The following is a 229690-nucleotide window of genomic DNA, read 5'->3' as shown; positions in this document are numbered from 1 at the left end:
CCAGCGCATACGTCTGCGTGACCCGCAGCGTCCGGTCCATCTCCAGGTCGTCGGCCATGTCCAGCTCGGCGCGGATGCTGTGCAGGAAGCCCTCGGCGGCCTGCAGATAGGGGTCGTGCGCTTTCGTCGACATGATCCGAGCGTAGGGCCCGCGATGAGCCCGCATCCCGGAAACGACCAACGCGGCTAGCGCGGCTGCCAGGCGGCCGGAGGCGTGGTCAGGCGCCGCACGTGCGCGGGCATGCGGCCCCGCACCACGTCGGCCAGGCTCACCTCGTCCAGGACGTTGCGCACGGCCGCGCGCACCGCGACCCAGAGTTGCTGGAGGTGTTCGGCGGTGCCGGAGTACATGGCCTCCTCCGGGCGGACGCCGCGCACCTCGGCCAGGGGGCCGTCGACCGCGCGCAGCACGTCGCCGACCATGATCTCCGAGGGCTGGCGGGTGAGCACGTAGCCGCCGTCGACGCCGCGCTGGCCGCGGACCAGGCCCGCGCGGCGCAGGTCGCCGAGGACCGCCTCCAGGAATTTTCTGGGCATGTCCTGCTCGTCGGCCAGCCCTGCGGCCGACACCACCGCGGGGTAGGCCGCAGCGAGCCCGAGGGAGGCGCGAACCGCGTAGTCCCCGCGCGCCGAGATGTGCATCGAAAGACTGCCTTTCCGGCCGGGCTGGTGGCATAGGTTGTCCGCTACCAATGTAGGGTGCCCGCCCGAGCGTGATCGCCGGGGTGGCGTTGCCGGGCCGCGCGACCAGCCGGAGCCGCGGCCCGTCGCCGGCCGCCGCGTCCGGCGCGAGGTGGTGCCCGCCCGCCCCACCCCGGCCGCCGCGTCCGGTGTGAGGCGGTGCCCGCCCTGGTCATGCGGGGCGCCGCCCGCGGGTGGGCATCGGGGTAGCGTTGTCGGATTATGCGATCAGATGAGCCGCGGCGGGGCGCCGACCACAACGTCATGCGCGAGGTCAACCGCTCGCTCGTGCTGACCATGGTCAAGGAGGGCGGCCCCGTCTCGCGCGCCAGCATCGCGCGCTCGACGACGCTGGCCAAGCCGACGGTCTCGGCGATCGTCGACGAGCTCATCGCCGAGGGGCTGGTGCGCGAGATCGGGCCGGGCTCGACGGCCGTCAGCGGCGGGCGGCCGCCGATCCTGCTGGAGTTCAACGCGCGCTCGCTGCTCGTGGTCGGCGTGCACATCGGGGCCCGGCGCACCGCCATCGCGATCGGGGACGCCACCGGCGAGGAGATCGTGCGCCGGGAGCTGCCGACGCCCGGGCCGGGGACGGCGCCGGGCGAGGTGCTGCGGACCGTCGCGGCGGAGATCCGGGCGGGCATCGCCGGGGCCGGGCTGCCCGGGGCCAAGATCGCCGCGGTCGGGGCCGTGCTGCCGGGGCTCACCGACTTCCACGCGGGCGTGTGCCTGCTCGCGCCCAACCTCGGCTGGCGTGACGTGCCCGTCCGCGACCTGCTCGCGGCCGAGCTGCGGGGCGCCCCGGTCTACGTGCACAACGCTGGGCAGGCCGCCGCCGTCGCCGAGAACCTCGAGGGCGCGGGGGAGCGGGTGGGTGACCTCGCCCTGCTGTACACCGGCACCGGTCTGTCCGCCGGGGTGCTCTCCGACGGCCGGGTCTTCCACGGGGTCGGCGGCACCGCGGGCGAGATCGGGCACAACGCGGTGCCGGGCAACGCCGAGCCCTGCAACTGCGGCAAGGTCGGCTGCCTGGAGACCCTCGCGTCCGGGCCGGCCATCGTGCGCGCGGCGAAGCGGGCGGGGCTGGACGGGTTCGACGCCCGGGACGTGACCGCGGCGGCCCGCGACGGGGACCCGGCGGCCCGGCGGATCATCGAGGAGGTCGGCGAATACCTCGGGCTGGCGGCGTCGTGGCTCATCAACGCGTACAACCCGGCGCTCGTCGTCGTCGGGGGCGGGCTGGCCGCCATCGGGGACCTGCTGCTCGAGCCGCTGCGCGCCGCCGCGGCCCGCCACGCGCTCGCCCCGGCCCTGCGCGGGGTCGAGATCCGCGCGTCGAAGCTCGGCCCGGACGCGGAGGTCCGCGGCGCCGTCCTGCTGGCCCTGCAGCACTCCGAGACCTACTACCGGGTGGTCTTCCGGGCCTGAGGAGGGGTTAGTTCTTTTCTTGAACAAACCCCCTGAGCGGCGTACCGTGTGGCCCAACACACCCCCGCCACCGCGAAGAGGTACCCATGACTGATTACCAGCCCACGCGCGAAGACAAGTTCAGCTTCGGGCTGTGGACCGTCGGCTGGCAGGCCCAGGACGTGTTCGGCGGCCCGACCCGCGCCCCGCTGGACTCGGTGGAGGCCGTGCACCGCCTCTCGGACCTCGGCGCCGCGGCCGTCACGTTCCACGACGACGACCTGTTCCCGTTCGGCAGCGACGACGCGACCCGCGACAAGCTCATCGGGCGCTTCAAGGACGCGCTGGGCGAGACCGGCGTGCGCGTGGAGATGGTCACCACCAACCTGTTCAGCCACCCGATCTTCAAGGACGGCGGGTTCACCTCGAACGACCGCGCGGTGCGGCGCTTCGCCCTCAAGAAGGTGCTGCGCAACATCGACCTCGCGGCCGAGCTGGGCGCGGAGACCTACGTGCTCTGGGGCGGCCGCGAGGGGGCCGAGTCCGGCGGGGCCAAGGACGTGGCCGCCGCGCTGGACCGCTACCGCGAGGGCCTCAACGTGCTCTGCCAGTACGTGCGCGAGCAGGGGTACGACATCCGCTTCGCCCTCGAGCCCAAGCCGAACGAGCCCCGGGGCGACATCCTGCTCCCGACCATCGGCCACGCCCTCGCGCTCATCGCGACCCTCGACGAGCCCGACCGCGTGGGCCTCAACCCCGAGGTGGGCCACGAGGAGATGGCCGGGCTGAACTTCGCGCACGGCATCGCCCAGGCGCTCTGGCACGGCAAGCTGTTCCACATCGACCTCAACGGCCAGCACGGGCCCCGCTTCGACCAGGACCTGCGCTTCGGGGCCGGCAACCTGCGCGGCGCGTTCTGGACCGTCGACGTGCTCGAGACCGGCGGGTACACCGGCTACCGCCACTTCGACTACAAGCCCCCGCGCACCGAGGACTACGACGGCGTGTGGGAGACCGCGCGCGCCTGCATGCGCAACTACCTGATCCTGCGCGAGCGCGTCCGCTCCTTCCGCGCCGACCCGGACGTGGCCGCGGCCCTGGCGGCGGCGCGCGTCGGCGAGCTGTCGCAGCCGACCCTGGCCGAGGGCGAGACCATCGCGTCGCTGCGCGCGGAGGAGTTCGACGTCGACACGCTCGCGGCGCGCGGCGGGGCCTTCGAGGTGCTCGACCAGCTCGCGATGGAGCACCTGCTCGGGGTCCGTTCATGACGCTCGTCGCCGGGGTGGACACCTCCACCCAGTCGACGAAGGTGCTCGTCTGCGACGCCGACACCGGCGCGGTCGTGCGTGAGGGCCGCGCCGGGCACCCCGACGGGACCGAGGTCGCCCCCGGGCACTGGTGGACGGCGCTGCGGGAGGCGACCGCCGGCGGGCTGCTCGACGGGGTGGCCGCCGTCGGGGTCGGCGGGCAGCAGCACGGCATGGTCCTGCTCGACGAGGCCGGCGAGGTGGTCCGCGACGCGCTGCTGTGGAACGACACCCGTTCCGCCGGCGCGGCCGAGGACCTCATCGCCGAGCTGCCCGGCGGGGCCGCGGGCTGGGCCGAGGCCGTCGGGCTGGTGCCGGTGGCCAGCTTCACCGTCACCAAGCTGCGCTGGGTCGCCCGGCACGAGCCGGAGGTCGCGGCCCGGGCCGCCTCGGTGGTGCTGCCGCACGACTGGATCACCCACAAGCTCAACACCAGCCCCGGGCTGACGACGGACCGGGGCGACGCCTCCGGCACCGGGTACTGGTCACCGGCGACGGGGGAGTACCGGCCCGATCTCGTCCGGCTCGCCTTCGGGCGGGACCTGCGGCTGCCCCGGGTCGCCGGGCCGGCCGAGGTCGTCGGCGAGACCGCGGGCGGTGCGCTGCTCGCCGCGGGCACCGGCGACAACATGGCCGCGGCGCTCGGCCTCGGCCTGCGCCCGGGTGACCTGGTGGTGTCGCTGGGCACCTCCGGCACCGTGTTCGGGGTCAGCGCGGCGCCCGTCGCCGACCCGAGCGGGACGGTGGCCGGGTTCGCCGACGCGAGCGGGCGGCACCTGCCGCTCGTCGCGACGCTGAACGCGGCCCGGGTGCTCACGGCGGCGGCGGCGCTGCTCGGCGTACCGCTGTCCACACTGGACGAACTCGCGCTCGCCGCGGAGCCGGGGGCGGGCGGGCTGACCCTGCTGCCCTACCTCGACGGCGAGCGCACGCCCAACCTGCCCAACGCGCGCGGGCTGCTCAACGGGCTCACCCGCGCCAACGCCGGCCCGGCGAACCTGGCCCGGGCCGCGTACGAGGGCATGCTGTGCGGGCTCGCGGACGGCCTCGACGCGGTCCGCGCGCTGGGCGTGCCGGTCGAGCGGGTGCTGCTCATCGGCGGCGCGGCGGCGTCGGCGGCGGTCCGGGCGATCGCGCCGGGGCTGCTCGGGGTGCCGGTGAGCGTGCCGGAGCCGGGGGAGTACGTGGCCCTCGGCGCGGCCCGGCAGGCGGCGTGGGCGCTGCGCGGGTCCTCCGAGGCGCCGTCGTGGCCGGTGTCCGCGGTCGATGTGACGGCGGATCCGGCCGAGAAGACCCGGAAGGTGTACTCGGACGTGCGCGACCGCGCGCAGGCGTTGCTGCGGTAGCGAAAAAGCTCCGTCGAGGTCATCCTCGACGGAGCTTTTCCGTGTCACCCGCTCAGTCGTCCGGCCACTCACCCGTGAGCCGCCGTACGCCCGCGGCCCCGCCGCGGTCGATCGCGGCCTTCACCACGGCGAAGATGGCGCCCTGCAGCGCCGCGGCGGCCAGGACCTCGCCCCAGCCGTACTCCCGCGACGTCGCCGCGGGCGCGTCCTCCTCGCCGGCGAGGCGCTTCCACACCTGCTTGAACACGATCCCCGCCGCGACGCCCCCCGCCACGCTGAAGGCGATGCTGAACGGCTTGTACAGCAGCTTGTTCATTCAGTACTCCCGCCGGCTGCGGTAGCCGACCAGCGCCGCCAGAACCAGCAGCGCGGAGCCGACGACCCACGGGGCGGGCCGCTCCCGGGCCGAGTCCAGCAGCCGGCGCATCCCGGTCTGCAGGGTGCTCTTCGGGTGCGTCCGCAGCTCGCGGCTCGCGTAGGCGGCGTTGGCCGCCACCTGCGAGACGCCCTCGCGCATGCGCAGCTTGGCGACCTCCACCGAGGAGTGCATCGCCTCCTGCGCACGGGACTTCACGTCCGCCTTGGCCGCGAGGGCCTCCACGGTCTCGCCGAGCCCGGCGCGCGTGCGGGCGATCTCCGCCCGCAACGCCGCCGGGTCGGCGGTGGTGCTGTGCCCGTTCGCGCTGTGCTGCGATTCCGTCGCCGTCATTTGTGGCCCCCGTGCTTCACCGAGGTCGTGATGGTGTCGATGTCGGCCTTCACGCCCGCGACCGTCTCCTGCGGCATCGGCGGCACGGCCTTCTTCACCTGGCCCTTGCCGACCAGCGCGAGCACGCCGGCGACCAGGAACAGCGCGACGCCGACGATGAGCGCGGCCAGCCAGGCCGGCATCACGGCGGCCAGGCCGATGATGAGCGCGGCCAGCAGGGCGCCGACGCCGTACAGCGCGACGAGCCCGGCCCCGCCGAACATCCCGGCCCCGAGGCCGGCCCGCTTGCCCTTCTCGGTGAGCTCGATCTGGGCCAGCTTCAGCTCGTCGCGCACCAGCGTGGAGACCTGTTCGGCGGCGAGCTTCACCAGCTCGGCGGTCGACCGGTCGGCGCTGCTCGGTGCGGGACTCGTGATCGGGTTCTGCACGCGCGGCGTCAGGGCCGGGCGGACCGCCTCCGCGCTCCGCGGCTCCAGGGTGGACGTCATGGCTTCTCCTCTCGCCCGTACCGACTTGATGCCCAGCCTGAGGCGGGGCTAACCCGCAACCGTTGCCACGGAGGCCTCGTGCGCCTCAGGGGTCTCCTCCCGTGCCCGGGCCGGCAGCAGGAAGCACAGCGCGCCGGCGAGGACGAGCAGGCCGAGCTCGAGCCACAGCACACGCTCGAGGGAGACGGTGAGGCCCCGCCCGGCCCACGAGAAGAACGCGGTGCCGAGCACGGCCACGCCGATCGCGCCGCCGATCTGCTGGGCGGCCGTGAGCGTGCCGGAGGCGGAGCCGAGCTCGTGGGGGTCGACGGCGGCGAGGACGATGTCGAAGTACGGCGCCATTGAGGCCCCCATCCCGATCCCCAGCACCAGCAGGGCGGGCAGCAGCGGCCACGGCGAGGCCGGTCCGCCGGTGGCCGCGAGCGTGCCCAGGAACACGACGACACCGAGCGCCACGACGCCGGTGCCGCCGACGAGCACCTTGCGGCCGCCGAGGCGGGCGCTCAGGCCGTGCGCGGCGACGGCGCCGAGCGCGGTGCCGAAGGCCCACGGCGCCTGGGTGAGGCCGGCGCGCAGCGGGCTGTAGCCGAGGCCCAGCTGGAGGTACACGCTGATGATGAGGGACAGCCCCATGACCCCGGCGAAGAAGATGAGCCCGACCACGAGCCCGGCGTTGAAGCGCCGCTTGGCCAGCAGCGAGGGCTCCACCAGCGGGCTGTGCCCGGCCCGCACCCGGCCCTGCTCGTAGCGGCGGAACAGCCACAGCCCGGGCACCGACGCGGCCATCGCCGCCCAGCACCACCACGGCCAGCCCAGCTCCCGCCCCTGCACCAGCGGGAAGACGAGCAGCAGCAGGGCGCCGCCGAGCAGCGCGGTGCCGGGCAGGTCCAGGCGCAGGCCCGGGTCCCGCTCGGCGTTGCGCGGCAGCCAGCGCGCGGCGCCGAGCAGCGCGGCCAGGCCCACCGGCAGGTTGATCAGGAAGATCGCCCGCCAGCCGGTGCCGAACAGGTCGGCGTCGACGAGCACGCCCGCCAGGATCGGGCCGCAGACCGCGGAGAGCCCCATCACCGGGCCGAACGCGGCGAACGCGGAGCCGGCCTTCTCGGGCGGGAACGCGGCCTTGATCAGGCCGAGCCCCTGGGGGATGAGCACGGCGCCGCAGAGGCCCTGCAGCACCCGGAACGCGATCAGCCAGGCCGGGCCGGGCGCGATCGCGCAGAGCAGGGACATGAGGGTGAAGCCGGCCGCGCCGGCGAGGAACATCGGGCGGCGGCCGAAGACGTCGCCGAGGCGGCCGCCGGTGACGAGGCCGACGGCGAAGGCGAGGGTGTACCCCGCGGCGAGCCACTGCAGGAACGCCGTGCCGCCCCCGAGGTCGGCGCGGATGGACGGCCCCGCGATGGCGATGACCGTGGCGTCGAGAAGGTCCATGACCTCGGCGGCCAGCACGATGGCCAGCACGATCCAGGGGTTCGAACGCTGTTCGTATCTCACGAACATCGTTCTACTTACGAACGGCGTTCGTGTCAAGTAGGATTGCCGGGTGCCTGCTGCCGCCATTCCCGCCCCACCGTGGCGGGCGCCGAAGAAAGCCCCGGCCGCCCGCCAGCCCCTGAGCGCGGAGGCGGTCCTGAGCACCGCCCTGCGCCTGGTCGACCGGGACGGCCTGGACGCGCTGAGCATGCGGCGGGTCGCGCAGGAGCTCGGCACGGGCGCGGCGTCGCTCTACGCGTACTTCGCCAACAAGGACGAGCTCCTCGAGCAGCTCCTGGACCGCGTGGTCGGCGAGATCCCGCTCCCGCGCGCCGACGTGCCCGACTGGAAGGCCGAGGTCAAGCGCACCTGCTTCGCCAGCCGCAACGTGTTCTGCTCGCACCGCGACCTCGTGCGCGTCGCGCGGGCCAACATCCCGACCGGCCTCAACTCGCTGCGCTACACCGAGGCCCTGCTGGCCCTCCTGCGCGGCGCGGGCATCCCGGACCGCATCTGCGCCTGGGCGATGGACCAGATGTCGATGGTCATCATCGCCGACGCGGTCGAGCAGTCCATCCACGAGGAGCTGGGGCGGCGCACGGAGGCGGAGGCGGAGCCGTATCTGAACCAGGTCCGCGACTACCTCGCCGCCCTGCCGGCGGACGAGTTCCCGAACCTCGTCGCCCTCGCCCCCACGATGATCGAGGGCAGCGGCGACGAGCGCTTCCAGTTCGCCCTCGACCTGATGATCGACGGCCTGGCGACCTACGCCCGGCCCGCCGGAGGTGCCGCGTGACCGCGATCGTCGGCCTGGTCCACCAGGGAACCGTCTACATCGGCGGCGACTCGGCGGGCGCCTCGGGCTGGAGCCTGACCGTCCGCGCCGACTCGAAGGTGTTCCACAACAACGGATACCTCTTCGGGTTCACCACGTCCTTCCGGATGGGGCAGCTCATCCGGTACTCCCTGAAGCCCCCGAAGCCGGTCGGCGACATCGAGCGGTTCATGGCCACCCGCTTCATCGACGCCGTGCGCGAGTGCCTGAAGGCGGGCGGCTGGGCCCGGCGCGACAGCGAGCGGGAGGAGGGCGGGACGTTCCTCGTGGGCGTCAAGGGCCGCCTCTTCACCGTGCACGACGACTACCAGGTCGCCGAGGCCGCCGACGGGTACGCGGCCGTGGGCGTGGGGGACGAGATCGCGCTCGGCGCCCTGTTCGCGACGGCACAGTCACGCATGGCCCCGCAGCGGCGCGTGGAGGTGGCCCTGCGAGCGGCGGAGCGCTTCAGCGCCGGCGTGCGCGGCCCCTTCGTGTGCCTGTCCCAGCCGCCCCAGGTCCTCGCGTAATCCGCACGCCCCCGCTCGGTAGTCGATCCGAGTCCAGCAAGCTCCACCATGTGAGGCGTTGCGCGAACCGGCGTGCCCAACGGCCCCCTGAACACGGGGACGATCCGATAGTGCTCGGTGATGCGCACTTCCGCGATCAGACGCTCGATCAGGGCCTTCCGCTCGGCTGAGGTCCCCTCGGCGATCGCGTGGCGCAATTCCCGCCGGATGCTCTCCAGGGTGGCCGGCGCGGGCATGGTCGGCTCGTCCTCGATCAGGTCGGTGATCTCGTCTCTTCGCGTCTTCAGGGTGGCCATTTCCTGTTTGAGCGTTTTCACCCTTTCGCCGGTTGTTGAATCGTCGAGGGTGCCGGCCTCGAACGCGGCGAGGTAGCGGTCGACCCTGGCCGTCTTGGTCGCGATCGCGGCCTGGACCACGTCGAGTTCAGCGCGGCGGTCCTCGTGACTCTCGCGATGGTGGTCCTGAGCCTTCGTGATGGCGTCGCGGATGAGCTGGTCGTTCCCGCTGAAGAAGTCGTGGAGGGCCTGCATCGCGGCTTCGTCGGTCGCCGGGGCGTCGAGCCGGGGTGCGCCGCAGCCGTGGTTGCCGTACCGGGTGCGGGAGTAGCACGTGTCGTAGCGGTAGGTCTGGTTACGGCCAGGCGCTGAAGTGCCGACGTAGTCTGGCAGCACCTCGACGATGATGCCGTTCCCGGCTGCTCGGGCGATGAGGTCGGCCAGTTTGCCGGCTCCTGACCGGGTTACGTAGCCGACCTCGACCACGGGCGTGCCGTCGCGGTCGATCGCGGCCTGCAGCAGTGGAAACGCTCTTCGACGTCGAAGCCGGACGGGCACCACGTTCGAGGGGCGTCCAGGGACTCCTTGACTAGAATCGGTTGCACTCAATGCTTCGCGGGGAGGCCGTCGCGCGACATCCGCTCACCCGGGCACTCGCCAGCGCCGGACTCAAGGTCCACGACGTTGCCTCCCGCCTCGGCGTCGCCCCCAAGACCGTCGATCGCTGGTTCGCCGGCCGGGTGCCGTAACCCCCGCTACCGCAACGAACGGTCCCGCCTCACCGGCTGGGCTGTCGCCGATCTCTGGCCGGGTGCTGCGCCACGAGAACCGCAACCACAGACCGACACTGTCCGGACGACCTACGCCAACCGAAGCCAGGTTCCCGCGGATATGTGGCGCGGGCTGTTCCGCGGCGCCGAACGTGCGATCGACATCTTGGCGTACAGCGCGCTGTTCCTGCTGGAGGACCCCGTCGTACTACGCACCATCGCCGCCAAGGCCAGAACAGGAGTGGTAGTCAGCATTGCCCTGGGCGACCCCGAGGGCGTGCACGTCGCCAGACGCGGCGCGGACGAGGATCTTGACGATGTCCTCGTCGCCCGCATCCGCAACGCCTTCGTCCTGGTCAAGTCGATCAGACGGACCCCGAACGTCGAGGTGCGCCTGCACGACACGATGCTCTACAACTCGATCTACCGCGCCGACGGCGACCTGTTCGTCAACGTCCATGTCCTCAGCCGGCCCGCCGCCCATGCGTCTGTCCTGCACCTGCGATCCGACCAGCCAGACGGCATGACCGACACCTACCATGACGCCATCGAACGGGTCTGGACGTCAGCTCGCCCGCTTCGCTGACCGCGGCCGGCGCAGGTGGCTGAACCGCGGCTGGACCAGCTGCGGCAGCCCGCTCAACACAGCGGCATGGTTCGTCCACACACGGCGGTACTCGATCTCGTGCTCATGCGCCCGGAGCATCGCCGGATCGATGGCGACCTGGACCTCTGCGCAGTAGGCGTCGAAGAATCCGTTGAAGTCCAGTGAGTCATCGTCAACGGTGACGAAGATTTGCGCGAACTTCAATGCGACGTCCTCGATGACCCGCTCGCGGAACCGCAGGTGCCGGATGTGTAATGTCAGATAATAGCATGCGCGAAGCGCCACGAGATAGCGCAGCTCAAGAGCCGCGCAGTCGCCACAATCGTCTGTCCCGTTCCCGGTGTCACCGTCCATCGCTCAATCCACCAACCTTGACTCAATCGGGCGGTCAACCACGGCAATCGCACATCCGCGCAGTCATTTGTCAAGTGTGTGGCGCGTTGCTGCGTGTCTTGAACCACTCCTCAAAGGACGTCTCGGGACGGCATAAAAGTTCCATACGGTCCTTCTATGCCGGCAAGCATCATTCGCGGGGGTACCCGCGTCGTAACCGACAACTACCGGATCCGAAGCTGATGAACCCACCGGTCCCGGCGGCGTGACGATCCCACGCTCGGCTAGGCGACTTGAACCCTTCAGCCCATCCGGTCCGGCTTGCTACCTGCTAGGCCTGTACGAGGTATCGACCGTAGGGAGTGCAGCAGGGCCGAACTACAGGCTACGCAAAGACCGGCACCTGTTGATCGACTTCAGGCCAGGCCGCGAGGTTGCAGCCAGCCAGCAACTACAAGGTTTACCTTGCTGTCAATCTGTGGTGTGATATGAAGTAAACTATCCAGGAGCGGTCGGGGGCTCTCGTGAGCGAATCTAGCAGCCTATTCGACGCATCCTCGTCGGCAATCGGCTACCTATACCAATTGCGTTATGCTCTTCTTGCTGGAATCGAAGAATTCCAGCATGATGCCACCTGGAGTGTGTCCGTCGAGGTGGTCGACGATGTTGAGATTACCTCTGCTGATGGCAATACGCGCTGGCAGTTGAAGCACCGGGCAGGCGGAACACGTCTAACAAACGGAAGCACCGATCTATGGAAGACCCTTCGAATCTGGATCGCCGCCTTCAATGACAAGACTCTCGATCTAGAAACGACACGCCTACTTCTGCTCACAACCTCGATGGTTCCAGCCGAGAGTGCGGCCTACTATCTTCAAGACGGACCTGGCCGTGATATTGGCAAAGCTTCTCAGGCGCTCGACAAGGCAGCCAAAGATTCAGGATCTGATACCAATAAGAAAGGCGTCGAAGCTTACAGGTCCTTGAATGCCGGCCAGCAAACAGCTCTACTTAAGGCCATAAGTGTCATTGGGGATAGTCCTGACATTGAGGGAGTTCGGCAGAAAATTCTGATGTACTGCCGAGTGGCCGTTGGGCGGGCGGCTGCGGAATCACTGCTCAATCGGCTGGAGGGATGGTTCTTCCAGAGGTGTATTGAGATTATGCTTAACGAGGCCGCGGCGCTTGTAACGGGAACCGAGATCGACGACAAGTTTTGCGAGTTGAGGAATCAATTTCGATCGGACAACTTGCCAATCGACGAAGATGTTGCGGGAATGACTGCAACTCGCGATGAGTACGACAAGCGGCTATTTGTGCGACAGCTTGACTTGGCGGGCATCGGAGGTCGACGCATCGAGCTTGCGGTCCGTGACTACCTACGCGCATGTACTCAAAGGTCGCGTTGGACGCGCGAGAGTCTACTACTTCCGGGTGAAATTGGTGCATACGAGCGGCGGCTTCGGGAAGAGTGGGAAGCGCAATTCGCCGTTCTGGAGGACGAGCTGGGACCTGACGCCGCGGAAGCGGTAAAGCTTCAGGCAGCAAAGAAGATATACAGTTGGGTTGAGACGGAGTTCCGAAGGAATATTCGGCCGGATTGCCACGAGCCATTCGTGTGTAAGGGCTCCTACCATATTCTGGCCGACGAAAAACTTGTTGGCTGGCATCCGGATTTTGAGGCGCGATTGCTTGCGATATTGGAACCTGTAGGCGGTGGAGCGGTTGGCGGCGATTGACCTACTAAGCCGCGAAGAGCGGAATCTGTACAATCCGGCTTTTGCGGCATTGATTGCCACTCGCGTGGTTCAAGGATTCAATCGCGAGTACGACGGTGGATGCCATATTGTACTCACGACACTCGCTGGAGTGATGGCCTTTTTAAGGCCAGTTCGTGATGCGCTTCCAACGCGTATAACGACAACGGCTGTCAACTGGATTGAGCGCGAAGATGACCCTCGGATCTACCTCGCGCAAGCCGCCCCGTTCCTTGGGCCGATCGTGCGCGACGGTGTGGTTGTCGCATTGCAAAATCGGACCTTAGTCTTAGACGGTGCTCGCTTGCACTTAACTGACCGAGCTTCCACTCGTATAACTGCCTCGACCGATGAGGTTGTTGGGATTCAGCGAGCTGCGATATTCCTTGGTCGCTGGCTGCCCCGAGTTGGCGACGAGAAGACAATCCTCACCTTGCTAGGAGTACGTCCTTGAGCTTCCAAATACGACACGTGGTTGTCTATGGTCGCGAGGATCGGGTACGGCGAATTTCGTTTAATCTGGGTAGCCTGAATATCATTACTGGCGCGTCGCGGCGCGGCAAGAGCGCGATCCTTACAATTATCGATTATTGCCTCGGGAGTAGCGGATATCCTGTCAAGGCGGGAGTTGCTCGAGACTACGCGGTCGGCTTTGCAATTATGATAGTGGTTCGAGACGGCTACGTTTTCGTTGCGCGGCCGGCACCGGAGCGCCTGCGCGCGACTACAGATCGAATGCATGTAAGTTTTCGTGACGACGATGAGGATATTCCTTCATTCGATAACATCGAATTCAATACGAACATGGACACTGCGAGGCAAATACTCGGAGATTTGTGCGGGATTGACGGTACATTGCGCCTACCGGCTCCCGGAACGTCTGGCCCGATTCCGCCCGGAATTCGGCACTCACTATTCTTCGTCATGCAAGAGCAGAATGAGATTGCGAATCAGGACGTTCTCTTTCATACGCAGGCCGAGGAATATCGACCAAATGCGATTCGTGCGGTGATACCGTACTTCTTGGGTGCTGTCGATGTTGAATATGCCGCTCTAGTGATCCGCCTCCGTACTTTGAAGCGCGATCTGGCGACCCATAGGAGAGCGCTAGGAGAGCGCGAGCAAGTTTTGGAGCGGGGTGGTCAGGCGCGTGCGCTTCTGGCGGAAGCCGCAGCTGTCGGCCTGTTGGCTGAGTTGCCTGAAGACGGCCTTTCCGAGGATGAAGCGATTCTCCTTTTGAGGCAACTTCCGCTGATTGACGTTGATATGGTTCGCGATCCAGAGTCAGCCGGAGGTCGACTCTCAGATCTTAATGAGAATCGTCGCGACCTGCGCGGGCGGCTAAACCAGCTTAATATTCAAATTTCCCGCTTGCGTCGTGCTGCTGATGAGAATACCAACTTTGTTGGTGAGGTTTCTGAACAGCGTGCGCGTCTGGCAACGCTGAACCTCTATGAGACGTCGAACTCAGAGACGCACAGCTGCCCTCTTTGCGGCAATCACGATGCCGATGCTAGCGCGCGTTGGGAGTATCTGAGTGGTGAGCTGGCGCGGGTAGAAATGGAGATCGTAGCCGTACGGAATGACAGCCCGAAAATCGGTCGGCTCATTGCGGACACCTTGGACGAAATTCAGGAAGTGACGACACTGCTACGAGCAAATCGTACCGAGATTGACGAGCTTGAGGCGGGTGTACGTGCCCTGGCGGGCCTTCGTGACAGCCGGTCGCGCATGGCCTTGGTGCAAGGCCGTATCGGTCTTTATCTAGAGATGCTAGATAGACATGGTGAACGTGTGCCGATTCTGGATCGAACGGGTGAACTAGAGGCCGAAATTGAGCAGATTGAGGGCAGGCTTCTAGAGAATGGTAATCCAGACTTGCTTGAGACGTTCATTTCCTTGATTAGTCAAAATATTTGGGACAAAGCGCGAACACTTCAATTGGAGCATTCCCAGTGGCCAATCAGGCTCGACGTGCGGCGCCTTACTGTTGTTGCTGACACTCCCAGTGGCGCCATCCAATTGAAAGACATGGGCAGCGGTGAGAACTATGTTGGCTATCACCTAGCAACGTTTCTAGCTCTTCACGAGTGGTTCGACCGGGAGGAAAGGCCAGTACCCCGGCTACTTATTATCGATCAGCCATCCCAAGTTTGGTTTCCAAAGGACTACTCTGGAGACGGCGGCCATACCCTTCCTGACGAAGACAGGAGTGCGCTGGTTCGCTTGTATGAGGCGATTATGAGAACTGTTGATGCGCTTAGCCCTCGTTTTCAAGTGATCGTCATGGAGCATGCTGATCTTGAAGAAGAATGGTTCCAGGAAGCGGTCGAGTATCGTTGGCGTGAGAGTGGTGAGGCGTTGATCCCGGCGGAATGGATCGAATCGGCAAACTAGTGTCAGGGCTTGAGATGCCTGTGTTTGAAGCCGTGTGCAGGCTACTTGATAAACGTTGGTTGCTCTTCGTCAAGCCTTCGCCAACGACTGCCGCCGGCATCAGTAATCTGCAGCGAGACCAGCGTACCGGCGGACAGTTCTTCTTCGCCTGCAGCTAGCCACAACCACACGTCTTCATCGTCGCGGCCCGCTATGCTGCTGACTGTAGTGGGCCGGGCCAATCCTGGCAACGTGTGTATTGCCCGCGTCATTCTCCAACAAGGCCTCCACATCAATAATGAAGATGGAGAGGCTGCTGCCGTTCATGGCGATCATCCTCACTCGTGTCGGAGCGCCCGGGAGTAGTTTTGAGAAGATGAGACGAGCTTGGCGGGCCTTGGTGCGGACTGTGGCCGTGAAAGTGCGTCCGATGATCCGTAACGACGCCAAGCATCGCGCGGGTTTGGAGTGGCTGCCACTTAACGGCAGACCGTGTGGACAGGTAGGGCGGCGCTTGTAACGAAGATCCATCGGTTCGCATGTTGCATCGGTTGCCCCGCCGTGTCGGACAGCTCGCGCGCTGACGCCCGGATGCAGTTGGGCGTCAGCATGCCGGCTCCCGTCTCGGTCGCGCTCGCCACGCAGGTCTGGGGGCCGGATCTCATCGGCCGGCACGTCGGCCGCGATGTGCAGCCGCCGGACGCCCCGCTCGCGTTGGTCGTGCCACCGCGGCCTCGCGGGCGGCCTCTGGTGCGGCCCGGCCCCGGCTGGTCTGATGGTGTGCACATCACGAGGGGAAGAGGGACCGGTGGATTCGTTCTCGGACGCGGTCGACACGTTCGACGCGATCGGAAGGCTCGACGAGCGGTACGACGAGATGACCATCGACCAGCAGTTGAAGCTCGCCGAGGTCAAGGCCCTGGCGTCGATCGCGCTGGCGCTCTCGGCCATCCATCACGGTGGCATCAACCCGAACTACGACCCGGACGTCGACTGACCTTCTTGTTGCTGGGTGACAATATTGCCGGAGTGAAGGATTGCCGTACCGTGGCGGCATGACGTTCTCGATCGTCGGGCGGTCCTCCGACGGGCAGTCGCTCGGTGTCGCCGTGGCCAGCAAGTTCCTCGCCGTCGGGGCCGCCGTGCCCGCGGCCGAGGCCGGGATCGGGGCGCTCGCCACGCAGGCGCTCGCGAACCTCGCGTATCGGGCGCAGGGGCTGGCGCTGCTGCGGACCGGTACCGCCGCCGCCGACGTGATCGCCGGGCTCACCGCCGCCGACGGCGGGCGCGCGCACCGCCAGCTCGGGGTCGTCGGGCCCGCCGGGGACGGCGCGACGTTCACCGGTGACGAGTGCTTCGCGTGGGCCGGGGGCGTGGCGGGCGACGGGTACGCGATCCAGGGCAACATCCTCGCCGGGCCCGAGGTCGTCGCCGAGATGGAGCGGGCCTGGCTCGGGTCCGCGGGGCTGTCGCTGCCGCGCCGGCTGCACGCGGCCCTCGCGGCCGGGGACGCCGCGGGCGGGGACCGGCGCGGGCGGCAGAGCGCGGCGCTGTTCACCGTGCGGCGCGGGGCCGGCTACGGCGGCATGAGCGACACCGAGGTCGACCTGCGCGTCGACGACGATCCCGATCCGGTGGGGCGGATGGGCGGGCTCATCGACCTCTGGGAGCTGTACTTCGGCAAACCCGACCCGGCCACCCTGCTGCCCCTGGAGGGCGAGCTCGCCGCCGAGGTCGCGCGGCGGCTCGAGGCGCTCGGGTACGCCGACCTCGACGCCTGGGCCGGGGTCGAGAACCTCGAGGAGCGCATGGTCCCCGGCGCCATCGACCCGCTCGTCCTGGAGCGGCTACGCGGCGGCTGACAGCGCGGCCAGCGCGGCGGCGACCGACGGGCGGGTCGCGGCCGAGGCGCGCACGGCCGCCGTGATGCGCCGCCGCAGCGGCTCCCGCAGCGGGTGCGCGGCCACCTCGTAGCGCGCGTCCACGGCCAGCTCCGGCAGCAGCGTCACCGACAGGCCGGCCTCGACGTGGGCGAGCAGCGGCCCGTACGACGCGAACACCGCGGTCACGTCCGGCTCGAAGCCCGCCCGCCGGCACGCCCGGGTGATGAGGTCGTGCGTCCACGTGCCGGGGCGCTCGGCCGACCACACCGCACCCGAGTACGCGGCCAGGTCGACCGGCCCGGCGACGGGGGCGGCGGCGGTCACCAGCACCACGCGGTCGGTCGCCAGCGGGGTGTGCAGGATCTCGTCGTCGACCGGGGCGCCGCCGTCGAACAGGTCGGCGGTCACCGCGATGTCGCACGCGCCGCGGCGCAGGGCCGGGATGCCCTCGGTCGGGTCCAGCTCGCGCAGGTCGACGCGCAGGCGGGGGTGCTCGGCCCGCAGGCGGCGGATGGCGGTCAGGACGAACGTGTTGACCGCGCTCGTGAAGGCGCCGATGGTCAGGCGGCCGGCCGGGGCCGAGCCGTCGCCGGCGACCTCGGCCCGGGCCGTCTCCATCTGGTCGAGGATCGTGCGCGCGTGCCGGGCCAGCGTCTCGCCCGCGTCCGTGAGCCGCAGCCGCCGGCCCGCCCGCTCGAACAGCCGGGCGCCGGCCTCCCGCTCCAGCACGGCGAGCTGCTGGGAGACGGTCGACGGGCTCAGGTGGGCGGCCTGCGCCACGGCCCGCACGGTGCCGAGCGCGGCCAGGTCGCCGAGCAGCTTGAGCCGCCACGGGTCGAGCACGTGGTTCCCACCCTTTGTTCGATCCAGCCGTACACGCTGTGCGAAATCGTGAGCTGGAAGTGAACATAGCGCGGCCGTAGCGTCGGGGCCATGGCGGACTTCTGGAGCGACGCGCAGCGGCATGTCGTGCGGTACGGCGGGGCGTTCACCCCGGAGATCATCGCGCGCGCCGAGGGCAGCCACGTCTTCACCGAGGACGGCCGGCGCATCCTCGACTTCACGTCGGGGCAGATGAGCGCGATCCTGGGGCACTCGCATCCGGAGATCGTGGCGACGGTACGGCGGCAGATCGGCGAACTCGACCACCTCTTCAGCGGCATGCTCTCGCGGCCCGTCGTCGACCTGTCGCGCCGCCTCGCCGAGTCGCTGGGCAAGGCGCAGGCGCCCTTCGAGGGCGCGGAGCTGTCCAAGGTGCTGCTGCTGACGACCGGCGCCGAGTCCAACGAGGCGGCCGTGCGGCTGGCGAAGCTCGTCACCGGCGGGCACGAGATCGTCTCCTTCGCGCGCTCCTGGCACGGCATGACCCAGGCCGCGGCCGGGGCCACCTACAGCGCGGGGCGCCGCGGCTACGGGCCGCCCGCGCCCGGGAACTTCGCGATCCCGGCGCCGGACGCGTACCGCCCCGACTTCACCCACCCCGACGGCACGCTCGACTGGCGCCGCCAGCTCGACCACGCGTTCGCGCTCTTCGACGCCCAGTCCTCCGGAGCGCCGGCCGCGTGCCTGGTCGAGCCGATCCTGAGCTCGGGCGGGGTGCTGGAGCCGCCGCCCGGCTACCTCGCCGCCCTGCAGGCCAAGTGCCGCGAGCGGGGCATGCTGCTCATCCTCGACGAGGCGCAGACCGGCCTCTGCCGGACCGGCACCTGGTACGCCTTCGAGCGCGACGGCGTCGTGCCCGACATCATCACGCTGTCCAAGACGCTCGGCGCGGGCCTGCCCCTCGCGGCCGTGGTGACGACGGAGGCGATCGAGCAGCAGGCGTACGAGCGCGGCTTTCTCTTCTACACCACGCACGTGAGCGACCCGCTGCCCGCGGCGGTCGGCAACACCGTGCTCGACATCCTGGAGCGCGACGGCCTCGACCGCCGCGCGGCCGAGCTCGGCGAGCGCCTGCGGCGGGGCCTGCTCGAGCTGGGCACCCGCCACGAGGTCGTCGGCGACGTGCGCGGCCGCGGCCTGCTGCAGGGCCTGGAACTCGTGACCGACCGCGCGACGAAGACCGGCGCGGACCGCCTGGGCGCGGAGGTCACGCGGCGGTGCCTGACGCTCGGCCTGCACATGAACGTGGTCCAGCTGCCCGGCATGGGCGGCACGTTCCGCATCGCCCCGCCCCTGACCAGCACCGACGAGGAGATCGACCGCGGCCTGGCCATCCTGGACGAGGCGCTGACCGGCGCGGTCACCGCGTCGCCCACCGGGGCGCTCACCGGGGCGTGAGCCGCAGCGTGGTGGCCGCCGCGGCCGGGGCTGCCCGTCGGCGGCCCCGAGCCGAGCGGCGCCGCCAGGGCCGTCCGTACGGCGCCGACGTGCGCCGCGGGATCGAGCTCGCCGCATTGTCACCAGGCAGGCAACAACGGTCCGATGCCGCGTCACCGCATCGGCTGAGACCCCTGCGCGGCCAGGGACGCGTTGATGAACTCCCGCGTCTCGCCGGCCAGTGGACCTGCGCGATCTGATCACCGCGGTCGCGAACGAGTTCCGTGACCTGCCGATCACCCTGAACACGCGGCTCGCCAGCGGGATCGAGGTGCCCGACGGGCTCGCCACCGCGGTGATGCGTGCGCTGCGCACCGTCCTGCTGCACGTCCGCGTCCACGCCGGCGCCGGCGCCGGCGAGGTCACCGTGCACGCCGACGTCGAGGGGGACACGGACGGGTGGGAGATCACGGTCGTCGACGACGACACCGTCGTGCGCGAAGGGCTCCGCGCGCGGCCCCGGTCAGCGTCGCCGGTGCGCACGAGAACGCGATTGAGCACGAGGTCACCGTAGGCACCGGGGGTCGGCACGAGCACCCGGGGAAAGTCCCGGGTTCACGCGCCGCCGCCGGATGTGCGAGCGCTTCGGCGTGCGCTGTCGGCCCGCCGCCGGTCAGCCGAGGGAGTTGCGCACGGCGTACAGGGCGGCCTGCGTCCGGTCCTGCACGCCGAGCTTCGTCAGGATCGCGCTCACGTGCGTCTTCACCGTCTTCTCGGCCAGGCCCAGCGTCCGCGCGATCTCCCGGTTCGACCGCCCCCGCGCGACCTCCGCCAGGACCTCGCGCTCGCGTGCGGTCAGGTGCGCCGCGTCCGGGGGCGGGCCGCCCTCGGTCAGCAGGCGTGCCACGTCCGGGTGCAGCAGCACGTGCCCGGCGTGCACGGCGCGGATCGCCGCCGCGAGCGCGGGCGGGTCCACGTCCTTGTAGACGTAGCCCGCCGCGCCCGCGCGGACGGCCGGCAGGACCGCCGACGGCTCGGTGAAGCTCGTGATGACGAGGACCCGGGCGCGGGTCCCCGCGGCGGCGAGCTCGCGCAGGGCCTGCACCCCGTCGCCGCCCGGCATGCGCAGGTCCAGCAGGATCACGTCCGGGTCGGTGCGGGCCGCCGCCGCGACGCAGGACGCGCTGTCCTCGGCCTCGCCCACGACCTCGATGTCGTCCTGCACGTCGAGGAAGGTGCGCAGGCCCTGCCGTACCACCGGATGGTCGTCGACCACGAGCACGCGCACGGGATCAGGCACCGGGCACCTCCATCGTCACGACCGTGCCCGCGCCCGGCGCGGACCGGATCAGCAGGCGGCCGCCGGCGGCCCGGGCGCGCTCGCGCATCGACGCCAGGCCCAGCCGCGGGCGGGGCAGGTCGCCGCGCGGGTCGAAGCCGCGGCCGTCGTCGGTGACGGTCAGCACGACGCGCGGGCCGGCCCGGCGCAGCTCCACGGCCACGCGCCCGGCCGACGCGTGGCGCAGGGCGTTGTGCAGGGCCTCCTGGGCCACCCGGTACGCGGCCTCCTCGCGGGCGGCCGGCAGGCGCGGGACCGGGTCGGCGGCGAAGGTGACCTCGGCCTCGTGGACCCGGTCGAGGAGCTCGGCCTGGCGGCGCAGGGCGGCGGCGAGGCCGTCGCCGGCCAGGTCGGCCGGGCGCAGGCCGACCACGACGGACTTCAGCTCGTCCGTGGCCTCGGCGGCCAGGCGGCGCACCACGTCCAGCTCGGCGGCGGCCCGGGCCGGGTCGCGCTCGACCAGGGCGGCCGCGGCCTCGGCGGTGAGCCGGAGGCTGAAGAGCTTCTGGGTCACGGCGTCGTGCAGCTCGCGGGCGATGCGCTGGCGCTCCTCCACAATGGACAGCTCGCGGGCGCGCTCGTAGAGGCGGGCGTTGACGATGGCGATCGCGGCGTGGGCGGCCAGCAGGCGCAGCAGCTCCTCGTCGGCGGCGTCGAAGGGGCCGCCGCGCTTGTTGGCCAGGAACAGCTCGCCCAGGATCTCGCTGCCGTCCACAATGGGCATGCCGAGGAAGTCGGCCATCTCCGGGTGGGCCGCGGGGTAGCCCTCGAAGCTCGGGTGCGTGCGGATGTCGGCCGAGCGGACCGGGTTCGGGTCGCGCAGCATCGCGCCGAGCAGGCCGTGCTGGCGCGGGAGCGGGCCGATGCGCCGCCACTGCTCGTCCGTCAGGCCGTCGGCCAGGAACTCGCGGAACGAGCCGAGCTCGTCGGGGATGCCCAGCGCCGCGTACTCGGCGTCCAGGAGCCGCCGGGCGGCCGAGACGATCGTCTGCAGGACCTCGCGCATCGAGCGGTGGGCGGTGACGGCCAGCACCGCGGCGCTCACCTCGCGCAGCTCGTCCCGATCGCATCCGCCCACGACATCCACGGTACCCAGGCGGTACCTAGGACCAAGGACCTAGGCGCGTCCCCGTCCGCGGCCCGATGGCACGGGCCCGCATCCTTCCTAGCGTCGAAGCCATGGACACGCCCATGGACACCACACCAGGAACCGCCATCGTCACCGGAGTCTCGCGCGGGCTGGGCCGGGCGCTCGCCAACGCGCTGGCGGAGGCGGGCTGGACCGTCTTCGGCGACGGGCGGACCCTCGACCCGGCCGGCCACGGCGGCGTCCGGGCCGTCCCCGGCGACGTCACGGACTCGTGGCACCGGGCGCGGCTCGTCGAGACCGCGCTGGAGACCGGGCGGCTCGACCTGCTCGTGAACAACGCGGGCATCCTCGGGCCGAGCCCGCAGCCGGCGCTGGCCGACTACCCGGCGGACGCGCTGCGCGACGTGCTCGAGGTGAACCTCGTCGCGCCGCTCGCGCTCACCCAGCTCGCCCTGCCCGCGCTGCGCGACCACGGCGGCGCGGTCGTGAACATCAGCTCGGACGCGGCCGTGGGCGCCTACCCGGGCTGGGGCGGCTACGGCGCCGCCAAGGCCGCCGTCGAGCAGCTCAGCAACGTGCTCGCCGCGGAGGAGCCGAAGCTGCGCGTGTGGTGGGCCGACCCCGGCGACCTGCGCACGCAGATGCACCAGGAGGCGTTCCCGGGCGAGGACATCGGCGACCGGCCCGGGCCCGAGACCGTCGCGCCCGCGTTTCTGCGGCTGCTCGCCGCGCGGCCGGCGTCGGGGCGGGTGAAGCTGTGACGGCGGTGCTGGACTTCGCGCTGCCGGCGTCGGGACGCGTGAAGCTGTGACGGCGGTGCTGGACTTCGCGCTGCCGGCGGAGCTGGAGGCGCGGGAGCCCCCGGAGGCGCGCGGGCTGGCCCGCGACGAGGTGCGGCTGCTGGTCGCGTCCCCGCAGGGCCTGTCGCACCACCGGTTCGACGCGCTGCCGGAGCTGCTGCGGGCCGGGGACGTGCTGGTCGTCAACACGTCCGGGACGCTCGCGGCGGCCGTGCGCGTGGTGGGGGTACCGCTGAGCCTGCACTTCTCCACCCGCCTGCCCGACGGGCGGTGGGCGGTCGAGGTGCGGGGCCCGGACCGGCGGCCCCACCCCGGGGCGCCGGGCGAGCTGCGGCTGCCCGGCGGGGCGGGTGTCACGCTCGAGGAGCCCTACACGCACGGGCGGCTGTGGGCCGCCGCCGTGCGCACGCCCGGGCCCGTGCCGGAGTTCCTGCGGCGGTACGGCGAGCCGATCCGCTATCCCTACGTGCGCCGGCGGTGGCCGTTGGCGGCCTACCAGACCGTCTTCGCCCGCGAGCCCGGCAGCGCCGAGATGCCCTCGGCCGCGCGCCCGTTCAGCGAGCGGGTCGTGACCCGCCTGGTCGCCGCGGGCGTGCAGTTCGCCCCGCTGCTGCTGCACACCGGGGTCGCCTCGCCGGAGGCACACGAGCGGCCCTACCCGGAGTGGTTCGCCGTCCCGCCCACGACGGCCCGCCTGGTCAACGACGCCCGGGCGGCCGGCGGGCGGATCATCGCCGTGGGCACCACGGCGGTGCGCGCGCTGGAGAGCGCGGCCGCGCCGGGCGGGACGGTCGCGGCCCGCGAGGGCTACACCGGCCTCGTCGTGACCCCGGACCGCGGCGTCACCGTGGTCGACGGCCTGCTGACCGGCTTCCACGAGCCGCGCGCCTCGCACCTCGACCTGCTCGCCGCGGTGGCCGCGCCGGCGGTGCTGGCCGCGGCGTACGACGCGGCCGTGCGCGAGCGCTACCTCTGGCACGAGTTCGGCGACGTGAACCTCCTGCTGCCCGGGCGGTAGGGTCGGGTGCGTGGACGATCTGGTGGCGCGGGCCCTGCGGGAGTTCAACGAGCGCATCGACGTGTACGACCCCGCGCCCGGGCCGGCGGTCGCCGAGGTGCGGGTCGGCGAGCAGGTGATCGCCCTGCGCGCGTCGGTCGCGAAGGCCCTCGCGGCGGCGCTGCGGGCCTACGCCGACCCGCGCGACCGGGGGCGCTGCGACCACTGCGGCGGCCCGCGGCTGGACGACAACTTCGTCTGCGCCGACTGCGGGCACGCGAGCGGCGTCTTCGGCCGGCTGCTCGCGGAGCGGGCCGCCCGCTACGAGCCGCCGGCCGAGCTGGCCTGAGCCCACCTCCCGCAGCGGGGCGGCCGCTACGAGCCGCCGGCTGAGCCGGCCTGAGCCGCCTCCCGCAGCCGGGCGAACTCCGCGGCGAGCTCCGGCAGCTGGTAGTGGGCGTTCAGCCCGCTCGGGTTCGGCAGGATCCACAGCCGTGTGGGGGCGAGCACGTCCGACTCCTGCGGCCCGACCTTCGCGGCCCGCACGCCGAACGCGACCCGGAACGCGGTGACGCCGAGGACGGCGAGCCAGCGCGGGGCGAACGCTTCGACCTTCGCGCGCAGGATCGCGCCGCCCGCCGCGAGCTCGTCGCGGCTCAGCTCGTCGGCCCGCGCGGTGGCCCGGGCGGCGAGGTTCGTGATGCCCAGCCCCCAGCCGGGCAGCAGCTCCTGCTCGTCGGGGCGCAGCTGCCGCGGGGTGAAGCCGGAGCGGTGCAGCGCCGGCCAGAACCGGTTGCCGGGCCGGGCGAAGTGGTGCCCGCTCGCCGCCGACCACAGCCCCGGGTTGATGCCGCAGAGCAGGACGTCGAGCCCGGGCGCGATGACGTCGGGCAGGAGCCGGTCCGCGGCGGCCAGCAGCTGCTCGCGGCTGTACCGCACGCGTGCTTCGGCCTGGCGGTTCACTGGCGACGGCATGCGGACAAGCATGCCAGGGCGCGGGCCCCGCTCCGGCACAGTGGAAGCCATGGACATCGATGCCGTGCTGGCGCTCTGGGACACGCCGATCGACGAGCGGGCGGATCCGGCCGCGGACTTCCGGCGGTTCTACGCCGACCCCGTGGCCGTCAACGGCGTGCCCGTCTCCGCCGACGGGCTCGTGGCCCGCGCCCGGGCGCTGCAGGCGGCGTTCGCGGACCGGCGCACCGAGCTCGTGCACCGGATCGAGACCGGGGACCGGATCGTGATCGGGTTCTTCATGCACGTGCGGCACGCCGGGCCCTACGACACGCCCCTGGGCACGGTCGCCGCGACCGGCCGGCGGCTGCGGATCCGGGTCAACGACATCCTGACCGTGCGCGACGGGCGGATCGCGGACATCTGGGTGATGAGCGACGACGTCGACCTGATGCGCCAGCTCGGGCAGCTGCCGTCTAGCGTCTGAGGCATGAGCGAGCGGCGGTTGATCTCCAGCGGGTCGGCGTTCGAGCGGGAGATCGGCTACTCCCGCGCGGTCGTGGACGGCGACTGGGTGCACGTCTCCGGCACGACCGGCTTCGACTACGCCACGATGACCATCTCCGGCGACGTGGTCGAGCAGGCCGAGCAGTGCTGGCGCAACATCGACGCGGCGCTGCGGGCGGCGGGGGCGTCCCCGGCCGACGTGGTGCGCGTGCGCTACCTGCTGCCCGACGCGGCCGACTTCGAGCCGTGCTTCCCGGTGCTCCAGCGGTGGATGGGCGAGGTGCGGCCGGCCGCGACCATGCAGGTGTGCGGGCTGTCGGACCCCCGGATGCGCATCGAGATCGAGGTCACCGCGCGCAAGGCCGGGCAGCTCGGGTGGCCGCGATAGTCGGATAGCCGTCAGTCATCCGCCAGGGTGATCTTCAGGGCCGCGGCGAAGAGGCCGAGGAGCTCGTCGGCGTCCACGCCGGTCATGGTCGCGCCGGCCAGGCCCTCGACGCCCGTCGCGCCCGCCAGCGTGCACGACTCGAAGCGCGCGCCCCCGGCGGCGGCGCCGGAGAAGGTCGCGCCGGAGAGGTCGCAGCCGCTGAACGTGGCCCCGGTCAGGTCGGCGTCGGTGAAGTCGGCGCCGGTCAGGTCGGTCGAGGTGAAGAACACCGCGTGCAGCTGGGCGTCGCGGAACACACTGCGCTCCGCCCGGCAGTCGCGCACCGTCACGTCCCGCAGCGTCCCGCCCAGCCACTGCAGGTCGGCGAGGCCGCAGTCGCGCAGCGTGACGCGGTGCAGGACGGAGTGATCGGCGTGCACGTGGTCGAGCGCGGTGCGTTCGAGCAGGCAGTCGGTGAGGATCGCGCCGGACAGGGCGGTGCCGGTCAGGTCGGCGCGGTTGAACCGGCACTGCACGAACTGGGCCGACTTGGCGCTGCGGCCGGTCAGGGCCAGGTCGTAGAAGCCGATGGCCTGGTAGGCGGCGTCGTCGCGGAGGTCGTCCTCGTCCAGCGTGCCCAGCGTCAGGGCCCGCGGCGGGCGGGGCCGGGCCGGTCCCGGGCGGGCGGGGGAGACCGTCGGGAACGCGCCGGTGGCGAAGGTGCCGGCGGAGAAGGTGCGGCCCTCGGCCGCGTGACGCGGGGCGGGGCGCACGCCGGAGGGTGACGGCTGGAAGGGGACCGCGGGCATCGCCATGGGTGTGACGTTAGTGGCAGGAGTGACGGACCGTCACGGCGGCCCGCCACGTGTCGGCGAGAAACCGGGCACCCCGGCAAAATCGACGGGCAATCCCGGCGCCGGGTGCCTATCCTTGCGAGCGTCATGTCTGAAACGCCCCAGCCGACCAGCCTGAGCGAGCTTCGCGCTCGCCTCACCGGGCTCATGCCCCAGGACCAGCATCGGCTGCGACGCCGGATCGACGGGGCGAAGCGCTCCAGGAACGCGCAGGCGATCGCCGAGGCCATCAAGGCCGACGTCGAGCGCGCCGAGCAGCGCGTCGCCGCCCGCCGCGCCGCCCGGCCCGAGATCAGCTACCCCGAGCAGCTGCCGGTCAGCCAGCGCAAGGACGAGATCCTGGCGAAGATCCGCGACCACCAGGTGGTGATCGTGGCGGGCGAGACCGGGTCGGGCAAGACGACCCAGCTGCCCAAGATCTGTCTCGAGCTCGGCCGCGGTGTGACCGGCCAGATCGGCCACACCCAGCCGCGGCGGATCGCGGCCCGCACCGTGGCCGAGCGCGTCGCCGAGGAGCTCGGCACCGAGCTGGGCGCGACCGTCGGCTTCAAGGTGCGCTTCACCGACCAGTCCTCGGACCAGACCATGGTCAAGGTGATGACCGACGGCATCCTGCTGGCCGAGATCCAGCAGGACCGGCTGCTGCGCCGCTACGACACGCTCATCATCGACGAGGCCCACGAGCGCAGCCTGAACATCGACTTCATCCTCGGGTACCTCAAACAGCTCCTGCCCCGCCGCCCCGACCTGAAGATCATCATCACGTCGGCGACGATCGACCCGGAGCGGTTCTCGCGGCACTTCGGCGACGCGCCCATCGTGGAGGTGTCGGGGCGCACCTACCCGGTCGAGGTGCGCTACCGGCCCCTCGAGGCGCCCGACGAGGGGGCCGAGGAGGTCGACCAGTTCGACGCGATCTGCATGGCCGTCATGGAGCTGCAGGACGAGGGCCCCGGGGACGTGCTCGTCTTCCTCAGCGGCGAGCGCGAGATCCGCGACGCCGCCGACGCGCTGACCAAGCTGGACCTGCCGAACACCGAGATCCTGCCGCTGTTCGCCCGGCTCTCCTTCGCCGAGCAGCACCGGGTCTTCCAGCCGCACTCCGGCCGCCGGGTGGTGCTGGCGACCAACGTGGCCGAGACCTCGCTGACCGTCCCCGGCATCAAATACGTCGTGGACCCCGGCACGGCGCGCATCTCGCGGTACAGCCACCGCCTGAAGGTGCAGCGCCTGCCCATCGAACCCGTCTCGCAGGCCTCGGCCAACCAGCGCAAGGGCCGCTGCGGGCGCACGTCCGACGGCGTGTGCATCCGGCTCTACAGCGAGGACGACTTCAATGCCCGGCCGGAGTTCACCGACCCGGAGATCCTGCGCACCAACCTGGCGTCGGTCATCCTGCAGATGATCTCGCTCGGCCTCGGCGACCTGGGCGCGTTCCCGTTCATCGACCCGCCCGACCGGCGCAACGTCACCGCCGGCGTGCAGCTGCTGGAGGAGCTCGGCGCGCTCGAGCCGGGCCCGCACCTGACCCCGCTGGGCCGCCGCCTGTCCCAGCTGCCGGTCGACCCGCGGCTGGCCCGCATGGTGCTGGAGGCGGAGAAGAACGGCTGCGTGCGCGAGGTCATGGTGATCACCGCGGCGCTGTCCATCCAGGACCCGCGCGAGCGCCCGGCCGACAAGCAGGCCCAGGCCCAGCAGTCGCACGCCCGCTTCGCCGACAAGGACTCGGACTTCGTCGGCTACCTGAACCTGTGGAACTACCTGCAGGAGCAGCAGCGGGAGCTCTCCAGCAACCAGTTCCGCAAGCTGTGCCGGGCCGAATACCTCAACTACCTGCGCGTGCGCGAGTGGCAGGACATCTACAGCCAGCTCCGCCAGGTGCTCAAGACGATGGACGTGACGCCGAACGAGCAGCCCGCGGCGCCGCTGGCGATCCACGTCTCGCTGCTCGCCGGGCTGCTGTCGCAGATCGGGCTCAAGGAGGCGGACAAGCACGAGTATCTCGGCGCCCGCAACGCCCGCTTCGCCGTCAACCCGGGCTCCGCGCTGTTCCGCAAGACGCCCCGCTGGGTGATGGCCGCCGAGCTGGTCGAGACCACGCGGCTGTGGGCCCGGGTGGTGGCCCGCATCGAGCCCGAGTGGATCGAGCCGCTGGCCCAGCACCTCGTGAAGCGGCAGTACAGCGAGCCGCACTGGGAGCGCAAGCAGGCCGCGGTGATGGCGGTCGAGCGGGTGACGCTCTACGGGGTGCCGATCGTCACCAACCGGAAGGTCAACTACGGCCGCATCGACCCGGCGCTGTCCCGCGAGCTGTTCATCCGGCACGCGCTGGTCGAGGGCGACTGGGAGACCCAGCACGCCTTCTTCGCCGAGAACCGCCGGCTGCTCGGCGAGGTGGAGGAGCTCGAGGCCCGGGCCCGCCGCCGCGACCTGCTCGTCGACGACGAGACGCTGTTCGAGTTCTACGACGGCCGGCTGCCCGAGGAGGTGGTCTCCGGCCGCCACTTCGACAGCTGGTGGAAGAAGACCCGCCGGGAGTCCCCGGACCTGCTCACGTTCGACCCGGCGATGCTCGTCAACGCCGGCGCGGACGCGGTGCAGCAGGCGCAGTACCCGGACGCCTGGGAGCAGGACGGGCGCCGTTTCGCGCTCACGTACCAGTTCGAGCCCGGCACCGAGGCCGACGGCGTGACCGTCCACATCGGACTGCCGCTGCTCGGCCAGGTGCGCGCCGGCGACTTCGCCTGGCAGGTGCCGGGGCTGCGCGAGGAGCTCGTGACCGCGCTCATCAAGTCGCTGCCGAAGGCGACCCGGCGCAACTTCGTCCCGGCCCCCGACACCGCCCGCGACGCCCTCGCCGACATGGCGCCCCGCGACGGCGAGCTGCTCGACGCGCTCGAGCTGGCGCTGCGGCGCATGACCGGGGTCTCGGTGCCGCGCGCCGAGTGGGACTGGTCGAAGGTGCCCGAGCACCTGAAGATGACCTTCCGCGTCGTCGACGACGCCGGGAAGGTCCTCGGGGAGGGCAAGGACGCGGCGGTACTGCGCGAGCGCCTCGCCCCCAAGGTGCGCGAGACGGTCGCCGAGGCGGCCGTGGACGTGACCCGCAAGGGCGCCACGAGCTGGGAGTTCGGCACCCTGCCGCGCAGCCTGTCGCGCACGGTCGCCGGGCACACCCTCACCGTCTATCCGGCCCTGGTCGACGAGGGCGCCTCGGTCGCGGTGCAGGCCTTCGACCTGCCCGCGCGGCAGGAGTACGAGATGTGGCGCGGCACCCGCCGCCTGCTGCAGCTCACGCTCCCGCCGCCGGCGCGGTTCGTGCAGGGCCGCCTGTCGAACGAGGCCAAGCTGGCGCTGAGCCGCAACCCGCACCGCAACGCCGTCGACCTGCTCGAGGACTGCGCGGCCTGCGCCGTGGACCAGCTCATGACCGACGCGGGCGGGCCGGCCTGGGACGAGGCCGGGTTCGCCGCGCTGCGGGACAAGGTGCGGGCCGACCTCGTCGACCTGACCCTCGACGTGGTCGGCAGCGTGCGCAAGATCCTGGCCGCGGCCTACGACGTCGAGCAGCGCCTGGCCCGCACCAAGAACCCGCTGCTGCTGCCGGCCCTGACCGACATGCGCGGGCAGCTGAGCCGACTGGTGTACCGCGGCTTCGTCACCGACACCGGCTGGCAGCGCCTGCCGGACCTGGAGCGCTACCTGCGCGGCATCGAGCGGCGCCTGGAGAAGGTGCCGACCGACACCGGGCGCGACCGCGAGCGGATGCTCACGGTGCAGGAGGTGCAGCAGGAGTACGACCAGCTGGTGTCCTCCATGACCATGACGCCCCAGCTGCGCGAGATCCGCTGGATGATCGAGGAGCTGCGGGTCGGGCTCTTCGCGCAGGCTCTCGGCACCGCCTACCCGGTGTCCGACGTGCGGATCTACCGGGCGATGGACGCGCTGCCGGGCTGATCGCGGTCCCGGCCGCGCAGCACCGGGGCGAGCACCGCGATGGCGGCGGCGAGCCCGGCCAGGCCCAGCAGCGCCCGGCCCAGCCCGATCGCGTCGGCCAGGGCGCCGATGAGCGGCGGGCCGACCAGGAGCGAGCCGTAGCCGATGCTCGTCACGAGCGCGATCGCCTCCGCGGGCCGGTCGGTCTCCCCGGCGGCGCTGACCGCGGCCGGGAACACCAGGCACACGCCCAGGCCCCAGAGCAGGGCCCCGGCGTACATCGGCCCGGTGCCCGGGGCGAGCACGGCGGCGGCGATCCCGGCCACGCCGAGCAGCGCGCCGAGCCGGACGGCGCGGGCCCGGCCGAGGCGGGCGACGGCGGTGCTGCCCGCGAACCGGCCCACGGTCATGGCGGTGGCGAAGAGGGTGTACCCCAGCGCCGCCGAGGACTGCGAGAGCCCCCGCCCGGTGTGCAGGAAGAGCGCGAGCCAGTCGCCCGCGGCGCCCTCGACGACCGTCGCGCACAGCGTGGCCAGCCCGATGAGCAGCAGCGCCCGGCCCGCGGAGAGTCGCCGGCGCGCGTGTGCCGCGGCGGCCCCGGCCTCGGTGCGCCCGTCCGTGCGCTCGTCGAGGAAGAGGGTCAGTCCGGCGTACGTCACCGCCAGCGACACCACCGCGGCCCCCGCGAGGTGCGGCCCGGCGCCCAGCCCCGTGCGGGCCGCGAGGGATCCGGCCGCCGCCCCGCCGATCGAGCCGAGGCTCCAGCAGGCGTGGTACCGCGGCATCCACTCCCGGCCCGCGCGCCGGTCCACGAAGCTGCCCTGCACGTTCATGGCCACGTCCCAGGAGCCGTACGCGAGCCCGAGCGCGAACAGCGCCCCGGCGAGCGTCCACAGCGAGCCCGCGAGCCCGGCCGCGGCGAGGGCGGCGGCGGAGACGAGCGCGGTGCCGGCCACCCAGGCGCGGCTGCCGAAGCGGCGGCAGGCGTGCCCGGTCACGGGCATGGAGACCAGCGAGCCGAGGCCGAGGGCGAGCAGGGCCCGGCCGAGTTCGCCCGGGCCGATGCCGAGCCGCTCGACGACCGCGGGGATGCGCGACACCCAGCCGCCGACGATCGCGCCGCTGGCTGTGAAGACGAGGGCCGTGCCGAGCGCGGCCTTGTTCACCGCCGGCTAGAGGTCTTCGGGGCGGCGGAAGATGACGGTCTGGTCGTTGCCGGGAGCGGGTCCCGGGCCGGGTCCAGCACCGGGAACGGGGCCGTTGCCGGGCTGGATGATCTGGGTGGGGCCCGGCGGCCCGCCGAGGCCCGGGTTGATCATCTGCGTCTGCGCGGCCGGGGAGCCGTAGGTCTGCGGCTGGGGCGGCGTGCCGTAGGTCGTGGGCTGCGGCTGGGAGCCGTAGAAGCCCTGCGGCGCCGGGACGACCGGGTGCATGCCCGTGTCGGGCTCGTTGCGGTCCTTGCGCCGGAAGTAGAAGAGGCTGCCGATCAGGCCGAGCGCGCCGACGATGGCGATGATGCCGACCCACAGGCCCATGCTCATCCCGCCGCCGCTGCCGTTGGTGCGGTTCGTGGCCGGCCCGGTGGTCTCGATGGCGACGCCGTTGCCGGCCTCGGGCACCCCGAAGCTGCCGTCGTCGCTGATGCCCGGCGTCTCGCTGGCCGACAGGCTCGAGGTCTTGGTCGGCTTGGCCGACTTCCCCGTCGCCGACGGGGTCGGGCCGCCGGTGGCGCGCAGCTGGAAGTTGTCGGCGTTGCCGTGCTCGACCTGGACGCGCCCGGCGGCCTGCCCGGCGGTCTTCACGGTGAGCGTGAACTGGCCGCTGGCGGACTTGTCGGCGGCCAGGGTGCCGCTGGAGCGGCAGGTCGCCGCCCGTCCGCCGCTGCCGACCGCGCAGCCGGGGTTGTCGGCCGGGTCCAGCACCGCGTTGCCCGGCGCCGCCATGGCCACGGTCACGCCGGTGACCGGCTGCTTCGTGTTGTTCTTGACCACGAAGCGGACCTGGACCTTGTCGCCGACCTTGCCCTGGACGCTGTTGTCGACCTTGATCTCGAGCTGGTCGGCGGCCCAGGCGGGCGTCGCGGCGGCCCCGATCAGGCCGACGCCGAGGGCCGCGACGGCAGCCGCCGCCGCGCTCCAGCGCCGCATCCTCCTGATGTCAGTCATAGCTTCGGCGGACGATAGCAGGCTTCGTCAACGATCGGTGTCGGCCCTCTGGCTGGACGAATCGGGCGCGGGCGACTGAAACAGCCGAAACAGCCACCACAGCGACGGTGCGAGCACGGCGGCACCGCCGAGGACGGCCCACAGGGTGGCGCGTGTCACGGCCGGGGCCGCGGCCGTGGCGGAGATCGTGGTGGCGGGCGGGAGCAGGTACGGGTGCTGCGCCGCCGCCCAGCCCCAGAGCACCGCGGCCACGGCGAGGCCCGCGGTGAGCCGCACGGCCACGTAGCGGCCGGCCGCCAGCAGCGCGATCGAGGCCAGCCCGGCCAGCGCCGAGAGCGCCACGAGCGCGGCCGGCACCGGGCGCAGCAGCCGGTCGGCCAGCCAGCCGGCGTCGGCCCGCACGACGAGCAGCCCGGCCACGGCGAGGACCCCGGTGCCGGCCCCGGCCCAGAGCGCCCGGCGGCGCATCCCCGCGACGAGGTCCGGGTCGTGGCGCTCGGCGTCGCGGCAGAGGAAGACGGCGGCGAGGTACGCGCACACGGCCACCGCGAGCGCCCCGGTCGCCACCGAGGTCGGGTTCCACCACGACGTGAGCAGGTCGCCCCGCCCGGCCGTCCAGGGCGGGACGCGCCCGGAGGCGATGCCGCCGGCCACGGCGCCGAAGCAGAACGGGGTCACGAGCGAGGAGAACGCGAACAGGGCGCCGAACAGCCGCTCCCGGCCGACGGTGTCGCTGGTCTTGCGGAACGCGAACCCGGCGCCGCGGCCGATGATGCCCAGCGCGGCCCCCGTGAGCGGCACGTACATGGTCGCGGCCACGCCCGCGAAGACGGCCGGGAAGCCGGTCCACAGCAGCACCACGGCGAAGATGAGCCAGACGTGGTTGGCCTCCCACACCGGGCCGATCGCGTGCTCGATGAGGGAGCGCCGGCGCCGGCCCGAGCGGGCGCCGCCGGCGAAGAGGTCCCAGAACCCGGCGCCGAAGTCGGCGCCGCCGAAGAGGGCGTAGGCGGTGACGGCCGCGAAGAGCACGACCAGGAGCGCGTCGGCGGCCCGCATCACGGCACCGGGAAGGTGTCGACGTCGGACTCCTGCGGCGCGACGGGCACCGGCCGGTCCCTGGCCAGGCGGCGGAGCACGAAGACGGTGGCGACGGTCAGCAGGGCGTACACGATGGTCAGCACGACAAGCCCGGTGCGCAGTCCGGGGGCGGTGTTCACGGCGTCGTGGGTGCGCAGGACCCCGTAGACGACCCACGGCTGCCGGCCGGTCTCGGTGGTGGTCCAGCCGGCCTCGAGGGCGAGGACGGCGGCCGGGCCGCACAGCGCGGCGGCGCGCAGGAACCAGCGGTTGGTGAGCCAGCCGCGCCGCCATCGCCAGATGAAGGCGAACAGGGCGGCGACGCCCAGCATGGCGAAGCCGGCCCCGACCATGAGCTGGAACGACCAGTGCACGATGTTGACCGGCGGGCGCTGGTCCGCCGGCACCGTGTTCAGCCCGGTGATCTCCGCGTCCGGGTCCCAGTGGGCCAGCAGGCTCAGGGCGTTGGGGATCTCGATGGCGTAGCGCATCTCCCCGTCGATCGCGACCCCGCCGACGTGCAGCGGCGCGCCCCGCTGGGTCTCGTACACCCCCTCGATCGCGGCCAGCTTGACCGGCTGGTAGTCGGCGACGAAGTGCGCGGCCCAGTCGCCGACGCCGACCTGGACCGGGGCCATCACGGCGGCGACGGTGAACGGCACCAGGAAGCCGAGGCGGTGGTAGCGGTCGTTGCGCCCGCGCAGCAGGCCGACGGCGTAGACGGAGGCCATGCAGAAGCCGGTGACCATGAACGCGGCGACGAGCATGTGCACCGACTGGGGGCCGGTGGCCGGGTTGAACATCGCGCCGAGCGGGTCGACCCCGGTGATCTTGCCGTCCACCAGGTCGAAGCCGCGCGGCTGGTTCATCCAGGCGTTGGCGCTGACCACGCAGAAGGTGCCCACGATGCCGGCCAGCAGGATCGGCACCGCCGACCACATGTGGACCTTGGCCGGGAGCCGGTCCCAGCCGTAGAGGTAGATGCCGAGGAAGATGGCCTCGACGAAGAAGGCGAAGCCCTCCAGCGTGAAGGGCAGCCCGATCACCTGGCCGTAGGTGCCCATGAGGCCCGGCCAGAGCAGCCCCATCTCGAAGCTCAGGATCGTGCCGGAGACGGCCCCGACGGCGAAGAGCACGCCCATCGCGCGGGCCCAGCGGCGGGCCAGGAGGCGGTACTCGACCTGCCCGGTCCGGTGCCCCCTCCACTCCATGAACAGGGTGATCGCGGGCATCGCGACGCCGAAGCTCGCGATGATGATGTGCCAGCCGAGGGACAGGGCCATCTGCGTTCGTGCGGCCGCGAAGTCCCCCGGTGTCGCGGCCTCGGCGAGAACGGTCAACGGTTCCACATGGCTGTTCTATCGCCGCTCGGGGCGCGCACGCGCATCGGTCCACACGAAAGCGGCGTTGCCCACGTTCGGGAACTTTTCGCGCTTTTTACGAGTAGCATGGCTACATGTTCTGTGCCTACAGCTCGGAGGCCGGGCCGCCGCACTGGGCGAGCGCCAGCAGCAGCACGAGCACGACGAAACCGGCGTAGACGAACCGGCGCCGGCGGATGTTCTCGTACGCGTGCCACCAGGCGATCGCCGCCTCGGACGTCGGCCCGGCGATGAACGTGCGGGCGCGCGGCTGCGGCCGGGGGAGCACGAGCGGGGCGCGGCGCACGGCGTTGCTGACCGGCACCCGGCGGTCCGGCCCCGGCCGCTCGTCGCGCTCCGGCGTGACCGTGATCTGGTGCTCGTCGTCGTGCCCGGGATCGGGCTCGTGCCGGTCGGCCAGGGTCCAGCGCTCGCAGCGGCGGTGGAAGGTCCGGTCCAGGAACTCCTCGGCCGCGCCCGGCCGCCCCAGCCGGGTGCGCCGCAGCTCCAGCCAGGGCCAGCGCGTCGCCACGTCGGTGAGCACGTCGACGTAGAGATGGTCGGCGTCCTCGTCGCCGCCGACGACCCGGGAGGAGTCGCGGCGCAGCGGCTCGAGGTGCCGGGTGACGAACGCGACGTAGCCGGCCGGGGGCTCCGACGTCATCTGCATCGCACCAACGCGCATGCTCTCATCGTGGCCCCGGCCCCGGAACGTTTCAACGGGCCCCCGGGGAGTTTGCGTCCGGGTGGCATGATCGGCCCCGTGGGCTCCGCGTTACCCGTCGGCCGGGAGGTCCTCATCCCCGGCGAGCTGTCGGTCGCCATCGACGAGGGTGGCATCCGCACGGCCTCCGGCATGCTGCCCGCCCTGCTCTACACCACCGACGGGCTCGAGCGGCACGGCCAGCGCGAGATGGTCTTCGCCGTCGCGCGCACCGGCGCGCCCGCGGCGGGCTTCCCGCTCACCATGGCCCGCACCGTGCACCGCTTCGCCGCCGAGGGCCGGCTGGTCGACGCCGGCGACGTGAGCGTCTTCGGCCGGCCGGGGGTCGACGTCGACGAGCGGGTCACCGGCTTCGTCTACGCCGACCCGCCCGCCGCCCTGTCGTCCACTGTGGACCTGCCCCGGCCGCCGCTGATCGCGCTGCCGCTGCTGGGCGGGGAGACCGCGGTGGTGCAGCGCTTCGGCCACGCCCGGGTGCTCGCGCTGCTCGGCGCGCAGGAGCGGTACTACCCGCACCCGTGGTGGTTCCGGCCCGGGCGCGCCCCGGTGCTCGACGACGCCGAGTTCCGGGCGGCCACGATGCTGTCCCGCGCGCCCGCGTACAACCTGCCGTTCCTGCGCGTCGTGCACGACGGCGACCGGCTGGAGCTGTCGGTGGCGGCCGAGGAGCTGCCCGCGCTGCGCGACGCGATGCGGGAGGCGCCGGAGGTCTGCGCCTACCTGCCGGGGCTGGCCGGCACCCCGAAGACCTACGTGTGGGCGCCCGGGCAGTCGGGCCCGGCCGCGATCGTGGCGCCCGGGGGCGAGCGGGCCACCCGGCTCGCCTGCAACTTCCTGCTCATCATCCGCGACGCGACGCTCGGGGGGACCGGCCGCGTGGCGGGGGAGGGGCCCCGGCCGCCGACGGCCCGCCAGGTCGAGGACGGCTTCGCGGTCCTGCTGACCGGCGCCATGCACGCCCGCCTGCTGCAGGCCGTGGAGGCCGGCCGCCCGGTCGAGATCGGGCTGCCCGGCGGGGCCGTGCGCGCGGTCGCGTTCCGGGTCAGCGACGGCTCGCCGGAGACGGCCCCGGCCGCGGAGGGCCCGGACGCGGTGAACGCCCTGCCGCCGACGCTGCTCAACGGCGTCCCGGCGGCCACCACGATGGCCGCGGCCACCGGGAGCCCGCAGGCGCCGCGGCCGCCGGGCCGCATCGTGCTGCTCACCAGCGAGGAGCAGCTGCGGCAGGCGACCACCCCGGCCGAGCTCAGCGACTTCCTCGACCGGGCCCGGCGGGTGGTCGAGGGGCTCTTCGCGGGCGTGCGCCACCACACCGAGGAGCTCATGGTCGAGTTCCGCCTGGCCCCGAACCGTCCCGTGGCCGTGCGCATCATGGCCCGCCCGATCGCGCCGCCGCGGGAGCTGCTGGTGGTGCTGGAGCGGCAGCTGCAGGCGCTGCCGCCCCCGGCGATCCACTACACGGAGGTGGCCTTCCAGCTCCACCTGCCGATCGGGCCGGCCTCCTCCTGAGCCGCCCGCAGGGCCCACCACACGAGCGGGATCTGCAGCGGCAGGCGGCCCCAGGCCACGGCCCGCCGCGCCGGCGTCGCGTGCCGCCAATCAGATGTCGTTCGGCAGGACATCCGCACGCTGGCGGGGAAGACGGCCGCGAAGAAGCCCGCGGCCGCGAGCCCGGCCGCGCGGCGGGTGCGCGGGTGCAGCAGCCTGGCGGCCAGGGCGAGCTCGGCGGCGCCGCTGCCGTAGGTGTACGCCCGCGCCGGCCCCGGCAGCGAGCGCGGCACGATCGCGTCGTAGGGCCGGGGCTTCGCGAAGTGCGTCACCCCGGCCGCGCCCAACAGCGCCGCGAGTCCCAGCGCGGCGTTACGCGCCACCGCCGAGCCGGACGACCATCTTGCCGAGGTTCTCGCCCTTGAGCATGCCCAGGAAGGCGTCCACGGCGTGGTCGATGCCGTCCACGAACGTCTCGGCGACCTTGACCTTGTCCTCCCGCAGCCAGCCCACCATCTCCTCGGTGAAGGCCTCGCGGCGCGACCAGTGGTCGAGCACGAGGAAGCCCTGCATCGTGAGGCGCTTGCTGATGAGCAGGCTCAGGTTGCGGATGCCCTTGGCGTCGGGAGTGTTGTACTGCGAGATCGCCCCGCAGACCGCGATCCGCCCGTGCAGGTTCATCCGGAACAGCGCCTCCTCGAGCTGCTCGCCGCCGACGTTGTCGAAGTAGACGTCGATGCCGTCCGGCGCGAGGCGCTTGAGCTGGGTGCGGATGTCTCCGTCGCGGTAGTTGAAGGCGGCGTCGAAGCCGAGCTCCTCGGTGAGGTAGCGCACCTTCTCCGCCGACCCGGCCGAGCCGATCACGAGGCGGGCGCCGCGCAGCCGGGCGATCTGCCCGACCAGCGTGCCGACGGCCCCGGCCGCACCGGAGACGAACACCGTCTCCTCGGGGCGCATCCGGGCCACGTCGAGCAGGCCGGCGTAGGCGGTCAGGCCGGGCATGCCGAGCACGCCGAGGTAGGCCGAGGCCGGGGCGGCCGCGGTGTCGACCTCGCGGACGCGCTCGGCGTCGAGCAGCGCATACTCCCGCCACCCGAGCCCGTGCAGGACGCTCGCGCCGACCTCGACGTCCGGGCTCTGCGACGCCACCACGGTGCCGACGGCCCCGCCGTCCAGCGGGGCGCCGAGCTGGAAGGGCGCGACGTAGGACTTCACGTCGTTCATCCGGCCGCGCATCGCGGGGTCGACGGACATCACCTCGTTGCGGACGACCACCTGCCCGGGGCCGGGCTGCGGCACCGGCTCCGTCCTCAGCTCGAAGTCCGAAGTGGACGGAAACCCGTCGGGGCGCGCCGCGAGATACCAGACCCGGTTCTGCTCGCTCATGCCGAGACCTCGATGTGCACCTCGATGTTGCCGCGGGTGGCGTTGGAGTAGGGGCAGACCTGGTGCGCGGCGTCGGCGAGGGCCTGGGCGGTCGCCGCGTCCGTGGCCGGGAGGGTCACCGTGAGCCACACCTCGAGGCCGAAGCCGCCGGCGTCGTTCGGGCCGATGCCGACCCGCGCCTGCACCTGCGAGCCCTCGACCGCCGGGAGCGCGCTCTGGCGGCGGGCCACGCTGCGCAGCGCGCTGTGGTAGCAGGCCGCGTAGCCGGCCGCGAAGAGCTGCTCGGGGTTGGTCGCCTCGCCCGCGCCGCCCATCTCCTTGGGCATGCGCACGTCGAGGTCGAGGATCCCGTCGGAGCTCGTCACGTGTCCGTTGCGTCCGTCACCGGACGCGGTGACCTCAGCGGTGTAGAGCACCTGCATCGATTTCTCCCTGTCGCTGGAGTGCGGCGGTGAGCCGCACGAGGGTGTCGCGGAGCTCCTCGAGCTCGCCCAGGCCGAGGCCGCCGTCGCAGACCAGGCGGGCCGGGATGCCGGCCGCCCGCGTCCGCAGCGCCGAACCCTCGGCGGTGAGGCGCACGGTGACCGAGCGCTCGTCGTCGGCGCGCCGCTCCCGGGCCACGAGGCCGGCCGCCTCGAGGCGCTTCAGCAGCGGCGAGAGCGTGCTGGAGTCCAGCCGCAGCGCCGCGCCGAGGTCCTTGACCGTCCGCTGGTCCTGCTCCCACAGCGCGAGTAGGACCAGATACTGCGGGTAAGTCAGGCCGAGGTCGTCGAGCAGGGGCCGGTAGCGCGCCGTGACCGCGCGGGTGGCGGTGTAGAGCGCGAAGCAGACCTGCCGGTCGAGTGGGAGGACGTCCACGAGCAGAAGCCTATCGCGCGATTCAGTCGTGCGCGACTTAAGTTGCGGCCGTCATACTCGTCGCATGCGCCGGTACGCCCTGTGGTCCTCCGCCGCCGCGCCCGTCCTGCTCGTCGGCGGGTGGACGATCGCCGCGGCCGTGCAGGCCGGCGGGTTCGACTCGCTGCGCGAGACGATCAGCGCCCTGGCCGGGGTCGAGGCCGACCACCGCTGGGTGATGACGCTGGCGCTGCTCGGCGTCGGGATCTGCCACGTGGTCACCGCGCGCGGGCTGGACTCGATCGCGGTGCCCGCCCGGGTGATGCTCGGCGTGGGCGGGGTCGCGACCGTGCTCGTCGCCGCGTTCCCGCTGCCCGCCGGCGGCACGTCGGGCCCGCACCAGGCGGCCGCCACGATCGCGTTCGCCTGCCTCGCGCTGTGGCCGGCCCTGTGGCGCAACCCGGGCGCGGCGGCGGCCCGGCCCCCGGCCGGCGTGATGGTCCCGGCGGCCCTGGCGCTCGCCGCGCTCGTCCTGCTCTTCACCGTGGCCCTGGGCACCGGGGTGCTGGTCGGGCTGGCCGAGCGGCTCGCGGCCGGCGCGCAGGCGGTCTGGCCCCTCGTCACGGTGCTGCTGCTGCGCCGGGCCGGCCACCGATGAGCCCTCACGCGTACTCGTCGATGCCCGCCAGCTTCGAGGGGTTCGGCACGAGGTAGGGGCCCGCGATGCGCCCGTCGATCACGGCGATGCTCAGCGGGTACCGCCGGCGCCCGTCGATGAGCAGCGCCGGGTGCCCGTTGAGGATCGCGGGCCGGTCGGTGAGGCGGCGACCGGCCGCCGCGACGAAGAACCGGATCGCCCGGTCCCGCCCGCGGATCGGGTTGCGGGCCGAGCGCGCCAGGCCGCCGCCGTCGCTCCACACCACCACGTCGTCGTGCAGCATCCGCTCGAGCCGCGCGACGTCGCCCTCCCGGGCCGCGGCCAGGAACCCGTCGAGCAGGCGGGCGATCTCGGCCGGGTCGGTGCTGAAGCGCGCCGCGCCTGCCGGGCCCGCAGCGCGTCCACGGCGAGCCGGGCGACCACGCGGGTGAGGTAGCGGCGGGGCTCGGCGACGTCCGACCGGTCGGCGGCGCTCCAGCGCAGGTAGGCCTCCTGCGGCACGTCCTCGGCGTCGTGGACGCTGCCGAGCATGCGGTAGGCGAGACCGTAGAGCATCGGCCGGTGCTCGGCGAAGCGTTCCATCCGCCGATTGTCTAGGGTTTCGGCATGACCTCGAACTGGCGGCACCTGCCGCCCGCCGCCCGTGCCATCGCCGTCGCCTCGGTCGAGGCCGTCGAGGCGGCGCGGGCGCGCGACGAGGCGGCCTACTCGGACGCGGTCGAGCGGCTCGGCGGGCTCGACCCGGAGCAGACCGGGCGGGTGCTCGGGGCGGTGGTGCGCACGCTGCTGGAGCAGCGGCACCCGGACGGGCTCGACGGCGACGACATCCGGGCCGCGCTGGAGCACGCGGTGCGCTCGGCGGGGCAGTGGCGTGACGTCGACCCGCAGGTCATGGTGGTGCTGCTGATCGGGGCGCTCGGCATCCACGAGACCGGCGAGGACGCCCCGGTGCCGCCGCGCGCGCTCGCGGCCCACGCGCCGCTGCTCATCGACGACCTGCTGGGCGACCGGAGCTTCGCCGGATTGCTGACCCGGGCCTTCGCCGAGATCGAGCGCGCCGAGATCAACGACTGACGGCCCGGCTCAGCGGAACCCGCCGCGGAACCGGCGGAAGAAGCCGCCCTCCGGTGGCAGCGGCGGCGCGGCCGGGGGCGCGCTCGTGCGCTGGCGGGCGATCGGCCGGTCGTAGTCGGTCCGCGCGATCGCGTCGACGACCTGCGCCTCGGTGAAGTGCTCGGACCCCTCGATCATCGGGACGAACCCGACAAGGATGCCGTCGCGCATCACCTGCGCCTCCAGGCCGGCGGTGCCGTCGGTGTCCCACACCGCGACCCGGCCGTCGAACAGCTGCACCCGGACGCCGAACTGGCTCAGCCCGGCCTTCGCCATCTCCACGTGGGCCGGCACGCCGCGCTGACGCAGCGCGTCGACGACCCTGCGCGCCTCGAACTCGTCCATCCCGGAACGTTACCGCTGCACGCTGGGAGACGGCTGAGCGCGAGGCGCGAGGATCATGTACGACGACGGCTCACTTGGACGGCTGCGGCAGCTCGCAACTGATCTTCGGGTTGACCCCGAGATAGTTCAGCGGCCCCGCGATGATGGTGACCGCGATGGTGCCGGCCTTCGCGCAGTTCGCCTCGTCGCTGTTGAAGTAGCCGCGCTGACCCGCCGCGATGACGCCGATGATCAGCCAAATGACGAGAATGACCCCGCCGATCGAGGAACCCCGGCCCACTGCCTGCCTCCTTCTGAATGAGATCGACGGATTGATACCCCCGGGCGCCCCTGCCGCAAACCCCGTGCGTGACCCGCGTCGCTTTCGCTGTCGGCTTGGCAGCAAAGGGGGAGTGAACGGCGCCCGCGATCTCCTAGCGTGGCTCTCGCACGTTCTTCCGACGCGATTCTGGGAGTACCACCGATATGAGCGACGACGACTTCACGAGCTTCAGCACCGACCTCGACGGCAACGGCACCGACGACCCGGCGGCGATCTACACGCTCGACGACGGCAGCAATGTGCTCGTCGGCGACCTCGACCACGACGGCCAGTTCGACGTCGCGGCCCTCGACAGCGACGGCGACGGCGTCTACGAGCAGCTGTACGACGCGAGGACCGGCGAGGTCACGGACCTGACCGGCGACTCGGACCCCTCGGTCGCCGCCGACTACGACGGCTCCGGCGGCAACCTGGACGGCGACGTGAGCAGCGCCGACAGCGGCAGCTCCTCGGACGGCGGGTACTACGACGCGGCCGCCGTCTCCGACATGATGGCGATGCAGCACGAGGCCACGATGTCGGTGATCAACAACATCTGACGCGCGCGTGTGAAACGGCCGCCCGGGACACCGGGCGGCCGTTATACATGGTGCCTGTGAGCCCTCTCCTCGTCGCCGACCTCGTCGGCATCGCCGTGTTCGCGGCCTCCGGCGCCACCGCCGGGGTGGCCAAGCGGCTGGACCTGTTCGGCGTGGTGTTCGTCGGCTTCACCGCGGCGCTGGGCGGCGGGATCATGCGCGACGTCTTCGTGAACGTCCAGCCCAACGCGTTCGTGGACTGGCGCTACGCCGTGGTCGCGGTGCTGACCGCGGCCGCCACCTTCTGGCTGCACCCGGCCGTGAGCCGGCTGCGCTGGACGGTGCTCGTGCTGGACGCCGCCGGGCTGGGGCTGTTCGTGGTGACCGGCACGCTCAAGGCGCTCGACGCGGGCCTGCCGCCGATCGGCGCCTGCATCATCGGCATGATCACGGGCATCGGCGGCGGCCTGGCCCGCGACCTGCTCACCGGCGAGATCCCGACGGTGCTGCGCCGCGAGATCTACGCCGTGGCCGGGCTGATCGGGTGCGCCTCGGTCGCGGCGCTGGACGCGACGCACGTGCGGCGGCCGATCGCCATCGCGCTGGCCGCCACCCTGACGTTCGTGCTGCGCATGGTGGCCATCCGCCGCAACTGGTCCGCCCCGACCCCGGCCGGCGGCACCGAGCCGCGCGGGGAGTCCTGACACGGACGGGTATTCCTGACACGAGATGGCAGGAATGGGCGCGAAGATCGGGGCATGACTGGATTCGCGAGCCTCATCATGGTCAACATCGACTGCGCCGAGCCGCCGGTGCTGGCCACCTTCTACAGCGAGGTCCTCGGCTGGGACGTGACGCACAGCCAGGCCGAGTACGCCATGATCAGCGACGGCACGACGTCGATCGGGTTCGGGCAGCTGCCCGCGTACGAGGCGCCGACGTGGCCCGAGGGCCCGTCGCCGAAGCAGTTCCACCTCGACTTCTACGTGGACGACCTCGCCGACGCCGAGGCCCGCGCGCTCAAGCTGGGCGCGACGAAGCCGGAGTTCCAGCCGGGCGCCGAGCGCTACACGGTGCTGCAGGACCCGGCCGGCCACCCGCTCTGCCTCTGCCTGCGCTCGTAGGAGCCGGCACGGCCACAGAACACCTAGCGGCTCAGAACACCTAGCGGCTCAGGACACCTAGCGGCTCAGGGTGGAGCCCGAGACGGACGGCGGCCTCGCGCCGAGGAAGAAGATGCCGGGGAAGCCGTCCGTCTCGAAGCCGGCGCTCGGGTTCTTGCGCAGGGTCGAGCCCTCGATCGACATGGTGCCGGTGCGGTCGTTGCTCACGAAGAAGACCGCGCCGCCGCCCTCGTTGGCCTTGTTCTGCTCGATCAGCGTGCCGGCGAGCTTGACGGTGAAGTTGTCGCCGTCGCAGTAGATCGCGCCGCCGCTGCCGCCGCCGGGGGTGCCGGAGCGGGCCGGGTTGGCACCGCGGCCGACGGCCGAGTTGTAGGAGAAGAGGCTGTTCAGGACCACCCAGGAGACCTGGATGCTGCTCAGCGCGCCGCCGTTCGCGCACACGCCGCCCTGGCCGGATGCGCCGCCGAACGTGCTGCCGACGATGTAGACGGGCTTGTTCTGGTACTGGCTGAGCACCCGCACCGCGGCGCCGCCCAGGTCCGGGCCGGTGTCGTCGCAGCGGTTGCGCACGAACTTGGTGTTGACCGCCTTGAAGCGCCCGCCGCGCACGAGGATCGCGCCGCCGCCCCCGCCCTCGGTCTTGTCGCCAGTCGAGTTGCCGTCGGCGAAGACGATGTTCTGCACCGTCAGTGCGGGGGTCGCCTGGTCCTGGCAGTGGTCGGTGGTCCACTCGAGGCTCTTGTCGCAGGTGTTCTGGTACAGAATCCGGCGCTTGCCCTCGCCGCTCAGCGTCACCTTGCCGCCGCCGTCGATGACCACCTTGGCCGAGCGGTTGCGGACCTTCGCGGTCTGCTTGACCACGATGGTCACCGCGCCCGGGCCGCAGTTGAACGTGATCACCCCGCCGCCCGAGACGGCCGAGACGAAGCTCTCCGAGGTGCAGCTGGCCGGGCTGCCGTCGCCGACCACCTTCGTCGGCTGGGCCGTGCTCTCGGCCTTGGCCTCGGCCGGGATCGCCGCCTTGCCGGACGGGTTGCCGAAGGCGAACGGGGCCGCGGCGGCGGCCTGGCCGGTGCTCGACGCGCCGGGGGCGGCCCCGAGGGCGCCGACGCCGGCCGAGTCCGGCTCCGCGCCGCCCGGCGCGGAGGAGCCGGCGGCGGCGGATTCGTGCTCGCCGGGAGCGGCCGCACCCGGCCCGTCCTGGCCGCAGCCCGCCAGCGCGAGCGCCGCCACCAGCAGCATTGCCCCGAAGCGCTTTCGCATTGGGCGATGGTAGCCCGGGGGCCCCGGCGCACTGGTGATGCCCATGTGACGCTCAGCGGCGGCGCAGCTCGCGGTCCCAGTCCACGGCCGCCGACTCCAGGGCCTCCGTGGTCAGGTCGAGGGTCACGGGGTAGTCGAACGTCATCTCGCGCTCGGGGCCGAGCCACTCGGGGGCGGTGGAGCGGGAGAAGCCGACCACGAGGCGGGGCTCGCCGACCTCGTGCTCGTCGATGGTGAAGGACAGGTCCGCGAACGTGAGGCGGTCCTGCAGCTCGATGCGGCCCTTCGCGGCCTTGAGCAGCCAGTCGGCCAGGCGCTTGGCCTCCTCCGCGGTCAGGGCCGGGGCCCGGAACCGCCAGGCCCGCCCGTCGAGCGCGTCGACGGCCCCCTCGACGAGCAGCGGCTCGCCGGCCGCCTTGATCACTCGCAACTCGACGAAGGCCCCGGTGCGCGTCTGCAGTCTCACGCGCCCAGCATCGCAAACCGCCGGGCGCCCCACTACAGGCGAAAGGGCGGTTCGCAAGGGCGGATACGGTACCCCCATGAGACCGCACCTGGCCGAGCACCTCGACCTGCAGCCGCACCCCGAGGGCGGCTGGTACCGCGAGACCTGGCGCTCGCCGGTGACCCTCGACCCGCCCGGCTACGACGGCCCCCGCAGCGCCGCCACCGCGATCTACTTCCTGCTGCACCCGGGCGAGGAGTCCGCCTGGCACGTGGTCCGCTCCGACGAGCTGTGGTTCTGGCACTCGGGCGGCCCGCTGACGCTGCGCCTCGGCGGCTCCGGCGACCGGCCCGGCCCCGGCCCGGAGGCGCTGCTCGGCGCGGATGTCGCGGCCGGTCAGCGCCCCCAGGTCCTCGTGCCCGGCGGCGTCTGGCAGTCCGCCGCCCCCGCCGGCGACGAGCCGGTGCTGGTCAGCTGCGTCGTGGCGCCCGGCTTCGACTTCGCCGACTTCCGCCTGTCCGGCTGACCGCGCGATTCCCGGGACAATTCCGCGCGTATCCCACGCGTGGTATTCGGCGGTTTCCGGCGGTTGATGGCCCGACGGTTCATGAGCCGTCAGTTCATGACCCGCCGGGCGAAACGGAACGCGTAGACGCTGGAGACCTTCACGCCGCCGCGTTCGGTCGACGCGTGCACCATGCGGCCGCCGCCGATGTAGATGCCCACATGGCCCGAGCTCGGGAACACCAGGTCGCCCGGCTGCAGGTCGCCCCGCGACACCGGGCGCCCGACGCCGGCGAGGCCGCCGGTCGAGCGCGGCAGCGCGATGCCCAGGTTGCGGTACGCGGCGACGACGAGCCCCGAGCAGTCGAACGCGTCCGGGCCGGTGGAGCCGAACGCGTAGTCCTTGCCGACCTGGGCCATCGCGAAGCCGACGACGCCGCCGGAGTACCCGGCGCCGTTGGGTGCGGCGGCGGTGCGGCGGGTCTTGGGGCGCGGGGCCGGCTTCGAGGCGGGCGGCCGGGTGGCGCGCGACCGGGTCGCCGGGGCGGTCTTCGGCGGGCGGGAGGCCCGGGTCGACCGGGAGGCCCGGGCGCCGGTGGCCCGGGCGGACTCCGTGACCGGTGCGGCCGCCGGGGCGGGTGCGGCGGGCGCGGGCGGCTGCGCGGGACGGATGCCCCGGGAGACGCCGCGCAGCTCGGCCAGGCGGTCCGGGAACTCGGCGGTGGTGCGGGGGCCGGGCGCGGCCTGAGCCGGGGCCGGCTGGGCCGCGTGGGTCGAGTTGCCGCTCATCAGCGCGCCGCCGAGGACGGTGCAGACGATGGTGCAGGCGGTCGTGGCCGCCGCCAGGTTGCGGCGTACGTCATGTCTGGACAGGTGTGGCTCCCCGTTCGGCCCGGGGCACTCGTGCGCTCCTCCGATCCGCTGACCAAACCGCGGCCGGCGCGGCGGCGAATGGTGCCCGCCGCGCCGGATCGGAAGACCCGGGCAATGATCTCTGCCGAGAGCCAAAGTAGAACCGACGCATCCGATTTGCCGGTCATTTGCCGAAAAATTCCCGCATCGGCGGGGTTCATTCCGGATGTACCGGCGGAAAACAGACCCGTCGATCAAGCTTTCGATGCCGGTGGTTCCGCCTCGGAGATGTCCGCCACCGTGGCGCCCAGGGCCTCGATGGCGGCGTCGGCCGCCACCGCGAGGGCAATCCCGTGACGGCCGCCGCCCAGGCTGATCGCGCGGCCTCGGATGCGCTCGTCGGCGATGACCGGCCACGCCGTCGTGGAGCCGAACGGGGTGATCGTGCCGCGCTCGAACCCGGTCGCGGCCTTGGCCGTGGCCGCGTCCGGCATCGACATGCGGGCCACGCCGAGCAGGGCCCGCAGCTTCGGCCAGGAGATGACCCGGTCGCCGGGGACGAGCACGAAGCGGTAGTCGTCGTCGGCGAGCCGGACCACGATCGTCTTCACCACGTCGGCGACCGCGACCCCGCGGGCCGCGGCGGCCTCGGCCAGGCTGCGCACGGGCCCGTGCTCGACGACCCGGTAGCCGATGCCGCTGGCGGCCACCGCCGCGACGGCCGGATTGCCGCTCACGGGACCAGCGGCCGGACGCGTTCGGCCACGAACCGTACAAAACCCTCCGGATCCGGATCGTCGGGCGTCGGCTGCAGGATCACCCGGTCGGCGCCCGCCTCCGCCCAGCGGCGCACGCCCGCGGCGATCACGTGCTCGTCCCCGGCGATCAGCACGTCGGCGTCGGCGGTGTAGTTCCAGCGCACCCGCTCGGCCGCCAGCCGCGCCTCGGCGCCCGGCCCGGTCGCGGCGTGCAGGTACATCACGATCTCGTGGCCGCCGGTGCGCCCCGCGGCCGTGCGGCCCTCCTCGACCAGGGCACGGGCGCGGCGTACCCCGTCGATGTCGGTGCCCGCCGTGAGCACCGTGCCGTCGGCGACCTCCCCGGACAGCCGGAGCGTCCTGGGACCCGTCGCACCCACCAGGATCGGCGCGGGCCCGGTCGGCGGCCAGTCCAGGGCGACGGCGTCGAGGCGCACGTAGCGGCCCTGCGTGGACAGCCGCTCGCCGGCCAGCAGGGCGCGCAGGGCCAGCGTGTACTCCCGCAGCAGCGTCATCGGCGACTCCGCCCGGACGCCGACCTGCCCCATCCAGTCCTGCACCCCGTGCCCCACGGCGATGCTCGCCCGTCCCGGGAACATCCGCAGCAACGTGGCGGTCTCCATCGCGGCGACCGCCACGTTGCGCAGCGGCACCGGCAGCAGCCCGACCCCGACCCGCAGCCGGTCCGACCAGGCCAGGGCCGCGGCGGCGGTGGTCAGGCCGCCCTCCAGGAAGCAGTCCTCCCACAGCCACAGCTCCTCGAGCCCGGCCTCGTCGGCGGCGGTCACGATGGATCGCAGCCGCTCGGGCGGCAGCTGCGGCAGAAAAACAGCACCGAGCGTCGTCATGAAGGTCAGTCTCCCACCGACTGTCGGCTACCTTGCCGTTCCCGGTCCGTGGCACGGGATGGAACGCGGGGAGGGTATGACGCAAGGACACGCCGTCGTACTCGGCGGCAGCATGGCGGGCCTGCTCACGGCGCGGGTCCTGACCGGGCACTTCGCGCGGGTGACCATCGTCGAGCGCGACGAGCTCGAGGGCACCTGGGCCGGGGATCCGGCCGCCGATCCGCGGGAGCGGGAGGTGCGCCGCGGGGTCCCGCAGGGCCGGCACGCGCACGGGCTGCTCGCGGCCGGGCTCAACGTGATCGAGGAGCTGTTCCCGGGCGCGGCGAAGGAGCTGGCCGCGGCCGGGGTGCCGGCCGGGGACGTGCTGGGCAACGTGCGTTTCTGCGCGAACGGGTTCCGGCTCAAGCAGGTGCCGATCGGCCTGGGGGCGCTGTCGTTCAGCCGGCCGTACCTGGAGTCGTACGTGCGGTCCCGGGTGTTCGCGCTGCCCGGCGTGACCGTGCGGGGCGGCACGGACATCGCCGGGATCGAGGCGGACGCCGCGCGGGCGCGCGTCACCGGCGCGCGGATCCACCCGCGGACCGGCGGCCCGGAGACGCTCGGGGCGGACCTGGTCGTCGACGCGACCGGGCGCGGCTCGCGGGCCCCGCGCTGGCTCGGGGAGCTGGGCTACGAGCCGCCGGCCGAGGAGCGGCTGCACGTCGACCTGGCCTACGTCTCCCGGCACTACGCGGTCGACCCGGCGCTGCTCGACGGCGACATCGCGATCATCATCGGGCCCTCGGCCGCGGCCCCGCGCGGGGGCGCGGTCATGCTGCAGGAGGGGGGCCGGGCGGTCATCACCCTCTTCGGCATCCTCGGCGACCACGCGCCGCTGGACGACGCCGGCTTCCGGGCCTACGCGAAGCGGCTGCCGCTGCCGTACGTCTCCGACATCATCGAGGCGTCGCAGGCGCTGGACGACGAGGCGGTCCGGTTCCGCTACCCGGCGAGCACGCGGCACCGGTACGACCGCCTGCGCCGCTTCCCGAAGGGCTTCGTGGTCGTGGGGGACGCGATGTGCTCCTTCAACCCGATGTACGGCCAGGGCATGTCGGTCGCGGGCGTGGAGGCGCTGCGGCTGGGCGAGGCGCTCGGCCGCGGCGGGGAGGTCGACGCCCTGCGGTTCTTCCGCGCGGTCCGGCCGATCGTCGACATCCCGTGGCAGATCGCCACCGGCGGCGACGCGGCCCTGCCGGGCGTGGAGGGGCCGAAGGACGCGCGGACGCGGCTGGTGAACCGATACCTGGATCGGCTGTACGCCACCGCGGCCCACGACGAGGTGGTCTCGCTCGCGTTCAGCCGGGTCACGAACCTGCTGGACCCGCCGGCCGCGCTGCTGCGGCCGGGGATCGCCCGCCGGGTGCTGGGCCGGCGACGCCGGGCGACCGCATAGGCGATTCGTGGGACCATCGGGGGGTGTCGTACCGCCGGATCGCCGACATCGACTTCGCCGCGCTCACCCGGGGTCCGTTCCACCCGTCCCCGGACGACTGGGCCGACGAGGTCCTGTACTTCCTGCTGGTCGACCGCTTCTCCGACGGCGCCGAGCGCGGCTACCGGGACAACGACGGCGCGACCGTCGCGACCGGGGCCACGCCGCCGCTGCGCGAGGCCGACCACGGCAATGCGGTCACGACGCCACAGGACGCGGCCCGGTGGCGCGACGCCGGCGTGGACTGGGCCGGCGGCACCCTGGCCGGGCTGCGCGGCAAGCTCGGCTATCTGCGCCGGCTCGGGGTCACCGCGATCTGGGTGAGTCCCGTGCTCCGGCAGGTCGCGGGGCAGCCGTCGTATCACGGGTACGCCATCCAGGACTTTCTCGACGTCGATCCGCACTTCGGGCGGCCGGAGGACCTGCGGGCGCTGGTCGCGGACGCCCACGCGCAGGGGCTGCGGGTGATCCTCGACGTGGTGCTCAACCACGCCGGGGACGTCTTCGGCTACGAGGGCGACAGCCGGCCCGTCTGGACCGGGCAGCGCTACCCGGTGAAGGGCTTCCGCGACGAGGACGGGGCCGCCGTGCTCCCGGTCGGCCCCATTCCGGAGTCGCGGCCGCACGGCGGCGTCTGGCCCGCCGAGCTGCAGAGCACCGCGACGTTCACCGGCAAGGGGCGCATCGCCGACTGGGACCGGTTCCCGGAGTACCTGGAGGGCGACTTCGAGGGCCTCAAGGACATCGCGCTCGGCGAGGGACCGCTGGAGGACTACCGGCCCTCGGCGGCGCTGGTGGCCCTCGTGCGCGCGTACCAGTACTGGATCGCCTACGCCGATCTCGACGGCTTCCGCGTGGACACGGTCAAGCACATGGACCCGGGCGCGGCCCGCTTCTTCGCCGCCGCCGTCCACGAGTTCGCGCAGTCGATCGGCAAGGAGCGCTTCTCCCTCGTCGCCGAGATCACCGGCGACCGCGCGTTCGCCTGCCAGACCCTCGACGCGGTCGGCATGGACGCCGCGCTCGGCCTGGCCGACGTGCAGGACCGCCTCGAGCGGGTGGCCAAGGGCACCGCCGACCCGGCCGAGTACTTCGCGCTGTTCCGCAACTCGCTGCAGGTCGGCCGCGAGTCGCACACCTGGTTCCGGGACAAGGTCGTGACCAGCTACGACGACCACGACCAGGTGCGCAAGGGCCCCTGGAAGGCGCGCTTCGCGGCGGGCGAGCCGGGCCGCCGGCTGGCCCTCGTGGCGCTCGCGCTCAACGTCGCCACGCTCGGCATCCCGTGCGTCTACTACGGCTCCGAGCAGGATTTCGACGGCGAGGGCGGGCACGACCGGTACATCCGCGAGGCCATGTTCGGCGGCGCGTTCGGCCCGTTCCGCAGCCGCGGCGGGCACGCGTTCGACGAGGAGCACGAGACCTACCGGCAGCTCAAGCAGATCCTGGCGGTCCGGCGGCGGCTCCCGGCGCTGCGGCGGGGGCGGCAGTACCTGCGCCCGACCTCGGCCGACGGCGTGGTCTTCGCCCCGCCGGGCGCCCGCGGCCTGCTGCCGTGGTCGCGCATCTTCGCCGACCACGAGGTGCTGGTCGCGGTCAACACCGACCCGGACCGCGTGCGCACGGCCTGGGTGACCGTCGACAACGACCTGCACGCGGAGGGCGACCGGCTCACCTGCCGCTACTCCAGCGAGCCGGCCTTCGCGGGCGGCCAGGTCTCGGTCTCGGCCCGCAACGGCAAGGCCGTCCAGCTCACCCTGCCCCCGGCGGGGATCGTCATCTACGAATAGGGCGCATAGTCTGACCGTCCATGGACGCCATGGGCCGGGACCTCGCGCACGCGCTGCGCACGGGGCCGTTCTCGGCCGTCCTGCACCTGGCCATCGACCGGCTCTTCACCGACGGCACGAGCGTGACCAAGATGCTCGGGGATCTCGATCGCTGGATGTACCACGAGCTGACCCGGCTCAGCCTCCACGACCTCTACCGGGTCGGCCCGCGCCGCGAGGAGCTCGGCCTGGGCGTGCGCCAGGTGTTGCGGGCCAACATCGACCGGGTGTCGCGGACCGTGGCCATCTTCGCCGGTGACGACCCCGCGGCGCAGGTCTCGGTGCGGGCGGTCCGCAACTGCCGGCTCGGGCGCGTCCGCACCGAGGAGGCCACCGGGCTGGTCGCGGCCGAGATCATCTTCGATCGCATGGGCGACTGGTCCTCGACGCCGGTGAACCTGAGCGCCACACTCTGCCCGGCATAGGCGCTCAGGTTCACCGTCTTCTCGGCGTACCCGCTGGTCTTGTCGAGGTTCGACCAGCTCGCGACGGCCGTGCCGTTCGCGGTCAGGGTCAGCCGGTCGTAGACGACGTTCTCGTACTCGGCGGTGGTGACGCGCATCCAGAAGCGCAGGGTGGCGGTGCCGGCCGGGATCGTCACCTGCTGGGCCAGCGTGTCGGTCTGGACCCGGCCGCCCCCGTTGAGCCAGGCGTTGCGCGTGCCGGTCCGGGCCGGGTACTGCGACCAGGTGCCGATGACGTTCGCGGTCGCGGTCCAGGGGGCCGTGCCGTTCTCGAAGCCCGGGTTCCCGACCGGCTGCTGCGGCGGCGGCTCGCTGCCGCCGATGAAGCCGGTGTAGAGCAGCAGGTTGGGCGATCCGCTGCCCGCGCCGCTGATCCGCCCGCCGGTCGCGTTCGACACCAGCGCGGAGCGGACCTGGGCCGGGGTCGCCGACGGGTTCTGGGCGAGGTAGAGGGCCACCGCGCCGGTCACGTGCGGCGAGGCCATCGAGGTGCCGGTCATGGTGGCGCTGCCGGTGTTGCTGGAGTACGACGCCGACACGATGCTCGTGCCCGGCGCGAACAGGTCCAGGCAGGAGCCGTAGGTGCTGCTGGAGTTGCGCGCGTCGGCGCTCGTGGAGTTGCCGACGGTCAGGGCGGCCGCGACCCCCTGCGGGCTGTAGTAGCAGGCGTCGTCGCCGTTGTTGCCGGCCGCCTGCACGAACTGGACCCCCGAGTCTTGGCCACGCCGTAGGACGTGCCGACTGCCGTCCCGGCCACGTGCGTGCCGTGGCCGTGGCAGTCGGCCGGGCTGCTGTCGTTGTCGACGATGTCGACGCCCTGCCGCACCCGCCCGCTGAACTCGACGTGGCCGGCGTTGATGCCGGTGTCGAGCACGTAGACGGTCACGCCCTGGCCCGCGCTCGCCGGGTACTCGTAGCGCTGGTTCAGCGGCAGCGCGGCCTGGTCGATGCGGTCGTCGCCCCAGTTCGGCGGGCTGCTCTGGGTGTCCTGCACGGTGATGCGCTGGACGGCCTCGACGGAGGCGACGCCCGGGTCCGCGGCCAGGCGCCTGGCCTGGGCCTCGGACATGGCGGTGGAGTACCAGCCGGCGGACCGGTGCCGGGTCTGGCCGCCGTACTGCTGGATGAGCCGGTCGGTCCGGTCCGCCTGCTTGAGGGTCACGATGTACCGGCCCGGGACCGCGTTCGGGCCTTCGTCCTGGATGACGCCGACGGGCTCGGCGAACGCCGGCGCCCCGATCAGCACGGTGGTAAGCGCCGCGAGTGCGGCGGCCGCGCTCTTCATGGCCGGTGACCGTAGAAGCGCGTCGACGTTCACCGATACACCGCACAACCTTCGGCGGCCGATCGGTGTTCGGTAAACAGGTTATGGACGCTCGCCGATGACACAATGAAGCGGTAGGATCACCGGTCGTTACATCGATCGGCAGGAGGGCGATGGTGCGAACCCGCGAGGTGCCCGACCCCATCTTCGAGAAGCTGATCGGCGCGCTGATCTGCGAGTCCGCGACCGCCGTGCTGGCCCAGCGGTCCCGGGGCGCGACCCTGCACGCCGGCGAGGCGTTCGGCCGGGTGCTGGCCTGGCTGTGGGAGACCGAGAGCGATGACGTCGTACCGTACGTCGCCGACCTGACCGCCCAGGTGCGCTACCACGCCCCGGACGCCGACGCGGACGTGTCGCTGGAGGACGTCCTGGCCGCGATCGGCCGCGCCGCGGCCCCCATGCCCCCGGCCGAGGGCGCGGCGATGCTGGCCTGCCTGCGCGCGGGGCTGCCGGCCTACCTCTGAGCGCACATGGAAACGGGCGCGGGGTTGGCCCCGCGCCCGTTCCGCTCCGGTGGGACGTGCTAGTTCAGCGCGAACTTCTGTGCCGCCGAACCGTTGCAGTCCCAGATCTGCAGGCGCGTGCCGTTGGCCGTCGCGCCGTTGGGGGAGTCGAGGCAGCGGCCCGACTGCGGGTTCTTCAGCGAGCCGTCGGCCTGCTGCTGGAAGATCTGGCCGCCGACGCCGTTGCAGTCCCACAGCTCGACCTGGGCGCCGTTGGCCGTACCGTTGCCCACGATGTCCAGGCAGCGGCCCAGGGTGCGCAGCGATCCGTTGGACTGGTGGAACCAGTGCTGGTCCACGGCGTAGGACTGGCAGTCCCACAGCTGCACGGCGGTGCCGTTCGTGCCCGAGTCGTCCGCGGCCACGTCGACGCACTTGCCGCCGGGGCCGACGTCGGTGCCGCCGCCGTTCACGGCGAACTTCTGCGCCGCGGAGCCGTTGCAGTCCCAGATCTGCAGGCGCGTGCCGTTGCCGGTCGCCCCGCTGGGCGAGTCGAGGCAGCGGCCCGACTGCGGGTTCTTCAGCGAGCCGTCGGCCTGCTGGATCCACTTCTGGCCGCCGACGCCGTTACAGTCCCACAGCTCGACCTGGGTGCCGTTGGCCGTACCGTTGCCGTTGATGTCCAGGCAGCGGTTCAGGGTGCGCAGCGAGTTGTCCGCGAAGTGCGTCCAGTGCTGGTCCTCGGCGTAGGTCTGGCAGTCCCACAGCTGCACGCCGGTGCCGCTGGAACCGGTGTCGTCCGCGGCCACGTCGACGCACTTGCCGCCGGGGCCGGTGACGGTGCCCTGCGGGCCGTTCGGGACGTTGGTCTGGCCGCTGTAGCCGACGCTGACCACGTTGGCCTGGATCGCGTTCTCGGCGGCGTCGGTCGGGTAGCCGGCCACCATCGCGCCCTCGAACCAGGTGCCCCGGTTGCGGTTGCTGTTGTCGCCGCCGATGCCCAGGATGATGCCGCCCTCCTGGTGCATGGGCCGGTAGCCCTGCTTGTCGGTCGGCAGCGCGCCGTTCCACCAGGTGGTGAGCCCGCCGGACTGCGAGTTGCCGCCCTTGAGCGCGTAGGTGGTCTGGCCGTTGTTCTTCAGCACGGCGGTGACGTAGGCCGAGTTGTTGCCCGGGTTCGGGTTCGACCCGTTGCCGCCCTGGAACATGCCGTTCTCCATGTCCGCCTCGATCCACGGGCCGGAGCCCTGGCACGGCGGGAAGAAGCACGTCGTCGCGATGCTGATCGCGTCCATGTGGCCGTTGCCGGTGTCGTACGGCGTCGACTCGGCGTTGCCGTAGTCGAAGCAGCAGTCCGAGCCGACGTGCGTGCCGCTGGCGACCATGTAGACGCCCTCGGCCTGGCCGTTGACCGCCACGCCGGGCGCCCGGCCGTTGAACCGGTAGCCGACGCCGGGGGAGACCCACACGCCGTACACCTTGTGGCCGCCCGCGGTCACCGCGATCTCGCTTGCGTCCGCGCCGCGGTCGCCGGAGCCGGCCCCGCCGTCGGGGGCGATCGTCAGGTCGCTGTGGTTGGCGGTCTGGTCGTAGATCCGCGTGATGCGGCACGTGGTGCCGTTGCAGTAGGCGTCCTGGTCGCCGGCGTTGGCGTAGCCGCCCGCGGCGAGCAGGCCGATGTTGTGCAGGCCGCCGTCGGAGGCGCGCTGCACCTGGTAGAGCGGCCCGTTGTACGCCGAGAACAGCGCGCGGGTCGTGCTGTGGGCGGCCACGCACGCCGTGCCGTTGGCCGCGTAGATGTCGCAGGGCAGGGTGCCGGCGGCCTGGGCCGTGCCGGTCAGCCCGACGATGGCGGCGGCGGTGAGGGCCAGGCTCGCGGCAGCGGAGAGGACCATCCTCCGCCGCCGGCCCGGTCGTGATCGACTGACCACGGTTGGACCTCTTTCTTTCGGGGGAAGGGTCCGATTGGCGGCGGACCCGGCGAAGCATCGGTGTCCTAGTATGCGTATTCGCGATCGTCTTTGGTAGAACTTGTTGACAAGTGTTGGATCGCTGCTCCCGCCGTGTGGTGCATCGCGCAGGCGAGTCCGGGCCGCATGCGCGACCCGATCACCCGAGCCGCTCGTCCAGCGACCGATGCGAGCGCTCGTAGAAGATCCCGTACGCCGGGGCGCCGGGCACCCACAGGTCGTCGGGGTCGCGGGCGAGGTACCGGCGAATCGCCCCCTCGAAGTCGACGCGCGCGGCATCCCAGGACTCGCGGCCCTCCCCGACGATCCAGAGGCACAGGTCCTCGGTGTCGTCCTCGGAGTACTGCACGCCGTCGACCACGGGCCCGTCCCAGTAGTCGGCGAGCTCTTCGGCCGCCGCCTCGAACGAGCCCTGATAGTCCACGATCTCGTCCTCGCTGGCCTCGCGCAGCCAGCCGACGAGCCGCGCCTGACTGCGTCCGTGCGACTCGAGCACGTCCCAGAACCGGTCGGACACCTCCACGCGGCCTTCATACCACCCGGAACGCTCCGGAGGAGCCTCTCCCGCGCGGATGAGCGCGAGCGCCAGGGTGCCCGGATTTCGCGTCGGGGCGGGGCCGCGCGACAACTCCGTCAGCGTCGGCGCCGCGGGCATCCGCCACCGCGTGACGATCGGCGGCGGCCCGAGCCGCGCGCGGGTCGCCGGGGCCACGGCCGGCCGCCGGGGCACTGTCGCAACACGTGCCCGGAGCTGCTCGGGGCCGTGTGAACGCGGCGGCGCCGGGCACCCCCTCCGCGAGGAGGGCGATGCCCGGCGCCGGTGCGTGTCAGTCGGTGCCGAACTCCATGGCCGCGTTGTCCAGGGCCTCGGCCTCCTCGGCGGCCGGGCCGCCCGAGGCGATCGCGGCCGCGCCGCCGGCCGGCATGGCGCCCAGCAGGTCCGCGGACGGGGTCTGGTTGGCGCCGATGAGCATCGGGTGCGGGCTGCCGATCACGTTCAGCGTGACGTACTGCTCCAGCTTCGCCCGCGAGTCGGCGATGTCCAGGTTGCGCATGGTGAGCTGGCCGATGCGGTCCACCGGGCCGAACGCCGCGTCCTCGGTGCGCTCCATCGACAGCTTGTCCGGGTGGTACGACAGTGCGGGGCCCGTCGTCTCCAGGATCGAGTAGTCCTCGCCCCGGCGCAGGCGCAGCGTCACCTCGCCGGTCACGGCCGAGCCGACCCAGCGCTGCAGGGCCTCGCGCAGCATGAGCGCCTGGGGGTCGAGCCAGCGGCCCTCGTACAGCAGGCGCCCGAGCTTGCGGCCCTCGTTGTGGTACGCCGCGACGGTGTCCTCGTTGTGGATGGCGTTGATCAGCCGCTCGTACGCGGCGTGCAGCAGGGCCATGCCCGGCGCCTCGTAGATGCCGCGGCTCTTGGCCTCGATGATGCGGTTCTCGATCTGGTCGGACATGCCGAGGCCGTGCCGGCCGCCGATCGCGTTCGCCTCCAGCACCAGGTCGACGGTGCTGGCGAACTCCTTGCCGTTGATGGTGACCGGGCGCCCCTGGGCGAAGCCGATGGTCACGTCCTCGGACGGGATCTCGATGGACGGGTCCCAGAAGCGCACGCCCATGATGGGGTCGACGATCTCGATGCCCGCGTTGAGGTGCTCCAGCGACTTGGCCTCGTGGGTGGCGCCCCAGATGTTGGCGTCGGTCGAGTAGGCCTTCTCGGTGCTGTCGCGGTACGGCAGGTCGTGGGCCAGCAGCCACTCCGACATCTCCTTGCGCCCGCCGAGCTCACCGACGAAGTCGGCGTCGAGCCACGGCTTGTAGATGCGCAGGGCCGGGTTGGCCAGCAGGCCGTACCGATAGAAGCGCTCGATGTCGTTGCCCTTGAAGGTCGAACCGTCGCCCCAGATCTGCACGTTGTCCTCGAGCATCGCGCGCACGAGCAGCGTGCCGGCCACGGCCCGGCCCAGCGGGGTCGTGTTGAAGTAGGCCCGGCCACCGGAGCGGATGTGGAACGCGCCGCACGCGAGCGCGGCGAGGCCCTCCTCGACGAGGCTGGCCCGGCAGTCGACGAGGCGGGCGACCTCCGCGCCGTACGCGGTGGCGCGGCCGGGCACCGAGGCGATGTCGGGCTCGTCGTACTGGCCGAGGTCGGCCGTGTACGTGCACGGGATGGCGCCCTTGTCGCGCATCCACGCGACGGCTACCGAGGTGTCGAGACCACCGGAGAAGGCGATGCCGACACGCTCACCGGCAGGCAGGGAGTTGAGGACCTTGGACACGACTCAAGCATATACGACCGAGTGCATAACCATGCAAGCCTTCGGTGGGTGCAATTCGGGCACTACCTTCGGTCATGTCAAACTGTGATCTGCGACACATTGATCGTGGCCGCTGCAAGGTGAATCGGCCCGGGGTGCTCCGGCGTCCGGCACCCACCGTCATGGCAGTGATACGAGGCTATTTTTCGATGCCACCCCGCCAGTAGCGTTCCGCGTTGCAACACGGCATCTCACCAACACGGGGGTATCGATGTCTGCTGCTGCTCGCATCCGGCTGCGCTCCTGGCGCCCCCGCGGATTCTCCGCGGTCGTCACCGGAACGTCGCTCGCCCTGGTCACCATGCTGCTCACCGGGATTCCGGCGCACGCCGCGCCGAAACGGGGGATCGGCGACGAGGCCGGCGCGCCCTCGCGGTCGGTGCCGGTGTCGAAGGTCCCGGCCAGAGAACCGATCCGCACCGACTCCAACGCCCGGCGCACCCACGACGCGCCGCCGTCCTCCTGGCCCGTCGCCGGGTCGGCCGACACCGACAGTGGCGGCGCCGGCGTGCAGCCGGGCGGTCTGCCGGTGCGGGTGACCGGCGACGGGAACGCGGATGCGGCGCCGCGGACGCGGGCCGAACTGTCGGCGGCGGGCCGGGTGCCGGTGCGGGTGACGGTCGCCGATCAGGGCGTGGCCACCGCCGCCGGCGTGCACGGCGTCGTCCTGCGGGTGTCGCGCTCGGACGGCCGGGCCGAGCGGGCGAGCGTCGGGCTGACGGTGAGCTACGCGCAGTTCGCCAACGGCTACGGCGCCGACTACGCGTCGCGGCTGCGGCTGGTATCGCTGCCCGCCTGCGCGCTGACGACGCCGTCGGCCCGGCAGTGCCAGGCGCAGACGCCGGTGACGGCGGTGAACGACACCGCGGCCCGGACGTTGACCGCGCAGTCGGTGCCGGTCGGCGGTGCCGCGACGATCCTGGCGATCGCATCCTCGAGCGACGGCTCGTCCGGCAGCGCGCAGTGGACGGCGACCGACCTCTCGCCGGCGTACTCCTGGGCGTCGGGCACCGCGGGCGGCGACTTCACCCTGAGCTATCCGATCAAGGCGCCGGCCTCGCTGGGCGGTCCCGCGCCGGATCTGGCGTTCAACTACTCCTCCGGCAGCGTGGACGCGAAGACGGCCGCGAAGACGGGCCAGTCCTCCGTGGTCGGCGAGGGCTGGGAGATGTCCGGCGCCGGGTACGTCGAGCGCGCCTTCCGTTCCTGTGTCGACGACGGCGGCACGTCGAACGACATGTGCTGGGTCTCCGGCGACTCGATGACGATGGTGCTCGGCGGCCGTTCGGTGCGGCTCGTCAAGGACGCCAACGGCTGGCACACGAGCATCGACGACAAGTGGCGGGTCGAGCAGGTCTACGACTCGACCTCGGCCCACAACAACGCGGTCAACGGCGAGTACTGGAAGGTCACCGCGACCGACGGCACCCAGTACTACTTCGGCAAGCTGCACCGCTACGTCGGGGACACCGCGGACACCGCCTCGGTGCAGACCGAGCCGGTGGTCGGCAACGCCACCGGGGAGCCGTGCAACACCAGCCCGGGGAACATGTGCCAGCAGGCATACCGCTGGAACCTCGACTACGTCGTGGACCCGCGCGGGAATTCGATGACGTACTTCTACTCGAAGTTCCTGGGCTCCTACGGGGCGAAGAACAACACGTCGGTGCAGCCGTACGACCTCTCGGCGCGGCTGGAGCGGATCGAGTACGGCACCCGGGCGGGCTCGGAGGCTTCGGCCGCGGCGCCGACGCAGGTGCTGTTCGGCTACAGCGAGCGGTGCTGGAACAACTGCAACTGGCACACCTCCGGCTACGCCGATACCCCGATGGACCTCTACTGCGACCTGGGCGCCTCCTCGTGCGCGAACGCGCTCGCGCCGATGCACTTCACGCGGTACCGGATGTCGTCCGTGACCACGCAGGTGCGCTCGGGCTCGGCGTACCGCAACGTCGACAAGTGGGACATGGACCAGACGTTCCTGTCCGACCCGAACAACATGACCCCGCCGAACCTCGCCCTCACGGCGCTGACCCACACCGGCTACGCCGCCGACGGGGTCACGGCGCTGGCGGAGCCGGCCGTCACCTTCACGTACACGGCGAAGGAGAACCGCACCGACTGGAGCGCCTCGCTGGGGATGGCGCCGTTCATCCACTACCGCCTGGAGACGGTGGCCAACGGCGTCGGCGGGCAGACCGTCGTCAGCTACCTGCCGACGGACTGCACGAACGGCTGGCCGAAGATCAACGACGACAGCAACCCGTACCGGTGCTTCCCGCAGTACTACAAGCCGCCGGCGGCGCCGGCCGGCTGGGGCTGGTTCAACAAGTACGTGGTCGGCTCGGTCACCGAGCAGGACCTCACCGGCGGCTCGCCCGACGAGGTGACGTCCTACGACTACTCGCTGGACGGCTCCAGCGACACGTCGCTGTGGGCGCACGACGACGTCGACATGGCCAGCGTGAACCTCACCTCCTGGGCGGACTGGCGAGGCTACCCGACCGTGACCGTCACCGACGGCGCGGTCAGCGGGCAGCAGACCGTCAGCAGGACCGTGTACCACCGCGGGCTGAACGCGGACGCGAAGAAGGACGGCAACGAGACGGGCACGCTGTTCGGCCAGCGCCCGACGTACACCCTGGACGCTCTGCAGCAGGCCGAGGAGGTCCCGGTCGGCCTCTCCGGCGGTGGCGGCCCCGGCAACGGCGGGCTCTGCCTCGACATCATGAACGGGGTGAACGCGGACGGGACGACGCTGCAGACGGTGGCGTGCAACAACCTGCCGTGGCAGCAGTGGCTGCACGTGCCGCCGGGCCTGTCCAGCTACCCGTATCCGAACGCGCTGCTGAACCCGATCACCGGCAAGTGCGTCGACGTGAAGAACAGCGGCACCGCGAACGGCACGCAGGTGTGGCTGTACACCTGCAACGGCGGTGCGGCCCAGCGGTGGCTGCGCCAGCCGGACGGCACGATGAAGAACCCGAACTCGGGCAAGTGCCTGGACGTGGCCGGGACGAACATCGCCGGCGGCGGCACGATGCAGATCTACGACTGTGCGGCGCAGTGGAACCAGGTGTGGATGCCCACGGGCAAGGGCGAGTGGGTGCAGTCGCAGGCGGTGCGGTGCGCGGTCGCGGCGAGCACGGCGGACGCGGCGCAGATCCAGAACCAGATGTGCGGCGTCAACCCCGCGAACCAGACGTGGCAACTGCAGCGCGACGGCACGGTCGTCAACCCGGGCTCCGGCAAGTGCCTGGACGTGGCCAACGGCCTCACGGCGGCCGGGACCCCGGTGCAGCTCTACCCGTGCAACCAGTCCGCGGCGCAGCAGTGGGTGGCGCAGGCCGATGGCAGCCTCAAGGGCGTCCCCTCCGGCCGGTGCCTCGACGCCGGGGCGACCGCGGCCTACAACCAGGTGCTCGTCATCAACAACTGCACCGGCGCGCTGAGCCAGAAATGGGTCGGCCGCACCCAGGACCATCAGGCGCTCAACGGCCAGATCCGGGCGAGCTACACGATGAACGGCGGAGCCGTGGACGCCGTCACGGTGCATCGGTACACCACGCCGCAGACGGGTTCGCGGGCCGCGATCGTCAACCCGGCGGCGACGCTGTACGCGTTCATCACCCGCGAGAACCAGACCAAGACCGCCACCTGGGTCGCCGCGACCGGCAAGTGGCGCTGGAGCCACGAGGACAAGTCCTTCGACGGCTACGGCCTGCCGACCGACGTGAAGGACTGGAACGAGCTCGGCAACAACGACGACAACGTCTGCACCCACACCGACTACGCGCACAACGACACGGCGACGAAGTACCTCATCAACTTCCCGTCGCAGGTCGTCGTGACGGACTGCGCGACGACCCCCGGCCCGAACAACTACCTGCAGGGCACCCAGACCCTGTACGACACCGGCACCACCGTCGGCGCCGCCCCGACCGCGGGCCTGGCGACGAAGGTCAACGCGCTGGCGAGCGTCACCGGCACCACGCTGTCCTGGACGCAGGACAGCCGCAGCACGTACGACCCGTACGGGCGGCCGCTGAACCAGTACGACGCGCTCGACGCCCTGCAGACGACGATCGCCTACACGCCGGTGACCGGTGGGCCGGTGACGGCGTCGAGCTCCACCGACAGCCTCGGCCACAAGGTCACCACCGGGTTCGAGCCCGGCCACGGGTCCGTGGTGTCCATCGTGGACGCCAACCTGAAGACGACCACCGCGCAGTACGACCCGCTGGGCCGGCTGACGAAGGTGTACAAGCCGCACAACCCGAGCCTCGCCGTGCCCGACATCGAGTACGCGTACACGGTGAGCGGCAGCGTCCCGAACGACGTCGTCACGAAGGTCCTCGGGCCCAACGGCAACCAGATCGTCAGCCACCAGCTCTACGACGGGCGGCTGCGGACCCGGCAGCAGCAGGAGCCCGCGGCGCAGGCCAAGGGCGGGCGCATCGTCACCGACACCGTCTACGACGCGCGCGGCCTCACCGCGAAGCAGACCGTGTTCTGGAACAGCACGGCTCCGGGCGGGACGCTGCTGTCCTTCGCCGACACCGATTCCGGCATCAAGAACCAGCACCGGTACGCGTACGACTTCCACGAGCGCCTGACGGATGACGCGCTCTACTCGTCGAACGTGCAGCAGTGGCACACCGCCACCGGCTACGACGGGGACCGCAGCTGGACCCTGCCCCCGGCCGGCGGCACCGCGACCCTGCGCCGTACCGACGTCAACGGCAACCTGATCGAGCTGCGGCAGTTCCTCACCGGCGCCCCGCCGAACGGCACGGACTACCGGGCCACCACGTACGTCTACGACCAGCTCGGCCGCCTCACCAAGGTCATCGACCCGAGCTCGGCGCAGTGGACGCGGGTCTTCGACAAGCGCGGCCGCATCACCTCCACCAGCGACCCGGACAAGGGCGGCACCACCTTCGTCTACGACGACACGGGCCTGCTGACCACACAGACCGACGCGCGCGGGAGCATCTCGTACAAGTACGACAGTGCCGGCCGCAAGACGGGCGCCTACGACGGCGTCGGCACGAGCGGCTTCAAGCGGGCGGCGTGGGAGTACGACACCCTGCAGAAGGGGCAGCTCACCTCCACGACGCGGTACGTCGGCAGCGACGCGTACACCTCGACCGTCGGCTCCTACGACGACGGCTACCACCCGCTGTCGGTGACCATCGGCATCCCGCTCGCGGCCGGCCTGCCGAGCGGGATGTACACCGCCGGCACCGCCTACAACGCCGACGGATCGGTCGCGTCGAACACCTACCCGGCGGTCGGCATCGACCTGGCCGCCGAGACCGTCTCCTACGGCTACGACGACACCGGCCGGCTGCTCACCGTCGGCGGGCAGGACCCGTACGTCGCCGCCACCACGTACACGAGCCTCGGCGCGGTGACCCAGCGCGTCCTCGGCTCGGGGACGAAGAAGGTCCGCCAGACCACGCTCATCGACGAGGCCACCGGACGGCCGACGACCACCTCGACCGAGACCCAGAACCAGTCCGTGACCACCAACTGGGACGAGCGGCTCACCGAGCAGTACGGCTTCGACAACGCCGGCAACCTCAAGAGCGTCAAGGAGACGTCGGCCGCGTCACCCGCGCCGAGCCAGTGCTTCAACTACGACGCGCTGCAGCAGCTCACCGAGGCGTGGACGACGACCGCCGCCGCCTGCCAGGCCACGCCGACGCAGCCGGTGGTCGGGGGCGCGGACGCCTACTGGAGCAGCTACGCCTACAACAGCGCGGGCGGGCGCTCGAACGAGGTCGTCCACTCGGCGAGCGGCGACCTGAACCGGGCGTACACCTACCCGGCCACGGGGCAGGTCCACACGCTGAGCAACGTCCAGCGCAGCGGCTCCGCCACCGGCAGCGACACCTTCGGCTACGACGCGACCGGCAACATGACCAGCCGCACGGTCGCCGGCCGGCCCGCCCAGACGCTGGCGTGGGACGCCGAGGGGCTGCTGAGCTCGGTCACCGACAGCAACGGCGTCACCAGCTACATCTACGACGCGAACGGCAACCGCCTCGTGGCCAAGGATCCGTCCGGCGCCACGGCCTACCTCGGCGACTTCGAGGTGCGGCTGGCCGGCGGGAACCTCACCGGGATGCGGTACTACCGGGCGGCCGGGCAGACCGTCGCCAGCCGCACCTCGGCCGGCCTGACCTGGCTCAGCGGCGACCTGCACCGCACCGCGGTGCTCGCGGTCAAGGCCAGCGACCTCACCGCCACGCGCCGCAAGCTCGACCCGTTCGGCAACCCGCGCGGAGCCGACCCGGCCTGGCCGAACTCGCGCGGGTTCGTGGGTGGCACCCGCGACGGGACCGGCCTGACGCACCTCGGCGCGCGCGAGTACGACCCGACGACCGGGCGCTTCATCAGCCGCGACCCGATCTTCCAGTTCGACGATCCGCAGCAGACCAACGGGTACGGGTACGCCGCGAACAACCCGACGACCGCGCACGACGCCTCCGGGCGGTCGACCTGCCGCGGCGACGAGGACTGCGCCGACGATCCGTGCCGGGGCAACCCGTCCTGCCACGCCGGCAAGACGCCGCCGCCTGCGCCGCGGTGCACGCAGTACGACACCAAGTGCAAGCAGCCGCCGAAGCAGGACCCGAAGCAGGACCCGAAGCAGCCGGCGAAGCCGAAGCCCCCGGCGAAGCCCCAGATTCCGTCGTGGCTCAAGTGGGCGGCCGAGCAGGTCGAGTACTGGGGCAACCTCGTCTCGAACATCCTCGGCCTCATCCCCGGGTTCGTCTGTTCCTTCTGCGCGGTCGTGAGCCTCGTGCTCAACCTGCTCGTCGCGCTCGCCCAGGTCATTCTCGGCAAGATCTTCGACGCCATCGTCACGGTGATCACCGCCGGCCTCGGCGTCCTGTTCGGCGGCCTCTCCCTGCCCAAGGCCGGCCAGCTGACCGGGGGCCTGACCGGGAAGATGGCCGACATGTTCGTGACCCGGCTGATCCGGCAGGGGGAGGTGGCCTTCGAGCGCACGTTCACCAAGGTCGACGGGAAGTACGTGGTCAAGACCGTTCGCAGCGGGTGGTACAAGCGCATCGAGAAGTACATGGACGTGTTCGCGTCCGCGGGCGGGACGATTTTGAGCGCCGCCGGCCAGCTGGTGCAGGATGAGCATGACCAGAAGGGTCCCTGGACGCCGGTCGACGGCGAGGACGACGATTAGCGGAGGCGGCCCATGCGGCGCGTGGCGCTCGGGTTCCTGATCGCCGGGGCCGCGCTGCTCCTGCTCGGGATCGTCGCGGCCGTGGACTGGTACACGGGCCCGGACCGGCGGGTGCGCGAGGGCGTGCCCGTCCCGGCCCTCGTCGAGCAGGTCGGCACCTGGGGCGGCGCGAGGACCGGCGGCGCCTGGGTCCGGGTCGCCTACCAGATCGACGGCGTGACCCACCGCGTCGGGCTCGGCACCACCTCCGACGACGCCGGCGTGGCCAAGGGCGACATCATCACGGTGTACGTGGACCGCGACGACCCGGAGCGGGTCGTCACCGGCACGGGCCTGGTCAGCGACTACCGCCGCGGGCTGCTGCCGCCGGTCCTGGTTGCCGCCGGCATCGTGGTGATGGGCATCGCCGCGCCGCGGCTGCGCCGGCGAGCGCCCGCCGCCGCGGTACCGGGCGCGCCGGTGGGCGCCGGTGCGGGGCGGCCCGAGCCGCCGGTCGAATTCGGGTACGCGATGCCCGGGTACCGCGCCGACCTCGTGGACCTGCTGCTCGTCCGCGTCCATCGCGCGCTCGGTGAGGCTGGGGGCTCCGGCCCTGCCGCCGCCCTGGCCGCCCTGCGCCAGGCCGACCTGCCGACGGCGCCGCGTGGCTACCGCCGGGACCAGGTCGACCTCTACATCCGGCAGCTCCTCGCCGAACTGGAGGGATGAGCGCTTCGGGGTTTCGCTCGCCGAGCCGGGGTAGCGCACGGCGGTGACGTGGGAAGCTCGCCGGCTCGTGATCGAGGTCGGCGCATCGTTTGACGAGGCCGTCGCGCGGTACGAGGCGGCCGTTCCGGGATATCCGGCCGGCGAGATCGAGGGGCTCGCCGACTGGGAGCAGGTCAGGACGCTCACGGACCGGGTCGCCGTGAACGGGTTTCTGATCTACTGGCGGTTCGCGGCCGACCGGCTCATGGGGATCGCGGGGAACCCGGCGCGCTGCCGCGTGTACCTCATGGGCAATCACCTGCTCGCCGAGCGCATGTATCGGCACGACCCGGCCGCGATGCTCCACGCGCCGCTGCGGACGGTCATCTCGCAGGCGGAGGGGGAGGCGGTGCGGTTCGCGATCGAGCAGCCCAGCCGGCAGTTCGCGTCGTTCGGGATACCGGAGATCGCGGCGGTCGGGGTCGAGCTCGATCGCAAGCTCGCGGTGCTGCTCGAGCGGCTGGGCTGGCCCGTCCCGGACGGGCTCGGGGGTCAGGCCGCGCGGGTGATCTGATCGTGCATGGTCCGGCGCGCCTGCTCCATGCGGATGCGGCGGTCGGCGCGCGGGTCGGTCAGCGTCGCGACGATGGGCTCGCCGATCACGATGACCATCGTGGGCTTGCGGCGCAGCAGCCGGGCCGGGCCCGCCGGCGGCCGGAAGCGGATCGACAGCGGCACGACCGGCACGCGGGCCTGCGCCGCCAGGTGGAATGCGCCCTGTTTGAAATCGCGAAGACCGGTGTCGTACGGCCGCAGCTCACCCTCCGGGAAGAAGTGCACGATCCGTCCCTGCGCCAGGAACAGCTGCAGCTCGGAGAAGAACGCCGGCAGGCCCGCCGGGGTGCGCGGCACCGCGATGCCGCCCAGGAGCCGCACGAGCCCGCCGTACCAGCGGTTCTCCAGGTTGATCGGGGCGGCGGTGAAGACGGGGCGGCGCGGGAAGACCGCCAGGCCGACGAGCACGCTGTCCAGCAGGTGCACGTGGTTGCAGATGGTCAGGGCCCCGCCGGTGCGGGGGAGCCGCTTCTCGCCCTCCGTGCGCACGCCCAGGATGACGCGGGTCCACAGGAACAGCAGCGGGATCGCGACCGCGTAGTAGAAGGCGTTCGACACCAGGCGGAAGACCCGGCCGCTGTACCCCGAGGGCGCCTCCCACGCGCGGCCCGCCCGGTCGTAGACGCGCTCGATCGCCTTGACGCTGCGCTCGACCGTGTACAGCTCGGCGTAGCGCGCGTACGTGCGCGACGCGGCGGCGAGGGCCTCGGGGTCCTCGATCCAGGCGTCGATCCGCTCGGCCAGCGAGGCCGGGTCGCCGGCCCGGAACAGGTTGGCCGGCTCCAGCGCGAACTGCCCGGTGGCGCTGCGCCGGCTGTCCGAGATCACCGGGACGAGCCCGCACGAGAACGCCTCCATGCAGGACAGGCCCTCGATCTCGACGTCGGAGGCGTGCACGTACAAATGCGCGTGCTGGATGAGGTCGACCAGCTCCGCCTGGCCGTGGTAGCCGAACCGCGCCGGGACCGGGAGCCGCGCCGCCATCCGCCGCAGCCGCGCCTCGCGGGGCCCGTGCCCGGCGAAGGTGACCTCGACGCACCCGGCGTGGCGCGATCGGCGGACGGCCCGGATGAGCACGTCCTGGCGCTTCTCGGGGGAGAGGCGCCCGACCATGAGAATGCGGAACGGCTCGCCGGGCGCGCGCTCGCGGGCCGGACCGGGCCGGAACGCGCCGCCGACGCCGTTGGAGATGACGTGCAAGCGGGCCCGGTACCCGTGCTGGCGCAACTGCGCCGCGATGAACGTCGACGGGCAGTGGATGTCCGTGAAGCGCCGATAGAACAGCAGGCGCAGCAGGAGGTACACGAGATGGGCGGCGGGCGGGAACCGGCCCAGCCCGATGTTGTACGTGATGTTCTCGGGCTGGATGTGGAACGCCGCGATCGCCGGCACCCCGAGCCGCCGGGCGACGCGCTCGGCCGCCCGCCCGAGCGGCCACGGCTGGTAGATGTGCACGACGTCGGCCCCGGCGATCGCGGCGACGAGCGTCGCGCGGACGGGCTTGGCGAAGAGCGTGTGCTGGCGGTGCGCGAACCGGCTCGCGATCGGCACCACGAGCTCCGGCACCCGGTGGAACTCGACGCGCGACCCGGCCGCCGCCTCGCCGCACGCGACCACGCGCACGGTGTGCCCCCGCGCCACGAGCGTCTCGGCGAAGCGCATGGCCGAGATCGTGGTGCCGTTGTTCGCGACGCCGAACGTGTCGATGACGAGCGTGATGACCATGGCCGCCCCGCGAGCCGAGCTCATGATGGACACGCGGTGCAACGCATCCCGGCGGGTCAATCTTCCCGGCGGTCGCTCACTGCCGTGGCATCGCGGGGGATCAGCGGACCAGCGTCGTCCCGGCGGTCGCTCACTGCCGTGGCATCGCGGGGGACCAGCGCACCGGCGTCGTCCCGGCGGTCGCTCACTGCCGTGGCATCGCGGGGGACCAGCGCACCGGCGTCGTCCCGGCCGCCGCGAGCGCCGCGTTGATCCGGCTGAACGGGCGGCTGCCCAGGAAGCCGGCCGGGTTCATCGGGCTGGGGTGCCCGGCTCGCAGGACGACGTGCCGGGCGTTCGTCACCAGCGGCGCCTTCGCCTTCGCCGCCGCGCCCCACAGCACGAACACGACCCGGTCCGCCTTGTCGTTCAGGGCCCGGATCGTCGCGTCGGTGATGTTCTCCCAGCCGCGCCCCTTGTGCGAGTTGGAGGTGCCGGCGCGGACGGTCAGCACCGCGTTGAGCAGCATCACGCCCTGCCGGCACCACGCGGTCAGATCGCCGGACGGCGGCGGCTCCACCGCGAGGTCGTCGCGCATCTCCTGGTACACGTTGCGCAGCGACGGCGGGACCGGGACGCCGGGCGGCACGCTGAAGCTGAGCCCGTGGGCCTGCCCCGGCCGGATGTACGGGTCCTGGCCGAGGATGAGGACCCGGGTGTCCGCGAGCGAGCACAGCCGGTACGCGGCGAAGATGTCCTGCTTGCGCGGGTAGACCACGGCGGAGCGGTACTCCTCGACGACGAACGACGACAGCGCGGCGACGACACCGGCGTCGACGTGCGGCGCGACCGCCTCGCGCCAGTCGTCGGGCATGAAGTCCAGCAGATACACGGGCTTCGCGGTCGCGGTCATGGGCGCACAAGCTACCAGCCGTGAGGTCGCTCTGGAATCGATAGCCGGCGGTGGTCATGAGCTGACTCATGTTGGCTCAAGGTGAACCGCGCGCCTCGCCGGTGCGGGGCGCGCGGTTCGCCGGATCAGTGCAGCAGTTGAAGCTGGTTGTCGGTGTCGTCGACGAAGTAGACGCCGAGGCCGAGCGGTGCGACGGCGAGACCGAACAGGGCGCCGGCGCCGAGATCGTCGAGGGTGCGGAACGCGATCTGCCGCCTGAGCAGCGGGCTGGTCTCGACGATGTTCCCGTCGCCGCCGTTCACCGTGAGGATGTTGCCGTTCGGGGCGATCGCCAGCCCGAGCGGACCCGACAGGTGGTTGCCCTCCGTGACGGTCTTGCCGGTGCCCGCGCTGTTCTTGCGCAGGACCGCGTTCGGGATGGCCGCGATGCGGCTGTTGACGGTGTCGGCGACGTACAGGGTGCCGTCCCAGCCGAGGCCGACCCCGGTCGGACCGATGATCAGCGCGTCCGGGTCGGTCTGCTCCGTGAATCCGGAGCCGATGGTGGTGACGTCGCGCAGCTGCGGGGGATCGTTCCGTTCGACCTTCAGCGACAGGCGCAGCACGGTTCCCTGGTTCGTGGTGGGTGGCTGGCCGCCGACGATCCCGTTGAGGACGTTGGTGACGAAGAGGTCGACCGACGCGCCGTTGTCGCGTGCGGTCATGTCCCACGGGCCGTTGATGCCGCGTCCGGCGAACGTCTCGCGGACCGTTCCCTTGCTGTCGAGCACGATCAGGCAGCCGGCCTGAGCGGTCGCGGAGGTGCCGTCCGCGGTGGGCAGGCTGCCCACGATGACCCAGCCGGTACGGAGCACGACGAGCGCCGTGGTCAGTCCGACCCCGCCCGGGCAGTCGCCGGGCAACTTGCCGGCGTCGATCTGCGCGAAGAGACTGACGTGGCCGTCGCGGCTGATCTGTACGATCGTCGTACCGAGGCCCTGCTTGTTGTCGGCGTTGTTGAAGTTGCTGACCAGTACCTCGCCCGTGCGCAACTTGTCCTTGCTGACGGGGACCACCGCCACGCCGTACGGGTTGACGTCGCCGTTTGCCGGCACGGTCGATGCGATGACGTCGGTATTCTTGAACCTGTTGATGAACGCCAGGCCGGAGAACCAATCGTCCGTCGAATTGGCGTTGGCGCCCGGAGCGAACGCTCCGACGGCCAGTGCGGCCACTGCCGCGCAGACGACCGCCTTGACTGCGAACCTCACGACTGTACGTGCCTTTCCTGTAAATGGATCGCCTGATTCGGACGGCCGGACTCGAATGGATTCCACGGCCGCCCGAAGTGCGCGGCCGTCACCGTGTACGCGGCGGAACGGGGCGCTCGCGACGTGGCCTTCCCGGGCACGGATCGGCGGAAACACCACCCCTCGGGTGGTGCGATATACGCGGATTGCGCGCTAAGGAACGCCGTACTCGCGCAACAGCCGTGCAGTCCGATTTGCCGAGGCACGTCGGACGGGGCTGTGAGAGGACTCGTGCGCGAGGTAGTGATCGCCGCGGTGTGGGGGCTGTCGAACGGCGAGTCGCCATGGGCGGCGAGCAGACGGGCGTTCGGCGCCGATCGTGGAGTTCTTGCCGTGGCCCGGATGGAACGTGACCTCGCAACAACCTCAGAGGTCGAGGAAGTACCGCATCACCTTGCGGATCTCCGTCAGCTCGTCGGTGCTGACCTGACCCAGCCGGCGCTGCAGGCGGCCGGTGTCGATGGATCGCAGGTCCTCCGGCCGCGCGAAGCTGACCCGGCGGAGCCCCGAGCCGCGGCCGCCGTCGATCGCCGGCTGGGTCACCAGGCCGCGGTCGTGGCTGGTGAGCGGGACCACGATCGCCATATTGATCGGCAGCGTGTTGAGCCCGTTCGACGACACCACGACGACCGGCCGCCGGCCGCCTTGCTCGTGCCCTAGCGTGGGATCGAGTTCGGCAAGCCAGATGTCGCCGGTGCGGATGTCGCTCACTCCCACCAGCCGGCCTCGTCGGGGGCGCGCAGTGCGTCACGATTCGTGCCGGCCTGCCACGATCGCGACTCGGCCCGGTCTGCTGCCCAGGCGTCGGGCTCCTCGTCGCGAAGTCGTTCGAGTTGCTGCCGTGCGTGCTCGAAGAACGCTTGACGCTCCAGGGTTTCGGTGGCCTCGGCGAGAAGGGCGCCCATGGTGGTGCCACGCTTGCGCGCCAGAGCGGCCAGCCGATCTCGGATGGCGGAGTCGACCTTGATCGTGGTGGCGCTCATACTGTGCAGTCTACCGTGTGGTATACCAGTCGCTGGCTGTCGTACCGATGCGCTCACCAGCCGCGGGCGCGCCATTCCTCCAGGGAGGGGCGCTCGGCGCCGATCGTGGACTTCTTGCCGTGGCCGGGATAGAAGGTCACGCCGTCGTCGAGGCGGTCGAAGAGCTTCGTGGTCACGTCGTGGATGAGCGAGTCGAAGTCGGCCTTGTTGCCGTGCGTGTTGCCCACGCCGCCCGGGAAGAGGCTGTCGCCGGTGAAGAGGTGGCCGCCCTCGCCCGCGTAGTACAGGGCGATCGACCCCGGCGTGTGCCCCACGAGGTGGATGACGGAGAGGGCGCAGTCGCCGACGTGGAGGGTGTCGCCCTCGTGCAGGTGGCCGGTCACGACCGGGATCTCGGGGGCGTCCGCGGGGTGGGCCAGGGACTGGGCGCCGGTCGCGTCCACCACGTCCTGCAGCGCGAACCAGTGGTCCCGGTGGCGGTGCGTGGTCACCACCGCGCGGATGCCGCCCGGCTCGATGAACCGCAGCAGGCGCTCGGCGTCGTTGGCGGCGTCGATCAGCACCGCGTCGCCGTCGGCCCGGCAGCGCAGGAGGTATGCGTTGTTGTCCATCGGCCCCACGGAGATGGACGAGATCTCGAGTCCGGTGCTCATTTCCAGGCCTCCAGGTCGGGCAGTGCTCCGGTCAGTTCGGCGCCGTCGCCGCGGCCGGTGAGCCAGGCGGCGAGCGCGTGGACCGGGCCGCGCACGGTCGCGGCGCCGGGGACGGCGAGCAGGACGGTGCCGTCGGGGGCCTCCAGGGTGGCCGCGCGCGGAGTGGCCGGGTCGTGTAGGAGGCGCAGGGGGAAGGCCTCGGGCCAGTCGGCCGGTCGGTACGCCGCGTCCAGGTCGACGTGGTGCAGCTCGACCTCGCAGAGGCGGGACCAGACCAGGCGGGCGGCGGGGATCTCGGTGCCGGAGGGCATGGTCACGACCGTGGACCACGCCTCGGGCGGCATCGCGTCGATCGCTGTCGACAGGCGGGTGGCGGACGCGGCCAGGTCGGCCAGCTGGACCGACGGCGGGCGGGGAGCGCCCGCCTCGATGTCGGCCTCGCGGGCCTCGGGGCTCGCGTACGCCGGGGTGCGCGTCCCGGTGCGGGCCCACGTCAGGAGGTTGACGTAGGCATCGGCGTTGCGGGCCAGGTGGGTGACCACGTGACCCCTCGTCCAGCCGGCGCACAGGGAGGGTTCGTCCAGGGACAGGGACTCGACGGTGGCGAGCAGGCGCTCGGTGGCGCGCTCGAGCTCGGGGGTGAGGACCAGCGGATCGGCGGTCACGCGCTCCACACTATCGCTGCCGCACCCCGACCGCGGGCGGCAGGTCGCCGACGGCCCAGTGCAGCTCGTCCTCCCAGTCGGCGACGCTGAGGTCCACGGACTCGAAGGACAGGCGGGCGCCGATGGGCTTGCCGAGGTACCCCGCGAAAAGATCATGCACCACGACCAGCCGCTGCCCGACCGCGAACGCCGCGGGGTCCGCGCCCGCCGCCGAGCGCACCTCCAGGCGGCCGTAGATGCCCATGTCGGCGTCGATCCCGCGCTCCTCGACGATCACGTCCAGGATCTCGTCCTCGGCGCCGACGTGGAAGCCGTAGCACGCGCCGCCGAAGGTGAGCCAGAACCGCATCAGCGAGTCGTCCTGCCCGGGGGAGACGTGCCACTGCACATCGGCCCGCTCGAGGCGGAGTCCGACGGCACCGGCCAAGACATGCGAGGGGAGCACGTCCCCGACCATAGCCCCGATATTCGGTTTCGCGTTGCGGACGCGCTACCTACCGTGGGTTTCCGAACGTCCGTTCGGATTGGAAGGACTACCGTGAGTATCGATCTGTCGGCCCTCGGCTGGGACGACGGCTTCGCCGAGGCCTTCGGGCCCTTCGCCGTGCCCGGGCAGCGGCCCGCGCGGGTGAGCCGCGTGGACCGTGGTGTCTGCACCGCGCTCACGGCGGGCGGACCCGTGCGCGCCAGCGTGGCCGGTGGACTGCTCGCCCGGGCCGTGCGCGACCCCGGCGCGCTGCCGTGCGCGGGGGACTGGCTGGTCGTGCGCGACTGGCCGGACGGGCGGCTGACGGCGGAGGCGGTACTGCCCAGACGCACCGCCATCGTCCGCGCGACGGCCGGCGAGGAGTCGTTCGGGCAGGTGCTCGCGGCCAATGTCGACGCCGTCGCGGTCGTCGAGCCCGTCGACCCGTCGCCCGACCTCGGGCGCATCGAACGCCTGCTGGCGCTTGCGTGGGAGTCAGGGGCACAGCCGCATCTGGTACTGACGAAATCCGATCTGGCCGCCGATCCCGAGGCGATCGCCGCGCAGATGCCGGGCCGGGCCTCGGGCGTCGCGGTGCACGCGGTCAGCGCGCGGACCGGGCTCGGCCTCGCCGCGCTGCGCCCGCTCGTCGCGCACGGCCGCACGCTCGGGCTGCTCGGGCAGTCCGGCGCGGGCAAGTCGAGCCTCGTCAACGCGCTCGCCGGGGCGCCGGTGATGCAGACGCGCGCCCTGCGCACAGACGGACGCGGGCGGCACACGACCACATATCGGGCGTTGATCCCGATGCCGGAGGGCGGCGCGGTGCTGGACACGCCCGGTGTCCGGCTGGTCGGCATGTTCGACACGGTGGCCGGCCTCGACCGGGCGTTCACGGATGTGACGCTGCTCGCCCAAAGCTGCCGGTTCCAGGACTGCCGCCACGCTGACGAGCCCGGATGCGCCGTGCGGGCGGCCGTCGAGGACGGCGAGCTGAGCCCGCGCCGATACGCGAGCTGGCAGAAACTGCAAAAAGAGCAGAAGCTGGCAGCGGTACGCCGGGTGCGTCGCGAAAGCCGCGAGCGCCGCCGTCCGGCCCGGGGCTAGCTGGGCCGCTTCCCCCGTTCGAGGTCCCCTCGCGCGGGCGGCGGCCAAAAATGTCATACCCCCTGGCTAGAGTTGTCGGCTGGCACCGGGACGGTGTTCCAACCGGACGAATACTGCCAAGGGGAAGCATGTCCGACCGCTTGATCATCCGTGGCGCACGGGAGCACAACCTCCGCGACGTCAGTCTTGACCTGCCGCGCGACGCGATGATCGTGTTCACCGGGCTCTCCGGCTCGGGCAAGTCGAGCCTGGCGTTCGACACGATCTTCGCCGAGGGTCAGCGGCGTTACGTGGAGTCGCTGTCGTCCTACGCGCGGCAGTTCCTCGGCCAGATGGACAAGCCCGACGTGGACTTCATCGAGGGCCTGTCCCCGGCGGTCTCCATCGACCAGAAGTCGACCTCGCGCAACCCGCGCTCGACGGTCGGCACCATCACCGAGGTCTACGACTACCTGCGGCTGCTCTACGCGCGCGTCGGCGAGCCGCACTGCCCCGTCTGCGGCGAGCTGATCACCAAGCAGACGCCGCAGCAGATCGTCGACCGCGTCCTGGCCATGGAGGAGGGCACCCGGTTCCAGGTGCTCGCGCCGGTGGTGCGGGGGCGCAAGGGCGAATACGTCGACCTCTTCGCCGAGCTGCAGTCCAAGGGCTACGCCCGGGCGCGCATCGACGGCGTCGTGCACCCGCTGACCGAGCCGCCGAAGCTCAAGAAGCAGGAGAAGCACACCATCGAGGTGGTCGTCGACCGGCTCGCGGTGAAGAAGACGGCCAAGCAGCGGCTCACCGACTCGGTGGAGACCGCGCTCAAGCTCGCCGCCGGCATCGTCATCCTCGAGTTCGTCGACCTGCCCGAGGACGACGAGCACCGCGAGCGGCTGTTCTCCGAGCATCTCGCGTGCCCCAACGAGCACCCGCTGTCGATCGAGGACCTCGAGCCCCGGTCGTTCTCGTTCAACGCGCCCTACGGGGCCTGCCCCGACTGCACCGGCATCGGCACCAAGAAAGAGGTCGACCCGGAGCTGATCATCCCGGACCCGGAGCGCACGCTGCGCGAGGGTGCCATCGCGCCCTGGGCCACCGGGCACACGCTGGACTACTTCCTGCGGCTGCTCGAGGCGCTCGGCGACGAGGAGGGCTTCACGCTCGACACCCCGTGGCGGGCGCTGTCGTCGCGGGGCCAGAAGGCGATCCTGCACGGCTCCGAGGACCAGGTCCACGTGCGGTATCGCAACAAGTACGGCCGCGAGCGCTCCTACTACACCGGCTTCGAGGGCGTGGTGCAGTGGATCGAGCGGCGCCACGCCGACACCGAGAGCGACTGGTCGCGGGACAAGTACGAGGGGTACATGCGCGACGTCCCCTGCGGCACCTGCGGCGGCACCCGGCTCAAGCCCGAGATCCTCGCGGTGACGATCGCCGGGCGCAGCATCGCCGACGTGTGCAACCTGTCCGTCGGCGAGTGCGCGGAGCTGCTCGGCGCGATGGAGCTCACCGACCGGCAGAAGATGATCGCCGAGCGGGTGCTCAAGGAGATCAACGCCCGGCTGCGCTTCCTGGTCGACGTCGGCCTGGACTACCTCTCGCTCGACCGGGGCGCCGGCACGCTGTCCGGCGGCGAGGCCCAGCGCATCCGGCTCGCCACCCAGATCGGCTCCGGCCTGGTCGGCGTGCTCTACGTGCTCGACGAGCCCAGCATCGGCCTGCACCAGCGGGACAACCACCGGCTCATCGAGACCCTGGTGCGGCTCAAGAAGCTCGGCAACACGCTCATCGTGGTCGAGCACGACGAGGACACCATCCGCACCGCCGACTGGATCGTGGACATCGGGCCCGGCGCCGGCGAGCACGGCGGGAAGGTCGTGCACAGCGGGCCGTACGAGGGGCTGGTGGCGACCGAGGAGTCGGTGACGGGGGCCTATCTCTCCGGCCGCCGCAGCATCCCGACGCCGCAGATCCGCCGGCCCCGCACGCCCGGCCGCGAGCTCGTGGTGGTCGGCGCACGCGAGCACAACCTGCACAACCTGACGGTGCCGTTCCCGCTGGGCCAGCTCACCGCGGTCACCGGCGTCTCCGGCTCCGGCAAGTCCACGCTGGTCAACGACATCCTGCACGCGGTGCTGGCCAACACGGTCAACGGCGCGCGGCTGGTGCCGGGGCGGCACACCCGCATCTCCGGGCTCGACCTCGTCGACAAGGTCGTCGGGGTGGACCAGTCGCCGATCGGGCGCACGCCGCGGTCCAACCCGGCGACGTACACCGGCGTCTTCGACAACATCCGCAAGCTCTTCGCGGAGACGACGGAGGCGAAGGTGCGCGGCTACGGCCCGGGCCGCTTCTCCTTCAACGTCAAGGGCGGGCGCTGCGAGGCGTGCGCGGGCGACGGCACGATCAAGATCGAGATGAACTTCCTCCCCGACGTGTACGTCCCCTGCGAGGTGTGCAAGGGCGCGCGGTACAACCGGGAGACCCTCGAGGTGCACTACAAGGGCCGCACCATCGCCGAGGTGCTCGACATGCCGATCGACGAGGCCGAGGGCTTCTTCGAGGCCATCCCGGCGATCCACCGCCACCTGAAGACCCTGGTCGACGTCGGCCTCGGCTACGTGCGCCTCGGCCAGCCCGCGCCGACCCTCTCCGGCGGCGAGGCCCAGCGGGTGAAGCTGGCCTCGGAGCTGCAGAAGCGCTCGACCGGGCGGACGGTGTACGTGCTCGACGAGCCCACCACCGGCCTGCACTTCGAGGACATCCGCAAGCTGCTGATCGTGCTGCAGGGCCTCGTGGACAAGGGCAACACGGTGATCGTCATCGAGCACAACCTCGACGTCATCAAGGCCGCGGACTGGATCATCGACATGGGGCCGGAGGGCGGTCACAAGGGCGGGACGGTCGTCGGCGCCGGGACGCCGGAGGAGATCGCGGAGCTGCCGGAGAGCTACACGGGGCAGTTCCTGCGGCACACGCTGGGGCTGCCGGGCGAGGCCGGCGGCGACTCGGCGGCTCGCGACCGGGCGGCGCAGGCCAACGGGGCCAAGCCGGTCGCCGCGCCACGGAAGACGGCCAAGGCTGCGGCCCCCACCAAGGCTCCCGCCAAGGCTGCGGCCAAGGCGGCTGCTCCGGCCAAGGCCGCGCCGGTCAAGGCGGCCGCCGCTGCGAAGAAGGCGGCGCCGCGCAAGACGGCGGCGAAGAAGGCGGCGGCCAAGGGCTGAGTGTTTGCTGTGAACGGCCCCGGGGCGGTGCTCCGGGGCCGTTTGCGATATGTCGGGCGCTCCGCGCCGCGACATATCGGATTTATACCCCGCCAGGAGATATGTCGGTTCGGCCGGTTTCGAGGGCGGGCGTGGACACCCAGGCGGCGCTGCTACGGTGGCCGCTGGCGAGGCTGACCTCAGGAGGAACCACGTGCCAGGCGAGGACGTCTTCAACCTCTGCGCCGCCCGGCGCACGCTGCTGCTGGGTGCGGGTGCGATGGGCATCGCCGTGCTGGCCGGCTGCGGCGGCGGGGACGAGCCCGCGCCGGGCGCCGGCGGCAATCCGGCCGGCTCGAGCGCGCCCGCCGCGCCCGCCACGACCGGCGGGAACCCGTTCGACGACAGCGGCCCGGGCGGCGACGCCGGGGCCCAGGTGCCGGCCAACGCGCTGGTCGCCGTGGGCGAGGTGCCGGTCGGCGGCGGCGTGATCGTCAAGGACACGGTGCTGGTGGTGCAGCCGGCGAAGGGGTCGTTCAAGGCGTACGACGCGGCCTGCCCGCACCAGGGCGCGATCGTCGATCCGCCCTTCGACGGCAACCCGATCATCATGTGCCCGCGGCACAACTCGAAGTTCAAGGTCTCCGACGGCTCCAAGGTCGACGGGCCCACGCCGAGCGGCCTCAAGACCGTCAAGGTGGGCGTCAAGAGCGGGTACGTCGTCCGCGCGTGATCGTCGCTCTGCGTGATGTCTCGATTGCGGTTTGGGTGCCGGATTCACAGTTTTTGTTGAGCATTGAACCGTATCCTCCATGCTCGGTGTATCTCTGGCCGCAGCCCGCGGGCACACGACCATTGGAGGAGCTTGATGAGTGAGACGACCCGCCGCGCGGTACTCGCCGGGGCGGCCGGTGTGACGGCCGCGTCCGTCCTGGCCGCCTGCGGAGACGACAAGGGTGGATCGGACAGCACTGCCGGCTCCGGCTCCGGCTCCAGCCCCGGTGGCCCGATCGCGAAGAAGGCCGACATCCCGGTGGGCGGGGGCAAGATCGTCTCCGACGACGGCGGGACGGTCATCACGCAGCCGGAGTCCGGGACGTACAAGGCCTTCACGGCGATCTGCACCCACCAGCAGTGCGTGGTCACGGACGTGGCGAACAACAACATCAACTGCAAGTGCCACGGCAGCACGTTCTCGGCCGCGGACGGATCCGCGACCAACCCGCCGGCGACCGCCCCGCTGCAGGAGAAGAAGCTCCGCTTCGAGGGCGACGACATCTACATCACGGCGTGACCCGATCGGGGGCCGGTCCGCGCGACCGGCCCCCGATTTTCTGTCGTACCCCCCGGATAGTCTCGAAGCGTGCCTGACCCGTCCACGTATCGACCAGCACCGGGGACCATTCCGGACACCCCGGGTGTCTACCGCTTCTACGACCCGTCCGGCCGGGTCATCTACGTGGGCAAGGCCAAGAGCCTCCGGCAACGGCTCAGCAGCTACTTCGCCGACCTGTGGACGCTGCACTCGCGCACCCAGCAGATGGTCACCACGGCGGCGCGGGTCGACTGGGTGACCGTCGGCACCGAGGTCGAGGCGCTCCAGCTGGAGTACAACTGGATCAAGGCCTACGATCCGCGGTTCAACGTCCGGTATCGCGATGACAAGAGCTATCCCTATCTCGCCGTCACGCTCGACGAGGCGTATCCGCGGCTGCAGGTGATGCGCGGGGCCAAGCGCAAGGGCGTGCGCTATTTCGGGCCGTATGCCCACGCCTGGGCCATCCGCGAGGTGCTCGACCTGCTGCTGCGGGTGTTCCCGGCCCGCACGTGCTCGTCCGGCGTCTTCAAGCGCGCGGGGCAGATCGGCCGGCCGTGCCTGCTGGGCTACATCGGCAAGTGCTCGGCCCCGTGCGTCGACCGGGTGAGCGAGGACGAGCACCGCGCCATCGTCGAGGCCTTCTGCGACTTCATGGCCGGCAAGACCGACACCATGGTCAAGCAGCTCGAGCGGGAGATGTACCAGGCCTCGGACGAGCTGGACTTCGAGCGCGCCGCGCGGCTGCGCGACGACCTCGGGGCGCTGCGGCGGGCCATGGAGAAGCAGGCCGTCGTGCTCGGCGACGGCACCGACGCCGACGTGGTCGCGTTCGCCGACGACCCGCTCGAGGCCGCGGTGCAGGTCTTCCACGTGCGCGGCGGGCGGGTGCGCGGCCAGCGCGGCTGGATCGTGGAGAAGACCGAGGATCTGACCCCGGGCGATCTCGTGCACCACTTCTGCACGCAGATCTACGGCAGCGAGGCCGGGGCCGAGGCCGCCGACCTGCCTCGCGAGCTGCTCGTGCCGGAGCTGCCGGCCGACGTCGACGCGCTCGCCGACTGGCTCACCCGGCTGCGGGGCAGCCGCGTGTCGATCCGGGTGCCGCAGCGCGGGGACAAGAAGACGCTCGCCGAGACCGTGGCGCGCAACGCCGAGCAGGCGCTGCAGCAGCACAAGCTGCGCCGGGCCGGCGACCTGAGCACGCGCAGCAAGGCCCTCGAGGAGATCGCCGAGGCGCTCGCGATGCCGACCGCGCCGCTGCGCATCGAGTGCTACGACATCTCGCAGATCCAGGGCACCGACGTCGTCGCGAGCATGGTGGTGTTCGAGGACGGGCTGTCGCGCAAGAGCGAATACCGGCGGTTCGCGATCAACGGCGACACCGACGACGTCTCCGCGATCTCCGAGGTGCTGCGGCGGCGGTTCGCCCGCTACCTCGACGCCAAGGTCGAGATCGACGAGGCCGCCGAGACCGACCCGTCCCGCCCCGGCATCGACCCGACGACCGGGCGGCCGCGCAAGTTCGCCTACCCGCCCCAGCTCGTCGTCGTCGACGGCGGCCAGCCCCAGGTCAACGCGGCCGCGCAGGTGCTGCTGGATCTGGGCATCGACGACATCACCGTCTGCGGCCTCGCCAAGCGCCTCGAGGAGGTGTGGCTGCCGGAGGACGAGTTCCCGGTGATCCTGCCCCGGGCCTCCGAGGGTTTGTACCTCCTGCAGCGCGTCCGCGACGAGGCGCACCGCTTCGCCATCACGTACCACCGGCAGAAGCGCTCGAAGCGCATGACGGCCTCGTCGCTCGACTCGGTGCCCGGCCTCGGCGAGATCCGCCGCAAGGCGCTGCTGCGGCATTTCGGGTCGCTCAAACGGCTGAAGGCCGCGACCCTGGAGGAGATCGCGGAGGTGCCCGGCATCGGGCGCCGCACGGCGGAGGCGATTCAGGCGGCGCTGAACCCGGACCCGCTCGCCTCGGCCCGCCGCCCCGCCGACGCCGTGCCCGATCCGGCCCCGCCCGCTTCGCCCTCGGACGCTGCTCCGGACTCGGCCGCCGGCTCCCGCTCGGACGCCTCGTCGGATTCGGGTGCCGATGCGCGCTCGGACGCCGGGCCCTTCGCCGGGCCGTTCATGGAGGCAGCTGCGGCGGGGGCCGAGGGCGAGCCTCGGGCGGCGGGTGCTGATGCGGGCGCTTCACCGGCGGAGTCGGGGTCCGTGGGCGGGCCGGTCGCGTCGGGCCGGCCGGCCGGAGACGTGCGCGGGGCGGGGTGGCCGCGGGGCGAGGTGTCGCACGCCGGCGGTGATCCGGACGTGGCCGTGGAGATCGACGCGGGGGGCTCGGAGGTCGTTCGTCCCCGGGTCGAGGTGACACGGATGGGGGACACGCCGGAAGTGATCGTCGAGGCCGGCGACACGCCCGAACGCGGGTCAGGAGACGGGGCCAGCAGGGGCGGAGCGGTCGACGAGGTCGTGGAGGAGGCCGGGGCTGGAGATACCGCGAACTAGTGCAAACCGACCGACCGTCCGATGCCGCGCGCCGTACGACATAAACTCGTCGTCGTGTCGAGAGATGGCGACGTGCCGAGAGGCGCCACCGCGGACGACGGCGGGGCCCAACCGACTGTCAGCAGCACCGGCGAGTTCGCGGAGGGTGCGCTCTTCGATGCGGAGCGTGCCGGGATCGCGGGGCGCGCGGACGCGGGGGAGGGCTTCGGGGCTGGGGAGGTGGACCCCGCCGAGGGGAACCTGCCCGGGCGCAACACCACCGACCTCGTGATCGTGACCGGCGTGTCCGGCGGCGGCCGCAGCACCGTGGCGCGGGCGCTCGAGAACGTCGGGTACTACGTCGTGGACAACCTGCCCCAGGCGCTGCTGCTCGACATGGCCGAGCTCGCGCACGCGGCGCAGGGCGCGGTCCGGCGCACCGCGATGGTGCTGGACGTGCGCAGCCACGCCTTCTCGACCGACCTGCCGGGCGCGGTGAAGTCGCTGCGGGAGCGGGGCTTCAACCCGCGGATGGTGTTCGTCGACGCCGACGACGAGGTGCTGATCCGGCGCTTCGAGAGCGTGCGGCGCTCGCACCCGCTGCAGGGCGCCGGGCGGCTCTCCGACGGCATCGCGGCCGAGCGGCAGCTGCTGCTGGAGGCGCGTGAGCAGGCCGACGTCCTGATCGACACGAGCCATCTCAACGTCAACCAGCTGCGCGGGCGCATCGAGGAGATGTTCGGCGAGGAGGACACGACCCAGATCAGGGTCACGGTGCTGTCCTTCGGGTTCAAGTACGGCCTGCCGCCCGACGCCGACTTCGTGCTCGACGCGCGCTTCCTGCCCAACCCGTACTGGGTGCCGGAGCTGCGCGAGCACACCGGGCGGGAGACGGACGTCAGCCGGTACGTGCTGGGGCAGCGCGGGGCGATCACGTTCGTGGAGACGTACGCCCGCCTCATCAACGCGACCGCGCCGGGCTTCGAGCGCGAGGGGAAGCGCTACCTCACGATCGCCGTCGGCTGCACGGGCGGCAAGCACCGCAGCGTCGCCATCGCCGAGGAGCTCGCCCGGCGGCTGCGCGAGATGCGGCTCGCGGCCTCGCCGCAGCACCGCGACCTGGGACGCGAATGACGAGCCGGCCCACGGGCGGCAACGACGCCGCACGGACCCCGGCCGCGAAGGACCCCGCACCCGCGCCCGGCCGCCGACGCTCCAAGGCGTCCAGATCCGCACCGGCCGGCGACGGCCGCGCCGAGCCGCCCGCTGCCGCCGAGGCGCCGGACGGGGCGGGACGGCCGCAGAGCCGGTCCAGGTCCGTCGCCGCCGCCGACAACGGCCGCGGTCAGATGCACGCGCGCGTGCAACCGGCCGGCGCGGAGCGGGACACCCAGCGCGAGGCGGTCAGGGTCGTCGCGTTCGGGGGCGGGCACGGGCTGTCCGCGACGCTGCGTGCGCTGCGCATCGTGCAGCGTGGCCGCCCGCTCGACATCACCGCCGTCGTGACCGTCGCCGACGACGGCGGCTCCAGCGGCCGGCTGCGCCAGACGCGCGACATCCTGCCGCCGGGCGACCTGCGCCAGGCCCTCGCCGCGCTCGCCGACGAGACGGCCACCGCCGAGCTGTTCCAGCACCGGTTCACCGGCGAGGACGACATCGCCGGGCACCCGGTCGGGAATCTGGTGCTCGTCGCGCTGATGGAGCAGGCCGGCGACCCGGTGGCCGCGCTCGATCGGGCGGCGGCGCTGCTGCGCTGCGGCGGGCGGGTGCTGCCCATGTCGCGCGACCCGCTGCACATCGAGGCGGACCTGTCCGAGGACGGGGAGGTCGTCACCGTGCGCGGGCAGCACGAGGTCGCGGTCACCACCAAGACCATCGACCGCGTGCGGCTGACGCCGGACGCGCCCGAGGCGTGCGCCGAGGCGGTGCGGGCCGTGCGCGAGGCCGACTGGCTGCTGTTCGGGCCCGGCTCGTGGTTCACCAGCGTGATTCCGCACCTGCTCGTGCCCGGGCTGGCCGACGCCATCCGGGACAGCGCGGGCCGGCGGCTGGTCACGCTCAACCTCGCGGCCGACAGCGAGACCGCGGGGCTGACGCTGCCGGAGCACCTGGCCGCCCTGCCCCGTTACCTACCTGGATTGCACGTCGATGTAGTTCTTGCCGACGGGAAAGCCGTAGGCGACCCCGAACCGGTCCATCGTGCGGCAGAATCGCTTGGTGCGCGGCTGGTGCTGGCCCCGGTCGCCGTCGATGACGGGGGGCCCCGGCACGACCCGCAGGCGCTGGCAGCGGCGCTCGACCCATTGCTGCAGGTCGACGCAGGCAAGACCGCCCGGACGACCGCCAGGGTCGCGCGCGGTGCCGGGATGAGAAGTGAGAACGGCTCGCGGACCAACGGGGGTCGGGCGCGTGCCGGTACGGACGGGGACATCACTGTGAACACGAAATCCGCGAGGTGACGACAGAATGGCGATGACCGCTGCGGTCAAGGACGAGCTCAGCCGGGTGGACGTGGCCAAGCCCTGCTGCCGGCGAGCCGAGATGGCCGCGCTGTTGCGCTTCGCGGGAGGGCTGCACATCGTCTCGGGCCGGGTGGTCGTCGAGGCCGAGCTCGACACCAACGCCGCCGCGCGCCGGCTGCGTCGCGAGGTGTCGGAGGTGTACGGGTACGGCAGCGAAATCCACGTCCTCGCGTCGGGCGGCCTGCGCAAGGCCAGCCACTTCATCGTGCGCGTGGTCAAGGACGGCGAGGCCCTCGCCCGCCAGACCGGCCTGCTCGACGTGCGCGGACGTCCCGTGCGCGGGCTCCCGCCGCACGTCGTGTCGGCGAACATGTGCTGCGCGGTCGCCGCGTGGCGGGGGGCCTTCCTCGCGCACGGCTCGCTGACCGAGCCCGGGCGCAGCTGTGCGCTGGAGATCACGTGCCCGGGTCCCGAGGCGGCGCTCGCGCTCGTCGGGGCGGCGCGGCGGATCGGGATCACCGCGAAGGCGCGCGAGGTGCGCGGGGTCGACCGGGTCGTGGTCAAGGACGGCGACGCGATCGCCGCGCTGCTCACCCGCATCGGCGCCCACCAGAGCGTGCTGACCTGGGAGGAGCGCCGGGTGCGGCGCGAGGTGCGGGCCACCGCCAACCGGCTGGCCAACTTCGACGACGCCAACCTGCGCCGCTCGGCACGCGCCGCGGTCGCCGCCGCGGCCCGGGTCGCCCGGGCCATGGAGATCCTCGCCGACACCGCGCCCGACCACCTGTCCAGCGCGGGCACGCTGCGGCTCGAGCACCGCCAGGCGTCGCTGGAGGAGCTCGGCGCGCTCGCCGACCCGCCGCTGACCAAGGACGCGATCGCCGGCCGTATAAGGCGTCTGCTGGCGCTGGCCGACAAGCGCGCCCGTGACCTGGGCATTCCCGACACCGAGTCGGCCGTGACCCCGGAGATGCTGGTCGGCTGACGCCGAATCCGACATAACTACTGTCGGGGTATAAATCCGATAAGTCGTGGCGCAGAGCGCCCGACTTATCGGGCAGAACGCCCCCGGCGGGCGCCGCGCTGTGACCTGCGGCCGTGAGGCGATCGGCAACCGGGTCGAGCCGCCCGCAAGCCTGCGCCGCCGTACGATCAAACGTGGGCTCCGACACCCCCGTGGGATCGTGACCGGTTCGAGACGATAGGGTTTGCCGTGTTCGGCGATGAGGCCGACTCGGGTCGCTCCTCGCTGTTCGATCGCCGCCGCGACACGCGGCCGGACCCCGCACCAACGGGTGGGTCCGGACCGGCGGGACCAGGGTGGGCGAGCCAATAACACTCATCTGGCGCACGGCAACGGCACACCAGCGCGGCCGTGGCGCGAAGAGACGAGGAGATGTGTCGAAGTGACCATCCGGGTTGGCATCAACGGCTTCGGCCGTATCGGGCGCAACTTCTTCCGTGCGGCCCTTGCGAAGGGCGCCGACATCGAGGTTGTCGGCGTGAACGACCTGACCGACAACCAGACGCTGGCGCACCTGCTGAAGTACGACAGCATCCTCGGCCGGCTGGGCGAGGAGGTGAAGGCGACCGCGGACGAGATCACCGTCGCGGGCAAGACCTTCAAGGCCCTCGCCGAGCGCGACCCCTCGAAGCTGCCCTGGGGCGACCTGGGCGCGGACGTCGTCATCGAGTCGACCGGCATCTTCACCGACGCCGAGAAGGCCAAGGTCCACGTGGCCGGCGGCGCCAAGAAGGTCATCATCTCGGCCCCGGCCAAGAACGAGGACCTGACGATCGTCTTCGGCGTGAACGAGCACCAGTACGACCCGGCGAAGCACACGATCATCTCCAACGCGTCGTGCACCACGAACTGCCTCGCCCCGATGGCGAAGGTCATCAACGACACGTTCGGCATCGAGCGTGGCCTCATGACCACGATCCACGCCTACACGCAGGACCAGAACCTGCAGGACGCGCCGCACAAGGACCTGCGTCGCGCCCGCGCCGCGGCCCTGAACATCGTGCCGACCTCGACCGGTGCGGCCAAGGCGATCAGCCTGGTCATCCCCGAGCTCAAGGGCAAGCTCGACGGCTACGCGCTGCGCGTGCCGGTCCCGACCGGCTCGGCGACCGACCTCACGGTCACCGTCGGCCGCGACACCAGCGTCGAAGAGGTCAACGCGGCGATCAAGGCGGCCGCCGACGGCCCGCTCGCCGGCATCCTGGTCTACACCGAGGACCCGATCGTCTCCACCGACATCGTGACCGACCCGGCGTCGTGCATCTTCGACTCGGGCCTGACCAAGGTCATCGGCAACCAGGTCAAGGTCGTCGGCTGGTACGACAACGAGTGGGGCTACAGCAACCGTCTCGTCGACGCCGTCACCCTGGTCGGCACCGGCCTGTGAAGACGCTCGACGACCTCCTGAGCGAGGGCGTCGCCGGTCGGCGCGTGCTGCTGCGCGCCGACCTGAACGTCCCGCTCGACGGAGACAAGATCACCGACGACGGGCGCATCCGCGCGGTCCTGCCGACCATCAACGCCCTGCGTGAGGCCGGCGCCGCGAAGATCACCGTCATGTCGCACCTGGGCCGCCCGAAGGGCGCGCCCGACCCGAAGTACACCCTCGCGCCCGTCGCCGCCCGCCTGAGCGAGCTGCTGGGCGCCCCGGTGGCCTTCGGCGGGGCGGACGGCGACCTGGTGCTGCTGGAGAACCTCCGCTTCAACGCGGGGGAGACCAGCAAGGTCGAGTCCGAGCGCCTGGCGTTCGCGCACGAGCTGGCCGCGCACGGCGACGTCTACGTCGACGACGCGTTCGGCGCCGTGCACCGCAAGCACGCCAGCGTCTTCGACGTGGCCGGCCTGCTGCCGCACTACAGCGGCTACCTGGTCGCCAAGGAGCTCGAGGTCCTCTCGAAGCTCACGGGCGACGCCGAGCGGCCCTACGTCGTGATCCTCGGCGGCTCGAAGGTCTCGGACAAGCTCGCCGTCATCGAGGCGCTGCTGCCCAAGGTCGACAAGCTGCTCATCGGCGGCGGCATGTGCTTCACCTTCCTCAAGGCCCAGGGCCACGAGGTCGGCAAGAGCCTGCTGCAGGACGAGATGGTCGACACCTGCAAGGACCTGCTCCAGCGGGGCGGCGACAAGATCGTGCTGCCGGCCGACGTGGTGACCGCGGACAAGTTCGCGGCCGACGCGGAGGTGCGGACGGTCGGCGTGGACGCCATCCCGGCCGAGGAGCTCGGCCTGGACATCGGCCCCGAGTCGGTGGCGGCCTTCGCGGCGGCCCTCGACGGGGCGAAGACCGTCTTCTGGAACGGCCCGATGGGCGTGTTCGAGCTGGCGCCCTTCGCCGCCGGTACGCGTGGCGTCGCCGAGGCGATCACCAAGATCGACGGCTTCAGCGTCGTCGGCGGCGGTGACTCGGCCGCGGCCGTGCGCGCGCTGGGCATCCCGGAGGACGGCTTCAGCCACATCTCCACCGGCGGCGGCGCCTCCCTCGAGTTCCTCGAGGGCAAGGCCCTGCCCGGCATCACGGCGCTGGAGGCCTGAGCCATGGCTGAGGTCACCGGACGCCGCCCGCTCATGGCGGGCAACTGGAAGATGAACCTGAACCACCTCGAGGCCATCGCGCTGGTGCAGAAGCTGGCCTTCACGCTCAACGAGCAGCAGCTCAACGACGTGGAGGCGGTCGTCCTGCCGCCGTTCGTGGACATCCGCAGCGTCCAGACGCTGGTGGACGGCGACAAGCTGCTCATCGGCTACGGCGCGCAGGACATCTCCGCGCACGTGTCGGGCGCCTACACGGGCGAGATCTCCGGGGCGATGCTGGCCAAGCTCGGCTGCCAGTACGTGGTCGTCGGGCACTCGGAGCGGCGGCAGTACCACCGCGAGGACGACGCCCTGGTCAACGCCAAGGTGAAGGCGGCGCTGGCCAACGGCATCGCGCCGATCCTGTGCGTGGGCGAGGGCCTGGAGGTCCGCGAGTCGGGCGAGCACGTGGGGTACACCCTCGCGCAGCTCGACGCCGGCCTCGAGAAGATCAAGACCGACGAGGTCGAGAAGATCGTCGTCGCCTACGAGCCGGTCTGGGCGATCGGCACCGGCAAGGTGGCGACGCCCGAGGACGCGCAGGAGGTCATCGGGGCGATCCGCACCCGGCTGGCCGAGAAGTACAGCGGCGGCACCGCCGACCGCGTGCGCATCCTCTACGGTGGCTCGGTCAAGCACGACAACGTCGCGGCGATCATCGAGCAGCCCGACATCGACGGCGCCCTGGTGGGCGGCGCGAGCATCGACGCCGAGGGCTTCGCGAGGATTGTCCGGCTCGGCAAGTAACAGCAGCAGCACAGTGCGTCGCGCGGTCCGGATGCGGGCCGCGCGACGTTTTGCTGTCGCCCCCATGACGCCTACAGTGGCTGCGTCCACCACCCCTTGACCTGGCGTCAAGCCACCGGGCCAGGGCTCACCGCCACGAACGGACGAGCCGGGACCCGGTCGGGCGCGCCGTGAAGGACCAGCATGCCCAGTCGTCGGACGACCATTGCGACCATCGCCGGACTGGCGCTGCTGGCGACCGCCGGATGCGGCGACGCCGACGCGAAGCACGGGCCGAAGCCGCCCCGGACCGGCGGGACCGTGCACGTGGTGGTGAGCGCCAAACCGTCCCACCTCGACCCGCAGCGGGTCGCCACGGCCACCGAGGCCAACGTCAGCCGCCTCGTCTCCCGGACGCTCACCACGTTCCGGTCGGAGCCGGGCGCGGCCTCCAGCGAGATCGTGGGCGACCTCGCCACCGACGCCGGCCGCCCGAGCGAGGGCAACCGCGTCTGGGACTTCCAGCTCAAGGACGACGTGCGCTGGGAGGACGGCACGCCGATCACGTGCCCTGACGTCAAGCACGGCGTCGAGCGCAGCTTCTCCGGGCTGTTCTCCGTCGCCCAGCCGTATGCCAAGACCTACCTCGCCGACGCGGACGGCTACGCGGGCCCGTTCACCGGCGGTGACAACGGCGGCAAGGGCCTCACGTCCGTGCAGTGCGTCGACCCCCGCAACATCCGCTTCACGCTCAACCAGCCGATCGGCGACTTCGGGTACACGGTGGCCAGGTCGGTCTTCGCGCCGGTGCCGGTCAAGTCGGACACCCGGGCCGACTACGACAAGCACCCGGTCTCGTCGGGCCCCTACAAGCTGCAGGAGAACACCGACCAGCGCCTCGTGTACGTCCGCAACCCGTTCTGGGACCGCAAGACCGACGGCGTGCGCAAGGCCTACCCGGACAAGATCGTGATCGAGGCCGACGGCGACCTGCCGACCGTCACCTCGAACCTGATCACCAGCGACGGGGACAGCGCCGACACCGTCGACCTGGACAAGAACGTCGCGCCGAACTTCGTGCAGCAGGTCATCAACGACCCGGACCTGTCGGCGCGGGCGGTCCAGGGCAGCTACGGCGGCATCCGGTACCTCGCGATCAACAGCCGGCGCATCCCGGACCTGGCCTGCCGGCAGGCGCTGGTGTACGCGTTCGACAAGCGCAAGTTCCGCGCCGCGGCCGGCGGATCGGTCTACGGGGACTACGCGACGACGATGATCGCGCCGCAGCTGAAGGCCCACAAGGACTTCGACGTGTACGACAGCGCCGGCAACGTCGAGGGCAAGCCCGACGTGGCCCTGAAGCTGATGGACGAGCAGCAGAAGAAGGGCAGGCCGTGCGCCGGCGCCCTGACGCTGTCCATCCCGGACCAGAAGGATATCCGGCGCCTGGCGGCCACGGTGGTGGAGACGTATCAGCAGATCGGCATCCAGATCAAGGTCAACGGGATCGACCCGGAGACGTACTTCGACGTCATCGGCAACCCCGCGAACACCAACGACCTGCTGTGGGCCGGCTGGATCCCGGACTGGGCGAACGGCTCGGCGGTCATCCCGCCGCTCTTCGACGGCCGGCTCATCCCGGCCGGGGCGGGCGCCACCAACAACCAGAACTACGGGCTGCTCAACGACACCGACATCAACGACCGGATCTCCGCCGCGCTGGCCGAGTCGGTGCCGGAGCGGCAGTACCGGCTCTGGGGCGAGCTCGACCAGAAGATCGCCGAGCAGGCGGTGGCGATCCCGATCGTCTACATGAAGGCGCTGCGCATGGCGGGCACCAACATCCGCGGCGGCTTCATCCACCCGCAGTTCGGGCAGCCCGACCTGTGCGCGATCGGACTCGCCTAGTAAGCTGGCACCCGCTCTACAGACGACCGTGCCCTGACCGCCTTGCCGAGAGGACGACCGCGCCATGACGGCGTTCGCCTACACCCTGATCGTGCTGCTGGTCATCACCAGCGTGCTGCTGACCCTGCTCGTGCTCCTGCACCGTGGCAAGGGCGGCGGCATGTCCAGCATGTTCGGCGGCGGCGTGTCCTCCAGCCTGGCCGGTTCCTCGGTGGCGGAGAAGAACCTCGACCGCTACACCCTGCTGGTCGGCATCATCTGGTTCGCCTGCATCGTGGGCCTCGGCCTCTGGCTCAAAATCGTCCAGAACGGTGGCGCCTGAGCACCTCGCCGTCCACCAGCGTTAGACTCAGCGCGCGGTCCGTGCAACTTACGGGCCGCGCGCAGGTGTTTACGCCCACACTCCTGCACTCCGTAAGACGTCGTACCCCCCGACGAACAGGAGCGAGCAGCCGTGGCAGCTGGCAATGCCATCCGCGGAACACGAGTCGGCTCCGGCCCGGTGCGCTGGGCCGAGCGTGGTGAACAGGCCCCCCGGCGCGCCGTGACCTACTGGTGCGCCAACGGGCACGTGACCGAGCCGGCGTTCGCCGCCGAGATCGAGCCCCCGGACACCTGGGACTGCTCCCGGTGCGGCCTCCCGGCCGGCCGGAACGAGCAGGCCCCGCCGGAGCGTCCGCGGGCCGAGCCCTACAAGTCCCACCTGGCCTACGTGAAGGAGCGGCGCACCGACGCCGACGGCGAGGCCATCCTCCAGGAGGCGCTGGCGCGTCTGCGCCAACGCACAGGCCGATAGCGACAGGGGCGCCGGATGCGAGATCCGGCGCCCCTGTTCACGAACCAAGGCCATGACTCGGGTCCGCCGTGGTGCGGACCGTTCCTCCCGCGAGACACCGCTCGGCGCTGGCGCGCCGTCGCTGCCAGGTCCGCGGGTGGTCACCCTTCTTCTGACGGCCGCCGTCAGACGAGGCTGCGGAAGCGGGGCGGCAGCTCGTGGGCCGCGGCGGTGTCGAGCAGCCACAGCGTGAGCTCCCGCCCGTGCACGCCCGCCGCCGGGATCTGGCGCGGGCCCGCGTCGGCGAGGGCCAGGCCCACCGCCTTCGCCTTGCCGTCGCCCGAGGCGATCAGCCACACCTCGGCCGCCGTGTTGATCGCCGGCAGGGTCAGCGTGGTGCGCACCGGCGGCGGCTTCGGGCTGCCCCGCACCGCCGAGACCGGCCGCGACTCCAGCGTCACCGGGTGCTCCGGGAACACCGAGGCCACGTGGCCGTCCTCGCCGACGCCGAGCAGGATCACGTCGAAGTGCGGCAGCTCGGCGTGGCCGGGGCGGGCCGCCTCGGCCAGCGCCGCGGCGTAGCGGGCGGCGGCCGCCTCGGCGTCCTCGCCGTCCGGGCCGTCGGAGGCCGGCATCGGGTGCACCCGGGCCGGGTCGAGCTTCAGCGCGTCGAGCAGCGCCGCGCGGGCCTGGGTCTCGTTGCGCTCGCCGTCGCCGGACGGCAGGAACCGCTCGTCGCCCCACCAGACGTTCACCCGCGACCAGTCCACCGCGTCGCGGGCCGGGCTCTCGCGGACCGCCTGGTAGATCTGGGCGGCGATGCGGCCGCCGGTCAGCGCGACCGTGGCCTCGCCCCGCTCCGCCTGGGCGTCGGTGAGCCGGACGATGAGCCGGGCGGCGGCCGCCTCGGCGAGCAGCCGCGGCTCCGTGTGCACGACGATCTTCGAATGATTCATGAAGCCACGGGCTCCGGCGTGGGCACCGTGCCGGCTTCCGGCTTCTCGGCCAGGGCGGGGTCCTTCCAGATGTGCACGCGGGGCGCGCCGCGCTCGGCGAGCCGGCGCTTGCCGGTGCCGGCCGCCAGCGCGGCCGCGTAGGGCTGGTCGGGGTCGAGCCGGCGCAGCTCCTCGGCGAGCTCGTCGCCGAGCGGGCGGCGGCTCAGCGGCAGGATGCGGTCCGGCTGGCCGGTGCGCTGCAGCGTGGCGACGCCCGCGTTGAGGTCGCGGATCAGGTTCATCGAGTCGCCGTTGTCGAGCACCATGTTCACCGCCTGCATGATCTTGCCGTCGCCGGTCCTGCGGGCCGGGTGCACGCCGAGGCGCGCCTCCAGCCAGCCGCCGAGCAGCAGCGCGGTCGGGTCGTGCTCGGGCGCCACGATCTCGGCCGAGCGCACGCCGATCCGGGTGGCGTCGAACGCCCCGGCCAGCAGGGTGCGCCACGGGGTGATGCGCGACCAGGCCAGGTCGGTGTCGCCGGGCACGTAGTCGTCGGAGCGCACCCGCAGCGCGGCGACCGGGTCCTCGGCCTGGGCGCTGTCGGTGATGCGGCGGTCGGCGACGACGCCCAGCGGGTCGTACGCGATCCGCTCCGGCGGCGTGCACTGCCACCACGTCACCACCGGCACGTCCGGGGCGAGCAGCGGCATGACGACCGACTCGGCGTGCAGCGCCAGCCGGCCCTGCATGCGCATCACGACCGCCTCGCACGGGCCCAGCCGCCCGCCGACGACGATCTCGGCGTCGAGGCGCGACCGCTGCTGGGTGACGTCGGCGCGCACGATGATGAGCAGCCGGCACGGGTGCGCGGAGGCGGCGATGGTGGCCGCCGCCTCGGCCTCGCGGACCTGCCGCTCGTCGACCACGGCGATCAGGGTCAGGGCCAGGCCACTGGTCAGGCCGCCGGCGCTGCGCCGCTCGTTGGCCAGGGCCTTGACCACCTCGATGCCGGTGGTGTCCCACAAACCGATCATGTCCATGTCTCCCTCTTCGGCCCCGGTCAGGCCCGGCGCCAGGCGCGGCCCTCGCGGGCCAGCATCTCGTCGGCGGCCCGCGGGCCCCACTCGCCCGCGCGGTACGGCTCGGGCGTCGAACCCGCCCAGGCCTCCTCGAGCGGGTCGACCACGTTCCAGCTCGCCTCGACCTCGGCCGAGTCCGGGAACAGCGTCTTGTCGCCCACGAGCACGTCGAGGATGAGCCGCTCGTAGGCCTCGGGACTCGCGTCGGTGAAGGCCTCGCCGTACTGGAAGTCCATCGCGATGTCGCGGACCTCCATGGTCGTGCCGGGCACCTTCGAGCCGAACTTCAGCATCACGCCCTCGTCCGGCTGGACCCGGATGACGAGCTGGTTGTTGCCGAGCATCTCCACGTCCGCGTCGCTGAACGGCAGGTGCGGGGCCTTCTTGAACAGGATCGCGAGCTCGGTGACCCGCCGCGGCAGGCGCTTGCCGGCCCGGATGTAGAAGGGCACCCCGGCCCAGCGGCGGTTCTGGATGCCCAGGCGGGTCGCCACGTACGTCTCCGTCTTGGAGTCCGCCGGGACGTCCTTCTCCTCGAGGTACCCCGGCACCCGCTCGCCGGCGACCCAGCCGGTCAGGTACTGCCCCCGGACCGTGTTGGTGGCCACGTCGGCCGGCACCTTGATGGCGTTGAGCACCTTGAGCTTCTCGGTGCGGATGGCGTCGGCGTCGAACGCGGTCGGCTCCTCCATCGCCACCAGGGCCAGCAGCTGCAGCAGGTGGTTCTGCAGCACGTCGCGGGCGGTGCCGACCTTGTCGTAGAAGCCGGCACGGGAGCCGATGCCGACGTCCTCGGCCATGGTGATCTGCACCGAGTCGACGTAGTTGGAGTTCCACACCGGCTCGAACAGGTTGTTGGCGAACCGCAGCGCCATGATGTTCTGGACGGTCTCCTTGCCCAGGTAATGGTCGATGCGGAACACGTCCTGGGCGGTGAAGGCGTCGTCGACGAGGTCGTTGAGCTGCTTGGCCGAGGTGAGGTCGTAGCCGAACGGCTTCTCCACCACGACCCGGCGCCAGCCGCCGGACTTCGCGTTGTCCGACATGCCGGTGCGCTCGAGCTGCTTGAGCACGACCGGGAACGCCGAGGGCGGGATCGACAGGTAGAACGCCGCGTTGCCGGGGATGCCGGACTCGTCGTGCAGGTCGCTCAGCGTCTGCGCGAGGTGGTCGAAGGCCTGGTCGTCCTCGAACGAGCCGGGCACGAACTTGATGTTGCCGGCGAGGCGGGACCACACCTCCTCCCGCCACGTGGTGCGGGCGCCGTTCTGCGCCGCCTTGCGGGCCAGGTCCTCGAAGTCGCCGTCGCCCCAGTCGCGCCGGGCGAAGCCCAGCACGGCGAAGCTGGGCGGCAGGAGTCCCCGGTTGGCCAGGTCGTAGACGGCCGGGATGAGCTTCTTGCGGGCCAGGTCACCGGTGACGCCGAAGATGACCAGCGCACACGGCTCGGGGATGCGAGGCAGTCGCCGGTCCTGCGGGTCCCGCAGCGGATTGGTCATCAGTTCACCCTCCGAGGGCGGCCAACAGTTGTTCGATACCGGTTGCCCGGTCGGTCAGATGCAAACGCAGCCACGGCCCGTCGCCGGGGGCGGCGGAGGCGGCCTGGAGCTCGCCGAACGTGTACGGCCGGCCGGGCACCCGCACGTCGTGGGTCACCGCGCCGGTGATGAGCAGCGTGGCGCCGGTGCCGGAGGCGGCGCGCGGTCCCCAGCCGAAGGTCACCGCTCGTGCCACCCGCCCGCCGAGGGCGTCACGCACCCCGGCCGCCGCCGCGTCGCCGCCGGGGTCGAGGTGGGCCTCGATCGCCACCCGGCCGCCGGGCGGGACGGTGTGGGTCAGGCCGTCGATCGCGGCGATGAGCGTCGTGGCCGTCGTCTCGCCGTACACCTCGATCGCCCCCTCGACGAGGGCGGGCGTCTCGGCGGGCACGCCGCTGTCGAGCCGGTGCAGCAGCGCGTCGCCGTCGCCGGTGGGCCGCGGGGCCGCCCCGGCCACGATCGCGGCCTGCTCCCAGGCGAACAGGTGCGCGCCGAGCGGGCCGTTGACGGACAGGTCGGGGTTGATGCCGCCGCCGGGCATGATGGCGCGGCCCAGGACGCCGCCGACGGTCACGCCGAGCACGTCGGGGCCCTCGTGGCCCCAGGAGGAGGGGTTCTCCAGCGCGACGGTGACCAGGGCGTCGCCGAAGAGGCGCTCGATCCACGGGCCGAGGCCGTCGATGCCGGTGCCGTCGGGGGCGACGGCGAGCTTGTCCCGCCCGTCGCGCACCGCCGCGGCGATCGTCTCGCCGAGCGCGACGCCCGGCAGCACGGGCTCCGCGGCCGGCTCGGCCCGGCGGGGGGCCGGCGCGGCGAAGCCCGCGGCGGCGCGGGGCGGGGGAGGAGTCTGGAACGCCGCGGCCTCGGCCAGCAGCGCCGCCGTGTCCGCCCCGGCCAGGCCGGCGGGGACGAGGGCGTAGGCGCTCAGCGCGGAGGCGGTCGGCGCGGCGAGGAAGAGCGGCGCGCCCATCTCGCGCGCCACGGTCTCGAACCCGGAGCCGGGCGCGGTCACGACGACGAAACGCCGGCCCACGTCGTGCAGGCCGGCGTCCTCGAACGCTTGCAGGAAGGCCCGCCGATGGGCATCCGCGACGACGGTCGGCTCCGGCACCGCCAGCACGACCACCGTCCGCTCCAGCCGGTCGGCCAGGGCCGCTCGCACCCGGTGCGGATCGGCGGTGTCGAGCACGGTGAGGTCCAGGCCGAGGGTGGCGGCGATCGCCGCGGCCCCGGCGCCCGGCCCGCAGAGCACGACCCGGTCCAGCCCCCGCGCGCGGACGGCGGCGATCCGGTCGGTCAGCTCGGGACCGGGGAGGAAGGGGAAGGGTGCGGGTGCGCCGACCGGCCGCGCGGTCGCGGCGACGCCGAACACCGTGAGTCCGGCCGCCGCCACGACGTCGTCGAGCAGATCAGACACCCGCCACCCCCTGCATGCCCTCATCTTGGCGCCCGTGCACGACGGGCGAGTACCGAATGAGCGAACGACAGAACGCGCGAACGTCAGGACGCGGAGTCCAGCGCCTTCTGCACCGTCTCGATCATTTCCTTGCCGCTGACGCCGAACTTCTCGACGCCCTCGCGCTCGAGGACGTCGACGACGTCGTTGTAGTCGATGCCCAGCGCGGCCAGCGAGTCCATGACCTGCTGCGCCTCGGCGTAGCCGCCGGTCACGGCGTCGAGGCGCACCTCACCGTGGTCGGCGAAGGCGTGGATCACCGGCTCCGGCATGGTGTTGACCGTGCCCGGGGCGACGAGCTCCTCGACGTAGATGACGTCGCGGTACTCCGGGTTCTTGGTCGAGGTCGAGGCCCACAGCGGCCGCTGGGGCTGCCCGCCCGCGTTGGCCAGGGCCTGCCAGCGCTCCGAGGAGAACTGCTGCTCGTAGAGCTGGTAGGCGAGCTTGGCGTTGGCGATGGCCGCCTTGCCCTTGAGCGCCTTGGCCTCGTCGGTGCCGATCTTGTCGAGGCGCTTGTCGTATTCGGTGTCGACCCGCGACACGAAGAACGACGCCACCGAGCCGATCTTGGACAGGTCGTGGCCGTTCTCCTTGGCCTGCTCCAGACCCGCGAAGAAGGCGTTGATCACGGCCTCGTACCGCTCCAGCGAGAAGATCAGCGTCACGTTCACGCTGATGCCCTGGGCCAGCGTGGCGGTGATCGCCGGCAGGCCCTCCTTGGTCGCCGGGATCTTGATGAACAGGTTGTCGCGGTCGACCAGCCACCACAGCTCCTTCGCCTCGGCGAGGGTGCGGGCGGTCTCGGCGGCGAGCGCCGGGTCGACCTCGATCGAGACGCGGCCGTCGACGCCCCGGCTGGCGTCGGCCGCCGGCTTGAGCACGTCACAGGCCCAGCGCACGTCGTGCGCCATGATCGAACGCATCGCCTCGGGCACCGAGGTCTCGCGCAGCGCCAGGTCCTTGACCTGCTCGGCGTAGTCCTCGGCGGAGGTGACGGCCTTGGCGAAGATCGTAGGGTTGGTGGTCACGCCGACGACGTGCTGCTCGCGGCGGAGCTTGTCCAGCCCGCCACTGGTCAGCCGCTGACGGGAGAGGTCGTCGAGCCAGATCGCCACACCAGCGGCGGCGAGCTCGGCCAGCCGATCGGAACTCATCGCGTTCTCCTTAGGTGCTTCAGTTGCCGGTGGTGCTGCCGGTGATCTCGCCGACCTTGGCGAGGGAGGCGTGCGCGGCCGCCACGACCTTGTCGGCGGTGAAGCCGAACTGCTCGAACAGCACGGTGTAGGGCGCGCTGGCGCCGTAGTGCTCGATGCTCACCGGGACGCCGCAGTCGCCGAGGATTCCCCGCCACGACATCGCGATGCCGGCCTCGACCGTCACGCGGGCCTTCACGCCGGTCGGGATGACCTGCTGGCGGTAGGCCGCGTCCTGCTCCTCGAACCACTCCTGGCACGGCATCGACACGACCCGGGTCGGGGTGCCCTCGGCCTCCAGGCGCTCCTGGGCCTGAACCGCGAGCTGCACCTCGGAGCCGGTGGCGATGATGATCACCTTGGGCTGGCCGTCGGAGGCGTCCTTCAGGATGTAGCCGCCCTTGGCCACGTTCTCCGCCGGGGCGTAGACCGTGCGGTCCAGGGTGGGCAGGTTCTGCCGGGTGAGCGCGAGCGCCACCGGCTGGTCCTTGCGCTCCAGCGCCACCTTCCAGGCCTGCGCGGTCTCGTTGGCGTCGCCGGGGCGGACCACCGCGAGGTTGGGGATCGCGCGCAGCGCCGACAGGTGCTCGATCGGCTGGTGCGTCGGGCCGTCCTCGCCGAGGCCGATCGAGTCGTGCGTCCACACGTAGATGACCGGCTGGTGCATGAGCGCGGCCAGGCGCACCGCGGGGCGCATGTAGTCGGAGAAGACGAGGAACGTGCCGCCGTAGGGGCGGGTCGGGCCGTGCAGCTTGATGCCGTTGAGGATCGCGCCCATGCCGTGCTCGCGGATGCCGAAGTGCAGGGTCCGGCCGTACTCGTCGCCGGGGAACGCCTTCGTGGCGTATTCCGACGGCAGGAACGAGGGCTCGCCCTCCATCGTCGTGTTGTTGCTCTCCGCGAGGTCGGCCGAGCCGCCCCACAGCTCCGGCAGCACCGCGGCCAGCGCGCCGAGGGTGTCGCCGGACGCCTTGCGCGTGGCCACGCCCTTCTCGCTGGCCGGGAACTCCGGCAGCGACTTCTCCCAGCCGGCCGGCAGCGCGCCGGACAGCAGCCGGTCCAGCAGCGCGGCGCGCTCGCCGGCGCCCTCGCGCCACTGGGCGAAGGCGTCGTCCCACTTCGCGTGCAGCGCCTTGCCCCGCTCGATCGCGCCGCGGGTGTGCGCGAGGACCTCGTCGGCGACCTCGAACGACAGCGTCGCGTCGAAGCCGAGGACCTCCTTGGTGGCCCTGACCTCGTCGGCGCCCAGGGCCGAGCCGTGGATCTTGCCGGTGTTCTGCTTCTTCGGGGCCGGCCAGCCGATGATGGTGCGCAGCGCGATGAACGTCGGCTTGTCGGTCACCGCCTTGCCGGCCTGGATCGCGTCCCACAGCGCGTGGACGTCCTCCTTGTAGACCCCGTCGCCGGCGTCGTGGCCCTTGCGCCAGTCCACGACGTGCACGTCGAAGCCGTAGGCCTCGTAGCGCTTGGCCACGTCCTCGCTCTTGGCGACCCGGGTGTCGTCCTCGATCGAGATCTCGTTGTCGTCGTAGATGACCGTCAGGTTGCCCAGCTTCTGGTGCGCGGCGAGCGCGCTGACCTCGTGGCTGATGCCCTCCTCGATGTCGCCGTCGGAGCACAGCACGTAGACGTCGTGGTCGAACAGGCTCTCCCCGGTGGCCGGCTCCGGGTCGAACAGGCCGCGCTCGCGGCGGGCGGCCATGGCGAAGCCGACCGCGTTGCCGATGCCCTGGCCCAGCGGGCCGGTGGTGGTCTCGACGCCGGCGGTGTGGCCGTGCTCGGGGTGGCCCGGGGTCAGCGAGCCCCACTGGCGCAGCGACTTCAGGTCGTCGATGCTCAGCCCGTAGCCGGCCAGGTACAGCTGGATGTACAGCGTCAGGCTCGAGTGGCCGCAGGAGAGCACGAAACGGTCGCGCCCGAGCCAGTTCGGGTCGGTCGGGTCGTGCTTCATCACCTTCTGGAACAGAAGGTAGGCGGCCGGGGCCAGGCTCATCGCGGTGCCGGGGTGGCCGTTGCCGGCCTTCTCGACGGCGTCCATCGCCAGCACCCGGACCGTGTCGACGGCGCGCCGGTCGACGTCGGACCAGGACAGCTCGGGACCCTTGACCTCTTCAACGCTCACGGCGGTGCTGCTCCTGTCGAACGGCGAGGTTTGCGTAGTTCCTCGAAAGACTTTGAGGGGGTTATCAAGTCGACCCTACCCACGATCGGGTAACCCCACGCGCAGTCGACCATGTTTCGGACATCGGCGACACTGCCTGCGGCAACGGTAGTCGATGCCCGCATCCGCCCCCAGGGCGCCGATGAGCCCCGATGGCTCAGACCTGGATCGGTTCAGCTGTCAGCGAAATCGGACAGGCCCGGACTCTCCGCTCACCGGTGCCGGTCACGGTCCCCCGGGGTCGCCGTCCGAGCAGCCACGATCCTGTTCTACGATGCGGAAGCCCGCTGGTCTCGGCGGGATTCCCCGCTCCGCCGCATGGCCTCGCCCCGGGAAGGTGGCAAACCAGACGTGACGCAACTCGTCGACCGCGGTGTCGCTGACCAGCTCACGTCCGCCCCGGTCCGTCCGACCACGGCGGGTGCCCTCGCCCTGGCCCAGCGCCAGGAGGAGACCCGGCGACGCGCGGGTCTCGGTGCGATCGTCAAGGCCTACGTCTCGCTGACCAAGCCGCGCATCATCGAGCTGCTGCTCATCACGACCGTCCCGGTGATGTTCCTCGCGGACAAGGGCCTGCCCTCGCTGTGGCTCGTTCTCGTCGTGCTCGTCGGCGGCTCGCTCGCGGCCGGCGCCGCCAACGCGCTGAACTGCTACATCGACCGCGACATCGACCAGCTCATGAAGCGCACGTCGCGGCGCCCGCTGGCCACGCACACCGTCTCCCCGCGCAGCGCGCTGATCTTCGGCCTCACGCTCGCCGTGGTGTCGACGGTGCTCATGGCCGCCTTCACCAACCTGCTCGCCACGCTGCTGACCGTCGGCGCGATCGCCTACTACGACCTCGTCTACACGATGTGGCTCAAGCGGACCACGCCGCAGAACACCGTCTGGGGCGGCGCCTGCGGCGCGGCGCCGGTGCTCATCGGCTGGGCGGCGGTCACCGGCGGGCTGTCCTGGACGGCGTGGGTGCTCTTCGCGGTCGTGTTCCTGTGGCAGCCGCCGCACTTCTACGCGCTGGCGATCAAGTTCAAGGACGACTACGCCCGGGCCGGCATCCCGATGCTCCCCGTCGTGCGCAGCCTGCGCCGCGTGGGGCTGGAGACGGTGATCTACAGCTGGCTGACCGTCGGCGCCTCGGTCGCGCTCTGGCCGATGGGGATGACGCCCCTCTACGGCGTCGTCGCGGTCGTCACCGGCGCGCTGCTGCTCGTCGAGGCGCACCGCCTGCACGGCCGCGCCCGGCGCGAGGAGCCGCTCAAGCCGATGCGGCTGTTCCACTGGTCCGTGACCTACCTGACGCTGCTGTTCGTCGCCGTCGCCGTCGACGCTCTGATCCAGTAGCGGAGCGGGACGAGCCGGTAGCGGGCGCGTCAGCAGGACGGCAAACAGAAGTGGCCGGAACTCCCGGCCATTTGGGCGCCTAAGCGAAAGTTAAGCCGGAAACGCCCGATTTTTTGGCACGTCCTCTCAGGCGCGGACCGCACGTGACACATGTCTCGCTTTACGCGCCGGAAACACCTGAAGAAAATCCCGATATTTACGGACATTGCCGCGCTAAACGCCCGACGTGTGGCGTAAACCTGTTGGTAAGAACGATCACAACCGGCGCCGACTTCACCCGCACGTGGCCCGCCGTCCCTCTAGTGTGGCCGTCATGGCAGATGGTTCCGATACGACGATGACCCTCAACCGTCCGGTTCCGGGCGGGCTGATCGCGGGCCTCAAGTCCTTCGCGGACGACCATGGCGGCGCGAAGGCAGTCATCGAGTACGTCGGCCGGCGCGGTGCCCGCATCGTGCTCGTCGGGGAGGACGGCGTCTGGGGCGACCAGATGGCCGAGGGCACGGACATCGCGCGTTCCGCCTGCGCCCAGGCCGGCGTCACGATCGAGAACGCCTGGGAGCGCGAGCTCCTCGAGCACATGCGGCCGAGCAACGACCTCTGGCGCTCGATGGGGCGCCGCACGCTGTCGCGCTAGGACACCCCGAACCCGCCCGCCGCGGGTATCTTCGCCTGCGTGAATCATGATCGTTCCCTTGTCAACGCGACCCGGGCCGCCGCCCGGGTCGCTCTCGTTACCTGCACCGACCTGCCGGACCTCGACGAGGACGACCGGGCGCTGATCCCGGCCCTCGCCGCGCGGGGCATCGCGGCCGAGCCGGTGCCGTGGGACGCCGCCGGGGCCGACTGGGCCGCCTACGACCTCGCGGTCGTGCGCAACACGTGGGACTACGCCAAGCGCCGGGCCGAGTTCGTCGCCTGGGCCCGCTCGGTGCCGCGGCTGGCCAACCCGGCGTCGGTGATCGAGTGGAACACCGACAAGCGGTACCTGCGCGAGCTCGCCGAGGCCGGCATCCCGATCGTCCCGACCACCTGGGTCGAGCCCGGCGACGCCTTCGTGCCGGAGGGCACCGGCGAGATCGTGGTCAAGCCCGCGGTGAGCGCCGGGAGCATCGACACCGGGCGGTACGACCTCGGCTCCCAGGCCGCGCTCGCCGCCGAGCAGGTGCGCCGGCTGCAGGAGGCCGGGCGGCTCGTGATGATCCAGCCGTACCTCGACGCCGTGGACACCGCGGGGGAGACGGCGCTGCTGCACTTCGACGGCGCGTTCAGCCACGCGATCCGCAAGGGCGCGATCCTCACCGGCCCGTACGTCGAGGGCGACCTGCTGTACCAGAACGAGAACATCTCCCCGCGCACCCCGTCGGACGAGGAGCGCGCGCTCGCCGCCCGCGTGCTCGCCGCGCTGCCGGTGCCGGCCGGGGAGCTGCTGTACGCCCGCGTGGATCTGCTGCCCTCCCCGGACGGCCCGGTGGTCATCGAGGTCGAGCTGGCGGAGCCGTCGCTGTTCTTCAGTCACGCGGAGGGCTCGGCGGAGCGCTTCGCCGCGGCCGTCGAGCGCCGGTTGGCGCTCAGGTAGGTGCCGCCCGTGCCGATGTGACCGGGGTGAAGCGGCGCGTCGGCGCGGGCCTGGCCCTCCTCGCGACCCTGGTCACCGGGGTGGCGGGGTGCAGCATGCTGCCCGGCCTCGGCGGCGCCGGCACCGGCGGCTCGACCGGCGGCGGCAAGGGCTCGGGAAAGGCCGTGAACCTGCCGGAGAAGACGGTGTACCTGCGCGGCGACGCGGTCGACCCGTCCGCCGGCCTCACCACGGGCGCCCCGGTGCGGGGCCCGATCGCGTCCATGTCCCCGTTGCCGTCCCGCACGCCGCTCACCGCCACCCCGAGCTACAGCCCCACCGACTGCACCGGCGCCTACCGCCAGGGCGTCGTCAACGGCGCCGACGTGGCCCCCGGCACCACCTCGGCCGTCGTGAGCTGGTGGAACATCGGCGACCCGGCGCTGGTCGAGTACCGCCTCGCCGCCGTGTCCCAGGACCTCTACATGGGCCCGCAGCCGACCTGGACCTGGCAGACGGTGCCCGCGGGCAAGGGCTGCAGCCGGGTCAGCGCGACCGTCACCGGGCTGAGCTCGAAGGTGCCCTACGTCTTCGTCATCCACGCCGTGCTCAAGAAGTACGAGACGCTGCCCCCGGTCGAGCCGGAGGTGGCCCGCAGCAGCGCGACCGTCATGCTGTAGGGCATGGGCACCCACCGCGCGCCGGAGCTGACCGAGCCGACCCTCCTCACCTTCCACGACGCCGCCACCGGCGAGCACGTCGAACTCAGCGCGTCCGAGCTCGGCGGCTGCGCGGCCCAGGTCGCCGGCCTGCTGCGCGAGGGCTGCGGGATCGACGAGGGCGGCCGGGCCGCGGTGCTGCTCCCGCCGCACTGGCTCACCGCCGCGGTGCTCATGGGCGCCTGGTCGGCCGGGCTGCGGCTGTCGCTGCAGGACACCGCGACCGCCGGGCTCGACGTGCTCGAGCCCGGCGCGGACCTGCCGTACGACGTGCTCTTCGTCGCCGCCGGCCGGATCGGCTCCTGGCTGGAGCGCATCCCCGACGCCAAGCACCGGTTCTCCCTGTTCGCCGAGGAGGCGCCCGAGGGCTACCGCGACCTCGAGGCCGCCATCGACGAGTTCTCCCCGCACGTGCCCGCGCCCGGGCGCACGCGAGCGAGCGACGCCGTCACGCCCGACGGCACCACCTACGGCTCGTTCGGCGCGATCGCCGCCGAGCTGGCCGAGCGGATCGGGCTGCGGGCCGGCGACCGGCTGCTGGTGAACGCGGCCACCCAGGAGCACCCGCTCAAGTGGCTGCTCGCCCCGCTGTCGGCCGGCGCGTCCGTGGTCATCGCCGCCAACGCGGGCCCGGAGGCGTTCGCCGCCCTGGCCGCGTCCGAGCGGACGACGCACAGCCTGCAATGACAACCATTCGGTTGTTAAACCACCGAGTTGTCGGTACCGTCGGGGCATGGTGGTCACCGACGAGCTGAGCCTCGTCTTCGCGGCCCTGGCCGATCCGACGCGCCGGGCCATCCTGGAGCGGCTCGCCGAGGGCGAGGCGACGGTCCAGCAGCTCGCCGAGCCCTTCGCGATGACCCAGCAGGCGGTCTCGAAGCATCTCAAGGTGCTGGAGAAGGCCCGGCTCATCTCGCGCACCCGCAGCGCCCAGGCCCGGCCCTGCGCGCTGGAGGGCGAGCGGCTGACCGAGGCGGGCGGCTGGATCGAGCGGCACCGGGCCCTCTGGGCGGGCCGCCACGACCGGCTCGGCGAGTACCTGGAGCGGCTGTGAGCGAGCTGACCTTCAGCCGGGTCCACCGCGCCTCGCCGGAGCTGCTGTTCGACTGCATGACCCGGCCCGAGCACCTCACGCACTTCTGGGGCCCGGCCGGCACCACGACCCCGCTCGACGGGATCGTGGTCGAACTGCGGCCCGGCGGCCGGTTCGAGACGACGATGGTGGGCGCGGACGGCTCGGCGTACACCATGCGGGCCGTCTACGCCGAGATCGACCGCCCGCACCGGCTCGTCTGGATCGAGCCGGAGGTCGAGGGCGGGATGCGTACCGAGGTCACCTTCGTCGATCTCGGCGACGGGCGCACCGAGGTGACGACGCGTCAGACCAACGTCCCCGAGGCCTACCTGAGCGCCCGGGCGCGGGCCGGCTTCGCCACGAGCCTCGACCGCTTCGACGCCTACCTTTCCACCCTCTAGGAGCCCCGATGCCCACCGTCACCTCCGCCGACGGCACGCCGATCGGCTACGAGTCCACCGGCTCCGGCCCGGCCCTGGTGCTGGTCGACGGCGCCTGCTGCTTCCGCGCCGCCGGTCCGATGCGCCCCCTCGCCGCCGCCCTCCAGGACCATCGCACGGTGTACTGCTACGACCGCCGCGGCCGCGGCGAGAGCGGCGACACCCAGCCCTACGCGGTGCAGCGCGAGATCGAGGACCTCCAGGCGGTCGTGGCGGCCGCGGGCGGCACGGCGAGCGTCTACACCATGTCCTCGGGCGGGGCGATCGGGCTCGCGGCCGCCGCGCAGGGCTCGGGCATCGCCGCGCTGGCGGTGTACGAGCCGCCGTTCGCCGGCACCGACCCCGCCTACACCGAGGCGCTGACCGGCCTGCTGGCCGAGGGCCGCCGCGGCGACGCCGTCGCGCTGTTCCAGTCGCGGGTCGGGATGCCGCCCGAGGCCATCGCCGCCTTCCGCGCCTCGCCCGGGTTCGCCGTGCTGGAGGGCATCGCCCCGACGCTCGCGTACGACGACGCCGTGCTGCGGCCCGGGCACCTGCGGCCCGAGGTCGCCGCCGCGATCACGGTCCCGGTGACCCTGATCGCGGGCGGCGCCAGCCCCGCGTTCCTGCGGGAGGCGGCGCGCTCGACCGCGGCCGCGATCCCGGGCGCGCGGTTCGAGGTGCTGGACGGCCAGACCCACGGCGTCGAGCCGGCCGCCCTCGCTCCGCTGCTCGTCAAGCTGCTGGCGTGACCACGGGCCCGCGGCGGGCGCCGGTCACCGCTTCGTGCCGAAGGCGTCCAGCGCCCGGTCGATGAGCGGCCCCACCGCGTGCAGGTCCCCGGTGATGCCGCTGCGGCTCAGGTTGTCGCGCATGACGTCGGGGTGCACCAGCAGCCGCTCCAGGGCCGCCCGCAGCCACGACGCGGCCGAGCCGGTCGCCACGAGGAGCTCGCGCAGCGGGCGCCACTCCGCGTGCCAGGCGCCGGCCGCCCCCTCGTGCTCGTGGGCCATCGCGGCCAGCAGGTTCGCGACCAGGCCCGGCGCCGACGCGGCGCAGCCCAGGGCGCACACCGCGGCGATCGGGTCGCGCCGGTGCGGCCCGGCCGGGGAGCCGCCCGGTGGGGAGGCGGAGACCTCGTCGACCTCGTGCTGGGCGAGCAGCGTCAGGTCGCGGGCGACCTTGGCCACCGCGCCGGCCGCGGAGCCCAGGGCGCCGGCCAGGTCGGCGATGCGGGTCCGCTCGGTGTGCCAGGGCAGGGCGGGCTCGCGCAGGCCCAGCACCGTGGCCAGGCCCTCCAGCACGTCCGGGCCGGCGTCGCCGAAGGGGGCCAGGGTGCCCGCGGCGCCGCCGAACTGCACGGCCAGCCGGTCGGCCCGCACCTGGTCCAGGCGGCGGCGGGCGGCGTCGAGGCCGCCGAGCCAGCCGGCCGCCTTGAGCCCGAAGGTGGTCGCGGCGGCCGGGCGCAGGAGCGTCCGGCCCGCCATGGCCGTGTCCCGGTGCTCCCGGGCCAGCCGCGCGGTGAGCTCGGCGCAGGCCCCGAGGTCGGCCAGCAGCGGCCGCAGCGCGCGGGCGGCGACCAGCATGCCCGCGGTGTCGATGACGTCCTGGCTCGTCGAGCCCCGGTGCACGGCCGCGGCGTGCTCGGGCACGGCGCGGCGCAGGGCCTCCACCAGCGGTTCGACCGGATCGCCGCTCCCGGCCGCGGCCCGGCCGATCGCCGCCGCGTCGAACGCCTCGGGGCGGGCGCACGCGGCCCCGATCGCGTCCGCGGCGGCCTGCTCCAGCAGGCCGCTGAACGCCTGCACCTCGGCCAGCGCGGCCTCGACCTGCAGCATCGCGGTCAGCCAGGCGTCGTCGCCGACCGCCGCGGCGACCTCGCCGCGGGCCAGCACCTCGCCGAAGAGGCTCGAAGTCGGTCCCATGGGTTCCCCGCTGTGTGTACGACGGCACACCATGGTATCGAGCCGTACGTGCTCGTCCGGCAACGTTGCGTGAACCTTGCCGGGGCGGGTGGGGCACGCATCGGGTCGGCGGCACGGCGCCGGGGCGTCGTCGCCGCCGGCGCCGTGACCCCGGTTACAGGAAGTCGGTGAATCCCGGCCGGTAATAGATTAGGGAGTGACAGAATGAAGTGATAGAAAGAACGCCACCGGTTAGGAGCAAGAGGGAAGGGGGGTGAGTGATGGAGTTGAGTGGTTGAAATACGTAATATAGGAAATTGTAATGGTGTGGATAGGTATAGAGATGGTGGTAGAAGAGTTAGTGGGAATAAGAAGAAGAAGTGTAAAGTAATGGAGGAATGATAGATGATGAGGTAGAGGAATGATGAGATTAGGAAGAAGGTTAGGTGTAAGGATTAAATAATACGGATGGTGGTTAGGAATGGGAGGTAGAGGGAAGTGGGGAAAAATGGATGTTGTTGTTGAATATAAAAGATGGAAAGGATAATTTGTTTTTTGGATGTGGTTTGTATTAGGGGATTGGTGGGGGTGGTATGTTGGGGAGAGGGAATGTAAGATTAGGAGGGGGATAAAGGGGTAAGGGAGGAGATGAGAGAGGTGAGGTAGGAGTGGGGAGGATTAAAAGGGATTATAAGTGTGCAGCACGCCGCGACGCGGAGGTCGTGCATCGAGCCGCCGGACGGCCCTCGGCTGTACTTCCAGGCCGTCCCCGAGACCAAGACGGTCAAGAACCGCGTGCACGTGTGCCTGCAGCCCGGCGACCGCTCCCGCGACGAGGAGGTGGACCGGCTGCTCGCCCTCGGCGCGACCATGCTCGCCGACCACCGCGACGGCCCGGACGCGGGCTGGGCGGTGCTCGGCGACCCCGAGGGCAACGAGTTCTGCGTGAACCGCGCGACCAGGTGAGGGATTCGTGGTGATCCCGTGGAGGCGGCCACTGGAGCCGCCGGTTCGGGGCAGCATCGGCCCGTGCCTTCGACGCTGCCGACCCATCCGCTCGCCGTCCTGCCGCTGAAGCTGTGGCGCCCCCGCTGGTTCGACGGGGTGGCGCTCGCGACCGGCGCGTGCGCGCCCGACTTCGCGTACGCCCTCGACGGCCCCGGCATCCTCATCCCGAGCCACACGATCCCGGCGCTGCTGTGGTGGAGCCTGCCCACGGCGGTCGCGGTCGCCCAGCTGTGCCGCTGGGGCGCCCCGGCCGTCGCCGCGCACCTGCCGCCCTGGTTCCACGTGCGCGACTTCGGCGTGCTGGGGACCGTCCGGCCCCGGTGGTGGATCACCGCGTACTCGGCCCTGCTCGGTGCGATCAGCCACCTGCTGTGGGACCTGGTGACGCACCCGGGACCGGTCGCCGCCTGGTGGCCGATCCGCGAGGCCAGCGACGCCGCGGGTGTCGTCCTGCTGCCGGCCTTCGTCGTGTACGTCGGGATGCGCCGCAAGCTGCGCGAGTGGCACGGGGAGCCGCCCGCCGTGCCGGTCCGGATGACCCGCTTCTGGGGCGTGACGGCCGCGGCGCTGGCCGCGGGGGTGGCGCTCACGTGCGCGCTGGGCGATCGGCACTACTACGCCGGCAACGTGCACGTGTTCCTGGTGCGGCTGATGGTCGCGGGGGCGCTGGCGCTGCTGGCCGGGGCCCGGGCCGTACAGTCGCAGGGTGCTGCTGACCGAGCGCCTCTTGCTGCGGCCGTTTCGCGTCGCTGACGCCCCCGGGCTGTCCGCTTACCGCTCCGATCCGCGGGTGGCGCGGTACCAGGGCTGGGACGCGCCCTTCCCGATCGAGTCCGCGCTCGCGTTCGTCGCCGGGCTGGACGGGCGCGATCCGCGCGCCGAGGGCTGGTTCCAGTACGCCGTGGAGCTGCGCGAGACCGGCGCGCTGATCGGCGACGTCGGGGCCAACCGGCACGACGAGGGCCGGCAGGCGGAGATCGGCTTCACCCTCGCCCCGGGGTACCAGGGGCACGGCTACGCCGCCGAGGCCGCCGGCCGCGTCGTGCACCACCTGCTCGCCGAGGAGGGGCTGCACCGGGTGCACGCCTCGGTCGACGCGCGCAACGAGCGCTCGGCGCGGCTGCTGGAGCGGCTCGGGTTCCGCCGCGAGGGGCTGGAGGTGCAGAGCCAGTGGTGGAAGGGGGAGTGGACCGACGACCTGCGCTACGCCGTGCTGGCCAGCGAGTGGTCGCGGTCCGCGCCGCCCGGCGCCGCCTGAGCCGGTCGCGCCGTCACCCGGGCCAGGAGGTTGAGCGTCGCCGTCCACACCAGGCAGGCGCCCAGCATGTGCAGGATGACCACGGGCCAGGGCAGGCCGGTGAAGTACTGCACGAAGCCCACCACGCCCTGCGCCAGCTCGACGGCGACCAGGATCGCCGCGGCCCGGGTGACCCGCAGCGGCGCCCCGAGCGCGCGCAGGCCGAACCACATGGCCACGGAGAGCCCGACGAGCACCATCACGGCGTCGGTGTGCAGCTGGGACATGGCCTCGGGGTCGAAGCCGGTGCGGGTGGCCTTGGTGTCGCCCGAGTGCGGGCCGCTGCCGGTGACGATCGTGCCCAGGACGAGGACGACCGCGGAGACGACCGTCACGAAGATGCCGGCGGTGCGCATGGCCCGCGGCGCCGTCCAGCGCGGCGGCTCCCCGCGGGTGCGGTCCCACAGCACGAAGACGAGCGCGATGAGCGCGATCGAGGCCAGGAAGTGCACCGCCACCGACCACGGGTTGAGCGCCAGCCGCACCGTGATGCCGCCGAGGACGCCCTGGAACGCGATGCCCGCGAGCACCCAGACGGTGGCGCGCAGGGCCGCTTTCGAGTGACGCCGCTGCCGCCAGGCGGCCGCGATGGCGACGAGCGCGAACACGCTGAGTACGCCCGTGAGCGTCCGGTTGCCGAACTCGATGACCCCGTGGTACCCCATCTCGGCGGTCGTCACGTAGGAGTCGTCGGTGCACCGGGGCCACGTCGGGCACCCGAGCCCGGAGCCGGTGAGGCGCACGAGCCCGCCCGTGCACACGATGCCGATGTTGGCCGCGAGCAGCGCCAGCGCCGCCCGGCGCAGCGTCTCGGGCCGGTCCAGCCACTCTCCGAGCCAACTCACGCCGGCGATACTACGCCAGGCTACATATCGCTCCGGCTGGCAGGTTGCGGCCTGGGGGCCGGCCAGGTTTGGTTAGGGTTACCTTCCGTGCGGTGGATCACCCGGGCGGTGGTTTGCCCGGCTCCCGCGATTTACGTAACGTTGGTGTTGTGAAAAACGCGGAAGTGGTCGCTGCGCTCGACGGGCGCACCCGTGACCGCGTCACGGAGCTGCTGCTGCAGGAGGGCTCGGCCACCGCGACGGAACTCGGGCTCGCCCTCGGGCTGAGCCCCGCCGGCGTGCGCCGTCACCTCGACGCCATGCACGCCGAGGGGCTCGTCGAGTGCCGCGAGCGGCCCGAGCGCGGGCCGCGCGGGCGGGGCCGGCCGGCGCGCGTGTTCACGCTGACCGCGGCCGCGCGGGAGACGCTGCCGCACACCTACGACGGGCTCGCCGCCGCGGCGCTGCGCTGGATCGCCGAGCACGGCGGGCCGGGCGAGGTCTCCGCGTTCGCCGCCGCCCAGGTCGCGGGGCTCGAGGAGCGCTGCCGGGCGGCCATGGCCGAGGCCGGCGAGGACCCGCTCGCACGGGCCGAGGCCCTCGCGCGCGCCCTGACCGCGGAGGGTTACGCTGCGGGCGCGACGACCATCGCCACCGGCGGGCAGCTGTGTCAGCACCACTGCCCGGTGGCCCATGTCGCCGCGGAATTCTCCCAGCTGTGCGAGGCCGAGACCCAGGTGATCTCGCGCCTCGTCGGCACGCACGTCCAGCGGCTCGCCACCATCGCCAACGGCGACGGTGTCTGCACCACCCACATACCGGCCCCGGTCCAACCCGGAGCCCGTCCCGATAGGCAAAGGATCGTGAGATGACGACTGCCGATCAGCTGGCCGGTCTCGGCCGGTACGAGTACGGCTGGGCCGACTCCGACACCGCGGGGGCCTCGGCGCGCCGCGGTCTCAACGAGGACGTCGTGCGCGACATCTCGGCGAAGAAGCACGAGCCCCAGTGGATGCTCGACCTTCGCCTCAAGGGCCTGCGCCTGTTCGACCGCAAGCCGATGCCGGCGTGGGGCGCGGACCTGTCGCACATCGACTTCGACAACATCAAGTACTTCGTCCGCTCGACCGAGAAGCAGGCGGCGAGCTGGGACGAGCTGCCCGAGGACATCAAGAACACGTACGACAAGCTGGGCATCCCCGAGGCCGAGAAGCAGCGGCTGATCGCGGGCGTCGCGGCGCAGTACGAGTCCGAGGTCGTCTACCACAAGATCCGCGAGGACCTCGAGGAGCAGGGCGTCGTCTTCCTCGACACCGACACGGCGCTGCGCGAGCACGAGGATCTCTTCAAGGAGTACTTCGGCACCGTCATCCCCGTCGGGGACAACAAGTTCGCCGCGCTCAACACGTCGGTCTGGTCCGGCGGCAGCTTCATCTACGTGCCGAAGGGCGTGCACGTGGAGATCCCGCTGCAGGCGTACTTCCGGATCAACACCGAGAACATGGGCCAGTTCGAGCGGACCCTGATCATCGTCGACGAGGGCGCCTACGTGCACTACGTCGAGGGCTGCACCGCGCCGATCTACTCGTCGGACTCGCTGCACTCCGCGGTCGTCGAGATCGTCGTGAAGAAGAACGCGCGCTGCCGGTACACCACCATCCAGAACTGGTCGACCAACGTCTACAACCTGGTCACCAAGCGGGCGGTCTGCCACGAGGGCGCCACCATGGAGTGGATCGACGGCAACCTCGGCTCCAAGGTCACGATGAAGTACCCGGCCGTGTTCATGACCGGCGAGCACGCGAAGGGCGAGGTCCTCAGCGTCGCGATGGCCGGCGAGGGCCAGCACCAGGACGCCGGCGCGAAGATGGTGCACGCCGCCCCGCACACCTCCTCGAGCATCATCTCCAAGTCGATCGCCCGCGGCGGCGGCCGGACCTCCTACCGCGGCCTCGTGCAGGTGCTCGAGGGCTCGCACCACTCGAAGTCGACGGTCAAGTGCGACGCCCTGCTCGTCGACACGATCTCGCGCTCGGACACCTACCCCTACGTCGACATCCGCGAGGACGACGTCTCGATGGGGCACGAGGCGACGGTGTCGAAGATCAGCGACGACCAGCTCTTCTACCTCATGTCGCGCGGCCTCACCGAGGACGAGGCCATGGCGATGATCGTGCGCGGCTTCATCGAGCCGATCGCCAAGGAACTGCCCATGGAGTACGCGTTGGAGCTCAACCGGCTCATCGAGCTGCAGATGGAGGGCGCGGTCGGATGAGCGCACCCGTTCTCGTTCCCCCGAAGACCAGGGCCCAGCAGGTCCGCTCGTTCGACGCCGGCGACTTCCCGGCGCTCACCGGCCGCGAGGAGGAGTGGCGCTTCACGCCGCTCAAGCGCCTCCGCGGCCTGGACAGCGCCGTGTTCTCGGGCGCCCCGGCGCCCAAGGTCGAGGTCGGCGAGCTGCCGTCCGGCGCGACGGTGTCGACCATCGACCGCAGCGACCCGCGGGTCGGCTCGGCCCTGACGCCGTTCGACCGCATCAGCGCGCTGGCCGCGGGGGGTGCGACCGAGGCCCTGCTGATCGCCGTCGAGCCCGACGCCGTGCTGGACAGCGCCGCGGTCGTGCGTCTCGTGGGCGCGACGACGGAGCCGGCGGCGGGCCACACCATCGTCGAGGTGGGCCGGTTCGCCGAGGCCGTGGTCGTGCTCGAGCAGACCGGCTCGGTCACGCTCGCCGACAACGTCGAGGTGCTCGTCGCCGACGGCGCCAAGCTGACCTTCGTCACCGTCACCGACTGGGCCGCGGACGCGGTGCAGGCGCAGCACGTGCGCTTCCGGCTCGGCCGCGACGCGCGGGTCACCCACGTGCAGGTGACGCTCGGGGGCGACCTCGTGCGGCAGTACACCAGCGTCGACTACACCGGGCGGGGCGGCGAGATCGACGCCTACGGCCTGTACTTCGCCGACGCCGGCCAGCACTTCGAGCACCGCCTCCTGGTCGACCACTCGGTGCCCGACTGCCGCAGCTACGTCGCCTACCGCGGCGCGCTGCAGGGCGCCGACGCGCACACGGTGTGGGTCGGCGACGTGCTGATCCGTGCGGAGGCGACGGGCACGGACACGTACGAGATCAATCGCAACCTCGTGCTGACCGACGGCGCCCGGGCCGACTCGGTGCCCAACCTGGAGATCGAGACCGGTGAGGTCGCGGGGGCCGGGCACGCCAGCACCACCGGCCGCTTCGACGACGAGCAGCTGTTCTACCTGATGTCCCGGGGCATCACGGACGAGCAGGCCCGCAAGCTGGTCGTGCGCGGCTTCTTCCACGAGCTGCTCGGCAAGATCCCGGTCGAGGACCTCCGCGACCGTCTCGGCGCCGCGATCGACGCGCGGCTGGAAGAGGCCGGCTCGTGATCCGTGTTTGCTCCGCGGCCGAGGTGGCCAAGGGCGAGGTCGTGCAGGTCACGGTCGAGGGGACCGAGATCGCGCTCGTGCACGCCGACGACGACAACTTCTACGCCGCCTACGACGAGTGCTCGCACGCGGCGGTCGCGCTGAGCGAGGGCGAGGTCGAGGGCTGCACCCTGGAGTGCTGGCTCCACGGCTCGCGCTTCGACCTGCGAACCGGCGCCCCCACCGGGCTGCCCGCCACCGAGCCGGTCCCGGTCTACCCGGTCGAGGTTCGCGACGGCGACGTCTACATCGACCTGAACCCGAGCAACGGAGTCTTGAAGTGAGCGAGCTTTCGATCAGCAACCTGCAGGTCTCGGTCAAGCTGCCCGACGGTGAGCTCAAGCCGATCCTCGCCGGCGTCGACCTGACGGTCCGGGCGGGGGAGACCCACGCCATCATGGGCCCCAACGGCTCCGGCAAGTCCACGCTGGCCTACGCGATCGCGGGCCACCCGCGCTACGAGGTCACCGGCGGCGCCGTGTCGCTCGACGGCCAGGACGTGCTCGCGATGACCGTCGACGAGCGGGCCCGCGCCGGGCTGTTCCTGGCGATGCAGTATCCGGTGGAGGTCCCCGGCGTCTCCATGGCGAACTTCCTGCGCACCGCCAAGACCGCCATCGACGGCGAGGCGCCGAAGCTGCGCACCTGGGCCGGCGAGCTGCGCGGGGCCATGGAGAAGCTGCAGATGGACCCGGCCTTCGCCCAGCGCAACGTCAACGAGGGCTTCTCCGGCGGCGAGCGCAAGCGCGGCGAGATCATGCAGCTGGAGCTGCTCAAGCCGAAGATCGCCGTGCTCGACGAGACCGACTCCGGCCTCGACATCGACGCGATGCGCATCGTCAGCGACGGCGTCAACCGGGTGCGCGAGCAGGGCAACACCGGGCTGCTGCTGATCACGCACTTCACGCGCATCCTGCGGTACATCAAGCCGGACTTCGTGCACGTCTTCGTCGGCGGCAGGATCGTCGAGGAGGGCGGCCCCGAGCTCGCGGAGCAGCTGGAGAACAGCGGGTACGAGCGCTTCCTCGCCGGCGCCGGCCCGGCCTCGATCGCCTGAGAAAGGCCCATACATGACCGCCCTCGACGTTGAGTCGGTTCGCAAGGACTTTCCGATCCTCGATCGCACCGTCAACGGCAAGCCGCTGGTGTACCTCGACTCGGGCAACACCTCGCAGAAGCCGCGCCAGGTGATCGACGCGATCCGCGAGCACTACGAACGGCACAACGCGAACGTGGCCCGCTCGGTGCACACGCTGGGCACCGAGGCGACGGAGGCCTTCGAGGGGGCCCGCGCGCGCGTCGCGGGCTTCATCGGGGCCCCGTCGGCGGCCGAGATCGTCTTCACGAAGAACTCGACCGAGGCCATCAACCTGGTCGCGCACGCCTTCACGAGCGACGCCGACGACCCGCGCTTGCGGCTCGGCCCCGGCGACGAGATCGTCGTGACCGAGATGGAGCACCACTCCAACATCGTGCCCTGGCAGCTGCTCGCCAAGCGCACCGGCGCGACCCTGCGCTGGTTCGGCCTCACCGACGAGGGCCGGCTGGACCTGAGCACCATCGACGAGCTCATCAACGAGCGCACCAAGCTCGTGTCGGTCGTGCACTACTCCAACATCCTGGGCACGATCAACCCGGTCGAGCTGCTCGTCGCCAAGGCCCGCGCGGCCGGCGCGCTCGTGCTGCTCGACGGCTCCCAGTCGGTGCCGCACGTGCCCGTCGACGTGGCCGCGCTCGGCGCCGACTTCGTCGCCTTCACCGGGCACAAGATGCTCGGCCCGACCGGCATCGGCGCGCTGTGGGGCCGCTTCGAGCTGCTCGACGCGATGCCCCCGTTCCTCGGCGGCGGCTCGATGATCGAGACGGTGTCGATGACCGGCACCACGTTCATGCCGCCGCCCGCGCGCTTCGAGGCCGGCACGCCGCCGATCGCGCAGGCCGTCGGGCTCGGCGCGGCCGTGGACTACCTCGCCGGCGTCGGCATGGACAACGTCGTCGCGCACGAGAAGGCGCTGACCGCCTACGCCCTGGAGGCGCTCGCCTCGCTGCCCTACGTGCGGATCATCGGCCCGGCGTCCACCCAGGACCGCGGCGCCACGATCTCGTTCACCGTCGAGGGCGTCCACCCGCACGACGTCGGCCAGATCCTCGACGACGAGGGGGTGCAGGTGCGGGTCGGCCACCACTGCGCCCGCCCCACGTGCGTGCGCTTCGGGGTGCCGGCCACCACCCGCGCCTCGTTCTACCTCTACACGACCAACGACGAGATCGACGCCCTCGTCCGCGGGGTCGAGCGGGTCTGGAAGGTCTTCGCCTGATGCAGATCGACCAGCTGTACCAGGAGATCATCCTGGACCACTACAAGCACCCGCACGGCCGCGGCCTGCGCGAGCCCTTCGACGCCGAGGCGCACCACGTCAACCCGACCTGCGGCGACGAGGTGACCCTGCGCGTGCAGCTCAAGGCCGGCAGCGTCGCCGACGTGTCCTACGAGGGCACGGGCTGCTCGATCAGCCAGGCCTCCGCCAGCGTCCTCTACGACCTGCTCAAGGGCGCGACGGTCGCCGACTCCCTGCGCCGGCACGAGGCCTTCGCCGAGCTCATGGGCGGCCGGGGCCAGGTCGAGCCCGACGAGGACGTGCTGGAGGACGCGGTCGCGTTCGCGGGCGTCGCCCAATACCCGGCGCGCGTCAAGTGCGCGCTGCTGCCCTGGATGGCCTACAAGGACGCCCTGTCCCGGGCGGTCGGCACACCTTCTGAGGAGACCCCATGACCGCGGCGCTGGCCGACATCGAAGAGGCGATGAGGGACGTCGTCGACCCCGAGCTGGGGATCAACGTCGTCGACCTCGGCCTCGTCTACGGCATCCACGTCGACGAGGAGAACGTCGCGACGCTGGACATGACCCTGACGTCGGCGGCCTGCCCGCTGACCGACGTGATCGAGGACCAGGCCCGCCAGGCCCTGACCACCGGCCCCGGCGGCGGCCTGGTCTCCGACATCCGCATCAACTGGGTCTGGCTCCCGCCGTGGGGCCCGGACAAGATCACCGACGAGGGCCGCGACCAGCTGCGCTCCCTCGGCTTCAACGTCTAAATCGCTGGCGGACGCGGGTCGTGCGGCGCCATCATCGCCGCATGACCCGCCGCCGCACGCCGCCGCCCCCTGAACCGGTCGCCCTGATGGAGGCGAGCCCCCGGCAGCAGGCGTGAGCGCCGGCCCGGGCGAGGCGGTCGTGAGCGGCCTGCTCGCCGGATACGGCGTCGCCATCCCCGTCGGGGCGATCGGCGCGCTCATCGTCGGCTTGGCGTCCCGGCACTCCTGGCGGGTCGGGGCCGCCGCCGCGCTCGGGGTGGCCACCGCGGACGGGCTCTACGCCGTCGTCGCCGTGCTCGGGGGAGCCGCGCTCGCCGGGGTGATCGCGCCCGTCTCCGGGGTGCTGCGGTGGGTGGCGTTCGCCGTCCTGCTCGCCCTGGCCGGCAAGACCGCCGCGGGCGCCCTGCGGCACCGCCACGAGGCCGCCACGGCCCGCCAGACCGACGGGCGGCGGGCCTACCTGACGCTGCTCGGGCTCACGCTGCTCAACCCGGCCACCATCGTCTACTTCGGCTCGCTCGTGCTCGGGCGCCGCGCCGACGACGGGCTCTCGGCCGGGGCCGAGGCGCTGTGGGTCGCGGCCGCGTTCGTGGCGTCGGCCAGCTGGCAGCTGTTCCTGGCGGCGAGCGGGTCGCTGCTCGGGCGGGTGCTCACCGGCACCCGGGGCCGGTTCTGGTCGGCGATCGTGTCGAGCGCCGTGATCGCGGTGCTGGCCGTGCTGCTCGTCATCCCAGGTGCTTGAGCGCCTCACGCACCGACAGCGGGGACAGGCCGGGGTGGGTGCCGACGAACGCGCGCACCCCGGCCGGGTCGGTGCGGGCATACTGCCGCAGCGCCCAGCCGATGCCCTTGCGGATGAAGAAGTCCCGCTCGCCCGACCACCGGTCGCAGTAGTCGAAGAGGCGGGCCCGGTCCGTCTCCTCGCGGTACCGCAGCTGATGGAGGATCGCCGTGCGCACCAGCCACAGGTCGGTCCCCGCGGCCGTCCACGCGTCCATGGTGGACACACAGTCCGGGCGCGCCAGCACGAGCGGGCCGACGACGTTGGACGCCAGCGTGTCGACCGTGTCCCACCAGGACTTGGTGGTGATGAGCTCGCGCAGCACGGGCACCGCGGCCGGGGTGAGCACCTTCGCGTGCTTGCGCAGGTAGTCGCAGGCGAAGTACTGGTACTCCCGCTCGGGCAGCTCCCAGCACGCGCGGGCCGTGGCCAGCAGCTCGGGCTCGTCCGGGCGGGGCCGGCCGCGCAGGACGTCGAGGGTCAGCTCGCGCCTCGGCACGCTCGGGATGCCGAGGAACTCGAAGCGGTCCCGCATGTACGCACGCATCGGCGCGGCCTGCCCGGGATCGGCGGCCGCGCCGAAGAGGTGCTCCAGTCGCTGCAGGATCACAGGTTGCTGGTGTTGAAGGTGTCGCACTGGCGCGGGTCGCCGGTGTTGTACCCCTGCGTGAACCACTTCTTGCGCTGGGCCGACGTGCCGTGCGTGAACCCGTCCGGGTTGACCTTCTGGCCGGCCTTCTTCTGGATCGTGTCGTCGCCGATGGCCTCGGCGGTCTGGACGGCCTCGGCGATGTCCTGGTCCGTGATGGACTTGAACAGCGCGTCGCCCTGCGGGTCCTTGGTCTCCGTCGCGTGGTTGGCCCAGGTGCCCGCGTAGCAGTCGGCCTGCAGCTCCAGGCGCACCGAGGCGGAGCTGGCGCCCTGCTGGGAGCCCTGCTGCGCCTTGGCGTTGGTGCCGAGCAGGTTCTGGATGTGGTGGCCGTACTCGTGCGCGAGCACGTACGGCGCCGCGAACTCGCCCGACGCGCCGAAGCGGCTGTTGAGCTCGTTGTAGAAGGTCAGGTCGATGTACACCTGGCTGTCGGCCGGGCAGTAGAACGGCCCGACACCCGAGTCGGCCGCGCCGCACCCGGTGTTCACGGACCTGCTGAAGAAGTTCGTCTTGGCCGGCTGGTACTGCTTGCCGAACGCCTGCGGCATCTCCGTCTTCCAGTAGGCCTGGACGGAGTTGATGTAGAGGACGTTGCGGCAGTCGGCGTTCTTGAAGCGGTCCTTGTTCGACTTGTCACACTGCTGGTTCAGCGCGGAGTTGTCGGGCTTGGCGCTGCCGCCGCCCCCGCCGCCGAGCAGCCCGCTGCCGAAGAGGCCGCCACCGCCGCAGAGGACCACGGCCAGGATGATGACCGTGATGATGATGCCGCCGCGGCCGCCGCCGATCGGGATCGGGATGCCACCGATGCCGCCGAAGCCACCGCCTCCACCGCCGCCGCCCGACCCGCGCAGGTCATTGACCTGGCTGGTGTCGAGATCGGCGTCGTCGTTGAACTCCATCGCACACCTCGGGGGTTGATATCGACCGGCGTCTGCTGAGCGGCAGGTACCCGTTGATCTTGTGACGTAATCGTGTGGCGGGGCCACCCGGGTCGCACGGTAGACTATCGCCGTGATCACGCAGAGGGAGTGACTCCGGTCTGACACCAGGAGTCCGTCTTCGTTCCTCTGCCCGGAAAGTGAGTTCCGCTGTGATCACGGCCAACAGCCTTGAGCTGCGCGCTGGCGCCCGCATCCTGCTCAGTGACATCAACCTGCGCGTGCAGCCCGGGGACCGCATCGGTCTCGTCGGGCGCAACGGCGCCGGCAAGACCACCACCCTCAAGGTGCTCGCGGGCGAGGGCACCCCGCACGCGGGCAGCGTGGACCGGCGCGGCCCGGTCGGCTACCTGCCCCAGGACCCGCGCACCGGCGACCTCGAGGTCACGGCCCGCGACCGGGTGCTCTCCGCGCGCGGGCTCGACACCATCTACGCCGAGATGAAGGCGCTCGAGGAGCGGCTGGGCGACGACGAGCGGCTGATCCGGCGGTACGGGCAGCTCGAGGACCAGTTCGCCGGGCTCGGCGGCTACGCGGCCGAGGCCGAGGCCGCCCGCATCTGCGCCAACCTGGGCCTGCCCGACCGCGTGCTCGGCCAGACCATCGGCACCATGTCCGGCGGTCAGCGCCGCCGCATCGAGCTGGCCCGCATCCTCTTCCGCGACGCGAGCGCCACCGGCGGCGGCATCCTGCTGCTCGACGAGCCCACCAACCACCTCGACGCCGACAGCATCACCTGGCTGCGCGGGTTCCTGTCCAGCCACAAGGGCGGGCTGGTGGTCATCTCCCACGACGTCGACCTGCTCGACGCGATCGTCAACAAGGTGTGGTACCTCGACGCCAACCGCGCCACGATCGACTTCTACAACGTGGGCTGGAAGCTGTACCAGCAGCAGCGCGAGACCGACGAGAAGCGCCGCCGCCGCGAGCGCGCCAACGCCGAGAAGAAGGCCGGCGCCCTGATGGCCCAGGCCGACAAGATGCGCGCCAAGGCCACCAAGACGGTCGCGGCCCAGAACATGGCCCGCCGCGCCGAGCGGATGCTGGACGGCCTGGAGGACGTCCGCACCGCCGACAAGGTGGCGAAGGTCCGCTTCCCCGAGCCCAAGTCCTGCGGCAAGACCCCGCTGACCGCGCGCGGCCTGTCGAAGTCCTACGGCTCGCTCGAGATCTTCATGGACGTCAACGTCGCCGTGGACCGCGGCTCCCGCGTGGCCATCCTCGGCCTCAACGGCGCCGGCAAGACCACCCTGCTGCGCATGCTCGCCGGCGAGCTCGACCCCGACACCGGCGAGGTGACCCCCGGCCACGGCCTCCAGCGCGGGTACTACGCCCAGGAGCACGAGCAGCTCGACGTCGACCGCACCATCCTGCAGATCATGCGCTCGGCCGCGCCCGAGCAGAACGACACCGAGCTGCGCAAGATCCTCGGCGCCTTCCTGTTCACGGGCGACGACGTGGACAAGCCCGCGGGCGTCCTGTCCGGCGGCGAGAAGACCCGGCTGGCCCTGGCGACCCTGGTCTGCTCCGGCGCCAACGTCCTGCTGCTGGACGAGCCGACGAACAACCTCGACCCGATCAGCCGCGAGCAGGTGCTCGACGCGATCGCCCGTTACCCCGGCGCCATCGTGCTGGTGACGCACGACCCCGGGGCGGTGCAGGCCCTCAAGCCGGACCGCGCGATCCTGCTGCCCGACGGGGTGGAGGACGCGTGGAGCGACGATCTGCTGGAGCTGGTCGAGCTCGCCTGATTCGGGCTGTTTCGCCTTTGTGCCCGGCTGCTCGAAGTGTGCTTGCGGGCGAAATGTCGGGCGCTGCGCGCCGCGACATTTCGGACTTTTCCCCCGTCGGGTGATATGTCCTACCAGGGTGTGACGGACGCGGCTTCGATGATCACTGCGACGAGCGTGCCCAGGCCCGCGAGCGGCAGCGGCGTGGGCGGCGGGTCCTTCGCGCCGGGCAGGTCCAATGGCGGGCGCTTCGCGCCGCGACGTTCTCGCCCCGGCGGCTTCGTGGGCGGCTTTGCCCGTGGTGCCCGGCTGTTCGAAGCCCGCTCGCGGGCGAAGTGTTGGGCGCTTCGCGCCGCGACATTAGGGTGCTTCGCGCCGCGACGTTCTCGCCCGGCGGCTTCGCGCCGCGACGTTCTCGCCCGGCGGCTTCGCGCCGCGACGTTCTCGCCCGGCGGCTTCGCGCCGCGACGTTCTCGCCCGGCGGCTTCGCGCCGCGACGTTCTCGCCCGGCGGCTTCGTGGGCGGCTTTGCCTGTGGTGCCCGGCTGCTCGAAGCCCGCTCGCGGCCGAAATGTCGGGCGCTCCGCGCCGCGACATTTCGGATTTTTCCCCCGCCGGGTGACATGTCCTACCAGGGCGTGACGAGCACGGCTTCGATGATCACCGCGACCACCGCGCCCAGCCCCGCGAGCAGCAGCGGCGCAGGCGGCGGGTCCCCGGCCGGGCGCTGCGGGGCCACGGCCGCGACCGTGAGCCAGGGAAAGAACGGCAGCCAGGCGTGTTCGACCCCGCCCCGGGCCAGCCCCGCGGTGATCGAGAACACCACGGCCGCGCCCGCGCCCACGAGGAACGGCCACATGGCGGTGTTGCGCACCTTGCGGGCGCTGGCGAACAGCGGCGGACCGGCGGCCAGCAGGAGCACGACGACGCTGATGGCGCTCCACCAGAGCACCGAGCGGTACGGCGCCACCCGGGCCGCGTAGTCCGTCTCCGCGGACACGAGGCCGTCCGCCCACCCGAACCCGAGCAGCTGCGCGCCCAGGACGGGCAGCAGCGCGCCCACGCCGCTGAGGACGTTGAGGGAGGCGCGGCGGCGGGCGAAGTACACACACACCAGCGAGAGCCCGAGCCACGGCGCGGAGTAGGAGAACAGCGCGGCCACCCCGATCAGGAGACCGGCCAGCACCGCCCAGCCCGTCGCCGCCCAGCCGCGCACCCGGCGCCGGCTCGCGCGCAGGCCGGAAACGATCGCCGCGGCGCCCAGCACGGCGACGAGGCCGTCGAGGCTGACCGCGGTCCAGATGGCGTACGGGGCGAGGACCAGCACCGGCAGGTACCGTCGCGCCGCCTCCTCGCCGACCGAGTCGCGCACCGCGGCGAGCACGAGGGGAATCGTGAGTACCGATACCGCGGTGATCAGGAAACCGAGCACAATGTGGTCGTCGACGCCGATTCGTTGCAGCGCCCACAAAAAGAGTACGGGGCCCGGAGGATGGCCCCGCGATGCTACCGAGTGGTACGCCGCGTCGGCCGTGAAATGTCTGAGGTATGCGAGTGGGGAGTCGCCCACCTGTGCGACGTCCCCCAGGTATTCCTCGGGAGACCCCAAGGCTTTCGTAAGGCCGGACCAGCCATCGACAAGCGCCAAAGCGATTGCCCACAGCAGGCCTACGGCGTACCCGAAAAGCTGAATTTCGTGCCATCTCCACCGGGTGAACCGGCCCGCCGCGGCGGCCCAGAGGGTCCCGGCGGCGACGGCGGGTGCCAGCATCGATCCGAGACCGATTCTGATCTTGTACCTGCCGAGGAAGGGGGCACTGGCGGTGCCCAGACGGGCGTCGAGCTGCACCGCGAGCGCTGCCAGGGCGAGGCCGCCGAGGGCCAGGAGCAGCCAACACAGCGCATCGATGCGCTCACGGTGCGCAGTGTTTGGAGGTGCCGTGGACGGTTCGCTCAACACGGTGCATCACGGTATCGGGTAGCTGACAATGCTCTGCGTGTCGGTTGGCGCCCCGTCGATATCTAGCGCATGATCGTTCGAGGCGGTCTAATAGGTGGGACCGCACCAACCGCTCTGTCTGGGACGTGAGGGATCAGCATGGCAGCCACCGCCACCACCAGCACCGAGAAGGGTCGCCGGATCATCGGCGCCGAAAGGCAGACGCTGGCGAAGGACCTCGTGAAGCGGTACACCAACGGTGAGAGTATCCGTGCACTCGCCGCTTCCACCGGCCGTTCCTACGGATTCGTGCACCGTGTGCTGACCGAATCCGGCGTTCAGCTTCGCCAGCGTGGCGGCGCGCGCCGCCGCAAGAAGGCGTGAGCGCCAACCCCTTCTCGGCAAGCGCCGCACCCGAGTCGGGTGAGGCGCGCTTCGACCTCGACGGGCCGGTCGCGACGGTGACGTTGTGCCGGCCCCAGGTTCTCAACGCGCAGACCCCCGCCCTCTGGGCCGATCTGCGCGAGTTCGGTCGGACACTGCCGGGTGACATCCGCGTCGTCATCGTCCGCGGCGAGGGACGGGCCTTCTCAGCCGGGCTCGACACCACCGCCGCGACCGCGATGCTCGGCGAGATCGCCGCCGGTCCGGACTCCGACGCCCGCATCGCGGGCTTCCAGGAGGCGTTCGCCTGGCTGCGCCGGCCATCGCTCATCTCGATCGCCGCGGTGCAGGGCCACGCCATCGGGGCGGGCTTCCAGGTGGCCCTCGCCTGCGACTTCCGTGTCGCGGCCGAGGACGTCTCGTTCAGCATGGCCGAGATCAAGCTCGGCCTCGTGCCCGACCTGGGCGGCACCAAGCGCCTGGTCGAGCTGGTCGGCTACGCCCGGGCGCTCGAGCTGTGCGTCACCGGGCGAAGGGTGACGGCCGCCGAGGCGTCCCAGATCGGCCTGGCCAATGTGGTCGTACCGCGGGACGAGCTCGACGACGCCGCCAAGGACCTCGCGGCCGCCGTGCTCGCCGGCCCGCGGGACGCGGTGATCGAGATCAAGGCGCTGCTGGCGCAGGCCGCGGCGCACACGTTCGCCGAGCAGGAGGCCGCGGAGCGCGCGGCGCAGCTGCGGCGGATCGCCGACCTGACCGGTCGCGGCGAGTGAGCCGCGACCTGGCCCGATGGTCCTAGGACCAAAGGCCTGGTCGCTACCGGGAAGCCGCGGCGGCCTCCGAAAGTTGTCGTACCTGCCGGGCACAATCACCCGGCAGGTACTTCTTTTGTTCGGGGGTGTGCGGCAATGTCCTCGCCGATGAGCAGCATGACGGGGTGGGAGACCCTGCGCTCGCTGCGCAAGGCCGATGAGCTGGCCGGCAAGAAGCTCGGCCGCGACACGACCAGGCGCATCCTGCGCTTCGCCCGGCCCTATCGGCGCGACATCGCCGTCTTCCTGCTCACGGTCGTGATCGGGGCCGGCATCGGGGTCGCGACCCCCTACCTCGCCGGCGACGTCGTCAACAAAATCGGCCGCGGCGGGCCCGACGCCGGGGCCGCGGTCGTGCGGATCGCGCTGATCATCGGCGGGCTCGCGATCGTCGACGCGCTGCTGTCGCTCGCCCAGCGGTGGTACTCCGCACGCATCGGCGAGGGCATCATCCTCGCGCTGCGCCGGCTGGTGTACGACCACGTGCAGCGCATGCCCCTGCAGTTCTTCACCCGCACGCAGACCGGCGCCCTGGTGAGCCGGCTCAACAACGACGTGCAGGGCGCCCAGCGCGCCTTCACCTCGACCCTGTCGGGCGTGGTCAGCAACGTCATCCAGCTCGTGCTCACCGCGGCCGTGATGCTCACGCTGTCGTGGCAGATCACCCTCATCTCGCTGGTGATGCTGCCGCTGTTCATCCTGCCCGCGCGCCGGGTCGGCAAGCGGCTGGCCGCGATCACCCGCGAGGCCTACCAGCTCGACGCGAAGATGAACGCCACCATGACCGAGCGGTTCGGCGTCGCCGGCGCCCTGCTCGTCAAGCTCTTCGGCCGCCCCGACGACGAGGCCGAGCGCTTCGCCGAGCGGGCCGGGCGGGTGCGCGACATCGGCATCCAGACCGCGATGTTCAGCCGCGTCTTCTTCGTCAGCATGCTGCTCGTGGCCTCGCTGGCCCAGGCGCTCACCTACGGCCTGGGCGGCTGGTTCGCCGTGCACGGCCGCATCACCGCCGGCACCGTGGTGACGCTCGCCCTGCTGCTCACCCGGCTGTACGGTCCGCTGACGGCCCTGTCCAACGTGCGCGTCGACGTGATGAGCGCGCTGGTCAGCTTCGAGCGTGTCTTCGAGGTGCTCGACCTGGCCCCGTCGATCGCCGAGCGGCCGGACGCCCGCGAGATCCCCCGCGGCGCGGCGACCGTCGAGTTCCGCGACGTCCGCTTCCGGTACCCGTCGGCCGCCGAGATCTCGCTCGCCTCGCTCGAGGACGTCGCCGCGCTCGACCGCACCGTCACCGAGGAGGTGCTGCGGGGCGTGTCGTTCAGCGTGGCGCCCGGCCGGATGGTCGCGCTCGTCGGCCCCTCCGGCGCCGGGAAGTCCACGACGGCGATGCTGCTGCCGCGGGTGTACGACGCGACGGGCGGCGCGGTCCTCGTCGGCGGCGTCGACGTGCGCGAGGCGACGCTGCAGTCGCTGCGCGACACCATCGGCGTCGTCACCCAGGACTCGCACCTGTTCCACGAGACCATCGCCGAGAACCTGCGCTACGCCAAGCCGGGGGCGACGGACGAGGAGCTGTGGACGGCGCTGCGGCGGGCCCAGGTGGGCGACCTCGTGGAGTCGCTGCCGGACGGCCTCGACACGGTGGTGGGGGAGCGGGGCTACCGCTTCTCCGGCGGCGAGAAGCAGCGCATCGCGATCGCGCGGCTGCTGCTCAAGGCCCCGTCGATCGTGATCCTGGACGAGGCGACCGCCCACCTCGATTCGGAGTCGGAGGCGGCCGTGCAGCGCGCCCTGGCCGAGGCCCTGGCCGGGCGCACCGCGCTGGTGATCGCGCACCGGCTGAGCACCATCCGCGACGCCGACGAGATCCTGGTCGTGGACGCGGGCCGCATCGTGGAGCGCGGGACGCACGACGCTCTGGTGGCGGCGGGCGGGCTGTATGCGGAGCTGTACCGCACCCAGTTCGCCGTCGTCGACTCCCCGCTGCCCAGCCTCGACTCCCCACTGCCCAGCGTCGACTCACCACTGCCCCGCCCGACCGCGACCGCCTAGGCGGCTCTCGCCGCTCGCGGGAGGACGAGCCGGCCGCCGCCGCTCCGGCACCGCCCGTCCTGCCCGCTGCGACTACGGTTCGCGGCGGGGCGATGGCGAATGGCGGCCGCCGGTTCCTCCTCCCTTGGCGGCCCGTTGCTGCCCTCCGCGTCCTCGGCGAGCCCGGACGCGGAGGGCAGCCTCGTCGTGTCGCGGGTCAGCCGAGCAGGGGCCAGGCGAGCTGTTCCTTGGTCCCTTGCAGGGCCGGGGTCTGCGGGTAGTCCTGGCTCGGGAGCATGGTGCGGATCGCGCGCATCCAGTCGCGGTACGTCGCCGTGGGGGCGAGCTGGGCCAGGGTCGACAGTGCGACGTAGGTGAAGGCGCCGTTGGGGCGGTCGTTGAAGGTGGCGTCGTAGGAGTACTCGGTGTCGCGGCAGCCGGCCAGGAGCAGGGCCGTCGGGCGGCGGTCGGCCGGCGCCCGCCGGGCCGCGGGGCTCGGCCCGGGCCAGCTCGCCGCGGTGTCGCTGTCGCGGGGCTCCGTGCCGGACGCGGGTGTCAGCGGTTTCGGGGTCGCGTACGGGGCGGGCCGGTGGTGCCCGGCCGAGTCGCTGTGCCCGGCCGAGTCGCTGTGCCCGGCCGAGTCGAGGTGCGCGGCGGGGTCGGGGTGCGTGGCCGGGTCGGGGTGCGTGGAGGGGTCGGGGTGCGTGGCCGGGTCCGGGTACGTGGCCGGGTCGGAGTGCGTGGCCAGGTCGAGGTGCGTGGCCGGGTCGGGGTGGCGGTGTGCGGGTGAAGCGAGGTGCGTGCTCGGGGTGAGGGGCGTTCGCGGGGTCAGGTGGGCGGGCGGGAGCTGGGCCGCGCGCAGGTGCTGGTGCGGTGGCAGGAACGTGGCCGGCGGCAGGAAGCGGGTGCGTGACGGGTGGTCGCCGATCGGGTGGTGCAGCCTCGTCAGGGTGCCCGAGTGGCAGGAGTCGGAGATCAGGACCGTACGCACGCCGGGGGCGGCCAGGGCGAACATGTCGTGCAGCTCGTCGTCGAGCAGGGGGCCGTTCGCGGCGATGTCGTGCGGGCAGATGGCCTCGTCGCGGTGGTCGGGCTCGTCGCCGTCGGCGTCAGGGAGCCAGGTGCCGTGGCCGGAGTACGTGATGACGACCGCGTCGCCGTCGGTCGTGTTGGCCAGCAGGTCGCGGATGCTCGCCCGGATCGCGGCGCCGGTGGCGGACGCGTCGAGCAGCAGCCGGGTGTCGAAGCCGCGGGCGACCAGCGCGGCGGCCCAGTCGTCGGCGTCGTTGCGGCAGCCGGCGAGGTCGTTCTCGGTGCCGGGATAGTCGTTGATCCCGATGCACAGTGCGAGTTTCATGGTTCCCCCGTGGTCGGATGTGGACCTTACGCACGGGTGGCGTCACGGAGGGTGGCCGCGGTTGGGCAAGCGGCCTCGCTCAATCGGCGCCCCTCGCTCAAACGCACAAATCGGACCGCTACGGCGCGGGCGGGCCCGGTCGGCGCGCGGGGGGGCTGCGGGGAACCCTTGACCGGCGGCAGTGACCGGCCGCGCTCGCCCGAATCCCGCAGCGAACCCGCTGCCGCACCCTTTGCCGGACTCGCTGCCGGACCCGCTCCCGGACTCGCTGCCGGGCCGGTTGCCGAGTGCCGCGCGGAGCTGGATGCCGAGCGCCGCAGCTCGAAGTCGTCCCACGCGAGCCGGCCCCGGCCGGCACCCGGCTGATCGGACCGGCCGGGCGCGTCGAGGCCGAGGCCCGCGGGTCGGGCCCGGTCGGGGGAGTCGTCCGGTGGTGTCGGGGCGTACCCGGCCGGGCGGGGTGGCCGGGCCGCCGGTGGGGCCGCGGTGGGAGGCGGGGCCGCGGGGAGCGGGTCGAGCGCGGCGAACACGCGGCGCAGCTCGGCCAGCAGGGCCTCGTCCTCGTCGTCGGAGGCGGCGGTCATGACCGGGCTGGTCTGGGGCCCGTCCGGCCGGTGGACGCGGTGCGCAACCGGGTGGCTCGTGGGTGCATGGTGTGTCTCCGTCCCCGCTGTGGCGCCGCCGGCTGGGGGTGGTGGCGGCGCCCGTTTCAGGTGACATGAGGACGGGCTGGTTGTTCCTGATACAAGGTGGGGCAGATCGTTCGGATCCTGTCGTTCGCGTCCAACCGATCTGTCCCGGTCGACGGGCGGCAGGGCGTTGAGCTTCGGATTCCGTCGTGCTGGGATCTTCGTCCGGGAGCTGTCGTTCGGGTTCGTACTGTCCGGAATCGGGCACCGTCAGATGCCCGCGATGCTCCCGCCGTCGATCGGGACGGCGACGCCGGTGAGGTAGGACGCGGCGGGGGAGAGCGCGAACGCGGCCACGCGGCCGAACTCGGCGGGGGTGCCGATGCGCCGCAGCGGGACGGCCGCGGCGGCCTCGGCCTCGGCGCGTGCCGGGTCCTCGGCGGCGTCGAAGAGCTCGCGGTTGCGGTCGGTGAGGAAGCGGCCGGGGAGCAGGGAGAAGACCCGGATGCCGCGCGGGGCCAGTTCACCGGCCAGATCCTTGGCGAAGCCGGCCAGCCCGGGACGCAGGCCGTTGGAGATGGCGAGGTTGCGCAGCGGTTGCCGTACCGATGAGGAAAGCACCAGACCGATGGCGGCGTCGTGGCCGGGCTCGCGGGTGCCCAGCGCCGCGGCCAGGGTGCGGGACAGGCGCAGGGTGCCCATGAAGATCGTCTCGAACGCGGTCCGCCAGGCGTCCTCGGCCGACTCCAGCACGCCGCCGTGGGGCGGGCCGCCGACGGAGATCAGCGCGCCGTCGAGGCGGCCGAAGCGGGTGCGGGCGGCGGCCACGAGGCGGTCGCCGGTGTCCGGGGCGGCGAGGTCGGCGATCAGGCCCTCGGCGCGGTCCGGGCCCAAGGCCGCGACGGCGGCCCTGACGGCCGGCTCGGTGCGGCCGGAGACGACCACCCGGGCGCCGTCGGCGGTCAGGGCCTGGGCGGTGGCGAAGCCGAGGCCGCGGGAGGCGCCGGTCAGGACGTACACGCGGTCGGTGAGGCCGAGATCCATGGCGCCGACCCTAGCGGAGGGGGAGGTGACAACCTAGCCTCCTAGGACGCCAAGCCCGACCCGGACCAGGGCACAACGGGATGGACAGGCGGGGAGGCAGGGGATCTCAGCGGCGGCGCAGGCGGGACCAGAGGCCTCCGCGGCGACGGGGGACCGGGGCCGACTCCCCGTCGTACGTGAAGGCCGACTCGCGCTCCGCCAGCTCTTCCCGCGCCAACTCCGGCAGCGAGGCGCCCGTCGCGCGGGCGAAGTCCCAGCCGTCGCGCAGCGAGCCGTTCGGGGGCCGTCCCTCCGCCCACGCGGCGAACGTCGCCGGCCAGGACTCCCCGTACGACGCGGCCAGCAGCGGCCACGCCCGGGCCACCTCGCCGGCCCGCTTGCGGCGCAGCGCCACGCGCGTGGCCTGGACCGCCGGCCCGTCGAAGCCCGGCGGCAGCTCGCCGCCGGCCACCAGGGACGCGACCAGCGCCTGCTGCTGCCCGGCGAGGCCGGTCAGGTGATGGTCGGCCATCCGGCCGCCTCCGCGATGGCGTCGAGCTCGGCCGTGAGGGACGCGGCGGGGGGATAGTCGCCGTCGCGCTCCAGCATCAGGGCCGGCGGGGTCGTGCGGGCGCAGAGCTCCTTCACCAGGGTGAGGACCTCGGACGGGATCGCGTCGGTGTGGGTGTCGTGGTAGTAGCCGCCGTGTTCCATGCCGCCGGCGACGTGCACGTACGCGATCCGATCGAGGGGCAGCGCGTCGAGCAAATCCGCCGGGGACTCGTGGCGGTTGCGGGCGTTCGCGTACACGTTGGCGATGTCGAGCAGGAGCGCGCACCCGGTGCGGTCGAGGATCTCGGTCAGGAACTCGGCCTCGGTGAGTTCCGCGTCCGGCCAGTCGAACAGGGCGGCGATGGGTTCCAGGGCCAGCGGTACGCCGCCCAGCGCGGCCTGGGCCCGCCGGACGTTGGCGACGATCGCGTCCACCGACTCGCGGGTGCGCGGGACCGGCAGGAGGTGCCCGGCCTCCATGCCGCCGGCGCGGACGAAGGCGATGTGCTCGCTGACCATCGGCGCGTCGAGGAGCCGGGCGCACTCGTAGAGGTGGGCGGCGCGCTCGTCGGCGATCGGCTCCGCCCCGCCCAGGGAGAGCTTGACGCCGTGCGGGATCACGCGGACCCCCCGCCCGACGAGCTCGGCGAGCGCGTCGGGCAGGGGTGCGTGGGTGTGGATCGACTCGGCGACGACCTCGGTGAAGCGCAGGCCGGGCAGGCCGGCCACGTAGCCGGAGATCTCGGGGCGCCAGCCGATGCCGACGCCGTATGCGGGACCGGTCATCCCCCGCATCCTCCGCCGCCGCAGCTGGACCCGCCACCGCAGCTGGACCCGCTGGAGCAGCTCGAGCTGCTCGAGCACGAGGAGGTGCTGGAGGACGAGGAGTCGCTGGAGCTGGAGTAGTAGCCGGTGCCGGTCTGCGCGATGTTGCGCTGCAGCTCGGCCCCGGCCGCGAACGCCGGGTCGGCGAGGTAGAACGCGCCGACGCCGAAGAGGCCGACGCTCAGGGCCGCGGCCTGCGGGCCGTAGGTGTTCCACGACGGCTTCTGGCTCGGCGCGAGGTGGCGCACCGCGGCGCGCATCCGGTTGAGCTGCTTCTTGCCCGCGGCGGAGACCCGCGGGGCCGACAGCAGCACGAACGCGACCACGGTGACGGGGATGATGAGCAGGACGAGGTTGGTGACCGGCCGGTCGTTGCTGATGCCGGCGAAGACGCGGATGATGCCGAGCGCGACGACGGCGAAGACCACCAGGGCGCCCATGCGCACGGCGCGGCGGGCCTCGGCGTCGAGGATCCAGCCGCCCTGGGCCAGCTCGGCCTCGGTGCGGTCGAGCACGGCGCGGACGGTCGCGTGGGTGAGCACGCCGGTGGTGGAGATGCCGTTGCGGGTGAGGGCGTGCACGGCGCGGTCCAGTTCGGAGGCGCCGGTCGGCGGGAGGGCGGTCTGGCGGAGGTATCCGCGCTTGTCGCTCTCGATGCAGCCGGCGGCGCGCAGGGCGGCGAGGGAGCTGTAGACGGCGAGGCGGCGATCCCCGTTGATCAGCGCGGCCTGGGTCGGGGTGAGGTCGCGGGCATTGCGCAACGACGGGCCGCCCGTGATCGAGCGTCGCCAGATGAGCACGCCGACGATCGCAACGGCGGCGAGGCCGAAGTACAGCCACAGGAACTGCGGGCCCGGGATGCCCCAGGTGTCACCCGGCCCCGCCACGATCGATGTCGTCATGCGCTCAGTGTGGGTGTGGTTGTCGAGCGGGGCATCTCGCCGGTCGGACACTTGAGGAAACCTTGTGGCCGATGGCCACCGCTCAGTTACGCCGTACCGCCGCCTCGACCAGATTCAGCACGGCCTCCAGGTCGGCGACCGGCCGGCCGGTCGCCAGGTGCAGGACGAGCCCGTCGTAGGCGAGCTCGAGGAACTGGGCCAGGATGCCGATGGGCACGTCGTCGCGCAGGACGCCGGCCTCGAGCTGGCGCTGGAGGCGCTCGCGGGTGGCGGCGGCGACGGCCTCGGAGCGGGCCGCCCAGCGCTTGGCGAACTCAGGGTCGGTGCGCAGCCGCCGCGACACCTCGAGCTGGCTGCCGAGCCACCCGCCGGTGTCGGAGGCGTCGGCCGAGGCCAGCAGGTCGCGCATCACCTGGACCAGGCCGTTTTCGGCGACCGTCGCTACCATGGTGGCGGCGTCGTCCTCGGCGACGGCCAGGAAGAGCGAGTCCTTGTCGCGGAAGTGGTGGAAGATCGCCCCGCGGGACAGGCCGATCTCCTCCTCGAGCCGCCGCACGGTCGCGCCCTCGTAGCCGTGGCGGGCGAAGCATGTCCGCGCGCCGGTGAGGATCTCCTTCCGGCGCGCGTCGAGCTGGTCCTGGCTCACCCGGGGCACCTGTCGATTATGCAAGCCGTACATACGGTTTGCGAACAGGGTCGTTTCGCCCGTGTTTCTTCCCGCCGTTTGGCCCGGTTTTGCGGGCATTTGTCGAGCCCAGCGAGAACATGAGGATCTGTTCGATATGGGGCTCGTCACGTACCCTGCCCGCGTGCCCCTGTTGTTGCTCAGCCTGGACGACACCCTGCTGGACAGGGCTGGGGCGTTCCGCGCGTGGGCGAGCGGGTTCCTCGCGGAGATCGGCGCGCCCGAATACGACCTCGAGTGGCTGCTCTCGGTGGACGCGGACGGCATGGGATCGGCGTGGGACGTGGCCGAGGGGCTGCGGGAGCGCTACGGGCTGCGGTACAGCGCGCTCGACCTCGTCGAGGAGATCCGCCAGGCGATCATGGACCGGATCCGGCTCGACCCGCTGACCGCGTGCGCCCTCGCGATCGCCGAGGACTCCGGCTGGGTGCCGGTGGTCGTGACCAACGGCGAGTCCCGCCAGCAGGAGGAGAAGCTGCGCAAGACCGGCCTGGACCGGTACCTCGCCGACTGGGTCATCTCCGAGGAGGCGGGCGTGCGCAAGCCGAACCCGCGCATCTTCGCCATCGCGGCCGAGCGGGCCCGGATGCGCCTGTCGGGCGCGTGGATGATCGGCGACAGCCCCGAGGCCGACATCGGCGGGGCGGACGCGGCCGGGATGCGCAGCGTCTGGCTGCACCGCGGGCGCGAGTGGATCGAGCGGCGCTACGCGCCGACCCGGTCGGCCGACGGCGTGATCGCCGCGATCGCCGAGGTCATGGCCTCCCGCTGAGAAATTCGGTTGCGCCCGATCCGGGTGTACCGCAAGCTGTCCCCGACTTCGAGACGGAAGGGGGGTTGATTCGCATGGCTGCCGTCATGGCGCGTTTTCGCATGCCCGACAACCCGTTGACCCTTCCGACTCAGGAGCACTCGCGTTGCGCGACCATGACTTCGCCGCACCACGCCGTCGTCGCTTCGATGACGACGACGACCCGACTTTTCTGAAGCGCCTCTCCCACGACTTCGACACGGCGTGGGACACGTCGGACGATCCGTCCGGCGACGAGGGGCAGTACACGACCTGGGACGCCCCCGGCGTGCTGCACGGCCCCGAGCCCCGCCCCGGCTGGGTGGTGACGTCGCTCGCCGCCCGGGACACCGAGCTCGGCGTGCTCAAGACCGGCAAGGAGGCCGACGTCCATCTCGTCGAGCGGGCCGTGCCCGGCTCGGACACCGCCGGCTCCCGATCACTGCTGGCGGCCAAGCGCTACCGCTCCGCCGAGCACCGCATGTTCCACCGCGACGCCGGCTACCTCGAGGGCCGCCGCGTCCGCGAGTCCCGCGTCACCCGCGCGATGGCGAGCCGCACCGCCTTCGGGCGCGAGGCGATCGCCGGGCAGTGGGCGGCCGCGGAGTTCGCGGCGCTCGGGCGGCTCTGGGCGCTGGGGGTCTGCGTGCCGTACCCCGTGCAGCTGCTCGGCACCGAGCTCATGCTCGAGTTCGTGGGGGATCCCGACGGTACGGCCGCACCCAGACTTGCCCAGACCCGGCCCTCCCGGGCGCAGCTGGCGTCGCTGTGGGAGCAGCTCGCCGACGCGCTGCGGGTGCTGGCCCGGGCCGGCGTGGCCCACGGCGACCTGTCCCCGTACAACCTGCTCGTCGACGGCGAGCGGCTGGTCCTTATCGACCTGCCGCAGATCGTCGACGTGGTGGGCAACCCCAACGGGGCCGAGTTCCTCGCCCGCGACGTGGCCAACGTGGCGCGCTGGTTCACGGGCAAGGGGCTCGCCGTCGAGCCGGAGCCGCTCGTCGCCGAGCTGCTGCGCGACGCCGGCATGCGCTGAGCCGCACATGAGGACCGCGGCTCGCCCGGGTTCGTGACCGGGCGAGCCGCGGCGGGCGCGGACCTCGGCGGGGAGGGTGGTCCACCGGGCCGCAGTTCGAGGGGCCTCAGCCCATGTGGACCGCCGCGCCGGCAACGCTCGGCCTCAGCCTGCTCGCGCCGCCGACGGCCCTGAACCATGGAAGGTGTACTGCAGCGCCGCGCCGCGAATTCCGCCAGGCTCCTGCGGTGAGACCATGATCACGGAACAATGAGCAGCTTTCCGGTGGACTGGCGGCCCTCCAGTGCGGCATATGCGTCCGCCGCCGCGTCCAGCGGATAGCGCCCCGTGGCGGCCGCGTCCACAATGCCGGCGGCCACCCAGCCGAACAGCGTTTCCGCGCGTTCGAGCAATTCCGCGCGGGACGCGATGAAATGTCCGAGGGTCGGCCGGGTCAGGAAATACGAGCCGGCCATCAGGCGCAGCGGGTCGAACGGCGCGACCTTGCCGCTCGCCGCGCCGAACAGCACCAGGGTGCCCCGCGGGCGCAGGGCCTCGAGGCTGGTGTCGAACGTGTCCGCGCCGACGCCGTCGTACACCGCGTCGGCGCCCGCGCCGCCGGTGACCTCGCGCACGGCGTCCAGCGCCCCGGCGTAGGGCACGGCGCGGACCGCGCCCGCGGCCAGGGCCAGCTCCCGCTTCCCGGGCGTGGACGCGGTCGCGACGACCCGGCCGCCGAGGTGCGTGACGATCCTGGTCAGCAGCCGCCCCATCCCGCCGGCGGCGGCGTGCACGAGCACCGTGCAGCCGGGCCGGACCGCGAACGAGTCGTGGGTGAGGTAGTGCGCGGTGAGGCCCTGCAGCATGACCGCGGCCGCCTGCTCGGTGGTGACCTCCCCGGGCACCGGGACGAGCCGGTCGGCCGGCACGAGCGCCTGCTCGGCGTGGCTGCCGCGGACGCCGGCCCAGGCCACCCGGTCGCCGGGGGCCAGGCCGCGCACGCCGTCGCCGAAGGAGAGCACGGTCCCGGCACCCTCGCTGCCCAGCACCGCCGGCAGCGGGACCTGATAGGTGCCGTCGCGCTGGTACACGTCGATGTAGTTGACGCCGCTGGCCTCGACGAGCACCAGCGCCTCGCCGGGGCCGGGCTCCGGGTCGGGCCGCTCCTGGACGGTCAGGACCGAACGGTCGCCGTGCTCGCCGAATACCACCGCGCGCATGGGGTCGCCTCCTCGAATGTCAGGTTCTTGTCTACCCCAAACCGCCGATCGGAATTGTCGTACCCCTGCCGTAGCATCCCGGAGGTCATTGGAGGTGAGCGCGTGGGCCCGACCCCGACCCATCGTCTCGCGATCGACCTGGGCACCTGCCACACCGTCGCCGTCGTGCGCCGCGGCGACGAGGCTCCCCGGGCGCTGCTGTTCGACGGCTCGCCCGTCATGCCGTCCGGGATCTACGCCGACGAGCAGGGCCGGCTCAGCGTGGGCCGGGACGCGGAGCGGCTCTCCCAGCTGACGCCGGAGCGGTTCGAGCCCTACCCGAAGCGCAGCGTCGACGAGGGCTCGGTCCTGCTCGGCGCGGCCGAGGTCACCGTCGTGGAGATGCTCGCCTCGCTGCTGCGCCGGGCCGCGGAGGAGTCGCTGCAGGCCGGGGTGAACCCGGTCGGCTCGACGGTGCTCACCTGCCCCGCCGACTGGGGCGGCCAGCGCCGCGGCGTGCTGCTGGAGGCGGCCCGGGCGGCCAGCCTCGGCCCCGTGGTCCTCGTCGACGAGCCGATCGCCGCCGCCACCTACTGCCTGAGCGTCCTCGGCCAGCAGGTCGCCCCGCTGCAGAGCCTGGCGGTGTTCGACTTCGGCGGCGGCACGCTGGACGTGTCGGTGGTGCGCCGCGAGTTCGACGGGCTGCGGGTCCTCGGCGTCGGCGGCCTCGACGACCTCGGCGGCGTCGACATCGACGCGGCCCTCGTCGGCCACCTCGGCCAGCTCATCAGCCTGCGCCACCCGCAGCTGTGGCAGCGGCTGTCCAACCCCGACTCGACCGCGGCCAAGCGCGACCGCCGCGAGTTCTGGAGCGAGGTCCGCGCGGCCAAGGAGATGCTCTCCCGGGCCGCCTCCGCGCCCGTGCACCTGCCCGGCACCGACGAGGCCGTCCACCTGACCCGCGAGGAGCTGGAGCGGGTCGCCGGCCCGCTCATCGACCGGGCCGTGGACGAGACCCGCAGGGTGCTGGAGCGGGCCGGCGTCGACGTGCGCCAGCTCGCCGGCATCTTCCTCGTCGGCGGGTCCAGCCGGATCCCGCTCGTGGCCAGCCGCCTGCACGCCCGCTTCGGGGTGGCGCCGGTCGTGCCCGAGCAGCCGGAGCTCCCGGTGGCCTACGGCGGCATCCTGGCCGTCGGTGCCGCGGGCCCGCAGCAGGCCCCGGGGCCCCAGCAGGCCCCCGCGCCCCGCCCCGTCTCCCCGACGACGCCGTCGACGGGCTTCCCGGTGTCGGGCGTGCCCGTGTCCCCGTCGGGGAGCCCGGCGTATCCGGTCTCGATGGCGTTCCCCGCGGCCCCCGCTTCCCCCGCGGGCGCTCCGCCGCCCATCCCGCCCCGGCTGGTCCCGCAGCAGGCCGGCCCGCCGCCGATGGCCCCGCCGCCGATGGCCCCGCCGCCTCCGGCCTACGGGGTGGGCGTCCCGGTCGTGCTGCCGCGCAAGCGCCGCAGCAGCGCGCCCTGGATCGCGTTCGTGATCGTGCTGGCCGTCATCGGTGGCTGCGTCTACGGCGGCAACCGCCTGTTCACCTGGATGGGCGACCAGTTCGAGTCGGCCAAGAACGGCTTCCCCGGCTTCGACACCGGCGCCGACGGGCCGGGGCAGGTCGACGGGCTCAAGGCCGGCGAGGTGATCCAGCTCAGCTCCGACGGCGCGATCGCCACCACGGCCGGCAACGGCAACATCTTCACCGCGCAGGTCAACGCGGGCGCGACGGTCGTGTCCGGCTACGAGACCGCCGGCAAGCAGATCTGGACCGTGCAGCTGCAGGCGGAGCCGGCCGAGCTCGCCCTGAAGGTCGTCGGCAGCCTGCTCATCGTCGACGGCAAGGACGACGCCAAGCTCGGCGGCGACGGCAAGCAGGAGTCGCGCTCGGTCATCGACCTGGCCACGCACACCGCGAAGTGGACGAAGCCCTGGGGCGATCGGACCGACCTCGTCTACCTGGGCACCGACGTGGTGGTGGAGCACAGCGACTGGAACAAGCCGACCCTCGACCGGATCAACCTCGCCGACGGCACGACGAAGTGGTCGGCCGGCGTCGAGCAGAACAGCCACCGCGTCACCGGCCGCGGGGCCAGGCCGGCGCTGACCTGGCCGACCTCCGACACCCCGGCCACGACCATCGTGCCGACCTACGGGCTGACGTTCTCCAGCCTCTGGCCGTTCCAGGAGTCGCTGAGCGCCGGCGCGGTCGCGGTGCAGCTGCTCAGCGACACCAAGGCCGCGACCATCGACCTCAACACGGGCAAGCAGACGGCCTCCGGCGCCTACAAGAAGAACTCGTCCTCGAACTCGTGGCTCGTCTACAACGACCTGGCGATGTTCAAGGGCGAGGCCGACGGCAACGTGGTGGCGTACAGCATCAGGAACTGGCAGCAGGCGTGGGAGTTCAAGGCGCCGTCCGGCACGAAGGTCGACAACGTGCGCCCGTGCGGCGAGAAGCTGGTCTGCGTCGCGGGCACGCAGACCTCGGGCAAGGACGTGCTCATCGCCATCGACGCCACCAACGGCCAGGCCAAGTGGACCAAGCAGTCGATCCGTGATCGCAGCGGCACCATCCCGGGCACCGAGGACCCCATCTGGGTCGTGATGGACGGCAAGCTCGTCGGCGGTCACGGCGTGTTCGACATCGTCGGCGACGCGGCCGTGCTCGATCCGGCGACCGGCAACGACCAGGTCGTGCTGGGGCAGGGGCTGGCGAGCCAGGACGCCTACGCCGGCTACGGCAACAAGGTCGTCATCGAGAGCGTCGTGCCGGGCAAGGGCACGTGGAACGCCTACGTCTACGGCCTCGACGGCAAGCCGATCGGCTCGGCGGGCGTGCCGACGCTGCTGCAGGACGTGTCGATGAGCAACGACTCGCTGGTGCTCCTGGACAAGGACAAGGCGAAGGTGTATCGCTTCCAGATCCCCGCGGGCAAGTAGGCGGGGACGGAAAACGGCGGCCGTCCGAAGTGGACGGCCGCCGTTTCGTGTCCGGCTACCGGGTCAGGCGGCGATCATCTTGCGCAGCACGTACTGCAGGATGCCGCCGTGGCGGTAGTAGTCCGCCTCGCCGGGGGTGTCGATGCGCACCACCGCGTCGAACTCGACGCCGCTGTCGGTGCTCACCCGCACCGTGCGCGGGGTGCTGCCGTCGTTGAGCTGCTCGACGCCGGTGACGGTGAACGTCTCGGTGCCGGACAGTCCCAGCGAGCCGGCGGTCTCGCCCTGCGGGAACTGCAACGGCAGCACGCCCATGCCGATGAGGTTCGAGCGGTGGATGCGCTCGTACGACTCGGCGATGACGGCGCGCACGCCCAGCAGCGCGGTGCCCTTGGCGGCCCAGTCACGCGAGGAGCCGGAGCCGTACTCCTTGCCGGCCAGGATCACCAGCGGCACCCCGGCCTCGGCGTAGGCGACCGAGGCGTCGTAGATCGTGGTCTGCTCGCCGGTGAGGTGGTTGACGGTCACGCCGCCCTCGGTGCCCGGCGCGAGCTGGTTGCGCAGCCGGATGTTGGCGAACGTCCCGCGGATCATCACCTCGTGGTTGCCGCGGCGCGACCCGTACGAGTTGAAGTCCTTGCGGTCCACCCCGTGCCCGGCGAGGTACTTCCCGGCGGGCGAGTCGGCCTTGATGGAGCCGGCCGGCGAGATGTGGTCGGTGGTGACCGAGTCGCCGAGCTTGGCCAGCACCCGGGCGCCGGCGATGTCGCTGACGGCCGAGGGCTCGGTGGCCATGCCCTCGAAGTACGGGGGCTTGCGCACGTACGTCGAGTCACCCGCCCAGTCGAACGTGTCGCCCGTCGGCGTGGGCAGCGACCGCCACTGCTCGTCGCCGGCGAACACGTCGGCGTAGCGGGTGGAGAACAGGTCCGCGCCGATCGCCGCGGCGATGGTGTCCTCGATCTCCTTCGGGCTCGGCCAGATGTCGCGCAGGTAGACCGGCTGCCCGTCCGAGCCGGTGCCCAGCGGGTCGTTGGTCAGGTCGATGTCCATCGTGCCCGCGAGCGCGTAGGCGACCACCAGCGGCGGCGAGGCCAGGTAGTTCATCTTCACGTCCGGGTTGATCCGGCCCTCGAAGTTGCGGTTGCCGGACAGCACCGACACGACGGTGAGGTCGTGCTCGTTGACCGCGGTGCTGATCGGCTCCGGCAGCGGGCCGGAGTTGCCGATGCAGGTGGTGCAGCCGTAGCCGACCAGGTTGAAGCCGAGCTTGTCCAGGTACGGCGTGAGGCCGGAGCGCTCGTAGTAGTCGGTGACCACCTTCGAGCCCGGGGCCAGGGTCGTCTTCACCCACGGCTTGCGGGACAGGCCCTTCTCGACCGCGTTGCGGGCCAGCAGCGCCGCGCCGATCATGACCTGCGGGTTCGAGGTGTTCGTGCAGGACGTGATGGCGGCGATGACGACCGCGCCGTGGTCGAGCTCGTAGTCCTCGACCCGCACCGGCTTCGACGTGCGGCCGTCGGCGCCCGAGGCCGCCGAGACCAGGTCGTGCGGGCGGTCACCGTTGGCGGTGACGCTGTTGGCGGGGGAGTCGCTGGCCGGGAACGACTCGGCGCTGGCCTCGTCGGCCGGGCCCTCGACGCCGTCGCCGACGTAGTGGTCGAGCACCGAGCGGAACATCGACTTGGCGGCGGACAGCGGCACCCGGTCCTGCGGGCGCTTCGGGCCGGCCAGCGACGGCTCGATGGTGCTCAGGTCGAGCTCGAGGCGCTCGGAGTAGTCCGGCTCGGCGGCCGGGTCGTGCCAGAGGCCCTGCTCCTTGGCGTAGGCCTCGACGAGCGCGACCTGGGCCTCGTCGCGGCCGGTCAGCTTCAGGTACTTGATGGTCTCGTCGTCGATCGGGAAGATCGCCACCGTCGAGCCGTACTCGGGGCTCATGTTGCCGATCGTGGCCCGGTTGGCCAGCGGCACCGCGCTCACGCCGGGGCCGTAGAACTCGACGAACTTGCCGACCACGCCGTGCTTGCGCAGCATCTCGGTGATGACCAGCACCAGGTCGGTGGCGGTGGTGCCCTCCGGCAGCTCACCGGAGAGCTTGAAGCCCACGACCCGCGGGATGAGCATCGACACCGGCTGGCCGAGCATCGCGGCCTCGGCCTCGATGCCGCCGACGCCCCAGCCGAGCACGCCGAGGCCGTTGACCATCGTGGTGTGCGAGTCGGTGCCGACCACGGTGTCCGGGTAGGCCTGGCCGCCGCGGGCCATGATGACCCGGGCCAGGTACTCGATGTTCACCTGGTGCACGATGCCGGTGCCCGGCGGGACGACCTTGAACTCGTTGAACGCGGTCTGGCCCCAGCGCAGGAACTGGTACCGCTCCTTGTTGCGCCCGTATTCCAGCTCGACGTTGCGCTCGAACGCGTCCGGCCGGCCGAACAGGTCGGCGATGACGGAGTGGTCGATGACGAGCTCGGCCGGGGCGAGCGGGTTGACCCGCTTCGGGTCGCCGCCGAGCTCGACGACGGCCTCGCGCATGGTGGCGAGGTCGACGACGCACGGCACGCCGGTGAAGTCCTGCATCAGCACGCGGGCCGGGGTGAACTGGATCTCCACGCTCGGCTCGGCCGACGCGTCCCACCCGCCCAGGGCCCGGATGTGCTCGGCGGTGATGTTCGCGCCGTCCTCGGTCCGCAGCAGGTTCTCCAGGAGGATCTTCAGGCTGTACGGCAGCCGAGCGGCCCCCTCGACCTGGCCGATCCGGTAAATCTCGTAGCTCGCGTCACCGACGCTCAGCTGGCTCTTTGCTCCGAAGGAGTCGAGGCTCGCCACGGCGTGTGCTCCTCTTCCGTCAAGTCGTGTTTCCGGTACGCCAGTCTTCCCCAGCGTGCGCCGGGATCACGCCGCGGGGGGTTCAGTCAAGAAAACCGTACGTCCGTCTTGTTTTTCATGCAAGCGCCGTCCCAATCCGTGCCGCGGCCGGCGCATGCCCCAGCTCACGGGCCAGGGCCAGGGCCCGCTCCAGCTCCGCGCGGTCGCCCGTGGCCACCCCCAGCACCCGGCGCAGATCCGGCTCCGCGAACCGGTTCAGCCCGTCCAGCGGGGTGACCAGCCGCGCCCGCGCGAGCCGCGCCGCCTCCGCCGGCCGCCCCGCCCGCAGCAGCAGGTCCGGGTGCAGCGCCAGCAGCCGCGGATACCGCCACAGCATCCCGCCCAGCGCGTCCTCGCCCTCGGCCAGCAGCGCCTCGTCGCCGCTCGCCCAGCCGGCGAGCACCTGCGCCACCGCCCGGTACTCCCGGCTCTGGATCTGCTCCGCCAGCCGCAGCGCCCGCCGGGCCCGGGCCAGCACCGCCTCGGCGTCGTAGGCGTCCGCGGCCACCGACGCCGAGTACGACGTGACGTACATGTCCTGGAACGGCGTCGCCCGTTCCGCCCGCGCCAGGAACGCCTCCGCCGCGGCCCGGTCCCCGAGCAGGCTCTCCACCGACGCGGCCGGCCCGAGAATGCCCGCAACCGGATCCCAGTCGATGAGCGGGAACACCGGCAGGCCACCCTCCGGCAGCGCGTCGAGGGCCTCCCGCAGCAGCGCCCGCGCCCGGGGCAGGTCCGCCCGGGCGTGCGCGGCGTAGCCGGCGTGCACCCCGGCGACGAACGGGTCCAGCGCCGCGACCGCCGCCAATCGGTCGTCGTCGCCGGCCGCGTTGTGGAACGACGCGTACCCCCACAGCGCCGCGACCAGCTCCGGCCCCGGGGCGACCCGGGCGAGCACCGGCTCCATGAGCGCGTACTGCGCGGCCGCGGGCGCGCCGAGATAGTCGCCGGTCGCCTGGTGCGTGTACGCCAGCCGGACCCGCAGATCCAGCTCGGCGACGTCCCGCGCCCGCGACGGGGCGGCGCTGAGCAGGACCGTCACCGCCTCCTCCAGCAGCGCGACCGCCTCCTCCAGCGCCGTGCGCTCGTAGGCCTCACCCGCCGCGGCCGCCAGCACCGGCGCCACCTCCAGCGGACCGGCGACCGGCAGCGCCAGGCGCAGGTGCGCCGCCCGCTCGGTGGCGCCCCGCTCGTGCAGGGCCCGGGCCGCCCGCGCGTGCAGGCGCGCCCGGCGCAGCGGCCCCTGCTCCTCGTACGCCACCTGCCGCAGCAGATCGTGCGCGAACCGCAGCCGCCCGTCCGCGCCGCCGGCGAGCACCCCGGTCGCGACCGCCGTGTCGAGCGTGTCGTACAGCTCCAGCTCGTCGAGCTGCGTCATCTCCCGCAGGACCGCGACGTCGAACTCCCGCCCCAGCACCGCCGCGACCGCGAGCACCGCCCCCAGCTGGCCGGGCAGCCGCGCGAAACGCCGCCGGATCACCTCCTGCACCCGCGCGGGCGTGCGCTCCCGGGCGCCGCGCTCGTCCAGCGCGTGCTCTGCGAGCAGGACCCGCAGCAGCTCGCCGACGAAGAACGGGTTGCCGCCGGTCCGGTCGACGAGCACCGCGACGGTCTCGCGCCCGAGCGCCCGCTGCGCCACCCGTTGCCCGAGCCGCGCCACGTCCTCACCCGACAAACCTTCGAGCCGCAGCGGTACGGCCGGTGCCCCGGCGGCGAGATCCGTGACCCCCTCGCCGCTGCGGGCCGCGAGCACCACGACGAGCCCCGACCCCGGCACCGCCCGCAGGCACAGCCCGAGCAGCGTGCGCGACGGCCGGTCGAGCAGGTGCGCGTCGTCGAACACCAGCAGCACCGGCCGCCGCCCGGCCAGCCGCCGCAACCCGTCGACCAGCCCCTGGAACAGCCGCGACCGGGCCAGCTCGGCGTCGGCCAGCCGCTCCGGCGCGGGCAGCCCGATCGCCTCGGCCAGCGCCGGGTCGAGCACCGCGGGCAGGTTCCCGAACGGCGCGAACGCCTCCGCCAGCTCCGCCGCCCACCCGTCCGCCAGCCCGCGCAGCGCCTGCGCCCAGGGCAGGAACACCGGCGGCTGCGGCCCGTCGACCCCGCTCCCGCGCCCGATCGCGAACCCGAGCCCGGCCGCCCGCCGGGCCACCTCGTCCACCAGCGCCGACTTGCCGATGCCGGCCGCGCCCTCCACGACCAGCACCCGCCCCCGCCGCGCGAGGACCTCGTCGGCGACGGCCAGCTCCCGGTCCCGCCCCACGAGCGGCCCCGCGTCGCCGTCCGGCCCCGCGTCGCCGTCCGGCTCCGCGGGGTTCGGCGGCACCGTCGCCGCCACCGTCGCCACCGGCTCGGCCGCCACCGGCTCGGGGCTCGGGGGCACCGTCGCCGGCGGCCCCAGCGCGCCGAGGCCGGGGGACTGGCGCAGAATGTCGGACTCGAGCCGGCGCAGCTCCGGGCCCGGCTCGATGCCGAGCTCCCCGGCCAGGATCGCGCGGGCCTTCGCGAACGCGCTCAGCGCCTCGGCCTGCCGGCCCGCCCGGTACAGGGCCAGCATCAGCTGGGCCCACAGCGGCTCCCGGTACGGCGACTCGGCCAGCGCCGCCTCGGTGGTGTAGATCACCTCGGGGAGCCGGTCCCGGGCCAGCCACGCGGCCGCCCGGCGCTCGAGCGCGGCGAAACGCAGCTCCTGCAGCCGGGCCCGCTCCGCCTGGGCCAGCGGCGAGTCGCCCAGCTCTGGCAGCGGATCACCCCGCCACAGCGCCAGCGCCGCGTCGAGCACCGCCGGATCGTCGCCGCCGTCCGCGGGCCCCACCGCGGCGGCGAACCGGACCGCGTCCACGGCCTCGGGCGGGACCGCCAGCAGATAGCCGGGCGCCCGGCTCACCAGGACCGTCGCGGGACCCCGCGCGGCCCGGTCCGGCTCCAGGGCACGGCGCAGGCGGGACACGTACGCCTGCAGCGACGCGATCGCGCGCTCCGGCGGCTCGTCCGCCCACAGCTCGTCGACCAGCGTCTGCACCGGCACCACCCGGCCCGGACGGGTCGCGAGCAGCGCCAGGACGGCACGCTGCTTCGGGGTGCCCAGGTCGATCGGGACGCCGGCGTCGGTGAGGGCCTCGAGCGGGCCCAGGATGCGCAGTTCCAACCAGTCGACCGTAGCGCCTCCCGGCCCGGTCCGGAGCGGGTCGCCCCCAGCTCGACGGCCGTGAGGCCGTTCCCCGGGTCGCCGTAGGTCGCTACAGCTCGACGGCCGTGCGCCCGCCCGTGGGCCGCCGTGGGTCGCCTACAGCTCGACGACCGCGCGGCCGTCCGCGGCGGGAAGGAAGCCGGCGTCGTGCAGGATCGGCGACAGCTCCGCCGACGGCAGCGCCTCCAGCGTGAGCGCGGACGTGGCCCGCAGCGCGTCGACCAGCGCGACCACCACCTGCACGGCCCGGTCGCGGCGCCCCGGCGGGGTCGCCACGCCGGCCAGGCGCACCGTCACCGGGTCCGGGCGCAGCGCCGCGAGCGCGGCCGGCGGGGCGGCGTCGTCGGCCGCCGGGTCGACCAGCTCCCACCACTGCAGGGTCGCGTCACCCGCCAGCGCGGCATCCCACTGCCGGGCCGTCGTGCGGGTGAGTTCCAGGCGGGCCGGCGGCACCCGGCGAACCAGCAGCAGAGCAGTCACAGCCCCAGCATCCGCCGCCGCCCTTGCAAACGCCTTGCCAACCGTCAGACGGGCACCCCCGTCAGGCGGGTGTACTCCTCTTTCGTGCCGATCGCCCCGCGGCGGTCCGGGTGCTCGACGTAGTGCTCCACGACGGTGCCGAGGAAGACGGGCTCGACCGCCAGCAGCTCCAGCGGCACCAGCAGCCAGCCCGGCTCCGGGCGGCCCGGGCGGCGGATGCTCAGCGCCAGCTTCGGCGCCCGCACCGGGATCGGCAGCGGGTTGGCCGGCACCCGCACCAGGTCGTCCCAGGCCAGGACCCGGCGGCCCCCGGCGCGGATGTTCAGCCCCGCCGGGGTGACCACGATCCGCGGGCCGCGCAGCAGCGGCAGGGCGGCCCCGGCGATGACCAGGAACGCGCCCGCGTTGATCCCGAACCGCGTCGTGGGCGACAGGCCCGGGTCGCTCTCCAGGAACACGGTGCCCAGCAGCGCCCAGCCCATCGTGAGCCGGCCCATGAGCACCGGGGAGCCCGGCACCACGAACGCGTCCCCCCGCACCCGCAGCGCCGCCGGCGGCGGGTGCAGGATCGGGCGGAACACGATGCCGAAGCCGATGAACGCGCCGCTGAGCACGACGACCGGGGCGAACAGCAGCGCGGCCGCGGCCCACGCCGGGGTGTTCGCCGGGGTGACGCCGAACTCGTAGACGACCCGGAGCACGACGATCAGCAAGGCGACGCCCACGGCCGCCGCCTTGCATGCCATCACGTACCGGCCGAACCGCCCGGGCGTCACACCGCCAAGTCTACGAACCGGGTGCGAAGGTCGGCGACCGTCGGCATGGACACGGCGCCGCCCGGCGACTCGCACACCAGGCCGGCGACGTGGACCGCGACCCGGGTGAGGGTCGCCCAGCCGCCGAGATCGACCGGCCGGCCGTGGGCGAGGATGCCCCAGCTGAGCCCGGCCATCGTCGCGTCGCCCGCGCCGGTCGCGTCGACCGGGGCGATGCGGGGCGCCGGCACCAGTACCGTCGAGGAACCCTTCGCCACCAGCGCACCCTGCGAACCCAGGGTCACCACGACCACGTCCGCGCCGCAGGACAACAGGCGGGCGGCGGCCCGCTCGGGCGAGTCGCCCCACAGCGCCGCCGCGTCGGCCGAGCTCAGCTTCACCAGGTCGGCCGTGGCCGCGAACTCCTCCACGACGCCCGGGTTGAGCCCCACGATCGGGCGCACGTTCGGGTCGAAGACGCGGACCGGCCCCGGCACCGCCCAGGCGCGGCGGGCGGCGGCGAGCACCGGCGGGGCGAGCAGGCACATCGAGCCGCAGTACAGCAGCCGCGCCCCCGCCACCAGGGACTCGTCGACGCTGCCGGCGTCGAACAGCCCGTAGGACGGCGGCTCCCCGTAGAAGCGGAACGTCGGCTCGTGGCCCTGGAAGGTGGTGACGGCGAGCGTGGTGGCCACGTCCGGGACCATGACGGCACCATCCGTACCGACGCCGGATTTATCCAGAAAGTCCAGCAGCCGGTGGCCGAAGGGGTCGTCGCCGAACGAACCCAGGAAGTGCACGTCGGCGCCGAGACGGGCGATGCCGACGGCCACGTTGAACGGCGCGCCGCCGACCGCCGGCCGGTAGACCAGCTCACCGCCCGACGTCGACTCCAGCAGGTCGATCAGCGCCTCACCGATGACCACGCCGTACCCGGTCACGGGAACACCTCCTCGTTCGCGGCGCCGGTGAACCCCGGGCGCATGGATCCGGTCACGAAGACGGCGTGCCACACGCAGAAGACGAGCACCGTCCACAGCTTGCGCGAATGGTCGGCCTCCTTCTTGCGGTGCGCCCGCAGCAGCCCCCGCACCACGTCGAGGTCGAGCAGATCCCCGGCGCCCGACGTGTCGAGCAGGCCGTGCGCCCAGTCGTACATCTCCCCGCGCAGCCACGGCCGGATCGGCACCGGGAACCCGAGCTTCCTGCGGTGCACGATCGGCTCCGGCACCACCCCGGCCAGCGCCCGGCGCAGCGCCGCCTTCGTCTCCTGCGAGCGCGGCGGCACCTTCAGCTCGCTCGGCAGCCCCGCCGCCACCTCGAACACCGCCCGGTCCAGGAACGGCGTGCGCAGCTGCAGCGAGTGCGCCATCGTCATCCGGTCGGCCTTCACCAGGATGTCGCCGCGCAGCCACGTGTACAGGTCGACGTACTGCATCGTCGTCACGTCGTCGAGCGCCCCGGCCTCCTTGAACACCGGCGCCGTCACGTCGGTGTGCCGCACGTCCGGCTCGTAGTGGCGCAGCAGCGCGGCCTTCTCCTCGTCGGTGAAGATGCGCGCGTTGCCGTAGTAGCGCTCCTCGATCGGGGTCGTGCCCCGCTCCAGGAAGCTCTTGCCCTTCACGCCCTGCGGGATGACCCGCGACACCGCCCGCAGCCCCCGCTGCATCGAGTCGGGCAGGTGGCTGACGCCCGCCAGCGACAGCGGCTCCCGGTAGATCGGATAGCCGCCGAACAGCTCGTCCGCCCCGTCGCCGCCGAGCACCACCGTCACGTCCCGGGCCGCCCGCTCCGCGAGGAAGAACAGCGGCACCAGCGCCGGATCCGCGACCGGGTCGTCGAGATGCCACACGATCCGCGGCAGGGCCCGCATGAAGTCACCCGCCGTGACCACCGTCTCGGTCAGCGGGACGCCCAGCGCGCGGGCCGACTGCTCGGCCACGTCGATCTCCGAGAACTGCGCGCCCGGCCCGGCCGCGTCGTAACCCACGGTGAACGTCCGCAGCCCCGGATCCTTCTCGGCCGCGAGCGCGACGATCGCCGTCGAGTCGATGCCGCTGGACAGGAACGCGCCCACCGGGGCGTCGGCCTGCATGTGCGCGTGGACGCTCTCGCGCAGCGCCTCCCCGATGCGGCGCACGACGGCCTCCTCGTCGGCGACCGGCGCCGGGCGGAAGGTCAGCTGGCTGTACCGCCGGTTCGCCAGCGGCCCGCCCGGGGTGTAGACGAACGACTCGCCCGCCCCGAGCCGGCGCACCTCCGGGTGCATCGTCGCCGGCTCCGGCACGTACTGCATCGTCAGGTAGTGCTGCAGGCGCACCGTGTCGACCGCGGCCCGGTCGGCGACGAACGGCAGGAGGGCCTTCTTCTCGCTGGCGAGGTACACCCCCTGGGGCGTCTGCAGCTGGAAGAGCGGCTTGATGCCGAACGGGTCGCGGGCCCCGAACGCCCGCCGGGCCGAGCCGTCCCAGATCACGAACGCGAACATGCCCCGCAGCCGGCTCACCGCACCCGGACCCCAGTGGTGGTAGGCGGCGAGGATCACCTCCGCGTCGCCGTCGGTGCCGAACTCGGCGCGGCGGTCCTCGACCAGCTCGGCGCGCAGCTCCCCGGCGTTGTACAGCGCGCCGTCCAGGACGATCAGGTACCGCCCGGCGGTGACGCCCATCGGCGGATACGTCGCCGGCTGCGCCGAGCGGTGCTCGCTCACGGTCAGCTGCTCGGCGCCGAACACCACGTCGTCGTTGGCGACGATGCCCTCGTCGTCGGGCCCGCGGTGCCGCAGCAGCCCGAGCGCGTCGGCGACCGCATCCCGCTGCCCCGCCGCGCCGCCCCGCGCGCTGACGAACGTGAGAAGTCCCGCCATGGCATGCATCCTCGCACGGGGTACGGTCGCAGGTGGAGCACGAATTCGCGGCGGAGGTTCACATGGACGAAGCAGTCGGCAGTCAGTCCCACGACCCCGACTTTCCGGAGCGTTTCCGGGCATTCATGCGCACGGGCTGGCGCGACACCACGCTCGACGTCTCGCCCCGCACGGAGGCGCCCGACCACGCCAAGCGCCGCGCCGAACTGTCCGGCGCGTTCCCCGGTGAGACGCTCGTCATCCCGTCCGGGATCGAGCACGTGCGCTCCAACGACACCAACTTCCGGTTCCGCCCCGGCAGCGAGCACGTGTGGCTCACCGGCGAGCACGACCCCGAGTCGGTCCTCGTGCTGCGCCCGACCGACGGCGGCCACGACGCGACGCTGTACGTCCGCCCCCGCTCGCCCCGCGACACCGACGAGTTCTTCACCGACCGCAACCACGGCGAGCTGTGGATCGGCCGCCGGCACACCCTCGCCGAGAAGTCGACCGAGCTGCAGGTGCAGACCGCGCACGTGGACGACCTCGCCGCGGTCCTCGACGACAGCTCCCCGGGCCGCACCCGCGTCCTGCGCGGCTTCGACCCGTCCGTCGACGCCGCCGTGCGCAGCACCGACCCGGCCCGCGACCAGGAACTCGCCTGGGTCCTCGGCGAGCTGCGGCTCGTCAAGGACGCCTGGGAGCTCGAGCAGCTGCAGGACGCGATCGACGCGACCGTCCGCGGCTTCGAGGACGCGGCCCGCGCCCTGCCCGCCGACCGCCCCGTGAACGAGCGCCTCATCGAAGGCATCTTCGCGATGCGCGCCCGCCACGACGGCAACGACGTCGGCTACGACTCGATCGTCGGCGCCGGCGCGCACGGCACGATCCTGCACTGGATGCGCAACACGGGCCGCACCACCAGCGGCGACCTGCTGCTCATGGACATGGGCGTGGAGAACCGCAACCTCTACACCGCCGACGTGACCCGCACCGTCCCCGTCTCCGGCGCGTTCACGCCCCTGCAGCGCGAGGTCTACGACATCGTGTACCGCTCCCAGCAGGCCGGCATCGACACCATCCGCCCCGGCGTGGCCTTCGACGACGTGCACCAGGCGTGCATGCGCGTCCTCGCCGAGGGCCTGCACTCGCTGGGCGTGCTGCCGGTGAGCGTCGACGAGGCGATGGACAAGAGCGCGATCCTGTACCGCCGGTGGACCCTGCACGGCTTCGGCCACATGCTGGGCCTGGACGTCCACGACTGCGCGGCGGCACGCAAGGAGCGCTACCGCGAGGGCACCCTGGACGCCGGCTACGTCCTGACCGTCGAGCCGGGCCTGTACTTCCAGCCGGAGGACGAGCTGGTGCCGGCCGAGCTGCGGGGCATCGCGGTGCGCATCGAGGACGACGTGCTGGTCACGCCGACGGGGGCGCGCAACCTGTCGGACGGCCTGCCGCGCACCTCGTCGGACGTGGAATCCTGGCTGGCCGCCCGCCGCGCCGAGGAGTTCCGCCTGCCGTACTGAGCGTGACTCCCGGCAAGATCGATTAGGTCGGCCCGGGTAGAATAGGGAATTAAGAAGGCGCACTCCCGCCCGCTTTGTTTTCTCTTCTTCACCCCCGCTGTTTCAGCTCTTTCTTGCTCTGTGTTGTGCACTGCTCTTTGTTTGTTGCTTGACGTTTTCATGGTCCTGCTCTCGCCGCCTGGCATTGCTTGGTGGTGTTCGCTGTGACGCGGTTCGGCGCTGGCGGCTTCGTCGCTTGGTTTGGCTTAGCTCGGGCCTGGCCTGGCCTGGCCTTGCCTGGCGTCGCGCGGCTTGGCGCGGCGCGGCGCGGCTTGGCGTCGCGTGGCTTGGCGGGGCTTGGCGTCGCGTGGCTTGGCTGGGCTTGGCGGGGCTTGGTGGGGTCCGGCGCGCGGTCTGATGTGGCTCGGCGTCTGCTGATACGCCGAGGTCTGTCGGATCGGCGACCGTGTTACGCGCTGGGCAACCCTGGGCGGTCACCATGCGCCCATGACCGCTCTGATCGTGCTCGGCGTCGCCGTCGTGCTCGTGATCGTGCTCGTCTGGTGGGCCGTGGCCACGTACAACGCGCTGGTCAAGGCCCGCATCCAGGTCGACGCCTCATGGGCCCAGATCGACGTGCAGCTCAAGCGCCGCCACTCGCTGATCCCGAACCTGGTCGAGACGGTGAAGGGGTACGCCGCGCACGAGCGCGGGACCCTCGAGGCCGTGATCGCCGCCCGTAACGCCGCCGCGAGTTCGGCCGTCGGGGCCGGGCCGGCCGCCGCCGGCGGCGAAGCCGACCCCGCGCGGCGGGTGCAGGCCGAGGGGATGCTGACCCAGGCACTCGGCCGGCTGTTCGCGCTCGCCGAGGCGTACCCGGACCTCAAGGCGAACCAGAACTTCCTGCAGTTGCAGGCGGAGCTGGGCGCCACGGAGGAGAAGATCGCGTACGCGCGGCAGTTCTACAACAGCGCCGTGCAGACGTACAACCAGCGGACCCAGACGCTCCCGTCCAACATCATCGCGGGCGTCGGCGGGTTCCGGGCGCGGCCGTACTTCGAGGCCGCAGGCGGCGAGCGCGCCGACGTCAACGTGCGGTTCTGACGGGCCGGGCGGCGCGTCGTGGACCTCGTCGTCGAGCCCCGGCTCCTGGTCGAGATCGGGATCGTCGCAATCGGGCTTTTCGTCTGGTTTGCGGCGTTCTGGTGGCTTTTGTACGCAACGCGGCCACCGGTGCTCCTCGCGCCGCCGGCCAGCCAGGACTTTGGCGGCGCCGAGTCGCCCGCCGTGGTCAGCCTCATCACCGGGCGATGGGAGCTCACCGAGGACGCCGCCGATTCGACGTTCATCGATCTTGCGGCCCGGCGCATCCTGGAGTTCCGGCAACCCGGCAACGATCCGCTGCAAACGACCGTCCAGGTGCGCAATGAGCAGCCGACCGGGCTGAACGCGTACGAGCGAATGATTTTCGAACGTGTCCAATCGCTCACGATGCACGGCGTCGTCCCGCTCACCGCGCTCACGTTCCGCGACGCCGCGCAGGCCCAGGGCTGGACGAAGCGGCTGAACGCGGCGATCGTCGCGGACGCCCGATCGCAAGGCCTCTCGCAGCGCCGGTTCTCCTCGGCAATGGTCGCCGCGCTCACGATTCTTGCGGGAATCCCGGCGTTTGCCGCCGGAATCGCCATATTCCTCCACAGCCGCGATGGCGCTTCGTTCGTCGCGGTCATCATCCTGTGGTCCGCGCTCGGCATCTTCGCCGGCAAGTCGCGCGGCGAGCGGGACACCCCCGCGGGACGCCAGGCGGCCGTGCGCTGGCTCGGCCTCAAGGCGTTCCTGCGCGCCCACGAGAGCTTCGCCGACCTCCCGCCCGCGGCCGTCGCCGTGTGGGACCGGTACCTCTCCTACGGCGACGCCGTCGGAGCCACACGGGTCTGCGCCGCCGTCATCGACCTCGGCATGGGCAACCGGCGCCGGGTCTGGAGCTCGTTCGGCGGCACGTGGCACCGAATTCGTGTGCGATATCCGTCGTTCTGGCCACGGTACGGACAAAAAGCCGCACGCCTCACCGTCAAAGGCTGCATCGCGCTCGCCATCGCCGCGTTCATCGTCCGCTTCAACGCGATCGCGTTCGACTTCACCCCCGGCTCCATATCGAGCTGGGTGACGCTCACCGTGCGCGTGCTCATCCTGTGGCCGCTGCTCTACGGCGGGTACACCTTGATCGGCACCCTCGTCGACGTGCTCACCCCGGTCACCGTCACCGGCGAGGTGGTGTGGGTGGAGACCTGGCGCACGAAGACCGAGGGAAACGAGGGGCCGACCATTCCCGTCCTGCACTACCTGGCAATCGACTCGGGCACGGCCGATCGTGTCGTCGCCTGGGCGTGTCCGTCCGAAATCGTGCACCGCGCGGACATCGGCGACGTCATCACGCTGACCGCCCGGCGCTGGACCCGGCGCGTGACCGAGCTGCGCGTGGATACCAGCGCGCGCACACGATCACAAACGTACGGCGAAGACGACACCGACGCCCTCATCCTGCGCGCCATGAACGCGGGCGCTCCAGCCCTGGCCACCGCGGTCCGCCCGACCCGGGTCGCGGCCGCCGAACTGGTCACGGCGGAGGAGGCCGGCCGCGTACTCGGACGGCCGGTGACGCTCACCGGCGCCGACCGCGGCGTGGCGGTCGGGCCGATGACGATGGCGGAGTTCCGGGCGGGGGACGGCTCGGCGCTCGTCGTCACGGTGGCCACCGGCGATGCGGCCGAACTCGCGATCCGCGCCCACCGCGCCGGCGCTGCCGTTCCCGGGGTGGGGGAGGAGGCGTTCGCGTCCGGGCAGTGGGCGGTCGCCCGGCGAGGTCAGACGGTGATCAGCCTCGAACAGCGCAGCGCCGGCGCGATCCATCAGCCGTACCTGGTGTGGTTGCTCGGGCTAGCTGTCGGCCGCCTCACTTGAGGTTGACGGTCGTTGGGTAAGAGGATTCCCGAGAGACAGCTGTAGCCACCTCGCAAGGAGATTGCGCATGTCCGATCGTCCGCGCCCGCCGTCGCCCTACGACTTCCTGCCCGCGGTGCCGGCGTTCAGCTTGACCAGCGAGGACCTGACGGACGGGAGCACCCTGCCCGACGCCCAGGTCTATGAGCGCGGCAACACCTCGCCCCACCTGTCCTGGTCGGGCGCCCCCGAGGGCACCAAGAGCTTCGCGGTGACCTGCTACGACCCGGACGCCCCGACCGGTGGCGGCTTCTGGCACTGGCTCGTCTACGACATCCCGGCCGAGGTGGCCGAGCTGCCGACGGGCGCCGGGACCGGGGACAAGGACGGCCTGCCCGACGAGGCCATCCACGCCCGCAACGACTACGGCAGCCGGGACTTCGGCGGCGCCGCCCCGCCGCCGCAGGACGCGCCGCACCGGTACTTCTTTGTCGTCCACGCCCTCGACACCGACTCGCTGGGCGTTGACGCCGACGCGAGCCCCAACGTCGTGGGCTTCAACCTGACCGCCCACACGCTGGGGCGCGCGATTCTCGTCGCGAGCTTCGGCTTCTGATCGACGTCGCTGGCTTGGTTTCTGAGCGAAGTCGCGGCTTCGGCCGTCGGTTTCTGAGCGAAGTCGGCGGGTCTCCGTTGCTGACCGACGTCGCCAGCTTCGGTTTCTGAGCGAACGGACAGTCAGGAAAGCCAGAACGTGTCGTGTTCGAGCATGAACGCGGCACGTTCGTCATCGGTCATCGAACCGAGCCCCGGGAGGCCCTCGAAGTAGGCCTCCCGGGGCGCACCGGGCGCGAAATGCAACAGCATCTCGGCCGGCGCGCCGGACTCGTTGCGGAACGCGTGCACGCCGCCCTCCGGAACGTGCACGAAGTCGCCCGGTTCCGTGTCGATCCAGCGCTTGCCGTCATAAATGCGCACCGAACCGCTCAGGATGAAGAACGACTCCGAGATCGAGCGGTGGAAATGCGGGTCCGGGCCGCTGGGCTGCGGGCCCATCACCCAGCGGTACAGGCCGAACTGCCCGTTGGTCGACGCGCCCGTCGCCAGGTAGTGCACGGTGTTGCCGTTGGCGTACGTGAACTCCGGCGCCGTGGTGACCGGCCGGTAGGTGGCGTTGAGCTCGCCGTTCTCGCCGTGGTACTTCGGTGGTGGATACGACATACCCTCACCCTACGGACTCGCGAATCTTGTGCGCGGCCGCGACAACATTCGTGAGCGCCGCGCGCACCTCCTCGTAGGTGCGCGTTTTGAGGCCACAGTCCGGATTCACCCAGAGCCGCCCCGCCGGGATCACCTCGAGCGCGGCGCGCAGCCGGGACCCGACCTCGTCGACGTCCGGGATCCGGGGTGAGTGGATGTCGTACACCCCGGGGCCGACCCCGCGCGTCAACCCCTCGATCGCGAACCCCGAGCGGGCCGCCTCGATGCTGGTCACGTCCGCGTCCAGCGCATCGATCGCGGCCAGCACCGCGGGCGCGTCCGAATAGCACAGGTGCGTGTGGATCTGGGTGCCGTCCGCGGCCCCGGCGGTCGCCCGGCGGTACGCGGCCACGGCCCAGGCCAGGTACTCCGGCTGCTCCTCGCGCCGCAGGGGCAGCAGCTCGCGCAGGGCCGGCTCGTCGACCTGGATGATCCGGATGCCGGCCGCTTCCAGGTCGCGCACCTCGGCCCGCACCGCGTCGGCGACCTGCATCGTCACGTCCCGCAGCGGCCGGTCGGGGCGCACGAACGACCAGGCGACGATCGTTACCGGCCCGGTGAGCATGCCTTTCATCGGCCGCTCGGTGCGCGATTGTGCATAGGTCGCCCAGCGCACCGTGATCGGTTCCGGCCGGTGCACGTCCGCGTGCAGAATCGGCGGCCGTGTGCACCGCGAACCGTACGACTGCACCCACCCATTGCGCGTGACCGCGAATCCGTCGAGATGCTCGGCGAAATACTGCACCATGTCGTTTCGCTCAGGCTCACCGTGCACGAGTACGTCCAAACCGAGCGCTTCCTGTTCGGCGATGACCCGATCGATTTCCCTCCGGATCCGGATTTCGTACTGCTCCAGAGGCATCGTCGCCCGCGCGGCCCGCAGATCACCGGTCTGCGGGAACGAGCCGATCGTGGTGACCGGCAGCGCGGGCAACCCGAGATCGGCCTGAGCCGCGACCCTCACCGCATACGGCGACCGGCACTCGACCTCGATCGCGCCCTGCTCACGCGCACCTTCCGGCAACGTCTCGGGCGCCGCTTCCCCGCCCGCCAGCGCGGTCAGCGGCCCCGCGCCGGTTTCGGTGTTCGTTTCTGCACGCGGCTGTGTCGTCTGCGTCTGCGGCTCGATCTCGACGTTCGTTTCTGTGCGCGCCTGCTGCGCTGGCCGCGGCTCCGTCTCGGTCCCGGTGTTCGTTTCTGCGCGCGGCTGCTCCGCTGGTGGCGGCTCCGTCTCGGTCCCGGTGTTCGTTTCTGCGCGCGGCTGTGTCGTTTGCGGCCTCGGCTCGTGCTCAAGCGCCGCTTTCACGCGCGGCTGGTGCACTGGCAGCGGTCCGGACGTGGTCTCGAGGTTCGTTTCCGCAGCCGGTCGCGCCGGACCGGGCTTGTTCCCGGATTGCGTGCCGGCGGGCGGTTTCGCCGGCAGCGGCCCGAGCCCGGCGAGCGCGACGACCTCGGCCACCTTCTCCTCGGCGAACGCGAGCCGCTCGATCAGCCCCGCGGGCAGTTCCGACTCCCCGCGCAGGGTGTACGGGACGTGCAACAGCGAGCACGACGTGGACACTGCGGTCGCCCCGGCCTGCGCGAGCAGCCGCCGAGCCGCGTCCAAGTCTGTGCGCCATACGTTCCGCCCGGACACAACCCCGCCAACCACGGTGCGTCCTTCGAACAGCCGCAGATTCGGCGGTACCCCATGCGTCAGATCGACCGCGACCCCGTCGACCGGGGCCACGGACAGCGCTGGCAGCGCGGCGTCGGCGTCCCCGAAATACGACGCGACGAGCAGCTTCGGCCGGCGCTCCAGCGCGGCGAGCCGCCGGTAGGCATGCCGGACCGCGGGCGCCCCGCCGTCGACGACGAGCGCGGGCTCGTCCAGCTGCACCCACCGCGCACCCGCCTCTGCAAGCTCGCGCAGCAACTCGCCGTATACGTCCAGCAAATCGTCAAGCCGCTCCAGATGCCCCTGCAGGAACGTGACCGGGCCGAGCAGGACGGGCCGCGTCTCGTAGCCGAGCTCGCGCGCCTCCCGCAACTCCGCCAGCGGCTTGTCGGCCACCGCCCGGAAGCGCGTCTTCGGCCCGATCTCGGGCACGATGTAGTGGTAGTTCGTGTCGAACCACTTCGTCATCCGCAACGCCGGAACGTCATCGGTCCCGCGCGCCATCGCGAAGTACGGGTCGGCCGCATCGCGATACCGATCCGGCACCGCATCAACGGCGACGGCCGTATCGAGCACGTGGTCGTAGAGCGAGAACGTGTTGGAGGGCAGCCCGGCGAGCCCGAGCTCGTGCAGCCGGTGCCAGCTCTCGGCGCGCAGCCGGCGCCCGGTCTCGTCGAGCGCCGCACGATCGATGCGCCCTGCCCAGTAGTCCTCGAGCGCGCGTTTGAGCTCGCGCCGTGCCCCGATACGCGGATACCCGAGCACGGTGGAGATAGGGAATTCGTCGTTCACAGCGCGCATGGTGGCCGTTCGAACGTATGCGCACGCGATCGATAAGCGCCACGAATAGCCGATCCCGCCCGCTCGGACCGCGCAGCACCGCTCTACGCCAACACGGTCACAGCCCGGTTCCCTGACAGCGACGCTCAATCACGCCCGGCCATCTCCGGTTCGTGGCCGCGCCGACGGGTGAGCCGGGCCTCCGCGATCGATAAGCCACGACAGGCCCGGGCGCGGTGCGTCGGTCGGGTGAGCCCGGGCCTCCGCGATCGAGAGGTCACGACAGGGCCGGGCGCGGTGCGTCGGTGTTCATGTGCGCGCGGTCGCGGGCGCGTTCTTGTCGCGTCCAGTGGCGTTCCGGACACAGGCGATTGATCGGCGGTGGCGTAGCCGGTGGCGGTGCGTCGGCCGGCTGGGGATCGGCTGGTGGCGGTACGGAAGCGCGCATTCGCGCGGTTCCGTTCTTGTCGCGCCCGGTGGCGGTTCGAACACACGCGATCGATCAGCGATGCGTGGTCGATACTGGTCGACGTGGCGGCGCTGCGGGACATCGAGTGCTTCGCGCTGGTAGCGCGGCACCGCTCGTTCTCGCGCGCGGCCGCCGCACTCTCCCTGTCGCAGCCGGCCGTGAGCCAGGCGATCGCCCGCCTCGAACGTGAGCTCGGCCGGCGCGTGTTCGAACGCACGAGCCGGACCGTCGAGCCGACCGCATTCGGCGACGCGCTACTGCCGTACGCCGAATCCGTCCTGGCCCAGGCCGCGGCGTTCACGGCGGAGGCGGCGCGACTGGCAGTACCGTCGCCGACCGGCATCCGCCTCGTGTACGCCCCCGTCGCCGGAACGTTCGCGGCCCGCCTGGCCCGCCGTCTGGCCGGCCGCAAACCAGGACTGGACCTGACCCTGGTGCCGGGCGGCTGGTCGGCCGCGACCGCCGAACTGACCCACGCTCCCGACGGTGCGGCCGCGCTGATGTGCGCGCCGTTCCCGCCCGGATGCGCGAGCGCGGCCCGCTTCCAGGTCCCGCTGAGCCACCTGGCTCTCCCGTCCGCCGATCCGCTCTCGACCGCAGGTTCGCTCACAATCGAACGCGCGGGTCGACTACTGCTGCCACGCGGCCTGCCGCTGCCGGCCGGTGTGCGCCTGGCCCCGGAGGCGGTGGACGACCCGGCGTCCGCGCTCGACCTGGTCGCGGCGGGCCGGGGCGCTCTGCCGGTACCGCAGCTGCTGGTCGACACCGTGCGACGCCCCGATGTCCGTTTTGTCCCGCTCGCCGGTCCTGTGCCGCGGCTGACGTTCGCGCTGGTGTGGCGGGCCGAGACGGCCGGCGAGGAGCTGATGGCGCTGGTACAGGCGGCGCAGGAGGCCCTGCGGCGGTGACCTCACGGCGGGAGGTGGCCTTGTCGCCACAGGACCAGAAGCGGGTACGGCACGGTTCCGGTAGAGTTGAGGCCCCATGACTACCGTCGACCGGCCGCTGCGGATCGTCCGGACCTATCACCCCCGCCGGGGGCGGCTCAGCGGTCGGCATTTCGACGCGCTGGAGCGCCTTGCTGCGCGGTACACCTTCGAAACCGGATGGAACGTCGACGTCCTCGAGATCGGGTCCGGGATGGGTGAGGCCACCGCGCGCATGGCCGCGGCCGACCCCGGGAGGCGGTACCTGGCCGTCGAGGTCCACACGCCCGGCGTCGCCAACCTGCTGCACCTGATCGACGAGGCCGGGCTCGGCAACGTGCGCGTCGCGGCCGTCGACGCGTTCGAACTGCTCGCGAGCGACATTCCTTCCGGCAGCCTCGCCGCGGTGCACGTGTTCTTCCCCGACCCGTGGCCGAAGGCCCGCCACCACAAGCGGCGGCTCATCGTGCCCGAGCGTGTCGCCGTGCTCCGCGACCGGCTCAAGCCCGGCGGCGTGCTGCATTGCGCAACCGATGACGCCGGATACGCGCAGGCGATGCTCGAAACGCTCACCGCCGATCAGGAATTGGTGAACGTTTACGACGGATTCGCGCCGCGTCCCGCGCACCGGCCCGTGACCAAGTTCGAACAGCGTGCGCTGCGCGCTGGTCGGCCCTCCTTCGACGTGATGTACGAGAAGCGATGACGAATCTTGCCGCGCGGGTCCCCAGGGGCGGCGACCCCGATGCCGTCTTCGAGGCGTTCTCGGTCTGGGCGCAGGAACAGGGGCTCAGCCTGTACCCGCACCAGGAGGAGTCGCTCATCGAGATCGCCACCGGGGCGAACCTGATCCTCAACACCCCCACCGGCTCCGGCAAGAGCCTCGTGGCCGCGGGTGCGCACTTCGCCGCCCTTGCGAGCGATCGCACGACCTTCTACACCGCGCCGATCAAGGCGCTGGTGTCGGAGAAGTTCTTCGCGCTCGTGGACATGTTCGGCGCCGAGAACGTCGGCATGCTCACCGGCGACGCGAGCGTCAACGCGGATGCGCCCATCATCTGCTGTACCGCGGAAATCCTCGCCAACATCGCACTGCGCGATGGTGAGCGAGCCGACGTCGGCATCGTCGTCATGGACGAGTTCCACTTCTACGCCGACCCGGACCGGGGCTGGGCGTGGCAGGTGCCGCTGATCGAGCTGCCGCAGGCCCAGTTCGTGCTCATGTCCGCCACGCTCGGCGACGTGACGCGGTTCGAGGAGGACCTCACGCGCCGCACCGGGCGCGCGACCGCGGTCGTGAAGAACGCGGAACGGCCGGTGCCGCTCATGTTCACGTACTCCATGGACCCGATGCACGAGACGATCGAGGAGCTGCTCTCCACGCGGCAGGCGCCGGTGTACATCGTGCATTTCACGCAGGCCGCTGCGCTCGAACGTGCACAAGCGCTCATGAGCGTGAACGTCGCCACTCGCGCGGAAAAGGACATGATCGGCGAGGCGATCGGCAACTTCCGGTTCACGGCCGGCTTCGGCAAGACCCTGTCGCGGCTGGTGCGGCACGGGATCGGCGTCCATCACGCGGGGATGCTCCCGAAGTACCGCCGCCTCGTCGAGACCCTCGCCCAGGCCGGGCTGCTCAAGGTCATCTGCGGCACGGACACGCTCGGCGTGGGCATCAACGTGCCCATCCGCACCGTGCTGTTCACCGCACTGTCCAAATACGACGGACAGAAAACGCGGCTCCTGTACGCGCGGGAGTTCCACCAGATCGCGGGCCGAGCGGGCCGGGCCGGCTTCGACACCATCGGCACCGTGGTGGTGCAGGCGCCCGAACACGTCATCGACAATGAGCGAGCGCTCGCGAAAGCGGGCGACGACCCCAAGAAACGCCGCAAAGTGGTGCGCAAGAAGCCACCGGAGGGCTCGATCGGCTGGGGCCGGCCCACATACGAACGGCTCGTCGAGGCCGAGCCGGAGCCGCTCAAGTCCAGCTTCCAGGTGTCGCACGCGATGCTGCTCAACGTGATCAGCCGCCCCGGCGACGCGTTCGTCGCGATGCGCCACCTGCTCACCGCGAACCACGAGGACGCGCACTCCCAGCGGCGGCTCATCCGCCGGGCGATCGCCATCTACCGCGCGCTGCTGGCCGGCGGCGTGGTCGAGCAGCTGCCCGAGCCGGACGAGGAGGGCCGCCGCGTCCGGCTCACCGTCGACCTGCAGATGGACTTCGCGCTCAACCAGCCGCTGTCGCCGTTCGCACTGGCCGCGATCGAGCTGCTGGACCGGGAGGCGCCCGGCTACGCCCTCGACGTGCTCTCCGTCATCGAGTCCACATTGGACGACCCGCGCCAGGTGCTCTCCGCGCAGCAGTTCAAGGCGCGCGGCGAGGCGGTCGCGGCGATGAAGGCCGACGGCATCGAGTACGAGCAGCGGCTCGAACTGCTCGACGACGTCACGCACCCCAAGCCGCTCGTCGACCTGCTCGACAACGCGTACCACCTGTACAAGCAGGGGCACCCGTGGGTCGCCGACTACGCCCTGTCGCCCAAGTCCGTCGTGCGCGACATGTTCGAACGCGCAATGACGTTTGTCGAATACGTCGGCTTCTACGGATTGTCGCGCTCGGAAGGACTGGTGCTGCGGTACCTCGCCGACGCCTACAAGGCCGTACGCCAGACGGTGCCCGAGGATGCACGCACCGAGGACCTCACGGACATCATCGAATGGCTCGGGGAGCTCGTTCGCCAGGTCGACTCCAGCCTCATCGACGAGTGGGAGCGGCTGCGCAACCCCGGCGACGTCGAGGAGCGCACACTCCGCGACGACAAACCGCCGGCCGTCACGCGCAACCTGCGCGCGTTCCGGGTCCTGGTGCGCAACGCGCTGTTCCGCCGCGTCGAGCTCGCGGCGCTGCGCCGCTTCGACGAGCTCGGCGAGCTCGACGGGGAGGCCGGCTTCACGGCGGACGCGTGGCAGGACGCGGTGGAGGCGTACTTCGAGGAGTACGACTCGATGGGCGTCGGCCCGGACGCGCGCGGCCCGGCGCTGCTCGTCATCGACCAGAAGCCGGACCGCTGGCACGTGCGCCAGATCTTCGACGACCCGGAGGGCGACCGCGACTGGGCCATCACGGCCGAGGTGGACCTGGCCGAGTCCGACGCCCAGGGCGCCGCCGCGGTCCGCATCGTCTCGGTAGGCCCGGCCAAGGGCTTCTAGGCTGCTGCTGCCTTCCGCCCTCTGCCCTCTGCCCTCTGCCTTTCTGCCCTCGGCTCGCTGCTCCTAGTCCCGCTGTTCCTGACCCGCGGCCCTTGGTCCGTGGCTCCTGGCCTGCGGCCCCTGGTCCCCTGTCCCTGGCCTACGGCTCTTGTTCCTCGGCCTCTGACCCGCACCCCTTGCTCCGCGGCTCTCGGTCCGCGGGCTTTGGCTGCGGCTCCTGGCCCCGGCCCGGCGCTTCGCCTCGCGCTCGATTCAATGTCCGTTCGTGCTCGTTTCTGCTCGACTTGGTCCGCCTGAGTTCGCTAGGCGGCGGCGGTCAGCACCTGCAGCGCGTGCGTGACCGTTTCGGCCATCTCGTCTCGCGCATTCCGGAGGTACTTGCGCGGATCGACGACGTTGGCATCCCGCCGAATTGCCTCCCGGATCGCCCCGGTGAACGCGACGTTCAGCGCCGTGCCGATGTTGACCTTCACCAGCCCGCCCCGCACCGCCGCGCGCAACTCGTCATCAGGCACCCCCGACGACCCGTGCAGCACCAGCGGAACGGCGACCGCGCTGCGGATACGCGCAATGAGGTCGTGATCGAGTCGCGCATCCTGCGTCGTCATCGCATGCGCGGATCCGACCGCGACGGCGAGCGCGTCGACCCCGGTCGCGCGAACGAACTGCGCGGCCTCGTCCGGATCCGTGCGCACCCCCGGCTTGTGCGCACCGTCCTTGCCCCCGACCTCGCCGAGCTCGCTCTCCACCCACAGCCCACACGCGTGCCCGCGCGCAACGGCCCGAGCAGTGGCGGCGACATTGCCGGCGTACTCGAGCTTCGAAGCGTCATACATCGCCGACCCGAATCCATTGCCGGCCGCCTGATCGAAGAGCTCATCGCTCTCCACGTGGTCGAGATGCAGCCCGACCGGCACGGACGAGAGCTCGGCCACCGCCTTGGCCGCCGCGGCAATGGGCGCGAGCCGCCCATGATGAAACCGGACGGCGTTCTCGCTGATCTGCAGAATGACCGCACAACCAGCGGCCTCGGCCCCGGTGACGACGGCCTCGGCATGCTCGACGGTGATGACATTGAACGCCCCCGCCCCCACCCCACGGCGCCTGGCGTCGGCAACAATCTCACCGGTCGGGGTCAACATCGGAACTCTCCTCGTTCAACTCTGTTCGTTCGTCTCCGAAATGCACACCCGCAGGCGCTCGTTCGTGCTCACTGAGGCCGCACAACTCCACCGGCGCTCGCTCGTCTTCGTCCAGGCCGCCCAACTGCGCCTGCGCTCCCTCATGCCCGTCCGGGCCGCGCGCCTCGGTCGGCGCTTGCTTATGCCCGTCGGCACCGCCCACCTCGGTCGACGCTTGCTTGTGCTCGTCGGCACGGCCCACCTCGGTCGGCGCTTGCCTGGGCTCGTCGGCAGCGCGCGCCTCGGTCGGCGCGTCGGCACCGCGCACCTGCGTCGGCAGCGGTTCGCCGGGCGGTAGCGGAGAGACATCAATCCGAGTGCGCAGCTCGCGGTAACGGCTCTCGTCAACGGCCCCGGCAACCGGTGCGGCAACGGCAGCCGCGGACAGCGCGACGGCATCGGCCAGCAACTCCGGCCACGGTGAGCGATCGCGCAACCCACGTGTGAGCGCGGCGACACACGCGTCCCCGGCACCGGTGGGGTTGCCGGCCTCGACAACCGGCGGCGCGGCCAGCCAGGCTTCGTCGCCCCGCACCGCGATCAGCCCATCGGCACCGCGCGAAACGACAACGCACCCGGCACCAAGCCCACGCAACGCATCCCAATCCAATCGCGCACTGCGGCCTGCTCGTGTCTGTCGTTCTGCGCCTACCGCGCCGTCCGACGTTGCATTCCGGTGCGTCGGCGCACTCTGACCCGCCGGTCCGCTCCGGCCGACCAATGCGCGCTGGCCCGTCAAGGAACCCTGGCCTGCCGGCGTGCACCGGTCCGCCGGTGCGCGTTCGCCCACTGGTGCGTGCTCGGCAGCCGCTGCCTGTTCGCCCGCTGGTGCGCGTTCGGCCGCCGTCACGCGTTCGCTCGCTGATGCGTTTTCATCCGTTGGTGCGTTTTCATCCGTTGGTGCGTTTTCATCCGTTGGTGCGTCTTCGTCTGTTGGTGCGTGCTCGGCCGTCGGTGCGTATTCGCCCGTCGATGCATGCTCGTCCGCCGGTGCACGAAGCAGCGCCGCAAGCTCATCGGCGTTGGGCTTGACGACATCCGGCCCGGCGGCGAGCCCGAGACGCAACGGCTCCCCGCTGGTGTCGAGCACTGTGCGCACGTTGCACGAATGCGCAAGCTCGATCAGCACCGCGTACGCATCCTCCGGAAGCCCCCGCGGCAGCGACCCCGACAGCGCGACGACGGCGGTGTCGGCGAGCAGCGTGCGGTACAACTGCAGGAACTCGTGCCATTCCGCCGTCTCGACACTCGGGCCGGGCTCCCACAGCCCGGTCGCGTCCACGCCGTCGGCGATCGTCACCGTGCGTCGCGTCTCGCCGGAAATCTGTGCGAACGCGTGCGGCACGCCGTCCGCGGCGAGCAGTTCGCGTATCCGCGAGCCGGTGGCCCCGCCGAGCAGCCCGGTCGCGAGCACCGGTTCGCCCTGCGCGTGCAGGACGCTCGCGACGTTCAGACCCTTGCCGCCTGCGCGTTCGTGCACGGTTCGCACCCGATGCGTCGTATACGGACGGAGCTCGTCGACCGCATAGGTCAGATCGAGCGCGGGATTGAGCGTCACCGTGAGGATCACGCCGCACCCCCGATCGCCGGGACGGCCTGACTCCGACGGTTCAGCGGCCGTCGCGTCAAGGGCGCCGCGTGATGCTGACGGCTCAGCGCGATCCGTGCCGCACGCCCGGTCGAGAGCGCGGCGCGATGCTGGCGCCCCAGCGTGCGCAGCGCCCCGGCCGTAATCGAGGATGCGGCGCACTTCCGGCGGTTCGGCGGATGCGGAGCCGCGGCCGTAGTCGAGGATGTGGCGCGATGCTGGCGGTTCGACGAGTGCCGCGCCGCACCCGCAGCCGAGGATGTGGCGTCATCCCGGCGGTTCGGCCGGAATCCTGCCGGGGTCTTAGGCGAAAGCGCGTCGTGATCCGCGCGGCAAAGCGGGTGTCGCGCCGCACCCCCGGTCGAGGATGCGGCGCGAGCCCGGAGGTTCAGCAGGCGTCGTACTTGTAGGACCCGCTGCCGGGCGCCGTGACGTCGACGTCGCGCAACACGATCGACAGCGACGACCCGTACGCCTTGCACGCCTTGGTGAAGGCGCTCTTCGTGTACTCGATGACGATCACGTTGTTGCCGTAGACCGACGTGTAGTCGCCGCACTCGTCGTAGCGGCCGCACTCCTCGGCGATCGCGAAGTCCAGGCCGGCGGCCTTGCCCGCGCTGCCCAGAGCGGTGGTGTTCTTCTGCGCGATCGCGAGTCCCTTGTCGTGCGCGTGCGTGGCGATCAGCTTCAGCAGTGCGATTGCGTTCGACTTCACCAGCAGCCCCTTCGAGCGCTCGTACGAGTCGATGTTGTCCGGCTCCACGGCTTTGAAGCCCTTCGCCGCGCAGCCGTCGATCCAGCCGTTGACGATCCCGGCCACCGCCGTGCGCTTGGCCGCGGTCGAGACGTCGATGAGGTTCTCGCCCCAGTCGCTGTCCACGACGTACTGTCCCTTCGCGTCCTTCAGCAGCAGGTCGTCGTGGTTCGCCTGCCACCAGGAGATCTCGTCGGGCTGGGTCTGGAACACGTTGACGTAGCAGATGTTGTAGAGACCGGATGCCGGCGAGGCCGTCCGGTCGCGGCTGACCACCCGGACCCCGGACGGCGGCGAGTACGCGCCACCGATCTGGTAGTCGAACTGGGCGTTCGCCGGCGGCGGGGTGAACGTGGCGGCATCGGCGGTTCCGATGCCGAGTCCGATGACGGCAAGCACCGCCATCACGGGTACGCCGATGCGGCGCAGTGCGGGAATCACAGCGAGAGCTCCGAGGGGTTTCGGGATCTGCCCCGCCTCGGGTGCCGAGCACCCTGGCGACCTGTGTGCCGGACTCGGGAAGCGCTCCACTACCGGCTGGGCTCGATCGCTCGGGGCGATTCAACCGCTTAAATTCGTTACTGTCAATGGCTGTTTGTGTCCGAAAACTCGTGATACGAGCATGATCCTTCAGCTGGTACTGTCCGATCGAACACAAACCCGAGGGGGCGACGATGGTGCTCGACGTACTGGTGATCGGCGACGCCAACCCGGACCTGGTACTGCGCGGCGACGTGCACCCCCGCTTCGGCCAGGAGGAACAGCTGCTCGACGCGGCCGACCTGGTGCTGGGCGGCTCCGCGGCGATCACCGCGACCGGCTGCGCCCGCCTGGGCCTGCGCACCGGGCTGCTCGCCGCGATCGGCGCGGACGTGTTCGGCGCGTTCACCCGCGAACGACTGGAGGAGCGCGACGTCCGTCTGCTGCTCCCGGCCGCACCCGGCACCGGCTCGCCCGCACGGGCCGCAGCCGCGACCGGCGTGTCCACTGTGGACGCGGGCGGGTCCGCCGCGGCCGCGCCGGGCAACGGCACGCCGACGCCGACCGGGCTCAGCGTGATCCTGTCCGCGCCGGGCGATCGCGCGATCCTGACGCTGCCGGGCACCATCCCAACGCTGCGGCCCGAGGACGCAACCGACGCACTGCTCGCTTCCGCGCGACACGTCCACGTTGCGTCGCTGTTCCTGCAACCAGGACTGCACGCGGGGCTGGCCGGCGTGTTCGCTCGTGCCCGCGCGCTCGGCCTGACCACCTCGCTCGACACCAACTGGGACCCGTCCGGCCGGTGGAGGGGGCTGGACGACATTCTCGCGGTGACCGACGTGTTCCTGCCCAACACGGCCGAACTGCTCGCCGTCACCGGCGCGGACTCGACCGAGGCGGCGGCGGAACAGCTCGTGGCGATGGGCACGACCGTCGTGCTCAAGGACGGCGCTCGCGGCGGACGCGCCTGGTGGCCGGGCGGCGGGTACGCGACCGCGCCCGGGCTCGCCGTCGACGTCGTCGACACGACCGGCGCGGGGGACAGCTTCAACGCCGGCTTCCTCGCGGGCCGGCTGGCCGGTCGTGACGTGCCCGAGTCGCTGGCCTGGGCGGCCAGGGCGGGTTCACTGAGCACGCGCGCCGCCGGCGGCACCACGGCCCAGGCCACGCCGGACGAACTCGGCGCATCCTGAGCCGTCCGTGGTGCCGCCGGCGGCACGGTCCAGGCCAGGCCGGAGGAACTCGGCGCATCCTGAGCCGCGCGCGCCACCGGCGGCACCGCGGCCCAGGTCGCGCCGGAGGAACTCGGCGCATCCTGGGCGGTTCGCCGGCCGGGCGGGCTCATCCCTTCAGCCCGGTCATCGTCATCGTCGCCACGAAGCGCTTCTGGGCGACCAGGAACGCCACGACCAGAGGCAGCGTCGCGACCACGTTGCCGGCCATGAGCTGCGACCACTCGGTCCGCCGCATGCCCTGGAACGAGGCGAGGCCGACCTGCAACGTGTACTTGTGGTCGTCACTGATCGCCACGAGCGGCCACAACAGGTCGTTCCAGCTCGAAAGCAGCGTGAACACCGCAAGAGTCGCCAGTGCCGGGCGCGCGAGTGGCAGCACGATGCTCACGAACGTGCGCAGGACGCCACACCCGTCGATGCGCGCCGCCTCCTCGAGCTCCACCGGCAGCGACAGGAAGAACTGGCGCATGAGGAAGATGCCGAACGCGGACGCGAGCCACGGCACGAACGCCGCGGCCAAGGTGTCGACGATGCCCAGACGCGCGAACATGAGGTACGTCGGAATCATGAGCAGCTGGATCGGGATCATCACCGTGGCCAGCACCGCGGCGAACGCGATCCCGCGCCCCGCGAACTTCAGCCGGGCGAACCCGTAGCCGGCCGCCGAGCACAGCACGAGATGGGCGAGCACCGACACGGCCGAGACCAGCACGGTGTTGCCCAGCCACAGCAGGATGTGCGACTCCGAGAACAGCCGGCGGTACCCGTCGAGATGCAGGCCATCGGGGATGAACCGCGGCGGGAAGCGGTTGAGCTCGGCCTTGGTCATGAACGACGCGAGCACCATGTGCACAAGTGGCAGCACGAACATGAGCGACACGGGCATCAACACGAGGTGCCACGCGCTGAACGGGAGCACTTTCCGACGCATCAGAACGCCTCCTCGCCGCTCCGGCGGCTGCGCCAGATCACGAGCGCGGTGAGCAGCAGCGTGACGGCGAAGAGGATGTACGCCACCGCCGCCCCGTAGCCGAGACGCCGCGTCTGGAAGGCCAGCTCGTACACGTAGTAGACGACCGTCTGCGTGCTGTTCATGGGGCCGCCGCGGGTCGTCGTGTAGATGAGGTCGAACAGCTGCAGCGCCGTGATCGTCTGCCACACCGTGGCGAACAGCGTCACCGGGCGCAGCTGCGGCAGGGTCACGCTGCGCAGCACACGCCACTTCCCGGCGCCGTCGACGGTTGCAGCTTCGATCAGTTCTTTGGGCACATCCTGCAGGGCCGCGAGGTACACCACCGACGTGAACCCGACCTCGCCCCACAGCGCGACGATGCACACGACGACCAGCGCCTGCCGCGGGCTCTCCAGGAACTGCTGCGCGGGCAGGCCGGCCCGGCGCAACACATCGTTCGCCAGGCCGAACTGCGGATTGAACACGTAGCCGGCGAGGATGCCGGTCGCCGCCGCCGACGCCACGTACGGCACGAAGATGCACGTTCGATAGAAACCGATCAGCCGGATGCGCTGATTGAGCGCGATCGCGAGCAGCAGCCCGAGCACGATCGAACCGGGAACGAACAGCACGGTGAGCACGAGTGTGTGCTGCGCGGCGGCGGCCAGGTCCGGATCCTGCGCGAGTCGCTCATAGTTCGCCCAGCCGATGTCCGTCGGCTGCGCGATTCCGTTCCACTTGGTGCGCGAGATGAAGAACGCCCACACCGCGGGGAAGAGTGACAGCCCCACGACGATCAACGTCGCCGGTCCGGCGAACGCCCACCCGGTGAGCGTCCGCCGGAGCTTCCGGCTCGTGCTGGGCTTGGCGGCGGCCGGCGCCGGCGCGTACTTCGAGGCCGCGAACGTCAGCGTCACTCGATCGCCCCGGCCGACTTCTTGGCCGCCTCGTCGAGCGCCTCCTTCGGTTTCGCCGCACCCTGCAGCACCTTCGAGATCCCGTCGCCGACGTTGCGCGACATCTCCTCATAGCCCGCGACGGTGGGGCGGGCCTGCTTGGCATTCGCGAGGTTCTCGAAGAACTTCTGGCCGCCGGGGTACTCCTTGACGTACGCCGCGAACTCGGGAGTGCCCTGCTCGGAGGAGCGCAGCGGGAGGTTGCCGATCGCGAGGTTCCACTTCGCGTCGGTCTCCTTGCTCGTGAGCCACTTGATGAAGTCGCGCGAAGCGCCAGCCCGGTTTGCGTCATTGTGATCGAACAGCACCCACAGGTCCGGCCCCGACACCGTCTGGTGATCGCCGTTGTACCCGGGCAGCTGCGCGACGCCGTAGTCGAGCCCGGCCTCCTTGATCTCCAGCAGGGCCCACGGACCCGACATCATCATGCCGATCCGGCCGTCGTTGAAGAGCTTCGCGTACTGCTCGTCGGTCTGGTCGAGGTACATCGACTTGTCGTCGACCGCCATCGCGCGCAGCAGTTCGAGCGCGCCGACGCCCGCCTCGGAGTTGAAGGCCGGCTTGTTGCCGTCGAGGATCTTCCCGCCCCGCTGCCACAACATCGGCCACAGGTGCCAGGTCGTGTCCTCGCTGCCCGACACGGAGTACGCGGTTCCGTACAAATTCTGTGACGGATTGGTGAGTTTCTTGGCCGCCGCGCGGAAGTCGTCCCACGACCACTGGTCGGTCGGGTACGCGACGTGCGCATCATCGAACAGCTTTTTGTTGTAAATGAGCGCAAGATTGTCCACGAGTGCGGGCACGCCGATGACCTTGCCGTCGTACGTGGCCGTCTCGCGCGCCGCCGCCGGGATCTCCTGCCACCCGAACGACGGATCGGCGACGAACTTGGCCAGATCCTGCGTCTTGCCGCTCGTCGCCAGCTCGCCGGCCCAGCTGCCGTACCCGTACGAGATGTCGGGGTAGCTGTTGCTCGTGAACCCGGCCGAGAGCTTGGTGAGCAGGTCGTCAGTGGTCGCCGCACCCGACGACGTCTTGATCGTGACGTTGGGGTGCGCCTTCATGTACTCGGCGGCCAGTTCCTCGGCCTTCTGCTCGCCTTCGGAGGGCTGCCCGGTCCACCAGGTGAGCGTGACCTGGGCGGCTGGGTCGTACCCCTCGGCGGCGTCCTTGCCGTTGTCCGCCTTCGAGCCGCCGCCGCACGCGCCGAGCAGCAGCGCCAGACCGGTGACACCGGCGACCATTGATGTCCGTCGACTGCCTCGGGTGGGGATCAGCATCATCGCTGCACCTCTTCACTGGGGGATGTGGAGAGCTGTCGGTTTATAGGTTCATGCCGCCTGGCGGGCCATATGTCCGACAAGCCGGGCGATGCATCGCTGCATGAGTGCTCGTGCGTCTTCGAGTGGCACTTTGCGTTCAGATGCTGCATCGGTACTGCGTGTTGCTACGCGCCCAAATGTCGACGTCGAGCACTGGTTGTCGCGTCGGGCAGGATGGCCGCTTGGCTGCTGAGGGGCTGGTGTCGTTTCGTGAGTCGATGCCCGGCTTCGGTCGCCGGGCTCTCCTCGTGTCGTGCTGTTCGCGCCGTTCGCGTCGGGCTGTTTGTGTCCGGCTGTTCGTGTCGTTTCCAGTGCGCTTGCTGACCGGGCGGGTCTCCTGGCGCCGGTTGTCGAAGCCGGTGTCGCTTTGTGCTCGAGTGCTGGTCTCGTGGTGAGTCCCGGTCTCGGAGCGAGCCCTGGTTTCGTGGCGAGTGCTGGTCTCGGTGGCGGTGCTGGTTTCGTGGCGAGTGCTGGTCTCGGTGGCGGTGCTGGCTCCGTGGCAGTGCTGGGTTCGGGCGGGTGCTGGTTTCGGGGCGGGTCCTACGCGAGGACGACGGAGCGGGTCAGCAGGCGCGGATGATCCGGGTCGAGGCCGCGGTGCGCGGCGAGGGCCACGGCGAAGCGCTGGGCCAGGACCAGTTGCGCGAGCGGGTCGCGCGAGTCGCGGTACGGGCGGGCACCGGCGTCGCGGACGGCCTCGTCGAGGGAGTCGGGCACGGCCCCGAACGACCAGACCAGGCTGCGCGGGCCGGCCACGGCGACAGGGCCGTGCCGGTAGTCCCGCGCCGGATACGACTCGGACCACGCCTGTGCAGCCTCGCGCACCTTGAGTGCAGCTTCGTGCGCGAGTCCGATCGTCCAGCCAGTGCCGAGGAACACCAGGTGCTCGATGTCCGCCGGGTCGGCCGGCAGCGGGGCGGTGAGCGCGGCCTCGCCGTCGGCGACCAGATGGGCGAGGTCCTCGCCGAACGCGGCCCGGGCCAGGGCGAGCACGGTGGTGGGGAAGCGCGTCTGGACGACGCTGCGCTCGTCGGCGAAGTCCAGCAGCACCCGGGTGTCGACCAGGTCGTCGACCGGTTCGCCGGCCACGGCCGTGATCGCGACCCGGTGGGTGTCCGCCGGTACCGCGCGCAGAGCCTCCAGCACCTCGGTCGACGTGCCCGAGCGGGTGACGGCCACGACGCGGTCGTAGCGCCGGCGGGGCACGAACTCCGACGCGCAGACGGCGTCGGTCTCACCCAGCCCCGCGGACTCGCGCAGTTCGGCGATGCTCTGGGCGACGAACCACGAGGTGCCGCAGCCGAGCACGAGCATCCGCTCGCCGCGTGCGCCGAGCGCGGCCCGCCCCTCGTCGGCCAGCCCGACCCCGCGACTCCACACGTCCGGCTGGCTGGCGATTTCGAGCGAAGTGTCGTTCATGCGCGCACGCTATGCGCGCTTGCGTTCGTTCCACAAGGTTTCCTGCACAAGTGAACATTCGCCGTTGCGCGTTTGACCTTGGCTAGCCGTCCAAACGCGCACCCCGGCCACGCCATCCGCGCACTCCGCACCCGCCGGGCTGCGTGTGCGAATGTGCACCATCACGTCCGATCCCGCTTGGTGCGCATGGTGTTGTGCGCGAACGCGCAGCTAGCCCGCCGAGCAGGAAACACGCCGCATGCGTGCGCGAACGCGCAGCGAGCCCGCCGAGCAGGAAACACGCCGGATGAGTGCACGAACGCGCAGCGCCGCCCTCGGCGCCGGGAAGCGCGGAGAGCGGCGCGAGTGTGCGGCCGCCGCGTTCGGTTGCGTCCACACGCGGTCGCCCGTGCGAACGCGCAGCGCGGCCGTCCGGGCGGGATTGTGCGGGATAGGTGCGCGGATTTGTGCAGTGTGGTCGGCGGGGCGCGGAGGTGCGGGGAGGGGTGCGCGGTTGTGCGGGACGGATGCGTGAACGTGCGGTGCGGCCGGTCGGTCGGGCGCGGAGGTGCGGGGGAGGGGTGCGCGGTGTGCGGGGGAGGGGTGCGCCGTTGTGCGGGACGGATGCGTGAACGTGCGGTGCGGTTGGTCGAAGAGGTGCGGGGACGAGGCGCGGATGTGAGGCGCGATCGGTCGGGTGCGGTTGTGCGGGACGGGTGCACGAACGTGCAGTGCGGCCGGCTGGCCGGGGTGGGAGGCACGAGACGTTCGCGCGGACGTGCGCTGTGGTCTGCGCGAGTTGGCAACGGGTCAGAAGGACGCCGGGGCGCGCAGGGGTTCCGGCAGCAGCTCGCCGTGGGCGTTCGTCAGGTCGTCGCACAAGGACCAGATCTGGTCGACCGTCAGGGTCGCGGCCGTGTTCGGGTCGACCATCGCGGCCTGCCGGACCAGCCGCGGGTCGCCGGTCAAGGCGGCCTGCACGGTCAGCTCGCCCACGCTCACGAAGCCGCGGTTGACCGCCGCGCACTGCGGCGGCAGAGCGCCCACACGCTCGGGGTGCAGCCCGAGACGGTCGACGGTGCACGGTACCTCGACGCCGAAGCCCTCCGGCAGATTGCTGATCAGCCCCCGGTTGGCCACGTTGGCGTGGATGCGCCGCAGCGTGCCGGTCTCGATGCTGTGAATGATCTGCGGCGCGTACTCGGTCGCCTCCCGGTGCAGGTCCAGCGGCTCGCCGGCCAGCACCGCGGCGCGTGTCGTGGCGTAGTCGGCCAGGTTGGCCTCGCTGATGCGCACGTACTCGCCCACGGGAATGCGCAAACGCTCAATCTCGGCGTCGTGATGGAGGTACCACGGCACGTACTCGGCGGAGTGCTCGCTCGTCTCGGTGGGGAAGTAGCCGAGGCGGCGGTACATGTCCATGCGCACGCGGCGGCGTAGCTCGGGATCGCCCGACAGCCGCTCGTCCAGCCGCGGGTAGAGGCTCTCGCCCCGGTGCTCCCACCGCAGCAGCCACGCCTGGTGGTTCACACCGGCCGCGCGGTAGTCCACCTCGTCAAGCGGTACGCCCAGCAGCGCGCACAAATCGTGCACGGTCCAGAAGACCGAGTGGCACAGGCCCGCCACGTTCAGGTCGGGCGCGATCGCGGCCAGGTACGCGACGTTCATCGCCATCGGGTTGGTGTAGTTGAGCAGCCACGCGTCCGGGCAGAGTTCGCGCATATCAGCCGCGATCCCGTCGAGTACAGGGAACGTGCGCAGGGCGCGAAAAATACCCCCGACGCCGACGGTGTCACCGATGGTCTGGCGCACTCCGTACTTCGCCGGTAGCTCAAAGTCACGAACTGTCGCAGCGTGCATCCCGACCTGGATCGCGTTGATAACGTACCCAGCGCCCGAGAGCGCGGCCCGCCGATCCAGCGAGGCCGTGATCACGGGCGATGCGCCGAGCTGCTCGGCGGTGCGGCGGGCGATCGCCTCGGCCGTCTCCAGCCGCTCGGGATCAATGTCGTGCAGTGCGAGGGTCACGCCGCGCAACTCGTCGAAGGACAGCAGGTCGGCGAGCAGTTCGCGAGTGAACACCACACTGCCGGCGCCGAGGAACGCGATCACAGTCATGGACGGGATTCTCGGCAGCACGTGCACACTCGCACAAGGTATCGTCGCGATTCGCGCGCAAATGAACTATCTTCACTGCGCGTTTGATCATCAGACCGGAGCTGGAAATGACCCAGAGTTCGCTGCGCCGGGCCGACCGCGTGTCGGCCATCCTCGACCGGGTGTCGCGGGAGGGGTCCGTCGACGCGGCCGTCCTCGCCGAGGAGTTCGAGGTCTCGCCCGCCACCATCCGCCGCGACCTGCAGGTGCTGGAGGAGCAGCGGCTCGTCTCGCGCACGCACGGCGGTGCGGTGGCCGTGGACATGGCCTACGAGCTGCCCGTCCGGTACCGAACAGGCCAACATCGCGAGGAGAAGGTCCGCGTGGCCCAATGCGCCGCGGGACTCCTGCCGCACGGGCAGCTGACGCTCGGGCTCAGCGGCGGCACGACCACGCTCCTGCTGGCCCGCCTGCTCGCCGTCCGGGTCGACCTCACCGTCGTCACCAACGCGCTGAACATCGCCTCCGAGCTGGTGCTGCGGCCCCGGATCAAGCTCATCATGACCGGCGGCGTCTCCCGCACCCAGTCCTACGAGCTCGTCGGGCCGATCGCGGAGGAGGCCCTGCGCGGGCTCAACATGGAGATCGCGGTCATCGGCGTCGACGGGATCAGCGCCCGGGGCGGCCTCACCACCCACGACGACGCCGAGGCGCACACGAACCGGGCAATGCTCCGCCAGGCCGACAAGGTCATCGTGGTCGCGGACGGCTCCAAGGTCGGCCGTGTCTGCCTCGCGCAGATCAGCCCGCTCGACTCCGTCACCACGCTCATCACCGACAGCAGCGCCGATCTGGACCAGGTCGAGGCGATCCGCCGGACCGGCACCGCCGTGGTGGTGGCGGGTTGAGCGCGCCGGTGCGGCTGCTGGTGGTCGGGGCCGGGCAGCGGGGCACGTGGTACTCGCGGCTCGCCGTGCAGACCGGACACGCCGAGATCGTTGCGGTCGCCGAGGCCGATCCTGCGCGCCGCGCCGCGTTCGCGCGCGAGTTCGGACTGCCGGAGGTGAGCGTTTTCGACAGCTGGGAGCGGCTCGCCGGCCGGGAACGGCTCGCCGACGCGGCGATCGTCGCCACGCAGGACGCGATGCACGAGGAGCCCACGGTGCTGCTCGCCGCGCAGGGATACCACCTCATGCTCGAGAAGCCGATGGCGCCCGAGGAACCGCCGGCGCGCCGGATCGCCGAAGCGGTCATTGAGGCCGGCGTGATCGCGGCGGTGTGTCATGTGCTGCGGTACACCCCGTACACGGCCGCGCTGAAGGAACTGCTCGATGCCGGGCGCATCGGCCGGATCGTGAGCATCCAGCACCTCGAGCCCGTCGGATGGTGGCACCAGGCGCACTCGTTCGTGCGGGGGAACTGGCGCAGCGCGGCGGTGTCGTCGCCGATGCTGCTCGCCAAGGCATGTCATGACGTCGATTGGCTGCTGTACCTCGCCGGCGAGCCGGTCCGCCGGGTCAGCTCGTTCGGCGGGCTCGCGCATTTCCGGGCCGACCAGCGACCCGTGGGAGCCGCGGACCGGTGCCTTGACTGTTCGATCGAGCCGGGGTGTCCGTATTCGGCGCCGAAGCTGTACTTCCCGCTCGTGGGCGTGCAGTCGCCGAGCGAACCCGTGCATTGGCCGCTGTCGGTGGTTTCGGCCGATGCGAGCCGGGCGGCGGTGACGGAGGCGTTGCGAACGGGGCCGTACGGCCGCTGCGTCTACGCCTGCGACAACGACGTGGTGGACCATCAGGTGGTGGCGATGGAGCTGGCCGGGGGCGGGACCGTGTCGCTCACGATGACCGCGTTCACGCCGGCCGAGCACCGTAAGACGCGCATTTTCGGCACCCATGGATACATCGACGGGGACGGGCACTCGATCCGGCTCGTCGATTTCCGCACTGGCGCGGACGAGACGACGAGCGTCGACGCCCGCGGGTCCGGGGACCACTCCGACGGCGACGCCGGGCTGGTCTCGGCGTTCGTGGCCGCGGTGGCGGCGGGCGACGCGGGGCTGCTGCGCTCGGATGTGCGCACGAGTCTTGCGGGCCATCAGGTTGTCTGGGCCGCGGAAGAAGCCCGCCGCTCCGGCACCGTCGTGTCGCTGCCCTAGCCGCGCACAGATGGTCGGTGACAGGTGCGCGGGCTTGTCCACATGAACAAGCCCGCGCACCGTCGTGGTCGTCGGCCGGCGGCGAAATGGTGCGCGCCTCTGCGCGAATGAACAAATCCGAGCGCCAGCTTGTCGTGGTCGTTGGCCGGCCAGCAAAGCGGTGCGTGTATCTGCTCGAATGAACAAATCCGAGCGTCGGCCCGTCATCGTTGGCGGCAGAGCGGCAGAGCGGCAGAGCGGCAGAGCGGTCGGGCGGTGGAGCGGTCGGGCGGCAGAGCGGCAGAGCGGTCGGGCGGTGGAGCGGCCGGGCGGCAGAGGGGCAGAGCGACCGGGCGGCATAGCGACCACCGGGCGGCAGAGCGACTCGGCGACAGAGCGGAGCGCGCCTCTGCGCGAATGAACAAACCCGACCGCCGCCTAGTCATCGTTGGCGGCCGGGCGGCACAGTGGTGCGCGGGTCTGCTCGAATGAGCAAACCCGCGCACCAGGAGCCGTCAGCGCCGCTGATCAGCAGCGAACCGTCCGCAGTGCGCTCAGGAACTGCGCCGGCTGGCTGAACGCGCAGAAGTGGCTCGCGCCGTCGATCAGGACGAGCTCCTTCTGCGGCGCGACGACCTCCGCGAAGTAGTCCACCGCTGGCTCGGTCAGCGTCACCACGTCGTGCGCGCCCTGGAAGAGGAAGAACGGCACGTCGAACGAGGTGCCCAGCGCGCGGGCGTCCCACTGCATGAACTGCTCGAACATCAGGTCGCGCGACTTGCCGAAGCCCTTGAGCCAGGCCGACACGTCGGCTAGGGAGTAGTCCGGCTTGGTCAGCAGCAGCTTGAACAGCGTGGTCAGGGCCGCGTTGCCGGTGGTCGGGTCGGTGCCCATGCTCCACTGCATGCGGGTACCCCAGCTCTTCACGTCCCACGTGCGCGGGTCGGCGTCGAGCCGCTCCAGTGCCGCCACGCCCCGCCGGTTGCCCGCCGCGCGCAGTCGTTCGATGGTGTCCACGCGGCCCTGGCGCTCGTTCTCGACCATGTTCACGTAGAAGTCGGTGCCGACGTAGGCGCAGAACAGGTCGGGGCGCCGCTTGACCATCGGCAGGCCCACGATCGTGCCCATCGAGCCGGCCATGAGCAGGATGCGCTCCTGGCCGAAGTACTGCCGCAGGTGCTCGGCGACCTCGATGCCGTCCTCGACCATCAGCTCGAAGTCCAGCTCCTCGGGGCGCAGGCCGTTGCGCCGCAGCGTTCTGCCCGCGCCGCGGCGGTCCCAGTGCACGACGGTGAAGTGCCGCTCCCACTCGCGCAGCGCCGGGGTGAACACCGAGTACGGCGAGCCCGGGCCGCCGTGCACGACGAGCAGCACCGGGTTGGCGCGGTCCTCGCCGCGGATCTGCAGCCACTGCTCGACACCGCCGATGGTGACGTACCGGCCCTCGGTCACGCCGTTCGGCGTGTCGATGCGCGCGTCGTTCGCGCGCTGGTGCTTGCGGACGGCGCGGTAGGCGAGCGGCGCGGCGGCGATCGTGGCGGCGGCGGCAGTGGCGGCGGTGATGGCAAGCGCGGACATGGTGGGCCTCCCCGATTGGTGGTGCCGGGCTTCGACTTGGTGGTGCCGGGCTTCGACTTGGTGGTGCCGGGCTTCGACTTGGTGGTGCCGGGCTTCGACTTGGTGGTGCCGGGCTTCGACTTGGTGGTGCCGGGCTTCGACTTGGTGGTGCCGGGCTTCGACTTGGTGGTGCCGGGCTTCGATGCATCTGACTGTACAGAAGTCTGAGACAAATGTACAAGACAAAGTTCTCAGACGTATGCTTCAGACATGGGTAACCGGGAGAAGCTGCTCGACGGGGCGCTGCAGTGCCTGCTCGAGAAGGGGTACGCGGCCACGACCGCGCGGGACATCGCCGGCGCGGCGGGTGTGAGCCTGGCCGCGATCAACTATCACTTCAGGACCACGGAGGCCCTGCTCAACGAGGCTCTGCAGCGGGCGCTGGAGCAGTGGGGCGACGAGATGGAGCGGGCCCTGCGCGGGGCGGCGGACGTGGCGAACCCGGCCGAGCGCTTCGAGGCGGTGTGGGCGAGCGTGATCGCCTCGGTCACCGCGAACCGGCCGCTGTGGACGACGCAGTTCGAGGTGGTCACGCAGCTGGGGCGGCAGGCGGAACCGTCACCGGCGTGGGCGGAGGCGCAGGGGCAGGCCCAGGCCGGGCTCGCCGCGTTGTTCCACGGCATCGACCCGCAGACGGAGCCGGAGCTCGCCCGGGTGATCGGCGGCTTCTACCACGCGCTGCTCACGGGTGTCGTCGTGCAGCACCTGGCGGTGCCGGAGCAGGCGATGAGCGGCCGCGACCTGGCCTTCGCCCTCCGCGACATCAGCCGGCGCCTCGCCCGGAAACAGTGACCGGCAAAAGGAGCAGCGACCGGCAAAGGAGCAGCGACCGGCAAAGGAGCAGCGACCGGCAAAGGAGCAGCGACCGGCAGAAGAAGCAGCGACCGGCAAGAAGGGAAGGCAGACCGGCAAGAAGGGAGGACAGGGAAGGCAGGAGGATCAGGGCTGGTTCAGGTGCAGATAGCCCCGATGGACGGCCGGCAGCGTGATCTCGTGCGGGAACGGGGACTTCGCCGCGACCCGCTCCGGCGGCGCCCCGTCCGCGTCGCCTTCCCGGATCAGCCAGGCGAGGGCGGCGAGCTGCTCGTGCTGGGCCGCCACGAACCGGTGTGTCACCACGGCGCCGTGGCCGGGCACGACCTGCGTCTGCGGGCCGATCTCGGTCAGGAGGGCGGCCACCGTGTCCGGCCACTCCAGCGGGAAGGCGTCGTCGAACCGCGGCGGCCCGCTCTGCTCGACCAGGTCGCCCGCGACGACGACGTCGGCGTCCGGCACGAGCGCCACGAGGTCGCCGATCGAGTGCCCGCGGCCGTAATGGCGCAGCAGCACCGGCCGCCCGCCGAGGTCGAGGTCGGCGGCGGTGCGCACGAGCCGGGTCGCGGGCGTCGGGGTGACGGCGGCGAGGTCGGCGGCCAGGTCGGGGTGCTCGAGCACGGCCCGGTCGCGCAGGGCCGGCCCGACCAGCCGGGCGGCCTCCTCGTGCGACCAGATCGGGGAGCCGTCGGCGGCGAAGACCACGTTGCCGAAGCAGTGGTCGAAGTGGTGGTGGGTGTTCACGACGAGGACCGGCAGCGGCGTCACGCGGCGGACCGCGGCGAGCAGGTCCCGGGCCTGCGCGGCGGTGGACAGCGTGTCGGCGACGAGGGCCGCCTCGGCGCCGACCACGAGGGTGGCGTTCACGTCGAGGACCGGGTGGCGCAGCACGTGCACCCCCGCGGCGATCTCGCGCAGCACCGTCATAGCGACGCCAGGAACCGTGCTCGGTCGACGATGACCCGCTCGACGCGCCCCTCCGCCACGACCTGCTTGCCGTCGCGGACCACGATCTCGAACGTGAGCCGGCGGCCGTCGGCCTTGGCCAGGCGGGCCTCGGCCACCACGCGGCCGCCGATCGGGGTGGCGGCGCGGTGCTCGAGGTCGGCCCGGGTGCCGACGGTCGTCCAGCCGGGTGGCAGGCGGCTCGCGGTGGCGCCGACGGTCGCGGCCTCGGCCAGGGCCAGCACGCGGGGGGTGGCCAGGACCGGGACGTCGCCCGAGCCGAGGGCCTGGGCGGTGTCGGCGTCGGTGACCGTCAGCTCGACGCGGGTGACGGCGCCGACCCAGGAGGCGGCATCGACCGTGGGGCGCTCGACCGGCTGCATACCCTCAAGACTAGCGACCGCGGTCATTGCCCGGGTGCGTGAAACCCGAAGGCCGGCGCCGCGGGCGGCTCCGGCACCGCGGGAGGCTCGGGTGCCGCAGGTGGCTCCGGGGTCGCGGGCGGCGGCGGGGCGGCCGCGGCGAGGCGGGCCGCGAAGGTGTGGCGCGCGGCCCGGGAGCGTGCGGCCAGCTCGCCCGCGAGGTGGTAGGCGTCCTGGGCGTCGCGCAGGCGGGCGGTCGCGGTCAGGCCGCCCGCCGTGTCCACGGTCACCGTCGCCAGCGACAGCGCGCGCTGCAGCGGCCCCTGCACGACCCGCACGCTCTGCACCCGCGCCAGCGGCACGGCCACGACCTCGCGGGTGAGGACGCCCTCCCGCACCACGACCACGTCGTCGGTCACGGCCACCCCGATGCGCGACCACGACCACGGCCCGAGCCACCGGGCGCGGCGGGGCGGGCGGCTCACGGGCAGCGCGGTGACGTCGACGGGGGCGGCGATGACGGCCTCGGCCAGTACCGAAGCGGCCACCGATGCGGCGTCGGAGGCCGCGGCGACGGGCACCAGCGTGCCCGCGCGCAGCTGCTCGTCGCCGTCGCCGCCGTAGCCCGCCACGTCCATGCGCGCCCGGGCCCAGCCGGCCGGGCGCCACAGCAGCGGCCACGTCAGCTTCACGCCCTGCACGCGCCGCGGCGGCACCGACTGGCTGCGCTTGTTCAGCAGCCCCTGCCGCACGCGCAGGGCCGCGGTGTCGTCGGCGATGCGGAAGTCCCACTCGTCGAGCACGCGGCGCACCGGCACCTGGAAGACGCCGAGGAACGCGGTGATGGTGCTCGCCGCGCCGATCAGGGTCCAGTCGGGGTGCGCGAGCGCCGGCCAGATGACGAACGCGGCGCCGACCGGCACCGCGAGCAGCTGCGGGGTGAGGACCTGGGCGAGCAGCAGCCGGCGGTTGTCCACGGTGAACAGCGGGCGCTCGTCGTCGGGCGCGGCGGGCGCGGCCCCGGTCGCGAGGCCGAGCAGGCTGGCGCGCAGCTCGGTGGCGCCGGCGACGGTGAGGTACGCCAGCGGCGCCTCCGCCTTGCTGCCCCCGATCACCTCGAGGCGCAGCTCGGCCAGGCCGAACACGCGGGCCAGGGCGGGCCGCACGACGTCGATCGCCTGGACCCGCTCCAGCGGGATGGTCCGCACCCGCCGCGACAGCAGGCCCTCGTGGACGCGCAGCTCGCGGCCCACGACCTCGTACCCGGTCACGGCCCACACCACCGCCGACACGAGCACCGCGCCGACGAGGATCACGACCATGGCGATCAGCCAGTGCAGCAGCCCGAGGTCGGACAGGCCGCGCCAGGAGACGGCGACGGCGGCCAGGGCGACCAGCTTGGCCCCGCGCACCAGCGGCGTCAGCGGGTGCAGACGCTGCCGCGGCAGGGTCAGGGGCTCGGTCACAAACCCTCTTCCCGGATCTCGCCCAGGGCGGCGAGCCGGTCGCGCAGCCGGGTGGCCTCGGCGGCCTCCAGGCCCGGCACGGTGGCGTCGCTCGCCGCGGCGGCCGTGTGCAGGGTGACCGTGGCCAGGCCCGCGGCGCGCTCGATCGGCCCGGCGGTCACGTCGACGAACTGCATCCGGGCGTACGGCACGATCGACAGCCGCCGCACGAGCAGCCCGTGGCGGACCAGCAGGTCCTCGGCCCGCTCGGCGTAGCCCCAGGCGCGGATGGACCGGCGCAGGAACACCGCGCGCAGGGCGCCGCCGGCGACGATCGCGACGGCCGCGGCGTAGCCCCAGGCCGACCACAGCACCGCGGCGACCAGGGCGGCGAGCGTGAGGATCAGCACCCAGACGCCCAGGACGGCGAGGCGGACGAGGAAGTACCGCGCGGAGATCGGCCGCCACTCGACCGTGTCGGGCCAGGGGCGCAGCGGGTCGGGCGCGACCGGAGCGTTCACCCCTCGAGCGTAGTGGTCTCGCGCAGGAAGCCGCGCGCCGCGAGGAAGTCGCCGAGTGAGTCCCGGTGCTCGTCGCAGGCCAGCCAGATCTTGCGCCGCTCGGGCGTGTGCAGCTTGGGATTGTTCCACAGCAGCTGCCAGCGGGCCTCGGAACGGCAACCCTTCGCGGAGCAGATCATCACGTCCACGCCAAGAGTGTGAGCGCCGGGCGGCCACGGGGGAAGCCGCCCGGCGACGGGTGAATCGTACCCACTGCGGTACGGGTGGTGTCCAGTCGTCGCCTGCCCGGTGACGAAAATCCCCCGGATCGATAGCCACATATCCGATATATCGGACCAAGTCGCCGGGGAGGCAACTCCCAGTAGGCTCTCAGGAGCATCGGATCGCGATCGGTCGCCGCGCCGTGCGACGCTAGGTTGACCGGCGTTAGGTTTGTTCCGACGTTAGGTTGACTCGGAAGTACAAGCGCGCGCGTGGAGGACCGGTGACCCAGCCGAACAACCCTGTCTCGACCCCAGCTCAGGACGCGACCGTGCTCGAACGGGCGCTCTTCGAGGTCAAGCGGGTGATCGTCGGCCAGGACCGCATGATCGAGCGGATGTTCGTGTCCCTGCTGTGCCGCGGCCACGTGCTGCTGGAGGGCGTGCCCGGCGTCGCCAAGACGCTCGCCGTGGAGACCCTCGCCCGGGTCGTTGGCGGCACCTTCTCCCGCATCCAGTTCACCCCGGACCTGGTCCCGGCCGACATCGTCGGCACCCGGATCTACCGGCAGTCCAGCGAGAAGTTCGACGTCGAGCTCGGGCCCGTGTTCGTGAACTTCCTGCTCGCCGACGAGATCAACCGGGCCCCCGCCAAGGTGCAGTCGGCGCTGCTGGAGGTCATGGCCGAGCAGCAGGTGTCGATCGGCGGCGAGACCTACGACGTGCCCCGCCCGTTCCTGGTGATGGCCACCCAGAACCCGATCGAGCAGGAGGGCGTCTACCCGCTGCCCGAGGCCCAGCGCGACCGGTTCCTCATGAAGATCCAGGTGGGGTACCCGACCGACGCCGAGGAGCGCGAGATCGTCTACCGGGTCAGCGTGAAGACCCCGGAGCCGACCGCGGTGCTCACCACCCAGGAGCTCATGGCGCTGCAGGACAAGGCCGACGACGTCTTCGTGCACAACGCGCTCGTGGACTACGCGGTGCGGCTGGTGGTCGCGACCCGCGCCCCGGCCGAGCACGGGCTGGGGGACATCGCGCACCTCATTCAGTACGGTGCCAGCCCCCGCGCCTCGCTCGGCATCGTGCGGGCGTCGCGCGCGCTGGCCCTGCTGCGCGGCCGGGACTACGCGCTGCCGCAGGACGTGCAGGACATCGCCCCCGACATCCTGCGCCACCGGCTGGTGCTCTCCTACGACGCGCTCGCCGACGACATCCCGGCCGACGACGTCGTGCGCCGGGTGCTCGCCGCCGTGCCGCCGCCCACCGTCGCGCCCCGCCAGCAGGCGACCACCGCCCCCGCGGGCCAGCCGGGGCAGCCGGGGCAGCCGGGTCCGGGCGGCACGACCACGATCACCACGTGGCCGGGGCGGTGAAGATCCAGAGCGGCACCGGCCTGGACGACGCCCGCGCGGAGGTCGTCCTCAACCGCATGCAGCTGCTCGTCACGCGCAAGCTCGACGGGCTGCTGCAGGGCGACTACCTCGGCCTGCTGCCCGGGCCGGGCACGGAGGCGGGGGAGTCGCGGGAGTACCGCCCGGGCGACGACGTGCGCCGCATGGACTGGCCGGTCACGGCGCGCACCACGCTGCCCCACGTCCGCCAGACCGTCGCCGACCGCGAGCTGGAGACCTGGCTCGCCGTGGATCTGAGCGCCAGCCTCGACTTCGGCACCGCGCAGTACCTCAAACGGGACCTCGCGGTGGCCGCGGCGGCCGCGGTGGCCCACCTGACCGTGCGGGGCGGCAACCGCATCGGCGCCGTCGTGGGGACCGCCGACGACCTGACCCGCCTGCCCGCCCGCCCCGGCCGCAAGGACGCCCAGGGGCTGCTGCGCACGATCGCGCTCACCCGGGGCCGGCCCGGCCGCGCGGACCTCGGCGCGCTCATCGACATGCTCAACCGGCCCCCGCGCCGGCGCGGCCTGGCCGTGGTGATCTCCGACTTCATGACGCCGCCGGAGCAGTGGGCGCGCCCGCTGCGCAAGCTCGGCGTGCGCCACGACCTGCTCGCCGTCGAGGTCGTCGACCCGCGGGAGCTGGAGCTGCCCAACGTCGGCGTCATCGCGCTCGTGGACCCGGAGACGGGCCGGACGCACGAGGTGCAGACGGCCGACCCGAAGCTGCGCCACCGCTACGCGCACGCGGCCGCCGCCCAGCGGGCCGAGATAGCCTCGGCCCTGCGCGGCGCCGGCGCGGCCCATCTGCGGCTGCGCACCGACTCCGACTGGCTCCTGGACATCGTCCGGTTCGTCGCGGCCCAGCGACACGCTCGAACTCGAGGTACGACCCGATGATCCGTCTGCTCTCGCCGTGGTGGCTGCTCGCCCTGATCCCCGTCGCGGGGGTCATCGGCATCTACATCTGGCGGCAGCTGCACCGCCGCGCGTTCGCGGTGCGCTTCACCAACGTCGACCTGCTCAGCAGCCTGGTGCCCAAGGGCATCGGCGCGCGCCGGCACGTCAGCGCCGCGGCGTTCCTGCTCAGCCTGGTGATCCTCGCCTTCGGCCTGACCCGCCCGTCGGTCGACACCAAGGAGCCGCTGGAGCGGGCCACCATCATGCTCGCCATCGACGTGTCGCTGTCGATGCAGGCGACCGACGTGGCCCCGACGCGCATCGACGCGGCCAAGTCGGCGGCGATCGACTTCGTCAAGCAGCTCCCGCCGAGCTTCAACGTCGGGCTGGTCTCCTTCGCCAAGACCGCGAGCGTGCTGGTCTCGCCGACGAAGGAGCGCAGCTCGGTGATGCAGGCCATCGACGGCCTGACCCTGCAGGAGTCCACGGCGACCGGCGAGGCGGTCTTCACGAGCCTCGACGCGATCCGCACGGTGCCCGCGGACGGCGCGGCCGGCCCGCCGCCGGCCCGGATCGTGCTGCTCTCCGACGGCTTCCGCACCGCGGGCCGCTCGCTGGAGGACGCGTCCGCGGCGGCGTCGGCGGCCAACGTGCCGGTGTCGACGATCGCCTTCGGCACCGACGAGGGCGTGGTGCGCATCGGCAACACCCCGCAGCGGGTGCCGGTCGACCGCCCCTCGCTGCAGAAGGTGGCGGAGGTCACCAAGGGGTACTTCTACGAGGCCGCCAGCAAGGACGAGCTCAAGCGCGTCTACTCGGACATGGGCAGCTCCATCGGCTTCCGCACGAAGCCGCGGGAGATCACCCAGTGGTACCTCGGGTTCGGGTTCCTGCTGGCGCTGTGCGCGGGCGGACTGAGCCTGTTGTGGGGCTCGCGTCTGCCCTAGTGGGCGCCGACCAGGTAGAAGAGCGCGGCCACCCAGGCGGCGGCCAGGAAGAAGCCAACGGGCGCGACGAAACGGCTCACGAGATGCTCCAACGGGTGTTGTCTCAGACAGAAGGAGAGAACAGACACACGGAAGCCGTGGCGGGTGATCTGCTGCTACCGGCCACGACTGGAGGGATCGCTACTTCGCACAGCGATCACCTCCTGGGAGCAGCTGCCGTGCCGGACGGTCAGCGAAAGGAACCCAGCCGTCAATACGGCCGGGTGCCGGACGGCCCCAATGCTACGCCCTGTCGCCAATCCCGGCATCAGCCGCCCGGCGCATTGGGACCTACCATGCGGTAGCACCTACGCTCCCTACAGATTTCCACGAGCTTTGAAAGGCGGCACCGTGGCGAGGACCGTACTGGTCACCGGCGGGAACCGGGGCATCGGACTGGCGATCGCGCAGGCGTTCGCCAAGCAGGGTGACCGCGTGGCGGTGACGCACCGCGGTTCCGGGGCTCCGGAGGGTCTCTTCGGCGTGCAGTGTGACATCACCGACAGTGCCGCCGTGGACGCCGCCTTCACCGAGGTGGAGAACGCGCTCGGCCCGGTCGAGGTGCTCATCGCCAACGCCGGCGTCACGCAGGACACGCTGCTGCTGCGCATGAGCGAGGAGCAGTTCACCGGCGTCGTGGACACCAACCTGACCGGCTCGTTCCGCTGCGCCAAGCGCGCCGCGAGCAAGATGCTGCGCGCCCGCTGGGGCCGGATCATCTTCATCTCCTCGGTCGTGGGCCTCTACGGCAGCCCGGGCCAGGTGAACTACGCCGCCAGCAAGGCCGGCCTGGTGGGCATGGCCCGATCGATCACCCGCGAGCTCGGCAGCCGCAACATCACCGCCAACGTGGTCGCGCCCGGGTTCATCGAGACGGACATGACGGCGGTCCTGCCGGAGGCGACGCAGGCCGAGTACAGGAAGAACATCCCGCTGGGCCGCATGGCGAAGCCCGAGGAGGTCGCCGACGTGGTGACCTTCCTGGCGAGCGACGCCGCGGCCTACATCACCGGCGCCGTCATCCCCGTGGACGGCGGCCTGGGCATGGGCCACTGACTACTTTCTAGGGAGATTGCGCAATCATGGGTGGACTTCTCGAGGGCAAACGGCTGCTGATCACCGGGATCATCACCGACCAGTCGATCGCCTTCGCCGCCGCGAAACTCGCCCAGGAGCAGGGCGCCAAGGTCGTGCTCACCGGCTTCGGCCGGCTGTCGCTGGTGGAGCGCATCGCCAAGCGGCTGCCGCAGGAGGCGCCGGTGATCGAGCTCGACGTGACCAACAAGGAGCACCTCGACGGCCTGGCCGACAAGGTGCGCGAGCACGTGGACGGCCTCGACGGCGTGCTGCACTCCATCGCCTTCGCCCCGCCGTCCTGCCTCGGCGGCGACTTCCTGACCGCCCCGTGGGAGGACGTGGCCACGGCGGTGCACGTGTCGACGTTCTCGTTCAAGTCGCTCGCCGTCGCCTGCCTGCCGCTCATGGGCACCGGCGGCTCGATCGTGGGCCTGGACTTCGACGCGACGCGGGCCTACCCCGTGTACGACTGGATGGGCGTGGCCAAGGCCGGCCTCGAGTCGACGTCGCGCTACCTGGCCCGCGAGCTCGGCCCGCGCGGCATCCGCGTGAACCTGGTGGCGGCGGGCCCGCTGCGCACGATGGCGGCGAAGTCGATCCCGGGCTTCGCCGTGTTCGAGGACACCTGGGCGAAGGCCGCGCCGCTGGGCTGGGACCTCTACGACCAGGAGGCCGCGGGCAAGGCCTGCTGCGCGCTGATGTCGGACTGGTTCCCGGCCACGACGGGCGAGATTGTGCACGTCGACGGCGGCTACCACGCCATCGGTGGCACCTCCTGAGCATGATTTCTGCTCGGGTCCGCGTCAGTCGCTGACCGTTGCTCCCGCCAGACAATGGGCGGCCCTGAGGACCTTCGGCCGGAGAGGGCCGCCCAGCCAGGTCCGCGGTGCCAAGAGCAGAATCCCGCGCCCGGCCGGACGACGCCGCCGGCGCCGCGGGATGCCTACGCTCCCGTCGTGCCGGCTGTTGCGGTGCGGCGGGAGGTCGCCTGGTCCGGGCTGCTCCGGGGCGGCCCGGTGCCGCCTGGCCGCCCGGCGCTCACCCGGCTGCGGTGGATCGGGTGTTGCCGGCGGCGGTCATCCGGCACCACGCCCAGCAGCCGCGGCACCGCCCAGGGATCGGGACACGGGGCGAGTTCGAGCGCCCGGCGGGGTGAGGTGGCGGGCGAGGGGTGAATCGCTCAGGAGCACAATGGTGCGCGTGGCTTACGACGCGTTCCTCCTGCTCTCGTTCGGCGGTCCGGAGGGGCAGGACGATGTCCTGCCGTTCCTGGAGAACGTGACCCGCGGCCGGGGCATCCCGCGCGAGCGCCTGGAGGCCGTCGCCGGGCACTACCGGCACTTCGGCGGGGTCTCGCCGATCAACGCCCAGTGCCGCGAGCTGCTCGACGCGCTCCGGCCGAGGCTGGACCTGCCGATCTACTGGGGCAACCGCAACTGGCACCCGATGCTCGCCGACACCGTGCGGCAGATGCGCGACGACGGCGTGCGGCACGCGATCGCCTTCGTGACGAGCGCCTACGGGTCGTACTCCTCCTGCCGCCAGTACCTCGACGACATCGACCGGGCCCGGGCCGAGGTGCCGGGCGCGCCGGTCATCGACAAGATCCGGCACTACCACGACCACCCCGGCTTCATCGAGCCGCACGCCGACGCGGTGCGGGCGGCCCTGGCCACCCTGCCCGGGCAGGCGCCCGCGCGGCTGGTGTTCACCGCGCACTCCATCCCGGCCGCCATGAACGCGGCCAGCGGGCCCGGGGGCGCCGGGCGGTACGAGGCCCAGCTGCGCGAGGCCGCCGCCCTCGTCGCCGAGCGGGCCGCGCCGCGGCTCGAGTGGGACCTGGTCTGGCAGAGCCGCTCCGGGCCGCCGCAGGTGCCGTGGCTCGAGCCGGACGTCAACGACCACCTCGAGGCGCTCGCCGGGGCCGGGGTCGCCGAGGTCGTCGTCAGCCCGGTCGGGTTCGTCTCCGATCATCTCGAGGTGATCTGGGACCTCGACGAGGAGGCCGCGGCGACCGCGGCGCGGCTCGGGCTCGCCTACGCGCGGGCCGGGACGCCCGGCGCCGACCCGCGCTTCGCCGACATGGTCCGCGAGCTCGTCGACGAGCGCGTTCTTGCTCACAGTAATGTGCGTCACGCGCTCGGAACCGTCCCCACCTGGGATTTCTGCCCGGCTGACTGCTGCGCGTCACCGAAACGCGCATAGGCTCGAAACGTTGCTGAAGGAGTATGTTGCGCGTGAGAGAACGCAAGCCCATCGAGTCCTGGCTCACCGACATGGACGGGGTCCTCGTGCACGAGGGCGAGCCCGTGCCGGGCGCACCGGAGTTCGTCAACCGGCTGCGCTCGTCCGGCAAGCCGTTCCTGATCCTGACCAACAACTCGATCTACACCGCGCGTGACCTGCAGGCCCGGTTGCGCCGCATAGGGTTCGACGTGCCGGAGTCCGCGATCTGGACCTCCGCGCTGGCGACCGCCGAGTTCCTCGACACGCAGCGCCCGGGAGGCACCGCCTACGTCATCGGCGAGGCGGGGCTCACCACGGCGATGCACGAGGTCGGGTACATCCTCACCGACACCGAGCCCGACTACGTGGTGCTGGGTGAGACCCGGACGTACTCCTTCGAGGCCATCACCACCGCGATCCGCCTGATCAACAACGGCGCCCGGTTCATCTGCACCAACCCCGACGCCACCGGGCCGTCCAACGAGGGCGCGCTGCCGGCCTGCGGGGCGGTCGCCGCGCTGATCTCGAAGGCCACGGGGATCGAGCCGTACTTCATCGGCAAGCCCAACCCGATGATGATGCGCTCGGCCCTCAACAGCATCGACGCCCACTCCGAGACCACCGCCATGATCGGCGACCGCATGGACACCGACGTCCTGTGCGGGCTGGAGGCCGGCCTGGAGACCATCCTGGTGCTCAGCGGCATCAGCACGACGTCGGACGTGGAGCGCTACCCCTACCGCCCCTCGCGCATCATCCCGTCGGTGGCGCACCTGATCGACGAGGTCTGAGCGGCAGCAGCGGCTACAGCAGCGGGGCGTTGCAGGCGGCCACCAGGGCCCGGCGGCAGGCCGTGGTCAGGGGCCGCAGGGCGGCGTCGCGCTGCTGGACCTCGTAGCCGTTGACGGCACCGCCCGGGGCCGCGTGCTCGGCCAGCGCCAGCACGCGGTCGAGGGTGCTGGCGCGCGCGTAGAGCCGCCGCGCCCGCGGGTCGTAGCCGGGCGGGAGGTCCGTCGCGCCGTCCGGCTTGCGGATGGCCTCGATCGCGCCCGCCAGCTCGGGGCGCCACTGGGCGATGTCGAGCTTGGCCAGGGTCCGGGTCGCCGTGACCAGCTCCGCGGAGAGCTCGGCCTCGGCCTCGGCCGCGGTCGGCTCGTGGGCCGGCGGGCGCTCCTGCGGCAGGGCGAACACCTGCCAGCGCACGGTCTCGAACTCGTCGCCCGAGCCCGAGGTGTGCAGGCGGACCTCCGGCACGAAGCCCAGCGGGCCCGCGAGCACCCCCTCGCCGGCCAGCAGCGCCGCGCCCGTGAACGGGCCGGGGCCGGGCAGGCCGCGCGGGTCGCCGGGTGCGGGCAGCACCAGGCGCACCTCGTCCGGGTGCAGCTTCGCCAGCGACGGCAGGGCGTCGGCGAGCGACACGTCGGTCCAGGTGCCGGGGACGTCGGAGACCATGTGCTCCTCGTCGCCGGAGATCTCGGCGGCGGCGTCGTCGCACGGCACCAGGCCGGCGCGCCACGCCCGGACCCATGCCACGAAACGCGCCGAGCGGCGCGCCTGGAGGGTCGCCGCGCGTGCTGCGGGGGACATGGGAGCAAGGGTACGTGCTGACGTGCCGGTATGTCTCGCAGGCGAACAGGCCGTCAGCCGATACGCTTCCCGGCCATGGATGTCCTGGCGAACAACGACTGGCGCCGCCGGCGGGCGGTTCCCGTGGTGGAGGCCGAGCTCGAGCTGGTCGTGGAGGACGCCGACTCGGGGTTCTGCGGGGCCGTGGTCGGCTTCGAGTTCGGCGCGGTCGTGCTGGAGGACCGGCACGGCAACCGGCGCAACTTCCCGCTCGATCCGGCCGCGTTCCTCCTCGAGGGGCGCGCGGTGACCCTGGTGCGGCCCGCGCCGCAGCGCGCCCGGCCGCAGCGGCAGCGCACCGCCTCGGGCTCGATCGCGGTGGCCGGGCACACCGCCCGGGTGGCCCGCCGCGGCCGGATCTGGGTCGAGGGCATCCACGACGCCGCCCTGGTCGAGCGCATCTGGGGCGACGACCTGCGCGTCGAGGGCGTGGTCGTGGAGCCGCTGGACGGCATCGACGAGCTCGCCGCCGCCGTCCGGGCGTTCGGGCCCGGGCCCGTGGCGCGGCTCGGGGTGCTCGTGGACCACCTGGTACCAGGCTCGAAGGAGAGCCGGATCGTCGCCTCGGTGCAGTCGCCGTACGTGCTCGTGACCGGCCACCCGTACATCGACGTCTGGCAGGCCGTGAAGCCCTCGGCCGTCGGCATCCGGGCCTGGCCGGTCGTGCCGCCGGGGCAGCCGTGGAAGGAGGGCGTCTGCGCGGCCCTCGGGGTCGCCGAGCCGGCCGAGCTGTGGCGGCGCATCCTCGCCTCGGTGTCGAGCTTCCGGGACGTGGAGACGCCGCTGATCAACTCGATGGAGCGGCTGATCGACTTCGTGACGGAACCCGACGACGACCTCTGAGGAAGACCCCTACACCGGCCAGGGCTCGCGGGTGAACACGAAGGTCGCGATGTCCAGCGCGACCACCTCGCCCGACGCCGAGCGGCGCACCATCAGGACCTCGCCGTCGTTCTCGCCCGAACGACCCCGCCAGCGGTCCGGCGCCGGCCCGTCGGGCTCGAAGCGCCACGGCGTGTCGCCGGTGGTCAGCGGGGTCACCACGAGCGCGTCGCCGGACCAGCCGGCCTCGTACTCGCGCCCCATCCACCACCAGCGCCCCGTCAGCGGCGCGATCTCGGCCGGCGGGGGCGGCCCCGGGGCCCACGGCACGGACCGGACCGGCTCGCGGTCCAGGACCGTCTCGAGCAGGTCGAGGCCGAAGGCGCTCAGCCCGCCGGGGTGATGCATGGTGTACGCGTTGGCGAAGGCGACCACCGCGGTCCGCGAGGGCCGATGGGCCGCGAACACGGCCACGTAGCCGGGCATCGAGCCGCTGTGGCCCACGAAGACCCGCTCGCCGCGCCGCCACAGCTGGATGCCGAGCCCGTGCCCGGCGCGCCACGACTCGAGGTCGCTGAGCACGAACGGCGCGCACATCTCCGTCATGGTCGCCGGGGCCAGCACCGCCGGGTCCGGGCCGGCCACGAACGCGGCCCAGCGGGCGAGGTCCTCCACGGTCGACCACAGCTGCCCGGCCGGGGCCATCGCGCCGGTGTCCGGGTGCGGCTCCTCGCGCATCTGGTCGAGCCAGGGATGCATGACGTACCCGCGGGCATACGGCTCGGCCGCGGCGTACGTGGTGCGCTCCAGCCCGAGCGGGCGCAGCAGCCGCTTGCCGAGCATCTCGGTCCAGTCCTCGCCGCCCAGCCGGCTCACCACCGCGCCCAGCAGCCCGTAGGCCAGGTTGGAGTAGTGGAAGCCGTGCAGCGGGGGGTACGCCACCTTGTCCGCGGTCAGCGTGGACAGGAACGTCTCCACGTCGGTGCCGCCGTGGCGCTCCCACCAGTCGCCGTCGGGCTCGCGCTGCACCCCGCCGGCGTGCCCGAGCAGCTGGCGCAGTGTCACCGCGCCCACCGGGGTGCCGGGCAGGTGGCGGTACAGCAGGTCGTCGAGGGCCAGCCGCCCCTCGTCGCGCAGGGCCAGGACGAGCGCGGCCGTCATGGTCTTGGTGATCGAGCCGATCCGGAACTGCGTCCCGGGCCGGTAGGGGCCGGCGTGCGCGGTGTGGGCCAGCGCCCCGTCGCGGACCACGCCCGCGACCAGCGTCGGCACCCGCGCGCCGGCGTGGGCGCGGGCGATGAGTTCGTCGATGCGGGCGGTGGTCTCGGGCAGGAGGGGCACGGGGGTCACGATCAGCCCAACTGTCCACATCGCGCAAGGGTGGCGGGACTTTCGCAAGGTTCCCGCAACGGGCGGCCGCCGGATGCGGCACGACGTGCATCGTCGTGACACGATCGAGGGGTGGATGTCTGGCTGATCGTCTGGCTGATCGTCGGCGCCGCGCTCGTCGCGGCGGAGATCTTCACGACCACGTTCGTGCTGCTGATGTTCGCGATCGGCGCGTTCGCCGCCGCCGGGGCCGCCGCCCTGGGGGCCAACGAGCCGATCCAGGCCGTCGTCTTCGCCGTCGTGAGCGCGCTGTCCTTCGTGGCGGTGCGCCCCACGCTGCGCCGCTACATGCAACGCGACGAACGCGACACCCAGATGGGTGTCGAGGCCATCGAGGGTTCGATGGCGCTTGTGATGGAGGATGTGGACACCGACAGCGGCATGATCAAGATCGACGGGGAGTTGTGGCGGGCCCGGCCGTACGACGCCACGCAGACCTTCGCCGCGGGGGAACGGGTCCGGGTGATCGAGATCAAGGGTGCCACCGCAATGGTGTGGAAGGACTGAGCCCAGTGGATCCAAGCGTGTTCCTGGCGGTGGTCGTCATCGCCGCCGCCCTCATCGGCATCATCACCGTCGTCAAGTCCGTGAAGGTGGTGCCGCAGCAGGTCGAGTACGTGGTGGAGCGGCTCGGGAAGTACAGCCGGACCCTCACGCCCGGCCTGAACATCCTGGTGCCCTTCATCGACTCCGTGCGCAACAAGGTCGACAAGCGGGAGGCGGTCGTCAACTTCCCGCCCCAGCCGGTGATCACGTCCGACAACCTGGTCGTCTCGATCGACACGGTGCTGTACTTCAAGGTCGTCGACTCCGTCCGCGCGACCTACGAGATCTTCTCCTACCTGCAGGCCATCGAGCAGCTGACCGTCACCACCCTGCGCAACGTCATCGGCTCGCTCGACCTGGAGAAGGCCCTCACCAGCCGCGACGAGATCAACCGTCACCTCTCCGGCGTGCTGGACGAGACGACGGGCCGCTGGGGCATCAAGGTCACCCGCGTCGAGATCAAGGCGATCGAGCCGCCGCCGAGCATCCGCGACTCCATGGAGAAGCAGATGCGCGCCGAGCGCGACCGCCGCGCCGCGATCCTGCACGCCGAAGGCCTCAAGCAGTCGCAGATCCTGACCGCCGAGGGTGAGAAGCAGGCGGCGGTCCTGCGGGCCGAGGGTGAGCGGCAGTCCCGCATCCTGACCGCCGAGGGCCAGGCGAAGGCCATCCGGACCGTCGTGGACTCCATCCACTTGGCGAACCCGGACTCGAAGGTGATGGCGTACCAGTACCTGCAGTCCCTGCCGCAGATCGCCGCCGGCCAGTCGAACAAGCTGTGGATCCTCCCGGTCGAGCTCACCAAGGCCCTCGAGGGCATCGGGGGCGCCCTGGGCGGGATGGCCACCATGTCCAACGAGGAGCGCTCGCGCCACGTCGACCAGTCCTCGGTCGAGGAGGCCGAGTCCGAGGAGGTCCTGGAGGCCCGGCGCGCCGCGGAGGAGGCCGCCGCGGCGGCCAACGCCGAGGCCGCGGCGGCCGCGGCCCAGGTGTCGGGTGACCAGCCGGCGCGCGAGCTGCCGGGCTCCCCGGGCGCGGCGGCCTCGGCGTTCGGCTCCCTGCCCACGGAGCAGCGCGACAACGCCTGACCGCACGTGTTGCGAGGGCCGCCCGGATCGCTCCGGGCGGCCCTCGCCGACTACGCCTGACCGCACGTGTTCGAGGGCCGCCCGGTTCACTCGGGGCGGCCCTCGCCGTTGCCGCCGCACCCCTGCCGCTTCGTACGATGCGCGGGTGGACAAGGACGGCGCCGCGGGGCGTGAGCGGTCGTACCGCAAGGCCGAGCAGCGGCGGGCGGAGATCCTGTCCCGGGCCATCGAGCTGTTCGCGGAGCGCGGGGTGGGCGCCTCCCTGCGGGCGATCGGGGCGGCGATCGGGGTCTCCCACGCGGCGCTGCGGTACTACTTCTCGTCGCGCGACGAGCTGCTGGTCGAGGTGTACCGCGCGCACGAGCGCCTCGAGCACGCGGACCCGCCGCCGGAGGACATCTCGGCGGTCGCGGTGATGGAGCGCAGCGCGCGGCGCAACCGCGCGATCCCGGGCCTGGTGGAGCTCTACGCCACGCTGACCACCGACGCGCTGCAGGGCGCGCAGCATCCGCTGACGCAGGAGTTCGTGCGCGACCGCTTCCGGGCGGTGCGCGAGCAGCTCGCCGAGCGCGTCCGCGCGGGCCAGCGCGCCGGCGCGATCGCCGCGGACATCGATCCCGCCGACGCGGCGTCGCTGGTCATCGCCGCCTCCGACGGTCTGCAGCTGCAGTGGTTGCTCGACCCGGAGGCGGTGGACGTGCGCCGGGCGCTCGCCCTGCTCGAACGGCTCCTGCCGCCGGGCGAACCTCCCGCTTGACCGAAGATTCTTCCATTGGAAGAATCTGCGGCCGTGACGTGGAGGCCCCGCGGATGACCCTTCCCGAGCAGGTCGAGCCGGCGCTCGGCGAGCCCGTCGCGCCCGCGTCGGCGCTGCGGCTGACCCTCGCCTCCCCGCTGCTGCGCGGGGCCGCGATCGCGGTGTTCCTGTCCGCGCTCGGGTTCTCCGCCGCCGCCCCGCAGATCGCGTCGTTCCTGGTCGACGACCTGCACGCGTCGCTCACCGCGGCCGGGCTGTTCTACCTGACGAACCTGGCCGCGCCGGTGGCCGGATTCCTGATCGGCCGCCGCTCGGACCGCACCGGGCGGCGGCTCGGGCTGTTCCGGGCGTGCGCCGTCGCCGGGTTCGCCGGCTGGGCGGGCATCGCCTGCTCGACCGAGCTGTGGATGCCCTACGTGATCAGCGCGGTGATCGGCGGGTTCGGCGGCGCCGCGACGTCGCAGCTCTTCGCGGCCGTCCACGACGAGCTGCGGGCGCACCCCGGCCCGAACAACGACGGGGTGGTCGCCGTCGTGCGGATGGCCCTGACCGGCGGCTGGGTGGTCGGCCCGGTCGCCGGGTCGTTCCTGGCCGCCCAGACGTCGCTGCGCACCATGCTGCTCGCCACCGCCGTGTGCACGCTGGCCCAGATCGTCCCGCTCGGAACGCTCCGGACGGCCCCCGCCGCCCCGGCCGGTCCGGGCGGCGCGCCGGACGCCGGCCGCCCGGGCCTGCGGGCGATGCTGCCGCTGCTGGCGTTCACCGGCCTCTACGTGCTGGTGTACGCCGGCGAGCCGATCAAGTACGCCTACCTGCCGATCTACATGAACGGGCAGCTGCACTTCGCGGCCGGCGTCAGCGGCGCGATCATCGGCATCCAGCCGCTGGCCGAGATCCTCCTGATGCCCGTCGCCGTGATCGTGGCCCGCCGGACCGGCATGATGCGGCTGATGACCCTCGGCGCCGGGTTCGGCGTCGCGGCCAATCTGTGCTTCGCGTTCACCGGCACCCCGGCCGGGCTATTCGCGGGGCAGATCCTCATGGGCGGCGTCTGGGGCGTCTTCGCCACCCTCGGCATCATCGTCGCCCAGCGCCTGCTGCCCACCGCCGTCGCCACCGCGTCCGCGATCTTCATGAGCTCCACCGCGCTGGCCTCCGCCCTGGGCGGCGCCGCCGGTGGCATCGGCGCCGAGGCGGCCGGGCTCCCGCGCGTGTTCCTCGTCCCCGCGGTGCTCGCGCTGCTGGCCGTCGGCGGGCTCGCCGCCATGGCCCGGTCCACCGATCGCGAACCGTGAACGCCGGCCCTGCCCTTGGCACCGCGGAGGCCGGGATGTCTGGCGGGAGCGACGGTCAGTGACTGACGCGGACCCGAGCCATGACCTTCCTCAGCGGCAGAGCTCGTAGAACGCGACCGCCGCGGCCGCGGCCACGTTCAGGGAGTCGACGCCGTTGTGCATCGGGATGACCACGCGCACGTCGCTCGCCGCCATCGCGGCCGCCGTCAGGCCCGGGCCCTCCGCGCCCAGCAGCAGGGCCGGGCGCTCGCGCTGCGCCGGGGTCAGGTCGCGCATCGCGATGGCGTCGGGGGCCGGGGTCATCGCCAGCACCGTGAACCCGGCGGCGCGCACGGTGGCCAGCGCCGACGGCCACGGCTCCAGGCGGGCGTACGGCACCGCGAACACCTCGCCCATGCTCACGCGCACGCTGCGGCGGTACAGCGGATCCGCGCAGGTCGGCGAGAGCAGCACCGCGTCCAGGCCCAGGGCCGCCGCTCCGCGGAAGATCGCGCCCACGTTGGTGTGGTTGTTGACGTCCTCGAGGATCGCCACGCGCCGGGCGGACGCGAGGACCTCGGCCGCCGTGAGGCCGGGCCTGCGGTGGAACGAGGCGAGGACGCCGCGGTGGACGTGGAAGCCGGTGATGGCCTCGAGCGTCGCCTGGTCGCCGGCGTACACGGGCACGTCGCCGAGGGGCACGTCGCCGAGCTGCGCGACGCGCTTGGCGTCGATGAGGACGGAGCGGATGCGGTAGCCGGCCCGCAGCGCGCGGCGCAGCACGAGCTCTCCCTCGGCGATGAACAGCCCGTTGGGCGGCTCCCAGCGGGTGCGCAGCTCCAGGTCGGTGAGCGCCCGGTAGTCGGCGATCCGGGTGTCGTCGGGGTCGGTGATGGTCTCGGCGGCGTGCACCCGCCCGATTCTGCCTTGCGCCGGGTGGACCGCTCGCCGCCGGGCGAGGCCGGTGCGCGCGTGTGCCATCCTCGGCTGGGGCCGAGCCGTCGTTGAGGAGGAGCGTGGAGTTCCGGATCCTGGGGCCGCTGGAGGTCGTCGCCGCGGGTGCGGCGGTGCCGCTCGGCGGGGCCAAGCCGCGGGCCGTGCTCATCGCGCTGTTGCTGCACCCCGGCCGGTACGTCGCCGCCGACCGGCTCATCGCGGACGTCTGGGGCGACGACCCGCCCCCGAGCGCGGTGAGCGCGCTGCAGAGCTACATGTCGCGGCTGCGGCGGGCGCTGGGCCGCGACGCGCTGGGCCACCACGCGGGCGGGTAGCGCGTGGCGGCCGGCGCCGGTCAGGTCGACGCCCGCCGCTTCGAGGCCGGCCTCACCGACGCCCGGGCCGCGCTGGCCGGCGGCGACCCGGACGGCGCGCTGGCCGCCGCCGAGGCGGCCCTGCGGCTGTGGCGCGGCCCGGCGCTGCTGGACGTGGCGGGCGAGCTGTTCGCGCAGGCCGAGATCGCGCGCCTCACCGAGCTGCGGCGGGTCGCCGAGGACCTGCGCGTCGAGTGCCTGCTCGCGCTCGGGCGCACGGCCGAGGCGGTGGCCCGTTCGGCCGAGGTCGTGGCCGCGGAGCCGCTGCGGGAGCGCGGCCGGGCGCAGCTCATGCTGGGGCTGTACCGCGCCGGGCGTCCGGCCGAGGCCCTGGCCGCCTACCACGAGCTGCGCGCCCTGCTGGCCGAGCAGTTCGGCCTCGACCCGGGCGAGGAGCTGCGGGCGCTGGCCGCGGCGATGCTGCGCCAGGACGCCGGGCTGACCCCCGCCCCCGTCCCGGCCCCTGACCCGGCCCCCCAGCCGGTCAACGCGATCCCGCCCGTCCTCGACCGCTTCGTCGGGCGGGAGCGGGAGCTCGCCGAGGTCCGGGCGCTGCTCGACGAGCACCGGCTGGTCACCGTCACCGGCCCCGGCGGCGCCGGCAAGACCCGGCTCGCCATGGAGCTGTGCCGGGGCCTGGCCGTCGACGTGCGCCTCGCCGAGCTCGCCGGCGTCGAGGACGGCACGCTGCTGGAGCCGGCGCTGACGCAGGCGTTCGGGCTGGCGGTGCCGACCGGCGTGGCCGGGATCGCCGAGGCCGCCGGCGACCGGCCGGTCGTGCTGCTGCTGGACAACGGCGAGCAGCTGCTCGCCGAGCTGGCCGGCGTCGTCCGCCGGCTGCTGGCGCAGGTGCCGGGCCTGCGCGTCCTGCTCACCTCCCGCTCGCCGCTGAGCATCGCGGGGGAGCGGCAGTACGCGATGCCGCCGCTGCCCGCGGGCACCGCCGCGGTGGAGCTGTTCCTGGACCGGGCCGCGGCCGTCGCGCCCGGCTGGACCTGCGGCGAGGCCGAGCGGGCGGTCGTCGCGGCCCTCTGCGAGCGCCTCGACGGGCTACCGCTGGCCGTCGAGCTGGCCGCGGCCCAGTTGCTCGCGCTCTCACCCGCGCAGATCCTGGACCGGCTCGACGACCCGCGGGCGCTGGTCAGCCCGCGGCGCGACGTCGACGAGCGGCACCGCGCCTCGACGGCGCCGAGCGGGTCGCGGGGGAGGGCGACGGCGTGCTCGCGCCGCTGACCGGGCTGATCACCAAGTCGCTCGTCACGGTGCTGCCGGTCGCCGGGCCCCGGCGCTACCGCATGCTGCGGACCTGCGGCAGTACGCCGAGCGCCGCCTCACCCCCGACGGCCACGCCGACCTGCGCCGCCGTCACCTCGCGTGGTCCTGCGAGCTCGCCGCGCAGGCCGACCGGGCGCTGCGCGGGCCGGACGCGCGGCGGTGGTTCCGCGCCGTCGAGGCCAAGCAGGACGACGCGCGCGCCGCCCTCGCCCACGGGCTGGCGGACCCGGCCGGCGCCGGCGCCGCGCTGCGGCTGGCCGGCGACCTGAGCTGGTTCTGGTACCGCGGCGGCCACATCGTCGAGGGCCTGCGCTGGCTGGAGGCCGCGCTCGCCGCCGCCCCGGACGCGCCCGAGGACGCCCGGGCGCGGGCGCTCACCGGCGTCGCCTGCCTGCGGTACCTCGGCGGCGACCTCCCGGCCAGCGGCACCGCGATCCGGGCCGCGCTGGAGCTGGCCCGGGCGGGTGGCGCCCCCGCCACGCTGGCCCGCGCGGCGGTCTACCACACCCTGCTGCTGGGCCTGTCGGGCCGGATCGAGGAGGGCCGCCGGGCGGGCGAGGAGGCGCACGCCCTGGCGGCGGCGTGCGGCGAGGACTGGCTGCTGGCCGAGGCCCTCATCAGCATCGGCCACGTCGCCTGGGCCGGCGGGGACCCGCAGGGCGCCGCCGCCGCGCTCGACGAGGCGATCGAGGCCGGCACCCGCAGCGGCTTCGCCTGGTCCGCCTCCTCCGCCCGGTGGATGCGGGCCGAGCTGGCGCTGGGCGCCGGCGCGCACGAGGAGGCGCTGCGCCTGGCCGGCCGCGCGGTGGCCGACCTCGACGAGCAGGACGACGTGACCGGCTGGCTGGCCACCGCGCACCTGCTGGCGGGCGCGCTCGCGCACACCGGCCGGCCCGCCGACGGCGCCGTGCTGCTCGGCGCGGTCGACGCGCTCGGCGGCCGGGTCGGCTACGCGCCGGAGCGCATGGACCCGCTCAACGCCCCCGGCCACGTCGAGGCGGTCGCGTCCCGGCTCGACCCGGACGCCTACGCCGCGGCGCTCGCGCGGGGCCGGCGGATGGACCGGGCCGCGGTCCGCGCCCACCTGGGAGCCCTCGACCGGCGCTCGTAGCAGGGTCGCAGGCCGGTTGCACGCGGGCTGCACGCCGCCTGCACGCGGCCCGGTCCAGCCTGGTGGTCGGACGGGCAGCCCCGTCGATCCGTCACGACCCGAAGGAGATTCCCATGAAGATCACGGTCAAGAAGGTGGAGCGCATCGAGGCCACGCGGGTCCACCTGGACCCGGACGCGAACATCGGCACGCTGTAGTGCGCCTCCGGCCGGCCCGGGCTCGCCGCCCGGGCCGGCCGGCCCCTTCCCGCCCGAAGCGCGTCTTCCCGAGAGGAGGGCCGATGCGGCCCAGACTCAAACCCATCTCCGTCGTCCGGCGGCCCGCCGAGGTGATCCTGCTCGGGCGCTCCCTCGAGCTGACGTACCTCGCCGACCCCGACGGCAGCGTCGCGGCGCTGCTGGAGATCCTCGCCCGGGGCGCGCACCCCGTCGCCGGGCTGCCGGCCGCCATGCGCGGGCGCGGCTTCACGGTCACCGAGGCGGACATGGCGGCCGCCGTCGCCGCCCTCGACGAGGTGGGCGTGCTGCTGCGAGCCGACTCCGACGCCGGCTCGACCCGGACACCCTGCGCCGCTACGAGAGCAACCTGCGCTTCTACGACCTCTACGCCGGCCTGCAACGCCCCGGCGCGGCCTTCCACCGGGCCATGCGCGACGCCGACGTGCTGCTGCTCGGCGCCGGCGGCGTGGGCAGCGGGGTCCTGCAGTCCCTGGTCGGCCTCGGGGCCGGGCGGGTCCGGCTGGTCGACTTCGACATGGTCGAGGAGAAGAACCTGGCCCGGCAGTTCGCCTACACCCACGGCGACGTCGGGCGGGCCAAGGTGGACGCGGCGCGGGACTGGGCGGCGCGCTACTCCCCGGGCACCACGGCCGTCGAGGCCGTCCACGAGCGGGTGGCCGACGCCGGCACGATCCGCCGGCTGGGCGCGGGCGCGTCCGTCGTGGTGAGCTGCATCGACTCCCCGATCGACATCCAGCTGCTGGTCAACGAGGCCTGCTTCGCGCTGGGCGTGCCGTTCGTGACCGGCGGCCTGCAGTACTCGACCCTGTTCTACTGGTCGGTGGAGCCCGGGGTCAGCCCGTGCCGGCTGTGCCTGGAGCTCAACCGCGCCGACGAGGGCGCGGCGGCCGGGCCCGGGCAGTCGGTCATGCTCTCGGCGGAGTCCGTCAACCGGGCCACCGGGCCGGTCGCGCAGGTGCTCGCCGGGTTCATGGCGCTGGAGACCGGGCGGTACCTGACCCGCACCGACCCGCCGGTGGCAGCGGCGACGTACCACACCTTCGAGCTGGCCGACGGGATGCGCACGACCCGGGAGCCGTGGCCGCGGCACCCGGCCTGCGCGCTGTGCGGCCCCGCGGCGGCGGCCTGAGATGCCGCCGCTGACCCAGATCAGGGCCCTGACGCTGGTCGCCGACGGGGACGGCTACGTGGTGGGTAGCCCGCACACGGCCGAGTACGTCGAGGTGCCGCCGCTCGGCGCGCGGATCATCGAGTGGCTCCAGGAGGGCGTGGACGTCGCCGAGTGCGAGCGGCGGGCCGCCGAGGCGGCCGGCGAGCCGGTCGACGTGCCCGGCTTCCTGACCACCCTGGGCGATGAGGGCCTCTTCACCGCGGCGGCCGGCGACGACGGCGCCGATCCGGGCCCCCGCCTGCGCCGGCGGGCCGGCGCGGCGCTCTTCCACCCGCTGGCCTGGGCCTTCTACGCCCTGGCCGCCGTCGCGGCGCCGGTGCTGCTCGTCGCGGTGCCGTCGCTGCGCCCGTCGTACCGCGACGGGTTCCCGTTCCACACCCAGCTGCTCAACATCGTCGCCGTCAGCGCGCTGGGCATCGGGGCGGCCGCCCTGCACGAGGCCGCCCACGTGCTCGCCGCCGCCCGGCACGGGCTGCGCAGCCGCCTGGCCGTGACCCGCCGGCTGTACTTCGTCACCTTCCAGGCCGACCTGACCCGCCTGTGGAGCCTGCCGCGGCGGGCGCGCTACGGCCCGCTGCTGGCCGGCGTGGCCTGGGACCTGGTCGTGCTCGCCGCCGCGCTGCTGGCGCAGGCGTCCCTGGCCGGCGCGCTCGGCCCGATGGCCGTCGGGCTGCTGCGGGCGCTGGCGCTGGTGCAGGTCACCGCCCTGGTCGCCCAGCTGCTGGTCTTCATGCGCACCGACGCCTACGCGCTGCTGGTCAACGCGACCGGCTGCAAGACGCTGTGGGCCACGAAGGGCGCGCTGCTGCGGCGGTACCTGCGCCGCGCCACCCCGGCCGACGAGGAGCACCTGGCCGGCACGGGGGCGGGCGAGATCGCGTGGGCGCGGCGGTACCTGTGGCTGTACGTGCCCGGGATCGCGCTGGCGCTCGGCTACCTCGCCACCTTCGCCGTGCCGGGCACGCTGCACCTCATCCGGCTCTGCCTCGCCCCGATCCGCGCCGGCGGGCTGGGCACGGTCGCGGCCTGGGCGGGCCTGGCGGCGCTGCTCATCGCCGCCGTGCCGTCCGCGCTGGCGTTGCTGGGCGCGGCCCGCAGCGGCCTGCGCGTGCTGCGCACGGCGACGTTGCGGCGACCCGAGTGACCTTGCGCGGCCGGTGCGCCGCTGTAGCATCCGCGCTGATGTTTCCGACCGTCCGCGAGGTGCTCGAGCTGGAGCCGGTGCGCAACGGCGCCCCGCGCGTCGTGGCGGGCGAGCGCGGGCTCGACCAGGCCGTCCGGTGGGTGCACAGCTCCGAGGTGCCCGACATCGCGACGCTGCTGCGCGGCGGGGAGCTGGTGCTCACCACCGGGATCGGGCTGCCGGCGGACGAGGCGGGGCTGCGGCGGTACATCACCGATCTCGCCGAGGTCGGCGCGTGCGGGCTCGCCGTGGAGCTCGGCCGGCGGTACGCGCGGCGGCTGCCGGCGGTCCTGGTGCGCACGGCCGACGCGCTCGGCCTGCCGCTGGTCGAGCTGCACCGCGGGACGCCGTTCGTGGCCATCACCGAGGCCGTGCACTCGATGATCATCGACGCCCAGCTGGCCGAGCTGCGCGCGGCGGAGGAGATCCACCAGCGCTTCACCGACCTCTCCGTCGAGGGCGCCGGGCCGGCCGAGGTCGTCGCGCAGGCCGCGGCCCTGTCCGGGGCGCCCGTGGTGCTCGAGAACCTCTCGCGGCAGGTGCTCGCCTACGACGCGGCCGGCGGCTCGGCGCAGCTCCTGCTGGCCAGCTGGGAGGCGCACTCGCGGGCCATCCGCCCGGCCGGGCGCACCGGCTTCGACCCGGGCTCGGGCTGGCTGGTGACCGCCGTGGGCGCCCGCGGGCAGGACTGGGGCCGGCTGCTCATGCGGGTCGCGTCGGCGCAGGCGCGGTACGTCATCCTCATCGAACGCGCCGCCTCGGCCCTCGCGCTCGGGCGCCTGATCGACCCCGACCCCGAGGGGCCGCAGCGCACCCTGCTCCAGGCGCTGCTCAACCACTCGATGCCGGTCGAGGAGGTGATGCTGCGGGCGCGGGCGCTGGGCGTGCCCCTGGAGCGGCGCATGTTGGCCGGTGTGGTCGTGCGGCCACAGGTGCCAGCCGGGCGAATTCTGTCCGACATGGCGGTGAAAGGCCTCGTCGGCGCACTCGACGCGAACTCGACGGGCGTGCTGATCGCGCACGCGACCGAGGAAGTCATCCGCATGTTCGCGGAGAAAGTCCACAAATTGGACGCCGGCGCGATCGTGGCGGCGGGCGAGATCGTGTCCACGGCCCGGGAGGCGCGCCGGTCGCTCGTCGAGGCGGTGCAGGTCGCCGACGCCGTACGCCATCCGGCCGGCGGGGTCGTCCGCCTCGCCGACGTGGGCCTGGCCGGCCTGCTGCACATGCTGCGCGACGAGCCGCGGCTGCAGACCTTCGTGGAGCGCGAGCTCGGCCCGCTGCTGGCCTACGACGCCCGCAACCCGCGCGAGCAGCTGCTGGAGGTGCTGCGGGTGTACCTCGAGTGCGGCCGCAACAAGTCCGCCGCGGCCGAGCACAGCCACCTGTCGAGGCCCGCGTTCTACGAGCGGCTCGCGCGCATCAGCAAGGTCTCCGGCGCCGACCTCGACTCGGTGCAGGCGTGCCTGTCCCTGCACGTGGCCCTGCTGGCCCTGGAGGCGCTGCGCAGCTGACCACCGCGCCGAGCGGCCTACTGCATCGAGATGTGCACGTGGTTGTAGTGGTCGCCGGCCGGGGTGCCGTCGCCGCCGTAGGACTTCCAGCCGCTGCTGGGCTGCCAGATCCGCTTGTACCAGATCACGTACTTGATACCGAGGTTCTTCGCGTTCGCCAATGCCCAGGCCGCGAGGTTGTCGCCGTACGTCTTGTCCGCCCCGGTCGCCCGCGCGTTCACGAATGTCGATGCATTGGCCGAGAAGTCGCACGCCTTGCCGAGCGGGTGGTCGCCGCCCCCGCCGCTGCGGTAGCACGACGTGTAGTGCGTGAACCCGGCCTTGCGGGCCTCGTTGTACATGTTCGTCGTGCGCGGCGACTGGCACCCGGAGGTGGTGGGATCGTCGCCGGTGCAGCCCTCCTTCGGGTAGGACCCGTCGGAGTTGCGCGCCACCGGGTTCGTGGTGACCTTGCCGCCCGTCGGGGCGCCCGAGCTGACGTCGGCCCCGCCGCCGGCCTTGCGCAGCGCGTCCTCGGCGGCCTTCTTGTTGGCCTCCATGATCTTCAGCTGCGCCTGCTGGTTGGCCACGGCCGCGTCGACGTCCTTGCGCTGCTGCTCGAGCTGGCGCTGGGTCTCGGCGATCTCGTGCAGCTGCTTGTTCTCCTGCTGCAGCATGTATTCGACGGTGACCATGTTGTGCAGCATGTCCTCGGGGTTGTCGGCGCCGAGGACGACGTTGGTGATGCTGACCCGGTTGCCGCGGTACGCCGCGTTGGCGATCGTCCCCGCGGACGCCTGCAGCTCGGCGAGGCGCGCCTGGCTCTTGGCCATCTGCTCGCCGATCGCGGCCTGGTCGGCCGTGGACTTGTCCAGCCGGCCCTTGGCATCGTTGTACTCGGCCGTCGCCTTGTCCAGGGCCTGACGCACGGTGAGGTTCTGGCCGCCGTCCTCGTCCGCGCCGGGTGTCGGTTCCGCCAGTGCGGCGCTACCGAACGTGGTCACCAGCACCAGCGCGGTGACCAGGAGCGTGAGGAGCCGTCTCGGTGCCGTCGACATCGCGGCACAGCATATCGAAGCGACCTGAAAACGCCAGCGCGAGAATGGACCCCATGGACGACCTCCTCACCCGGCACCGGCGGGTCATGCCCGGCTGGATGCCCGTGTACTACGACGAGCCCCTCGAACTCGTCACCGGCAAGGGTTCCCGCGTCACGGACAGTAATGGAAAAACATATCTCGACTTCTTCGGCGGAGTCCTCACCAACTCGCTCGGTTACGACCTGCCGGAGGTGCGCGAGGCGGTCGAGCGGCAGCTGCGCACCGGCCTGGTGCACACCTCCACGCTGTACCTGATCCGCCAGCAGGTCGAGCTGGCCGAGAAGATCGCCCGGCTCTCCGGCATCCCGGACGCGCGGGTCTTCTTCACCAACTCCGGCACCGAGGCGAACGAGGCGGCGCTGCAGGTCGCGACGAACACCCGCGGCAGCAACAGCATCCTGGCCGTGCGCAACAGCTACCACGGCCGCACGGCGGCGACGATCGCGGTGACCGGCAACCGGGCCTGGTCGGCGTCGGCCTACAGCCCGTACAACGTGAGCTACCTGCACTCCGGCGACCGCCTGCGGGGGCTGCTGCGGGGGATGAGCGACGAGCGGTACCTCGAGGCGGCCGAGGAGGACCTCCGCGAGGTGCTCGCGACCACGACCGCCGGCCCGGTCGCGTGCCTCATCGCCGAGCCGATCCAGGGCGTCGGCGGGTTCACGCACGGGCCGGACAAGCTCATGGCCGTCTGGCAGCGGGTCCTCGACGAGCACGGGATCCTGCTGATCTCGGACGAGGTGCAGACCGGCTGGGGGCGCACCGGCGAGCACTTCTGGGGCTACCAGGCCCACGGCGTCACGCCCGACCTGCTCACGTTCGCCAAGGGCATCGGCAACGGCTTCGCCCTGGCCGGCGTGGTCGGGCGGGCGGAGGTGCTCGAGTCGGTGCAGGGCATCTCGTTCTCGACCTTCGGCGGCAACCCGATCTCCACGGCGGCCGGCAACGCGGTGCTCGACTACATCCTCGACCACGATCTGCAGGCCAACGCGGCGCGCGTGGGAGCGCTCCTGCTCGACGGCCTGCGCGCGGTCGAGAGCCCGATCGTGGCAGAGGTGCGGGGCAAGGGGCTCATGATCGGCATCGAGCTGACCAGCGCGGCGGCGACCGCGGCGGTCTTCGAGTCCTGCCGGCGCGACGGCCTGCTGGTCGGCAAGGGCGGCCTCTACGGCACCGTGATCCGGATGGGCCCGCCGCTGAACCTCACCGAGGCCGACGCGCGGGAAGGTTTGGAAATTCTGACCAGGGCTCTCGTCGAGCACGGGAGCGTTACGGTCTGAGAACGCCCAGGTCACCATGAAAATTCTCGGTCGGGCCGAACCATCCCAAGCGGGCTGGTTCGGCCTTTTCCGTGAAAACCGGCAGATTCGGGCCGGCCGCTCCACGTAACAAATCGGGCGTAAATCCGGCCGGACACTGCCACCGGGACGGTCTCGGGTGGTCTGCTGGGGCGAGCGCCGGGCACCCGTGTCTCAAGATCGAGATGTGGTCTGAGCTGGCCTTTTAGGTCCTATTAAGATCCACTTCGCAGGTAACAGTTTGAAAACTTCGCCCAACTCCTTGACAAGAAGGGGGCCTCAGTAAGAACTTTTACCACTAACAGTTAAGGAACCTTGCTGAAAGGGAGCGCGATGGTGTCTCGCGAGGAGCTCACGACGGTGGTGCCGACCGCCGTCAGTGCCTCGCCGCCGGCGTCCGCTCCGACCTCGCCCGCCCCGGTCGACGGATTCGCCGCCGGCGGCAACGGCGAGAGCGTCCTGGTCCGCGTCCGCGCCGGGCTCCCCGAGCTCACCGGGGCCTTGCAGCGCGTGGCCGAGCTGATCCTCGCCGACCCGGCCGCCGCGGCCCGCTCGACCATCGTCGAGCTCGCCGAGCGCTCCGGCACCTCGCCCGCCACCGTGACCCGCTTCTGCCGGGCGCTGGGCTTCGTCGGCTACGCCGACCTGCGGCTGGCCATCGCCGGCGAGACCGGCCGGGCCGCCCGCACCGGCGGCTGGACGATGGACATCGGCCGCGAGATCCAGCCGACCGACCCGCTGGAGCGGGTGCTCGGCCAGATCATGGCCGCCGACACCCAGGCGATGCACGACACCGCCTCCCTGCTGGACCTCGGCGAGGTCGAGCGGGCCGCGGACGCCATCGCCCGCGCCGACCGGGTCGACATCTACGGCGCGAGCGGCAGCGCGCTGGTCGGCGGGGAGATGCAGTTCTGCCTGCACCGCATCGGCATCGCCGCCTGGGCCTGGACCGACGTGCACAACGGCCTGGCCAGCGCGGCGCTGCTCAAGGGCGGCGACGTAGCCCTCGGCGTCTCCCACAGCGGGCAGACCCGCGAGACGATCGAGATGATCGCCGAGGCGAGCAGCCGGGGCGCGACGACGATCGCGCTGACCAGCTTCCCGCGCTCGCCGCTGGCCGAGGTCGCCGACATCGTCCTGCTCACCGCGACGCAGGCGACCACCTTCCGGCCGGACGCCCTCTCGGCCCGGCACCCGCAGCTCGTGGTGCTCGACCTGCTGTACATCGCGGTCGCCCAGCGCACCCACGAGCGCGCCCACGCAGCGTTCTCCGTCACGGCCCAGGCGGTCGCCGGCCATCGGTCGGCCTCCGGAAAGGAAGCGTCGTGACCACCCTCCAGGACGCTCGCGCGGGAAAGGGCGACGGGATGGCCGTCACCGCTCACGGTTACGTCTCCGCGATCCAGTCGGTCATCGACCGGATCGCCTCCACCCAGGCCGACAACGTCAGCAAGGCGGCGGAGCACATCGCCGACTCGCTGCGCGCCGGCGGCCTCCTCCAGGCGTTCGGCACGGGACACTCCGAGGCGGTGGCGGTGGATTTCGCCGGCCGCGCCGGAGGCCTCGTGCCGACGAACAAGATCCTCCTGCGGGACCTCGTCGTCTACGGCGGGGAGGACCCGAAGATCCTCGAGAACGAGAAGCTGGAGCGCGATCCGAAGATCGCGGCCCGGCTCTACGAGATCGCCGCGCCACGTCCCGAGGACGTGTTCGTGATGGCCTCACAGTCGGGGATCAACGGGGGGATCGTCGAAATGGCGCTGCTGATCAAGCAGCGCGGGCACAAGTTGATCGCCATCACATCGGTCGAGCACACCGTCCGGGTGTCCCCCAGGCACCCCTCGGGCCAGCGGCTCGCCGACATTGCCGACGTCGTGCTGGACAACGGCGCGCCGTACGGCGACGCACTGCTGTCGCTGGATAGCGGCGGCGCGGTCTGCCCGGTCTCTTCGGTCACCAACGCGCTGCTGGCGCAGCTGGTGGTCGCCGAGGTCGTGCGACGCATCGAGGCCGCGGGCGAGGTGGCTCCCGTCTACCTGTCCGCAAACGTCCCCGGCGGGGACGAGCACAACCACACCCTCGAGTCGCGGTACGCCGGGCGTGTCCGGCGAACCGCCTGACCCGAACCGAGGAGACCCCCAAATGTCCAATGAACTGACTCGTCGTACCGTCCTGCGGCGCGCGGCTGCGGCGGGCCTGCTCGCCACCCCCGCCGCCGGGCTGCTCTCCGCCTGCGCCGGCTCGGACGCCACGTCCGACAAGGGCAGCGACACCGGGACCAAGTCGGCCGACAACCCGTTCGGCGTCAAGGACGGCAGCACCGTCAAGGTCGTCGTCTTCGACGGTGGTCTGGGCACCGACTACGCGAAGAAGGACGTGCAGATCTTCAACGCGAAGCACGCCAACGTCACGGTGAACCAGAGCGCCACCCAGAAGATCAAGACGCAGGAGCAGCCGAAGATGGCTACCACTCCGAGCGACCTGATCAACAACTCGGGTGCCGACATCATGGACACCAGCACGCTGATCAACGAGAACGCGATCCAGGCGCTGGACGACCTGCTCGACGCCCCGACCTGGGACGGCTCCGGCAAGATCCGTGACTCGCTGCTGCCGGGCACGATCAACGACGGCACCTACAACGGCAAGTTCTACACGCTCAAGTACGCCTACACGGTGTGGGGCATGTGGTACAACGCCGCCCTGTTCGAGAAGAACAGCTGGACCGCGCCGAAGACCTGGGACGAGTTCTTCACCCTCGCCCCGAAGATCAAGGCCGCCGGCATCGCGCCGTTCGTCTACGACGGCGTGCACGGCTACTACCCGCGCTGGCACGTCATGGCCACCGTGTGGAACGCGGCCGGCAAGCAGGCTGTCGTCGACATCGACAACCTCAAGCCGGACGCCTGGAAGGCCGCGGGCATCCTCGAGGGCCTGCAGAACATCGAGAAGATGGTCAAGGACCAGCTGATCCTGGCCGGCAGCCAGGGCCTCAACCACACCCAGTCGCAGCAGGCGCACCTCGACGGCAAGGCCGCCTTCATCCAGGTCGGCACCTGGTACAAGAACGAGATGGCCAAGACCCTGCCGCCGGACTTCAAGCTGACGCTGTCGAACTACTGGGACGTGGCCAGCCCGAAGGCGGCCGGCGCGGTCTTCGCCGGTGCCGGCGAGGACTGGGTCGTCCCGGCCAAGGCCGAGAACGCGGCCGGCGCGAAGGAGTACCTGCGCGCGATGCTGTCCTCCGAGGGCGCGGGCGCGTTCGCCTCGCTGACCAAGTCCCTGGCGTCGGTCAAGGGCTCGGGCGACAAGGTGGACGACTCGGCGCTGGCGAGCGCGAACACGCTCATGAAGAGCGCGCCCGCCGACCTGATCTCCTTCCGCTTCCCGGACTTCTACGCCGACTACGGCAAGGAGAGCGAGAACCTCTGCGAGGACCTCATGGCCGGTCGCGTCGACGCGGCCGGGTTCGTGAGCAAGATGCAGGCGGCCGCCGACAAGATCGCCAAGGACCCGAACATCAAGAAGCAGACCCGCACCAACTGACCCCGTTTCCCGGTTAGGTAGTGACTGATCATGCGGCACGGTAAAGCGCGGTTCGTGACGGGCTTCCTCGCCCTTCCGGTACTGCTCTTCGCGTTCTACGTGGTGTGGCCGTTCGCCCAGGCGGTGGGGTACTCGTTCACCGACTGGGGCGGCTACTCGGACAAGCAGAACTTCGTCGGCGTGGACAACTACGTCCGGCTGTTCAAGGACGAGCTTGTGCACAAGGCCTTCTGGCACAACGTGTTCTTCCTCGTCACCGTGCCGCTGTTCACGATCGCGCTGGCCTTGTTCTTCGCGTTCCTGCTCAATGTGGGCGGACGCGGAGACAAGGCCGGCATCCGGGGTGTGTTCGGGTCCAGCGTCTACAAGGTCATCTTCTTCTTCCCGCAGGTGCTGTCGCTGGTCCTCATCGCGGTCATGTGGCAGCAGATCTACCGCACCGACGATCAGGGCCTGCTCAACGGCCTGCTCATCAAGTTCGGCCTGCTCGACCCCCAGCACCCCAACCTGTTCGTCGCCGACCCCACCCCGATCCTCGGCATCCCCGCCGTGCTCTGGTGGCTGCTGCTCATCGCGATCTGGAGCGGCGTCGGCTTCTACATGGTGCTGTTCTCCGCCGCCATGCAGGGCATCCCGAAGGACATCTACGAGGCGGCGCTGCTCGACGGCGCCGGCCGGGTGCACACGTTCATGCGGATCACCCTGCCCCTGCTGCGCGACAACATCTCGGTCGCCTGGGTCTACCTGGGCATCACCGCCCTGGACATGTTCGCCCTGGTCTACGTCATGACCCCCAGCCAGGGCGGCCCCGACCACGCCTCCGAGATCTTCGCCTCGGTGATTCAGTTCACCGCCTTCAACCGCGGTCAGTTCGGGTACGCGTGCGCCCTCGGTGTCGCGCTCGCCATCTTCACGATGCTGATCGCCGCCCTCCAGCTGCGGATCACCCGCCGCGAACGAATCGAGTTCTGACATGGCTGACGTGGTGGTGAACGACAGGCGCACGGCCTCCGGCGGCGGTGGTTCGCGCCGCGCGGTACCGAAGGCCGCGGCGGAGCCGGCCAAGATCGGCGACAAGGTGTTCGGGGGCTTCTCCCACCTGTTCCTGATCGTGTGGGCCCTGATGGTCGTCTACCCGATCCTGTGGGTGGTGATCTCGTCCTTCAAGGAGGACAAGTACATCATCAAGGAGCCGCTCTCCCTGAACCCGCACGCGCTGCAGTGGGACAACTTCTCCCGCGCGTGGACCAAGGGCGGGCTGGGCGAGTTCTTCTTCAACACCGTGATCGTCGTCGGCGGCGGCGTGATCCTCACCATGCTGCTGGGCTCGATGGCCGCCTACGTGCTGGCCCGCTACGAGTTCCCGGGCAACCGGGCGATCTACTTCCTGTTCCTGTCGGGCCTGACGCTGCCGGTGTACCTCGCCGTCGTGCCGCTGTACAAGGGCGTCTTCAACTCCGGCGTGTCGATCCCGCTGCTCGGCCTGAACTCCCGGGTCATGCTCATCCTCGTGTACGTCGCCTGGTCGCTGTCGTTCACGATCTTCTTCATGCACTCGTTCTTCCGCACGCTGCCGACCTCGGTCGCCGAGGCGGCGCTGGTGGACGGGGCCTCGCACAGCACGCTGTTCTTCCGCGTGATGCTGCCGATGGCCAAGCCGGGCCTGATCTCGATCGGCATCTTCAACGTGCTGGGCCAGTGGAACCAGTGGTACCTGCCGACCGTGCTCATGCAGGACACCACCGGCGCCGGCAAGGTCCACGAGGTGCTGGCCCAGGGCCTGATCAGCCTGTCGGTGCAGCAGGGCTACAAGTCCGACTGGTCGGGCCTGTTCGCCGGCCTCACGATGGCCATGCTGCCCGTGCTCATCGTCTACATCGCGTTCCAGCGGCAGGTGCAGGCCGGCCTCACCGGCGGCATCTCCAAGTAACCCGAGCCCGCGCGGCCCCGGCGCTTCCACGAGAAGTACCGGGGCCGTGCGATGTAATGACCGAATGCTCGTCGCGCTCACGCCCTCCGGCACCGGCGGCCTCCTGCGGCCGCTGGCCGACGACGGCACGCCCACCGGCGCCGAGCAGCACGTCCAGGACCTGGCGGGGGCGGTCGCTCGAGTCGAGTCACGCGATCGCCCCCGCTGGCTCTGGGCGTCCACCGCCGAGATCTACCCGCGCCTGGTGCGCGCGGGTGTGCGCGTCGAGCGCTGCCACGATCTCGAGCTCGCCGAGGCGCTCCTGCTCGGCGCGGAGGGCGCCTGGGGCCAGCCCCGAACGCTCGCCGCGGCGAGCGCCCGCCTGGCGGGACGGCCGGTGCCGCCCGACCCGCCGGCGCGGGCGGCCGAGCCACCCGGACTGTCGCAGGATTCGCTCTTCGACGCCTTCGATGCTGCTGCGGTACCGCTGGAAGAGCTGACGGCCGTCTATCGGGCGCAACGGCGCCGGGTCGAGGCGCTGCCGGAGCTCGAGTCCGCGCACGCCCTCGCGCCCCGGGCGGGCGGCATGCGCACCCTGATCGCCGCCGAGTCCGCGGGCGCCCTCGTCGCCGTCGAGATGGGCCTGGCCGGCCTGCCCTGGCGCGCCGACGTCCACGACGCTCTGCTGCGCGAGATGCTCGGCCCGCCCTCCCCGGTCGGCGGCCCGCCCGCGCGCCTGGCCGAGCTCGGCGTGCGCCTCAACGAGGCCCTCGGCCAGCGCGTCCACCCCGACTCCCCGGCCGAGCTGCTGCGCGCCTTCGCCCGGGTCGGCATCATGCTGCGCAGCACCCGCAAGTGGGAGCTGGAGCACGTCGAGCACCCGGCGGTGCCGATCCTGCTGGAGTACAAGGAGCTCTATCGCCTCTGGACGGCGCACGGGTGGAGCTGGCTCGAGCAGTGGGTCACGGGCGGGCGGTTCCGCGCCGAGTACATCCCGGGCGGCGTCGTCTCCGGCCGCTGGGCGACCCGCGGCGGCGGCGCCCTGCAGATCCCCAAGATCGTGCGCCGCGCCGTGGTCGCCGACCCCGGCTGGGCGTTCGTCGTCGCCGACGCCGGCCAGCTCGAGCCGCGGGTGCTCGCCGCCGTCTCCGGCGACCGGCGCCTGGCCCGCGCGGGCGCGGCCGGGGACCTCTACGCGGCGCTGGCCGCCGAGGCGTTCGGCGGCGACCGGATGAAGGGCAAGATCGCGCTGCTCGGCGCGATGTACGGCCAGACCGGCGGCAGCGCCGCGCCCGCCCTCGCCGCCCTGCGCCGCTTCTACCCGGCCGCCTGGGACCTCGTGGAGGAGGCGGCCCGCACCGGCGAGGCCGGGGGACTGGTGCGCACCTGGCTCGGCCGCACCTGCCCCCCGGCGTCGGTGACCTGGCGCGAGGGGTTCGACGAGCCCGGGGCCGAGGTCGAGTCCCGCGGCGGGGCCAGGGGCCGGGCCCGGGGCCGGTTCACGCGCAACTTCGTCATCCAGGGCACCGCCGCTGAGTGGGCGCTGGTGCTGCTGGCCCGCCTCCGCGCGGCGCTCGCCGGGCGCCGCGCGGAGCTGGTGTTCTTCCAGCACGACGAGGTCATCGTGCACTGCCCGCGCGACGAGGCCGAGGCGGTCGCGGCCGCCGTGCACGCCGCGGGCGAGGAGGCCCGGCGCCTGCTGTTCGGCGACACCGAGGTCCGCTTCCCCCTCGACGTGTCGATCGTCGGCTGCTACTTCGACGCGAAGTAGGCGGCCGGCGAGCCTCCCCTTGGACGTGTCGATCGTCGGCTGCTACTTCGACGCGAAGTAGGCGGCCGGCGAGCCTCCCCTTGGACGTGTCGATCGTCGGCTGCTACTTCGACGCGAAGTAGGCGGCCGGCGAGCCTCCCCTTGGACGTGTCGATCGTCGGCTGCTACTTCGACGCGAAGTAGGCGGCCAGCATGTCGGTGTGCGTGGAGAAGCAGAGGGGCTGCGGGCCGACGGAGATCTCGAAGCCGAGCGACTCCTCCGTCCGCGTGGAGGCGGGCAGGTCGGCGAGGGGGCGCGGCGGCAGCACCCCGAAGACGATGAGGTTCCCGCTCGGCACGCTGTGCACGTCGAAGAGCCGCACGTCGGCCGCGTCCGCGAGGATCGTGGTCTCCTCGCGCAGCTCGCGCACGGCCGCCTCCTGCCAGGTCTCGCCGACCTCGATGAACCCGCCCGGCAGCGCCAGCTCGCCGCGCATCGGCTCGATGTCGCGGCGCACCACCACGATGCCGCGCCCCTGGTCGGTGTCGACCGGCAGCAGCGTCACCGCGACCGGCAGCGGATTGCGCCAGGTGGTCTCGCCGCACGCGGCACAGACCCGCGGCCAGGGCGCCCCTTGCGGATAGGCGGCACCGCAGTACGAACAGTGATCATGGAGGGCCATGAGCATGGAGCCTATCGAGCGCGTACTAGTCTGATCCGAGTCGGTGCTGAAACCGTCGGACGTAGGAGAGCCCGCTGAGCGCGATTGCCGGACTCGTACTCGCCGCAGGTGGTGGCCGCCGGTTCGGCGGTCCCAAGGCCCTCGTGCGCCACGAGGACGGCCACCTGCTGGTCGAGCGCGCCGTCGCCACCCTGCGCGACGGCGGCTGCACCCGCATCTGGGTCGTCCTGGGCGCCGAGTCCGCCCGAGTCCGCACCGAGGCGTCCCTGGGCGACGTGACGCTGCTGGACAACCCGGCGTGGAAGAGCGGCATGGGCTCGTCCCTGCGCGTCGGGCTGGCCGCCCTGGCGGAGACCGACGTGGAGGCCGTGACGGTCCTGCTCGTCGACACCCCGGGCATCGGCCCGGACGCGGTGGCCCGCATGCTGGCCGCGGCCCCGTCCGGCCCGGGCGCCCTGCTGACCGCGACGTACAAGGGCAAGCGGGGCCACCCGGTGATCCTCGGCCGCGGCCACTGGCCGGGCGTGACCACCCTGGCCACGGCGGACGTGGGCGCGCGGGCCTACCTGGTGGCCCATGCGGACCAGGTCCAGGGCGTGCCGTGCGAGGACATCGCCGACGACACCGACCTCGACGTGCCGGCCGACCCGGCGCAGTGACCGCCTTCGCGAGCCGGGCTCCGCGCGGTCACTGCTGACGGTGGGCGGGCTGTTCTGACGGCGGGCGGGCTGTGCTGACAGTGGGCGCGCTGTGCTGACGGTGGGCGGGCTGTGCTGACGGCGGGCGCACTGTGCTGACGGTGGGCGGGCTGTTCTGACGGCGGGTCAGTGCTGACGGTGGGCGGGCTGTTCTGACGGCGGGTCAGTGCTGACGGTGGGCGCGGGCCCAGAGCGCCGCCCAGCCGCCCGCCCCGATCCACGCGGCCGGGACCAGCAGCCCGTGCTCGGCGATGCGCTCCCAGAAGACGTCCCGGTCCGCCCCCAGCTCGGCCGCGTCCGGCCAGGCGGCCTGCCACGGCCCGTCCTCGTCGTGCAGCGCCGAGGCCGGGAACCCGGGCACGGTGACGCGGCGAGGCCCGGCGACCGCCACCCCCGGCCCCGCCCACGACGTCACCGCGAGCGCGCACGCGCACAGCATCGCCACGCCGATCCCGTCCGGCCGCCGCCCGGCGAGCACCGGCGACCCGCCGCGCAGCAGCGTGCCCGCCGCCCGCCGGACCCGCCGGGAGACCACCTCGACGGTGCGCGCCTCGGCCACGCCCGGGGCCTTGGCCACGGTCCGCAACGCCCCCGCCAGCGGCTCGTCCAGCGCCAGCGGCGCCAGCTCGGCCACCCCGTAGTCCGCCAGCACCCCACCGAGCGGCCGCACCCCGCCGGCCAGCCAGACCTGCCCCGCGGTGAGCCCGTCCCCGTCCCGCGCCGGACCCACTGCGGGACCCGCCGTCCGACCCACTGCGGGACCCGCCGCCGTCCCCGCCGCCCGACCCGCCGCGGGACCCGCCGCCCCCGCCGCCCGACCCGCCGCCGTCCCCGCCGCGGGGTCGCCCGCCTCGAGCGCCGCGGCCACCGCCCGGACCAGCGCCGCCGGCGACATCCGCCGCAGCGCCGTCATCGCCGCCACGCCGTCGCCCGCCGTCCCGTCCGTCAGCCGCGCGAGGAGCGACACCGCCGCGGCCACCGGCTCCGAGCGCACCGCCGAGGCCGCGAGGGACCCGAGCGCCGCCGCGTGCTCGGCCGAGATCCGGCCGGCCGGCGTGCGCACCCGCCCGCGACGCTGCCGCGCCGGCTCCGGGGCATGCCGCGGTGCCGGCGGCTCGGCCGCGCGCGGCCGCCCGGGATCCGGCGGCGGCGGCAGCGTGGCCACCCACGCCCGGAACCGCTCGGCCAGCTCCGGCTCCGGGTCCTGGTTGAACCGCGCCCGCAGCTGCTGAATGCGCCACCCGCGGGCGGTCGGGCGGAGGTCGGCGTTGAGCAGGATGCGATCCTCGGTGCGCACGGCGACGAGGAAGGCCCGCCCGGCCAGAGCGTCGGCGGTGTGCCACTGCGCGCCGATGCAGTTGCCCATGTACGCGCCCCACTCCGCCGTGCGCCGCGGCGTCAGCGCGATCTCGATCCGCTCCCCGCCGCCCGGCAGCACCGCCCCGTCGGCCGCGAGGATGGCGTCGGGCAGCGCGAACGAGCCGGTCAGCGCCTCCGCCACGGCCGCCTCGCCCCGCAGCGCCGAGATCAGCTCGCCCCAGCCGCGAGCCCGCCGGGCCGCGGCCGCGGCCGGAGCGCCGTCCCCCAGCCCGGCCAGCCCCGCGAGCTGCGCGGTGCCCCCGGCGACCAGCGCGATCGAGTCCCAGCGCGGCGCGAGCGGCGACTCCTCGGCCGCCGGGACGTCATACACGATCTGCGGGACCCGGCCGTACTCCACGACCGCCGCCGAGTCCCCGCCCAGCCGCGCGAGCGCGTCGCCGAGCTCGGCCAGCCACACCAGGTCGCCGATCGTCTCCCGGACCGGCTCGCCGCGCGCGATCCGGTGCCCGATGCTCGGGCTCTCGGCCGTGGCGAACAGGGGCGGCTGCCACCATCCGGCGGCCCGGCCGGGGGAGAGCGGCCCGGCCTTCTCCCGCCAGTCGTCCATGGACCGGGCGGCCCACCGCTCGGCGATCTTCCGCACCCGATCGTCGGGCTCCCGCACCCGATCGTCGGGCTCGTCCATCATCTCGTACAGCAGATGGTCCGCGTGCTCCAGGGCCAGCTGCCCGTACGCCCGGGCGTTGGCGATCGCGTTGCGCACGAAGGCGTCGTCGTCGCGCGATGGATGGCGCAGCCGCCGCTCGAGCCCGCGCAGGATCACCCCGGGCCGGGCGGGCAGCCCCGTGAGCCCCGGCACCGCGCGCGCCGCCAGCCGGACGGCGTGCTCGTCGAGCAGCGCCCCGGCCGCCGTGATCTCGTCGCGGTGGCGCACCAGCGCCGCGGCCGTCCCGGTGTCGGCGACGGACGCGGCGAGCCGCAGGAGCACGGTGGCGGCGAGACAGTCGTGCAGGACGCCGGTGGCGCGCTGGTGGCGGTACGACTGCGGCATGCTCCACCGCGCCGCGTCGGCCACGCTCGGCTCCCGGCGCAGGCTCCGGCGCACGGCATCGACGATCTCGTCGTCGCTGTGGCGCTCGTACCGCGCGCGCAGGTCGTCCCGCCGATCCACCCGCGCCTGCGTCTCCCGCCGCCGCCGCGTGCGCCGCCGCGCCTCCAGGTGCGCACGGACCCCGTCCCAGAGGCTCTGCAGCAGCTGCGGCCGCCGCGCCCGCGGGACGGCCTCCAGCACCTGCCGCAGGTGCTCCCCGACGACGGAGGGCAGCCCGTCGGGGAACGGGTCGGCGTCGTCGCCGTCCCCGCCCGGCTGGTGTGCGGCGTGTGGTGCCCGCGCGGCTTCTGTGCCGGTGACCTCGTGCGGCCGCACCGGTTGCTCGGGCTCGGGCGTCTCTGGTGCCCGCGCGGCCTCCGTGCCGGTGACCTCGAGCAGCCACACCAGCTGCTCGGGCCCGAGCACCTCCGCGGCCGCCACCGCGAAGCGCAGCGCGGCCCATCGGCCGTCCGCCACGGCCCGGGTCGCGGCCGCCCCGAGCGGCTTCGTCGCCTCGATCCCGAACAGCGCCACGGACACGGCGGCCGGCGCCCCGAGCGGCTCCGCCCCGAGCACGCGCAGCGCGGCCAGCATCCCGTCGCGCCGGTTGCCGGCCCCGCCCTCGATGCGCGCCGACCGAAACCCGCCGCCGAGATCCACGCCCGCGTCGGCCGCCACGACGCCGCCGCGGTCGACGAGCGCCCGGAGCCGCTCGAGCGCCGCGGCCGCCGGCGCCTCGCCGGCGTCGGCGGGCCCGACGGCGACGGGCTGCCCGGGGCGGTCCGCGCCGGGGGGCAGGACGCGTTCGTGGGGGGCCGGGACCACACCGCCGGTGAGACGCGCTGTCACGCGCCCATGATGGCGGCGGGGGCCCTGTGACGCAGCCGCATTTTCCGTGGTCGCGCCGGATTGCCGGCCGTGGGTGCGGACGACTCCCCGGCGTAGCCGCGTGTTCCGGGGCCGTGGTCGTGCCGGTACGCGGCGTGACGAATGCCGGCCGTGGGTGCGGATGGCTCTCCGGCGTAGCCGCGTGTTCCGGGGCCGTGGTCGTGCCGGCATGCGGCGTGACGAATTGCCGGTCGCCGGGCGGATCACTCCCCGACCGGCGGGGCGGAGGGGCATAGTTGGGGCGTGCCGGACTTCGCGTCGCCGGCCGCTCTCGCGGCGCGCCTGGCCGACGCGGGTCACCTCGCCGACGAGGGGCTCGCGCTGGCGGGCTTCCTCGCGCTGCGCCCGGGGGTCGGCGACTGTGCCGCCGCTCACCCGGAGGTCGATGCCCGCGTCGCGGGCCGTGCGATCGCGGCGCTGGACGCGCGGCCGCGGGACCTGGAGGGCTGCCGTGCGTGAGGTGCTCGACGACCTGCTGGGGTGGTGGCGCTCGGGCGAGCCGGTCGGCATGGCCACCGTGGTGCGCACCTGGCACAGCTCGCCCCGGCCGCCCGGCGCGACGATGCTCGCCGGGCCGGACGGCACCGCGGTCGGCAGCGTGTCGGGCGGCTGCGTCGAGGGCGCGGTCTACGAGCTCGCCCGCGAGGTGGTGGGGTCCGGCGTGCCGGTCGTCCAGCGGTACGGGGTCAGCGACGACGACGCCTTCGCCGTGGGGCTCACCTGCGGCGGCGTCATCGAGCTGCTCGTCGAGCCGGTCGACCGCGCGCGGTTCCCGGAGCTGGAGCGCGTGGCGCACGCGATCGAGCGGCGCGAGCCGGTCGCCGTGGCGTCCATCGTGGAGGGACCCGCGCGGCGCATCGGCCGGCGGCTCGTCGTCTGGCCGGATTCCCGCGACGGCACCCTGGGCTCGGCGCGCCTCGACGCCGCGGTCACCGACGACGCGCGCGGCCTGCTCGCGGCCGGGCGCACCGACACCCTGCACTACGGACCCGACGGCGAGCGCCGCGGCGAGGGCCTGGCGGTGTTCGTGGCCTCGTTCGCCCCGCCCGCGCGGATGCTCGTCTTCGGCGCCATCGACTTCGCGGCCGCGGTCGCGCGGATCGGCGGCTTCCTGGGCTACCACGTGACGGTCTGCGACGCCCGGCCGGTCTTCGCGACCTCGAAGCGCTTCCCGGACGCGGACGAGGTGATCGTCGACTGGCCGCATCGGTACCTCCAGGGCGAGATCGACGCCGGCCGCCTCGACGATCGCACGGTCGTGTGCGTGCTCACCCACGATCCGAAGTTCGACGTGCCGGTGCTGCGGGTCGCGCTGCGCCGCGAGTTCGCGTACGTGGGCGCCATGGGCTCCCGCCGCACCCACGAGGACCGCGTGGCACGCTTGCGGGAGGCCGGGGTGAGCCCGGCCGAGCTCGCGCGGCTCTCGTCGCCGATCGGCCTGGACCTGGGCGCGCGCACGCCGGAGGAGACCGCGGTGAGCATCGCGGCCGAGATCATCGCCGGGCGCTGGGGCGGCGGGGGAGCGCGGCTCACCACGACGGCGGGCCGCATCCATCACGAAATCCATCACGACGTCCGCCGCGACACGGTCTGACCTGCCCCTCCGCGTCCTCCCGCCCCGCTCCTCTCGGCCCCGTGCCCTCCACCCCGCGCCCTTTTCGGTCCCGCGTCCTCCCGCCCCGTCCATCCCGCCCGCTGCGAGGTCCCCGTGTCCTGCCGCCCGCGCCGAGGTCCCGCGTCCTCCCGCCCCGTCCATCCCGCCCGCTGCGAGGTCCCCGTGTCCTCCCGCCCGCGCCGAGGTCCCGCGTCCTCTCGCCCGCCGCGAGGCCCCCGTGTCCTCCCGCCCGGACCGAGGTCCCGCGTCCTCCCGCCCGCCGCGAGGCCTCGGTCGCCGCGTCGTGCCACGCGGCCGGGCGCGGGGAGAAGCCCACGAGCCCGCCGGCCTCACCGCGCGGCCGGCATCCCAAGTGCCCGGGTGCCCGATCGGCCGGTCGCCGCCGGGTTGCCGCCGAGGAGTGCAATGGATTCGGTCCGCAGAGCCGGTTCCGAAGCCCGCCCCGGCCCCCGTATCGTCCTGCGAATGCTCGCGACGATGCTCGCCGCCGCGTTGATCGCCGGCGTCTACGTGCTGCTGATCGCCCGGCACCTGCACAAGGCCGCCGCCCCCGGCCGCCCGCACCGCCGCCTGGCCGGCGCCGAGCGCGCCGCCACCGCGCGCCTGCTCGACGGTGACCTCGATCGCGCCGGTTACCGGGCCGAACTGGAGATGCTCGCCGCGCTGGACGCCGCCGAGCGCCCGCTGGTGGTGCCCGCGGCGGAGCACTAGGCGCCCGCTCGTGGCGCCCGCGGCGGAGCACTAGGCGCGCGTCGCCGGGCGCTCGCTGGTGGATGCCCGCGGCGGAGCACTAGGCGCCCGCTGGTGGTGCCCGCGGCGGAGCACTGAGGCCTGTTCACGATTGGGGTGGGCGGCAGACGGAATCCGGGCCCGCCGCAGTTGATGCAACAGGCCTCAGGCGCGCGGTCGCCGGTGCCGGGCTCTGCCGTCGGCGTGGTCTGCCGGGCGCTCGGCGTCCAGGGTGACTACCGTCGAGATGGCCCCGGCTCACTCGGCCGGGCCGTCGACCTATGGAGGTAGGGCCCGTGCAACTGGAGAACACCTTCACCGTGCCCGTCCCGGTCGAGCAGGCGTGGGCGGCGCTGCTGGACATCGAGCGGATCGCCCCCTGCGTGCCCGGCGCGACCCTCACCGCGGCCGAGGGCGACGACTTCACCGGCACCCTCGCGGTCGAGCTCGGCCCGGCCGCCCTGATGTTCCAGGGGTCCGGGTCGTTCGTCGAGCGCGACGAGGCCGCCCGCCGCATGGTGATCAGCGCGTCCGGGGCTGACAGCGGCGGCGGGGGCACGGCCCGGGCGCGGGTGACCGCGGCCCTGGTCGCGGAGGGTGACGGCACCCGCGTGCGCGTGGAGACCGACCTCGACGTCACGGGCGAGGCCGCGCAGGCCGGCCCCGGGCCCATCGGCGACGCCGGCGAGCGGCTGATCGGCGGGTTCGCGGACCGCCTGGCCGCGACGCTGACCGGCCCCGCGCCGGTCGCACCGGTCGCGCCGGTCGCACCGGTCGCTCCGGTCGCTCCGGTCGCTCCGGTCGCTCCGGTCGCACCGGTCGCACCGGTCGGGGCCGGCGGCGACGCGCGCGCCGGGGAGCCGATGGCGCCGGTGCAGCCCGACGCGGAGCCGGCCGACCTGCTCGCGGTCCCGGGCGTGGGCACGATCGTGCGGCGCGCGGTGCCCTACGTGGTCACGGCGGCGACGAGCTTCGCGGTGGTGCTCGGCATCATCTGGTGGATCCGCCGCCGCTGAGCGGTCTTGATCCACACCGGCGGTTCATCCGATAAGGTGACTTTGAGTTACTGTCAGATGACTAAAGGTGATGGCGGATGATCGGCATCGGAAGACGGCGCCGCCTCGGCACCCTGGCTGTCGCGGCGGCCGCCGTGATCGCTCCAGGGCTGCCGGCGAACGCCGCGCCCCCCATGGGAACCGTGTCCAACGCGGCCGTGGCGGGGGAGTCCAACGGGTACGTCGTCATGCTCAAGACGCCGCCGGGCGCGCAGAGCGCCGGGCAGGCCAAGGCGGCGGTCGCGGACGCCGCCGGCAAGATCGCGCAGCGGGTCGGCGGCGAGGTCCGCGAGCAGTACAGCACGGCCGTGCGCGGCTTCGCGATCGACAACATCGACGACGCCAAGGCCCGCCAGATCGCGGCCGACTCCAACGTGGTCAGCGTCGAGAAGAACATCATGCTGCACGCCGACGCGACCCAGGCGTCGCCGCCGTGGGGGCTGGACCGCATCGACACGCATGCGAACGCCCGGGACACTACGTACACGTACCCGAACTCGGCCCCGGACATCACCGCGTACGTCCTGGACTCCGGCATCCGCATCACGCACAACGACTTCGGCGGCCGGGCCGGCTACGGGCGCAACTTCGTCGACCGGGTGAAGAACTACTACTACAACCCGGACAACGCCAACAACAGCAACGACCCGAACAACAGCAACGACTGCGACGGCCACGGCACGCACGTCGCCGGCACGATCGGCGGCACCAGCTACGGCGTGGCGAAGCAGATCACGCTGAAGGCCGTGCGCGTGCTCGACTGCAGCGGCAACGGCTACCTGTCCGAGGTCGTGGGCGGCATCGACTGGATCACCGCGTACGCGCAGCACCCGGCCGTGGTCAACATGAGCCTCGGCTCCGACAGCCCGACGATCGTGCTCGACGCGGCCCTGAAGCGCTCCATCGCCTCCGGGCTGACCTGGTCGGTCGCGGCCGGCAACGGCGACGAGAACGGCAACCCGACCAACGCCTGCAACAACTCGCCCGGCAACGTCGCCGAGGCGATCGTGGTCGGCGCGTCGACGATCGAGGACAAGCCGGTGTACTGGTCCGACTACGGCCCCTGCGTGGACCTCTACGCGCCCGGCGTCGGCATCACCTCGGACTGGAAGGACAGCGACTCGGCGACCAAGTCGCTGGACGGCACCTCGATGGCCTCGCCGCACGTCACCGGCGCGGCCGCGCTGATCCTGCAGGCGCACCAGGACTACAACCCGACCCAGGTGCGCAACGCGCTGGTGCAGGGCTCGTCCGTCGGCGTGCTGAACATGTCGTCGTATCCGGCGTACGCCCGCAACGGCACGCCGAACCGGCTGCTGTTCGTCCGCCAGACCGACCCGGTGCGCCCGGTGGGCAAGCCGCAGAGCCTCTACAACCCGAACTTCGGCACGACCGAGGTGTACGCGCGCTCGGCGGACGCGAACAAGCTCATGTACGCGTACTGGTCCTCGGACTGGTCGGGCTGGATGGATCTCGGCGGCACGATCCAGGGCGACCCGGCGGTGCTGTACAACCCGAGGTTCGGCACGACCGAGGTGTACGCGCGGCTGTCGAACAACCACCTCGGCTACCGGTACTTCTCCAGCAACTGGTCGCCGTGGATCGACCTCGGCGGCTCCCTCGCGGGGAACCCGGCGGTCATCTACAACCCGAAGTTCGGCACGACCGAGGTGTACGCCCGCACGTCCACGAACTCGCTGGCCTACGTGTACTACTCCGGCGGCTGGTCGGGCTGGACGGACCTCGGCGGGACGCTCACCGGCGATCCCGGGGTGCTCTACAACCCGAAGTACGGGACCACCGAGGCCTACGTGGTGACCGGCGGCGGCCTGGCCTACGTGTACTACCTCGGCGGCTGGTCCGCCTGGACCGGGCTCGGCGGCTCGGTGCAGGGGACGCCGGCGGTGCTGTACAACCCGAAGTACGGGACCACGGAGGTGTACCTGCGTACGTCGGGCAACCAGCTGTCCTACGTCTACTACCTCGGCGGCTGGAGCGGCTGGACCGGCCTCGGCGGCAGCCTCGACCAGGACCCGGGCGTGGTCTACAACCGGTCCTCGGGCACCACGGAGGTCTACGTGCACACGACGGGCAGCGAGCTGCAGTACGTGTACTACCTCGGCCGCTGGTCGGGCTGGAACAACCTCGGCGGCAGCAACACCGGCGGCCCGTCGGTGCTGTACAACCCGCGGTTCGGCACTACCGAGGCCTACACGCTGGCCCAGGACGGGCACACGTACTACAAGTACTACGCCGGCGGGTGGTCGACGTACGTCGACCTGACCGCGTGACATAGGCATGTGACATAGACATCCACGGTGGCCCGCGCTCCGGCGCGGGCCACCGTGCTGTTCAGTGCGTGGGCCCCAGGGTCGGCCACGGATGCGGCGTCTGGGGGAGCGTGAACGTCTCGACCCCGGCGGGCGTGCGGCCCGAGCCGACCCAGCCGGCCAGCGCCGCGCCCGTGGCCGGGGCCATCATGATCCCGGTGGTGAAGTGACCGCCGGCGAACCACGCGTTGGCGACGCCGGGCAGCCGGTCCACGACGGGCTGGCGGTGCTCGATGCGCGGGCGGAAGCAGCACCAGCGGTGGCTGATGTGTGCCCCGTCGGCGGCCGGCAGCAGCGTGGCCAGCGCCTTCGCCATCGGGTCGCTCACCTCGGGCCGGACGTCGGCGCTGTGGTCGCCCTCGTCGAAGGTGCCGCCGCAGACGACGCCGCCGCCCGGCAGCGGGGTGCCGCCGCCGTAGGGGCCGGAAAGGACGCTGCCGAGGCGCCACGGGCCGGGGGCGATGGCGAGCATGTGGCCCTTGACCCAGCGCTGCGGTACACCCTGATGCCACGGCGGCGGGACGAGCCCCGTGGCCACGATCAGCGCGCCCGGGGTGAGGTCGCCGGCCGTGGTGTGCACGGTGGCGACGCGGTCGCCGCGCACCGAGACGCCGAGCAGGCCGACGCCGGTGACCACCTGCCCGGCCCGGGCGGCGAGCGCGGCGGCGAGCCGGAGCGGGTCGACGGCGAGCTGGTCCTCGGCGAGCAGCGCGGCGGCGCCGTCGGGGAGGCGGACGTCGGGCTCCAGCGCGCGCACGTCGTCCTCGCCGAGCACCCGCAGGGCCGGGTCGCCGGGGTCCGGGACCGTCCCGGCCGGGCGGATGTCCAGCCAGCGCGTGGTGCGGATGCCGAGCGCGCCCTGCCATTCGGCGTCGAGGTCGCGGTACAGCTGCCGGCTCTGACGCCCGAACGCCACGAACTGCGGCTCGTCGGTGAGCACGTGCATGTCGGGGGCGATCGCGCCGCCGTTGCCGGAGGAGGCGCCCGGGGCGAGCCGCGGGGCGCGCTCGATCAGCACCACCCGCCCGAGGCCGGCGCGGCGGGCGAACACGGCGGCGGCCAGCCCGATCGCGCCGCCGCCGACCACCAGGACGTCGGGGCTGCGGTCAAGGTCCGGCGGGCGGCCGGGGGCGAGGAGGGCGCGCTCGTCCGCGCTGCGCCGATCGTCCCAGACAGTCACACGATCCACCGGGCAATTGTTGCTCAACTATGGCGACATTTGGATCACGACCTTTCTGATCAGAGGAAAGTTGCGCTGCGAGATAGACGTCGCACGATTTAAACTGTGCTTCTGCCTCAGGAGGTGCCCGATGTCGTTGCTCTCGGCTCTCGACTCCAGGCACACGGTCGCGCCGGAGGGGTACAGCCGCTGGCTGATCCCGCCCGCGGCGCTCGCCGTGCACCTGTGCATCGGTCAGGCGTACGCCACCAGCGTCTACAAGAACTCGCTCATCGCCCACTTCGGCGCCAGCCAGACCGCGATCGGCATCATCTTCAGCATCGCCATCGTCATGCTCGGGCTGTCGGCCGCGGTCGGCGGCACCTGGGTCGAGCGCAACGGGCCGCGGAAGGCCATGTTCGTCTCGGCGTGTTTCTGGGGCGCGGGCTTCCTCGTCGCCGCGCTCGGGATCGGCACGAAACAACTGTGGCTGGTGTACTGCGGATACGGCGTCCTGGGCGGCATCGGGCTCGGCATCGGCTACATCTCGCCGGTCTCGACGCTGATCAAGTGGTTCCCGGACCGCCCCGGCCTGGCCACCGGCCTGGCGATCATGGGCTTCGGCGGCGGCGCGCTGATCGCCAGCCCCCTGTCGCGGCAGCTGCTGTCGCTCTACGACGCCGGCTACAACCCGGACGACGCCAAGTCCGTCGCCGGCGGCGCCGCCCTCGTCCTGCTGTTCGTCACGCTGGGGCTCGGCTACTGCCTCATCATGATGTTCGGCGTCTTCAACGTCCGCGTGCCCCGTGAGGGCTGGCGGCCCGCGGGCTTCGACCCCGCCTCGATCCGCGAGCAGCCGATGGTCACGACGGCGAGCGTGAGCGCCGCCAACGCCCTGCGCACCCGCTCGTTCTACATGATCTACCTGGGCGTCGGCATGGTCCTCTACGCGCTGCTGGCCTCGGTCGGCCACACCGCCACGGCCCTGTTCGTCCTGCTCGCCGGGGTCATCCTGTCGTTCTACGGCGGCGGCTTCGCCACGGTGCCGGCCTACCTGCGCGACCTGTTCGGCACCTACCAGGTCGGCGCCATCCACGGCCGCCTGCTGACGGCCTGGTCGGCGGCGGGCGTGGCCGGCCCGCTGATCGTGAACGGCTTCCTGGACGCCCAGGGCAAGCCGGGCACCCTGACGGCGTCGGCGTACCAGCCGGCGCTCTTCACCATGGTCGGCGTCCTGGCCGCCGGCTTCATCGCGAATCTGCTGATCCGCCCGGTGCCGCAGCGCTTCCACGAGCCGGTCACCGCCGAACCGGAGAAGGTGGCGTCATGAGCGACCCGCGGCCCCGCACCGACGCGCAGACGGCCCGCCTGGCGGTGAGCTGGGCCTTGGTGGCCGTCCTCCTCGGCTACGGCGTGATCGAGACCGTCATCACCGCCGTCAGGCTCTTCGGCTGACGGCCCCGGGCGCCAAGGGTCTAGCCCTCGGCGGACCGGCGGCGCCCCTCCTCGAAGAACGCCCCCAGATCCGGCAGCTCACGCACCGGATGCGCGGCCCCGAAGGACATGTTCCAGAAGTCCCCGGTCCGCGCCCGCCACGGCCCGACGTACGCGTACGGCTCCCCGATCGCCGAGTCCCCGGCCGACACCCCGTAGTTCACCTCGTCGAGCGAGATGCCGAGGTCGAAGTGCTCCGGCCACAGCACCGGCGTGGCCTCGGCGCTCAGCGTCCGCAGCGCCGCGTCGCCGGCGACGAACGCGGCCAGGATCTCCTCGGCCCGGTCGAGCACGACGCAGTCGCCCGCCGTCGCGCCCGACCCGTCCGGATACAGGTCCGCCGGCGCCCCGGGCTCGACACCCGCGTCCGCGGCGATCTCCCCGAGCGTGCGCCCGGCGAGCGCCACCTGCCGCTCGCCGCCGACGAGCAGCGCGTCGGCGGTCACCCGCAGGTCGGGCGCGGCCACCGTGGCGAACCCGCCGCCGGTCACCCGGAGCCGGATGGTCCCGCTGGCCCGGTACTGCGGCCCGGCGAGGACCAGCTCGGCCAGCCCGTGCAGCGAACGTCGCGTCTCGTAGGTCACGGACCCATGATGCCTGCTCGCTTCCGGGCTAAACCCCCGGCACCGGCGGCCATAGACTTCGAGCCGTGACGCGCGCGCTGTTCGACGTGCACACCCATTTCCTGCCGGCGCGGATGCTGCGCAAGGTGTGGGCGTACTTCGACGAGCCGCCCGCGCCGCTGCGGCCGCGGGTGCGGGAGCTGGGGCTCGCCGGGCGGGTGCTGCTCGGCAGCGAGGACTGGCTCGCCGCGGTCTGCTGGGACAACGCCGCCCGCCTGTTCCCGGGCGTCGCGGACCTCGGCGGGCGCCCCGGCGGCGCGGGCCTCAGCGGGTGAGGATGAGGTCGGCCCGGTCGCGGGTGCCGGCGATCACCGCGGCGTTGCGCTCGTCGCTGCGCTGCACCCAGTCCTCGGCCTCGGGCAGGTCGAGGCCCTTGGCCAGCTGCCGGCGCACCAGCGACTCCTGGCGCACCTGGTCCGGCGCGTCGAGGTAGAGCACGAGGTCGACGAGCCCGCGCACCGACGCCCACGGGCCGTGGTCGAGCAGCAGGTAGTTGCCCTCCACGACGATCGCGCGCACGTCGGCGGGGACGGGGATGACGCCGCCGATCGACTCGTGCAGGGTGCGGCTGTAGCTCGGCGCGTAGACGAGCTCCTCGCCGGCCCGCAGGCGCCGCAGCAGGTGTACGAACCCGGCCGCGTCGAACGTCTCCGGCGCGCCCTTGCGGTCGGTCAGGCCGAGGCGGTCGAGCTCCACATTGGACAGGTGGAAGCCGTCCATCGGTACGGCCACACTGGACAGTCCCTCGTGGACGTTCAGCGCGCCGGAGAGCGCCGATGACAGCGTGGACTTGCCGGCGGCGGGCGGACCGCAGATGCCGACGATGGTGCGCCCCGCCCGGCCCCGGACGAAGGGCGCGACCACCTCCAGGGCCGGCTGCAGCACGTCCGGATGCCTCATGCGAGCCGGTCGCGCAGGCCGCGCATGCCGTCGAGCCAGCGGTCGGTGTCGCCGGCGCGGTGCAGGTAGTACTTGGCGACCTCCGGGTGCGGCAGGATCAGGAACTTCTCCGCGTCCAGGCCGGCGACGACCGAGTCGGCGACGGACTCGGCGGACAGCACGGCCCCGCCGGCCGCGGTCACCTTCGCGCCGATGTGGCCCTGCCCGAGGCCGTCGCGCAGCATCGGCGTGTCCACGCCCTGCGGGCACAGCGCGCTGACCTTCACGCCCCGGCCGCCGTACGTGATCGACAGCCACTCCGCGAACGACACCGCCGCGTGCTTGGTCACCGTGTAGGGCGCGTCCCCGACGGCGGTCAGCAGCCCCGCGGCCGAGCAGGTGTGCAGCAGGTACCCGCAGCCGCGCTCGAGCATCGAGGGCAGGACGGCGCGGGCCGAGTACACGTGCGACAGGACGTTCACCGCCCACGTGCGCGCCCACGTCTCGGCGGAGGCCTCCAGCCCGGCGCCGGTGATGATGCCCGCGTTCGCGCAGAACAGGTCGATGCGGTCGAAGCGCCCGAGCGTCTCCCCGACGAGCTCCGCGACCTGCTCCTCGCTGGTCACGTCGGCCTCGACCCCGACCGCCTCGCCGGGCAGCGACGCGGCGAGCGCGGCCGCGGCCGCCCCGTCGAGGTCGGCGAGCACCAGCGCGGCCGCCTGCTCCGCGGCGAAGCGCCGGGCGAGCGCGGCCCCGATCCCGCCGGCCGCCCCGGTGATGACGACGACCTTCCCGTCCACCTTCATGACCGCGCCCCCAGTTCCCGCAACGTGTCCAGGAGCGCGGCTGCGCCCCCGGCGGCCAGTTCCCGCGTCGGCAGCAGCGCGATCACCGGCGTGGTCACGCCCGCGGCCGCGTAGCGCTCGACGTGCGCCCGGCACTGCGCGGGCGAGCCGTGCACGATCAGCTGGTCCACGACCTCGTCCGGGATCGCGGCGAGCGCGCCCTTGCGGTCGCCGGCCGCCCACGCGTCCCACATCGGCTTGAGCACCTCGCCGCGCCCGAGCCAGCGGTGGAACGCCGCGTACGCGGGCACCGTCAGGTACGCCGCGATCAGCCGCCGCGCGGTCGCGCGCGCCTCGGCGGCGTCGCCGGTCGGGCACACGAAGATGCGCGCCGCGATCTCGAAGCCGTCGGGCGCGCCCGCCAGCTCGGCCCGCGCGGTCGCCACGTCCTGCGCCGACAGCCAGTTGAGGACCGCACCGTCGGCCTCGGCCGCCGCCAGGCGCAGCATGCGCCCGCGAAGACCCGCCAGAAGCAGTTTCGGTGGTACCGCCGGTGGCCGCTCGAGCCGGAACCGGCGCACGGTGAAGGTGTCGAAGGTCCCGTCGACGAGCTCGCCGGCCAGCGCCGGGCGCAGGAACCGCAGGAGGTCCCGGCTGCGCTCGAACGGCCGGTCGAACTCGACGGAGTTCCAGTCGCCGACCACGACGGGCGACGACGCCCCGATGCCCAGCGCGAACCGCCCGGGCGCGGCCTCGGCGAGGGTGGCCGCCTGCATGGCGAGCAGGCCCGGCCCGCGGGTGAAGACGGGAACGATCGCGGTCCCCAGCCGCAGGCGGGGCGACCACGCGGAGGCGAGCGCCAGGGGGGTGAACGCGTCCGCGCCGTTGACTTCGGACGACCAGACGTCGGTGAACCCGAGATCCGGTAGCGTGGCGAGCAACGCAGCGTGATCGGGCAGCGGAATCCCGGTCAACGGGATCGTCAGCCCCCATTGGCTGTTCATGCGCCGATCATCTCCGCGAAACGGCCGATGTGGCAAGCAGAACGACGTACAACTCCGTCACCTCTCACGTTGCAGCCGGTAGGCACGCGACGTAGCCTGGCGCGGGTTTCATCGAGCGAAGGAGCACACCATGCTTGGTCTGGAAAAGAAGCTCATGAAGGAATGGGAAGGCAAGAGCGCGCAGGAGCTCGCCGACGCCCCCGTCACCGCGATCGCCGGTGTGAGCGAGGGCGACGCCGAGAAGCTGCAGGCCGCCTTCAACATCAAGACCGTCCGCGACCTGGGCACGAACAAGTACTTCCGCTGGGCGCAGGGCATCGTCGCGCTCGCCGACTGACAACGCCCGGTTCACGACGGCCGCTCCCACCAGGGGCGGCCGTTTCGTCATGCCGGGGGCACTGGACATCGGGGCACTGGCGCGGACCGCTTACCGTCTTGGGGATGCGACGGCGCCACGTGCTGACCCTCGCCGCCGCCGGGGCGGCTGCCGCCGCATGCTCGCCGCGGGACGAGCCGGCACCGCGGGGCGCCGCGGGCACCCCGCCGCCGAAGCCCGGCGCCGGTGGGCTCGCCTTCCCGGCCGGGTTCGCCTGGGGCGCGTCCACCTCGGCGTACCAGGTCGAGGGGGCCGCGGCCGAGGACGGGCGCGGGCCGTCCGTCTGGGACACGTTCAGCCATCAGGCCGGGCGCACCCGGGGCGGCGACACCGGGGACGTGGCCGCGGATCACTACCACCGCGTCTACGAGGACCTCGACCTCATGCGGGACCTGGGGCTCAAGAGCTACCGGTTCTCGATCTCCTGGTCCCGGGTGCTGCCGCAGGGCCGGGGCGCGCTCAACGCCAAGGGCCTCGACTTCTACCACCGGCTCGTCGACGGGCTGCTCGCGCGCGGGATCGTGCCCGTGGCCACGCTGTTCCACTGGGACACGCCGCAGGCGCTGCAGGACAAGGGCGGCTGGGAGCAGCGGGACTGTGCGCAGTGGTTCGCCGACTACGCGCAGCAGATGTTCTACTCCCTCGGCGACAAGGTGGCGACCTGGCTGACGCTGAACGAGCCGAAGACGGTGGTGTCGCTCGGGTACACCACCGGCATCCACGCCCCGGGCAAGCGGGACCACCGGGCCGCCGACGTCGCCGGGCACCACCTGCTGCTCGCGCACGGCCTCGCGGTGCGGGCGTTCCGCGGCACCGGGCGCAAGGGGGCGATCGGCGCGGCCCTCAACCTGTCGCCGGTGTATCCCGCGGACGGCTCGGCCGGGGCGGCCCGGCAGGCGGCGGCGCTCGACGTCGAGGAGAACCGGCGGTGGCTCGATCCGGTGCTGCTCGGGAAGTACCCCGACGGATGGCTCGCCGGGCAGCCGGCGAACGCGCCGATGCGCGCGGCGGTCCGCCACGGCGACGAGGCCGTGATCGGGGAGCGCTCGGACCTGCTCGCGGTGCAGTACTACAACCCGGCGTTCGTGACGGCCCAGGGCGGCCGGGTCACGAAGCACCCGACGACCCAGGCGAGCTGGCTGGAGGTGTACCCCGACGGCCTCTTCGACCTGCTGACCCGCATCAAGCGCGACTACGGCGACATCCCGCTCACGATCACCGAGAACGGCATGCCGAGCACGAACGACGTGCGGGACGACGACCGCATCGCGTTCCTGCGGGACCACTTCGCGGCCGCGCACCGGGCCATCCAGGCGGGCGTGCGGCTGCAGGGGTTCCACGTGTGGTCGCTGCTGGACAACTTCGAGTGGGCCGAGGGCTACTCGCAGCGGTGGGGGCTCATCCGGGTCGACCCGGCCACGCGGGACCGGCGGCGCAAGGCCAGCGCCGAGTGGTACCGCGGCGTGATCGCGAGAAACGGCCTGGACTCCTGATCAGCCCAGCCAGCCGGGGCGGACCAGGCCGGCCTCGTAGGCGAAGACGACCAGCTGGGCGCGGTCCCGGGCGCCGAGCTTGATCATGGCCCGGCTCACGTGCGTCTTGGCCGTCGCCGGGCTCACGTACAGCTTCGCGGCGATGTCCTCGTTGGACAGTCCGGCGCCGACCAGGGCCATGACCTCGCGTTCGCGGTCCGTCAGGGTGTCCAGGGACATCGGGGCCAGCGGGGCCCGGGAGCGGCTGGCGAACTCCTCGATCAGCCGGCGGGTCACGCCGGGGGAGAGCAGGGCGTCGCCGCCCGCGACGGCGCGCACGCCGCGCAGGAGGTCCACCGGCTCGGTGTCCTTCACCAGGAACCCGCTCGCGCCCACCCGCAGCGCCTCGAACACGTACTCGTCCAGGTCGAACGTGGTCAGGATGACGATCCGCACGTCGGCGAGGTCCGCGTCGGCGGCGATGCGGCGGGTCGCCTCCAGCCCGTCCAGCACCGGCATCCGGATGTCCATGAGCACCACGTCGGGCCGCGCCCGGGCGGTCAGCCGCACGGCCTCGGCACCGTCCGCGGCCTCGCCCACGACCTCGATGTCGGCCTGCGCGTCGAGCAGCGCCCGGAAGC

Annotated in this window: 212 protein-coding genes and 6 pseudogenes (2 of these 218 only partly in view); 122 read left to right on the top strand and 96 right to left on the bottom strand. The window is 72.3% G+C overall.

Annotated features, from left to right (window positions below; translation table 11 throughout):
• Both AC6JBM_RS34820 and AC6JBM_RS34815 read right to left on the bottom strand, forming a co-directional pair.
• Positions 1-133, bottom strand: partial view of a hypothetical protein gene (locus tag AC6JBM_RS34820; RefSeq protein ID WP_497978210.1) — the 5' portion only. The gene continues 95 nt to the left of window position 1, outside the view; only the first 133 of its 228 coding nucleotides appear in the window; it begins with the start codon at positions 131-133; its stop codon lies off the left edge, out of view.
• A gap of 53 nt (positions 134-186) precedes the next feature.
• Complete coding sequence (locus AC6JBM_RS34815) at positions 187-642, bottom strand: RrF2 family transcriptional regulator (RefSeq protein ID WP_223102116.1); 456 nt, start codon at positions 640-642, stop codon at positions 187-189.
• Positions 643-903: 261 nt separating this feature from the next.
• Here AC6JBM_RS34815 and AC6JBM_RS34810 point away from each other — a divergent pair, with 261 nt between their 5' ends.
• The 3 genes from AC6JBM_RS34810 (at position 904) to xylB (ending at position 4741) form a co-directional block, all read left to right on the top strand.
• A complete protein-coding gene (locus AC6JBM_RS34810) occupies positions 904-2109 on the top strand; it encodes an ROK family protein (RefSeq protein WP_497978209.1) in 1206 nt (401 codons plus the stop codon).
• Positions 2110-2195: 86 nt separating this feature from the next.
• Positions 2196-3356 carry a xylose isomerase gene (gene xylA / locus AC6JBM_RS34805; protein WP_350621840.1) on the top strand — a complete coding sequence of 387 codons (1161 nt, stop codon included), beginning with the start codon at positions 2196-2198 and terminating at the stop codon, positions 3354-3356.
• On the top strand, positions 3353-4741 hold the full coding sequence (gene xylB / locus AC6JBM_RS34800) for a xylulokinase (RefSeq protein ID WP_497978208.1): 1389 nt from the start codon (positions 3353-3355) through the stop codon (positions 4739-4741). Before xylA ends, xylB begins: the two co-directional genes overlap by 4 nt.
• 52 nt (positions 4742-4793) lie before the next feature.
• Here xylB and AC6JBM_RS34795 read toward each other — a convergent pair whose 3' ends face one another.
• The 4 genes from AC6JBM_RS34795 to AC6JBM_RS34780 are packed head-to-tail and all read right to left on the bottom strand — an operon-like array spanning position 4794 to position 7432.
• Positions 4794-5057 carry a DUF4235 domain-containing protein gene (locus tag AC6JBM_RS34795; protein WP_350621845.1) on the bottom strand — a complete coding sequence of 88 codons (264 nt, stop codon included), beginning with the start codon at positions 5055-5057 and terminating at the stop codon, positions 4794-4796.
• On the bottom strand, positions 5058-5450 hold the full coding sequence (locus AC6JBM_RS34790; protein ID WP_350621848.1) for a DUF3618 domain-containing protein: 393 nt from the start codon (positions 5448-5450) through the stop codon (positions 5058-5060). It abuts the gene before it with no gap.
• The gene (locus AC6JBM_RS34785) at positions 5447-5938 is read right to left on the bottom strand and encodes a phage holin family protein (RefSeq protein WP_497978207.1); all 492 of its coding nucleotides are present in this window, start codon (positions 5936-5938) and stop codon (positions 5447-5449) included. The genes AC6JBM_RS34790 and AC6JBM_RS34785 overlap by 4 nt, the downstream gene beginning before the upstream one ends.
• A 48-nt stretch (positions 5939-5986) precedes the next feature.
• Positions 5987-7432 carry an MFS transporter gene (locus AC6JBM_RS34780; protein ID WP_497978206.1) on the bottom strand — a complete coding sequence of 482 codons (1446 nt, stop codon included), beginning with the start codon at positions 7430-7432 and terminating at the stop codon, positions 5987-5989.
• A gap of 49 nt (positions 7433-7481) precedes the next feature.
• Here AC6JBM_RS34780 and AC6JBM_RS34775 point away from each other — a divergent pair, with 49 nt between their 5' ends.
• The 3 genes from AC6JBM_RS34775 to AC6JBM_RS34765 all read left to right on the top strand — a co-directional run bounded on the left by AC6JBM_RS34775 (position 7482) and on the right by AC6JBM_RS34765 (position 10386).
• Entirely contained in the window at positions 7482-8207 is a 726-nt protein-coding gene (locus AC6JBM_RS34775) for a TetR/AcrR family transcriptional regulator (protein WP_350621855.1), read from the top strand.
• The gene (locus AC6JBM_RS34770) at positions 8204-8755 is read left to right on the top strand and encodes a hypothetical protein (RefSeq protein WP_350621857.1); all 552 of its coding nucleotides are present in this window, start codon (positions 8204-8206) and stop codon (positions 8753-8755) included. Before AC6JBM_RS34775 ends, AC6JBM_RS34770 begins: the two co-directional genes overlap by 4 nt.
• A gap of 1166 nt (positions 8756-9921) precedes the next feature.
• The gene (locus AC6JBM_RS34765) at positions 9922-10386 is read left to right on the top strand and encodes a phospholipase D-like domain-containing protein (RefSeq protein ID WP_497978205.1); all 465 of its coding nucleotides are present in this window, start codon (positions 9922-9924) and stop codon (positions 10384-10386) included.
• On the opposite strand, the gene AC6JBM_RS34760 is transcribed toward AC6JBM_RS34765, so the two are convergent.
• The gene (locus tag AC6JBM_RS34760) at positions 10366-10761 is read right to left on the bottom strand and encodes a hypothetical protein (RefSeq protein WP_497978204.1); all 396 of its coding nucleotides are present in this window, start codon (positions 10759-10761) and stop codon (positions 10366-10368) included. The genes AC6JBM_RS34765 and AC6JBM_RS34760 overlap by 21 nt on opposite strands.
• A 503-nt stretch (positions 10762-11264) precedes the next feature.
• Here AC6JBM_RS34760 and AC6JBM_RS34755 point away from each other — a divergent pair.
• The 5 genes from AC6JBM_RS34755 to AC6JBM_RS34735 all read left to right on the top strand — a co-directional run bounded on the left by AC6JBM_RS34755 (position 11265) and on the right by AC6JBM_RS34735 (position 16735).
• Positions 11265-12479 carry an ABC-three component system protein gene (locus AC6JBM_RS34755; protein ID WP_497978203.1) on the top strand — a complete coding sequence of 405 codons (1215 nt, stop codon included), beginning with the start codon at positions 11265-11267 and terminating at the stop codon, positions 12477-12479.
• Positions 12457-12951 (top strand): three component ABC system middle component, encoded by a 495-nt coding sequence (locus tag AC6JBM_RS34750; RefSeq protein WP_497978202.1) that lies wholly within the window; start codon positions 12457-12459, stop codon positions 12949-12951. Before AC6JBM_RS34755 ends, AC6JBM_RS34750 begins: the two co-directional genes overlap by 23 nt.
• Before the next feature lie 17 nt (positions 12952-12968).
• Positions 12969-14894, top strand: a complete 1926-nt coding sequence (locus AC6JBM_RS34745) for a DUF3732 domain-containing protein (protein WP_497978201.1) — start codon at positions 12969-12971, stop codon at positions 14892-14894.
• Positions 14895-15681: 787 nt separating this feature from the next.
• Positions 15682-15870: a hypothetical protein gene (locus AC6JBM_RS34740; RefSeq protein WP_433614427.1), complete on the top strand. Its 189-nt coding sequence runs from the start codon at positions 15682-15684 to the stop codon at positions 15868-15870.
• 58 nt (positions 15871-15928) lie between these two features.
• On the top strand, positions 15929-16735 hold the full coding sequence (locus AC6JBM_RS34735; protein WP_497978200.1) for a DUF1028 domain-containing protein: 807 nt from the start codon (positions 15929-15931) through the stop codon (positions 16733-16735).
• Here the strand turns inward: AC6JBM_RS34735 and AC6JBM_RS34730 are convergent.
• A complete protein-coding gene (locus tag AC6JBM_RS34730) occupies positions 16721-17599 on the bottom strand; it encodes a LysR family transcriptional regulator (protein WP_497978199.1) in 879 nt (292 codons plus the stop codon). The two genes, AC6JBM_RS34735 and AC6JBM_RS34730, sit on opposite strands and share 15 nt — an antisense overlap.
• A 90-nt stretch (positions 17600-17689) precedes the next feature.
• On the opposite strand from AC6JBM_RS34730, the gene AC6JBM_RS34725 reads away from it, so the two are divergent.
• On the top strand, positions 17690-19036 hold the full coding sequence (locus AC6JBM_RS34725) for an aspartate aminotransferase family protein (RefSeq protein WP_497978198.1): 1347 nt from the start codon (positions 17690-17692) through the stop codon (positions 19034-19036).
• 220 nt (positions 19037-19256) lie between these two features.
• Positions 19257-19589 carry a hypothetical protein gene (locus tag AC6JBM_RS34720; protein ID WP_497978197.1) on the top strand — a complete coding sequence of 111 codons (333 nt, stop codon included), beginning with the start codon at positions 19257-19259 and terminating at the stop codon, positions 19587-19589.
• A 99-nt stretch (positions 19590-19688) separates the two neighbouring features.
• Here the strand turns inward: AC6JBM_RS34720 and AC6JBM_RS34715 are convergent, their stop codons facing one another.
• Positions 19689-20315, bottom strand: a complete 627-nt coding sequence (locus tag AC6JBM_RS34715) for a response regulator (RefSeq protein ID WP_497978196.1) — start codon at positions 20313-20315, stop codon at positions 19689-19691.
• A complete protein-coding gene (locus AC6JBM_RS34710; RefSeq protein ID WP_497978195.1) occupies positions 20308-21432 on the bottom strand; it encodes a GAF domain-containing sensor histidine kinase in 1125 nt (374 codons plus the stop codon). The genes AC6JBM_RS34715 and AC6JBM_RS34710 overlap by 8 nt, the downstream gene beginning before the upstream one ends.
• Positions 21433-21533: 101 nt before the next feature.
• Between AC6JBM_RS34710 and AC6JBM_RS34705 the strand changes: the two genes are divergently transcribed.
• Genes AC6JBM_RS34705 through AC6JBM_RS34695 form a run of 3 tightly spaced genes read left to right on the top strand, consistent with a single transcriptional unit; the run spans position 21534 to position 23590 of the window.
• Positions 21534-22205 carry an SDR family NAD(P)-dependent oxidoreductase gene (locus AC6JBM_RS34705; protein WP_497978194.1) on the top strand — a complete coding sequence of 224 codons (672 nt, stop codon included), beginning with the start codon at positions 21534-21536 and terminating at the stop codon, positions 22203-22205.
• A gap of 46 nt (positions 22206-22251) precedes the next feature.
• On the top strand, positions 22252-23262 hold the full coding sequence (locus AC6JBM_RS34700) for an S-adenosylmethionine:tRNA ribosyltransferase-isomerase (RefSeq protein WP_497978193.1): 1011 nt from the start codon (positions 22252-22254) through the stop codon (positions 23260-23262).
• A 10-nt stretch (positions 23263-23272) separates the two neighbouring features.
• Positions 23273-23590 carry a hypothetical protein gene (locus AC6JBM_RS34695; protein ID WP_497978192.1) on the top strand — a complete coding sequence of 106 codons (318 nt, stop codon included), beginning with the start codon at positions 23273-23275 and terminating at the stop codon, positions 23588-23590.
• A 26-nt stretch (positions 23591-23616) separates the two neighbouring features.
• Here AC6JBM_RS34695 and mug read toward each other — a convergent pair whose 3' ends face one another.
• Positions 23617-24216, bottom strand: a complete 600-nt coding sequence (gene mug / locus AC6JBM_RS34690) for a G/U mismatch-specific DNA glycosylase (RefSeq protein ID WP_497978191.1) — start codon at positions 24214-24216, stop codon at positions 23617-23619.
• 49 nt (positions 24217-24265) lie between these two features.
• On the opposite strand from mug, the gene AC6JBM_RS34685 reads away from it, so the two are divergent.
• The gene (locus AC6JBM_RS34685) at positions 24266-24682 is read left to right on the top strand and encodes an ester cyclase (RefSeq protein WP_497978190.1); all 417 of its coding nucleotides are present in this window, start codon (positions 24266-24268) and stop codon (positions 24680-24682) included.
• Positions 24683-24685: 3 nt separating this feature from the next.
• Positions 24686-25090 carry a RidA family protein gene (locus tag AC6JBM_RS34680; RefSeq protein ID WP_497978189.1) on the top strand — a complete coding sequence of 135 codons (405 nt, stop codon included), beginning with the start codon at positions 24686-24688 and terminating at the stop codon, positions 25088-25090.
• 11 nt (positions 25091-25101) lie between these two features.
• Here the strand turns inward: AC6JBM_RS34680 and AC6JBM_RS34675 are convergent, their stop codons facing one another.
• Positions 25102-25884 carry a pentapeptide repeat-containing protein gene (locus tag AC6JBM_RS34675; protein ID WP_350621889.1) on the bottom strand — a complete coding sequence of 261 codons (783 nt, stop codon included), beginning with the start codon at positions 25882-25884 and terminating at the stop codon, positions 25102-25104.
• 126 nt (positions 25885-26010) lie between these two features.
• Here AC6JBM_RS34675 and hrpA point away from each other — a divergent pair, with 126 nt between their 5' ends.
• On the top strand, positions 26011-29880 hold the full coding sequence (gene hrpA, locus AC6JBM_RS34670; RefSeq protein WP_497978188.1) for an ATP-dependent RNA helicase HrpA: 3870 nt from the start codon (positions 26011-26013) through the stop codon (positions 29878-29880).
• On the opposite strand, the gene AC6JBM_RS34665 is transcribed toward hrpA, so the two are convergent.
• From AC6JBM_RS34665 to AC6JBM_RS34645, 5 genes are all read right to left on the bottom strand, one after another.
• Positions 29850-31025, bottom strand: coding sequence for an MFS transporter (locus tag AC6JBM_RS34665; RefSeq protein WP_497978187.1), 1176 nt, complete (start codon positions 31023-31025; stop codon positions 29850-29852). The two genes, hrpA and AC6JBM_RS34665, sit on opposite strands and share 31 nt — an antisense overlap.
• Before the next feature lie 6 nt (positions 31026-31031).
• Positions 31032-32024, bottom strand: coding sequence for a hypothetical protein (locus AC6JBM_RS34660; RefSeq protein WP_497978186.1), 993 nt, complete (start codon positions 32022-32024; stop codon positions 31032-31034).
• Positions 32025-32051: 27 nt separating this feature from the next.
• Positions 32052-33083, bottom strand: a complete 1032-nt coding sequence (locus AC6JBM_RS34655; protein WP_497978185.1) for a cytochrome d ubiquinol oxidase subunit II — start codon at positions 33081-33083, stop codon at positions 32052-32054.
• Entirely contained in the window at positions 33083-34453 is a 1371-nt protein-coding gene (locus AC6JBM_RS34650; RefSeq protein WP_497978184.1) for a cytochrome ubiquinol oxidase subunit I, read from the bottom strand. Before AC6JBM_RS34650 ends, AC6JBM_RS34655 begins: the two co-directional genes overlap by 1 nt.
• Before the next feature lie 118 nt (positions 34454-34571).
• A complete protein-coding gene (locus AC6JBM_RS34645) occupies positions 34572-35150 on the bottom strand; it encodes a hypothetical protein (RefSeq protein ID WP_497978183.1) in 579 nt (192 codons plus the stop codon).
• Positions 35151-35228: 78 nt separating this feature from the next.
• Here AC6JBM_RS34645 and AC6JBM_RS34640 point away from each other — a divergent pair, with 78 nt between their 5' ends.
• Positions 35229-36698: a hypothetical protein gene (locus AC6JBM_RS34640; protein ID WP_497978182.1), complete on the top strand. Its 1470-nt coding sequence runs from the start codon at positions 35229-35231 to the stop codon at positions 36696-36698.
• Here the strand turns inward: AC6JBM_RS34640 and AC6JBM_RS34635 are convergent.
• The 4 genes from AC6JBM_RS34635 to AC6JBM_RS34620 are packed head-to-tail and all read right to left on the bottom strand — an operon-like array spanning position 36644 to position 38927.
• Positions 36644-37060, bottom strand: coding sequence for a DoxX-related protein (locus tag AC6JBM_RS34635; protein ID WP_497978181.1), 417 nt, complete (start codon positions 37058-37060; stop codon positions 36644-36646). The genes AC6JBM_RS34640 and AC6JBM_RS34635 overlap by 55 nt on opposite strands.
• Positions 37050-38063 carry an NADP-dependent oxidoreductase gene (locus tag AC6JBM_RS34630; protein ID WP_497978180.1) on the bottom strand — a complete coding sequence of 338 codons (1014 nt, stop codon included), beginning with the start codon at positions 38061-38063 and terminating at the stop codon, positions 37050-37052. Before AC6JBM_RS34630 ends, AC6JBM_RS34635 begins: the two co-directional genes overlap by 11 nt.
• Entirely contained in the window at positions 38060-38485 is a 426-nt protein-coding gene (locus AC6JBM_RS34625) for an organic hydroperoxide resistance protein (protein ID WP_497978179.1), read from the bottom strand. Before AC6JBM_RS34625 ends, AC6JBM_RS34630 begins: the two co-directional genes overlap by 4 nt.
• Positions 38463-38927: a MarR family winged helix-turn-helix transcriptional regulator gene (locus tag AC6JBM_RS34620; protein ID WP_497986575.1), complete on the bottom strand. Its 465-nt coding sequence runs from the start codon at positions 38925-38927 to the stop codon at positions 38463-38465. Before AC6JBM_RS34620 ends, AC6JBM_RS34625 begins: the two co-directional genes overlap by 23 nt.
• A 58-nt stretch (positions 38928-38985) precedes the next feature.
• Between AC6JBM_RS34620 and AC6JBM_RS34615 the strand changes: the two genes are divergently transcribed.
• Entirely contained in the window at positions 38986-39558 is a 573-nt protein-coding gene (locus tag AC6JBM_RS34615; RefSeq protein ID WP_497978178.1) for a DUF998 domain-containing protein, read from the top strand.
• Between the two features lie 4 nt (positions 39559-39562).
• Here AC6JBM_RS34615 and AC6JBM_RS34610 read toward each other — a convergent pair whose 3' ends face one another.
• Together AC6JBM_RS34610 and AC6JBM_RS34605 are read right to left on the bottom strand one after the other, a co-directional pair.
• A complete protein-coding gene (locus AC6JBM_RS34610; protein WP_497986766.1) occupies positions 39563-39841 on the bottom strand; it encodes a hypothetical protein in 279 nt (92 codons plus the stop codon).
• A 158-nt stretch (positions 39842-39999) separates the two neighbouring features.
• A pseudogene (locus tag AC6JBM_RS34605) lies at positions 40000-40089 on the bottom strand (RNA polymerase subunit sigma); the annotation flags it as partial.
• A 75-nt stretch (positions 40090-40164) separates the two neighbouring features.
• Between AC6JBM_RS34605 and AC6JBM_RS34600 the strand changes: the two are divergent.
• Positions 40165-40632 carry a hypothetical protein gene (locus tag AC6JBM_RS34600; protein WP_497978177.1) on the top strand — a complete coding sequence of 156 codons (468 nt, stop codon included), beginning with the start codon at positions 40165-40167 and terminating at the stop codon, positions 40630-40632.
• Between the two features lie 9 nt (positions 40633-40641).
• Here AC6JBM_RS34600 and AC6JBM_RS34595 read toward each other — a convergent pair whose 3' ends face one another.
• Together AC6JBM_RS34595 and AC6JBM_RS34590 are read right to left on the bottom strand one after the other, a co-directional pair.
• Positions 40642-41016, bottom strand: coding sequence for a hypothetical protein (locus AC6JBM_RS34595; RefSeq protein WP_350621914.1), 375 nt, complete (start codon positions 41014-41016; stop codon positions 40642-40644).
• 70 nt (positions 41017-41086) lie between these two features.
• On the bottom strand, positions 41087-41296 hold the full coding sequence (locus AC6JBM_RS34590; RefSeq protein WP_350621916.1) for a hypothetical protein: 210 nt from the start codon (positions 41294-41296) through the stop codon (positions 41087-41089).
• Positions 41297-41481: 185 nt separating this feature from the next.
• Here AC6JBM_RS34590 and AC6JBM_RS34585 point away from each other — a divergent pair, with 185 nt between their 5' ends.
• The 3 genes from AC6JBM_RS34585 to AC6JBM_RS34575 are packed head-to-tail and all read left to right on the top strand — an operon-like array spanning position 41482 to position 42980.
• Positions 41482-41877 (top strand): hypothetical protein, encoded by a 396-nt coding sequence (locus tag AC6JBM_RS34585; RefSeq protein WP_497978176.1) that lies wholly within the window; start codon positions 41482-41484, stop codon positions 41875-41877.
• A 47-nt stretch (positions 41878-41924) separates the two neighbouring features.
• The gene (locus AC6JBM_RS34580; protein WP_497978175.1) at positions 41925-42560 is read left to right on the top strand and encodes a trimeric intracellular cation channel family protein; all 636 of its coding nucleotides are present in this window, start codon (positions 41925-41927) and stop codon (positions 42558-42560) included.
• A gap of 54 nt (positions 42561-42614) precedes the next feature.
• Positions 42615-42980 carry a VOC family protein gene (locus tag AC6JBM_RS34575; protein ID WP_497978174.1) on the top strand — a complete coding sequence of 122 codons (366 nt, stop codon included), beginning with the start codon at positions 42615-42617 and terminating at the stop codon, positions 42978-42980.
• 57 nt (positions 42981-43037) lie between these two features.
• Here the strand turns inward: AC6JBM_RS34575 and AC6JBM_RS34570 are convergent, their stop codons facing one another.
• Both AC6JBM_RS34570 and AC6JBM_RS34565 read right to left on the bottom strand, forming a co-directional pair.
• Positions 43038-44243, bottom strand: coding sequence for a hypothetical protein (locus AC6JBM_RS34570; RefSeq protein ID WP_497978173.1), 1206 nt, complete (start codon positions 44241-44243; stop codon positions 43038-43040).
• 52 nt (positions 44244-44295) lie between these two features.
• The gene (locus AC6JBM_RS34565) at positions 44296-44709 is read right to left on the bottom strand and encodes a WapI family immunity protein (protein WP_497978172.1); all 414 of its coding nucleotides are present in this window, start codon (positions 44707-44709) and stop codon (positions 44296-44298) included.
• A 76-nt stretch (positions 44710-44785) separates the two neighbouring features.
• On the opposite strand from AC6JBM_RS34565, the gene AC6JBM_RS34560 reads away from it, so the two are divergent.
• Positions 44786-45214, top strand: a complete 429-nt coding sequence (locus tag AC6JBM_RS34560) for a cupin domain-containing protein (RefSeq protein ID WP_350621928.1) — start codon at positions 44786-44788, stop codon at positions 45212-45214.
• Between the two features lie 89 nt (positions 45215-45303).
• On the opposite strand, the gene AC6JBM_RS34555 is transcribed toward AC6JBM_RS34560, so the two are convergent.
• The 3 genes from AC6JBM_RS34555 to AC6JBM_RS34545 all read right to left on the bottom strand — a co-directional run bounded on the left by AC6JBM_RS34555 (position 45304) and on the right by AC6JBM_RS34545 (position 47650).
• Positions 45304-45981, bottom strand: coding sequence for a C40 family peptidase (locus AC6JBM_RS34555; RefSeq protein ID WP_497978171.1), 678 nt, complete (start codon positions 45979-45981; stop codon positions 45304-45306).
• A gap of 317 nt (positions 45982-46298) precedes the next feature.
• On the bottom strand, positions 46299-46781 hold the full coding sequence (locus tag AC6JBM_RS34550; RefSeq protein WP_497978170.1) for an aminoacyl-tRNA deacylase: 483 nt from the start codon (positions 46779-46781) through the stop codon (positions 46299-46301).
• Positions 46778-47650 carry an LLM class flavin-dependent oxidoreductase gene (locus tag AC6JBM_RS34545; protein WP_497978169.1) on the bottom strand — a complete coding sequence of 291 codons (873 nt, stop codon included), beginning with the start codon at positions 47648-47650 and terminating at the stop codon, positions 46778-46780. The genes AC6JBM_RS34550 and AC6JBM_RS34545 overlap by 4 nt, the downstream gene beginning before the upstream one ends.
• 76 nt (positions 47651-47726) lie before the next feature.
• Between AC6JBM_RS34545 and AC6JBM_RS34540 the strand changes: the two genes are divergently transcribed.
• Together AC6JBM_RS34540 and AC6JBM_RS34535 are read left to right on the top strand one after the other, a co-directional pair.
• Positions 47727-49085 carry an FAD-dependent oxidoreductase gene (locus tag AC6JBM_RS34540; protein ID WP_497978168.1) on the top strand — a complete coding sequence of 453 codons (1359 nt, stop codon included), beginning with the start codon at positions 47727-47729 and terminating at the stop codon, positions 49083-49085.
• 23 nt (positions 49086-49108) lie between these two features.
• Entirely contained in the window at positions 49109-50914 is a 1806-nt protein-coding gene (locus AC6JBM_RS34535) for an alpha-amylase family glycosyl hydrolase (RefSeq protein ID WP_497978167.1), read from the top strand.
• Between the two features lie 193 nt (positions 50915-51107).
• Here AC6JBM_RS34535 and AC6JBM_RS34530 read toward each other — a convergent pair whose 3' ends face one another.
• Positions 51108-52115 (bottom strand): S8 family serine peptidase, encoded by a 1008-nt coding sequence (locus tag AC6JBM_RS34530; protein ID WP_497978166.1) that lies wholly within the window; start codon positions 52113-52115, stop codon positions 51108-51110.
• Positions 52046-52702, bottom strand: a complete 657-nt coding sequence (locus AC6JBM_RS34525) for a S8 family serine peptidase (RefSeq protein WP_497978165.1) — start codon at positions 52700-52702, stop codon at positions 52046-52048. Before AC6JBM_RS34525 ends, AC6JBM_RS34530 begins: the two co-directional genes overlap by 70 nt.
• 152 nt (positions 52703-52854) lie before the next feature.
• Between AC6JBM_RS34525 and AC6JBM_RS34520 the strand changes: the two genes are divergently transcribed.
• The gene (locus AC6JBM_RS34520) at positions 52855-53205 is read left to right on the top strand and encodes a hypothetical protein (protein ID WP_497978164.1); all 351 of its coding nucleotides are present in this window, start codon (positions 52855-52857) and stop codon (positions 53203-53205) included.
• Positions 53206-53264: 59 nt separating this feature from the next.
• On the opposite strand, the gene AC6JBM_RS34515 is transcribed toward AC6JBM_RS34520, so the two are convergent.
• The 3 genes from AC6JBM_RS34515 to argG all read right to left on the bottom strand — a co-directional run bounded on the left by AC6JBM_RS34515 (position 53265) and on the right by argG (position 57430).
• Positions 53265-55079 carry an arabinofuranosidase catalytic domain-containing protein gene (locus AC6JBM_RS34515; protein WP_497978163.1) on the bottom strand — a complete coding sequence of 605 codons (1815 nt, stop codon included), beginning with the start codon at positions 55077-55079 and terminating at the stop codon, positions 53265-53267.
• A gap of 214 nt (positions 55080-55293) precedes the next feature.
• Positions 55294-55677, bottom strand: coding sequence for a hypothetical protein (locus tag AC6JBM_RS34510; protein WP_497978162.1), 384 nt, complete (start codon positions 55675-55677; stop codon positions 55294-55296).
• 304 nt (positions 55678-55981) lie between these two features.
• Entirely contained in the window at positions 55982-57430 is a 1449-nt protein-coding gene (argG, locus tag AC6JBM_RS34505; protein ID WP_350615168.1) for an argininosuccinate synthase, read from the bottom strand.
• Positions 57431-57680: 250 nt separating this feature from the next.
• On the opposite strand from argG, the gene AC6JBM_RS34500 reads away from it, so the two are divergent.
• The 3 genes from AC6JBM_RS34500 to AC6JBM_RS34490 are packed head-to-tail and all read left to right on the top strand — an operon-like array spanning position 57681 to position 65940.
• Positions 57681-64679 carry a ricin-type beta-trefoil lectin domain protein gene (locus AC6JBM_RS34500; protein WP_497978161.1) on the top strand — a complete coding sequence of 2333 codons (6999 nt, stop codon included), beginning with the start codon at positions 57681-57683 and terminating at the stop codon, positions 64677-64679.
• A gap of 12 nt (positions 64680-64691) precedes the next feature.
• The gene (locus AC6JBM_RS34495; RefSeq protein ID WP_497978160.1) at positions 64692-65387 is read left to right on the top strand and encodes a DUF3592 domain-containing protein; all 696 of its coding nucleotides are present in this window, start codon (positions 64692-64694) and stop codon (positions 65385-65387) included.
• Between the two features lie 43 nt (positions 65388-65430).
• Complete coding sequence (locus tag AC6JBM_RS34490; protein ID WP_497978159.1) at positions 65431-65940, top strand: DUF302 domain-containing protein; 510 nt, start codon at positions 65431-65433, stop codon at positions 65938-65940.
• Here AC6JBM_RS34490 and AC6JBM_RS34485 read toward each other — a convergent pair.
• The 8 genes from AC6JBM_RS34485 to AC6JBM_RS34450 form a co-directional block, all read right to left on the bottom strand.
• A complete protein-coding gene (locus tag AC6JBM_RS34485) occupies positions 65919-67730 on the bottom strand; it encodes a glycosyltransferase (protein WP_497986574.1) in 1812 nt (603 codons plus the stop codon). The two genes, AC6JBM_RS34490 and AC6JBM_RS34485, sit on opposite strands and share 22 nt — an antisense overlap.
• A gap of 160 nt (positions 67731-67890) precedes the next feature.
• Positions 67891-68598, bottom strand: a complete 708-nt coding sequence (locus AC6JBM_RS34480; protein ID WP_497978158.1) for a uracil-DNA glycosylase — start codon at positions 68596-68598, stop codon at positions 67891-67893.
• A 125-nt stretch (positions 68599-68723) separates the two neighbouring features.
• On the bottom strand, positions 68724-70007 hold the full coding sequence (locus AC6JBM_RS34475) for an NHL repeat-containing protein (protein ID WP_497978157.1): 1284 nt from the start codon (positions 70005-70007) through the stop codon (positions 68724-68726).
• Positions 70008-70253: 246 nt separating this feature from the next.
• A complete protein-coding gene (locus tag AC6JBM_RS34470) occupies positions 70254-70598 on the bottom strand; it encodes a type II toxin-antitoxin system PemK/MazF family toxin (protein ID WP_497978156.1) in 345 nt (114 codons plus the stop codon).
• The gene (locus AC6JBM_RS34465; protein WP_497978155.1) at positions 70595-70870 is read right to left on the bottom strand and encodes a hypothetical protein; all 276 of its coding nucleotides are present in this window, start codon (positions 70868-70870) and stop codon (positions 70595-70597) included. The genes AC6JBM_RS34470 and AC6JBM_RS34465 overlap by 4 nt, the downstream gene beginning before the upstream one ends.
• 53 nt (positions 70871-70923) lie before the next feature.
• Positions 70924-71523 (bottom strand): MBL fold metallo-hydrolase, encoded by a 600-nt coding sequence (locus tag AC6JBM_RS34460; RefSeq protein ID WP_497978154.1) that lies wholly within the window; start codon positions 71521-71523, stop codon positions 70924-70926.
• Entirely contained in the window at positions 71520-72188 is a 669-nt protein-coding gene (locus tag AC6JBM_RS34455; protein WP_497978153.1) for a maleylpyruvate isomerase N-terminal domain-containing protein, read from the bottom strand. Before AC6JBM_RS34455 ends, AC6JBM_RS34460 begins: the two co-directional genes overlap by 4 nt.
• Before the next feature lie 10 nt (positions 72189-72198).
• A complete protein-coding gene (locus tag AC6JBM_RS34450; protein ID WP_497978152.1) occupies positions 72199-72633 on the bottom strand; it encodes a hypothetical protein in 435 nt (144 codons plus the stop codon).
• Between the two features lie 93 nt (positions 72634-72726).
• On the opposite strand from AC6JBM_RS34450, the gene rsgA reads away from it, so the two are divergent.
• The 14 genes and pseudogenes from rsgA (at position 72727) to AC6JBM_RS34380 (ending at position 90226) form a co-directional block, all read left to right on the top strand.
• Entirely contained in the window at positions 72727-73758 is a 1032-nt protein-coding gene (rsgA, locus tag AC6JBM_RS34445; protein ID WP_497978151.1) for a ribosome small subunit-dependent GTPase A, read from the top strand.
• A 128-nt stretch (positions 73759-73886) separates the two neighbouring features.
• A pseudogene (gene uvrA, locus AC6JBM_RS34440) lies at positions 73887-76853 on the top strand (excinuclease ABC subunit UvrA); the annotation flags it as partial.
• A gap of 304 nt (positions 76854-77157) precedes the next feature.
• Complete coding sequence (locus tag AC6JBM_RS34435; protein WP_497978150.1) at positions 77158-77676, top strand: Rieske (2Fe-2S) protein; 519 nt, start codon at positions 77158-77160, stop codon at positions 77674-77676.
• A gap of 135 nt (positions 77677-77811) precedes the next feature.
• Complete coding sequence (locus AC6JBM_RS34430) at positions 77812-78237, top strand: Rieske (2Fe-2S) protein (protein ID WP_497978149.1); 426 nt, start codon at positions 77812-77814, stop codon at positions 78235-78237.
• Positions 78238-78306: 69 nt separating this feature from the next.
• Positions 78307-80241, top strand: a pseudogene (gene uvrC / locus AC6JBM_RS34425) (excinuclease ABC subunit UvrC); the annotation flags it as partial.
• Positions 80242-80979: 738 nt separating this feature from the next.
• Positions 80980-81873, top strand: coding sequence for an RNase adapter RapZ (gene rapZ / locus AC6JBM_RS34420; protein ID WP_497986573.1), 894 nt, complete (start codon positions 80980-80982; stop codon positions 81871-81873).
• A gap of 215 nt (positions 81874-82088) precedes the next feature.
• Positions 82089-83048: pseudogene (locus AC6JBM_RS34415) on the top strand (gluconeogenesis factor YvcK family protein); the annotation flags it as partial.
• Between the two features lie 157 nt (positions 83049-83205).
• Positions 83206-84186, top strand: a complete 981-nt coding sequence (whiA, locus tag AC6JBM_RS34410; RefSeq protein WP_223102186.1) for a DNA-binding protein WhiA — start codon at positions 83206-83208, stop codon at positions 84184-84186.
• A gap of 421 nt (positions 84187-84607) precedes the next feature.
• Positions 84608-85612, top strand: a complete 1005-nt coding sequence (gap, locus tag AC6JBM_RS34405) for a type I glyceraldehyde-3-phosphate dehydrogenase (RefSeq protein WP_497978148.1) — start codon at positions 84608-84610, stop codon at positions 85610-85612.
• Entirely contained in the window at positions 85609-86757 is a 1149-nt protein-coding gene (locus AC6JBM_RS34400) for a phosphoglycerate kinase (protein WP_497978147.1), read from the top strand. Before gap ends, AC6JBM_RS34400 begins: the two co-directional genes overlap by 4 nt.
• 3 nt (positions 86758-86760) lie before the next feature.
• Positions 86761-87543 carry a triose-phosphate isomerase gene (tpiA, locus tag AC6JBM_RS34395; protein ID WP_497978146.1) on the top strand — a complete coding sequence of 261 codons (783 nt, stop codon included), beginning with the start codon at positions 86761-86763 and terminating at the stop codon, positions 87541-87543.
• Between the two features lie 183 nt (positions 87544-87726).
• A complete protein-coding gene (locus AC6JBM_RS34390) occupies positions 87727-89430 on the top strand; it encodes an ABC transporter substrate-binding protein (RefSeq protein WP_497978145.1) in 1704 nt (567 codons plus the stop codon).
• A 64-nt stretch (positions 89431-89494) separates the two neighbouring features.
• Positions 89495-89752 carry a preprotein translocase subunit SecG gene (gene secG, locus AC6JBM_RS34385; protein WP_344614412.1) on the top strand — a complete coding sequence of 86 codons (258 nt, stop codon included), beginning with the start codon at positions 89495-89497 and terminating at the stop codon, positions 89750-89752.
• A gap of 132 nt (positions 89753-89884) precedes the next feature.
• Positions 89885-90226 carry an RNA polymerase-binding protein RbpA gene (locus tag AC6JBM_RS34380; RefSeq protein WP_350615198.1) on the top strand — a complete coding sequence of 114 codons (342 nt, stop codon included), beginning with the start codon at positions 89885-89887 and terminating at the stop codon, positions 90224-90226.
• Positions 90227-90390: 164 nt separating this feature from the next.
• On the opposite strand, the gene pgl is transcribed toward AC6JBM_RS34380, so the two are convergent.
• From pgl to tkt, 6 genes are all read right to left on the bottom strand, one after another.
• Positions 90391-91161: a 6-phosphogluconolactonase gene (gene pgl / locus AC6JBM_RS34375; protein ID WP_497978144.1), complete on the bottom strand. Its 771-nt coding sequence runs from the start codon at positions 91159-91161 to the stop codon at positions 90391-90393.
• Positions 91158-92174, bottom strand: coding sequence for a glucose-6-phosphate dehydrogenase assembly protein OpcA (locus AC6JBM_RS34370; RefSeq protein WP_497978143.1), 1017 nt, complete (start codon positions 92172-92174; stop codon positions 91158-91160). The genes pgl and AC6JBM_RS34370 overlap by 4 nt, the downstream gene beginning before the upstream one ends.
• A gap of 26 nt (positions 92175-92200) precedes the next feature.
• On the bottom strand, positions 92201-93718 hold the full coding sequence (zwf, locus tag AC6JBM_RS34365; RefSeq protein WP_497978142.1) for a glucose-6-phosphate dehydrogenase: 1518 nt from the start codon (positions 93716-93718) through the stop codon (positions 92201-92203).
• 4 nt (positions 93719-93722) lie between these two features.
• Positions 93723-95174, bottom strand: coding sequence for a glucose-6-phosphate isomerase (locus AC6JBM_RS34360; protein WP_497978141.1), 1452 nt, complete (start codon positions 95172-95174; stop codon positions 93723-93725).
• Between the two features lie 83 nt (positions 95175-95257).
• Positions 95258-96367 carry a transaldolase gene (gene tal / locus AC6JBM_RS34355; RefSeq protein WP_497978140.1) on the bottom strand — a complete coding sequence of 370 codons (1110 nt, stop codon included), beginning with the start codon at positions 96365-96367 and terminating at the stop codon, positions 95258-95260.
• Positions 96368-96386: 19 nt separating this feature from the next.
• Positions 96387-98528, bottom strand: coding sequence for a transketolase (tkt, locus tag AC6JBM_RS34350; protein ID WP_497978139.1), 2142 nt, complete (start codon positions 98526-98528; stop codon positions 96387-96389).
• A gap of 390 nt (positions 98529-98918) precedes the next feature.
• Between tkt and AC6JBM_RS34345 the strand changes: the two genes are divergently transcribed.
• The 8 genes from AC6JBM_RS34345 to AC6JBM_RS34310 all read left to right on the top strand — a co-directional run bounded on the left by AC6JBM_RS34345 (position 98919) and on the right by AC6JBM_RS34310 (position 104431).
• A complete protein-coding gene (locus AC6JBM_RS34345; RefSeq protein ID WP_497978138.1) occupies positions 98919-99908 on the top strand; it encodes a heme o synthase in 990 nt (329 codons plus the stop codon).
• Positions 99909-100221: 313 nt separating this feature from the next.
• Positions 100222-100545: a hypothetical protein gene (locus AC6JBM_RS34340; protein WP_350615209.1), complete on the top strand. Its 324-nt coding sequence runs from the start codon at positions 100222-100224 to the stop codon at positions 100543-100545.
• 39 nt (positions 100546-100584) lie between these two features.
• Positions 100585-101487 (top strand): ATP-grasp domain-containing protein, encoded by a 903-nt coding sequence (locus AC6JBM_RS34335; protein WP_497978137.1) that lies wholly within the window; start codon positions 100585-100587, stop codon positions 101485-101487.
• A 26-nt stretch (positions 101488-101513) separates the two neighbouring features.
• Complete coding sequence (locus tag AC6JBM_RS34330) at positions 101514-102146, top strand: hypothetical protein (RefSeq protein ID WP_497978136.1); 633 nt, start codon at positions 101514-101516, stop codon at positions 102144-102146.
• A 3-nt stretch (positions 102147-102149) separates the two neighbouring features.
• Positions 102150-102872: a TIGR03089 family protein gene (locus tag AC6JBM_RS34325; RefSeq protein WP_497978135.1), complete on the top strand. Its 723-nt coding sequence runs from the start codon at positions 102150-102152 to the stop codon at positions 102870-102872.
• A 46-nt stretch (positions 102873-102918) separates the two neighbouring features.
• Positions 102919-103239 carry an ArsR/SmtB family transcription factor gene (locus tag AC6JBM_RS34320; RefSeq protein WP_497978134.1) on the top strand — a complete coding sequence of 107 codons (321 nt, stop codon included), beginning with the start codon at positions 102919-102921 and terminating at the stop codon, positions 103237-103239.
• Positions 103236-103661 (top strand): SRPBCC family protein, encoded by a 426-nt coding sequence (locus AC6JBM_RS34315; protein ID WP_497978133.1) that lies wholly within the window; start codon positions 103236-103238, stop codon positions 103659-103661. Before AC6JBM_RS34320 ends, AC6JBM_RS34315 begins: the two co-directional genes overlap by 4 nt.
• Positions 103662-103669: 8 nt before the next feature.
• Positions 103670-104431, top strand: coding sequence for an alpha/beta fold hydrolase (locus tag AC6JBM_RS34310; protein WP_497978132.1), 762 nt, complete (start codon positions 103670-103672; stop codon positions 104429-104431).
• Positions 104432-104455: 24 nt separating this feature from the next.
• Here the strand turns inward: AC6JBM_RS34310 and AC6JBM_RS34305 are convergent, their stop codons facing one another.
• Positions 104456-105604: a lyase family protein gene (locus AC6JBM_RS34305; protein ID WP_497978131.1), complete on the bottom strand. Its 1149-nt coding sequence runs from the start codon at positions 105602-105604 to the stop codon at positions 104456-104458.
• 711 nt (positions 105605-106315) lie between these two features.
• Between AC6JBM_RS34305 and AC6JBM_RS34300 the strand changes: the two are divergent.
• From AC6JBM_RS34300 to AC6JBM_RS34290, 3 genes and pseudogenes are all read left to right on the top strand, one after another.
• Positions 106316-106549: pseudogene (locus tag AC6JBM_RS34300) on the top strand (VOC family protein); the annotation flags it as partial.
• A gap of 63 nt (positions 106550-106612) precedes the next feature.
• Positions 106613-107344 carry a DUF4184 family protein gene (locus AC6JBM_RS34295; protein WP_497978130.1) on the top strand — a complete coding sequence of 244 codons (732 nt, stop codon included), beginning with the start codon at positions 106613-106615 and terminating at the stop codon, positions 107342-107344.
• Positions 107298-107849 (top strand): GNAT family N-acetyltransferase, encoded by a 552-nt coding sequence (locus tag AC6JBM_RS34290; protein ID WP_497978129.1) that lies wholly within the window; start codon positions 107298-107300, stop codon positions 107847-107849. Before AC6JBM_RS34295 ends, AC6JBM_RS34290 begins: the two co-directional genes overlap by 47 nt.
• Here the strand turns inward: AC6JBM_RS34290 and AC6JBM_RS34285 are convergent.
• Positions 107795-108733 (bottom strand): COX15/CtaA family protein, encoded by a 939-nt coding sequence (locus tag AC6JBM_RS34285; protein WP_497978128.1) that lies wholly within the window; start codon positions 108731-108733, stop codon positions 107795-107797. The two genes, AC6JBM_RS34290 and AC6JBM_RS34285, sit on opposite strands and share 55 nt — an antisense overlap.
• A 149-nt stretch (positions 108734-108882) precedes the next feature.
• On the opposite strand from AC6JBM_RS34285, the gene AC6JBM_RS34280 reads away from it, so the two are divergent.
• The 9 genes and pseudogenes from AC6JBM_RS34280 to AC6JBM_RS34240 all read left to right on the top strand — a co-directional run bounded on the left by AC6JBM_RS34280 (position 108883) and on the right by AC6JBM_RS34240 (position 116000).
• Positions 108883-109584 carry a helix-turn-helix transcriptional regulator gene (locus tag AC6JBM_RS34280; RefSeq protein WP_497978127.1) on the top strand — a complete coding sequence of 234 codons (702 nt, stop codon included), beginning with the start codon at positions 108883-108885 and terminating at the stop codon, positions 109582-109584.
• Positions 109581-110987: a Fe-S cluster assembly protein SufB gene (sufB, locus tag AC6JBM_RS34275; protein WP_350615227.1), complete on the top strand. Its 1407-nt coding sequence runs from the start codon at positions 109581-109583 to the stop codon at positions 110985-110987. The genes AC6JBM_RS34280 and sufB overlap by 4 nt, the downstream gene beginning before the upstream one ends.
• Positions 110984-112123, top strand: coding sequence for a Fe-S cluster assembly protein SufD (sufD, locus tag AC6JBM_RS34270; protein WP_497978126.1), 1140 nt, complete (start codon positions 110984-110986; stop codon positions 112121-112123). The genes sufB and sufD overlap by 4 nt, the downstream gene beginning before the upstream one ends.
• A complete protein-coding gene (locus tag AC6JBM_RS34265) occupies positions 112120-112446 on the top strand; it encodes a non-heme iron oxygenase ferredoxin subunit (RefSeq protein WP_350615231.1) in 327 nt (108 codons plus the stop codon). The genes sufD and AC6JBM_RS34265 overlap by 4 nt, the downstream gene beginning before the upstream one ends.
• Positions 112443-113219: a Fe-S cluster assembly ATPase SufC gene (gene sufC, locus AC6JBM_RS34260; protein WP_497978125.1), complete on the top strand. Its 777-nt coding sequence runs from the start codon at positions 112443-112445 to the stop codon at positions 113217-113219. Before AC6JBM_RS34265 ends, sufC begins: the two co-directional genes overlap by 4 nt.
• 13 nt (positions 113220-113232) lie before the next feature.
• Positions 113233-114480: a cysteine desulfurase gene (locus tag AC6JBM_RS34255; protein WP_497978124.1), complete on the top strand. Its 1248-nt coding sequence runs from the start codon at positions 113233-113235 to the stop codon at positions 114478-114480.
• Positions 114480-114935: a Fe-S cluster assembly sulfur transfer protein SufU gene (gene sufU / locus AC6JBM_RS34250; RefSeq protein ID WP_350615236.1), complete on the top strand. Its 456-nt coding sequence runs from the start codon at positions 114480-114482 to the stop codon at positions 114933-114935. The genes AC6JBM_RS34255 and sufU overlap by 1 nt, the downstream gene beginning before the upstream one ends.
• 2 nt (positions 114936-114937) lie before the next feature.
• Positions 114938-115258, top strand: a pseudogene (locus tag AC6JBM_RS34245) (metal-sulfur cluster assembly factor); the annotation flags it as partial.
• Between the two features lie 112 nt (positions 115259-115370).
• Positions 115371-116000 (top strand): LysE family transporter, encoded by a 630-nt coding sequence (locus AC6JBM_RS34240; RefSeq protein WP_497978123.1) that lies wholly within the window; start codon positions 115371-115373, stop codon positions 115998-116000.
• On the opposite strand, the gene AC6JBM_RS34235 is transcribed toward AC6JBM_RS34240, so the two are convergent.
• Together AC6JBM_RS34235 and ypfJ are read right to left on the bottom strand one after the other, a co-directional pair.
• Positions 115984-116649, bottom strand: coding sequence for a DNA alkylation repair protein (locus tag AC6JBM_RS34235; RefSeq protein ID WP_497978122.1), 666 nt, complete (start codon positions 116647-116649; stop codon positions 115984-115986). The two genes, AC6JBM_RS34240 and AC6JBM_RS34235, sit on opposite strands and share 17 nt — an antisense overlap.
• Positions 116646-117590: a KPN_02809 family neutral zinc metallopeptidase gene (ypfJ, locus tag AC6JBM_RS34230; protein ID WP_497978121.1), complete on the bottom strand. Its 945-nt coding sequence runs from the start codon at positions 117588-117590 to the stop codon at positions 116646-116648. Before ypfJ ends, AC6JBM_RS34235 begins: the two co-directional genes overlap by 4 nt.
• Before the next feature lie 191 nt (positions 117591-117781).
• On the opposite strand from ypfJ, the gene AC6JBM_RS34225 reads away from it, so the two are divergent.
• Positions 117782-119380 carry an ABC-F family ATP-binding cassette domain-containing protein gene (locus tag AC6JBM_RS34225; protein WP_497978120.1) on the top strand — a complete coding sequence of 533 codons (1599 nt, stop codon included), beginning with the start codon at positions 117782-117784 and terminating at the stop codon, positions 119378-119380.
• A gap of 606 nt (positions 119381-119986) precedes the next feature.
• Here AC6JBM_RS34225 and AC6JBM_RS34220 read toward each other — a convergent pair.
• On the bottom strand, positions 119987-120790 hold the full coding sequence (locus AC6JBM_RS34220; RefSeq protein WP_497978119.1) for a hypothetical protein: 804 nt from the start codon (positions 120788-120790) through the stop codon (positions 119987-119989).
• Between the two features lie 666 nt (positions 120791-121456).
• On the opposite strand from AC6JBM_RS34220, the gene AC6JBM_RS34215 reads away from it, so the two are divergent.
• From AC6JBM_RS34215 to AC6JBM_RS34205, 3 genes are all read left to right on the top strand, one after another.
• A complete protein-coding gene (locus AC6JBM_RS34215) occupies positions 121457-121681 on the top strand; it encodes a helix-turn-helix domain-containing protein (protein ID WP_223102223.1) in 225 nt (74 codons plus the stop codon).
• Positions 121678-122454, top strand: a complete 777-nt coding sequence (locus tag AC6JBM_RS34210; protein ID WP_497978118.1) for an enoyl-CoA hydratase/isomerase family protein — start codon at positions 121678-121680, stop codon at positions 122452-122454. The genes AC6JBM_RS34215 and AC6JBM_RS34210 overlap by 4 nt, the downstream gene beginning before the upstream one ends.
• Positions 122455-122589: 135 nt before the next feature.
• The gene (locus AC6JBM_RS34205; RefSeq protein ID WP_497978117.1) at positions 122590-124545 is read left to right on the top strand and encodes an ABC transporter ATP-binding protein; all 1956 of its coding nucleotides are present in this window, start codon (positions 122590-122592) and stop codon (positions 124543-124545) included.
• Between the two features lie 196 nt (positions 124546-124741).
• On the opposite strand, the gene AC6JBM_RS34200 is transcribed toward AC6JBM_RS34205, so the two are convergent.
• The 6 genes from AC6JBM_RS34200 to AC6JBM_RS34175 all read right to left on the bottom strand — a co-directional run bounded on the left by AC6JBM_RS34200 (position 124742) and on the right by AC6JBM_RS34175 (position 130467).
• Entirely contained in the window at positions 124742-125881 is a 1140-nt protein-coding gene (locus AC6JBM_RS34200; RefSeq protein WP_497978116.1) for a caspase family protein, read from the bottom strand.
• 899 nt (positions 125882-126780) lie between these two features.
• Positions 126781-127554: an SDR family oxidoreductase gene (locus tag AC6JBM_RS34195; RefSeq protein ID WP_497978115.1), complete on the bottom strand. Its 774-nt coding sequence runs from the start codon at positions 127552-127554 to the stop codon at positions 126781-126783.
• A gap of 106 nt (positions 127555-127660) precedes the next feature.
• Positions 127661-128065 (bottom strand): SCO6045 C-terminal-like domain-containing protein, encoded by a 405-nt coding sequence (locus AC6JBM_RS34190; protein WP_497978114.1) that lies wholly within the window; start codon positions 128063-128065, stop codon positions 127661-127663.
• Positions 128047-128871 (bottom strand): MbnB/TglH/ChrH family RiPP precursor modification enzyme, encoded by an 825-nt coding sequence (locus AC6JBM_RS34185; RefSeq protein WP_497978113.1) that lies wholly within the window; start codon positions 128869-128871, stop codon positions 128047-128049. Before AC6JBM_RS34185 ends, AC6JBM_RS34190 begins: the two co-directional genes overlap by 19 nt.
• Entirely contained in the window at positions 128868-129812 is a 945-nt protein-coding gene (locus AC6JBM_RS34180; protein WP_497978112.1) for a TIGR04222 domain-containing membrane protein, read from the bottom strand. The genes AC6JBM_RS34185 and AC6JBM_RS34180 overlap by 4 nt, the downstream gene beginning before the upstream one ends.
• An 82-nt stretch (positions 129813-129894) precedes the next feature.
• On the bottom strand, positions 129895-130467 hold the full coding sequence (locus AC6JBM_RS34175; protein ID WP_497978111.1) for a TetR/AcrR family transcriptional regulator: 573 nt from the start codon (positions 130465-130467) through the stop codon (positions 129895-129897).
• Positions 130468-130621: 154 nt separating this feature from the next.
• Here AC6JBM_RS34175 and AC6JBM_RS34170 point away from each other — a divergent pair, with 154 nt between their 5' ends.
• On the top strand, positions 130622-131269 hold the full coding sequence (locus AC6JBM_RS34170; RefSeq protein WP_350615256.1) for an HAD family hydrolase: 648 nt from the start codon (positions 130622-130624) through the stop codon (positions 131267-131269).
• Positions 131270-131414: 145 nt separating this feature from the next.
• Complete coding sequence (locus AC6JBM_RS34165) at positions 131415-132323, top strand: serine protein kinase RIO (protein WP_497978110.1); 909 nt, start codon at positions 131415-131417, stop codon at positions 132321-132323.
• Between the two features lie 239 nt (positions 132324-132562).
• Here AC6JBM_RS34165 and AC6JBM_RS34160 read toward each other — a convergent pair whose 3' ends face one another.
• Positions 132563-133522 carry a quinone oxidoreductase family protein gene (locus AC6JBM_RS34160; RefSeq protein WP_497978109.1) on the bottom strand — a complete coding sequence of 320 codons (960 nt, stop codon included), beginning with the start codon at positions 133520-133522 and terminating at the stop codon, positions 132563-132565.
• Positions 133523-133624: 102 nt separating this feature from the next.
• On the opposite strand from AC6JBM_RS34160, the gene AC6JBM_RS34155 reads away from it, so the two are divergent.
• Positions 133625-136483, top strand: coding sequence for an Hsp70 family protein (locus AC6JBM_RS34155; RefSeq protein ID WP_497978108.1), 2859 nt, complete (start codon positions 133625-133627; stop codon positions 136481-136483).
• A gap of 63 nt (positions 136484-136546) precedes the next feature.
• Here AC6JBM_RS34155 and AC6JBM_RS34150 read toward each other — a convergent pair whose 3' ends face one another.
• The 6 genes from AC6JBM_RS34150 to asnB form a co-directional block, all read right to left on the bottom strand.
• The gene (locus tag AC6JBM_RS34150) at positions 136547-139312 is read right to left on the bottom strand and encodes an aconitate hydratase (RefSeq protein ID WP_497978107.1); all 2766 of its coding nucleotides are present in this window, start codon (positions 139310-139312) and stop codon (positions 136547-136549) included.
• A 115-nt stretch (positions 139313-139427) separates the two neighbouring features.
• Positions 139428-142499 carry an ATP-binding protein gene (locus tag AC6JBM_RS34145; RefSeq protein ID WP_497978106.1) on the bottom strand — a complete coding sequence of 1024 codons (3072 nt, stop codon included), beginning with the start codon at positions 142497-142499 and terminating at the stop codon, positions 139428-139430.
• Between the two features lie 138 nt (positions 142500-142637).
• Entirely contained in the window at positions 142638-143021 is a 384-nt protein-coding gene (locus tag AC6JBM_RS34140) for a hypothetical protein (RefSeq protein WP_497978105.1), read from the bottom strand.
• Positions 143022-143065: 44 nt separating this feature from the next.
• Positions 143066-143797 (bottom strand): hypothetical protein, encoded by a 732-nt coding sequence (locus tag AC6JBM_RS34135; RefSeq protein WP_497978104.1) that lies wholly within the window; start codon positions 143795-143797, stop codon positions 143066-143068.
• A complete protein-coding gene (locus AC6JBM_RS34130) occupies positions 143794-144717 on the bottom strand; it encodes a carbohydrate kinase family protein (protein WP_497978103.1) in 924 nt (307 codons plus the stop codon). The genes AC6JBM_RS34135 and AC6JBM_RS34130 overlap by 4 nt, the downstream gene beginning before the upstream one ends.
• Entirely contained in the window at positions 144714-146642 is a 1929-nt protein-coding gene (asnB, locus tag AC6JBM_RS34125) for an asparagine synthase (glutamine-hydrolyzing) (protein ID WP_497978102.1), read from the bottom strand. The genes AC6JBM_RS34130 and asnB overlap by 4 nt, the downstream gene beginning before the upstream one ends.
• 62 nt (positions 146643-146704) lie before the next feature.
• On the opposite strand from asnB, the gene AC6JBM_RS34120 reads away from it, so the two are divergent.
• The 4 genes from AC6JBM_RS34120 to AC6JBM_RS34105 all read left to right on the top strand — a co-directional run bounded on the left by AC6JBM_RS34120 (position 146705) and on the right by AC6JBM_RS34105 (position 151682).
• Positions 146705-148147: an aminopeptidase P family protein gene (locus AC6JBM_RS34120; RefSeq protein ID WP_497978101.1), complete on the top strand. Its 1443-nt coding sequence runs from the start codon at positions 146705-146707 to the stop codon at positions 148145-148147.
• Positions 148148-148633: 486 nt separating this feature from the next.
• Positions 148634-149230 carry a LemA family protein gene (locus AC6JBM_RS34115; protein WP_497978100.1) on the top strand — a complete coding sequence of 199 codons (597 nt, stop codon included), beginning with the start codon at positions 148634-148636 and terminating at the stop codon, positions 149228-149230.
• Between the two features lie 18 nt (positions 149231-149248).
• Positions 149249-151087, top strand: a complete 1839-nt coding sequence (locus tag AC6JBM_RS34110; protein WP_497978099.1) for a DUF2207 family protein — start codon at positions 149249-149251, stop codon at positions 151085-151087.
• A 67-nt stretch (positions 151088-151154) separates the two neighbouring features.
• The gene (locus AC6JBM_RS34105) at positions 151155-151682 is read left to right on the top strand and encodes a YbhB/YbcL family Raf kinase inhibitor-like protein (protein ID WP_350615275.1); all 528 of its coding nucleotides are present in this window, start codon (positions 151155-151157) and stop codon (positions 151680-151682) included.
• Positions 151683-151804: 122 nt separating this feature from the next.
• Here AC6JBM_RS34105 and AC6JBM_RS34100 read toward each other — a convergent pair whose 3' ends face one another.
• Positions 151805-152287 (bottom strand): cupin domain-containing protein, encoded by a 483-nt coding sequence (locus AC6JBM_RS34100; protein ID WP_350615276.1) that lies wholly within the window; start codon positions 152285-152287, stop codon positions 151805-151807.
• Between the two features lie 4 nt (positions 152288-152291).
• On the bottom strand, positions 152292-154775 hold the full coding sequence (locus tag AC6JBM_RS34095; protein ID WP_497978098.1) for a 5-methyltetrahydropteroyltriglutamate--homocysteine S-methyltransferase: 2484 nt from the start codon (positions 154773-154775) through the stop codon (positions 152292-152294).
• A 414-nt stretch (positions 154776-155189) separates the two neighbouring features.
• Between AC6JBM_RS34095 and AC6JBM_RS34090 the strand changes: the two genes are divergently transcribed.
• From AC6JBM_RS34090 to AC6JBM_RS34080, 3 genes are all read left to right on the top strand, one after another.
• A complete protein-coding gene (locus AC6JBM_RS34090; protein WP_497978097.1) occupies positions 155190-156140 on the top strand; it encodes a LysR family transcriptional regulator in 951 nt (316 codons plus the stop codon).
• Between the two features lie 76 nt (positions 156141-156216).
• On the top strand, positions 156217-156864 hold the full coding sequence (trmB, locus tag AC6JBM_RS34085; RefSeq protein WP_497978096.1) for a tRNA (guanosine(46)-N7)-methyltransferase TrmB: 648 nt from the start codon (positions 156217-156219) through the stop codon (positions 156862-156864).
• Entirely contained in the window at positions 156861-159374 is a 2514-nt protein-coding gene (locus AC6JBM_RS34080; RefSeq protein WP_497978095.1) for a DEAD/DEAH box helicase, read from the top strand. Before trmB ends, AC6JBM_RS34080 begins: the two co-directional genes overlap by 4 nt.
• Before the next feature lie 302 nt (positions 159375-159676).
• On the opposite strand, the gene AC6JBM_RS34075 is transcribed toward AC6JBM_RS34080, so the two are convergent.
• From AC6JBM_RS34075 to AC6JBM_RS34065, 3 genes are all read right to left on the bottom strand, one after another.
• Positions 159677-160516 carry a class II fructose-bisphosphate aldolase gene (locus AC6JBM_RS34075; protein ID WP_497978094.1) on the bottom strand — a complete coding sequence of 280 codons (840 nt, stop codon included), beginning with the start codon at positions 160514-160516 and terminating at the stop codon, positions 159677-159679.
• Positions 160497-162125: a 1-phosphofructokinase family hexose kinase gene (locus tag AC6JBM_RS34070; RefSeq protein ID WP_497978093.1), complete on the bottom strand. Its 1629-nt coding sequence runs from the start codon at positions 162123-162125 to the stop codon at positions 160497-160499. Before AC6JBM_RS34070 ends, AC6JBM_RS34075 begins: the two co-directional genes overlap by 20 nt.
• A 406-nt stretch (positions 162126-162531) precedes the next feature.
• Positions 162532-163302 carry an endo alpha-1,4 polygalactosaminidase gene (locus tag AC6JBM_RS34065; RefSeq protein ID WP_350615465.1) on the bottom strand — a complete coding sequence of 257 codons (771 nt, stop codon included), beginning with the start codon at positions 163300-163302 and terminating at the stop codon, positions 162532-162534.
• A 269-nt stretch (positions 163303-163571) separates the two neighbouring features.
• On the opposite strand from AC6JBM_RS34065, the gene AC6JBM_RS34060 reads away from it, so the two are divergent.
• The gene (locus AC6JBM_RS34060; RefSeq protein WP_497978092.1) at positions 163572-164573 is read left to right on the top strand and encodes a carbohydrate kinase family protein; all 1002 of its coding nucleotides are present in this window, start codon (positions 163572-163574) and stop codon (positions 164571-164573) included.
• A 148-nt stretch (positions 164574-164721) separates the two neighbouring features.
• Here AC6JBM_RS34060 and AC6JBM_RS34055 read toward each other — a convergent pair whose 3' ends face one another.
• From AC6JBM_RS34055 to AC6JBM_RS34035, 5 genes are all read right to left on the bottom strand, one after another.
• The gene (locus AC6JBM_RS34055; RefSeq protein WP_497978091.1) at positions 164722-165546 is read right to left on the bottom strand and encodes a carbohydrate ABC transporter permease; all 825 of its coding nucleotides are present in this window, start codon (positions 165544-165546) and stop codon (positions 164722-164724) included.
• Entirely contained in the window at positions 165546-166484 is a 939-nt protein-coding gene (locus AC6JBM_RS34050; RefSeq protein ID WP_350615294.1) for a carbohydrate ABC transporter permease, read from the bottom strand. The genes AC6JBM_RS34055 and AC6JBM_RS34050 overlap by 1 nt, the downstream gene beginning before the upstream one ends.
• A complete protein-coding gene (locus AC6JBM_RS34045) occupies positions 166481-167806 on the bottom strand; it encodes an ABC transporter substrate-binding protein (RefSeq protein ID WP_497978090.1) in 1326 nt (441 codons plus the stop codon). The genes AC6JBM_RS34050 and AC6JBM_RS34045 overlap by 4 nt, the downstream gene beginning before the upstream one ends.
• A gap of 579 nt (positions 167807-168385) precedes the next feature.
• A complete protein-coding gene (locus AC6JBM_RS34040) occupies positions 168386-169264 on the bottom strand; it encodes an SIS domain-containing protein (protein ID WP_497978089.1) in 879 nt (292 codons plus the stop codon).
• Positions 169265-170053: 789 nt separating this feature from the next.
• The gene (locus tag AC6JBM_RS34035; protein ID WP_497978088.1) at positions 170054-171361 is read right to left on the bottom strand and encodes an alpha-glucosidase/alpha-galactosidase; all 1308 of its coding nucleotides are present in this window, start codon (positions 171359-171361) and stop codon (positions 170054-170056) included.
• 107 nt (positions 171362-171468) lie between these two features.
• On the opposite strand from AC6JBM_RS34035, the gene AC6JBM_RS34030 reads away from it, so the two are divergent.
• Positions 171469-172248 (top strand): DeoR/GlpR family DNA-binding transcription regulator, encoded by a 780-nt coding sequence (locus AC6JBM_RS34030; RefSeq protein ID WP_350615301.1) that lies wholly within the window; start codon positions 171469-171471, stop codon positions 172246-172248.
• Positions 172245-173495, top strand: a complete 1251-nt coding sequence (locus tag AC6JBM_RS34025; RefSeq protein ID WP_497978087.1) for a Gfo/Idh/MocA family protein — start codon at positions 172245-172247, stop codon at positions 173493-173495. Before AC6JBM_RS34030 ends, AC6JBM_RS34025 begins: the two co-directional genes overlap by 4 nt.
• Before the next feature lie 507 nt (positions 173496-174002).
• Here AC6JBM_RS34025 and AC6JBM_RS34020 read toward each other — a convergent pair.
• The gene (locus AC6JBM_RS34020) at positions 174003-175052 is read right to left on the bottom strand and encodes an alpha/beta fold hydrolase (RefSeq protein WP_497978086.1); all 1050 of its coding nucleotides are present in this window, start codon (positions 175050-175052) and stop codon (positions 174003-174005) included.
• 18 nt (positions 175053-175070) lie between these two features.
• On the opposite strand from AC6JBM_RS34020, the gene AC6JBM_RS34015 reads away from it, so the two are divergent.
• A complete protein-coding gene (locus tag AC6JBM_RS34015; RefSeq protein ID WP_497978085.1) occupies positions 175071-175259 on the top strand; it encodes a hypothetical protein in 189 nt (62 codons plus the stop codon).
• 42 nt (positions 175260-175301) lie between these two features.
• Positions 175302-175883, top strand: a complete 582-nt coding sequence (locus AC6JBM_RS34010; RefSeq protein WP_497978084.1) for a TetR/AcrR family transcriptional regulator — start codon at positions 175302-175304, stop codon at positions 175881-175883.
• A gap of 147 nt (positions 175884-176030) precedes the next feature.
• On the opposite strand, the gene AC6JBM_RS34005 is transcribed toward AC6JBM_RS34010, so the two are convergent.
• The 5 genes from AC6JBM_RS34005 to AC6JBM_RS33985 are packed head-to-tail and all read right to left on the bottom strand — an operon-like array spanning position 176031 to position 179356.
• Positions 176031-176831 carry an MBL fold metallo-hydrolase gene (locus AC6JBM_RS34005; protein WP_497978083.1) on the bottom strand — a complete coding sequence of 267 codons (801 nt, stop codon included), beginning with the start codon at positions 176829-176831 and terminating at the stop codon, positions 176031-176033.
• A complete protein-coding gene (locus AC6JBM_RS34000; RefSeq protein ID WP_497978082.1) occupies positions 176828-177232 on the bottom strand; it encodes a thioesterase family protein in 405 nt (134 codons plus the stop codon). Before AC6JBM_RS34000 ends, AC6JBM_RS34005 begins: the two co-directional genes overlap by 4 nt.
• A 23-nt stretch (positions 177233-177255) precedes the next feature.
• Positions 177256-178677, bottom strand: a complete 1422-nt coding sequence (locus tag AC6JBM_RS33995) for a PH domain-containing protein (RefSeq protein ID WP_497978081.1) — start codon at positions 178675-178677, stop codon at positions 177256-177258.
• The gene (locus AC6JBM_RS33990; RefSeq protein WP_497978080.1) at positions 178674-179177 is read right to left on the bottom strand and encodes a PH domain-containing protein; all 504 of its coding nucleotides are present in this window, start codon (positions 179175-179177) and stop codon (positions 178674-178676) included. The genes AC6JBM_RS33995 and AC6JBM_RS33990 overlap by 4 nt, the downstream gene beginning before the upstream one ends.
• Positions 179174-179356, bottom strand: coding sequence for an acetone carboxylase (locus AC6JBM_RS33985; protein ID WP_497986572.1), 183 nt, complete (start codon positions 179354-179356; stop codon positions 179174-179176). Before AC6JBM_RS33985 ends, AC6JBM_RS33990 begins: the two co-directional genes overlap by 4 nt.
• Positions 179357-179625: 269 nt before the next feature.
• Here AC6JBM_RS33985 and AC6JBM_RS33980 point away from each other — a divergent pair, with 269 nt between their 5' ends.
• From AC6JBM_RS33980 to AC6JBM_RS33950, 7 genes are all read left to right on the top strand, one after another.
• Complete coding sequence (locus AC6JBM_RS33980; RefSeq protein WP_497978079.1) at positions 179626-180753, top strand: AAA family ATPase; 1128 nt, start codon at positions 179626-179628, stop codon at positions 180751-180753.
• A gap of 56 nt (positions 180754-180809) precedes the next feature.
• Positions 180810-181673: a DUF58 domain-containing protein gene (locus tag AC6JBM_RS33975; RefSeq protein WP_497986571.1), complete on the top strand. Its 864-nt coding sequence runs from the start codon at positions 180810-180812 to the stop codon at positions 181671-181673.
• Positions 181670-182620 carry a VWA domain-containing protein gene (locus tag AC6JBM_RS33970; RefSeq protein WP_350615316.1) on the top strand — a complete coding sequence of 317 codons (951 nt, stop codon included), beginning with the start codon at positions 181670-181672 and terminating at the stop codon, positions 182618-182620. The genes AC6JBM_RS33975 and AC6JBM_RS33970 overlap by 4 nt, the downstream gene beginning before the upstream one ends.
• A gap of 390 nt (positions 182621-183010) precedes the next feature.
• Positions 183011-183715, top strand: coding sequence for a 3-oxoacyl-[acyl-carrier-protein] reductase (gene fabG, locus AC6JBM_RS33965; protein ID WP_350615318.1), 705 nt, complete (start codon positions 183011-183013; stop codon positions 183713-183715).
• A gap of 26 nt (positions 183716-183741) precedes the next feature.
• Complete coding sequence (gene fabI / locus AC6JBM_RS33960; RefSeq protein WP_497978078.1) at positions 183742-184515, top strand: enoyl-ACP reductase FabI; 774 nt, start codon at positions 183742-183744, stop codon at positions 184513-184515.
• A 421-nt stretch (positions 184516-184936) separates the two neighbouring features.
• Positions 184937-185941, top strand: coding sequence for a ferrochelatase (locus AC6JBM_RS33955; protein WP_497978077.1), 1005 nt, complete (start codon positions 184937-184939; stop codon positions 185939-185941).
• Positions 185942-185973: 32 nt separating this feature from the next.
• The gene (locus tag AC6JBM_RS33950; RefSeq protein WP_497978076.1) at positions 185974-186753 is read left to right on the top strand and encodes an HAD-IIA family hydrolase; all 780 of its coding nucleotides are present in this window, start codon (positions 185974-185976) and stop codon (positions 186751-186753) included.
• A gap of 13 nt (positions 186754-186766) precedes the next feature.
• Here the strand turns inward: AC6JBM_RS33950 and AC6JBM_RS33945 are convergent, their stop codons facing one another.
• Positions 186767-187549, bottom strand: coding sequence for an Rv1486c family protein (locus tag AC6JBM_RS33945; protein WP_350615322.1), 783 nt, complete (start codon positions 187547-187549; stop codon positions 186767-186769).
• Positions 187550-187624: 75 nt separating this feature from the next.
• Between AC6JBM_RS33945 and AC6JBM_RS33940 the strand changes: the two genes are divergently transcribed.
• Complete coding sequence (locus AC6JBM_RS33940; RefSeq protein ID WP_497978075.1) at positions 187625-188431, top strand: DUF3097 domain-containing protein; 807 nt, start codon at positions 187625-187627, stop codon at positions 188429-188431.
• 9 nt (positions 188432-188440) lie between these two features.
• Here the strand turns inward: AC6JBM_RS33940 and AC6JBM_RS33935 are convergent, their stop codons facing one another.
• Positions 188441-189751: a serine hydrolase domain-containing protein gene (locus tag AC6JBM_RS33935; RefSeq protein ID WP_497986570.1), complete on the bottom strand. Its 1311-nt coding sequence runs from the start codon at positions 189749-189751 to the stop codon at positions 188441-188443.
• A 120-nt stretch (positions 189752-189871) separates the two neighbouring features.
• On the opposite strand from AC6JBM_RS33935, the gene AC6JBM_RS33930 reads away from it, so the two are divergent.
• From AC6JBM_RS33930 to AC6JBM_RS33915, 4 genes are all read left to right on the top strand, one after another.
• Entirely contained in the window at positions 189872-190306 is a 435-nt protein-coding gene (locus AC6JBM_RS33930; protein ID WP_350615325.1) for an NfeD family protein, read from the top strand.
• Between the two features lie 5 nt (positions 190307-190311).
• Complete coding sequence (locus AC6JBM_RS33925) at positions 190312-191433, top strand: SPFH domain-containing protein (protein ID WP_497978074.1); 1122 nt, start codon at positions 190312-190314, stop codon at positions 191431-191433.
• A gap of 145 nt (positions 191434-191578) precedes the next feature.
• Positions 191579-192190: a TetR/AcrR family transcriptional regulator gene (locus AC6JBM_RS33920; RefSeq protein WP_497978073.1), complete on the top strand. Its 612-nt coding sequence runs from the start codon at positions 191579-191581 to the stop codon at positions 192188-192190.
• Between the two features lie 53 nt (positions 192191-192243).
• Positions 192244-193485: an MFS transporter gene (locus AC6JBM_RS33915; protein ID WP_497978072.1), complete on the top strand. Its 1242-nt coding sequence runs from the start codon at positions 192244-192246 to the stop codon at positions 193483-193485.
• A gap of 90 nt (positions 193486-193575) precedes the next feature.
• Here AC6JBM_RS33915 and AC6JBM_RS33910 read toward each other — a convergent pair whose 3' ends face one another.
• Positions 193576-194376, bottom strand: a complete 801-nt coding sequence (locus AC6JBM_RS33910) for a TrmH family RNA methyltransferase (protein ID WP_497978071.1) — start codon at positions 194374-194376, stop codon at positions 193576-193578.
• 104 nt (positions 194377-194480) lie between these two features.
• On the opposite strand from AC6JBM_RS33910, the gene AC6JBM_RS33905 reads away from it, so the two are divergent.
• The gene (locus AC6JBM_RS33905) at positions 194481-194735 is read left to right on the top strand and encodes an AfsR/SARP family transcriptional regulator (RefSeq protein ID WP_497978070.1); all 255 of its coding nucleotides are present in this window, start codon (positions 194481-194483) and stop codon (positions 194733-194735) included.
• 3 nt (positions 194736-194738) lie between these two features.
• Positions 194739-196007 (top strand): ATP-binding protein, encoded by a 1269-nt coding sequence (locus AC6JBM_RS33900; RefSeq protein WP_497978069.1) that lies wholly within the window; start codon positions 194739-194741, stop codon positions 196005-196007.
• Between the two features lie 55 nt (positions 196008-196062).
• On the opposite strand, the gene AC6JBM_RS33895 is transcribed toward AC6JBM_RS33900, so the two are convergent.
• Positions 196063-196680, bottom strand: a complete 618-nt coding sequence (locus AC6JBM_RS33895) for a hypothetical protein (RefSeq protein WP_497978068.1) — start codon at positions 196678-196680, stop codon at positions 196063-196065.
• A gap of 108 nt (positions 196681-196788) precedes the next feature.
• Here AC6JBM_RS33895 and AC6JBM_RS33890 point away from each other — a divergent pair, with 108 nt between their 5' ends.
• The 5 genes from AC6JBM_RS33890 (at position 196789) to AC6JBM_RS33870 (ending at position 201267) form a co-directional block, all read left to right on the top strand.
• Positions 196789-197160, top strand: a complete 372-nt coding sequence (locus AC6JBM_RS33890) for a CREC-EF hand family protein (RefSeq protein ID WP_497978067.1) — start codon at positions 196789-196791, stop codon at positions 197158-197160.
• A gap of 62 nt (positions 197161-197222) precedes the next feature.
• The gene (locus AC6JBM_RS33885; protein WP_497978066.1) at positions 197223-197357 is read left to right on the top strand and encodes a hypothetical protein; all 135 of its coding nucleotides are present in this window, start codon (positions 197223-197225) and stop codon (positions 197355-197357) included.
• A 367-nt stretch (positions 197358-197724) separates the two neighbouring features.
• Positions 197725-198528 (top strand): HesA/MoeB/ThiF family protein, encoded by an 804-nt coding sequence (locus tag AC6JBM_RS33880; protein ID WP_497986569.1) that lies wholly within the window; start codon positions 197725-197727, stop codon positions 198526-198528.
• 1 nt (position 198529) lies between these two features.
• On the top strand, positions 198530-199714 hold the full coding sequence (locus tag AC6JBM_RS33875) for a hypothetical protein (protein WP_497978065.1): 1185 nt from the start codon (positions 198530-198532) through the stop codon (positions 199712-199714).
• A gap of 38 nt (positions 199715-199752) precedes the next feature.
• Entirely contained in the window at positions 199753-201267 is a 1515-nt protein-coding gene (locus tag AC6JBM_RS33870) for a PucR family transcriptional regulator (protein ID WP_497978064.1), read from the top strand.
• A 17-nt stretch (positions 201268-201284) separates the two neighbouring features.
• Here AC6JBM_RS33870 and AC6JBM_RS33865 read toward each other — a convergent pair whose 3' ends face one another.
• Positions 201285-202304: a coiled-coil domain-containing protein gene (locus tag AC6JBM_RS33865; protein ID WP_497978063.1), complete on the bottom strand. Its 1020-nt coding sequence runs from the start codon at positions 202302-202304 to the stop codon at positions 201285-201287.
• A gap of 53 nt (positions 202305-202357) precedes the next feature.
• On the opposite strand from AC6JBM_RS33865, the gene AC6JBM_RS33860 reads away from it, so the two are divergent.
• The 7 genes from AC6JBM_RS33860 (at position 202358) to AC6JBM_RS33830 (ending at position 210870) form a co-directional block, all read left to right on the top strand.
• Positions 202358-203626 carry an aspartate aminotransferase family protein gene (locus AC6JBM_RS33860; protein WP_497978062.1) on the top strand — a complete coding sequence of 423 codons (1269 nt, stop codon included), beginning with the start codon at positions 202358-202360 and terminating at the stop codon, positions 203624-203626.
• A gap of 351 nt (positions 203627-203977) precedes the next feature.
• On the top strand, positions 203978-204973 hold the full coding sequence (locus AC6JBM_RS33855) for a MurR/RpiR family transcriptional regulator (RefSeq protein WP_350615339.1): 996 nt from the start codon (positions 203978-203980) through the stop codon (positions 204971-204973).
• 38 nt (positions 204974-205011) lie between these two features.
• On the top strand, positions 205012-205764 hold the full coding sequence (locus AC6JBM_RS33850) for a sugar isomerase domain-containing protein (protein ID WP_350615469.1): 753 nt from the start codon (positions 205012-205014) through the stop codon (positions 205762-205764).
• 22 nt (positions 205765-205786) lie between these two features.
• Positions 205787-207190 carry an N-acetylglucosamine/diacetylchitobiose ABC transporter substrate-binding protein gene (ngcE, locus tag AC6JBM_RS33845; RefSeq protein ID WP_497978061.1) on the top strand — a complete coding sequence of 468 codons (1404 nt, stop codon included), beginning with the start codon at positions 205787-205789 and terminating at the stop codon, positions 207188-207190.
• 30 nt (positions 207191-207220) lie between these two features.
• Positions 207221-208162 carry a carbohydrate ABC transporter permease gene (locus AC6JBM_RS33840; protein ID WP_497978060.1) on the top strand — a complete coding sequence of 314 codons (942 nt, stop codon included), beginning with the start codon at positions 207221-207223 and terminating at the stop codon, positions 208160-208162.
• A 151-nt stretch (positions 208163-208313) separates the two neighbouring features.
• Positions 208314-209120, top strand: coding sequence for a carbohydrate ABC transporter permease (locus tag AC6JBM_RS33835; protein WP_497986568.1), 807 nt, complete (start codon positions 208314-208316; stop codon positions 209118-209120).
• A gap of 64 nt (positions 209121-209184) precedes the next feature.
• Positions 209185-210870, top strand: a complete 1686-nt coding sequence (locus AC6JBM_RS33830) for a bifunctional 3'-5' exonuclease/DNA polymerase (RefSeq protein WP_497978059.1) — start codon at positions 209185-209187, stop codon at positions 210868-210870.
• Positions 210871-211034: 164 nt separating this feature from the next.
• Here AC6JBM_RS33830 and AC6JBM_RS33825 read toward each other — a convergent pair whose 3' ends face one another.
• Complete coding sequence (locus tag AC6JBM_RS33825) at positions 211035-211532, bottom strand: NUDIX domain-containing protein (protein WP_497978058.1); 498 nt, start codon at positions 211530-211532, stop codon at positions 211035-211037.
• A 74-nt stretch (positions 211533-211606) separates the two neighbouring features.
• Between AC6JBM_RS33825 and AC6JBM_RS33820 the strand changes: the two genes are divergently transcribed.
• Positions 211607-212191: a nucleotidyltransferase family protein gene (locus AC6JBM_RS33820; RefSeq protein ID WP_497986567.1), complete on the top strand. Its 585-nt coding sequence runs from the start codon at positions 211607-211609 to the stop codon at positions 212189-212191.
• Between the two features lie 202 nt (positions 212192-212393).
• Here AC6JBM_RS33820 and AC6JBM_RS33815 read toward each other — a convergent pair whose 3' ends face one another.
• A complete protein-coding gene (locus AC6JBM_RS33815) occupies positions 212394-215489 on the bottom strand; it encodes a hypothetical protein (protein WP_497978057.1) in 3096 nt (1031 codons plus the stop codon).
• 282 nt (positions 215490-215771) lie between these two features.
• Between AC6JBM_RS33815 and AC6JBM_RS33810 the strand changes: the two genes are divergently transcribed.
• The 5 genes from AC6JBM_RS33810 (at position 215772) to AC6JBM_RS33790 (ending at position 221218) form a co-directional block, all read left to right on the top strand.
• A complete protein-coding gene (locus tag AC6JBM_RS33810; protein ID WP_497978056.1) occupies positions 215772-215987 on the top strand; it encodes a hypothetical protein in 216 nt (71 codons plus the stop codon).
• Complete coding sequence (locus tag AC6JBM_RS33805) at positions 215980-217122, top strand: XdhC family protein (protein ID WP_497978055.1); 1143 nt, start codon at positions 215980-215982, stop codon at positions 217120-217122. The genes AC6JBM_RS33810 and AC6JBM_RS33805 overlap by 8 nt, the downstream gene beginning before the upstream one ends.
• A gap of 486 nt (positions 217123-217608) precedes the next feature.
• Complete coding sequence (locus AC6JBM_RS33800) at positions 217609-217854, top strand: hypothetical protein (RefSeq protein ID WP_350615351.1); 246 nt, start codon at positions 217609-217611, stop codon at positions 217852-217854.
• A 314-nt stretch (positions 217855-218168) separates the two neighbouring features.
• Entirely contained in the window at positions 218169-218888 is a 720-nt protein-coding gene (locus AC6JBM_RS33795; protein ID WP_497978054.1) for an SRPBCC family protein, read from the top strand.
• Between the two features lie 77 nt (positions 218889-218965).
• Entirely contained in the window at positions 218966-221218 is a 2253-nt protein-coding gene (locus tag AC6JBM_RS33790) for a S8 family serine peptidase (protein WP_497978053.1), read from the top strand.
• Between the two features lie 61 nt (positions 221219-221279).
• Here AC6JBM_RS33790 and AC6JBM_RS33785 read toward each other — a convergent pair whose 3' ends face one another.
• Positions 221280-222446 carry an NAD(P)/FAD-dependent oxidoreductase gene (locus AC6JBM_RS33785; RefSeq protein ID WP_497978052.1) on the bottom strand — a complete coding sequence of 389 codons (1167 nt, stop codon included), beginning with the start codon at positions 222444-222446 and terminating at the stop codon, positions 221280-221282.
• Between the two features lie 127 nt (positions 222447-222573).
• On the opposite strand from AC6JBM_RS33785, the gene AC6JBM_RS33780 reads away from it, so the two are divergent.
• The gene (locus AC6JBM_RS33780; protein ID WP_497986566.1) at positions 222574-223746 is read left to right on the top strand and encodes an MFS transporter; all 1173 of its coding nucleotides are present in this window, start codon (positions 222574-222576) and stop codon (positions 223744-223746) included.
• The gene (locus AC6JBM_RS33775) at positions 223743-223871 is read left to right on the top strand and encodes an MFS transporter small subunit (RefSeq protein WP_497978051.1); all 129 of its coding nucleotides are present in this window, start codon (positions 223743-223745) and stop codon (positions 223869-223871) included. Before AC6JBM_RS33780 ends, AC6JBM_RS33775 begins: the two co-directional genes overlap by 4 nt.
• Before the next feature lie 20 nt (positions 223872-223891).
• Here AC6JBM_RS33775 and AC6JBM_RS33770 read toward each other — a convergent pair whose 3' ends face one another.
• Positions 223892-224494, bottom strand: a complete 603-nt coding sequence (locus AC6JBM_RS33770; protein ID WP_497978050.1) for a hypothetical protein — start codon at positions 224492-224494, stop codon at positions 223892-223894.
• A gap of 65 nt (positions 224495-224559) precedes the next feature.
• Here AC6JBM_RS33770 and AC6JBM_RS33765 point away from each other — a divergent pair, with 65 nt between their 5' ends.
• Positions 224560-224808, top strand: a complete 249-nt coding sequence (locus tag AC6JBM_RS33765; RefSeq protein WP_497978049.1) for a hypothetical protein — start codon at positions 224560-224562, stop codon at positions 224806-224808.
• Here the strand turns inward: AC6JBM_RS33765 and AC6JBM_RS33760 are convergent.
• From AC6JBM_RS33760 to AC6JBM_RS33750, 3 genes are read right to left on the bottom strand one after another with little or no spacing between them, the layout of a single operon-like run.
• Positions 224798-225433 carry a nucleoside/nucleotide kinase family protein gene (locus AC6JBM_RS33760; RefSeq protein WP_497978048.1) on the bottom strand — a complete coding sequence of 212 codons (636 nt, stop codon included), beginning with the start codon at positions 225431-225433 and terminating at the stop codon, positions 224798-224800. The genes AC6JBM_RS33765 and AC6JBM_RS33760 overlap by 11 nt on opposite strands.
• Positions 225430-226218 (bottom strand): SDR family NAD(P)-dependent oxidoreductase, encoded by a 789-nt coding sequence (locus tag AC6JBM_RS33755; protein WP_497978047.1) that lies wholly within the window; start codon positions 226216-226218, stop codon positions 225430-225432. Before AC6JBM_RS33755 ends, AC6JBM_RS33760 begins: the two co-directional genes overlap by 4 nt.
• Positions 226215-227183 (bottom strand): LLM class F420-dependent oxidoreductase, encoded by a 969-nt coding sequence (locus AC6JBM_RS33750; protein ID WP_497986565.1) that lies wholly within the window; start codon positions 227181-227183, stop codon positions 226215-226217. The genes AC6JBM_RS33755 and AC6JBM_RS33750 overlap by 4 nt, the downstream gene beginning before the upstream one ends.
• A gap of 148 nt (positions 227184-227331) precedes the next feature.
• Between AC6JBM_RS33750 and AC6JBM_RS33745 the strand changes: the two genes are divergently transcribed.
• Positions 227332-227538 (top strand): hypothetical protein, encoded by a 207-nt coding sequence (locus tag AC6JBM_RS33745; RefSeq protein ID WP_350615367.1) that lies wholly within the window; start codon positions 227332-227334, stop codon positions 227536-227538.
• Positions 227539-227642: 104 nt separating this feature from the next.
• On the top strand, positions 227643-229070 hold the full coding sequence (locus AC6JBM_RS33740) for a GH1 family beta-glucosidase (RefSeq protein ID WP_497978046.1): 1428 nt from the start codon (positions 227643-227645) through the stop codon (positions 229068-229070).
• On the opposite strand, the gene AC6JBM_RS33735 is transcribed toward AC6JBM_RS33740, so the two are convergent.
• Positions 229071-229690, bottom strand: partial view of a response regulator gene (locus tag AC6JBM_RS33735; RefSeq protein ID WP_497978045.1) — the 3' portion only. It continues 46 nt past the right edge of the window; the window shows 620 of its 666 coding nt (coding positions 47-666); its start codon lies beyond the right edge, outside the window — the gene reads right to left on this strand; it ends in the stop codon at positions 229071-229073.

This window comes from Dactylosporangium thailandense, from assembly GCF_059739745.1.
This window is presented reverse-complemented; position numbering and strand designations above follow the sequence as displayed.

Bases quoted from the DNA above. Each gene is read 5' to 3' on its own strand.
- AC6JBM_RS34815 (WP_223102116.1), bottom strand. From the start codon at position 642: ATGCACATCTCGGCGCGCGGGGACTACGCGGTTCGCGCCTCCCTCGGG.
- AC6JBM_RS34810 (WP_497978209.1), top strand. From the start codon at position 904: ATGCGATCAGATGAGCCGCGGCGGGGCGCCGACCACAACGTCATGCGC.
- xylA (WP_350621840.1), top strand. From the start codon at position 2,196: ATGACTGATTACCAGCCCACGCGCGAAGACAAGTTCAGCTTCGGGCTG.
- xylB (WP_497978208.1), top strand. From the start codon at position 3,353: ATGACGCTCGTCGCCGGGGTGGACACCTCCACCCAGTCGACGAAGGTG.
- AC6JBM_RS34795 (WP_350621845.1), bottom strand. From the start codon at position 5,057: ATGAACAAGCTGCTGTACAAGCCGTTCAGCATCGCCTTCAGCGTGGCG.
- AC6JBM_RS34790 (WP_350621848.1), bottom strand. From the start codon at position 5,450: ATGACGGCGACGGAATCGCAGCACAGCGCGAACGGGCACAGCACCACC.
- AC6JBM_RS34785 (WP_497978207.1), bottom strand. From the start codon at position 5,938: ATGACGTCCACCCTGGAGCCGCGGAGCGCGGAGGCGGTCCGCCCGGCC.
- AC6JBM_RS34765 (WP_497978205.1), top strand. From the start codon at position 9,922: ATGTGGCGCGGGCTGTTCCGCGGCGCCGAACGTGCGATCGACATCTTG.
- AC6JBM_RS34760 (WP_497978204.1), bottom strand. From the start codon at position 10,761: ATGGACGGTGACACCGGGAACGGGACAGACGATTGTGGCGACTGCGCG.
- AC6JBM_RS34735 (WP_497978200.1), top strand. From the start codon at position 15,929: ATGACGTTCTCGATCGTCGGGCGGTCCTCCGACGGGCAGTCGCTCGGT.
- AC6JBM_RS34725 (WP_497978198.1), top strand. From the start codon at position 17,690: ATGGCGGACTTCTGGAGCGACGCGCAGCGGCATGTCGTGCGGTACGGC.
- AC6JBM_RS34705 (WP_497978194.1), top strand. From the start codon at position 21,534: ATGGACACGCCCATGGACACCACACCAGGAACCGCCATCGTCACCGGA.
- mug (WP_497978191.1), bottom strand. From the start codon at position 24,216: ATGCCGTCGCCAGTGAACCGCCAGGCCGAAGCACGCGTGCGGTACAGC.
- AC6JBM_RS34685 (WP_497978190.1), top strand. From the start codon at position 24,266: ATGGACATCGATGCCGTGCTGGCGCTCTGGGACACGCCGATCGACGAG.
- AC6JBM_RS34680 (WP_497978189.1), top strand. From the start codon at position 24,686: ATGAGCGAGCGGCGGTTGATCTCCAGCGGGTCGGCGTTCGAGCGGGAG.
- AC6JBM_RS34675 (WP_350621889.1), bottom strand. From the start codon at position 25,884: ATGGCGATGCCCGCGGTCCCCTTCCAGCCGTCACCCTCCGGCGTGCGC.
- hrpA (WP_497978188.1), top strand. From the start codon at position 26,011: ATGTCTGAAACGCCCCAGCCGACCAGCCTGAGCGAGCTTCGCGCTCGC.
- AC6JBM_RS34660 (WP_497978186.1), bottom strand. From the start codon at position 32,024: ATGACTGACATCAGGAGGATGCGGCGCTGGAGCGCGGCGGCGGCTGCC.
- AC6JBM_RS34655 (WP_497978185.1), bottom strand. From the start codon at position 33,083: ATGCGGGCCGCCGACGCGCTCCTGGTCGTGCTCTTCGCGGCCGTCACC.
- AC6JBM_RS34645 (WP_497978183.1), bottom strand. From the start codon at position 35,150: ATGCGCGTTGGTGCGATGCAGATGACGTCGGAGCCCCCGGCCGGCTAC.
- AC6JBM_RS34630 (WP_497978180.1), bottom strand. From the start codon at position 38,063: ATGAGCGAGCAGAACCGGGTCTGGTATCTCGCGGCGCGCCCCGACGGG.
- AC6JBM_RS34625 (WP_497978179.1), bottom strand. From the start codon at position 38,485: ATGCAGGTGCTCTACACCGCTGAGGTCACCGCGTCCGGTGACGGACGC.
- AC6JBM_RS34615 (WP_497978178.1), top strand. From the start codon at position 38,986: ATGCGCCGGTACGCCCTGTGGTCCTCCGCCGCCGCGCCCGTCCTGCTC.
- AC6JBM_RS34610 (WP_497986766.1), bottom strand. From the start codon at position 39,841: ATGCTGCACGACGACGTGGTGGTGTGGAGCGACGGCGGCGGCCTGGCG.
- AC6JBM_RS34600 (WP_497978177.1), top strand. From the start codon at position 40,165: ATGACCTCGAACTGGCGGCACCTGCCGCCCGCCGCCCGTGCCATCGCC.
- AC6JBM_RS34595 (WP_350621914.1), bottom strand. From the start codon at position 41,016: ATGGACGAGTTCGAGGCGCGCAGGGTCGTCGACGCGCTGCGTCAGCGC.
- AC6JBM_RS34585 (WP_497978176.1), top strand. From the start codon at position 41,482: ATGAGCGACGACGACTTCACGAGCTTCAGCACCGACCTCGACGGCAAC.
- AC6JBM_RS34580 (WP_497978175.1), top strand. From the start codon at position 41,925: ATGGTGCCTGTGAGCCCTCTCCTCGTCGCCGACCTCGTCGGCATCGCC.
- AC6JBM_RS34575 (WP_497978174.1), top strand. From the start codon at position 42,615: ATGACTGGATTCGCGAGCCTCATCATGGTCAACATCGACTGCGCCGAG.
- AC6JBM_RS34570 (WP_497978173.1), bottom strand. From the start codon at position 44,243: ATGCGAAAGCGCTTCGGGGCAATGCTGCTGGTGGCGGCGCTCGCGCTG.
- AC6JBM_RS34560 (WP_350621928.1), top strand. From the start codon at position 44,786: ATGAGACCGCACCTGGCCGAGCACCTCGACCTGCAGCCGCACCCCGAG.
- AC6JBM_RS34555 (WP_497978171.1), bottom strand. From the start codon at position 45,981: ATGAGCGGCAACTCGACCCACGCGGCCCAGCCGGCCCCGGCTCAGGCC.
- AC6JBM_RS34545 (WP_497978169.1), bottom strand. From the start codon at position 47,650: ATGACGACGCTCGGTGCTGTTTTTCTGCCGCAGCTGCCGCCCGAGCGG.
- AC6JBM_RS34540 (WP_497978168.1), top strand. From the start codon at position 47,727: ATGACGCAAGGACACGCCGTCGTACTCGGCGGCAGCATGGCGGGCCTG.
- AC6JBM_RS34525 (WP_497978165.1), bottom strand. From the start codon at position 52,702: ATGAAGAGCGCGGCCGCCGCACTCGCGGCGCTTACCACCGTGCTGATC.
- AC6JBM_RS34520 (WP_497978164.1), top strand. From the start codon at position 52,855: ATGGTGCGAACCCGCGAGGTGCCCGACCCCATCTTCGAGAAGCTGATC.
- AC6JBM_RS34515 (WP_497978163.1), bottom strand. From the start codon at position 55,079: ATGGTCCTCTCCGCTGCCGCGAGCCTGGCCCTCACCGCCGCCGCCATC.
- AC6JBM_RS34500 (WP_497978161.1), top strand. From the start codon at position 57,681: ATGTCTGCTGCTGCTCGCATCCGGCTGCGCTCCTGGCGCCCCCGCGGA.
- AC6JBM_RS34495 (WP_497978160.1), top strand. From the start codon at position 64,692: ATGCGGCGCGTGGCGCTCGGGTTCCTGATCGCCGGGGCCGCGCTGCTC.
- AC6JBM_RS34485 (WP_497986574.1), bottom strand. From the start codon at position 67,730: ATGAGCTCGGCTCGCGGGGCGGCCATGGTCATCACGCTCGTCATCGAC.
- AC6JBM_RS34480 (WP_497978158.1), bottom strand. From the start codon at position 68,598: ATGACCGCGACCGCGAAGCCCGTGTATCTGCTGGACTTCATGCCCGAC.
- AC6JBM_RS34465 (WP_497978155.1), bottom strand. From the start codon at position 70,870: ATGAGCGCCACCACGATCAAGGTCGACTCCGCCATCCGAGATCGGCTG.
- AC6JBM_RS34460 (WP_497978154.1), bottom strand. From the start codon at position 71,523: ATGAGCACCGGACTCGAGATCTCGTCCATCTCCGTGGGGCCGATGGAC.
- AC6JBM_RS34430 (WP_497978149.1), top strand. From the start codon at position 77,812: ATGAGTGAGACGACCCGCCGCGCGGTACTCGCCGGGGCGGCCGGTGTG.
- whiA (WP_223102186.1), top strand. From the start codon at position 83,206: ATGGCGATGACCGCTGCGGTCAAGGACGAGCTCAGCCGGGTGGACGTG.
- tpiA (WP_497978146.1), top strand. From the start codon at position 86,761: ATGGCTGAGGTCACCGGACGCCGCCCGCTCATGGCGGGCAACTGGAAG.
- AC6JBM_RS34390 (WP_497978145.1), top strand. From the start codon at position 87,727: ATGCCCAGTCGTCGGACGACCATTGCGACCATCGCCGGACTGGCGCTG.
- secG (WP_344614412.1), top strand. From the start codon at position 89,495: ATGACGGCGTTCGCCTACACCCTGATCGTGCTGCTGGTCATCACCAGC.
- pgl (WP_497978144.1), bottom strand. From the start codon at position 91,161: ATGAATCATTCGAAGATCGTCGTGCACACGGAGCCGCGGCTGCTCGCC.
- AC6JBM_RS34370 (WP_497978143.1), bottom strand. From the start codon at position 92,174: ATGATCGGTTTGTGGGACACCACCGGCATCGAGGTGGTCAAGGCCCTG.
- zwf (WP_497978142.1), bottom strand. From the start codon at position 93,718: ATGACCAATCCGCTGCGGGACCCGCAGGACCGGCGACTGCCTCGCATC.
- tal (WP_497978140.1), bottom strand. From the start codon at position 96,367: ATGAGTTCCGATCGGCTGGCCGAGCTCGCCGCCGCTGGTGTGGCGATC.
- AC6JBM_RS34340 (WP_350615209.1), top strand. From the start codon at position 100,222: ATGGCAGATGGTTCCGATACGACGATGACCCTCAACCGTCCGGTTCCG.
- AC6JBM_RS34325 (WP_497978135.1), top strand. From the start codon at position 102,150: ATGGGCACCCACCGCGCGCCGGAGCTGACCGAGCCGACCCTCCTCACC.
- AC6JBM_RS34320 (WP_497978134.1), top strand. From the start codon at position 102,919: ATGGTGGTCACCGACGAGCTGAGCCTCGTCTTCGCGGCCCTGGCCGAT.
- AC6JBM_RS34310 (WP_497978132.1), top strand. From the start codon at position 103,670: ATGCCCACCGTCACCTCCGCCGACGGCACGCCGATCGGCTACGAGTCC.
- AC6JBM_RS34305 (WP_497978131.1), bottom strand. From the start codon at position 105,604: ATGGGACCGACTTCGAGCCTCTTCGGCGAGGTGCTGGCCCGCGGCGAG.
- sufB (WP_350615227.1), top strand. From the start codon at position 109,581: ATGACGACTGCCGATCAGCTGGCCGGTCTCGGCCGGTACGAGTACGGC.
- sufD (WP_497978126.1), top strand. From the start codon at position 110,984: ATGAGCGCACCCGTTCTCGTTCCCCCGAAGACCAGGGCCCAGCAGGTC.
- AC6JBM_RS34255 (WP_497978124.1), top strand. From the start codon at position 113,233: ATGACCGCCCTCGACGTTGAGTCGGTTCGCAAGGACTTTCCGATCCTC.
- sufU (WP_350615236.1), top strand. From the start codon at position 114,480: ATGCAGATCGACCAGCTGTACCAGGAGATCATCCTGGACCACTACAAG.
- ypfJ (WP_497978121.1), bottom strand. From the start codon at position 117,590: ATGGAGTTCAACGACGACGCCGATCTCGACACCAGCCAGGTCAATGAC.
- AC6JBM_RS34215 (WP_223102223.1), top strand. From the start codon at position 121,457: ATGGCAGCCACCGCCACCACCAGCACCGAGAAGGGTCGCCGGATCATC.
- AC6JBM_RS34205 (WP_497978117.1), top strand. From the start codon at position 122,590: ATGTCCTCGCCGATGAGCAGCATGACGGGGTGGGAGACCCTGCGCTCG.
- AC6JBM_RS34200 (WP_497978116.1), bottom strand. From the start codon at position 125,881: ATGAAACTCGCACTGTGCATCGGGATCAACGACTATCCCGGCACCGAG.
- AC6JBM_RS34195 (WP_497978115.1), bottom strand. From the start codon at position 127,554: ATGGATCTCGGCCTCACCGACCGCGTGTACGTCCTGACCGGCGCCTCC.
- AC6JBM_RS34190 (WP_497978114.1), bottom strand. From the start codon at position 128,065: ATGGCCGACCATCACCTGACCGGCCTCGCCGGGCAGCAGCAGGCGCTG.
- AC6JBM_RS34185 (WP_497978113.1), bottom strand. From the start codon at position 128,871: ATGACCGGTCCCGCATACGGCGTCGGCATCGGCTGGCGCCCCGAGATC.
- AC6JBM_RS34180 (WP_497978112.1), bottom strand. From the start codon at position 129,812: ATGACGACATCGATCGTGGCGGGGCCGGGTGACACCTGGGGCATCCCG.
- AC6JBM_RS34160 (WP_497978109.1), bottom strand. From the start codon at position 133,522: ATGCGCGCGGTGGTATTCGGCGAGCACGGCGACCGTTCGGTCCTGACC.
- asnB (WP_497978102.1), bottom strand. From the start codon at position 146,642: ATGGCGGGACTTCTCACGTTCGTCAGCGCGCGGGGCGGCGCGGCGGGG.
- AC6JBM_RS34120 (WP_497978101.1), top strand. From the start codon at position 146,705: ATGGACGAAGCAGTCGGCAGTCAGTCCCACGACCCCGACTTTCCGGAG.
- AC6JBM_RS34115 (WP_497978100.1), top strand. From the start codon at position 148,634: ATGACCGCTCTGATCGTGCTCGGCGTCGCCGTCGTGCTCGTGATCGTG.
- AC6JBM_RS34105 (WP_350615275.1), top strand. From the start codon at position 151,155: ATGTCCGATCGTCCGCGCCCGCCGTCGCCCTACGACTTCCTGCCCGCG.
- AC6JBM_RS34100 (WP_350615276.1), bottom strand. From the start codon at position 152,287: ATGTCGTATCCACCACCGAAGTACCACGGCGAGAACGGCGAGCTCAAC.
- trmB (WP_497978096.1), top strand. From the start codon at position 156,217: ATGACTACCGTCGACCGGCCGCTGCGGATCGTCCGGACCTATCACCCC.
- AC6JBM_RS34080 (WP_497978095.1), top strand. From the start codon at position 156,861: ATGACGAATCTTGCCGCGCGGGTCCCCAGGGGCGGCGACCCCGATGCC.
- AC6JBM_RS34075 (WP_497978094.1), bottom strand. From the start codon at position 160,516: ATGTTGACCCCGACCGGTGAGATTGTTGCCGACGCCAGGCGCCGTGGG.
- AC6JBM_RS34065 (WP_350615465.1), bottom strand. From the start codon at position 163,302: ATGGCGGTGCTTGCCGTCATCGGACTCGGCATCGGAACCGCCGATGCC.
- AC6JBM_RS34060 (WP_497978092.1), top strand. From the start codon at position 163,572: ATGGTGCTCGACGTACTGGTGATCGGCGACGCCAACCCGGACCTGGTA.
- AC6JBM_RS34055 (WP_497978091.1), bottom strand. From the start codon at position 165,546: ATGCGTCGGAAAGTGCTCCCGTTCAGCGCGTGGCACCTCGTGTTGATG.
- AC6JBM_RS34045 (WP_497978090.1), bottom strand. From the start codon at position 167,806: ATGATGCTGATCCCCACCCGAGGCAGTCGACGGACATCAATGGTCGCC.
- AC6JBM_RS34040 (WP_497978089.1), bottom strand. From the start codon at position 169,264: ATGAACGACACTTCGCTCGAAATCGCCAGCCAGCCGGACGTGTGGAGT.
- AC6JBM_RS34035 (WP_497978088.1), bottom strand. From the start codon at position 171,361: ATGACTGTGATCGCGTTCCTCGGCGCCGGCAGTGTGGTGTTCACTCGC.
- AC6JBM_RS34030 (WP_350615301.1), top strand. From the start codon at position 171,469: ATGACCCAGAGTTCGCTGCGCCGGGCCGACCGCGTGTCGGCCATCCTC.
- AC6JBM_RS34020 (WP_497978086.1), bottom strand. From the start codon at position 175,052: ATGTCCGCGCTTGCCATCACCGCCGCCACTGCCGCCGCCGCCACGATC.
- AC6JBM_RS34010 (WP_497978084.1), top strand. From the start codon at position 175,302: ATGGGTAACCGGGAGAAGCTGCTCGACGGGGCGCTGCAGTGCCTGCTC.
- AC6JBM_RS34005 (WP_497978083.1), bottom strand. From the start codon at position 176,831: ATGACGGTGCTGCGCGAGATCGCCGCGGGGGTGCACGTGCTGCGCCAC.
- AC6JBM_RS34000 (WP_497978082.1), bottom strand. From the start codon at position 177,232: ATGCAGCCGGTCGAGCGCCCCACGGTCGATGCCGCCTCCTGGGTCGGC.
- AC6JBM_RS33985 (WP_497986572.1), bottom strand. From the start codon at position 179,356: ATGATCTGCTCCGCGAAGGGTTGCCGTTCCGAGGCCCGCTGGCAGCTG.
- AC6JBM_RS33975 (WP_497986571.1), top strand. From the start codon at position 180,810: ATGCAGCTGCTCGTCACGCGCAAGCTCGACGGGCTGCTGCAGGGCGAC.
- AC6JBM_RS33970 (WP_350615316.1), top strand. From the start codon at position 181,670: ATGATCCGTCTGCTCTCGCCGTGGTGGCTGCTCGCCCTGATCCCCGTC.
- fabI (WP_497978078.1), top strand. From the start codon at position 183,742: ATGGGTGGACTTCTCGAGGGCAAACGGCTGCTGATCACCGGGATCATC.
- AC6JBM_RS33945 (WP_350615322.1), bottom strand. From the start codon at position 187,549: ATGTCCCCCGCAGCACGCGCGGCGACCCTCCAGGCGCGCCGCTCGGCG.
- AC6JBM_RS33940 (WP_497978075.1), top strand. From the start codon at position 187,625: ATGGATGTCCTGGCGAACAACGACTGGCGCCGCCGGCGGGCGGTTCCC.
- AC6JBM_RS33915 (WP_497978072.1), top strand. From the start codon at position 192,244: ATGACCCTTCCCGAGCAGGTCGAGCCGGCGCTCGGCGAGCCCGTCGCG.
- AC6JBM_RS33890 (WP_497978067.1), top strand. From the start codon at position 196,789: ATGCGGGCCGAGCTGGCGCTGGGCGCCGGCGCGCACGAGGAGGCGCTG.
- AC6JBM_RS33875 (WP_497978065.1), top strand. From the start codon at position 198,530: ATGCCGCCGCTGACCCAGATCAGGGCCCTGACGCTGGTCGCCGACGGG.
- AC6JBM_RS33870 (WP_497978064.1), top strand. From the start codon at position 199,753: ATGTTTCCGACCGTCCGCGAGGTGCTCGAGCTGGAGCCGGTGCGCAAC.
- AC6JBM_RS33865 (WP_497978063.1), bottom strand. From the start codon at position 202,304: ATGTCGACGGCACCGAGACGGCTCCTCACGCTCCTGGTCACCGCGCTG.
- AC6JBM_RS33860 (WP_497978062.1), top strand. From the start codon at position 202,358: ATGGACGACCTCCTCACCCGGCACCGGCGGGTCATGCCCGGCTGGATG.
- AC6JBM_RS33855 (WP_350615339.1), top strand. From the start codon at position 203,978: ATGGTGTCTCGCGAGGAGCTCACGACGGTGGTGCCGACCGCCGTCAGT.
- AC6JBM_RS33850 (WP_350615469.1), top strand. From the start codon at position 205,012: ATGGCCGTCACCGCTCACGGTTACGTCTCCGCGATCCAGTCGGTCATC.
- ngcE (WP_497978061.1), top strand. From the start codon at position 205,787: ATGTCCAATGAACTGACTCGTCGTACCGTCCTGCGGCGCGCGGCTGCG.
- AC6JBM_RS33840 (WP_497978060.1), top strand. From the start codon at position 207,221: ATGCGGCACGGTAAAGCGCGGTTCGTGACGGGCTTCCTCGCCCTTCCG.
- AC6JBM_RS33835 (WP_497986568.1), top strand. From the start codon at position 208,314: ATGGTCGTCTACCCGATCCTGTGGGTGGTGATCTCGTCCTTCAAGGAG.
- AC6JBM_RS33830 (WP_497978059.1), top strand. From the start codon at position 209,185: ATGCTCGTCGCGCTCACGCCCTCCGGCACCGGCGGCCTCCTGCGGCCG.
- AC6JBM_RS33825 (WP_497978058.1), bottom strand. From the start codon at position 211,532: ATGGCCCTCCATGATCACTGTTCGTACTGCGGTGCCGCCTATCCGCAA.
- AC6JBM_RS33800 (WP_350615351.1), top strand. From the start codon at position 217,609: ATGCTCGCGACGATGCTCGCCGCCGCGTTGATCGCCGGCGTCTACGTG.
- AC6JBM_RS33790 (WP_497978053.1), top strand. From the start codon at position 218,966: ATGATCGGCATCGGAAGACGGCGCCGCCTCGGCACCCTGGCTGTCGCG.
- AC6JBM_RS33775 (WP_497978051.1), top strand. From the start codon at position 223,743: ATGAGCGACCCGCGGCCCCGCACCGACGCGCAGACGGCCCGCCTGGCG.
- AC6JBM_RS33760 (WP_497978048.1), bottom strand. From the start codon at position 225,433: ATGAGGCATCCGGACGTGCTGCAGCCGGCCCTGGAGGTGGTCGCGCCC.
- AC6JBM_RS33755 (WP_497978047.1), bottom strand. From the start codon at position 226,218: ATGAAGGTGGACGGGAAGGTCGTCGTCATCACCGGGGCGGCCGGCGGG.
- AC6JBM_RS33745 (WP_350615367.1), top strand. From the start codon at position 227,332: ATGCTTGGTCTGGAAAAGAAGCTCATGAAGGAATGGGAAGGCAAGAGC.
- AC6JBM_RS33740 (WP_497978046.1), top strand. From the start codon at position 227,643: ATGCGACGGCGCCACGTGCTGACCCTCGCCGCCGCCGGGGCGGCTGCC.